The organism is Clostridium perfringens ATCC 13124 (assembly GCF_000013285.1).
In the GTDB taxonomy this organism is placed as follows: Bacteria; Bacillota; Clostridia; order Clostridiales; family Clostridiaceae; genus Sarcina; species Sarcina perfringens.
Genome location: NC_008261.1, coordinates 1,960,832 through 2,191,517, shown reverse-complemented (window position 1 = coordinate 2,191,517; position 230,686 = coordinate 1,960,832). Strand labels below are relative to the sequence as shown.

The following is a 230,686-nucleotide window of genomic DNA, read 5'->3' as shown; positions in this document are numbered from 1 at the left end:
AAACTTCAAAAAAGAAGGAACTATAACTGAAGATGAAATGAAAAAGGGTGAAGATGACATCCAAAAAGTAACAGATAAGTTTGTTAAAGAAATAGATACTATAGTGGCAGCTAAAGAAAAAGAGATTATGTCAATTTAATTTAAAAAACCTGCTCTTTAGCAGGTTTTTTATTTTATAATTGAATTATAAGGAGGAACCTTCTATGTTAGATTTTTTTAGTAAAAAAGGAAATGAAGATTCAGAAGAAATAGTTCTAATTGAAGATAAAATGCCAAAGCATATTGCCATAATAATGGATGGTAATGGAAGATGGGCAAAAAAAAGAGGTCTTCCAAGAACTATGGGACATAGAGCTGGGGTTAAGACTATAAAAACTATTGTAAAAGAATGCGATAAATTAGGAGTGAAATATTTAACTTTATATGCTTTCTCTACTGAAAACTGGAAAAGACCAGAAGATGAAGTTAATGCTCTTATGAAGTTAGTTGTTGAATTTATAAAAAATGAAATTGATGAACTTCATCAAAACGGAGTAAGGGTACAAACTATAGGTGATTTATCAAGATTCCCAGAAGAACCTAAAAAAGCTATACTTTGGGCTATGGAAAAAACTAAAGATAACACTGGAGTAGTTTTAAGCTTAGCATTAAATTATGGTGGAAGAAATGAAATAGTTAGAGGTATAAAATCTGTAATAGAAGATGTTAAAGCGGGCAAAATAAGTATAGATGATATAAACGAAGATATGTTTAATGACTATCTTTATACTAAAGGAATGCCAGATCCAGATCTTATAATAAGACCAAGTGGAGAACAAAGACTTAGCAACTTCTTATTATGGCAATGTGCATACTCAGAATTTTGGTATTCTCAAATAAACTGGCCAGATTTTAATGGTGAAGATTTAAGAAAAGCTATTTTTGATTATCAAAATAGAGATAGAAGATTTGGTGGAATTAAATAAATAATGAGGTGATTTGGGTGAAATCTAATAGCAGATATCTAGGCGCACTTATAATGGCTCCATTTATTGCTTTTATATTCCTAGGTGGAATTTGGCTTAAGCTATTTACTATTGCTCTTTCTTTTGCAGGATTATATGAATATTATAAAACTGTTAAAGTAGCAAAATTAAAGCCTATTTCCATAGGGGGATATATATTATTAATATTATATTACTTAACTTCAAATAATTTTGAAATGTTATCATTTTTAATAATAATAGCTACATTTATATTACTTTGTGTTCCTATACTTAATATTGAATATACATTTATAGATGTTGCAGTTACTATTTTAGGATTTATATATGTAGGAGTTTTCTTTAGCTTCATACATTTAGTAAACATCAAAGAAGGTGGACAATACCTAGTTTGGTTAATATTCCTATCATCATGGCTTTGTGATACTGCTGCATACTATTCAGGTAGATTCTTTGGTAAACACAAATTATGTCCAAAGGTTAGTCCTAAGAAGACTATAGAAGGTTCTATAGGAGGAATATTAGGAAGTACATTAGCTTGTGGAATATTTGGTATAATAATATCTAATAGTTTCTCTTTAATACCTGTATATCATTATTTTATAATAGGTATATTATGTGGAGTATTCTGTCAATTTGGTGATTTAGTTGCTTCATCAATAAAGAGATACGCAGGAATAAAAGATTATAGTAATTTAATACCAGGACATGGTGGAATATTAGATAGATTTGACAGTATATTATTTGCTGGAACAATAGTATTCTTCTATTTAACACTTGTCTTAAAATTTTAATGCTTTAGATTTTCTAAAGCATTTTTTTTATAAAAAATTTTATTTATATTTATTTGTAGGCATAAAAATTTTATTATATATTTAACTTAAAAAGAAAAATATAAGATTATTCATAGAATATTAAGTAATAACTTGAGTATATTTATTATGTAGAGATATTTATAAAGGTGGGAATAGTTTTAAAGAAAAATATAATTTAGAGAAAAAGATTTATCAATGAGTAGATAACTTTCTGTTAAAAGAAAACATAATAAATGTATATTATTGTATTTAGAGATATAATGATATAAAATAATATAATAGGCTAAGTAGATAATTTTAGTCTATTATGTTTAAGGAAGAACTTAGGAGGAAAGAATATGAAGAGAATATCTATACTAGGGGTAACTGGTTCTATAGGAACTCAAACTTTAGATGTATTAAGATTTCATAAAGAAGATTTTGAATTAGTTGGTATAACAGCTAATAGAAATATAGAATTAACAATGGATATAATAAAAGAGTTTTCACCTAAATACGTTGCAATAAATCACGAGGAGTCTTACAAAAAACTTGTAGATTTAGTAAAAAGCCAAGGATTAAAGTGTGAAGTTATCTATGGGATGGAAGGCTTAGTTAAAGTTGCTACTTTAGATGAAATTGATATAGTTGTTACTTCTGTTGTTGGTATGATTGGATTAAAACCAACTGTAGAAGCTATAAGAAAAGGAAAAGATATCGCTTTAGCAAATAAAGAAACTTTAGTAGTAGCAGGTGAACTTGTTATGAGAGAAGCTAAAGAAAATGGAGTAAAAATACTTCCAGTAGACTCAGAGCATAGTGCTATATTCCAATCATTACAAGGAAATGCTCATAACAAAATTGATAAAATACTTTTAACTGCTTCTGGAGGGCCTTTTAGAGGGTTTACTATAGAAGATTTAAAATCAGTAACTCCAGAAAGAGCTCTTAAGCATCCAAAGTGGAATATGGGTCAAAAAATATCAATAGATTCATCAACTCTAATGAACAAGGGATTAGAAGTTATAGAAGCTCATTGGTTATTTGATTGTCCTTATAAAGATATAGAGGTTGTAGTTCATCCACAATCAATAATACATTCTATGGTTCAATATACTGATGGAGCAGTTATAGCTCAATTAGGTGTACCAGATATGAAATTACCAATTCAATATGCTTTAAATTATCCAAATAGGCAAGGAAATATTAGTGAAAAGTTAGATTTATTTAAGATTAGAGAGTTAACTTTTGAAAAGCCGGATTTAGATACATTTAAATGCTTAAAATTAGCTTATGAAGCAGGAGAAAAGGGAAAGCTTATGCCAACAATTTTAAATGGGGCTAATGAAGTATGTGTTGAACTATTCCTAAATAAAAAGATAACATATCTGCAAATACCAGAGATAATAGAAGAGTGTATGAATACTTTTGATTACAACAAAGAGGTTACTCTTCATAATGTAATAAATTTAGACAAAGAAGTAAGACAGTATATATATGAAAAATATAACTAGGAGGGAAAAGGGTGTATATAATTTTTGCTTTATTAGCATTTAGTGCTTTAATCTTAGTTCATGAGCTTGGACATTTTATTGTGGCTAAATTAAATGGGATTTATGTTGAGGAATTTGCTATTGGTATGGGTCCAAAGCTTTTTGGTGTAAAAGTTGGAGAAACAGAATATAACTTAAGAATCCTTCCTTTTGGTGGATTTGTTAAAATGCTTGGTGAAGAAGATGAAAGTGATGATTCAGGAAGCTTAAATGCAAAAACTCCTATTCAAAGAATACTTGTTATGGGAGCAGGGGCATTTATGAATTATGTATTAGCCCTTATAATATTTATTGGGCTAGCTATGAGTTCTGGCTTTGCAGAAAATAAAGTAGCAAGTGTAGTACCTAATTCACCAGCACAAGAAATAGGAATTGAACAGGGAGATGAATTCCTAAAAATAGATGGAAACAAAATTCATACAACTGATGATTTTAGAATGGGATTAGCTTTAGCTAAGGGAAATCCAGTTGAATTAGAGATAAAAAGAGGCAATGATGTCTTAACAAAAACAGTACAGCCGATTTTAAATGAGAGTGGAATGTATCAAGTTGGAATAAGCTATGCTTTAGTTGAAAAACCTACTTTGCTTCAAGGAATAAAGCAAGGATTTAATGAAACAAGAAGTCTTGTATCTCAGTCATTTATTGCATTAAAGACTATTGTTACAGGAGAAGCAAATTTAAAAACTGATGTAGGAGGTCCTGTTACAATAATTAAAATGTCAGGGCAAGCAGCAAAAGCAGGAGCAAATACTCTTTTATGGTTTATGGCATTTTTAAGTGTTCAATTAGCAGTATTTAACCTTTTACCATTCCCAGCTTTAGATGGTGGAAGAATATTTATAGAGCTTATTCAAATGATAATTAGAAAAGAAATACCTGCTAAATATATTGAAGCTGTAAATACCGTTGGATTCATGCTCCTTATGGGACTTATGGTATTAGTAACTATAAAAGATATAATATTCCCGATACTATAGAAATTTGGAGGAATTAATAGTGAATAGAAAAGAAACTAGAAAGGTTAAGGTTGGAAACATATATGTTGGAGGAGATTTTAGAGTTTCCATTCAATCTATGACCAATACAGATACAAAAGATGTAGAAGCTACAGTTAAACAAATAAGAGAGCTTCAAGAAGCTGGATGTGATATTGTTAGATGTGCAGTTTTAGATATGGATGCAGCTTGCGCTATAAAAGATATAGTGGCAAAAATTAATATACCACTAGTTGCAGACATTCATTTTGATTATAGATTAGCTTTAAAAGCAATAGAAAATGGAGTTTCTGCAATAAGAATAAATCCAGGAAATATTGGATCTAGAGAAAAGGTAGAAGCTGTAGTAAAAGCTTGTAAAGAAAAAAACATTCCTATAAGAATAGGGGTTAACTCAGGGTCATTATCAAAAGAACTTTTAGCAAAATATGGAAAACCTACCCCAGATGCCCTAGTTGAAAGTGCATTAGAACATGTTAAAATATTAGAAGAGTTAGATTTTCATGATATAGTAATTTCAATGAAATCATCAAATGTTGAAACTATGATAGAAAGTTATAGAATAGCTTCACAAAAAACAAATTATCCTCTTCACTTAGGGGTTACTGAGGCTGGTACACCTTGGAGAGGAACAATAAAATCTGCTATAGGAATAGGAACTTTACTTGCAGAAGGAATAGGTGATACTATAAGAGTTTCTTTAACTGGAGATCCTGTTGAAGAGATAAAAGTAGGTAAAGAAATTCTTAAAAACTTTGGATATGTAAAAGAAGGAATAGAGTTTATATCATGTCCTACATGTGGAAGAACTCAAATAGACTTAATAAACATAGCTAAAGAAGTAGAACAAAGACTAAGTTCTTGCAAGAAAAATATAAAGGTTGCAGTAATGGGCTGTGTTGTAAATGGACCAGGAGAAGCAAGAGAGGCAGATATTGGGATAGCTGGAGGTAAAGGTGAAGGTCTTATCTTTAGAAAAGGTGAAATAATTAAAAAAGTAAAAGAAGAAGACTTAGTTGAAGAGCTTATAAAGATAATAGAAACAATATAATTTAAAGGAGGGATTAATATCCCTTCTTTATGTCGTATAGGGATAAATTAAAATAAAATTCAAAGGAGGCTTAGATTTTGAGTAACGAGTTTGTTAAACAGATTAACAGATCCATAAAATCAGATGATAATCTTAATGATTTAGAGTTTGAAATAACTAAGTTTCAATTGTTGAAGAAAAGCAATACTTTAAGAACCATAATAAAAAGTAAAGATCAATTATCAGAAGAACAAAAGAAAATAATTAAGCAATATATAAAAAAAGCTATAGGTTTTGAAATAAATATAGAGATTATGTATTACATAGATATTTCTGATATAACTTTAAAACAGGTAGTAGATCAGCATTGGAATCATGTTTGTGAAAAAATTATAGAGAAACATCCTGTTTTAAAAGAAGTTTTACTTAATTCTCCTATAGTAATTGAAGGAGAAAAAATAATTATAAAAAATGGTTCTGAGTTTTTATGTACTTTTGTTAATAAAAAACATATAGATAGAGAGATTAAGGGATATATAAAATCATTCTTTGGAATAAATTCTTTAGTAGAAGTTAAATATGATGAAAGTTTAGCTAATAAGAATTACAATGATGAAAAGTTAAATGAAAACAAAGAAATAGCTAAAAAAGTTATAGAAACTATGAAAGCTCAAGCTGCTCAAGAAAAGCCTGTTAAAAAGGAAATTAGTGATAATAAACATAAATCTAATGGTGGCAATAAAGGTGGTTATGAGAAAAAATCTTATAAAGATGAGCCTAAGAATGAAAATACTATACTGGGAAGAAATATTCAAGGAGATACTATAGATATAAGCAGTATAGATATGGGATCTGGAATTGTTACTATTTCAGGAGATGTATTTAAAACTGATATTTTTGAAACTAAGACAGGTAGAATAATACTTACATTCTTCATAACAGACTATACAAGTTCTATAGCCGTTAAATGCTTCTTAAGAGATAAGGATAAAGAACATGTTTTAGAAAATGTTAAAAAAGGTCTTTATTGTAAAGTAAGAGGGGAAGCTACTATGGATCCTTATGCTAAGGAAGTTGTAATAATGGCTAGGGATATAAATAAGCTTACAAAAATAGAGCGTATGGATACAGCAGAGGAAAAAAGAGTAGAGCTTCATATGCATACAACTATGAGCTCAATGGATGCCGTAACTGCTGCAAGTAAAATTGTTGAGAGAGCAGCAAAGTTTGGACATAAGGCTGTAGCCATAACAGACCATGGAGTTGTTCAGGCCTTTCCAGATGCTCAAATAGCTGCTAAAAAGAATAACATAAAAGTTATTTATGGGGTAGAGGGATATTTAGCTGATAATGGAACACCTATAGTTATTAATGGGCATGAGGAATCCTTTGATGATGAGTATGTGGTTTTTGATATAGAAACCACAGGTTTTTCAAGTAAAAATGATAAGATTATAGAAATTGGTGCTGTTAAGTTAAAGGATGGAGAAATAGTTGATTCCTTTAGTACTTTTGTTGATCCAAAGGTAAATATTCCATATAAGATTACAGAGCTTACAAGTATAACTCAAAATATGGTTAATGGACAGCCTACTATAGATGAAGTGCTTCCTAAATTTATGGAATTTGTAGGAGATTCTGTACTAGTAGCCCACAATGCTGCCTTTGACGTTGGTTTTATAAAAAAGAACTTAATGGATATGGGAAAAACTTTAAAGAATCCTGTAATGGATACTGTTCCTTTAGCTAGATATCTTTATCCAGATTTAAAAAAGGTTAAGTTAAATCTAGTTGCTAAACATTTAGGAATTAGCCTTGAAAATCACCATAGAGCTGTTGATGATGCAAAGGCTACTGCGGAGATATTAAAGTTTTCTTTCAAAAAGATGAAAGAAGAAATGGATATTCATGATGTTAAAACTCTAAATGAAAAGTATTTATCAAATATAGATGTAAAGAAACTTCCTCTACATCACATAATAATATTAGCTAAAAATCAAACTGGAATTAAGAATTTATATAAATTAGTTTCTATGGCTCACTTAGATTATTTTGCTAGAAGACCAAGACTTCCTAAAAGTATAATAACTGAGTATAGAGAAGGTTTAATAATTGGTTCAGCTTGTGAAGCAGGACAATTATATAAGGCAGTTTTAGAAGGAAAGACAGATGGGGAATTAAAAGAAATAGCATCTTTCTATGATTATCTAGAAATTCAGCCAATACAAAATAATGAATTCCTTATAAGAAAAGGAAATGTAAAAGATGAAGAAGAACTTAGAGAGTTAAATAGAAAAATATATGATTTAGGAAAGGAAATGGATAAACCAGTAGTGGCTACATGCGATTGTCATTTCTTAGATCCTAATGATGAAGTATTTAGAAGAATAATAATGGCTGGTCAAGGATATGGAGATGCAGATAATCAACCACCTTTATATTTTAGAACTACTAATGAAATGATGAAAGAGTTTGAATATTTAGGAGAAGAGGCTTGCAGGGAAGTTGTAATAGAAAATACTCAGAAGATAGCTGATATGGTTGAGGCTGTAAAACCTATACCAGATGAAACATTTCCTCCTAAAATAGAGGGGGCTGAGGAAGAAATAAGAAACATGACTATGAATAAGGTTCATAGTATATATGGAGAAAATCTTCCTGAAGTTGTTCAAAAGAGATTAGATAAAGAACTTAATTCTATAATAAATAATGGATATGCGGTGCTTTATCTTATAGCTCAAAAATTAGTTGCTAAATCCTTAGAAGACGGATACCTAGTTGGTTCAAGGGGGTCTGTTGGTTCCTCTTTCGTAGCAACAATGTCAGATATAACAGAGGTTAATGGATTACCACCTCATTATGTTTGTCCAAATTGTAAGAAATCAGAATTTTTCTTAGATGGTTCTATAAGTTCAGGAGCAGATTTACCAGATAAAAATTGTCCTGATTGTGGAGCTAAGTATATTAAGGATGGCCATGATATTCCTTTCGAAACATTCTTAGGTTTTGAAGGAGATAAAGAACCAGATATAGACCTTAACTTCTCAGGGGAATACCAAGCTGTTGTACATAAGTACACAGAGGTTCTTTTCGGAAAAGGATATGTATTTAAAGCTGGAACTATAGGTACAGTAGCTGAAAAAACAGCTTATGGTTTTGTAAAAAAATACCTTCAAGAAAGAGGATTAGTTGTATCTCAAGCTGAAATAGAAAGGCTTACTATTGGATGTACTGGAATAAAAAGAACTAGTGGACAGCATCCTGGTGGAATCATGGTTGTTCCAAATGACAATGAAATATATAATTTTTGTCCAATACAACATCCAGCTGATGATGTTAACACAGATATTATAACAACTCACTTTGATTACCATTCAATAAGTGGTAGACTTCTTAAGCTTGATATACTTGGACACGACGACCCGACCGTTCTTAGAATGCTTCAAGACTTAACTGGCTTAGATCCTAAGACAATACCTTTAAATGATCCTAAGGTTATAAGTTTATTTACATCACCAGATGCCTTAGGGGTAACTAAAGAAGAATTAGGATGTGAAGTTGGTAGTTATGGACTTCCTGAGTTCGGTACTAAATTCGTTAGACAGATGCTAGTTGATACTCAACCTAAGAGTTTTGCAGACCTTGTGAGAATATCTGGACTTTCACATGGTACTGATGTTTGGCTTAATAATGCTCAGTACTTTATTAAGGAAGGTTATACTACACTAAAAGACTGTATAGCAACAAGAGACGATATTATGGTTTATCTTATGTATAAAGATCTTCCTCCTAAGACAGCCTTTACTATAATGGAAAAGGTAAGAAAGGGAAAAGGACTTAGTGAAGATGATGAAGCTTTAATGAGAGAGAAAAATGTACCAGATTGGTATATTGAATCTTGTAAAAGAATAAAATATATGTTCCCTAAAGGCCATGCTGTTGCATATGTTATGATGGCAGTTAGAATAGCATATTATAAAGTTTATTATCCAGAAGCATATTACACAACATATTTTACAGTAAGAGCTGATGATTTCGATGCAGACTTAATTTGTAAGGGTGAAGAAGCAATAAAGGCAAAGATGGAAGAACTAAATTCTTTAGGAAATAACATATCAGTAAAAGAAAAAGGTCTTTTAACTATTTTAGAAATTTCTTATGAAATGTATAAAAGAGGATTGAATTTCTTAAAGGTTGATTTATATAAATCAGAAGCAACTAAGTTTAAGATAGAAGAAGATGGTATAAGACCTCCATTAAATGCTCTTCAAGGAGTTGGAGACAATGCTGCAAAAAGTATAGTTGAATGTAGAGTTAATGGAGAGTTTATTTCAAAGGAAGATTTAAGACTTAGATCTAAGGTTTCAAAGACTGTAATAGAAACTTTAGATAATCATGGATGCCTAGAAGGAATGCAAGAAAGTAACCAACTTAGTTTGTTTGGCTAATTTTAAAAATTTCTTGTAATATAAAATATACTATGTTACTATATAAGTAGAAGTTTTTTACTAATAGTTTGAGGTAAAGGAGTGGGACAGAAAAGCCCGCTCTTTCTATTTGTAACGCAACTTAGAATAAAGTTGCGTTTTTGCATACCTATTATTATATAAATTAATAGGTATTTGCTTTATTGGATACAATAAAGATAAGATTTAAAACTTAATAAGGGAGGGAAGTATAATGAAAAAAGAACAACTTGTAGCTGATCTTGAAGCACTTTGTGCTCCTATAGTTAAAGAAAAGGGATATGATTTATATCATATTGAATATGTAAAAGAAAATAATGAATATTATTTAAGATTATATATAGAAAAGCCAGAGGAGAGAATTTCTCTAAGGGATTGTGAAATTGTAAGTAGAGCATTAAGTGATATGCTTGATATAGAAGATCCAATAAAAGATGCGTACTTCTTAGAAGTTTCATCACCAGGATTAAATAGAAGATTACATAGTGATGAGCATTTTAATAGATTTATAGGAAAAGAAGTTTTTGTTGGATTTAAGAGTTCTTTAAGTGGAAGAAAAAATGTAAAAGGAATTCTTAAAGATGTACAAGAAAATGAAATAATAGTTGAATGTGAAGGGAATGAAATAAAAGTTCCTAAAGATAAAATTAAGACAGCGAACCTTGAAGGGGAGATATAATTTTAAGGAGGGTTTAAAAATGAATGAAGAATTTCTAGGGGCATTATCTGAAATAGTAAAAGAGAAAGGTATTTCAGTAGAGGCTTTATTAGAAACTATAGATGATGCTATAATAGCAGCTTATAAGAAAAACTTTTCAAATTCAGGAACAACTGCACAAAATGTAAAGGTAAAACGTGATGAGAAATCAGGAGAAATCCATGTTTATGCTCAAAAAGTTGTTGTTGAAGAAGTTTATGATGATGTAACAGAAATAAGTTTAGAAGATGCAAAGGCTATTAGTGCTATTTATCAATTGGATGACATAGTAGAAATAGAAGTAACACCTAAAAACTTTGGAAGAGTTGCAGCACAACTTGCTAAGCAAATGGTTATCCAAAGAATAAAAGAATCTGAGAGAAATGTAATTTACTCAGAATTTGCAGAAAAAGAATTTGACATATTACCTGGTACAGTAATAAGAAAAGACAAAGGTAATGTATTTGTAGACTTAGGAAAAATAGAAGGTGTTTTAGGACCAAATGAACAAATGCCTACAGAAAAATATAACTTCAATGAAAAATTACAATTATACGTAGTTGAAGTTAAGAAAACATCTAAAGGTGCTTCAGTTTTATGTTCAAGAACACATCCAGGTTTAGTTAAAAGATTATTTGAATTAGAAGTTCCAGAAATATATGAAGGAATAGTTGAAATAAAAAGTATAGCTAGAGAAGCTGGATCAAGAACTAAAATAGCTGTTTACTCAAATGATGAATCAGTAGATGCTATGGGAGCTTGTGTTGGACCTAAGGGTGTTAGAGTTCAAAATATAGTTAATGAACTAAAAAATGAAAAAATTGATATAATAAAATGGAGCAATACTCCATCTGAGTATATAGAAAATGCTTTGAGCCCAGCTAAGGTTATAAGTGTAGAAGCTGATGAAGAAACTAAATCAGCTAAGGTTATAGTGGATGATAGTCAATTATCATTAGCTATAGGTAAAGAAGGACAAAACGTTAGATTAGCAGCTAAATTAACTGGTTGGAAAATAGACATAAAGAGCAAATCTAAAGCAGAAGAATTATTACAAGAAGAAGATATTGTTGTTGAAGAAGACACTATAATAGAAGAATAATAACTTCTAGACTTTGGAGGTGACAAGATGAAACCTAAAAAAATTCCAATGAGAATGTGCAATGGTTGCATGGAAATGAAGCCTAAAAAAGAACTGATAAGAATAGTTAAAAATGCTGAAGGAGAAGTTTCTGTAGATTTAACTGGTAAAAAGTCAGGAAGAGGGGCTTACATTTGTAAAAGTGTTGAATGTTTAGAAAAAGCATTTAAAGCAAAAAGATTAAATAAAAATCTTCAATCTAACATTGGAGATGAAGTCTATGATAGATTGAGGGATGAGATAACAAATGGATAAATTTCTTAATTTTTTAGGACTTACAAAAAGAGCAGGTAAACTTTTGGAAGGTTATAATAAATGTGAAGAGGAAATGAAAAGAAGTAAAATCTACTTATTTATTTTTTCAAATAGCATTTCAAATCGTTCAAAAGATAAATTCGTTAAGTACTGTGAACAGTATGATATACCATACATAGATAATTTTTCAAAAGAAGAGTTAGGATATAGTATAGGTAGATGCGAAATCAATATATTAGGAGTAACTGATGAGAATATGGCAGAAAAACTTTTGTCATATTCTAATAATAATTAGTTCATCTAAAAATTTTTCGGGGGTGAATATATGTCAAAAATAAGAGTTTATGAATTGGCAAAAGAGTTAAGAGTTCCAAGTAAAGTTCTTATAAACGTATTAATGGATGAGTTCGGCGTTGAGGTTAAAAACCATATGAGCGTTATAGAAGATGAAGATGCTGCGTTAATAAAAGAACTTTTAGCAGGAAGTGAAGCAAACAGTGAATTGGTTGCTGAATATGAAGCTGAATTAGCTGAAGAAGTTAATAATGCTGCTAAGAAGAAAAAGAAAAGAAAAAAAGGTAGCGAAGATGATAACTTAGAACAAGACGTTGAAGTTATCGAAATCGGGAAGACTATAACAGTTAAAGAATTAGCTGAGAAATTAAACAAACCAGTTAATGATGTTATAAAAACTCTTATCTTCACAGGAGTAATGGCTGCTATAAACCAAGAAATAGATTTTGAAACAGCTGAAAAGGTTGCTGAAAAATATGAGGTTGCAGTTTATGAAAAAGAAGAAGAGAACACTTTAGAAGAGTTCGAAGAAGAAACTGATGTAGAAGAAGAAAACTTAGCTAAGAGACCACCTATCATAACAGTTATGGGTCACGTTGACCATGGTAAAACTTCATTACTTGATGCTATAAGAAAATCAAAGGTAACAAGTACAGAAGCTGGTGGAATAACTCAACATATAGGTGCTTACACTGTTGAAGTAAACGGAGAAACTTTAACATTCTTAGATACACCAGGACATGAAGCTTTCACAGCAATGAGAGCTAGAGGAGCTCAAATAACAGATGTAGTTATCTTAGTTGTTGCAGCTGATGACGGAATAATGCCACAAACAGTAGAAGCTATAAATCACTGTAAGGCAGCTAACGTTCCAATGATAGTTGCTATAAACAAAATGGATAGAGAAGGTGCTAATCCAGATAGAGTTAAACAAGAATTAACTGAGCATGGATTAGTTGTTGAAGACTGGGGTGGAGATATAATAGCAGTACCAGTTTCAGCTAAAACTAGAGAAAACATAGATACTCTATTAGAAATGGTTCTTTTAACTTCAGAAATGCAAGAATTAAAAGCAGATGCTGGAAGAAAAGCAAAAGGAACAGTTGTAGAGGCTAAATTAGATAAAGGTAGAGGGGCTGTAGCAACATTATTAGTTCAAAATGGTACTCTACACATGGGAGATTCAATCATAGTTGGTAGCACTTACGGAAGAATAAGAGCTATGTTTGATGATTCAGGTAAGAAGATAAAATCAGCTGGTCCATCAATTCCAGTTGAGGTTTTAGGTCTTTCAGAAGTACCAGCTGCTGGAGATAGATTCACAGTTGTTAAAGATGAAAAAACAGCTAGAAACATGGCTGAAGCTAGAAAAGAAAAAATAAGACAAGAAAGTTTCGCAACTTCACATAGAGTTTCATTAGAAGATTTATATAGCCAAATTAAAGAAGGTTCAGTTAAAGAGCTTTCAGTTATAGTTAAAGCAGACGTTCAAGGTTCTGTTGAAGCTATAAAAGCATCATTAGAAAAATTATCAACTGATGATGTAAAGGTAAGAGTTATACACGGAGCTGTTGGTGCTATATCAGAAACAGATATAACATTAGCTGCTGCATCTAACGCTATAGTAATAGGATTTAATGTTAGACCAGATAACAATGCCGTAGCAGCTTCAGAGAGAGATGGAGTTGAAGTTAAAACTTACAGAGTAATATACGACGCTATAGAAGATATTAAGTCAGCTATGATCGGTATGTTAGATCCAGAATACAAAGAAGTTGTATTAGGAACTGCTGAAATAAGAGCTACTTACAAAATTTCTAACGTTGGAACAATTGCTGGAGGATATGTATTAACTGGTAAATTAGTTAGAAATGCAGATGTAAGAGTTATAAGAGAAGGTATTGTAATATTTGAATCTAAGTTAGCATCATTAAAGAGATTTAAAGATGATGTAAAAGAAGTAAATGCTGGATACGAGTGTGGATTTAGTGTAGAAAAGTTCAATGACATTAAAGAAGGCGATATAATAGAAGCATATACTATGGAAGCTGTTCAAAGAAAAGAACTTTAATTTTATAAAGAGGTGATTTATATGGCTAACTTCAGAGGTAAAAGAATAAATGAAGAAGTAAGAAAAGAAGTAAGTGATATCATAAGAAATCAAATAAAAGACCCTAGACTAACAGCTATGGTAAGTGTAACTCAAGTTGAAGTTACTAAAGATTTAAGATACGCTAAAGTTTTTGTTAGCCTATTCGCTAAAAATGATGAAGAAAAAGAGGAAAGCTTAAAGGCTCTAAAAAGTTCAGCTGGCTTCATAAGAAGAGAAGTTGGAAACAGAGTTAAGCTAAGAAGTACTCCTGAAATATTATTTGAAGAAGATAATTCTATAGATAATGCAATGTATATTGAATCATTGCTAAACAAAATCAAGGAGAAATAAAAAATGAGATTTCATGATGTAATATCAATTATAAATAAAAGCAAAAAAATTGGTATAACATATCATGTATCTCCAGATGGTGATGCCTTAGGTAGTGTCTTAGCACTACTTCAAGGCATTAGAATTTATGGTAAAGAAGCTTATGTTATCTCTAAAGACCTAGTCTCAGATAACCTAAGCTTTCTGCCTTATGCTGAGGAAATAACTGGAGAAGTTATAAAGCCATCAGAAGATACTGATTGTGTTATAGTATTAGATTGTGGAAATGTTGAAAGAATTTCTGCAGATTTAATCGAATTCAAAGGAAATTTAGTTAATATGGATCATCATTTATCAAATGATAAATATGGTATTGTTAACTATGTAGATACAGAGGCTTCTGCAACAGCTGAAATAATATTTATGCTACTTAAGGAGCTAAAGATTGAAATTAATGAAAATATAGCTAAATGTCTATATACATCATTAATAACTGATACAGGTTCTTTTAGATACTCAAATTCTACTGAAAGAACTCATATAATAGCAGGGGAATTAGTTAATTATATAAAACATGATGAAATTCATAGAAATATATTTGATAATAAGCCTTTTGCTAAAATGAAACTAATGTCTTTAGTTTTAGGAGACATGGAGCTAGTTTGCAATAATAAAATAGTTCTTATGAGAATTACTAAAGAGATGATAGATTCTATTGGAGAAGAAGTTCAAAATAGTTCAGATGTTGTATCCTTAGGAAATCAAATAAAAGGTGTAGAAGGATGCATACTTCTTAAAGAGGTAGATGAGGGAGTAAAGGTTAGCTTAAGATCTAAAGATACATTAGATGTTAGAAAAATTGCAGAAAACTTTGGTGGCGGTGGTCATACAAAGGCTTCTGGAGCATTCATTAAAGGTGTAAGTATAGACGAAGCTAAAAATAAAATATTAGAAATACTTGCAAAAGAGATGGTGTAATATATGAATGGAGTAATTAACATATATAAAAATACGGGAATGACTTCATTTGATGTTGTAGCCATTGTAAGAAGAGTTGCAAAGATGAAAAAGGTAGGACATACAGGAACTTTAGATCCAGCGGCTTCTGGAGTTTTACCTGTATGCCTTGGAAAAGCTACAAAAATTATAGATTATATAATGGAAAATAAAAAAGTTTATAGAGTGAATTTAAAGCTTGGTATGGTTACTGACACATATGATTTAGAAGGAGAAGTTTTAAGAGAAGAGGATGCATCACATATAACAAAGGATGAAATATTAAATTGTATAAATTCCTTTTTAGGAACAATAGATCAAGTTCCACCAATGTATTCTGCTTTAAAACAAAATGGAGTAAGATTATATGAATTAGCACGTCAAGGAATAGAAGTTCACAGAGAAGCTAGAAAAATTACTATTTATTCTATTGAAAATATAAAAATAGAATCAAATGATAATATACAAATGGATGTTTGTTGTTCTAAGGGAACATATATAAGAAGCCTTTGCTATGATATTGGTGAAAAATTAAATGTTGGAGCAACAATGACTGCCTTAGAGAGAATACAAAATGGTACATTTACTAAAGAAGAAGCAATAAATATAGAAGATTTAACAGAAGAACTTTTAGAAAAACATATTATTTCCATTGAAAAGGCTTTAGATTCTTTTGAAAAAATCACAGTAAATGAGAAGTTTGGTAAGCTTTTAAGAAATGGTGTTAAAGTATTTGATAATAGAATGTATAGTGAAGAAGTTGAATTTAATAAACTATATAGAGTATATGAAGACAATGGAGTCTTTTTGGGATTAGGAAAAAGGGATGAAAAAGGATTTAAATTGGAGAAATTACTGATAGAGGAGTAGTCAATGATTTTAATAAATAATGATTTTAAGAGAGTGGTTCAAAAAAGCACCTATGTAGCTTTAGGGAGTTTTGATGGAATTCATAAAGGTCATTTAGCTTTAATAAACAAAAGTAATGAATTGTCTAGGAAGAACGATTCATTAAGTATGGTATATACATTTAAAAATCATCCAAGAAAATTTATAAACAAGGAAGGTGCACCAAAACTTTTAGTAACTTTACATGAAAAAATAAGAATTCTTGAAGACTTAAAAGTTGATTTAAGTAGTTTTGTTGAGTTTAATAAAAAGTTTATGGAACTAGAACCAGAAGAGTTTATAGAAAATCTTATAAAAAACTATAATGTACGAGGAATTGTTGTTGGATTTAACTATAGATTTGGCCATAAAAATAAAGGTGATGTTAAGTTACTTAAGGAATTATGTGATTTAAAGGGATTAGAACTTTACGTTATAGAGCCCTTTACATATAAATCAGAAGTAGTTAGTTCAACAAGAATAAGAAAAGCTTTATCAGAAGGAGAGCTAGAAGATGCTAATAATATGTTAGGTAGGTATTTCTCATTAAATGGTGAAGTGGTAAGTGGAAAGAAAATAGGTAGAACAATTAATTTTCCAACAGCAAATTTAAAGAATAATGATGAAATAATCCTTCCTAAGATAGGAGTTTATTATACTAATGTAGAAGTTAATGGAGAAATTTATAAAGGTATAACTTCAGTTGGGAATAATCCTACTGTAAATGGTAAGAATACTACAGTAGAGACTCACATACTAAATTTTGATGAAGATATATATGGAAAGCATATAAAACTTTACTTTATAAGTAAGATAAGAAATGAAAAAAAATTTAATTCTTTAGAAGAATTAAAAGAACAACTAATTAAGGATAAAAAATTCGCAGAAGAAAGTAACATAAAAATTTCTTTGTAATAAAGATTTACAAGAAAAGCGAGTTTTGATATAATCATATAGAACCTAACTCTAAGATTTAAGGGTAACCGTCTTTTTTCTTGGAACTAGGGGATAATTTTTCGGAGGTGTAACAATGGATAAAATAAGAAAACAAGAAATAATAGCTAAACATGCAAGACACGAAGGAGACACTGGTTCACCAGAAGTTCAAATCGCGTTATTAACAGAAAGAATAAACTCTTTAACTGATCACTTAAGAACACACAAAAAAGACCACCACTCAAGAAGAGGTCTTTTAATGATGGTTGGACAAAGAAGAGGTTTATTAAACTACTTATATGAGCAAGATATCGAAAGATACAGAGCTATAATCAAAGAATTAGGATTAAGAAGATAATTTAGTAGAGCGGGTTTTTTACCGCTCTATTATTTTAAAAATATTAATATTGTAAAAATTTAGTCTTTATATACCGAAAGGAGGTATTTATATGAATCATACCCATGAAACTATCATAGCAGGAAGACCGATGAAAGTTGAGTTCGGGAAATTAGGAATGCTTTCAGATGCTGCTATATTAATGAGTTATGGTGATACAGTAATATTAACAAATGTAAATGCATCAGAAAAACCAAGAGAGGGAATAGACTTTTTCCCACTAAGTGTTGAATACGAAGAGAGATTATATTCAGTTGGTAAAATACCAGGTGGATTTATAAAAAGAGAAGGAAAACCTTCAGAGAAAGCTATACTAAATGGTAGAGCTATAGACAGACCTTTAAGACCTTTATTCCCAAAAGGATATAGAAATGATGTTCAAGTAGTATGTACAGTTGTTTCAGTAGAAAATGATAACCTTCCTGAAATACTAGCTATAAATGCTGCCTCAATGGCATTATGTTTATCAAGCATACCTTTTACTACTCCAGTGGCTGCAGTTCAAGTAGGATTAATAGGAGAAGAATTCATACTAAACCCTACTTCAAAGGAAAGAGAAGAAAGTTCACTTCAATTAACTGTTTGCGCAACTAAGGAAAGAGTTATGATGATTGAAGCTGGTGGAGATGAAATCCCAGAAGATACAATGATTAATGCTATCAAATTTGGTTTTGATAAGTGTCAAGATATAATAAAATTCCAAGAAGAAGCTGTAAGTATGTTCGGTAAAGAGAAAAAAGTGCCAGAACTACATAAAGTACCAGAAGAAATAGAAGAAGCTGTAAGAGAATTTGCTTTTGATATGATTAGTGAGTCAATGCACATTACTGATAGAGATGAAAGAAATGCTGCAATGGACGAAGTTAAAGCTAAAATAAATGAAGAGTTCGAAGAAAAATATCCAGATAACATGTCTGATATTGGAGAAGCAGTTTATGATATGCAAAAAGAAGTCGTAAGACATATGCTTTTAAAAGAAGGAAAAAGACCTGATGGAAGAGCTTTTGATGAGGTAAGAAACATTGGTTGTGAAGTTGGATTACTTCCAAGAACTCATGGAACAGGATTATTTACAAGAGGACTTACTCAAGTAATGACTGTTGCAACTTTAGGATCAATAAGTGAAATTCAAATATTAGATGGTATTGGTGAAGAAGAATCTAAGAGATATATGCATCACTATAACTTCCCAGCATACAGTGTAGGAGAAGTTAGACCATTAAGAGGACCAGGTAGAAGAGAAATTGGTCATGGAGCTTTAGCTGAAAGAGCTTTAGAACCACTTATACCTTCAGAAGCTAAGTTCCCATACACAATAAGATTAGTATCAGAAGTATTAAGCTCAAATGGATCTACTTCACAGGCTTCAGTTTGTGGTAGTACATTAGCACTTTTAGATGCTGGGGTTCCAATAAAGAGACCAGCAGCAGGTATAGCTATGGGATTAATAACTTCAAAAGATTTAACTGAGGAAGAAGTTTTAACTGATATCCAAGGTTTAGAAGATTTCTTTGGAGATATGGACTTTAAAGTAGCTGGAACAGAAGAGGGAATAACTTCAATCCAAGTAGATACTAAAATAAAAGGTCTATCAGAAAAAGTTATACACGATGCTATATATGGAGCAAGAAAAGCAAGATTAATGATCTTAGATAAGATTAAAGAATGCATACCAGCTCCAAGAGAAGAAGTTTCAAAATATGCACCTAAAACATCAACTCTACAAATAGATCCTGAGAAAATCAGAGATGTAATTGGGGCTGGTGGAAAAGTTATAAACAAGATTATAGCTGACACTGGTGTTAAAATAGATATAAAAGAAGATGGATTAGTTTATGTTTCATCAGCTGAATCAGAAGGTGTTAAAGAAGCTGTTAAAATAATAGAAGGTTTAACTAAAGAGGTTAAAGCTGGAGAAATTTATTTAGGTAAAGTTACAAAAATTGCTCAATTTGGTGCCTTTGTTGAGGTATTACCTAATAAAGAAGGATTAGTTCATATTTCTAAGTTAGATAATAAGAGAGTAGAAAAAGTTGAGGATGTAGTATCTGTTGGAGATGAAATCTTAGTTAAGGTAACAGAAATAGATTCTCAAGGTAGAATAAATCTTTCAAGAAAAGATGCAATAAAAGAAGCTGAAGAAGAAAATAAACAGCAATAGTAAAAGGCAATTATTATTGCCTTTTTATTTTTTTTCTTATTCATAAAGCCTACCTCTTTTAATAAGAATTGACATATATTATTTATAATCAACATATTATTTATTGTTTTAATAAATAAGTGGAGGTATGTTTTATGAGTAATAATGTTAGATATTTAAGCGAAATAGAAAGATATGAAATTATAAACATAAATGATGGTGAAAAGTATAGCGGACTTATAAATAATGATGTTATTATAGATGAAGAAGGAAAGCTAAAATATTTAATAGTAAACTTAGGTGGTGGCAAGTTTAATCTTTTTAACTCAGATGAATACTTAGAAATCGAGTGGGAAAATGTAAAAAGAATAGGAGCTAAAACCATAATATTAGATGTAGATAGTGATATGATAAAAAAAACTAAGCTGTAGGAGTGTGGGGATTTTGAAAATAGTAGTACAAAAATTTGGTGGTACTTCTGTATCAACAAAAGAAAGAAGAACTATGGTTGTAGAAAAGGTAAAAGGGGCAATAAATAAAGGATATTTACCAGTGGTTGTTGTATCTGCTATGGGAAGAAAAGGAGAACCTTATGCAACTGATACACTTTTAGGATTAGTATCAGAAGAGTTTAAAAAAGAAAATAAATTAGCTACTGATTTACTTATGGGATGTGGAGAAATTATAAGCACTGTTGTCATGAGTGATGAATTAAGAGAGGCAGAAATAGAAGCAGTTCCTTTAACAGGAGGAAATGCAGGAATACTTACAGATGATAATTATTCAAGTGCTGATTTTATAGATATAAATCCTAAATTAATATTAGAAGTTCTTAAAGAAGGAAAAGTGCCTGTTGTTGCAGGATTCCAAGGAGTTGATAGAAATGGGTTCTTAACTACTTTAGGAAGAGGCGGAAGTGATACTACGGCAGCGGTTTTAGGAGTTGCATTAAAGGCTGAAGAAATTGAAATATATACAGATGTTGATGGAATAATGACTGCTGACCCAAGAATAGTTGGAGATGCTGAGCTTATAAATAAAATAAGCTACAATGAAGTATTCCAATTAGCAGATCAAGGGGCTAAGGTAATTCATCCAAGAGCTGTAGAAATAGCAATGAAAGGAAATGTAACCTTAGTAATAAAGAATACTATGAGTACTTGCATTGGTACAATGATAGATAGTCTAGGGGATGTAGATAATAATAAGTTCATAACTGGAATAACTCATCAAGGAAATAGAATTCAAGTTTCTATAAAATCTGATGACAATAAAGATAATATAAATTATAAGACTATTTTGGAAAGCCTTGCAAATAATAAAATAAGTTTAGACTTAATCAATATCTTCCCTAAAGAAAAAGTATTTACAATAGATGCAAGTGTTAAAGAATTATTTGAAGATATTATGAGAAAAAATAATTTAAAATATAGTTTAGTAGAAGATTTAAGCACTATAGCTATAGTTGGTTCAAGAATGAGAGGAATTCCAGGAGTTATGGCTAAAATAGTAGGTGCTTTAGACAATGAAAACATAGAAGTTTTACAAACAGCAGATTCACATATGACAATTTGGTGTCTTGTTGAAAGTAAAAATGTAAGAGAAGCTATAAAAGCACTTCATAGAGTCTTTATGAAATAATGTATATAAATTTCCTTTCTGTACAAAATAATTTTAGTACAGGAGGGATATATATGGAACATAACAAAGAAAATGAAAATAAAAGTATAGAAGAAATAAAAGAAATGGGAGCAGTTTTACCTGAGCATAAGAAAGAAGATTCTAATATACAGGTTTTAACAATAATAGGACAAATTGAAGGACATAGTGTTCAACCGCCACAAACTAAAACAACTAAGTATGAGCATATGATTCCTCAACTAATTGATATAGAACAAAATGATAGAATAAAAGGTATATTATTTGTTTTAAATACTGTTGGAGGGGATGTTGAAGCAGGGTTAGCAATTGCTGAGATGATAAGAAGCCTAAAAAAACCAACAGTATCCTTAGTTATTGGGGGAGGTCATTCCATAGGAGTTCCTCTAGCAACTGCATCCCAATATTCCTTTATTTCTCCATCAGCTACAATGATAATACATCCAATAAGAATGAATGGACTTGTAATAGGGGTTCCTCAAACATTTAATTATTTTAATAAAATGCAAGAGAGAATAAATGATTTTATAATAAGGACATCAGAAATTAAATTAGATGTACTAAAAAAGATGATGATGCAAACAGATGAACTTTTAAATGATATGGGAACAATATTAGTTGGAGAAGAAGCAGTTAAGTGCGGATTAATAAACGAAGTTGGCGGTGTTAAGGAAGCCTTAGATAAGTTAAATAGCTTAATAGAAGCTTATAATGTAGAACCATAGTATATCTATGGTTCTATTTATGTAATATAAAAATATTTTGACAATTTATAGTCATTTATGTATATAATATTTTTTGGTACAAGTATTTTACCATTTTGAAATTAAAATAGGGTGAGGTGATTTAGTTTAGTATGGCTGGGGGAAAAAAGAAAACCGCAACTAAAACTCAAAAAAAGAAAAATCAAAGCCAAATTAAAGTTACAGAAGAAATATATGCCTTAATAGCAATATGTGTTTCTTTAATTGTTATGTTTAGTTTATATACTGATAAAGCAGGATATTTAAGTGTTATATCAAGAACTCTCTTAATAGGACTTTTTGGAATAGGAGCTTTTTTTATTCCGATTTACATAATATATTTATGTACAAAGCTTTTCTTATTTAAAAGAGAGGTGTTATTTTCAAGAATAGGATTAGGAATAACCATAGCACTTATAACTAGTGTTTTACTTATTCAGACTGTGAATATAAACGATTATTATGTTCAGGGAAGTATATGGGGATCTATAAAAACTATATGGCATTCTCAAAGTGAATGGCATGGAGGAGTAGTAGGATTTTTAATTGTATTACCATTATATAAATTAGTAGGTAAAATAGGACTTTTTGTTATTTTTGTAACCTTATATCTTATATCTTCAATGCTTATATTCGATTATAATCTAGTTTCAATAAGAAATTTCTTTGGAGGTTTTAAGGAAAAAGCTTCTAAGGTTAAATTTGTGGATAAAAAGTATGAAAAAGATGATTATATTAATTTGAAGAAAAAAGATGGTGCTTCTGAAGGAAATAAAGAGAGTAAAAAAGATGATATTTCAGAGGATAACAATAAGATAAAAATATTAGACTTTATGAAAAATTCTTCTTTAAATGATATAGAAGATAATAAGAAGGAAAAAGATAATCAATTAAAGGATAATATTAAGATAAATGATTTTAAACAAGAGTCTAAAATGCCTAGAGACTTAAGTTTAGATAATACCATAATAGAGCAAAGAGGATTCAACTCAGAAAAGGCTAAAGATGAAGAATCTATAGATAAAGAGATATCAAATAATATAGCTAGTAAAGGCTCAAATGTAGGAGCTAGTTATGTTGCTCCAAATGCAGATTTATTAAATTTAAATAATAATAATGAATTAGACAAAGATGATAAAAAGGCATTATTAGCTAATGCTGCTAAACTTGAAGAAACTCTTATGAGCTTTGGAGTAGAGGCGAAAATACTTCAAGTAACAAAAGGCCCATCTGTTACTAGATTTGAACTTCAACCTAAGGCTGGTATAAAGGTTAGTAAAATAGTTAATTTAGCTGATGATATAGCTTTAGGATTAGCAGCTAAAGGAGTTAGAATAGAGGCACCTATTCCAGGAAAATCTGCCATAGGAATAGAGGTTCCAAATAAAGAACAAACACCAGTTTTCTTTAGAGAGATTGTAGAATCTAAAGAATTTTTAGATAATAAATTTAAGGTAGCTTGTGCTTTAGGGAAAGACATAACAGGTAAGGCGGTTGTTACAGATTTAAGTAAGATGCCTCACGTTCTTATTGCAGGGGCAACTGGTTCTGGTAAAAGTGTATGTATAAACACATTAATAGTGAGTATATTATATAAGTATTCTCCAGATGAAGTTAAACTTTTAATGGTGGATCCAAAAGTTGTTGAATTAAATGTTTATAATGGAATTCCACACTTGTTAATCCCAGTAGTTACAGATCCTAAGAAGGCTGCTGCTGCATTAAACTGGGCTGTAAATGAAATGACTAGAAGATATAAACTTTTTGCAGATAATGGAGTAAGAAATATAGAATCATATAATGCTTTATATAACAAAGGAGAAGTTCCAGAGAAGCTTCCTTATATAGTTATTATAGTAGATGAGCTTGCAGACCTTATGATGGCTTGTCCTCATGATGTGGAAGATTATATTTGTAGACTTGCCCAAATGGCTAGAGCCGCAGGTATGCATTTAGTAATAGCTACTCAAAGGCCATCTGTAGATGTAATTACAGGGGTAATTAAGGCTAATATACCTTCTAGAATATCCTTTGCAGTTTCAAGCCAAATTGACTCTAGAACAATATTAGACTCAGCAGGAGCTGAAAAACTTTTAGGTAGGGGAGATATGTTGTTCTACCCAGTTGGAGAGTCTAAGCCTCAAAGAGTTCAAGGAGCCTTTATTTCAGAGGAGGAAGTTGAACATGTTGTATCCTTTATAAAAGAGTCACAAAGGGATGCTCAGTATGAAGAGGATATATTAGAACATATAAACTCAGCAACTATTGCTTCAGAGGGAAATGGTGATGGTGATAGAGATGAACTTTTAGATGAAGCTATAGAAATCGTAGTTGAAAGTGGTCAAGCCTCAGCATCATATTTACAAAGAAGATTAAGAATAGGATTTAATAGAGCGGCAAGAATAATAGAAGAGCTAGAAGAATGTGGTGTTATTTCTAGAAGAGATGGAAGTAAACCAAGACAAGTACTTCTTAGTAAAGATGAATTAGAAAATATGAAATAAAAACTTGTTTAATTTAAAAAAGAGTTTTAAAATAAGAAATATATATTTAAACGTAGGAGGAAGTAGATTTGGCGAAATATAAGGTAGGAATGGTGAGTTTAGGTTGTGATAAAAATAGAGTTGACTCAGAAATCATGCTTGGAATGGTTCAGAATGAGTACGAACTTACTAATAATCCAAAGGAAGCTGACATAATAATAGTAAATACTTGCGGATTTATAGAAAAGGCTAAACAAGAATCCATAAACACAATATTAGATATGGCAAAATATAAAACAAGTCACAACTGTAAGTTACTTATAGCTACAGGCTGCTTAACTCAAAGATATGGTGATGAATTATTAGAATTAATGCCTGAAATAGACATAATGTTAGGTGTTAATGATTATGCTAAAATAAATGAAGCCATAATGAACTTTATAAATGGAAATAATGAAAAAGTAAAAGCTACAAATTACAGTGATGTATCAATTAATGAAGGATTAAGACTTATAACAACTGATAAAGCTACTGCATACTTAAGAATTGCAGAAGGATGTGATAATTTCTGTACTTATTGCATTATTCCTAAAATCAGAGGTAAGTTTAGAAGTAGAGCTTTAGAAAGTATTGTAGAAGAAGCAAAAAAATTAGCTGAAAATGGAGTGAAAGAGTTAATATTAATAGCTCAAGACACTACTAATTATGGTATAGATATATATGGTGAAAAGAAACTTCACTTAGTTTTAAGAGAATTAGCTAAGATCGAAGGAATAGAGTGGATAAGAGTTCTTTATTGTTATCCAGAGGCTATATATGATGAACTTATAAAAGAGATCTCAGTAAATGATAAGGTATGTAATTATCTTGACTTACCTATACAACATATTAGTAATAATGTTTTAAAAAGAATGGGTAGAAAAACAACAAAAGAAGAGATAATAGGAAAAATTAATGACTTAAGAAAAAATGTTCCTAACATAGTTTTAAGAACTTCTTTAATAGTTGGTTTCCCAGGAGAATCTTGTGAAGATTTCAATGAATTAAAAGATTTTATAAAAACAATAAAATTAGATAAAGTTGGAGTATTTACTTACTCAAGAGAAGAAGGAACACCTGCTGCTATAATGGAAGATCAAATAGATGAAGAAGTTAAAAAAGCTAGGGAAGAAGAAATAATGTTACTTCAAAAAGAAGTATCAGAAGAAATTAATAAAAACAAAGTAGGTAGAGAATATGATGTTCTTATCGAAAAGTTTAATGGAGAATATTATATAGGAAGAAGCTATGAGATGGCTCCAGATATAGATGGATGTATTTATGTGAAAGGAAATGGAGCTAAAAAGGACCAGTTCTGTAAAGTTAAAATTGAAAAGGCCTTAGAATATGATTTGGTAGGAGTTGTATGCAATGAATCTTGCAAATAAATTAACTTTAATTAGAATAATTTTAGTGCCCATATTCTTAGTATTTATAGCTTACCAAGACTTACCTTATGGGAGTGTAATAGCAACACTTATATTCATAATAGCATCTGTTACAGATCAACTAGATGGATATATTGCAAGATCAAGAAATCAAGTAACTAACTTTGGTAAGTTTATGGACCCTTTGGCAGATAAGCTACTAGTTACAGCAGCACTTATATCTTTAGTTGAATTACAATTAGTTCCTGCATGGGCAGCTATTGTAATAATAGCTAGAGAGTTTGCTGTTTCAGGTTTAAGAACCATAGCTGCATCAGAGGGGTTAGTTATAGCTGCTAGCTGGTGGGGAAAAATTAAAACTGTAATACAAATAATTGCCATAGTGCTTTTATTATTACAAGTAAATATAATTAATTCACCAGGAATTAAGGAATTAGTTGCAGGCAGCAGCTTTTTAAGAAATTTCTTTATATATGTTCCAGATATATTCTTATATTTAGCTGTTGCAATAACAATAATTTCTGGAGTAGATTACTTTAGAAAAAATAAAAATGTTATAAATACTTATAAATAATGTTTTAAAAGTCAAAAAATAGTCAATTATTAAGACATGAGGTTCTTTTAAGAACTTCATGTTGATGTTGACTTTTTTTTTGTATATATTATAATAATAGTAGAACTTATGTTCGGTTATTTAAGGAGGTTACGTATGGCAAATATAGATAAAGATAAATTAAAAGCTATTGAGATGGCTATGGGTCAAATAGAGAAGCAATTTGGAAAGGGATCAGTAATGAAACTTGGAGAGCAAGGAGCTCCTCAAATGGATGCTGTTTCTACTGGATGCTTAGATCTTGATATAGCTTTAGGAATTGGTGGAGTACCAAAAGGAAGAATTATTGAGATATATGGACCAGAGAGTTCTGGTAAAACAACAGTGGCTTTACATGTAGTAGCAGAGGCACAAAAATTAGGTGGAGCAGCAGCGTATATAGATGCAGAGCATGCTTTAGATCCAGTTTATGCAAAAAGATTAGGTGTTAATATAGATGATTTAGTAGTTTCACAACCAGATACAGGAGAACAAGCTTTAGAAATAACAGAAGCTTTAGTTAGATCAGGAGCTATAGATGTTTTAGTTGTGGACTCAGTTGCCGCTTTAGTTCCAAGAGCAGAAATTGAAGGTGAAATGGGAGATTCTCACGTTGGTCTTCAAGCTAGATTAATGTCACAAGCCTTAAGAAAGTTAACAGGAACAATTAACAAATCAAACTGCGTAGTAATATTCATAAACCAATTAAGAGAAAAAGTTGGTATAATGTTTGGTAATCCAGAGACAACACCAGGTGGTAGAGCGTTAAAATTCTATGCTTCAGTTAGAATGGATATAAGAAGAATAGATTCAATAAAACAAGGTGACGGAATAACTGGTAATAGAACAAGAGTTAAAATAGTTAAGAATAAGGTTGCTCCTCCATTTAAGCAAGCTGAATTTGATATAATGTACAATGAAGGTATATCAAAAGAAGGTAATATAGTAGACGTTGGAGTAAAAGAAAATATAGTACAAAAGAGTGGAGCTTGGTTCTCATATGGAGATATAAGATTAGGCCAAGGTAGAGAAAATGCTAAACAATATTTAAAAGAGAATCCAGCAGTTGCTTTAGATATAGAAAATCAAATAAGAGAAAAATATTCTCTTCCTTTAGCTAAGGCTGTTGAATCAACAAGTGTAGAAGAAAATACAGAAGAGTCTGTTGAAAGCTAATAAAAAAGATAAGGATTTCCTTATCTTTTTTTTATAATTTTATCACTTCTTAATAATTTTAATGTATGAATTTAAAGTTTTATGAATATGTTAACATTAATAAAATTTTAAAGCTTTTTTAGAATATAAAAAACTAAAAAAAGCACAATATAACTAGTATTATAAGAGAATAATTTTAGCTTTTTAGCATACAATATACGCAAGGGGTAACCTTGACATAAGTTTAAAATTACTATACAATAATAACAAATACTGGTTTATCATATTCAAAAAATTACAGTGAGAATAGTATGACACCTTTCTACGCGAAGTGTTTTTATAGAGAGAATAAGCGAGGAGGTGTTTATATGGTAGTAGGAATACTTATAGGAATAATAATATTAGGGGTAGTAGGGTTTATTCAATACACTCTTATACAAAAAGCTTCAAAAAATAGGGTGGAAAGCTTAGAAAAAGAAGCTAGTTTAACACTTGAGGAGGCTAAAAGAGAAGCTGAATCAACAAAGAAAGAAGCCATATTAGAAGCTAAAGAAGAGGTGCACAAACTAAGAGCAGATCTTGATAAAGAAACTCGTGACAGAAGAAATGAGATTCAAAGGTTTGAAAGAAGACTTATCCAAAGGGAAGAGTCATTAGATAAAAAAGGTGAAATGCTTGAAAAAAGAGAAGATAGCATAAACAAAAAATCTATAGAGATTCAAGAACTTGAAGAACGTGTACAAAATTTATACGGTGAACAAAGAGCTGAACTTGAGAGAATTTCAAATCTTTCAAGTGAAGACGCAAGAACATTATTATTAGATGAAGTAAGAAGAGAAATAAAACATGAATCAGCTATGCTGATCAAAGAACTTGAGACTAAGGCCAAAGAAGAAGCTGATAAAAAATCAAGAGAAATAATTACTACTGCTATTCAAAGATGTGCAGCAGATCATGTTTCTGAAACTACAGTACATGTTGTTGCCCTACCTAATGATGAGATGAAAGGAAGAATCATTGGTAGAGAAGGTAGAAATATAAGAACTTTAGAAACATTAACAGGAGTTGACTTAATAATAGATGATACTCCAGAGGCTGTTATTCTTTCAAGCTTCGATCCAATAAGAAGAGAAGTTGCTAGAATAGCTTTAGAAAAATTAATTGTAGATGGAAGAATTCATCCAGCTAGAATTGAAGAAATGGTAGAAAGAGCTATTAAAGATGTAGAAAATGACATTAAGGAAGAGGGAGAACAAGCAACTTTCGAAACTGGTGTTCATGGATTACATCCAGAAATAATTAAGCTTCTAGGAAGACTAAAGTACAGAACAAGTTATGGTCAAAATGTTTTAAAACATTCAATAGAGGTTTCATATTTAGCAGGATTAATGGCATCTGAATTAGGTTTAGATGTAAATCTAGCTAGAAGAGCAGGTCTTTTACATGATATAGGTAAAGGGGTTGACCAAGAATATGAGGGTCCTCATGCTGTTATAGGTGGAGAACTTGCAAAGAAATATCATGAATCACCAGCTGTGGTAAATGCTATAGCAGCCCATCATGGTGATACAGAAATGCAAACTCTTGAAGCAGTACTTGTTCAAGCAGCAGATGCTATATCAGCAGCTAGACCTGGTGCAAGAAGAGAAACTTTAGAAGCTTATATTAAGAGATTAGAAAAATTAGAAGAAATAGCTACTTCATATGAAGGTGTAGAAAAGTCATATGCCATTCAAGCTGGAAGAGAAATTAGAATTATGGTTAAACCAGATCAAGTTGACGATGCAGGGGCAATTGAGATGGCGAGAAATATTGTTAAGAAGATAGAAGAACAATTAGAGTATCCAGGTCAAATCAAGATAAATGTAATAAGAGAAACCCGTGCAGTTGACTATGCTAAATAAATGAATATGTAAAATACATTTTGGTTACAAAATGTATTTTTTTAATTAACTCTACTGAATGATTTCAGTAGAGTTTTCTTATTATTTAAAATAAAAAATAAAAATATTTTATCTATTTAAGAAGGAATTAGAGAGTTTATATAGAATATTATTAGGTAAAGGAAAACGTTAACTATAAATGTAAACGTATCCTAAAAAGGTCTAGGAGGTTTATATAATGGAAGTATTAAAGGTATCAACTAAATCAAATCCTAATTCAGTAGCAGGCGCACTAGCAGCTATAATAAAAGAAAGAAATACTGTAGAGATACAAGCAGTAGGAGCTGGAGCTATAAATCAAGCTGTAAAGGCTATAGCCATAGCAAGAGGCTTTGTGGCTCCAAGTGGAAAAGATATAGTTTGTATTCCTGCATTCACAGACATCGAAATTGATGGTGAAGAAAGAACAGCTATAAAGCTTATAATACAACCAAGATAAAGTTTATAGAGGAACTAAATTTGGTAAATAAATAGATACTGCTATGAGTATTTTAACTTATAGCAGTATTTTTTATTGGTTTACTTTAAATAATAAAAATGATATATTGGAAGCGTAATAAAATAAATTTAAAGCAGTAAAGAGGGGATTAGATGATATTATCTAGAAAAGCACAAAATATAGGGGCATCACTAACTTTAGCCTTAACAGCTAAAGCAGGTGAATTAAAAAAAGAAGGAATAGATGTAGTAAGCTTTGGAGTAGGTGAGCCTGATTTTAATACACCTAAGAATATAATAGAAGCTGCCACTAGAGCTATGGAAGAAGGAAATACAAAATACACAGCCACATCTGGAATAGTAGAGTTAAAAGAGGTCATAGCAAAGAAATTACATGATGATAATGGACTTAACTATGGAACTAAAAATATAATTATTTCAACAGGAGCTAAACAATCTTTAGCTAATGTATTTATGGCGATTTTAAATCCAGGAGATGAGGTTATAATACCAGTACCATATTGGGTAAGTTATCCTGAGCTAGTTAAATTAAGTGATGGAGTTCCTGTTTTTATAGAAACAAAAAAAGAAAATGATTTTAAGGTTACTTATGACGAATTAAAATCAGTTTTAAGTAAAAATACAAAGGCAATAGTAATAAATTCACCAAATAATCCAACAGGAACAGTATATTCAAAAAAAGATTTAGAAGTTATTGCGAAATTTGCTGAGGAAAATGATCTTATAATAATTTCTGATGAAATATATGAAAAACTTATATATGGAAAAGAAGAGCATATAAGTATTGCTTCCTTAAGTGAAGATGCCTTCAAGAGAACAGTAGTTATAAATGGATTTTCTAAGGCTTATGCAATGACTGGATGGAGAATTGGATATGCAGCTTGTTATAATGAAGAGCTAATTAAGGTAATGAACAATGTTCAAAGTCATATGACATCAAATACAAATAGTATAGCTCAATTTGCTGCCTTAGAAGCCTTAAATGGAGATCAAGAAACTATAAAGAATATGGTTAAGGAATTTAGTTTAAGAAGAGAGCTTATGATAGAGCTTATAAGTGAAATTGAAGATCTTACTTTTATAGAGCCAAAGGGTGCCTTTTATGTAATGATTGATGTGTCTAAGGTTCTAAAAAAAGCTAATATAAAGGGTTCAATGGAATTTGCAAATCTATTACTAAAAGAGGAAAATGTTGTTGTAATACCTGGAATAGCTTTTGGGGAAGATAATTTTATAAGACTATCTTATGCTACATCTAAAGAGGAAATAATTAAGGGCTTAAAAAGAATAAAAGAATTTGTTAATAAACTTATGAATAGGGATTAATCTTTTCTTAAGTTGTTGAAATTTTCTAAAAAAATGAGTATAATTAAGAAGTTAGTATTATTAAATAACAAATAAAAGTAAAGAGGTGTTTATAATGGTAACTAAAGAAGTTATAGTTAAAAATTCAACAGGATTACATGCTAGACCAGCAACTTTACTAGTAAAAAAAGCTTCAGCTTTCAAATCAGACATAAGCTTAGAGTACAATGGAAAAAAAGCTAATGTTAAGAGCTTAATCGGAGTTTTATCATTAGGAGTTTCTAAAGATGCTAATGTTAAGGTTATCGCTAGTGGTGATGATGAAGCTTTAGCAGCTGAAGAAATAGCTAAGTTAATCGAAAATTTAGAAGAGTAATCTTCGTAAAAGGATTCCTAGTGGAATCCTTTTATTTTTATAAATTTATTCTAATAATTTTTTATAATTTTTCAAAAACTATAAATAAAATACGTACATTAAAGTCTAAGTTTTAGGAAATTTATGAGTAATAAAGGTAAAAATACGAATGATAGATAAAAAATAGATAAATTTATTTATAATAAACTTATCTTATGATATAATAAATTTAAATTATCATTTCTACTTTAGGAGGGTACAAAGTGAAAAATTTATATAGCACACCATTGAATTCAAGATATGCGTCAAAAGAGATGTCATATATTTTCTCAGATGATATGAAATTCTCAACATGGAGAAAATTATGGGTTGCTCTTGCAGAGGGTGAAAAAGAATTAGGATTAAATATAACTGACGAGCAAATAGAAGAGCTTAAAAGTCATATTTCAGATATAAATTACGAAGAAGCAATAAAAAAAGAAAAAGAAGTTAGACACGATGTTATGAGTCACGTTTATGCATATGGACTTCAATGTCCTTCAGCAAAAGGTATCATACATTTAGGAGCAACAAGCTGCTATGTTGGAGATAATACAGATGTAATAATAATGAGAGATGCATTATTATTAATAAAGAAAAAAATAGTTGCAGTTTTAAATAATTTAAAAAGATTTGCTTTAGAATATAAGGATATGCCTACTCTAGGATTTACTCATTTCCAACCAGCACAGCTTACTACTGTAGGTAAGAGAGCTACATTATGGATGCAAGATTTAGTAATGGATATGGAGAACATAGATTTTCTATTATCAACTTTAAAATTAAGAGGGGTAAAAGGAACTACTGGTACTCAAGCAAGCTTTATGAATCTTTTTGAAGGTGATGAAGAAAAGGTTAAGGCTTTAGATAAAATCGTTGCAGAAAAAATGGGATTTAAAAAGAGTTTTGGAGTTACAGGTCAAACTTATCCAAGAAAATTAGATTCTATAATTTTAAATACATTATCAGAAATTGCACAAAGTGCATATAAATTCTCAAATGACTTAAGATTACTTCAAAGTATGAAAGAAATAGAAGAACCATTTGAAAAAAATCAAATAGGATCATCAGCTATGGCATATAAGAGAAATCCTATGAGAAGTGAAAGAATGGGAGCATTAGCTAGATATGTTATAGTAGATGCATTAAATCCAGCGATTACGGCTTCAACTCAATGGTTTGAGAGAACATTAGATGATTCAGCTAATAAGAGAATTGCAGTAGCAGAAGCTTTCTTAGCTTTAGATGGAGTTTTAAATCTTTATATAAATATTGCTGAGAATATGGTAGTTTATGATAAAGTTATTGAAGCTCATGTAAATCAAGAATTACCTTTCATGGCAACTGAAAATATAATGATGGAATCAGTTAAAAAAGGCGGAGATAGACAAGAACTTCATGAAAGAATAAGAGTTCATTCTATGGATGCTGCTCAAAGAGTTAAAGGAGAAGGGCTTAATAATGATTTAATAGAAAGAATAATAAATGATCCTTCATTTAATCTTTCTAAAGAAGAAATTATAGCTATAATAGATCCAGTTAAATTTGTTGGTAGAGCTCCAAGCCAAGTTGTAGAGTTTATTGATGAGTATGTAAACCCTATAATAGAAGCTAATAAGGATGCAGCTAGCTTAAGTAGTGATATAACAGTTTAATATAATTTAGAGCTATTAAAGATTTATCTTTAATAGCTCTTTTTTTATGAAAATAATTAAAAAACTCATAAATATTTTTATGAATTTTTTAATTATTTTCATATAACTTTTGGCTTAAAAAAATTATAAAGATAAAAACAATATTTAACATTTATAATAAAGAATAAATTTTTATGTTATATTAAATTAATTTGTTAAAAAATTTTTAAAGAACACATGTTTGAGACTCTTAAATCTGGTCAATACTTTAGATAAATTATAATCAAGGAGATGAAAAGCATGAATAAAGTGGATCTTATTGGAAGAGTTGCTACTAAAATTGAAGTTAAGGAATCTAAAAATAAGAAAAAATATGTTAGATTCAGAATAGCTGTTAATAGTTTTAATGGAAGAGAAGAAACAACGACCTTTTTAAGCGTAATTACTTGGAGTAAATCTACAGTGGATTTCTTAGAGAAATTTGTGAACATAGGAGACTTAGTCTCTGTAAGTGGAGAAATAGTAGAGAGTAGATACGAAAGTGAAAGTGGAGAAGTTAGATATTATACAAATATACAAACTTCTAATATAAATCTTCTTAATAAAGCAAAGGAAAAAGAGATTTCATAGTAAAGAAAAAAAGATATATTGTGAAAATATATCTTTTTATTTTGCTTCTAAAAGTTTTGTAAAATAATTTCTTGGAATTAATCCTTTTTTTATACCATTTATAACAGTAAGATAAGTTGCTGCTGTATCAAATCTAGCATCGTGATAGTTTCCACTACCTTGGAAATATTTATTAGCAGTTTCACTTATTTCAGAATCAGTTATATTTAAGTGTTTGATTACTTCTTCAAGTTTTGGATTTTTATAATCTCCAGTAGGTCTTAATATTTTACAAATATCTTTATAATATTTCATAGTACAAAATACGTTGTTAGGTTCAAAGAACTCTCCAAGACCTAGTAATTCATGTTTTAAGAATTTAATATCAAACTGAACGTTATGACCTATTATAAAATCTGCTTCTAAGAAGTCATTTATGAAATCAGCATAAAGATCTTCAAAGTACATTCCTTCACTTAATTCATATAATTTCTCTAAGGAAAAACCATGGATTCTTTCAGCTTCTGGTTCCATTTCATCAACTGTAAAGAATATATTTTTACCTATTGTTTTTTGAGGTTTAGTTGAAGTGTCTACAAGGATATAACTAAGCTGACATATGCTTCCAGGTTTGACTCCTGTAGTTTCTGTATCAAAAAAAAGTAATTTCATTATTTAAGGCCTCCCATATTCTAATGTCCATATAATAGTATAAACTAAAATTTTTATTAATAAAATCTAATTTAAAATTTATATATTATAGATTATAGAAATTTTGATTATAAAATATCAATATTTAAGAATTATATTGAGTATTCTTAAATATTAATATATAAACAAATGAAAATCAAGTTTGATTATTATAGCTGTATTATTCTAAAGGAGTGATTGTTTTGAAGAAAACTTATATATTAGATACCAATGTATTGCTATATTCACCAGGAGCTATATATTCATTTGAAGATAACAATGTTATTATTCCAGAGGTGGTTCTAGAGGAATTAGACAATATTAAAAAAATGAATAATGATTTAGGAGCTAATGCTAGGCATGTTGCAAGAGAATTAGATAAACTTAGATTAAGTGGGTCATTAAGCGAAGGAGTTAATTTACCTAAAGGCGGAAAGCTTAAGGTGGTTACTAACTTTTACAATACTGAAATACCAGAAGCATGGAATATAAGCAAGCCTGATAATAGAATAATACAAATTTGTAAGGCCTTAAAGGAAAAGGGAGAAGATGTTTGTTTAATAACTAAGGATATATTTGAGAGAATAAAGGCTGATACTGTTGGCATAAAATCAGAGGATTTTTATGAGGTTGTAGTTCCAGAATTTGAAGAACAATATAGTGGAAGAATGGAAGTTTACACAAGTTCTGAATGCTTAAGTAAATTCTTTAAAAATAAAGTTATGGAGAAAAAAGATTTAACTTTCTACGATGAAGAAAATAAGTGCTATGTGGAACCAAAATTAGAGATTAATCAATTTTTAATAATACACTGTAATGATAATGATAAACAAACTGCCTTAGGAAGATTTGATGGAAAAGTTATAAGACCTTTACTTTATAAAGATAACAATAATATTATGGGAATAAGTCCTAGAAATGTTGGCCAAAAATTTATGCTAGAATGTTTGAGCATGGATGCTAAAAAGGCACCTTTAGTAATTATAAAGGGGCCAGCAGGAACAGCAAAAACTTTATTTTCATTAGCTGTGGGATTACAAAAGATATTAGAAGAGGAAAGTGGACAATATAGAAGGATTTTAGTTTGTAGACCTAATGTAACAATGGATGAAGAAATAGGGTATTTGCCAGGAACTGAGCAAGAAAAAATAGCTCCATTTATGAGACCTATATATGATAATTTAGAGATTTTAATAGATTCAGATGAGAAAGAAAGATATTCAAATGAGAGGGAGCTAAATGATAAAATAGAGGAACTTTTTGAAAGAAAGATAATAACAACAGAGGCTGTGGCTTATTTAAGAGGAAGAAGTATAATAAAGAATTGGATTATAATAGATGAAGCACAAAACTTAACACCAAAGCAGGTTAAAGCAATTATAACAAGAGCTGGAGAAGGATCAAAAATAATACTAGTTGGAGATCCAGAGCAAATAGATCAAGCTTTCTTAGATTCAAGAAGTAATGGACTTTGTTATGCTTCAGAAAAGATGAAAGGAAGTCATCTTTGCTACCAAGTTACCTTAAAATATGACGAATGTGAGAGAAGTGAATTGGCTTATGAAGCTGCAAAAAGATTATAATATTTAGAATTTTAAGAGGTTTCTTACTCCTAAATAGGGAGGAAAGGAACCTCTATTTTAAATGTTTAGAGAAATATATAATCTTATTTGTAGAAAAATATTCTGATATAAAAATTAAAATTAATAAATTATTAAGTTTACTGAATAATAAATTCAAGAAATTTATGGTATAATTTAAAATACAAAATAAGGAGGTCTTGATTATGCAATTTTTATTAGATGCGTTTCTTAGTATTCCAGCAATATTAATAGCTTTTTCAGTAAAAGAGTATACTCGTGCTAAAATGGCAGATAAATTAGGAGATAAATCACCAAGGTTTAAAGGGGAATTAACCTTAGATCCATTAAAGCATGTTGATATAGCTGGTGCCTTAATGATGGCTTTCTTTGGATTTGGTTGGAGTAAATCTGTAGAGATAAATAAATATGCATTTAAAAATCCAAAGAAGGATGCTCTTAAAGTTAACATAGCTGCATGGCTTTCAAACTTAGTTGTTGCCATAATTGGAGTAATACTTACAAGTTTATACTTAAGATTTTTTGGTTTAAGAGGAGATCTTTCTCAAATTATATTTTTAATGTTACAATATATAATAATATTAAATGTAAACTTCTTTGTATTTAATATATTACCACTTCCAGGACTTGACTGTTTTAGAATTTTAGAGGATCTTAAGCCTCAATTATTCTATAAGTTATCTGGAATAGTATATCAATATTATTACCCTATACTTATAGTTATAATACTTCTTGGAAGATATGTATTAGCTATACCATCTCAATTGGTTATGGCTTTTGTATATTCTATAGGTTTATTTATTTAATCATAATTTGAAATTTATAATACTTTAATTAGATTAGGTTTATAATTTGAAAATAACTCTTGATTTATAAGTTATTTTCAAATTTAATATCTAATCTAATTTTTTTTATGGAAAGATAATTGAAATAAAATGTAAAAATATGGTAATATATAGAGGGGTGAGAATATGATAAGAATGTCTAAAAAAATTAAAGTAATTTTAGCCTCTCTACTTATTGTTTGTTCTGTTTTAGTAATAAATAGTATTATAAGCAATAATGTTGTAACGACAAAGGGAGCTAGTATTGATGAAAAAGAAGTAATTAAGGAGAATGATAAAAAGGGATTTTTTAATAGGTTTAGCTTAGGAAGAAAGGTTAATATAAGTGCTGTAGGAGACATAATATTACATGATGAACAAATATGGTCTGCATATAATGAAGAAAATAAGGCCTATGATTTCATGAATAATTTTAAGTATGTAAAGAACTTCATAGAAAAAAGTGATATAGCCTATGGAACAATTGAGGGAACTTATGCTGGAGAAGAAATAGGGTATTCTGGATATCCTAATTATAATGGGCCAGATTCCATGATAGATGCCTTAAAAGATACGGGATTTGATATTATAAATGTAGCAACGGATCATTCCTTAGATAAGGGAGTAGAGGGAGCTAGTAAAACTGGAGAAAAAATAGATAAAGATATGACTTCTATTGGGAATAAGAAGTATATTATTAAAAAGGTAAAGGGAATAGAAATAGGATTTACATCTTATACTTATGAGAGCAAAGAGGGAGAGTTAAATGGTCATAAAATTCCTGAAGATATTAATTTAAATACTTTTTCTTATAATAAATTAGATAATGGACTAGAGGAGATGAAAGCTTTAGTAGAAGAGATGAAGAATGAAGGAGCAGAGTTTATAGTCTTTGGAATGCACTGGGGTGTAGAGTATAAAACTGAGCCTAGTAAATATCAAGTGAAAATTGCTGAAGCCTTAAATGAATATGGAGTTGACTTAATATTAGGAAGTAATCCTCATGTTGTACAGCCTATAGAAGAAATAGAGGGGGAAGATGGAAATAAGACTTTAGTAGCTTATTCTTTAGGTAATTTTATATCTAATCAAAGATTAGAGACTATGGGAGATAGAAGAACAGCTGATGGTATCATATTGAATTTAACCTTAGATAAGAGTAGAAAAGGGGTTAAAATAGAGAAATGGGATTACACTCCAACTTGGGTATATAAAATTCCAAGAGAAAATAAAAAATCAGATTATTATATATTACCAGTTGAAGAGACTTTAAATAGTGAAGAAGGAGAAAAACTAGATAAGGAAACTTTAAATCAGTTAAATAAGTCTTTAGAATCAACTAAATCTATAGTGGAGAAATAAAGTTTATTGGAAAGTAGAGTGCTTTAAGCTTAAATAAATTTAGGGATGTAAGTTTAAAAAAGTTTATGGGAGAATAGTTTCCCATAAACTTTTTTATTTAGGCTTTTTCAATAACTAAATTTTTATTATAAACTTCTTCAAAGGCTTTAGAACTTCTTCTAGCTTGACGAAGCTCTAATTCTAAATCATATTCAGAATGAAGTTTTAAATTAACAGTATCTTCATTAATTATTACATCAACATTTTCTACATGGCCAGTTAACCCTCTGTCTAAGCCTTCAGCAAGCTTAAGAATAACTCCTAAATACTCTACATGTTTTACATCTAATCTATTTATTATAGTTGAATATTTAGCAATTGGAGCTTGGAAAGAGTTATTTCTATGGTAAGCGGCACATAAGGCACTTAATAATATTTCTTTATGAGTTAATCCACTTATATGAGAGTTTAAAATAATATAAAATGAGTGTACATGGTGATCATAATATCTTATGCTTATACCACAATCATGAAGTAAGGAGGCTGTTTTTAATATATTCTTAAATTCATCTCCTAAATGATGAAGTGGTTTTAAACCTTCAAATAGTGAAAAAGCAAGTTTACATACATTTTGAGCATGAGGAATATTTATGTTTAAAGTATCCATAATTCCCTTTAAACTTACATCTAAAATATCATCATAAGTATGGAATCTATCTATTATATATTCATATATAAGTCCTTCTCTAAGGCCACGACCACATATTATTACTTCATTAGTATTTGTGAAGCTTAAAACTTCTTTTATTAAGTCTGTAGAAGCAACTATGACATCAGCTCTAGATGGAGAAAGTCCTTCAATTTTTTGTCTCTGACGAAGATTTTTACTTTTTAGTAGATGAAACATCTCATCAATATCATAATCATAAAGAACATAATTATGAACTATATCAATAGGATATCTTTTTCTACGTCTATCAATTTTTCCTAGGTTTCTGAAAGAACCTCCAACACCTATAACAGATTTAAATGAATTATCTTTAAGCCAATCTATTTTTTCAAGGTGTTCCTTAATATAATTAACACAGTTTGTATTATTTTCATATCCAATCATGTCGTTTAATTGGAATAAGGATGTTAAAGTCACATATCCAAAGGGTAGAGTAACTTCTTTATAAATTTCGTTGTTTTTTAACCAACATAAGTGAGTGTTATTTCCGTTTATATCTAAAAGAAGAGAATTATCTATATAAAGAGAATTTTTAGCTCCTAAAAAGTTATAATTAATTTCTTCTTCATTAGATAATATTCTAAGGTCTAATCCAAGTTCTTTTTTTATTATTTCTTTAAGATTAATTTTTTCATCTACATTTTTAATGCTTTCTGAACCTATAAGTATAATTTTTGATGCACCACAAGAGATGCACATAGATTTAAAAGCTTTTATAGATGAGATTGTAAGCTTAATTTTCTCTTCGTCTAAAACAGAGCAAGCGAAGAAATCAGAGCCAAGTCTTATATGCTCTTTTAATTCATCAATTATTTTAAAATATCCAGACTTCTCAACTTCAGCAAGTGTTAATCTTACAGAGTTAGAGCCTATGTCTATTACTCCTATTCTATCCATTTCTTTTCCCCTCTACTTGTTTAAAATATAATTTGATTATAATACTGATACTATAGAATTTCAAAGAAGTTTTCAATGGATATTTCAAAATAAAATATTATTCATAATAAGTGAAAGATGATATTGACAGGGTTTAAGGTAAAATACTATAATAAATTAAGAAAATATAATATAAAAAGTCTGTGAAGAGAAGAGTAGTCTTTATGATTTCTTAAGCGAGTAAGGGATGGTGTAAGCCTTATAGAATAGTTTAGATGAAGAGAGCCTCTGAGATTGCATTTTAATAACTAGTATTTTTATTAAAGTGTCGCTTATGCGTTAAATTATAAAGTGGGTTTTTAACCAATTAGAGTGGTACCGCGGATATATCCGTCTCTTTGTTACAAAGAGGCGGTTTTTTATATTGTAAATAAATTTATATTTTGGCAATAATGTCATTATAATATATGTTTTAAAAAGAGATAAAATAAGGAGGACAATTATGGATTACAAAAAGTTAGTTGCAGAAAGAATTAAAGAACATGTTGATCTAGAATTAGAAAACATAGAAAAACTTATAGAAATACCACCTAAGCCAGAAATGGGAGATTTTGCATTCCCTTGCTTCCAATTAGCAAAGGTTATGAGAAAAGCTCCTAATATGATAGCAGCTGAATTAGCTGAAAAGATAAATAAAGAGGGATTTGAAAGAGTAGAGTGTTTAGGATCTTACTTAAACTTCTTTGTTGATAAAGTAGCTTTCTCAAAAAATATAATAAGCAAAGTTTTAGAAGAAGGAGATAAATATGGTTCTTCTAAAATAGGAGAGGGAAAAAATGTTGTAGTTGAATATTCATCACCTAACATAGCTAAGCCTTTCCACGTTGGACATTTATTCACAACAGCTATAGGACATTCATTATATAGAATGTTAAACTTTGAAGGATATAATCCAATAAGAATAAATCACTTAGGAGACTGGGGAACTCAGTTTGGTAAGTTAATCTCAGCTTATAAAAGATGGGGAAATGAAGAAGCTTTAGAAGAGGCTCCAATAAATGAGCTTTTAAGAATATATGTTAAATTCCATGATGAAGCTGAAAATAATCCAGAACTTGAAGATGAAGGAAGAATGTACTTTAAGAAGCTTGAAGATGGGGATCAAGAAGCTGTAGCTCTATGGGAAAGATTTAAAGACTTATCTTTAAAAGAATTTAATAAGATATATGATATGTTAGGCGTAGATTTCGATTCTTGGGCTGGAGAAAGCTTCTATAATGATAAGATGGATACAGTAGTAGAAGAATTAGAAAAGGCTAATATATTAACTGAGAGTAATGGGGCTAAGGTTGTAATGTTAGATGAATACAATATGCCACCTTGTATAGTTGTTAAATCAGATGGAGCATCAATATATGCTACAAGAGACTTAGCAGCAGCTAGTTATAGACATAAAACATATAACTTTGATAAATGTATATATGTAGTTGGTAAAGACCAAATATTACACTTTAACCAAGTATTCAAAACATTAGAATTAGCAGGTAATGAATGGGCTAAAAACTGTGTACACATTCCATTTGGATTAGTTAAGTTCGCAGATAGAAAGCTTTCAACAAGAAAAGGTAATGTAGTTTTACTTGAAGACTTATTAAACGAAGCTATAGATAAAACAAGAGAAACTATAGAAGAAAAGAACCCACAATTAGAAAATAAAGAGGAAGTAGCTAAGAAAATAGGTATAGGAGCTATATTATTTACTTACTTAAAGAACTCAAGAGAAAGAGATATAGTTTTTGATTGGAAAGAGATGTTAAGCTTTGATGGAGAAACTGGTCCATATGTTCAATACTCATATGCAAGAGCTAAGAGTATATTAAGAAAAGCTGAAGAACAAAACATAACAGCTGAGCCAGATTTCACAAAGTTAACTTCAAAAGAAGAGTTTGAATTAGCTAAAACTCTAGAAGGATTACAAAAGGCTGTAATTTTAGGAATAGATAAGTTAGAACCTTCAGTTGTAACTAGATATTCAATAGAAGTAGCTAAGGCTTTCAATAAATTCTACAATAATCACACAGTTTTAAATGTAGAAGATGAAGGATTAAAGGCTGCAAGACTTGAACTTATAAAAGCTACTGCTCAAGTTATTAAAAATGCTTTATTCTTAATAGGAATAGATGTAGTTGAAAAAATGTAATTTATAATAAAAAATAACCAATTCCAAATGGAATTGGTTATTTTTTTACTTCTTGTTATCTTTTCTACTAGGACAACTTCCTTTTGAAGCACATCCGCTGCAACCACTACATTGTCCTTTAGATGATTTTTTGAAGTTTTTGTATAATATAAACACAACAGCTATTACGATTAAAGCTGTAATAAGAATTTCCATTTAAAACACCTTCTTTAAAAGATTAATAAACCGATATGATAAATTATGAAGGCACTTATCCAAGCAACTAGGAATTGGAATATTACTGATAAAACTGTGAACTTACCACCATATTCTTTTTTCATAACCCCTACAACACTTATACATGGTGTATAAAGTAATACAAATACCATGAATGAGTAAGATGAAAGTGCTGTAAAGAATTGAGGTAACATATGAGTTAAATCACCTTTATAAATAACTTCCATTGTTGATATTATAGTTTCTTTAGCCATTAAACCAGTTAATAATGAAACTGAAGCTTGCCAATCTCCAAATCCTAATGGAGCAAATATTGGAGCTATAAATGAACCTATGTTATATAAGAAACTATGAGTTATATCCTCAACCATTCCAGTAAAGTTAAAGCTTTGAAGGAACCAAATAACAACACTCATTGCAAAGATAATAGTTCCAGCTTTCTTTAAGAAGCTCTTTGATTTATCCCAAAGTTGAGCTAATACAGATCTAACTTCTGGTACTTTATATTCAGGAAGTTCTATAATGAATGGTTCTTCATCTTTCTTGAATAAAGTATTTTTAAATACTAAGCCTAATATGAAAGCTACTAATATACCTAATATGTATAAAGATGCAACAACCATAGATGCATTATCTGGGAAGAATAATCCAGCAAATATTACATATACAGGTAGTCTAGCATTACATGACATAAATGGTGCTAAAAGAGCAGTAAGTTTTCTATCCTTTTCGCTTTCTAAAGTTCTAGCTGACATAATAGCAGGAACTGTACATCCAAATCCTGTTATCATAGGAAGGAAAGCCTTTCCTGAAAGTCCTATTTTTCTCATGAACTTATCCATTAAGAAAGCAACTCTAGCCATATATCCACTGTCTTCTAATATTGCTATACATAAGAATAAAGCTAATATTATTGGTAATAAGACTATAATTCCACCTACACCGGCTACGATACCATCAACAAGTAATGATTGGAACCATGGAGCCGTACCTGATAATAGATCACTTAAGTATGGCATGAAAGTATCACCTAAGAATCCATCTAAAGCGTCTGAAATAGGTTGTCCAACCCATGAGAATGTAAATTGGAATACAAAGTACATAAGTGCTATAAATAATGGGTATGCAAGCCATGGATTTAAAAATACTTTATCTAACTTATCAGTTAAAGTAGTTGAAGAATTACCTGATCTATTAAAGCAGTCTGATAATTTATCTTCAATAAATTTATAAGTATGAGCCTCATCCTTAAATGAGTAAGTATTTTTATCTAAATATTTTTCGAAATTACCTTTATTTAAGAATTCTTTAACCTCATCTAAACCTTCTTTTTTAGATGCTGTTATAGGAATTACTTTAAGATTAAAAGCCTTTTCTAATTTTTTAGGATCAATTTTGATTCCTTTTTTCTCAGCGATGTCATTCATGTTAAGAAGCAATACTATTGGCTTCTTAAAGTCTTTAAGTTGCATAGTTAAATATAGATTTCTATCTAGGTTAGAAGCATCTACTATATTTAATATTAAATCAACATCTCCAGATTCTAAGAATTTCTTAGATACTTTTTCTTCGTTTGAGAAGGTATCTAAAGCATATATACCAGGTAAATCCACTATTTTGTTAGAGTTGAAAAATCCTTCCTTTTTATCAACTGTAACACCTGGCCAGTTTCCTACATGTTGGTTAGACCCTGTTAAGGCATTAAAAAGAGTAGTTTTACCAACATTAGGATTACCGAGTAAGGCTATTGTTGTCATTAGTTTTCCCCCTAATTAAATTATTCTATTTTATTTATTATTTTAAAATTATATTTTTAGCATCTTTCTTTCTGATTGCTAAATCAAATCCTCTTAAATTTACTATTAATGGATCGCCAAGTGGAGCCACTCTTTTAAGTTTAACTTCTGTTCCTTCTATGCATCCTAAAGCAAGAAGTCTTTTAGCTAAACCATCGTGTCCGCATATTTTATCTACAATACCAGCTTGGCCTATTTTTAAATCATATATACTCATCTTAAGCACCTCACTAATGAAAATCATTATCAAATTCATCTAAATTATATCAAGTTACCTGGAATTTGTCAATTGATAAATTCTATTAATTAAAAATTTAATTAATATTTATTAATACTTAACGAAATAATGATATAATGATATAATATTTTTGTTATAAGTTTATATAAGAAAAGAGTGATAGAGTGATCATAAAAGAGCATGAAATAGATATAAATGATTTAGATCTTAGTAATGCCCTATCTTTTAATGAAAATTATGATATATATAAACAGGCTGTATATTTTGATTTAGAACACTATGTATATAAGAAACCAAAGTGCATAGGAGTTTTTGGTGCTGGATATTTTGATGAAGAGAAATCAAAATTCATTACTACTCAGTACATGATAGAGCATAAGGGAGAAGTGAGAGATATTCTTTACTTAGCAAAGAAATATTTTATAATGGTTGCAGCAGAGAAAAAGAAGAAATACATAGTAACTTTTTCTGGAAACAATGACTTTACAGTTATAAATTATTTGTTTGATAAATATGGGATAAACTTTGATTTTAATAATTACTTTAGATCTGTGGATATACAGAAAATTTATGAGCATACTTTTAAGCAAGGGATAGGTCTTAAAGCTTTGGAAAAGAAATTTGGAATTGAAAGAGAAGGTGATGTTCTTTCAGGATCAAATTTAGCAAAAACATTCCATAAGGTTTTAAAGGATAAAGATTATTTTCAAAGAATGCCAAAAGAAAAAGTTGAAAAGATACTTGTCTACAATGAGCAAGATGTTGTAAATTTATTTTACATATTATTAAGTTGGAAAAAGATATTAGTTAATTTAGAAGATAGTGAAAGTAAAGAAAGTGAAAATTAATAGTTTATTATAGTAAATAAAACTATAAAAACTAAAGGCACCAATAATGGTGCCTTTAGTTTTTATGCTTTTTTATAGATTTTCCATCAGAGGTTAAAATAATAGTTCCATCTTCATCTGTTCTAAAAACCTTAGTTTTATAGGAAGATAATTTTTTTAGGGTTTCTTTTGCTGGATGTCCATATGAATTATCTAGCCCTGAAGAAATTACAGCTATTTTAGGAGAAACTTCTTTTAAAAAGGAATCTGTTGAAGAAGTTGTACTTCCATGATGTCCTACCTTTAACACATCTGACTTTAAATTTTCATTTGATTTAACAGCTTCCATTTCTGCTTCAGTCTCTGCATCTCCAGTAAACAAAAAGGAGGTTTCACCATAATATATCTTAAGGATAGGTGAGTAGTTATTTAGGTTTCCATACTCTTTATTAGAAGGAGAATAGACTTCTATTTTAGTGTTCTCACCTAAATCTATAGGAAGAGATTTTGATTTAGATAGGGTATTTATATTAATATCCTTTTCTTTTAGTGCAGTTACCATGCCTTTAAATACATCAGTATTTTCTGTAACTTTTGGTGCACAAAAATAGTCTACATCAAATTTTTTAATAATAGATTCCATACCGCCAATATGATCTGCATGGGGATGAGTAGCTATTATAAAATCAAGCTTTTTAATTCCAAGGTTTTTTAAATATTTTACTAGAGAATTAGTAGATTCAGGAGTACCTGCGTCTATTAAAAGATTTTTACCATTGCTTTGAATTAAAGCAGAATCTCCCTGTCCTACATCTATATAATGGACTGTAAAATTTTCATTTGGAATTGAATATGAAGTAGAATATAAAAATATTGATGTTACTAGTATAAATATTAAAAATAAACTAACTTTTTTAGAGGTGATTTTCAATTAAAAAACTCCTTTGAAAATAATTAATCATATAATGGATTATTAACAGAAAATTAAAGGAATAAACTTTAATTTGTAAATTTTATAATTACAATTAAAATAAATAATGAAAGATTTTGGAAAGATACAACTTTAGTGATATAATTAAATTGGAGATATTCATATTTAAACTTGCAAAAAGTAAAAGGGGGCTTATTAATGAGAAAAGAATTTTGCTTAAAGCATGGAAAAGTAACTATGAACTTTACTGCAAAGTATTGTGATAGTTTTGAATCCATAATAAATAGCGAAGGGTTTAGAAAAGTTTTAGAAACTTATTTGAAAAAAACTAAAAATAAGAAGAGTCATAATTTTAGATTCTTAAGTGAAGCCATAGGTACTGAAGATATAAAGGTTATATCTAGGTACTTAATAAGTACATTAAAACTATTATCTATGATGGGGGCTGATGAGGTACTAGTTGTTAATGATGCTTTTGAAGGTTTACTTGAGGATAAGAAATCTTTTGCTAATATTATAGATGATGTTTATTCATTCTGGAGAAAGTTAGAAAGATACACTGTTATCCAAAATAATAAAGTAAAAGATGGTATTGCAGCAGTTGGATTTGTAGATGCTAATAAAAGTTTTAATGATTTAATTTTAAGATTTTATAGAAGACTTCAAAAGAATCTATTAGGAAGTATGCCTAACATACTTAGACAGGTTTCTGCTGGTGGAAATGCAAGTATTATGGTAAGTAATTTAATATGGCCAAGTCCAAGAGAATATTCCATACTAGATCATATTCCATTTATAGATGCAATATCCTTAGAAGCACCATTTATAACTTATCCAAGTAAGAATACTAGGGATGGTATATTCTTAGAAACAAGTGAAAATCCCTTAAGTGGATCTCATATAAATAGTGAAGAATGGTTTTGTTATCCTGCTAAGGTAGGGGAATTATTAGCATATGTATATTTCCATAGAGATTTTATGTCTCATGGAATAAGTTTATGTAATTTGTTTGATTTAGCAACTGTAGAGGAATGTAGAGGGGTAAAACCAGATATTATTTATGTTTTCGGAGCTAAGGATGATGATGATGAATTAAAAACTTGTTTCTATGATGATGAAAAAAATAATATAATGCTAGGGTATGCTAATTATAGTGAAGAAATAGATTACTTTGGATATATGAAAAAAATGATATTAACTCTTCACAATATAATAATGATAAAAAGAGGATATATGCCTATTCATGGAGCTATGGTCAACGTGGTTCTTAAAAATGGAAAAGAAGCTAATATTGTAATAATGGGAGATAGTGGAGCAGGAAAATCTGAAAGTTTAGAAGCCTTTAGAGCCTTGAGTGAAGAATATATAAGTGATATGACCATAATTTTTGATGACATGGGTGTATTTAAAAATGTAGATGGCATAATTAAGGGGTATGGAACTGAAATAGGAGCCTTTGTAAGACTTGATGACTTAGATCAAGGGTATGCTTTTAAAGAAATTGATAGAAGTATATTTATGAATCCTGATAAGATAAATGCTAGACTTCTTATGCCAGTATGTAAGTATGACGATATAATAAGGGGATATGATGTAGATCTTTTCCTTTATGCTAATAATTATGATGGAGTAGATGAGGGAGAAAAATCTATTGAATATTTTAATAATCCAGAGGAAGCTAAGAAAATTTTTAAAGCTGGTGCTAGAATGGCAAAGGGAACAACTACTGAAAATGGCTTAGTGGAATCATATTTTGCTAATCCTTTTGGACCAGTGCAAAAGAAAGAAGAGATGGATTTAATAATAGATAAATATTTTGATGATATGTTTAATAATAAAGTGAAGGTTGGACAAATAAAAACTTGTTTAGGAGTTTTAGGTTTTGAAAAGGAAGGACCTAAAAAAGCAGCCATAGAACTTTTTGATATAATTGAAAAAATGTAAAAGCTAAATCCCTATTAGAGATTTCTAATAGGGATTTAGCTTTATTTTTATTCTTTTATACGATTGAAATAACCGTAGAATGATAAGCAGTATAATCCTGCTAATCCTACTAATACATAGATTGTTCTACTCCAAATAGAAGCTATTCCAAAGATTGAGTCTACTAAATTAAAATTCATGATACCAATTAGACCCCAATTTAGAGCACCTATTATTACTAAAGTAAGAGCAATAATATTTAATGTTTTCATTGTTAACACATCCTTTTCTAAGATATGTTAATATTATTAGTAGAAATTTGTATTTTATTCATAGTTAAAAATATAAAAAAAGAAATAGCTTAAGCTATTTCTTTTTTTAAAGGGTTATATTTCTATCTATTGGTTGAGATAGAGATATAAATGTATCAGTTCCGCTTATTCCTTCAATATGATTAATTTTGTTCATTAAAATATCTTGAAGATCTGATATGCTCTTGCAAATAACCTTAGCAAAAATAGCATAACCCCCAGTTATTAAATGAATTTCAACTACTTCTTTAATTTTTGAAAGTTCATCAAAAACATGAGTGTATGATGAAGTTGAGTTAACATGAATACCAACGAAGCATGTAACATCATAGCCTAATTTAGGTAAATTTAAAAGTATTCTAGTACCTTTTATAATTCCTAAGTCTTCCATCTTTTTCATTCTAACATGGATTGTACCACCTGAAACGTGGCATATTCTTGCTATCTCTAAGTAAGGAGTTCTGCAATCTTTAATTAGGATATCTAAAATTTGTAAATCTAATTCATCTAAATGAGTTGATGTGTTTATTAAAGACATAGTATCACCTCTTTAAAATTTGAATAAAATGATAATTCTATTTTATCAAATTTTTTATAGAAATACTATATATACTTTTGAAAATAACAAATATATTTTTATTAATTTAACACATTAATAAAAATGATATTATAAATGTTAATTTTATAAGAACAACTTTAAAAATTAAAAACTTGAAAATGTTTTTCTTTTAGACTAATATATTATATAAGGAGTATTATGCAAGGAGGCAAAACTATGGGAATATTTGTATTAATTTTACAAATAATACTTTTAGCAGTAGTGATTTTCGGGGGATTTTCATTATTAAGTAGATTTGTATTTAACAAAGTTAAAATTAATAAATGGATAATTTTAGCTGCAGCAATAATAATCTTCCTTATTCCTACATTCATCCCTATGAATCAATGGATTGTGTTAGCAATTTCTGCAGTAGCAACTATATTATTCTTATGGTTCTTAGATATTCTTAGAAATGGATATCCAAAGCTTAAAAAAGAGAAAAAAGTTGTTATTAAACCAAAGGCAAAACCAAATAGAGTTAAACATAATAAGGATTCAAAAAAATAAACTCCATTATTAATGGAGTTTGTTTTTTTATTCATAATTAACAAAGATGGGAGAGGACATGGCCTCTTTATTGTTATTTAAATAAACTTTAGCTACAAACCAAGTTTCATTTAAAGAAACTTCCTTTTCAAAAATATATTTAACATTATGCAAATCTATATCTTTAATTTCTTTAATGATTTTTCCCTGGTTAGTTAAAATTTGAACTTTAGATATTTTGTTTATATGATCTTCAACTTGTAAATAGAGGCTAATTTTTGAAGAGGAATCTACAGTTATTGTTCCCCCCATAAAGGTTGAATTTAAAGAAAATAGCATTTTTAAAGTTTTTGATTCCGTTGAAAATATATGTCTATTTTTAAATGCATCAAGTAAGGAGTTTTTATTTAATTTATGTGAAATTACGCAAGTTAAATTTTCGCTATCTCCTTGATTTAATTTGTGATTGTCTTGGGAATTTATAGCTCCTAGTTTAAATCCCTTATCTAAAAGGGAGAAAAATTGAGAGTCATATCTTGTATAAGTACTAGGCGGAATTCCATTTCCAACCTCTATAGAACATAAAAGTTTATCTAAAATAGGAGTAAATTCAATTTTTTTAGCTATGGAATTTTTAGGATGATTAATACTAAGTAAGGCTGTGTGATCATTAATGAGCCAAAGTAATAGATATTTAATGTCTGGAATTATTCCAGTAAAAAATGTATTAGGACATAGGATATTTAAGTGACCTAAGGTTGTTGATTTAGCTTCAAAACCACATAAGGCTAAAAAGTCAGAATGTTTTTTATTAAATTTATTTATGCATTTATTTAAATACTCCCATTTTGAAATTTCTTTATTTTTTTCTTTGATAGTTTCGCTTAAATATTTATTATGATCAGTAATTATTAAAAAATCCAATCCATTAGAGCGAGCATGTTCTAAGGATTCATAAGGACTACTTTTTCCTGTTGATAAGGATGTATGGGAATGGGGAATTCCATAATAAAACTTAAGCTTATCAAAGGGTATAGATTTTTTATCCATTAATACCTCTTTATAAATATTAGTATAGTATATAATATTTATAATATTTAGATTAAATGTGTTTTATTTATTATTTTTATATATGATTTTTTAAGTATATAATGTTAAGTACATTTAAACTAAAGTATCTTAATTTTTATTAGGGAAATCTTTAAAATAGAAAAGATTAAATTAAGCATACAAAAGCATAAGTAGACATATTCTACTTTCATATGATAAAATTACAAGAATGACTAAGAGGTGATCATATGTTAATTGAAATTAGAGGAAAGAAGCCTGAAATAGGGGAAAAAACATTTATAGCTCACAGTAGTGATATCATTGGTGATGTTACTATAGGAAGAGATTGTGGAATTTGGTTTGGATCTGTAATAAGAGGAGACGATAATTTAATTAAAATAGGAAATGAAACCAATGTACAAGATAATGCAGTATTACATGTTGATAAGGAGCACACTATTGAAATTGGGAGTGGTGTTACTATAGGACATGGTGCTATAATACATGGGTGTAAGATAGAGGATGAATGCTTAATTGGTATGGGAGCAATAATACTAAATGGAGCAAAAATAGGAAAAAATACTATGATTGCTGCAGGAACTTTAGTAAGTCAAAACAAGGAAATACCAGAGGGCGTATTAGTCATGGGAGTTCCAGGAAAGGTTGTTAGAAAACTTACTGAGGATGAAATTGAAAGTATAAAAAATTCAAGAAGAGAATATGTAAAGATGAAAAATCTTTATATTAAATAAAGGAGGAGCTTATGATAATAAACATAGGACAATTTAATAAAATGAAAGTAGTAAGAGAAGCGGATTTTGGATACTACTTAGACAGAGGAACTAGAAATACTTCTGATGATATATTAATTCCAACTGGAAATTTAGATGGAAGAGAAATTAAGGTTGGAGATGAGGTAGAAGCTTTTATATATAGAGATTCTAGAGATAGACTTATAGCCACATTAAAAAAGCCTTTAGCTGTTGTTGGAGATGTTGCTTTATTAGAAGTTAAATCTATTACTAAAATAGGTGCTTTTGTAGACTTTGGTTTAGAAAGAGATATACTTGTTCCATTAAAAGAACAAAAGTACAAAATGGAAGAGGGTAAAAAGTACTTAGTATATATTTATGTAGATAAAACAGGAAGATTAGCAGCAACAACAGAGGTTGATAAATACTTAGATGAAATAGAAGAACCTAAAATGGGAACTGAAGTTTCAGGAATAGTTTATGGATACCAAACTAATGGTTCTTTAAGAGTAGCAATAAATAATAAACATAGAGCTGTGGTTCTTAAAAATGAATATTTTACAAATATTAAACCAGGAGATAATATAAAAGGTAAGATAATAAAGGTTTATGAAGATGGAATAGTAGGATTATCTTTAAGAAATCATAAACTTAAGGAAAGAAATGAATTAGGAGATACTATATTAAATTACTTAAAAGAAAATGGTGGAGTTATGAGCTTAAATGATAAGAGTACTCCAGATGAAATAAGAAATACTTTTAAAACTTCTAAAAATTACTTTAAAATGGCCTTAGGTGGACTTATGAAAAAAGGTTTAATTGAGCAAGATGAATTTGGTACTAGATTAAAATAATAAAAAAAGAGCTATATGGAGTTTTTACTCTATATAGCTCTTTTTTATTACTATAAGTAGTATAAAAAATAATTTTTAGGGGATTTTATTGGTATAGGTGGTGAATTTTATGAGGAAAATAAAAGTAAATAGAATAATATTTCTTATAAGTTTAATATCATGTTTATTTCTTGGAGGTAATACTGCTTTGGCAAAGGAAAATCCTAATACTATAGAATTTCTAAGCTATGATGAAGAAATCTTAATTTTAAGAAGTAATGGTGAAACTGTTCTTATAAGTGAAGGTGATAATGTAGAGGGAATCATAGAAGGAATAAATAAAGAAAATTTAAAGGAAATTGATTTGTTTGTTTTAAGATCTATGGAAGAAGAAACTGATGAACTTATAAAAACTTTCATAAATAAAAGTAGTGTAAAGAAAATACTTCTTCCCACTTTAAATGGAGTAAGTGAAGAGGTAAGTAATCTTACAAAGGAAAAAAATATAGAAATAGCATCTATGGAAGAGGGATTTAATTATAACAAGGAAAGCATTTCTTTAAATGCAAAGAAAGTAGAGAATTCTAAGGAAGGTATGATTTTTGCTACTGTAGATAATATTAAGCTAGCTGTTTTATCAGAAGAGGCTTATAATAGTGCAATTAACCTTAGTAATATAGAAGATTGTAGAGTTGAGATTTTAAATTTAATTGACTCAGAGAAAGAAAATAAAAAAGAAGTGAAAAAATTAGTTAAGAGGTTAAAACCTTTAGTTATAATAGATGATTTAGATAATGGGAAATCCATAGAAAAGTTAGGAGTAAAACATTACAACTTAAATGAAGAAAAAGGATTAAAAATAATGAGAGTTCTTGGAGAAACTAAAGAGTTTAAGGTTTTTTCAAAAAAGGAAGGCTATACATCAAAATAACTTTTTATAAAACTTACAAACATATTCCGAGAATTACTAGATATTCTCTTCATACTGTTTGTAAGTTTTATTATTATATTTTGATATAGATTCCTATCTGCTTTTTAAAGAGATTTTTCTAAACCTTGATGAGAATTTCTCCTTTATTATTAAAAATATGAATATAGAAGCTGCTATAGAAGTTACAGCTAAAACTTGAATCCTAAAATCAATAAAAGAAAGCTTTAGTGAAAGTGGACTTAAGCATATATAGGTTAAAACTCCTGTTAATATATATATTAAGAAGTTTGATAAGGATAAACCTATATTTATATTTTTATATATTTCATAAAGGTTTAAACAAAGGGAAAGTGATGAAATTATAAGCATAGTTATTGCATAACCATAAATATTTATAGATGGTATTGCAGTTAAGAAAAATAACAATGTAACTTCTAAAACTTCTGTTATTATAGTATTTCTTAAAATTACATTTTGTCTTCCAAGTCCATTTAAAATTCCATACATAGTATTTGAAGTAAATACTATTGGCATCATTACTGATGTTATTCTTATATATTCTCCTAAATCATCTCTTCCAAAGAATAATTTACCTAAAGAGTCAGGAACACATAGTCCAATTACTGTGGTACAAATACCTATTAAAAAAGCTATTTTAATAACATCTCTAATTCTTTTAGTAGCTGAAAGATAATTCCCTTTACTTAAAGTTTGAGATAAATCAGGTATTAGCATAGTGTTTATTGAAGAAACTATAATTATAGGAAAAGTTACTATGGACATTGCCATGGAAGAATATTTTCCTATAAGAGAAAGTGCTTGGGAATAAGTAAATCCTGCAACTATAAGCCGTTTAGGAACTAAAAGTGTTGAGATAACGCTAAAAATACTCATTAAAAATCCATTTAAGCATAAAGGTACTGAGGTTACTAAAACATCAAATAATAATTGAGCACGGCTTTCCCCTTTTGCATTTGTTTTTGGAAATTTACTCATTGAGTATTTAAAATATCCAAATAAAAGTATTAAACTTTGTAGTTCCCCAAGACATAAGGCTAAGTAAGCTAAAGTAACTAAAGACTCTAAAGTTTCAGCTTTAAATATAAAAATTAATATAGCTAAAACAAAGATACGTAAAGATTTTTCTAAAATATCTATAAAAGAAGGAACAGTGATTTTTGAAGTTCCATAGAAAAATCCCTTTAATATGTTTGAAAGTGCTATAAATATCATAGCAGGACAAGTTACCATTATAGATTTTATTATTCTAGGATCCTTAGCCCAAAAATGTCCGATTATAGGTGATAAGAAAAATACAAATATTCCTATTATAAGACACCAAATAAAATTAAAAATAGCCACAACTTTCATTGTTCGAATTATGTTTTTATAATCATCTCTTGCTGAATATACAGCAGTTATCTTAGAAATGGATGCAATTATACCAGCTGTCATAATTGATATAAATAAATTATAAATAGGCATTATAATACCATAAAGTCCCATTCCTTCAGGGCCTAGTACCTTTGATAGGTACATAGAAAAGATAAAACCTAATAATCCAGTTGTTAAGTTAGAGGCTGTTAGCATGAAAGAGTTTTTATAGAAATCATTTTTACTCAATGAATCACCACCCTATTTAAAAGTTCAATAATAATGAATATTCACAACTTATGTTAAATATTCATTATATAGGAGGTAATTATTATTAATTATCTATGAGTTTTTAATTGTTAAAATTTATTATTGAGGCTTTTTTAGGGAGGAAATATGAAGAATTTTATAAAGTTTATAAGTTTAATTTTAATTAGTGCATTACTAGGAAGTATAATATGTTTTTTTACTAATAAAGATGGTAAATATTTAGAAAGTGAAAGTTTTAGTGAAGAGTTAATACTAAAGGGGTTAAAGGGAGCAAGAGCCTTATGTAATGATGAAGAGAATATTTATATAGCATTAGAAAATAAGATTTTGAAAATAGATAGAAATAATAATGTGTTTTTGGAATTAAAAGAAGAGGGAAATATATATGATTTAGAATATTATAATGAATTTTTATATTATACTTTAGATGAAAAGTTAGTATCTTATAACATAAAAAGTTCAGAAAGAGAAGTTTTAATTAAGGACATTCCTAATAAGGGAATAAATAAAGAGGATACTAGGATTTTAATAAATGATGGAAAGCTTTATTTAACCATAGGGACTTCTACAAATTCTGGAATAGTAGATGAAGAGGGAGAAAATCCTGATATTCCTCCAGTAGATATTGTTTTAAGTGGAAGAAATTATGATGAAAATAAAAAAGGAGCTTTTGTGCCATATAATACTAAGACAGTAAAGGGAGAAAAGGTGAAAGGAAATATATTAGGTAATGGAGCTATTATAGAATTTCATATAGAGAGCAAGAAAAAGCAATTATATTCCTATGGAATAAGAAATGTTAAAGGCTTTGATTTAAATAGTTCAGGAGAGATTTTTGCAATTGTTGGAGGAATGGAAGATGAGGGGTATAGACCTTTAAGTGGAGATTCAGATTATATATATAAAATAGAAGGAAAGGGAACTTGGTATGGTTGGCCAGATTATAGTGGGGGAGATCCTGTTAATTCTCCAAGATTTAGAGAAGAAGGAAAACCTATAATTAATTTTATAACAGATGAACATAAAAGCTATGTAATGCCAAAACCACTATACCAAAGTGAGGGTACTAGAAATATAAATACATTATTAATAGATAGAGAAGGAACAATTCTAGGAGATGAGAATTCATTTTTATTCTTTAACAACAAAAACAATACTCTTTCAAAATTATTAAAGGAGGGAGAGGTTAAAGAATTAATATATTTAGATAAAAATTCATATATAAATGATATGAAAATAATAGGTAAGAATCTTTATATACTAGATGGAAATAAGGGGGTACTTTTTAGACTAGAAAAAAGTAACACTATAAATAACATACCTATTTATAATTACTTTGTTATATTAGGAATAAACTTTATATTAATTGGAGTTTTAGGTATTAAGTTCCTAATATCCTTAAAGAAAAAATAAATTAAGTAATTAGTTTGAATTTTAAAATATAAAAAAATAATTATAGAAAATAAAATTATAAGAGTAATTTTTTCTAATAAGCATAGAAAGAATTACTCTTTAAATGTATAATAGAAATTAATATGGAATAAATTGGGAGTGGTATTATGGTGAGAGAAGTTATACTTGATATGAGTAACATAAATTTTAAAGGTAACACTTTAGATGTTGGTATAAATAACTATGGAATTATTTATAATATTTTAAAGCAAACAGAAAGTGAAATAAGTGTAGATTATTATGTTGAAAGTTTTAATGGAGAATATAGAAATCAATATGATAATGGTGTGCTTTTCTTTTCTTTAAGTCAATTGCATAAAAATGAGGTTGAAGATGTTGTAAAAAACATATGGAGCAATGTAAGATTTGGAGGAAACTTATATATATGGGATAGAGAAAAGCAAAAAAAAGAAACTGTAAATGATAAGGTTAAAGTTTTAATGACAGGAAATAAAGAAAAAGAGTTTGAATTTATAGATAATAGTATTTCTAATGAGTTTACAGTAGATAGCTCAAAAAAAATACTTGAAAAATATTTTGAAATAGAGGAAACTAAAGTTTGTGATAAAATAATATTTATCAAAGGAATAAAGAGAGGAAGTATAAAGAATGAAAATACTGCTAACAGCAATAAACTCAAAGTACATTCACAGCAACCTAGCAGTGAGGTACCTGAAGGCATTTACAAAGGATTTAGATTTCCAAGGTGATATAAAAGAGTTTTCAATAAATGATAGAGTTGAGAATATTTTAGAAGGTATTATTGAGGAGAAACCAGATGTAGTGGCTTTCTCCTGTTACATATGGAATATGGAATTTGTAAATAGACTAGCTGAACTTATAAAACTTGTTGATCCTAATATAGAAATACTTTATGGCGGACCAGAAGTTTCTTATGAAGGAAAAGAATTTTTAGAAAATCATGAAGGTGAATATGTAATAGTAGGAGAAGGAGAAAAAACTTTTAGAGAGTTTGTTCTTTATAAGCTTGGAGAAGGAAAAATAGAAGATATAAAAGGATTAAACTACAAGAGGGACGGAAAAGTCTTTGAAAATCCTAAAAGACCTGAAATGGATATGAATGAATTAGTGTTCCCTTATACTTATGAAGAAGATATAAACAATAAGATTGTTTACTATGAAGCTTCAAGGGGATGTCCTTTTAAGTGCAAATATTGCCTTTCATCTGTAATGCATGGAGTTAGATTCTTAGATGTAGAAAGAGTAAAGAAAGAATTAAAATATTTCATGGAAAGAGGATTAAAATTAGTTAAGTTTGTTGATAGAACTTTTAATTGTAATAGAGAATACACAGTGGAGCTTCTTAAATATTTAAGCGAACAGGATACAGAGACAAGATTCCATTTTGAGGTTGCAGCAGATCTTTTAACAGAGGAGCAAATAGAAATATTAAATAATGCTCCAAAGGGAAGATTCCAATTAGAGGTTGGAGTTCAAACTACAAATAATGAAGTTCTACATAATATAAATAGATATATTACATATGAAAATATAAAAGAGAAAGTATTAAAAGTTGCAGCAGGAAAAAATGTAATGCAACATTTAGATTTAATTGCAGGACTACCAGGAGAAGATTTAGAATCATTTAAAAAATCTTTTAATGATGTTCATGCCATAAGACCAGATGAAATTCAATTAGGTTTCCTAAAATTATTAAAGGGATCTTCAATGAGAGAGGAAGCTGAAAAGTGGGGAATAGTTTATTCACCTTATGCTCCATATGAAATAATAAGAAGTAAAGATATAAGTTATGAAGAGCTTTTATTATTGAAGAAAGTGGAAGCAATGGTTGATAAATACTATAATTCATGTAAATTTAATAATGTAATTAAATTCTTCTTAAATATATATGAAAAACCTTTTGATTTCTATTATGATTTAGCTATGTTCTTTGAAGAGAAGGGTAATTTCAAGAGAAGCATAGGAAATGTTGAATATTATAAGATATTATTAGATTTTTATCTTGAGAAGATAGGAGGAGAGGATGAAGGTCTATTTAAGGAAGTTTTAAAATTTGATTATTTATGCTTTAATAAAAAGAGGTGGTTACCAGACTTTTTAGTTAGAACAATTACAAAAGAAGATGAGCAAAATATAAAAGATAGTTTTGATAGACAAATGCCATTTAAAAAAGCTCATATAGAAAAATTTGAAATAGATATAATTAATTACATTAAAAATGGGGAAATTAACTTTGAACCAAAATATCTTATATTTGATGAAATGAATTTTGACTATGATTCATATGTAGAAGTAGAAATGAAATAAATGGAAAATTAAAAATTTATTAGTATATTAGTCGTATTAATATACAATATGCAAAGATATTAATACGACTTTTTGTAAATGTTAATAGTTTTAATCTTTTATTCAAAAAAATGTAATGTGGATTTTTGCAAAAAAACCTTTGAAAATGTATACATTCATAAAATTATGTTGAATTAAGTTAATTTTCATGTATAATTAATATTAAGGGTTAATTAATACTATATAAAGTATTAATATATATTTTATAAAAATTCCTTATATAAAGGTGGTGAAACTTTGGCAATAGAAGCAATAAAAGAAATTAAAAAAGTTGAATTGCAAGCTGATGAAATGATTAAAAAAGCTCATGAGCAAAGCAAAAAAATAATTTCTGATGCAACAATAGAAGCTGATGAAAGATATAACTCAATAATAGAAGAAGCTAAAAATGTTGCAAGGGGAATTGTTAGCAATGCAGAGGAATCCGGAAGAAAAGAGGCTGAGGTCATACTTTCAGAAGGTGAAAAACAATGTGCTGAGGTATCAAGTCTTAAAGGTTCTAAGATTGATTCAGCAGTAAATTTAGTTATTGAGAGGATTGTGAAAACTAATGGCAATAGTTAAGATGAATAAATTCACCTTACTTGCCTTTGAATCAGAGAAAGAAAAGCTTCTTAAAAAAATTCAAAGTTCTTCAGAAGTTGAGTTCATAAACTTACAAGATGAAGAAAAAGTGGAAGGCAATGAAGTCTTTGAATCTCTTAGCAAAGATGATTTAGATGCTGAAACAACTCTTATAGAAGAAAATGTTTCAAAAACAAGATCAGCTTTAGACTTCTTAAAAGAGTTTGTTGCTGAAGTTGGAGGACTTAAGGCTTTAAAAGCTGGTAAAGAAAGCTTAACTTTGGATGAGCTAGAAGTAAAGGTTGAAAATAGCAACTGGGAAGTCGTTTATTCAGAGGTTAAGAAAATGGAGAGAGAGCTTGCTACTCTAGAAAACGAAAAGACAAAACTTTTAGGTGAAATAGAAATCTTAGAGCCATGGCAAAGTTTCGATGCTCCACTAGGTGAATTAAATAATTTTGAAAAAGTAGTTGCGTTCTTAGGTGTGATTTCAAGTCAAAACCTTGAAAACATGAAGAACGAAATTGAAAGCGAATTCAAGGAAAGTTATATAGAAGTTATTTCTAACACTGACCAAGATTCATATGTCTTTGTAATGACAATGAAAGAAAGAGCTGAAGAAATGGACGAAGTTTTAAAGAACTTTGGTTTTTCAGCGTTCCAAACTAAGTACAAAGAAAAAGCTTCAGTTCTTGTTGAAGAGTTTAAATTAAAGATACAAGAAATCGAAGCTCAAAAATCAGACTTAAAAGGAGTACTTTCAAATTACAGAGAAGAAAAGAGAACTTTAGAACTAGCTTATGAATATTACAGCAACATACTTCTTAGAAAAGAAGCAAGTGAAAACTTCTTAAAAACAGATAAAGTAGTTGTTATTCAAGGTTGGGTTCCTAAAAATGATAATTCTTCTTTAGAAGGAATCATTCAAAGTTCAGTAGGAGATATGTATTATCTTGAGTTTGAAGAAGTTAAGGAAGAAGAGGTTGCAGAAGTTCCAGTTAAATTACACAATAAGGGACCAGCAGCAGCTTTCGATTCAATAACAGAAATGTATAGCTTACCAAGATATGATGAAATAGACCCTACACCACTTTTAACACCTTTCTACCTAGTATTCTTCGGCATGATGGTTGCAGATTTAGGATACGGACTAGTATTATTTGTAGGATCACTATTAGCTATGAAATTACTTAATTTAGATGAGGCACAAGAAAAGTTTGCTAAATTCTTTATGTATTTAAGTATAGCTACAACTATTGCAGGTGCAGTATTTGGTACTGCCTTTGGATTTGAATTGAAATCTATAGGACTTATAAATCCAAGTAAAGATACCAACTTGTTACTAATTTTATCAGTTGGATTTGGGGTTATTCAAATATTCTTTGGATTATTTATAAAAGCGTACATGTTAATCAGAGATAAGCAATATTTATATGCTTTATTTGATGTAGGATCATGGATTATGCTTTTAATAGGTCTTCCAATGATATTCTTTGATGGTCCTATAAGCTTAGTAGGTAAAGTATTATCAATAGTAGGTTCAATATTAATAATCTTAACACAAGGTAGAGATGAAGAAACAAAAGGTGCTCAAATAGGTCAAGGTTTATATGCCTTATACGGTATAACAGGATACGTAGGAGACTTAGTATCATATACAAGACTTATGGCTTTAGGTATTGCAGGTGGATCAATAGCAGCTGCACTTAACTTAATAATAGGTATGTTCCCAGGAATAGCAGTTATAATTGTAGGACCTCTATTCTTTATAGCAGCTCATACATTTAACATGCTTTTATCATTACTTGGAGCATATGTTCATACAGCGAGATTACAGTACGTTGAGTACTTCTCAAAATTCTATGAAGGTGGCGGAAAAGCATTCACACCATTTAGAACAATAAATAAATTCATAACAATAAAAAGAAATAAATAAATTATAGTTAAAATTAAATTAAAATAACATTATATTTTCAGGAGGAATTAAATTATGGAAAACTGGATTTCATATTTTATGGCAAATTACGGAGGATTAATATTTGGAGCTTTTGGAATAGCATTAGCTGTAGGTATGTCAGGTATAGGATCAGCTAAAGGTGTTGGTATAGTTGGGGAAGCAGCAGCGGGATTAGTTACTGAAGAACCAGAAAAGTTTGGTAAAGCATTAGTTCTTGAATTATTACCAGGTACACAAGGTCTTTATGGATTCGTTATAGGTTTCTTAGTATTTAACCAAATCAGTAATGGTGATGCATCATTAGCTAAAGGATTATACTTATTATTTGCTTGTTTACCAATAGCTATCGCTGGATTATGGTCAGGTATATCTCAAGGTAAAGCAGCTGCAGCTGGTATCCAAATCTTAGCTAAAAGACCAGAGCACAATACTAAAGGTATCATATTCGCAGCAATGGTTGAAACATATGCATTATTAGGATTCGTTATATCATTCTTATTAGTAAATGGTGCAAGCGTAATACAATAATAGTAAGCAAAGATTGGAGAAGTGAAGGGAATGTCAAATTTAAATAATTTAACTTCCAAGATTCTAAATGATGCTGAAGAAAAGAAAAAGTATATATTAGCTGACGCTGAAGCCCAAAAAGATAAAATAATATCTAAGAAAACTAATAGAGCAGAAGCGGATAAAGAAGAAATAATAACTAAAGCTAATATAGAAGCAGAAGTTAAAAAAGCAAGAATAATTTCAAATGCTAAATTATCAGTAAGAAATGATATGTTAAGAGCTAAGCAAGACGTTATATCAAAAGTATTTAACGAAGCTATAGAGAAGTTACAAAATCTTTCTAATGGAGATTATAAATACTATGTTATCTCAACTTTAGATTCTTTAGAGTTAGAAGGAACAGAAGTTATTATAATCAATGAAAAAGATAAAGATATATTTAGCAATGAGTTCTTGGAAGCATTAAATAAAGAACTTGAATCTAAAGGAAAAAAAGGAAGTATTACATTAAATATGGAAGGCAAATTTAATGGTGGCTTCATATTAGATAGAAATGGAATACAAATAAATAATACCTTTGAAGCTTTAATTAACTCTTTAAGAGGAGAGTTAGAGTTTGAGGTGAACAAAGTATTATTTGATTAAGGAGGATGAAGAATGGATTCAATGCAATTTTTGCAATTAATTCCTAGAATCAGAGTATACGAAAAGAAACTCCTTGATAAAGCTCAAATAGAAAGAATGATAGATGCAAACACTTCAGAAGGTGCATTAAAAGTTCTACAAGAAACAGAGTATGCAGCATTTATGAATGAAGTAAGAAGACCAGATGATTATGAAATTCTTTTATCAAATGAGTTAGTTAGATTATATAAAACTATGTATGAAGCTAGTCCTTTAAAAGAAATCATAGATGTTATGGCTTTAAAATATGACTATCATAACATAAAAGTGTTAGTTAAGGGGAAAATCTTAGATAAAGATTTTTCCCAAATGCTAATACCAGTTGGTATGGTGGGAGTAAATGATTTAAAATCTGCAATAAATGGAGAAGATTTTGGTAGACTTCCTAAGAAAATGGAAGAGTGCTTAAGAAAAATATTTGAAAAATTTGAGGAAACTAATGATCCTCAATTTATAGATTTAATCGCAGATCAATACTTATATGCTCATATTCATGAAATTGCAAATAAGAAAAATATAAAAGATAAGGCTTTAGATAGATATCTTACTAATCTTATAGATTTAAATAATGTAAAAACATTATTAAGAGCTAAAAAGCAAGATAAAAATGTTAACTTCTTTTTAGATGCTATAGTACCAGGTGGTAGTATAGATGCAAGTAAGTTTAGAAGTTTATACTTAGATACAATCGAAAATATTCCAAACAACTTAAGTAGTAAAGAATATTCACAAGTACTAAGAGAAGGTATAGCTAGTTACATAGAGACTTCATCAGTTAGTGAATTTGAAAAGCTTATTGATAATCACATTATGAGTATAATGAAGGAAGCTAAAATAGTAACTAAAGGTTTAGAGCCAGTTTTAACATATATGTATGTTAAAGAGAATGAAATAAAGCAAATAAGAACTATCATGGTTGGTAAATTAAACAATATTACTAAGGAAGTAATAAGAGAAAGGCTGCGTGATGGATATGTATAAGAAAATAGGAGTTGTAGGTGATAAAGATTCAGTTTTAGCTTTCAAAGCTCTTGGAATAGATGTGTTCCCTGTAGTTGAAGATGAAGAAGCTAGAAAAACAATTGATAAGCTTGCAATGACAGGTTATGCAGTAATCTTTGTTACAGAGCACGTAGCTAAGAATATAGAAGAAACTATCGAGAGATATACAAGACAAGTACTTCCTGCTGTAATATTAATTCCAAGCAATCAAGGAACTCTAAATATAGGAAAACAAAGAATATCAGATAACGTTGAAAAAGCAGTTGGCGTTAACATTTTATAGAAAGTAGGTAGATAACTTGAAAACGGGGAAAATTATCAAGGTTTCAGGTCCTTTAGTAGTTGCTGAAGGTATGGATGAAGCTAATGTATATGACGTTGTAAAAGTTGGAGAAAAGGGTCTTATCGGAGAGATCATTGAAATGAGAGGAGATAAGGCTTCAATCCAGGTATATGAAGAAACATCAGGTATTGGACCTGGGGACCCAGTTATAACTACTGGAGAACCACTTTCAGTAGAATTAGGACCAGGACTTATAGAGTCAATGTTCGATGGAATACAAAGACCTCTAGACGCTTTCATGAAAGCAGCTAATTCTGCTTTCTTAAGTAAAGGGGTAGAAGTTAAATCTTTAAATAGAGAGAAAAAATGGCCTTTTGTGCCAACTGCTAAGGTTGGAGATAAGGTTTCAGCTGGAGACGTAATAGGAACAGTTCAAGAGACTGCCGTTGTTCTTCATAGAATAATGGTTCCTTTCGGCGTTGAAGGTACAATAAAAGAAATCAAAGCTGGAGATTTCAATGTAGAAGAAGTTATCGCTGTAGTAGAAACTGAAAAAGGTGATAAGAATTTAACATTAATGCAAAAATGGCCTGTAAGAAAAGGTAGACCATATGCAAGAAAATTAAATCCAGTTGAGCCAATGACTACAGGACAAAGAGTTATAGATACTTTCTTCCCAGTAGCTAAAGGTGGAGCTGCTGCCGTTCCAGGACCTTTCGGAGCTGGTAAAACAGTAGTTCAGCACCAAGTTGCTAAATGGGGAGATACTGAGATAGTTGTTTACGTTGGATGTGGAGAACGTGGTAACGAGATGACAGACGTTCTTAACGAATTCCCAGAACTTAAAGACCCTAAAACTGGGGAAAGCTTAATGAAGAGAACAGTTCTTATTGCTAATACATCTAACATGCCAGTTGCTGCCAGAGAAGCATCAATATATACTGGTATAACAATAGCAGAGTATTTCAGAGATATGGGATACTCAGTATCAATCATGGCTGACTCAACTTCACGTTGGGCAGAGGCTTTAAGAGAAATGTCAGGAAGACTTGAAGAAATGCCAGGAGACGAAGGTTACCCAGCATACTTAGGATCAAGACTTGCTGATTACTATGAAAGAGCTGGTAAAGTTGTAGCTTTAGGTAAAGATGGAAGAGAAGGAGCTGTTACAGCTATCGGAGCAGTATCCCCTCCAGGAGGAGATATATCTGAGCCAGTTACACAATCAACTTTAAGAATAGTTAAAGTTTTCTGGGGACTAGATGCTCAATTAGCATATAAGAGACACTTCCCATCAATTAACTGGTTAACATCATACTCATTATACTTAGAAAAAATGGGTGAATGGATGGATGCTCACGTAGCAGACGATTGGTCAGCATTAAGAACAGAAGCTATGGCACTTCTTCAAGAAGAAGCAAACTTAGAAGAAATAGTAAGACTTGTTGGTATGGATGCACTTTCAGAAGGTGATAGATTAAAACTTGAAGTTGCTAAGTCAATAAGAGAAGACTATTTACAACAAAACGCATTCCATGAGAATGACACATATACTTCATTAAATAAACAGTACAAAATGTTAAACTTAATCTTAAGTTTCAAACATGAGGCTGAAAAAGCTTTAGAAGCTGGAGTTTATTTAGATAAAGTATTAAAACTTCCTGTTAGAGATAGAATTGCAAGAAGTAAATATATTTCAGAAGAAGAAATAAGTAAGATGGATGACATCTTAGTTGAATTAAAATCAGAGATGAACAAGTTAATCAGCGAGGGAGGTGTTCTAAATGCTTAAAGAGTACAGAACAGTTACAGAAGTTGTAGGACCCTTAATGGCTGTTGAAGGCGTGGAAGGTGTTAAATACGATGAACTAGTTGAAATAGAAATGCAAACTGGTGAGTTAAGAAGAGGTAAAGTTCTTGAAGTTAACGGAGATAAAGCTATGGTTCAGCTTTTCGAAGGTTCAGCAGGAATCAACCTTAAAAATACAAAAGTAAGATTCTTAGGAAGACCACTTGAAATTGGTGTTTCAGAAGATATGTTAGGAAGAGTATTCGATGGTATGGGAAGACCAAAAGATAATGGTCCAAATATAATACCAGAGAAGAGATTAGATATAAATGGAGAAGCTATAAACCCAGTTGCTAGAAACTATCCATCAGAATTTATTCAAACTGGTATTTCTGCAATAGACGGACTTAACACTCTAGTTAGAGGACAAAAACTTCCTGTTTTCTCAGGATCAGGTCTTCCACACAAAGAGTTAGCTGCTCAAATTGCAAGACAAGCAAAAGTTTTAAACTCAGATTCTAAGTTCGCAGTTGTATTCGCTGCTATAGGTATAACTTTCGAAGAAGCTGAATTCTTCGTAGATGAGTTCACAAAAACTGGTGCTATAGATAGATCAGTTCTATTTATGAACTTAGCATCAGACCCAGCTATCGAGAGAATAGCTACTCCAAGAATGGCATTAACTACTGCTGAGTACTTAGCATATGAAAAAGGAATGCACGTTCTTGTTATAATGACAGATATAACAAACTACTGTGAAGCTTTAAGAGAAGTTTCTGCAGCTAGAAAAGAGGTTCCAGGAAGAAGAGGATATCCAGGATACTTATATACTGACCTTTCAACATTATATGAAAGAGCAGGAAGATTAGTTGGAAAAGAAGGTTCAATAACTCAAATTCCAATATTAACAATGCCTGAAGATGATAAGACTCACCCAATTCCAGACTTAACTGGATACATCACTGAGGGACAAATAATCCTTTCAAGAGAACTTTACAAGAAAGGAATAATGCCTCCAATAGATGTTTTACCATCATTATCAAGACTTAAAGATAAAGGTATTGGTAAAGGAAAAACTAGAGAAGATCACGCTGATACAATGAACCAATTATTCTCAGCGTATGCTCAAGGTAAGCAAGCAAAAGAACTTGCTGCTATCTTAGGAGAATCAGCATTATCAGATGTAGATAAAGCATACGCTAAATTTGCTGAAGCTTTCGAAAATGAATATGTTTCACAAGGTTTCACAACTAACAGAACAATAGAGGAAACTCTAAATCTTGGATGGAAATTACTTAAGATCTTACCTAGAACAGAGCTTAAGAGAATTAGAGATGAATATCTTGAAAAGTATATGCCTGTTGGAGAGGATGAGTAAGAATGGCACAAAGATTAAATGTCAATCCTACTAGAATGGAACTCTCAAAGCTAAAGAAAAGATTAGCAACAGCAACAAGAGGACATAAATTATTAAAAGATAAGCAAGATGAGTTAATGAGACAATTCATAAATCTTATCAAATATAATAATCAATTAAGAGATGAAGTTGAAAAGGAACTAGGAAGTTCCTTAAAAGACTTCGTTATGGCTAGAGCTGTTATGAGTTCAGAGTTCCTAGAGGAAGCTATAGCATACCCTAAAGAAGAAATTGAGGTTGAAGTGGGAAATAAAAACATAATGAGTGTAAATGTGCCTATAATGAACTTCAAAAGAAAATTAGAAGGTGATGAAGGTAGTATTTATCCTTATGGCTTTATGAATACTTCAGCTGAACTTGATGATGCAATTTCTAAACTATATGGAATTTTACCAAAGTTATTAGAACTTGCAGAAGTTGAGAAATCTGGTCAGCTTATGGCAGACGAGATAGAGAAGACAAGAAGAAGAGTTAACGCTCTTGAATATATGACAATTCCTCAATTAAAAGAAACTATCAGATACATCAGAATGAAGCTTGATGAAAATGAGAGAAGTGCCTTAACAAGACTTATGAAAGTTAAGTCTATGATAGAGCAAAGAGGATAATATATTTAAATTAATAAAAAAGGCAATCTTATGTTAATAAAACATCAAGATTTGCCTTTTTTCTTTACTATTTTCAAAATAAAATGTATAATCTTATTAAGCAAAATAGATATTTTAATATAATAAAAATTTTAATAACACCTTATATATGTAAAATATCTAAAAATATGGTATAATAAGTAAATATTATACTGAAATATTAGGGGGGGCTTAAAATGAACAGTGTTATGAATTTAACAACTTTAGAACAAATAAAAGCATATTCAGATCCTTATAGGCTGAAGATAATAACTTATCTTAGAAATAATCAAGAATCTGCTACGGTAAAGGAAATTGCTGATTTTTTTGGGGAAGTACCAGCAAAAGTTCATTACCATATTAAAAAATTAGAAAAAGCAGGCATCTTAGAGCTTGTAAAAACAAAAGAAATAAAGGGAATAATAGCAAAATATTATTATCTAACTGCAGAAAGCTTCAATATAGAGGGAAATCAAATTAAAAAAGAAGCTAAACAAGTTTACAAATCTCAAATATTAAATATTCTAAGTGAATATTATGATAGTTCAAAGGAACAAACTATGAAAAGAATATCTGAGAAAGTAGATACTGGTAATGCAGAGGATTCCATAGGTTTCAATTATAAGAACATATACTTAAATGAAGAAGAGTTTAAAGAAGTAAATAGACAAATGAGAGAACTGGTTAAAAAATACGAAAGAAAAGAAGAAGGAAAAATGCCTTGTCATGTATTTTCAGTTTGCTTAAAACATGAAGTAGAGTAATTATTAAAATATGATTAAATTTCTTAATTAGTGATATAATAAGAAGTGATAAAATAATTTTAATTAAAATGTCATTAATATGACTTATTAATCTACTAGAATAGTATATGTAAGAAAAAATGTTTTTAATACAGAGGGAGAAAAAATGATTAAGTATTTAATTGTAATGCTTATTCCTTTTGTCATAGTATATCTATTAATGCCAAAGTTTATTGAATTTGCAAATGAAAAGGGTTTTGTTGATAAGCCTACAGGAAGAAAAAAACATGATAAATTAACACCTTTAATAGGTGGGGTTGTTATGTATATAGGATTTTTTGCAACATACCTTTTTGGAATAGATTCTACAAGGCAATTATCACAAACTTTTATTATATTTATAGCATCTACTTTGGTAATAATAATAGGAGTAATTGATGACTATTATAAGGGAAAGGGCAAAGAGTTTCCAATTTATCCAAGGGTTATAATTCAAATTTTAGCTGCAACTATGGTTTTTAAAGCTGGGATTGTTTTTAGAGGTATAACTAATCCATTTACTGGAGAGTTTACTCAATTTTCAGGATGGATTCAATATATACTTACAATAACATGGATTTTTGGGGTTACTACAGTAATAAACTGGTCTGATGGAATGGATGGATTAGCAGGAAGCATTTCCATAATATCTGCTATGACTATGTTTGTTGTTGCTCTTGCAAAAGGACAATTTAACTCTGCATATATGTCAATAACTCTAGTAGGGTCAATATTAGCCTTTTTAAGATATAATAGACATCCAGCGCGGGTATTTATGGGTGATTCAGGTGCTAACTTTTTAGGGTTTATTTTAGCTATTATAGCCTTAGAAGGTGCTTTTAAGCAAGCAACAGCATTATCTATATTAGTGCCAGTATTAGCCTTAGGAGTTCCTATTTTTGATAATATCTTTGTAATTTTTAGAAGATTTCAATCTGGAAAGCCTGTTTATGAAGCTGATAGAAGCCAAATACATTATAGGCTACAAGAAAGAGGAATGTCTGTAAAGCAAATTGTGTCATATATATGCATACTAAGTGGATGTTTAAGTTTAGTATCATTATTAATAATTATGATAATATTATAAGTATTGACTGTCTTTAAAGTATAATAAGTTTTAACTTAGATGCTTTAAAGACAGTCAATAATATTTTACAGAGAATATAATATATAATTTATTAGTGAAAAATTTATATTTTTATGTTTTAATATATTTATAGGAATTTTGAAAGGAGAAGTTAAATGGCTGTTAAGAAAATAGTTCAAATAGGACACGAAGCTTTAAAAAAGGTTTCAGAACCTGTTAAAGATGTTAATGAAGTTAAAGGATTAATACAAGATTTAAAAGATACATTAGCAACTGTAGAAGGAATAGGATTAGCTGCACCTCAAATAGCAGTTAATAAAAGAGTTGTTTATATAAATTTTGGAGATGGTGAGAATGAATATGTTCTTATAAATCCAGAGGTAACAGGTGTTTCAAAGGAAACTTATGAAGATTATGAAGGTTGTTTAAGCTATGTAATGCATGAGGGATTAGTTGAAAGACCAAGAGCAGTAAGAATACAAGCTTTAAATGAAAAGGGCGAATTAAAAGTTTATGAAGCTCAAGATCTTTTAGCAAGATGTTTCTTACATGAGATAGATCACTTAGAAGGTATTATGTACGTTGATAGAGCTAAAGAAATGTACGAATTAGTTGAAAAATAAATAGCTAGTTTAAGAGTATAGATTTAAAAATCTATACTCTTTTTTTATATTTTTACAAAAAAAGTCTTGATTATCGTTTACAAAAGTATTATTATCTAGTTAATCGGTTCACTGAATCGGTTAACTAGGGAGGGATATTAATGAATAAGATATGTGTACTTGGAAGTATGAATATGGATTTAGTTTTAAAGGTTAAAGATATGCCTAAAGTAGGAGAAACTATACTCTCTAAGTCATTTCAAAAAATAGCTGGTGGAAAAGGAGCTAATCAAGCAGTAGCAGCTAAAAGAAGTGGCGCAGAAGTTTTCATGATTTCTAAAATAGGAAAAGATGAAAATGGAAGAGAGTTAAGAGATAAATTAGTAGAAGATAATATAGATGTTAAATATGTTTTTGAAGATAGAATAGAGCCAACTGGAATGGCTTTAATAATGGTAAATGATAATGGAAATAATTCAATAATTGTTAATGCTGGTTCAAATATGACATTAACAAAAGATGAAATACATAGTGCTGAAAATTTAATAAAAGAATCAGATATTATAATTTCACAATTTGAAACACCAGAGGATATTACAATAGAAGCATTTAAAATAGCTAAGGAAAATGGAAAAGTTACAATATTAAATCCAGCTCCAGCTAAAAAAATAAAAGATGAATTATTAAATTACACAGATATAATAGTTCCAAATGAAACAGAAGCGGAGCTTTTAACTGGAATTGAAATAAAATATATAGAAGATGCTAAAAAAGCTGGGGATATATTCTTAGGTAAAGGAGTTAAGTTTGCAATTATTACTCTTGGTGAAAAGGGAGCAGCTTTAATAGGAAAAGATTTTTGTGAAATAGTTCCAGCGTATAGAGTTAATGCAATAGATACTACAGCTGCTGGAGATAGCTTCATTGGAGGCTTAAGTTCAAAGTTAGATACTAAAAATTTAGGAAGAGAGACTTTAAGTAGTTCCATAAGATTTGGAAATAAGGTATCATCAATAGCAGTACAAAGGAAAGGGGCTCAACCATCAATACCATATCTAAAGGAAGTTTTAGAAGTTTATAAGGGAGAAGAGTAATTATGAGAAAAACAAGTTTATTAAATAGTAACATAAGTTCAGTCATATCAAAGATGGGACATACTGATATGTTGGCTATAGGGGATTGTGGATTACCTATACCAAAGGAAACTGAGAGAATAGACTTAGCTTTAATAAAAGGCGTACCAGGCTTTATAGAAACTTTAAAAGCTATTTTAGAAGAATTACAAGTAGAAGAGGTACTTATTGCTAAGGAAACAGAAAAGGTAAGTCCAGAATTATTTACAGAAATAAAAGAGATTATAAAAGATACTAAAATAACTTTTATATCACATGAGGAATTAAAGAAAGAATTAAAAGATTGTAAGGCAGTTGTTAGAACTGGAGAACAAACTCCATATGCAAATATAATCTTAAAATCAGGGGTTGTTTTTTAAAAAAGTTTAAAAATGAATATTCTGCTCAGTATTTATTGGGTGGAATATTCTTTGCAAAATAGGAATTTATTTTGGGAGGTGTAGTAAATGGGTGAAAGAACACCAATGCTAAAAATGGTAGGTGTATCAAAATCCTTTCCAGGAGTCAAAGCTTTAGATAATGTTAGTTTAATGGCTTATGGTGGAGAAGTTACTGCTTTAATGGGAGAAAATGGAGCAGGGAAATCAACTTTAATGAAAATACTAAGTGGAGTATATAAAAAAGATGAAGGTAAGATATTCATTGAAGGAAGGGAAGTAGAAGTAAAGGGAATTAAATCAGCAGAAGAAGCTGGTATAACAATAATTCACCAAGAACTTAGTGTTTTAAATAACTTAACTGTTTCAGAAAATATATTTTTAGGTAATGAAAAACATAGTAAATTTACAGGAAGAATAAATAAAAAATTATTAGATGAAAGAAGTAAAATGTTCTTAGAACAAATTGGTTGTGATATAGATCCAAATAGATTAGTTAGTACTCTTAATGTAGGTGAAAAGCAAATGATAGAAATAGCAAAAGCTTTAACTAAGAATGCTAGAATAATTATTATGGACGAACCTACTACAGCCTTAACTGATGTAGAGACTGAAAACCTTTTTAAAGTAATAGAGAATTTAAGAAAAAAGGGAATAGCAATAATATACATATCACATAGAATGGAAGAAATATTTAAAATATGTCATAGAGTAGAAGTATTAAGAGATGGTAAATATGCAGGAAGTGCAGAAATAAAAGACATAGATAATGATAAGCTTATAGCAATGATGGTTGGAAGAACCATAGAGGATCAATTTCCATACAGAGATGTTAAAAAAGGAGATTTAGCTTTAGAAGTTAAAAATCTTAGCTGTAAGGAAGGAGTTAAAGGAGCTTCATTTACTCTTAGAAAGGGAGAAATATTAGGAATTGCAGGTCTTATGGGATCAGGCAGAACAGAGCTTGCAAAAACAATATTTGGAGAATATAAAAAAACAAGTGGTGAAATTTCTTTAAATGGAAGTCCTATTAATATAAATTGCATAAGTGATGCCATAAATAATGGTATATGTTATCTTTCAGAGGATAGAAAAAAAGAGGGATGTATTTTAGGAATGTCTGTTGGAGAAAATATGACCTTATGTAACTTAAAGAAATATGAAAATAAGTTTAAATCTCTTGATAAAAAAGAAGAAGCAAAGGATATAGAGTACTATATTAAGAAGATAAACATAAAAACTCCAAATAAGGAACAATTTATTAAGAATTTAAGTGGAGGTAATCAACAGAAGGTTATACTTGCTAAATGGCTTATGCTATCTCCAGAAGTATTAATAATTGACGAGCCAACTAGAGGAATAGACGTAGGTGCAAAGAAAGAAATTTATGAACTTTTAAATGAACTTAAAGCTAGTGGAAAAGCCATAATAATGATTTCTTCAGACTTACCAGAGGTTTTAGGAATTAGTGATAGAATTATGGTTATGAGTGAAGGAAGAATCTCTGGGGAATTAAATAGAGATGAAGCAAACCAAGAAAGTATAATGAAATTAGCCGTTGGAATAAACAATTAGGGAGGATTACATAATGAAAGCGAATGTTAAAGCAAATATATCTAAATATAAATCTCTTATAGGACTAGTATTATTATGTATAGTTATTACTATAGTTACTCCAAACTTTTTAAGTGTATCTAATATAACTAACGTATTTACACAGGTTTCAGTTAATGCAATCATAGCAATAGGTATGACTTTCGTAATTTTAACTGGTGGAATAGACTTATCAGTTGGATCTACTTTAGCTATTAGTGGTGCCGTAGGGGCTTCTATTGTTAAGTCAACTGGAAACGTATTCTTAGCAATTATAGTGGCAGCTGTTATTGGTATAGCAGTTGGATTAATAAATGGTTTATTAGTATCAAAAGGAAAACTACAAGCATTCATAGTTACTTTAGCTACAATGACAATATTTAGAGGAGCTACTTTAGTATTTACAGATGGTACTCCAATATCAAAATTACCTGAAGCTTTTGTTAAAATAGGAAATGGTAAACTTGGATTTATGCCAATACCAGTTATAATAACAATAATAATAGCAATCATAGCAGTATATGCTTTATCACAAACAAGATTTGGAAGATATTTATATGCTTTAGGTGGAAATGAAGATGCTTCAAGATTATCAGGAATAAATACAGATAAGATAAAAACTTTAGTTTATGTAGTATCAGGTTTTGCCTCAGCTATTGCAGGGGTAATAATAACAAGTAGAATAGGATCTGCTTCACCTAATGCAGGAACAGGATTTGAATTAGATGCTATCGCTGCTGTAGTAATAGGAGGAACTTCTTTAGCAGGGGGAGAAGGAACAATTACAGGTACTTTAATAGGTGCTCTTATTATAGGTGTACTTAATAATGGATTAAACCTTATGAATGTATCACCATTCTATCAATCAATAGTAAAAGGTTTAGTTATATTAATAGCAGTACTTTTAGATAAAAAGAGCAGAAAAAATTAAGAAGCTTAAGAGGTGAGTTTTATGCATATAAATAAAAAGATATTTTCAGTTGGATTAATGCTCATGATGCTTATGACTTCATTTATAGGGTGTGGAAGAGATAATAAGCCTAAAATAGGAATGGTATTATCAACTCTTAATAACCCATTCTTTGTAAATATGAAAGATGGAGCAGAAAAAGAGGCTGAAAAATTAGGATATGATTTAGTAGTATTAGATTCTCAAAATGATCCAGCTAAGGAAAGAGCAAATGTAGAGGATTTAGTACAATTAGGAGTTATTGCCTTACTTATAAATCCAACAGATAGTGATGCCGTAGTTAAGACTGTTGAGGTAGCTAACAAGAGTAATATTCCAGTAATAACATTAGATAGACAAGCTAATGGTGGAAAAATAACAAGTCATATAGCTTCAGATAATATAAAAGGTGGAGAAATGGCTGCTGAGTATGTATTAGATAAATTCAAAGATGAAAAAGGACCAATAAATGTAGTTGAGATACAAGGTATTCCAGGTGCATCAGCTACTAGAGATAGGGGAGAAGGATTCCATAATATAATGGATAAAAATGATAAATTTAACTTTATTTCAATACAAGCTGCTGATTTTGATAGACAAAAAGGTCTTCAAGTTATGGAGAAAATATAATCCAAGCTAATCCTAATATACAAGTTGTATTTGCTCACAATGATGAAATGGCTTTAGGGGCAGTTAAAGCAATTAAGGCTAGTGGAATAAATGCATTAGTTATAGGATTCGATGGAAATGATGATGCTAAAGATTCTATAGATGCAAATGAAATGACAGCTACAATAGCTCAACAACCAGATTTAATTGGAGCATTAGGAGTAGAATTAGCTAATAAGATATATAATGGTGAAAGCATTAAAGATAAAATAGCAGCAGACCTTAAGGTATATACTAAATAAGTAGTAAAATTTTAGATTTGTTTTGATTAATAATATTAAATAATGCTTGTATATGCTAAATAGTAGGGGTATAGGTAGTCATAATATGGTATAATTACTGTTGTTATAAAAGGAAGCGGACAAGAGGTGTTGCGTAAAATGGGAAAAACTACATTACTAGACATAGCTAAAGCAGTAAATGTATCAAAGACCACTGTATCTATGGTATTAAATAATAAAGAAATAAATGTTTCAAAAGAGACTAGAGAAAAAATATTTAAAGCTGCAAAAGATATGAATTATATACCAAATTCCTTAGCTAGAAGCCTAAGTACTAAAAAGAGTTATACTTTAGGTATGATAATACCAGATATTCAAAACCCTTTTTTCTCAGAAATGGCAAAGGCCATAGAAATTGAAAGTGAAAAGCATGGTTATAGTATTATTTTGTGCAACACTCTCAATGAAAAAAAGAAAGAAGAGGAATACTTAAAACTTTTAATTAGTAAATTAGTAGATGGTGTTATAATAGCAGCTTGTGGTGATGGTAAAGAGTGGATTAAAATTCTAAAAAATAATAAGATTCCTTTTGTTATGATAGATAGAATGGTTTCAGATGAAAAGAATGCTAATGGTGTATTTTGTGATAACAAGAAAGGTGTTGAATTAGGAGTAAATTACTTATTACTTTAAAATAAGTTTTGTAAAAAGTAAAGTTAACATAGTTTTTCAGAGAAAATAAATTTATGTTATAATTATAAGATATGAAGCACTTAAATAGAGGAGTAAATATGTTAGTTGAAGATTTATTGTTACAAAGGTTTAAAGAAGAAACTACAGGAAGAAATTATGCTAAGGGACAAAGAATAATAAATAACGATCTTGTGGAGTCAGTAGAAATAGAAGACGAGGAAGATTTAGTAGCTGTTAATGGAATAGTAATTTCAGAACAATTATTTAGTAAATATAGTACGAAATTAGAGATAGATATTAGAAGTAGGGGGATTTTATCAACATATTGTACCTGTACTGATTATGAAAAACATGAGTTTAGTAAGGAAAATTATTGTTGTAAGCATTTAGTAGCAACTTTTTATAAAGCTTTAGAGGATTTAGCTAAGAAAAAAGAGTTTAAAGAGGATAAAAACTTATTTTCTAAGAAGAAAGAAAATAAAATTTTAGATTTAATTCTTCAAGAGGAAACAGATAAAGAAGAGTTAAAAATAGAGGTTTATATAAATAAAAATGAGTGGAGTAATAGCATATTAGCAGAGTTTAAAATAGGAACTAAGTCCATGAGTTCAAATAAACTTTATATATTAAAGGATATTGAACAATTTTTAGTAGCTTACTATAATAGAATACCTATTAAATATAGTAAGGTTTTTACTTTTGATATAAGGGAACAAAAGTTAAGTACTAAGGATAGGGAGTTAATAGAGTTTATAGAAAGCTTAAAAGAGATAGAAAAGCCAATAAAAAGCTTCTTAAGAAATAGAGATACATTTATAGAGGGTAAAAGCATAAAGATACCTAATTATTTAGTAAGAGATTTTTTTCGTGTTATAAAAAATCATAGAATTTATTTAAATGAAGGATTTTTTTATAGAGCAGTAGAAAGTGAAGTGCTTTTTGAAGATGTTCCAATAGATTTTTCTCTAAAGGATTCAAAAAATAATTTTGAACTGAGCTCCTTAAACGGAATGCCTAAGGTTTTAGGGGATAGAGCTGATGTATTCTTATATGGAACTAATATATATATTCCTAAAAAAGATTTTTGTTATAAAATAAAGAATTACTTAGATATATTTTCTGAAGGAAAGGTCATAAAGATTGATAAATGTGAAGAGGAAAGAGTATTTAGAAAGCTAATACCTTCCTTAAGAGATTTAACTGAGAATGTAGTTCTTTCTAAAAATATAATGAATAAGACGGTTTTAGAGCCTGTAAAATTTAATTTTTACTTTGATAAAGAGGGGAAAGAAGTAACTTTAACCTTAAAAGTAAAATATGGTTCTTATGAATTTAATATATTTGATGATTGTAAGGAAAAAATAATATATAGAGATATAAAAAAAGAAAAAGAATTAATTGCCTTAATTGAGAGATTTAGCCTTGAAGAGATAAATAAAAAGTTTTATTTCTATTTAGGAGATGAATATATATTTAGCTTTTTTAAGTATGATGTATGCAAATTACAAGAGTATGGAGAAGTATATTATTCAGAAAACTTTAAAGGTATAAAAAGCTTAGGAAGCAAGGGGATAAAGGGAGACATTAAACCAGGAAGATATAATTATTTTGAGTTTGACTTTAAAATAGGAGATATACCTAGTGAGGAAACAAGAGAAATACTTAGAGCTTTTAGGGAAAATTTAAAGTTTTTTAAACTTAAAAGTGGAGAATTTCTTGATTTAGAAGAACTAGAATTAAAGCAATTTTTAAAGTTATTAGATTCAGTGGATAATGGAGATTTAGAGAAAAATTGCCTAGAAATAAATAATAGTAGGGCATTATATATAGCTAATTACATAGAAGAGAAGGGGATTAGATATATTAAGGGGAAAAAGAAGTTAAATGAATTGAAAAGTAAATTTAAAAATATAAATAAACTGTCCTTTGAAGTTCCTAAGGATCTTAAGGCTAATCTTAGAGAGTACCAAAAGTTTGGATACAATTGGCTTAAAACTTTAGAGCATTTAGGCTTAGGGGGAATTCTTGGAGATGAAATGGGTCTTGGAAAAACTCTTCAAGCAATTACCTTTATTCTTTCTAATAAGGGAAAGAAAACACTAGTAGTAGCACCAACTTCCTTAATATATAACTGGAAAGAAGAATTCAATAAATTTGCACCTAATTTAGTTGTGGAGGTATTAAATGAAGGCAAGGATAAGAGAGAAGAAGCTTTAAGAGATATAGAGAGTAAGGATGTAATTATAACTACCTATAACTTATTAAAAAGAGATTTAGAGGAATATAAGAAGATAAACTTTGATTATTGCTTTATTGATGAAGCGCAAGCTATTAAGAACCCAGATTCTCAAAATTCTGAAGCTGTTAAAGAGGTTAATTCAGAATATAAATTTGCTTTAACTGGTACCCCTATGGAAAATTCTCTTATGGAACTTTGGTCTATTTTTGATTTTGTAATGCCAGGATATCTTTATGATAGAAAAAGATTCACTGTTAGATATTATAAAAAATTAAATGAAAGTGAAGAAGTGTTAAATGAAATACATAGCCTTATAAAACCTTTCATACTAAGAAGAAAGAAAAAAGATGTTATAAAAGAATTACCTGATAAGATTGAAAAGATGCACTTAGTTGATTTAGGGGAAGATCAGAAAAAGGTATATTCAATATATGCTAATAATGCCTTATCAATTATGGAAAAGAAACAGGATGCAGAGGAGTTTAATAAGAGTAAAATAGAAATATTATCTTATATAACTAAACTTAGACAATTAGCCTTAGACCCTGCTGTAACAATAAATGATTATATGGGGGAAAGTGCAAAAATAGAGGCTTTAGTTGAAATATTAAATCAAGGAATAGAAGAAGGACATAAAATCCTTGTGTTTTCACAGTTTACTTCAGTATTAAAAAATATAAGTAGTAGACTTAAGGAAGAAAAAATTTCTTTTAGTTACTTAGATGGAAGTGTTTCATCTAAGAAAAGAATAAATATGGTTAATGAATTTAATGAAGGTGAAAACTCAGTATTTTTAATAAGCTTAAAAGCTGGGGGAACAGGACTTAACTTAACTTCAGCAGATATTGTAATTCATTTTGATCCTTGGTGGAATCCAGCAGTAGAAAATCAGGCAACGGATAGAGCACATAGAATGGGACAAAAAAATGTAGTAGAGGTTATAAAATTAATAGCTAAAGGAACTATTGAGGAAAAGGTAGTAGCTCTTCAAGAGGAGAAGAAGGAATTGATTTCTAAGATTATTGAAGAGGGAGAATTAGGAGCAGGAAGTACATTTAATACCTTAAGTGAAGAAGAGTTGATGGATTTATTTAAAGTAGATTATTTAGGTTAATAATAAACTATAAGATAATAAATTTAGGTGATTTAAGAAACGCTGAGCTTTAGTATATAGTTAATAATGAGCCCTATAAATAATTTAAAATAATAAAGTTTATTAATATAAAAAAGAGCTTATATGAAAATAGCTTATGAATAAAACTTACAAAAATTAAAAAAATCATTTTTATTAATTTGAAAAATTAGATTGTAAGTTTTATTAAGCTTCATATAAGCTCTTATATTTTTATAAAATTAAGATAATATTATTAAGGTTTATAGTTTAATTTTATATGTGTTTATAATTTAATCACATAAATAAGTTTTTTATCTCATTATAATTTTCATTCTAAATATGGTTATAATGAGATCGTTACTTAAGAAATAAGCTTTAATTAATATATAAACCCATTAGAGGCAGGGTTATAAATTACTTTTCTAGAGTAAGGACAATTAATAAGGGAATCAACTGTTGAATCTAATAGGTTTATTATATCTATTAATGGCACCTTTTCTTTAAGGGAATATTGTAATTTACTTTGAAGTTTAATTAACTCATCTTTATTTATTCCACATACCAATCCTAAATCTTTTTTTAAAAGAGTATAATAGCTTAAAGAAGCAGTAAGATTTTCAGTTAAGAGTATTAACCTATTTATATCCTTATCTTTTTTTTGAATATTTCTAAGTGTAAGCTTGTTACACATGAGCTTTATATGGATGGTTAAGTTTATTATTTCCTCTTCATTTTTTGAAGGATTTTTTATTAGATCTTCTGCTAATATATTTACATATTTTATTAATTTAAGGCTTAATTCCTTTAGCCCTTGATCTAAGTTATAAGGAAATAAAAATTTATTAGCTAAGAAGGTTATTAATATACCTAAAGCTAAATAAAAAACTCTAAAAATAGCTAAGGTATTAACTCCATAGCTAAGAGATGCCATGCAAATAGCAGAGATGGCAGTAAAGAGAGAGAGCTTATAATAGCTTTTAAATCCATAGGTTAGATACAGGCTACAAACTAATACAATAATATGCACAACTTGGCTTTGAAACAAGTTTAAAATAATAATTACAAGAAAAATAGCTAAAAGATTACCCTTTAATCTGTCTTTACTTTTATTTAAGGTCTCTTCATAATAAGGTTGCATTATTGACATTATAGTTATTCCAAGCCAACTCATTTTAGTAAAATCAAATAGATAGCTAAGAAGTAAAACAAGACTTAAGGTTAAAGAAATCCTTAGGGCAAAATTAAGTTTTATTGTACCAAAATGTAGAGAATCTCTAAATTTAAATTGGTTTTTATCTGTATTTTTCCATAAATCATAGCTTTTGTATCCTTCACCCTCTTCAAGAGTAGTCATGTCAGCTAAATATAAATAAAGATTGGTTACTGAAATAGATAAGTCATGAAAAAAAGTGAACTGATCAGGTAAATCTTCATGAAACCTATTTAATCTATTTAGTTGTTTATCTATTTCATAATAAGAAATCTCATCATTTAAATATAATCTTAAAATATTTATAGATTTTTTTAATTCCTTTAAAAATGATTTAATTAGGGCACTATTGTAATTAAGTTTTGAGTATAGCTTATTTAGATTATATAGATCTAAGTTTAAGTTTTCTAATATTATATATATTTTAAATTGAATACTACCTAAGTTATTAGTTAAAATTTTTCTCTTTCTTGTAGTATAAAGGTTATAACAAATAGTAGTAAGTTCTTTAGAGATAGATTGCTGCAAATCTGAATTATAACTTTTAAAAATAAGGTTATCTACTTGGTTTTCCAATAAAAATAAAGATTTATTTATGTTATCTTTTATTAAGGATTTATAACTTAGCTTGTTTAAAAATAAGTGAAAGATTATTATTAAACTAAAGCCAAAGAAAATAGATAATAATCTTCTAGGTAAGCCTTGAAAGTCTACCTTATAAAAATAAGTAAATACATATAACATTAAGAATGGTTTGTATAATAAAGGAGTGTAGGCAACTGAGAGCTTATAAGCTATGAAAAATATGGTGAAGAAGTTTATTATAATTCCTAATAAAAAATGGTTTGATGCTAAAAAAGACAGAACAACTATAAAACAATATAAAAATAAAAGTCGTATAGTTTTTTCTAAGGGATTTATTTTAAAATTTTCTTTTAAAAGAATTGAGGAGGTTAAAGCTATTGGATATGCTAAGATTGCATTATTTATTCCAAAGAATATCCAAGAGGCTAAAAATGTTAAACAGGCAATTGTCCCTTCACGTTTCATTGAATCCACATCTAAATTGTATTTCTTTATAACTTTATCAATCATAAACATCACCTAAATTAATATATAATAAATCTATTATTCCACTTAATATATAAATTTATGTTAGAAATTAAAAAAAGGCATTTATCAAAATACCTTTTGATAAAGCCATTTTTTAGTTTAGGTTTGGAAAGATTGAGCTAAGTAATGGAATAGTACCATTAAATACTATTACTATTTTATTATTTTCTACCTTTATAGATTTTATTTGAAGGTATTTTATTATATCCTTAAAAGAAAGGATTATATCTCCATTAGTTTTGTCAAAGGAAAGTATTGAATTATCTTGTAGGTTTTTAAAGATAGTATCCTTAGAAATATCAATAAAACCAACCTTTCCTTCTTTATAGTGGAATATTCCTTTACCATCCTTACTTTGAGCTGTAAAGGTAAGTTTTCCTTGGAAGGGTATATTCTTATAGTTTATATCTACATAAATATTAATATCATCGTTTTCTATATCAACCTTTAATCCTGTAAGATCTTTTATTGCATCAGGTTCTTCACGCAAAGCTAGTATAAATAAATCTGTTAATTCAGAATCAGAAAATTCAGTTGTAGAGCTAACATTTATTTCTTTTAAAGAAAGATTTATATTGTTAGGAAGGAATTTTTTTATTAAATTCCAATCGTTAAGTTCTATGTTAGAATTTATTGAGGTTACAGATACTTTAGGAGCAAAATATGATTTATAAACTGCTTTTACTCCAAAAAAACAAGCTAATATTAAAATTAATATTGATAATATAACTATAAAAAGTTTATTTTTCTTTTTAGTCATGTTAATTATCTCCCATCTATAAGAGTTTATTAATTCAATTATAAACTAAATTAATTTAAATTTCACTTGTTTTCAAATGAAAGTAACAGATAAGGAAAGAGAAGATAAAATAATATTATAACTATATAATTTGGAGTTAATATGCTTGAGAATAATAATGAAAAAATAATAGATTATAAATTAGGAGACGTTACTGGTGATGGTATTAATGATGAAGTTTATATTATGTCCTGTGCCTTTAATAAATGTTTAAATAGACATTGGTTACTTATTAAAGAGGGGAATTCAGGAAGGGTTGTAAGGTATGAATTAGAAGAAAATAATTATAATTTTGAAGTTCATTTAGAACCCTTTAGGGATCCAAATAAATTAGATATATTTATAAGATCCATAGGTGATTGTTTTGGGGGCTGTGTTAAGGGGCAAATTCTTACTTATGAGAATAATGAATTAAAGGAAATATTTAATACCAATGATTTCTATGAGAAAAATAAAGTAAGTGCTTTTTATAGAGATGATTATAAAGTTGAGGTACTTAACTATGAAAGAAATAAAAAATATATTATTGATATAAAAGAAAATTTTAAATATTATCTAGACTTTGTATATTCTGGAGATGGAAAAGTAAAAGAAGGAAAGGAGAAAGCAAATATAAGTAGTGTATGGGGAAGTAATTCATATTATCCTATGGGAAGTGAAGTTGCTAATTTAAGTATTGTTCAAAAGGTTATTGGTCAAGCAGCTACGGATAATATAGGTCTAATTGAAAGTACATTAAAATGGCAAGGTAATTCTTTTATTATAATTGATCAAACAGTAATTTTGAAAGGAAATCTCATAAATCAAAATAACAGAAGTAAAGAAATATGTAATAAAAAAGATTTTTTAATTGGTACAAGAAATCTTTATGAAAATAACTGGAAAAGTTTAGCTGAATACTTTGATGATAATGTAAATTTTGATTCATCATCAATATATTGGTACTATTTAGCTGTGTTACAATTCTTTGCGAAAGATTTAATTGAAGCTTTAAAATCAATAAATATGAATTTAAGTTTTCAATATCCCTATCCTTCAAAGGAAAAAGCTCTAATATTAAAAGAAAATATTGAATATAGTATTAGATTAAATAAATAATTAGTTTTTAAAGTAGCTTTCTTATATAAAATAGTGCTTAAAATGTTTTATACTAAATTTTATACAAGGTAAAGATAATATAATAGTGTCATATTTAAGACTTATTAGTTAGTGAATTTCCTTGAAAAAAACCATAAAATATTATTAGAAGGTTTATTTTGAGGTGAAATTTATGGAGACGGAAAGTTATTTGCTTAAGATATCTACATTAGGAACATTGTTTTTTGCTGTGTTAGGAATAGCATGGGGATGAACTGTAAAATCAGAGATGATTTTATTTGATGGAATGTATTCCTTAGGTGGTGTAATTTTATCATTACTAGCCCTAATGGGAAGCATTTATATAAATAAAAAAGATTATGAGAAGTATCCCTTTGGTAAGAAGATGATAGAACCTTTAATAGTAATAATTAAATCCTTAGCAATTTTTATTATGTGTATATATTCACTTATAGGTTCTATTAAAGATTTAATAAATGGGGGTAATGAAGTTCAATATGGGTATGCCTTAATATATGCCCTAATATCAACTTTAGGGTGTGGAATTGCATATTTTTTCTTAAAGAAAAAAGGAAAAGCTATTAACTCAAGTTTAGTAAATATAGAAAGTAGTCAATGGTTAATGGACACTTTATTAAGCATGGGAGTTTTAGTAGGATTTTTAATAGCAAATATAATTAAGCATACAGAGTTTATTTGGTTTAATAGATACTTAGACCCATTAATGGTTATTATTTGTTCATCGGTATTTATAAAAATGCCTATAAAGTCCTTCGGTGATGGATTAAAAGAACTTTTAGAGTTTAAGGCAGATGATAGTATAACTTTAGAAATAGATAAACTTGTAGAGGGAATAGAGAGAGAATATAACTTTGAAGATACTATTACAAGGGTTTCTAAAACGGGAAATGATTTAAGAATAGAAATAGATTTTATATATAATGAAGAATCTAATATTAAAGTATTAGATGAAATGGATGGGGTAAGAGAAAAAATATTTAATTCTTTATCACATATAAATTATGAAAAATGGTTAAATGTATCCTTTACTAAGGATAAAAAGTGGGCTATATAAAAGCTTAAATTAAAACTTATAAATAGTTTAATAAACAATTTATAAGTTTTATTTATAGGCTATTTATATAGCCTAGTTTATTTAGAAAAAGTTAGCTTGGTGAGGGCTTGAATACTCATTTAATTTTTTGCTAAGCTCTTCATTTTCTTGTATCATATTTTTTACTAGGTCAATTGATTCTTTATCTAATTGATCTTCTTTTTCATGTAAAAACTTTTGAAACATAATTATACCTGTCTTAAAAGCTTTTATGCTTTCTTCTAGAATTTCACTATCTGTATCAGCTGTAACAGTTTTTATATTGTAAATAGCCTCAGAAGCTTTTCCTAGAATGCCAACATTTAAAGCTGGTGAGTCACCAAGAGCAGATATTTTACTTGAAAGTTCACAGGCTTCCTTAGAGTAAAGGTTTATAACATCATTTAGTAAATTTTTTAAGTCATTAGACTTACATTTTTTTTCGTAACGTTTAAAAATATCCATTCCCATATAAAGCCCTTTAAGATTATCGTTTAAAGCTTCACTAGGAGTTCTATCTGTAATTTTTTCCATGAATATCACCTCTACTTTATTTTGTCCTTTTATAAAAAAAATAATTAGAAAAATTTATTTTAAATAAGAAATTCTTAGTTTCATATTAATATTTTAAAATATTGTTTTTAGTAAAGGTTAATTAATAAGGTTATTATTTTAGAGTATATTAGATTGTGTAATAGAAAATATAATTGAACTTAATAATAAAATCTAATATAATTAACAATATGATGTAGGCAAGTTATAATAATGACTTTATGAAGGAAAATAAATTGATTATACCTAAAAATATGTTCTATCTTTAATATGATTTTAGCTAAATGGATTAAGATTATAGAAGAATTTAAATGATTAAAACATATTTAGTGAAATAAAGGTGTAAAAGGACTTACATTGTTAGTAAATAATAATGAAGTAGTCTTTTACACCTTTTTTAAGGTGTATTCTAGAAATTAAAATTTTTTGTTTTATAACTATATTTTTTTATTATTTATGATTTAAATGGGACTATTTAGTGAGGGAGGTATTTATTATGAGTGATAATAAGATTTTAACTTATGAGAGAGAAGTCCTTTCAGAAACTAAAAGGTGGATTGAAAGTGAAGAGGAAAGATTAGAAGGTGAAAAGTTAAAAGCCAATGAAAAATTAGATGCTTTAAATAAGAAATCTAAGGGAGCCTATGATCCAGAGATAGAAATAGTTAAGAAGTCTGTGGACTTTTTATCAAAGGAAGAAGAAAAATTTAAAGAAGCTTATAATAAGCCATACTTTGCAAGAATAGATTTTAGGGAATATAGAAAAGATTTTGAAAGTTTTTATATAGGTAAATGCGGACTTGGTGATATGCTAGAAGGAGAAGAAAAGGTAATAGATTGGAGAGCGCCACTAGCTGATCTTTATTATAGTGGTACTCAAGGAGAGGCATATTATAAGGCACCTATTGGGGTCATTGAGGGTGAGCTTAGTTTAAAGAGAAAATTTCTTTTTGATGATGAGCATAGCTTAAAGGAATGTTTTGATGAGGGAATTAATGAAATTATTTTAAAATCTGGTCTTAATGAAGAAGGGGATGGGTTAATAGATGAATTCCTTAGAATTAATTTAGAAAATAGCACAGGTACTAAATTAAAGGATGTAGTAGCTACTATACAAAAAGAGCAGAATGATATAATAAGAGCACCTAAAAATTCACCTTTAATAATACAAGGATCAGCAGGTTCGGGAAAAACCACTGTAGCTCTTCATAGACTAGCTTATTTATTATATAGATATAAGGAAACCATAACTGGAGAAGATATTTTAGTTGTAGCGCCAAATAAAATATTTTTAGATTATATTTCTGAAGTGTTGCCTAACTTAGGAGTAGATAAGGTTGAACAAAAAACTTTTGAGGAACTAGCCCTAAAAAAGTTAGGTATGAAGGGTAAAGTTATAACTAAGGATAAAAAATTAGTAGAAATTTTAGAAAATGATTTAGAAAAAAATAAATATATAATGAATGATAGTAAAATAAAAGGGTCTATATTATTTAAAGAAATGTTAGATAGATATATTCAAATTCTTGAAAGAGAAGATAGCGATATAGATAATATAAGAATTTGTGGATATTCAGTTTTTGATTCAAAGGAGATAAAAAGATTATTCTTAAAGGATTTAATAAAATATCCTGTTAACAAGAGAAAGGATGAAATCAAAAACTATTTTTCTAAAAAATTAGGAGAAAAGGTAAGTAAGGTTTTAGATAAGGTTGATTTTCAGTATGAGTATAGAATAGCTAGACTTAAAAAAAGTATGGAAGATTCTAAGGAAAGAAGAGAAAAACTTATAGAGCTTTATGATGAGAGAGATAATCATAAAAAAGAAATAAAAAAGTCTGCTAGAAAAGAATTTAATGAATACTTTAATAGATGGAAGGGTATAGATACCACTAATGTTTATAAAAATTTCTTTGAAAACAAGGAGATTTTTAATGAAGTAACAGATGGAAAAATACCAGAGAAGTTAGCTGAATATATGAGAGAAAATTTGGCTAATAATATAGATAAAAAAATAATAGATTCAGATGACTTAGCAGCTATGCTTTATTTAAAATTTAGAATAGAAGGAATAGAGGAAAGCAGCTTATTAAAACATATTGTCATTGATGAGGCACAGGACTATTCTATGCTACAGTTATATGTTATGTCTATGATGGCTTCAGGAAAGTCTTTAACAATAGTTGGAGATATTGGTCAGGGAATATATTCATTTAAAGGCATTAATGATTGGAAAGAGGCTATTAAATTGGTTTATGATGAAAATGCAGAGTATAAGCACTTAAGCCAAAGCTATAGAAGTACAGTAGAGATAATAAATTATGCAAATAAGGTTTTAGTTAAACAAAATACCTATGAAGAGCCAGCAAAACCAGTTTTAAGACATGGAATGGTTCCAGAGGAAATTGAGTTTAATAATGCAAAAGAATTTTGTGAAAGATTAGATAACATAGTTAAAAAAGTAAAAGATGAAGGAAAAACTTCAATAGCTATAGTTGGTAAAACCCTTGATGAATGTAAGAAGATAAGAACTTTAGTTAAGAAATATTCAAATTATGACTTTGAATTAATTAAAGATGATCAAAAAGAGTTTGATTTGAACTTAATAATTATACCGTCATATCTTACTAAAGGATTAGAATTTGACTGTACTATAGTTTATAATTTAAATAAGGAAAATTATAATGATAATGAAATAGATAAGAAACTTCTTTATGTGGTTTTAACTAGAGCGTTACATTATGAATATATATTTTATAAAGAGGAAAAATCACCTTTAATAGGTTGATTTAGGAGGAGAAATAATGGAAGAAAAACAAATAATGGCTTTTAGAGATGAAGAGGGAAATAAAGTTGAATTTGAGGTTGTTGCTAAAATATATTTAGGAGAAAAGAACAAAAAAGAATATATAGTTCTTTCACCAGTAGAGGGTAACGGAGATGAAGCTGATGACTTTGTTTTTAGAGTTGATAAAGTAAATGATTCAGTTGAATATAACTTAGTTGAAGATGATGAAGAATTTAGATTAGTAAAAAAAGAATATAAGAAGTTATTATACTAAAAGAGGTAAATATTATGGAAAAGTATAGAATAATAAATTTTTTATCTACTAATGGATTAACAGAAATAGAGGAAGTTTCTTCAGAAGACAACAGATTAGCTCTTAAATTTTATTATGATTTTGAAGATGTAGAAATACAAGGTGCTAAAGCTTGTGCAAATGATGAAACAGACTATGAAGAAGATAGTAATCCATGGATTGTGGAAGGTGTTATTCCATATTTAGATGATATTGCAACAGATAGTGTTGAAGAGATTTTAGAAGAAGTTATGGAAGACTTTGAAATAATAGCTAAAGCTGAAGGATATGAAATAGAAGCTAGCAATTATTCAGGAAAACAGTTTTTAGCTGTGTTCTTACCAGAGGATGAAGAACTAGAAATAGATGATATTTTAGATGAATTAAAATAATTTTTAGAATAGTTTTAAGTTTATACTTAACTAAAACTATCTTAATAGTAAAAACATTCTAAAAATTCAATGTTGCTTTTTTTATATCTTGTGTTATAATAAAAACATGATTAATCCTGAGATGTACGCGAAGCTTATTAATTTTAACCTACATGAGAAATACGGGATTTGCAAAACAGCTAATGAAATCGGGCTTCAAGTTTTACTTCACTTTTGTGACGGAAGATGATCGAGTTAGTTTGCGTAAAACCCACCTGCGAGAGGCAGGTATAAAATTGTAAGTGTGACGGCATATTTGGGAACATTAATTGAGTTTGTTTAAAGGTTCAACTTTTGTTGGACCTTTTTTTCATTAAAAAATTGATGTGTTTTTTAGCTTTTCTTTTAAAGAGAAGAACTTACTTTCTAGTGCGTCTACTTTTTTAGAATACACTTCTCGCTCTTTCTTGTTAAGATTTTTACTTAACAAATCATTGTAATAATCAATGTCACCCATTAAGGATAGAATTTCTAAGGTATAGTCCCAAGCAGATTTACTCATAAAAAACCTCCTAAGTTTAAAATCTAGTAATAGTATAGATATTAATAGAAGATTTGGTGAATAATTTTAATTAATTACTTTAATATATTTTAGTCCATGTGTATAATATAATTATGAATAAATTATTAACTTGTATAGGGAGTGAATGATTATGAGTAAAGAAATAAGTAGTAAAGATAGAGAGAATATAATAAAAAGAATATATGAAAGAATGAAACATGATTTCAAGGAAGAAGAGTTTTATGCTGAAGTTTCACTATCAGAAATGGAAGATAGCATAAAGAAACATTACTTAAAAGGAAAAAGTAAGTTTAAAACTCTAGAAGAACTTATAGATAATGAAATAAAAAATGAAAAATTTTAATTTATAATTAAGGACTATATAAAAGCATATTACTTAAGAAAAGTATGTTTTTGTATAGTCTTTTTAAAAGCATAGTTAAGAGGATATTAATTTAATTTACTATATATACTTATTATATTAACAAAATTATTTTTATGGTGTATAATATGTTGATGTGTAGTGTTTTAGTAAAATAATATATTTAAAGAAGAAATAGGTGAAATATTATGAACAAGAGAAAATTAACTGCAATTATACTTAGTATATCAATGATTTTTGCGGTTTCAATAAATAGCACTAATATTGTACAAGCTAAGACTACAGAAGAAGCTCAACAAGAAATTGATAATAATAAAAATAAAATAGATGATCTTAAAGATAAACAAAGTGATATAAATTCTGAGAAGAGTAAATCTCAAAGTAAATTAGATGAAATACAAAAACAAGTAGCTGATAAAAATCAAAAGTTACTTACTTCTCAAAAGAAGGTTGATGAATATAAAGGTAATATTGACTCCTTAAAGGATAGTATAGATAAACTTCAAGGACAAATTAATGATATTCAAAGCAATATAGATAAGAAGAAAAAGGAAGAAGAAGAAAAAGAAGAAATACTTTCAGGTAGAATAAGAAGTGCTTATAAATCTAATTTAAGCAATCAGTTTTTATACATAATGCTTGAATCAAAAAATGTAGGGGACTTTATAAGTAATGTATCAAGCATAAAATATGTAGTGGATACAGATAATAAGTTAATTGATGATATAAAGAAGGTTCAAAGTGAATTAAAAAGTGAAGAATCTCAATTAAAAAGTCAAGAAGAAGACTTATCAAGTAAAAAAACTAAGTTAGAAAATGAGAAGAAAGAATATGATACCTTAGTAAGTCAGTATCAATCTCAATTAAATGAATTAAATTCTTTAGAAGAAGAAAAACAAGCTGAAATAAATAGCTTAAGTGAAAAAGAAAGAACAGTATTAGATGAAATTAATAGTTACGAAGAAGATAATGCTAATCTTAAAGATTATATAAATAATTTAATCAATGAGAAAAAAAGTGTTAAGGTAAATAGTGATAATAATAGTAAAAGTAGTACAAACAATAAAAGTACAGAGGAATCAAGCGCATCTAATAATGAGGGAAATTCAGAGACAAAGGCTAATTCCTCAAGTGGATTTATGAGACCAGCTCCAGGTGGAGTTACAGATCCCTTTGGACCTAGAGTGCATCCTGTTACAGGAAAAAGAAGTGTTCACACAGGGGCAGATTTAGGAGCATCTTATGGAACACCTATTCTTGCATCAAAGTCAGGTACTGTTGTTGAAGCAGGATGGAATACTGCTTATGGTAATATGGTTATAATAGATCATGGAGATGGAACAAGTACTTTATATGGACATTCATCTAGACTTGCTGTACAAGCTGGTCAACATGTATCACAAGGACAAGTAATTGCTTATGTAGGATCAACAGGATATAGTACAGGACCTCACCTTCATTTTGGTATAATGATAAATGGTGAATGGGTAAATCCTATGAATTATATAAGTTAATTTAAAGGGAGTGTATTAAAATTATATTTACAAAGAAAACTATGATAGAATTTCTTTGGAGTTAAATTTTAATATGCTCCTTTTTACTTAATATAGTTTAAATAAAAATTTAGTTTGGAGATGATTAGGTGAAAGCTTTAATTTTAGTAGGAATAATATTATTTGCTGTAGGATTATTATTTGAGTCAATGTATAAAATAAAAATGGTATTTAAGAGTTTTTCTAAAGATACTAATGGGAAGGCAGGAAAGGATTTTAACTTTGACTTTAAAAATCAGTTTAATAATATATCAGCAGAAAAGAGAGAAGAATTTATAAGATCCTTATCAGATGATAAGAAGAGTTTATTTAAAGAATACTTAGCTTGTAATAAAGAAGATGAAAATTTATTAAGAGAAAAATTAGATGAAAAACATGTGTTTAATATGTTTAACAGATGGGCAAGACAAAATAATATAGAACCAATAAACATAAGTAACTATAAAGATTTATAAAAGGTTTTTACAAATATAAAAATAGTCCTAGGAAGAAAAATCCTTGGACTATTTTTATTTTTAAAGATTTAATTCTCTTTTGCTAAATGTTTATTTATATAAATTTTCTTTAAGAACACAGATACTATTATAAATAATATTAATAGACTTACAGATAGATATATACTTGTTTTGTTAAAAGTAATCCATTGAGCTCCTAAATTTACAAAAACTAATATGCCAGGAATAGTTCCTATTAAAGTACCTAAAGCAAAGTCTTTATAGGATATTTTAGTAAGACCAGCTCCATAGCTTATTAAATCAAAGGGGAAAAGAGGGATTAATCTTAAAAGTAGAATCATTAAAAATCCATTGTCCTTTAATAATTCTTGTATGTTTTTAAGTTTATCATTTTCAAACTTTTCCACAAAGGATTGACCAAGGATTCTAGAAATAAAGAAAGATATACTTCCTCCTATTAAAGCACCAATACTTGTATATAAGAATCCTCCTCCTAGTCCAAATATACTTCCACCTAAGATTGCTAGTACTGAATCAGGGAAAAAAGTTAATGGAACTAAGGCAAAGGCTATTATATAAATTAGGGGAGCGAAATATCCAGAACTTAAAATTAAGTTTTTTAAGCTATCTAAATTTAATATATTACTCTTAGCAAGGAAAAATATAAGACAAACTAAGGCTAATATTATTATAGAAATTAAAAATTTATAAAATTTCGTCATTATTAAACCATCCTTTATATTTATTCAGCAATTTTTATTGTAAAATAAAAATATAGAATTGTAAAATTAAATAAAAATATAGTTTTAGTGAGGGGGGATAGGATGATAAATAGAGATTTTATTATAAGCTTTATTGTTGTAACTTGTATTATATATCTTATATATGTATGTTACGGCAAATATTTAGAGAAAAAGCAAATATATCTTAAAACTTTAACTATATTTTTAATAATAGAAGTCTTAAGAAGGATTTTTATTTATGGAAAAGTCAACAATCGTTTAATAAGTGGACTTTCTTTTATTCAATTGATATTTTTAGGAATTTCAGTAGCTATGTATGGACTTATGTATTTTAAGAATAATTTAAGCTGATAAATTTAATTAATCATAAGAATAAACTTTAGTAATTTATCTTAATAGAGTTTATTCTTATTTTTTATTAGAAAATATACTTTCATTTGATATATAATAATATTTAGACTAAAATTAATTTTATAATTATTAAAAAAATGTAACTATTTTGAAATGATAAATTAAAAAAATTAAAAGATAATTATCTAAGTGAGAAATGGAGTAATTATAAAATATATAAATTTAACATAGGAGGAAAGAATGAGTAAGGAGATTTTTTCTAAAAAAAGAAACTCAAATAAAAATAATTTTTTTAAAATATTTTTAGGAGTTTTAGCAATTATAATATTATTATGGGGTGGAATAAAAGTTGTTACAATGATAGGTAGCAATTTAGCTAATAAGGCTTCAATTAATAAAGAACAGGAAGAGCAGGAGAAGGTCATAAAGCCTAATCCAGATGATGTAGTGCCTGGAATGAATATTACATATGAAGCAGATAAATATGCAGTTGATGCTAAAGATGTACAAGCTATGGCTAATGACACATATAAAGGTGAAGGAAAATATGTATTTTTAACCTTTGATGATGGACCATCTAATTCAACAGAAAAGATATTAAATATATTAAAAGATAAGGATGTACATGGAACATTTTTCGTTTTAGGAAGTAGTATAGAAAAAGACTCTAAAAGACAAGAATATTTAAAAGAAGAATTAAAAAGTGGAAATGCTATTGCAAACCACAGTTATAGTCATGATTTTAAAAAATTATATCCAGGAAATAAGCTAAAAATTGATTCTTTTATGGATGAGTTTAATAAGACTAATGATATAATGCAGAGCATTTTAGGGGGAGAATTTGATTGCAAGGTATTAAGAATGCCAGGTGGGTATGGAACAAGAAAATATTATAAGGATCCTTCTCTTAAAGAATTTGACGATACATTACAGGAAAATGGAATAATAAATGTTGATTGGAACGCCTTAGATGGTGATGCAGAGGGAAAACCATATTCTACAGAGGAAATGCTTAATTATGTGAAAAAAACATCAAAAGGAAAAAATCATGTAGTCATTCTTATGCATGATGCAGCAGGAAAAGAAAAAACTGTAGAAATATTACCACAAATAATAGATTACTACAAAAATGAAGGATATGACTTTAAAGTTATAAAAAACACTTCTAAGGAAGAAAATAATAGCAATAAAACTGAAAATAATAAAGATAAATAGAGTAAATAGTATAAGAAAACATCATTAGAAAATACTAATGATGTTTTTTATTTTTTATCTATATTAAGTTTCCATTTCCAAAAGGATTCATTAGTTAATTCATATATGCGATTCTTTTCTTTACTTGTAAAATCTTTGCTAGAAAAAATATCACTAATCTCCTTTTCAAGCAACTCTAAATATATTTTTTTATCTTTTAGATCCTCATAAATTTCTTTTGAAAAGTTATTTTTTAAATCTTTTTTCTTTTTTGAGTTTCTAAGCCAGCTACATTGTTCTTTAAAATGAATTTCAGAGATCATTTTATTACTTTTTGCTTGAACTTCTTTTATATTATCAATATTCATAAAAACTCCTTTCTGAAAGAGAGATTATATTATATATTCTTCCATTTTATAGAAAATCCTTTGTGGAAAATATAAATATAAATTTTTCTTCCTTGAAAAAATTTAACATATAATTATATAATAGAATTTAAAAAGAAGGTGATTAAAATATGAACAGTTTTAATATAGAAAAACAATCAATGTGGAAATGCATAACTAAGAATAAATTAATTTGTAATGAAAGTGATACTTTAGCAATAATACTACCAGGCCTTGGGTACACCCTAGATAAAGCACTTTTAGATTATTCTAAACAGCTTATTTTAGATTTTAAATTTGATTGTTTAGGAATAGAATATGGATTTCAAGTTAGTAGAGAAGCTTTTAATAGACAGGATGAAAATGATATAAGAGAATTATTACTTGAAACTCTAGATATTATTTTTAGTGCCTTAGAACTTAGAAGAGGAAAATATAAGAGAATTATTCTTATAGGTAAAAGTTTAGGTACAGTATTACAAAGTAGAATAGATAAAGAAATTAAAGAAAATTATGATATTCATATTAAAAATATTTATTTAACTCCTATAAATGAGACCTTTAAAGAGAATTTAGGTAAAGAAGGATTAATAATAACTGGTACTAAGGATACTTTAATATCTTCAGAGAATTTGGAAAAAATAAAATCTGAGGGATTAAGAGTATTAGAAATAGAGGATGCTGGCCATTCATTATGTATAAAAGGAAATGTATTAAGGAGCATTAAAGCTTTAGAAATAATAATTGAAAATATAAAAGATTATCTTGAAAGAATGTAAATATAAAGCATTAAAATAATATTTTACATAAGTATTATTTTAAAATAATAATAAATAAAAAATGGAGTGATCATTTTGAAATATACAAAGAAGGAAAAAGAGGAATTAAAAAAAGTCTTAACTGAGGAAGAATATTATGTTACTCAAGAAAATGGAACTGAAAGACCTTTTACAAATGAATATTGGGACTTTAATGGAGAAGGAATATATGTAGATATAACTACTGGAGAGCCTTTATTTACTTCAAAGGATAAATTTCATTCTTCTTGTGGATGGCCTGCCTTTTCAAAACCAATAGATAGAAGCATAATAAAAGAAAAGGTAGATAAAAGTCATGGAATGATTAGAACAGAAGTTAGAAGTAAACTAGGAGATTCACATTTAGGCCATGTGTTTTGTGATGGACCAGAGGAGTTAGGTGGATTAAGATATTGCATAAATTCTGCTTCTTTAAAATTTATTCCAAAGGAAGAATTAAAGGAAAAGGGATATGAAGAATATTTAGAGCTTTTTAAATAGAGTTAAGTATTTTAAAGATAAGGATATAATAAAGGAAATAGAAAAGTAGGTGTTTTAATGGGATTCTTATTAAACAATGATGGAGAAAATGATTTTCTTTTAGCTGATACTTATTCAAAGGATGATATATTTTGGATAACTTTAAGAGGATTAATATCTAAAGGGAAAATTGATGAAGCTGAGGATATGCTTTTTAAAGAAGCAGAGAAAAATCCGTCTATGGAAATATATGAAATAGGAGAGAAAATGTATAGCTTATTAGCTAATAAAAGTGAAGAAGAACTTAAAAAATATAATTTCTCCAAAGAGGAAATTGATTTAGGTTTAGAAGATTTAAAGAGATTAATAGATAAACATAGCTTATAGTCTACTGTATATAGCAATAAATCAAAATAAGGGGAGATAGTTATGAGAAGTTTAAATAAAGAAGTTTTTCTTAAGAAATATCCTCATGTAGAAGAATATATAGAGAAAAATAAAATTGAATTTGAAGATTTACAAAGGATATATAAGGATTTTGTAAAGTTTGAGGGTTCTTATTATAATCAAGCTGATTTTATAGCCAATATACTTCGTTCTAATGAAAATGTTCATTCTGTTAAATCAAGGATAAAAAATCCAGATAGATTAATAGAAAAAATAATACGAAAAACAGAAGATAGAAAAGAAAAGTATGGTGAAGATTTTTATTTTAATGAGGATAACTATAAAAATGAAATAACTGACTTAATAGGAATAAGGGTTTTACATATATTTAAGGATCAATGGAAGGATATACATGATTTCATAATAAAGACTTGGAATGTAATTGAAATAACAGCAAATATAAGAGATGGAGATGATAGAAGTATATTTGATAATCTTGGTATTGAAGTTATATCAAGACAATCAGGATATAGATCAGTTCATTATCTTGTAGAATGTTATCCTACTAACCAAAAGGTTATTGCAGAAATTCAAGTAAGAACTATTTTTGAGGAAGGGTATGGAGAAATTGATCATAGACTAAGATATTCTCATAATGAAATTCCAGAAATATTAAAATCTAATCTTTTACTTTTTAATAGAATTGTAGGAAGTGCAGATGAAATGGCTTCCTTAATAAATATGTTAAATAATAATTTAGATGATAAAGACAATTATTATGAAACTAAATTAAAAGAAAAAGATGAAGAAATAAGAAAATTAAAAGAAGAAATTGAAAAGTTAAAATAATTTAAATGGGCTACATTCATGTATCTTATAAATAAAACTCATAAACATTTGTTGAAATTATTAATGAATTTTATTTTTAAGATTTAATGTAGCTCTTAATTTTTAGAAAATATAATATTAACAAAATATTAACTAAATGTGAATAAAAATAAAATAAATAAGGGGTTTTAATAAACTTTGGGAGAATTTAAGAAAATTCAAACTTTGATTTTATAATCTTTAAGTAGTAAAATGAACATAGTTCACTGTGAGTTTTATTAATGGTATTCAAAGAAATAATATTAATAAAAGTCACACTTATAATAGGTAAAAACTTACGAAAGGGTGATAATAATGAAGAAAAAATCAGTTGGAATTACCATGGCTGTCTTCTTGTTAGGAATCTTCATGGGAGCTATTGACTCTGGTATAGTTTCACCAGCAAGAGATATAATAGCTGATGGATTAAAAGTTTCACAAAATGCTAGTGTTTGGGTTGTAACAATATACACCTTAGCATATGCAGTATCAATGCCTCTTATGGGAAAACTTTCTGATAAGTATGGTAGAAAAAAAGTTTACATGGTTTCAATAACTCTATTTGGACTAGGTTCTTTACTATGTGGAGTATCAGATTACGTAAATAGTTATACATTCTTATTATTCTCAAGGGTTATAGAAGCAATAGGTGGCGGAGGTATAATGCCAATAGCTACAGCATACATAGGAACATCATTCCCCGTTGAAAAAAGAGGTTCAGCGCTAGGAATGATTGGAGGAGTATATGGAATAGCAACAGTTGTAGGACCAACCTTAGGTTCAGGAATACTTTCTATTTTTGGAGATAAAAACTGGGGATTTTTATTCTTAGTAAATGTTCCAATCAGTATAATAATATTACTTATGGCAACTAAATTAGAAGAAAATACTTCTGCACAAGGAATTAAGAAATTAGATGTTTGTGGTTCAGGGGTATTAACAATATTAATTTTATCTTTAATGTATGGAGCTACAAACTTAAAATTCTATGAGTTTGCTAATTCAATAAAATCACTAGATGTTTGGCCATATCTTTTAATATTTATAATATCAATTCCAATATTAGTTTGGGTGGAAAAGAAAGCAGAAGATCCAGTAATAAACTTATCTTACTTTACTAATAAGGAAATAGCTATAACTTTAATATTAAGCTTTGTTGTAGGTTGTGGATTAATGGCAACAGTATTTATTCCTCAATTTAGTGAAAATATATTAAGAACACCAATGGGTAGTGGTGGATATATAGTTACAATATTTGCAATATTTGTAGGTATAGCAGCACCTTTAGGTGGAAAATTCATAGATAAAATAGGAGTTAAAAAAGTACTATTAATAGGTATGTCTTTAGTTATCATAGGTAACCTTTATCAAGGATATGTAACAACTAAACATCCAGGTATGGTTAACTTAATAATAGGTTTAGCTATTATGGGATTTGGTTTAGGATTCTCTATGGGAACACCAATAAATTACTTAATGCTTAGCTTAGTACCAGATAATGAGGCTACAGTTGGACAATCAGCAGTATCATTAATTAAATCCATAGGTATTGCAGTATCACCAAATATTCTCATTAACTTTATATCAGATGCAGGTAGAAGAGTACCAGAAGCATTACAAAAAGTTATGCCACATGTAGATGGAATGTCTAATATTATGTCAAATAGTGGTGGAGCTTCAAATGTTGCTAATTCAATGGGAAATGCCAGTGTTACTAATATATTTAGTCTTATAAAAGGAATGGCACAATCACAATTTGCAGCTTTAGGAGACAAATTTGCAAATAATCCTCATATGAATATTGATATGATTGAAAAATCATATATGCAAAGTTTAGATGGAGCTAAAGATGCAATAGAAACTGCATTCCAACAAACTATGAATACAGGATATACTAAATTATTCTTAACATGTGCTATTATAGCTTTAATAGGGTTAATATTAACAGCTATGTTAAATAACAATTTAATAACAATGAAAAATAGAAGATTAGAAAAGAAGGAAAAAACTAATTGATAAAAAATGTTTTTTGAGTTATGATAAATAAAAACAAATAATTTTAAGATATTGCTAGGGGTGCTGTAAAAGGCTGAGAGGGATAATAAATCCTAACTCTAATAACCTGATTTGGTTAATACCAACGTAGGGAAGTATATTTTAAGTTGTGATTTTTCATATTAGAAAATATTATTATGATTAATTAGAGAATATATTTTTAAAAGGTTTAGCAATATTGCTAAACCTTTTTTTTGTTGGTATAAAAGTCTTAAGAATATAGAAAAGAGGTGAAGGTATGATTGTTAATGGTAAGAAAGTAGAAAAAGGTGAACTTAATACAGTTTATGATTTGCTAAAAAGTTTAAATGTAAATAGTAAGAGAGTTGTTGTAGAACTAAATAAAGAGATAGTTAATTCCTGTAATTATAATGAAATCTTACTTAATCATGAAGATGTAATTGAGATTATTGCCTTTGTTGGTGGAGGATGATTAAGAAGTATTTAAGAAGTCTAAACAATAAAAGGTGAGTGAAAATAAAAGAGAAAAAAGATAAGAGGGACCTTTATGAATATAAAGATTAATGAAAAGTGGAGAGAGGTAAAAGAAAATTGCACAGTATATTCTTTAAAAAATAAAGAATTTCCTGATTCTGATGTTATAGTTTTAAATGGATTTCCACTTGTAGAAGATAAGGAGCTTAAGGAAGGAGACAGGGTTGTATTTATAAAAAAGGGAATTATGCCTAATAAAGAGGAGTTAGAAGAACTAATGGTATCTAGGCATACACCAGGTATTCATGAAAAACTAAAAAGAATTAAGGTTTTAATAGCTGGATGTGGAGGCCTTGGATCTAATATTGCTATTTCCTTAGGAAGAATAGGGGTTGGAAGTATAAGTTTAGTAGACTTTGATATAGTGGAACCTTCTAATTTAAATAGGCAACAGTATTATATTGAGGATATTGGAGAATTTAAAGTAACTGCTTTAAAAAGAAACTTAATTAGAATAAATCCTTTTATAAAAATAGAAGCTTTAAATCTTAAGCTTTCTGAAGATAATATGGGTATTTTACAAGGAGCTGACATAATAATAGAAGCCTTTGATAATCCAGATTATAAAGCCTTATTAGCTAATTATGTTTTAAGTAATATGAAGGACAAATTTTTGATTTCCTCTTCAGGAATGGCTGGTTTTTATGATTCAAATTTAATAAAAACAAAGCAAATAACAGATAAGTTTTATATTTGTGGAGATTTGGTAAATGAAGCTAAGGAAGGCTGTGGATTAATGGCTCCTAGGGTGGCTATATGTGCAAATCACATGGCTAATTTAGTTATAGATATAGCTGTTAACAAAATAGAATTTTAAAAAGAAAGACTAGTAAAAATAGAGTGGATTTTAAGTGCTTTTTAGACAGAGTTTATATATAAAAATAAAATACTAGTCTAAAATATGAAGAACTAAGAAGAGTAGTGAGTAGAAAAGGGGAGTTTTTTATGGACAAGTTAATAATAGGTGGAGTAGAAATAAAAAATAGACTTTTTGTTGGAAGTGGTAAATATCCTTCAAATGAAATAATAAAGGATGTTTTAGAGGGAAGTGGCTCTCAAGTTATAACTTTAGCTTTAAGAAGGGTAGATTTAGATAATAAGGAAGAGGATATTCTTCAAAATATACCTAAGGATGTAATATTACTTCCTAATACTTCTGGGGCAACTAATGCAGAGGAGGCTATTAGAATAGCAAGGATAGCAAGAGCTATGGGATGTGGAAACTGGATAAAGATAGAAGTTATATCAGATTCTAAGTATTTGCTTCCAGATAATGAAGAAACCATAAAGGCAACTAAGGTGTTAGCTGATGAAGGATTTATTGTCCTTCCTTATATGTGTCCAGATCTTTATGCAGGAAGAAGGTTAATAGAAGCTGGGGCGGCAGCTGTAATGCCACTTGGTGCACCAATAGGAAGTAATAGAGGGTTAAAGACTAAAGAATTGATTCAAATAATGATAGATGAATTAGATATTCCTATTATAGTTGACGCAGGTATAGGAAAGCCATCACAGGCTATGGAAGCTATGGAAATAGGAGCTGCAGCTTGTTTAGTTAATACTGCCATAGCATCCTCAGAAGATCCTATAAATATGGCTAGAGCTTTTAAAATGGCAGTAGAAGGTGGCAGATTAGCTTATGAAGCTAAAATGGGAAGAGAATCAAAGTTTGGAAATGCTTCATCTCCACTTACTGGATTTTTAGATTAGGAGATGATTTAATTGAGTTTTTATGATGTAGTAGAAAAATATAGAGATTTTGATTTTTATGGATATTTTGATTCTGTAAAAAAGGAAGATGTATTAAGAAGTATTTATGAAAGAAATAAGAGACCAGAGGATTTACTTAATTTAATATCTCCTATGGGAGAAGAGCTTTTAGAAGAAATGGCTCAAGAAGCAAGAAATCTCTCTTTAAAATATTTTGGAAGAACAATATTACTTTATACACCTATGTATATCTCAAATTATTGTGTAAATAAGTGTTCATATTGTGGGTATAATGTAGAAAATAAAATATGTAGGAAAAAATTAAATCAAGAAGAAATAGAAAAAGAGGGGAAAGCTATTTCAAAGGATGGATTTAAACATATTCTAATATTAACAGGGGAAAGTGAATATCATACTCCAGTAGAGTATATAGAGGAGAGCATTAAAACTTTGAAAGAGAAATTTCCTTCCATAACTATTGAAATATATCCAATGACAGAAGAGGGATATAAAAAGGTGGTAGAAGCAGGTGCTGAAGGGCTTACTGTATATCAAGAGACCTATGATGAAAAAGTATATGATAGGGTTCATGTGGCTGGTCCAAAGAAAAATTATAAATTCAGATTAGAAGCTCCAGAGAGAGGAGCAGAAGCTGGAATGAGAAGCATAAGTATAGGAGCCTTATTAGGATTAGCTGATTTTAGAATAGATGCCTTCTTTACAGCAATGCATGGAAAATATTTAAGAGATAAGTATCCTCATATAGATATAAGTTATTCGGTGCCAAGAATAAGACCCTGTGAAGGAGGGCTTAAAAAGTTAAATGAAGTTGATGATAGGGAACTAGTACAAATACTTTTAGCCTATAGACTATTTGATCCTCAAGGAGGAATAAATATATCTACTAGAGAAGGAAAGGATTTTAGAAGAAATTTAATTCCTTTAGGAGTAAGTAAAATTAGTGCTGGAGTTTCTACTGAAGTTGGAGGCCATTCTTTAAAAGAAAAAGGTACAAGTCAATTTGATATAAATGATGAAAGTTCTGTAAGTGAAGTTAAGGAATTAATAAAAAGTCAAGGTTATCAACCTATATTTAAGGATTGGCATAGATTTTAAAATAATTTTTTTATTAAAATGGTGATTTTTATGTTTTTAATAACAAATAGAAAGTTAGTAAATAGGGAAAAATATTTTAATACCATAGAGGAAGCAGGTAAATATGGTGTTAAAAATATAATTTTAAGAGAAAAAGATTTAAGTACAAAGGAATTAATAAAGATTTATATAAAAATAAAAGAGTTAGTTACAGAGGAAACAAATATAATAATAAATTCCAATATTGAAGCAACAATGATTTTGAAAGAGAAGTTTATTCATTTAAGCTTTAAGGATTTTAAGAGGAATTTAGAAGAAGTTAAATCCTTACAGGTTGGAGTATCTGTTCACTCTATCTTAGAGGCCATAGAGGCTGATAGATTAGGGGCAAGCTATATATTAGTATCTCCTATTTTTGAAACACAATGTAAGAAGGGAGTAACTCCTAAGGGAATTAATTTTATAAAAGAAATTAAGGAAAAGGTAAATTGTAATGTCATAGCCTTAGGAGGAATAAATGAACATAACTTTAAAGAAGTATTAGGGGCTGGCGCTGATGATTTTGCATGTATGTCACTTTTATTTATGAGTAATAATATAAAGAAGTCCTTATATACTTTTAAATCTCTTTAAATATATCTAGATTTATATGAAGGAAAATGTAAATTATATGATTATTAATAGAATTATGATATAATTGATATTAATTAATAATTACAATTTGTTATCAAAGGAGAATTGCTTATGTCATTTGAGAGAATAGATATTTCAGATAGAAGTGAACAAGAAGGAAGAAGTTGTGTAATCTTATATAACTTTGGAAATAAGGAATTAAAGAAAATACAAAACTTTGCTAGAATAATGGGAATAAAAGATCAAATAGTTTTAAATTCTAAAAATGGAGATGAAACTATAAAGAATATATTAGAAGATAAAATTGAAAAAATAGAAGGTGAAGGAGTTAAAGAAAGAGCAATAATATTTAATGCCATAGCTCCTGGAAAAGTTCATATATTTTTAGAAAACTTAAAAAAAGTAGGCATACAAAGACCTTTAGTTGCAATGGTTACAGAAACATCTATTAATTGGACTATTGATGTTTTAGTTAAAAATTTAATAGCTGAAAGAAGAGCATTAAGATCAGGAGATATGACTACTCACGAAAATAACTAATTTACAAAGTTTTTAATTTGTATTAATACAGAGAAATTAAATATTTTTTATACTTAAAATCTACAGATATTTTATCTGTAGATTTTTTTGAATTATGAAATTTTCTAAGAAGTTTTGTTTGTTAGTTCACACAATAAAAATAGGTATCAACTTTATTTGGGTTATGAAATCCAGTATATTTATTTGAGTTTAATTAGATCTTTTAAATTTTTTTCGAGTCAATTCTGTAAAAATAATAAATAATAAAACATTAACAATAAGTACTATTATGCTTCCTTCCAGTTTGCATAGACCTCCTGAAAGGAGTTTATTCCCTAAAAAATTAACTTCAAGTAAATTAGGATAATCACTAGCTAAAGATACGCTGCCTAAAATAATAGAACCAACTATGTTCCAGATAGAATGAATTATAATTGGAGTTACAAGTGAGTTTGTATATTCTAATATAGCTGTCATAAATAGGCTCATGGTTATAATATTTAATATTGGAATAATTCCATATGTTAATACACCACCATGCATAAGTGTAAATAAAGTAGTTGTTATAATAGTTGAAGTAATAACATTATAGTTCTCTTTTATCAATTGATATAAATATCCACGAATTAATAATTCTTGCATAATTATATTAAGAAATGCAGAGATTATCCATAACCATAATGAAGGAACATAATTTACTTTAAGGATTTTCATTGTCCCTGTTAATATTAAAATTAAAGTAGGAATTAAAAGCCAAATAAGTCCAACACCAATTCCAATACAAATATTAAAAAAAATGTTATTGAAAATATGTATAGTTTTTCTATCTATTATACAAAATATTAGAGTAATGGATATAATTAAAAGAAACGGAACTAATTCTGCACCAAATCTCCAAATAGCTGCATTATTTGAGGGTATTGTTGGTAAGATACTTCCAATAATGGCAAAAGAAAAAAAGAATAACATTCCTTTTAATAAGACATATAAATTTTTTTTCATGTGTAGCTCTCCTAAAATATTAAATTTTATAAATAAAGTATATATATTATATTAATATTTTATCATTTTTACACTTTGAAATCATTTATTATCTTATTTAGGAATGTTTTACAATTTAATTGTTTATTAATATCTAAAAGTTTTATAATTATAATATTTATATTTAATTAAAATTTATTGATTTTCCATCTGAAGTTAGAATTATTTCTCCATCTGTATCAGTTCTAAAGGTCTTAATATTATATTTTTTTATTATGTCTAAAGTTTCTCTATGTGGATGTCCATATTTGTTATCTTTAGCACAACTGATTATTCCATACTTTGGAGAAACAGCTTCTATAAAGGCATTGCTTGATGAGCTACTAGATCCATGATGACCAAATTTTATTACATCTGAATCAAGAGAATTTTTATACTTAGCTAAGGCTTCCTCTTCAGCTAACTTTTCAGCATCACCAGTGAATAAATAAGAAGTGTCACCAAAGCTTAATTTCATTATAGGAGAATAATCGTTAAGTTCTTCGTACTCTGATTTTTGAGGAGTAAATACCTCAAATTTAGCTCCTTCTCCTAAATCTATAACCATTCCACCTTTTAATTCTTTAGTTTTTAATCCTTCATCTTTCACTGCTTTAACAAGATTTTCATATGTTTTAGTTGTATGAGTTATTTTAGGAGAATAGAAAGCCTTTACTTCATATTCTTTAAATACATCAACCATTCCACCAATGTGATCTTCATGGGGATGAGTTGCAATAACTAATTCAAAATCATCAATGTTTTTAGCTTTTAATTGTTCTAATAGTTCTTTAGAATTACTTCTTGGACCAGCATCTATTAAAATATCATTTCCATTTACTTTTATATATGCTGCATCACCTTGTCCAACATCCATATAAGAAATCATAAGTTCAGAGTCTTTAGGAACTTTAGAGTCTTGTGTTAAATCTATTCCAAAATATCCAGCTAAAAGAACAACTATAATTCCAATAATTGAGCTAATAATTTTCTTTTTTTTATCCATGTAATAAATCTCCTTGTATTTTATTTATGAGAATTAAATTCATCAATAAGAATTATAGTTTAATATGAGATTTAATAGATGTACATTGTTTATATTAAGAGTAAACTTTTTAATAAAATTAAAATTATTATTCTAAAGATTTAATAATTTAAATCATCTTATGGCAATATAGATAATTGTTAATCTACAAGGAATAGTTAAATTGAGAGATAAAATATGATTTAGAGTATATTTAATTAATTTTATAGAAAGAATTTTCTATGATATCTGTTTAAATATAATATATGAATTAATTGAAAGAAATACAAATTAATGGTAAAATTAGGGATATAGTAAATGTTTAAATTAAATGAAAATAAAAAAATATAAATAATTATTTATAAGGGGAGAATAATTATTTAATTAAGTGTAGGTTTATGGGAATATAGGGGGAAGAGTATTATGGCAATCTTGGATATGTCTTTGGAAAAACTTTATGAATACAGAGGGATTAGCCCACTGCCAGAAGATTTTGATGAATTTTGGAATTCACAGTTAAGGGAATTAGCTAATTTAGACATTAAATTAGAATTAAAAAAAGCCGACTTTGAAAGTCCTATAGCAGAATGTTATGATTTGTATTTTAATGGTATTGATGGAACTAGAATATATGCAAAATTTATGAAACCTAAAGAAGTTAAAAGGAAAATGCCAGCTTTATTAGAGTTTCATGGGTATGAAGAGAGAAGCAATGACTGGAGTAATAATCTTCACTATGTAGCTAGTGGAATGTGTGTTGCAGTTATGGAGTGTAGAGGGCAAGATTACTTGAAAGAAGATTCTTGTAAGTTTAAATCTTTTAAGTCAAAAGGGCATATAGTTAGAGGATTAGTTGAAGGTAGAGAAAAATTGTTATTTAAAAATATATTTTTAGATACTGCTATTTTAGCTAGAATAGTAATGAATATGGAATGGGTAGATGAGGAAAGAGTTTTTGCAACTGGTGGTTCCCAAGGAGGAGCCTTAGCTTTGGCTTGTGCAGCCTTAGAAAATAGAATAAAAGGTGTTTATGCTTATTATCCATTTTTATGTGATTACAAAAGAATTTGGGTTATGGATTTAGGTGGAGATTCTTATGAGGAATTAATAAGATATTTTAAGTTTATAGATCCAAATCATGAGAATGAAGAATATGTTTTTAATACCTTAGGATATATTGATATAAAAAATATGGTCCACAGAATAAAAGGAAAAGTAAACATGGCTATAGGACTAAAGGATGATATATGCCCTCCATCAATTCAATTTGCTGCTTATAACAATATCCTATGTGAAAAAGAGCTAGTTTTATATGATTCTGGACAAAAGCCTTACTTCTTAAATTTAAAGGACAAGATATACAAGTGGGCAATAAATCTTTAAATTGAATAATATTTTATAATTGATATAATTATATTAGGGGATGAATTTTAGATTGAATTCATCCCTTTATACATATTTAGAAAGAAGATGAGTTTATGAGGATTATTGATAATGAAAAAGAATTTAAGGAATTCTGTAATGAAAAAGGGATAAGATTAGCTTATTTAAGTACTAATACATGTTGTGCTTGTAGCGTTTTAAAACCTAAAATAGAGGAATTAATAAAAAAGTACCATAATGCAAAAATTATAGAGGTTCAGGCTGATAAAAGTGTAGACATAGTATCACAATTAAGCATTTTTATGTTTCCAGCAATTATTTTATATATAGATGGTAAGGAGATTCTAAGAGAAGCTAAATATATAAGTGTTGTTGAATTAGAAAAGGTTATAGATAGATATTTTGAACTTTATAATTAAAAATAATAAACATATGAAAAAGGTTAGGTGATAATTCTAGGTTTTATTTCTATGTTTTATTAAAATATTTAATTCAATTTGATTTGTAAAATAAAATTTTATATACTATATACAAGTTAAATATGAATAATTTGACAATGTTTTAATATATTCTTAAAAGAAAGGAGATATTATGTGGGATTCACTAAAAAAAAGTTATAGACATTTAAAAAATATTTTAGGATTTGTTACTGATAAAAGAAATTATGAAAATATAAAGAAGCTTTTAAAAAACTACAAAATATTAAGTGATATATCAAATATAATAGTATCAGTTTTAGTATTTTTAAGTGGTATTCTTTTAATAATTTCAGGGATTTATCCTAGTATATTTTATAAGATAAAATTTTTAGACAATATATATAGTTTATCTTTTTTAAGGTTTTCACATAGAGCTTCAGTATTAATTGGATTAATGTTAATAATGACCTCTAAGGAAGTTTTCTTTAAGGTAAAAAGAGCTTATTATGTTACATTAACATTGCTTATAGTAGGAGGAGCCTTTGCCTTTGTAAAAGATTTAGATTACAAAGAAGGAATTTTTATTTTAGGAGTAATAATACTTCTAATATTATCAAAAAAGAGTTTTTACAGAAAAAGTATTCCCTATTAAGGTTACTAAATTAAGTGGTATATTATTAGTTCTTTCAATTGTAATGATTATCTTTGCAAGCTTTATACATAAATTTAACATACATTTTAGTAAGAATTATAAGTACTATGTAGACTTCTTCCATAGCACAAAGGGGTATTTAAGAATAGCATTATTCACTTATATAGCCTTTATAATATTTGTGATAATATGGTATTTAACAATGCCTAAAATAGAAGATGACGAAAGGTATATGGATGCTGATTTAGAAAAGGTATCAAAATTCTTTAAAGAAATAGATTATGGAACAATATTCTCCCATTTAGTTTATTTAAAGGATAAAAAGGTCTTTTGGGCTAATGAAGGAGAGTCCTTAATAATGTATAGCAAGTACAAAGATAAGATAATAGTTTTAGGAGATCCTATAGCCACTAAGGAAAATCTATATAGTTGTATAGAAGAGTTTCAAGCTTTTACAAATTTATATGGATATGATGTTGTTTTTTATGAAATAGAAGAAAAAAACTTTTCTACCTATCATGATGCAGGTTATTATTTCTTTAAGTTAGGAGAAGAGGCAAGAATAGATTTAGAAGAATTTAATTTGATTGGTTCTAAAAAGAGTGCCTTTAGAAATACCTTAAGAAGAGTTGAAAGGGAAGGATATAGTTTTAGTATTATAGAGCCTCCTTTTAATAATGAGGTAGTAAGTCAATTGAAGGAAATATCCGATAAATGGTTAGGTGACAGAAAGGAGAAGGGATTTTCTTTAGGATGGTTTAGTGAGGATTATATACAAAGATCGCCTATAGCTATTTTAAAAAATGAAGAAGAAAATAAGATTATGGGCTTTGTAACAATAATGGATGCTAATGATGGAGGGGAGACAGTAGCAATAGATTTAATGAGAATAGATAAAAATGCTCCTAATGCCTCTATGGATTACTTAATGCTTAATTTATTCTTAACATTTAAAGAAAAAGGATATAAATATTTTAGCTTAGGAGAAGCACCATTATCCAATGTAGGATTTAACACTCATTCACATTTACAAGAAAAGCTTGCAAGGTTAGTTTATAATAGTGGTAATATATTCTATAGTTTTGATGGACTAAGAAGATATAAGTCAAAGTTTTCTCCAATTTGGCAGCCTAGATATTTAGCATACCCTAAGTTTATGTCCTTACCAGAGGTGTTTATTAACTTATGTTTATTAATAGCTAATTCAAAGGAAAGAGTAGAGAAAAAATAAAAACGTATATTCTAAGTTAAGTTTGATTTAAAATTAAATCTTTATATCTAGCTTAATTAAGTTTATTATGTTAAAGAGAGTCTTTTACTTATAAGGCTCTCTTTTTATAAAAATTTACTTTTTATAAATAAAGCTTATTTTTTATATTGAAGTTTAAAAAAATAAGGGCATTATTTTTAATTTATTTAGAAGAAACAATGAGTTTTTAAATAGATATAAAAAATCTAAGGATTTAGGCTAAGATTTGTCAAATGAAAATGTTTTGAAGTGATTTTTAAGAGGTGTATAATAGTGTTAAATATTTAATAAAACATATTAAACTTTGTTTTATTAAGGAGGGTATAAATATGGGAAACTTTTTTTTAGAAAGTGATTTTAGAGCTTTTGATATAGACAAATCAAGAAGTAGAGATAAGGTAATATTAGAGAGAAGAAGAGTTGCTGCTGAGAAATTAAGAGAACTAAATAATTTAGGGCTTTTTGAATTTATGAATTCTAAAGGGTTAAGCTCTCATTGGGAAAAGCAATATATAACTAGTATAACTTGGCCACTAAAAAGAGTTAATGATGAATATGTGGATAGAATATATTTATCATATGGAAAAAATAGAGCTGATGTTAGAAAGCTTATAAAGGTTTTAAATTTATTCCATGATATTGAGGGAAGTAGAATAGAAGATGACATGGTATTTAATTATATTCCTCGCATTCAATTAGGATTAGACTCTAATTCTTGGAATACAGCTTTATATTTAGACAAGTATGGAGCCATAGAACAAAGAAATCTTGTTAATAAAATAAGAGAAAACTACGAGCTAAAAGAGAGATTTAAAAACATACTTATGGCTTTAGAAGAAAAGGGTTATAGATTATATTTAATTAAGGACAATAATCCTAGAAGTTATGAAGATGAAACAGATTATGTTGAGGATATAATAAAATATACAGACAGTGGAGAAAAATATGGATTAACCATAAGAAAAGATTATGATAAAAATCATGTTAGCAACTCAAGAAATGAAATATTAGATTTTGTTAAAAATGAATTTGATAATTTAATGGATGTTTATTATTTTATTTCTTGGGATTCAGAAGAGAATGACTATTTAAGATAATATCTATATTTTAAAAAGTTAATGACTTTAAATTATAAATTTAGAGTTAACTTTATGCTTAATCTTATAGATAAATAAAAATCTAGTATAAAATTCATAAAAGGAGTTATATCAAAATAAGTTTTATTGTTAACTTTTGATATAACTCCTTTTTATGTGATTTATTGTATCTATAAAAGCATTTTAAGAAAACTAAATACTTTTATTTAAATAGTTATTATTTTCAGTACTTTTAATTTTACTATTAATAAGTCTTTTTATAGAAAAATATAGCTTAGTAAAGGATGAAACTAAAACAATTCCAGTAGCTATGGAACCAGCTAACATTAGTGTATTGCATCCTAAGGATAAAGCCTTATCTATATTTCCTTTTAAGGTTTCTAGCATTGTATAGAACATGCCTCCTCCAGGAACTAGAGGAATTATTCCACAAACTAAAAATACTAATACAGGAGCTTTTAATACCCTAGCTGAAATCTCAGAGAATAGGGCTATGAAAATAGCAGCTAAAAAATAATTAAAGCTTTCATTTGTGCTAATAAAACTTGAGGAAAAAAGATAAACAAACCATCCTAAACCGCCGCATAGGGAAGAGAAAAATAAGTTTTTACCTTTTATATTAAATATTATTCCAAAACCTAAAGAACTAAAAAATGCATATATTGAGTTTATTATTAGGTTCATATAGCCATACCCCCATAGTGATTTATTAATATAGATAAAATACTAGCACTTCCAATAGCAATTCCTACAGCTATTAAAAAGGCTTCAATAAATTTAGCACTTCCAGCAACTAAATCACCAGCTATTATATCACGAAGTGAGTTAGTTATAGCAAGTCCAGGTACTAAGGGCATTAAAGAACCTATTATTATTTCATTTAGATTAGGAGCAATATTAAATCTTACTGCAAGAAAAGCTAGCAATGATGCCAAAGCTCCAGATATTATATTTACAAAGAAATTATTTGTCTTTAAAATATTAAAAAAGTATGCAAGAAGACAAAGAACTATTCCTATAAAACCTGAGACTAAAGAATCCTTTAAATTACCTCCAAAAAGTAGAGTAAATGTTGAAGCTGAAATTAAATATCCTAATATTTTTATTTTAAGAGGATATTCTTTTTCATCAGCTATACTACTTAGCTTTTTTTCAGCATCTTCAATAGAAACTTTATTAAAGGCAACCTCTCTTGAAAGGTTGTTTAATTTAGCTATTTTATCTAAATTAATAGTTCTACTTGTTACCCTTCTAGTTCTAGAAATTGCATTTTTATATGTTTTTATTGTTATTATTATGTTTGTAGGAATTACAAAAACATCAACTTTTTCTATTCCATAAGCCAAACAGATTCTGCTCATGGTTTCTTCAACTCTATACGTTTCAGCGCCATTTTCAAGCATTAGAGTACCAAGTTCAGTTGAGAAATTGATAATTCTATTAAAATCCATATGTACCTCCAAATAAGTATGTAAAAATTAATAAGAAATATTTTTTCATTATTACAATATTTCTTTTCTATTATACTTTGAAGAAGAGTTTATTATAAAGACTTTAAATTAAAAAAATGTAAAAAATATGTTTTTTAATGGAAAATAGCTAATAGATTTGTATTTATAATTTAGTTACTATAGTTAAAATTTTGCATAGATTAATTATGAATGGAATTTATTAGGGAGGATGAACTATAATGGCTATTTTAGATTCTAAAGTTGGACATATAAAAAGTAGAATTTCTAAAGATAGGGTTGTATTAAAAACAATGTATCCATTTAAAAAAGGAGAGTTAGCAGATGAAGTTGAAATAAATTTATACTTAGAAGGAAGTAATAGGGTAATAAAAAAAGAATTGCCTTATGGTGGATATAATATGCATTTGTTTTTAGGAGATTTTTTAGGCAGTGGAAGAGATTGTATTTTGGTGAAGGGAAGATTTCAAGGTTCTGGTGGAATTGCTATTTTATTATTATATGAATATGATAATGGAGAAATAAGAGAAATAACTAATCAGTGGGAAATAAGTGCTAGAAACAAAGCTATTATAAGATACTTACCAAATTATAAAGTAGAGGTATCTTACGGAGCGAAAGAAAAATATATTGTAGATCTTTCTTCAAAGGATAAATCTTACTTAAATCTTATATATGATGAAAAGGGAAATGTAAAATTAAAAATTAATCCTGGTATTTCTGATATTAATACCTATTATGAAATAAAAGAACTTGGAAGTAATAAATATGATTTTTTAATACGCCAAAATATCATAGGAATAGTACTAGTAGATGTTATAGGTATAATACAAAGTAGAGTTGTATTTAATCTTAATGGAAACTTTGTCATAAAAGATAGGGAACTTATAATAAGTAAAGATAGAAATTTGAATAACACCCATAATTAATTGTAATTTAATACCTAAAATAGTATAATTAAAGCAAAATATTGTGTTTATAATATTTTGCTTTAATGAGAGGTTTACTATGGGGGGAAAAGAGATGAGAAATTGTAAAGAACTTAAGCATGAGAAAAATGGTAACGTTACCGAAAAAATAGGAAAAAACAAAGGAAAAAGCAAAAAAGTGTCTAAAGATGAAAGTTTATTAAGCTTTGATTTGTTTTTAGAGGGAAAAGAACATTCAGCTTATAAGTTTATGGGGGCTCATTTTGTAACTGAAAATAGAAAAAGGGGTGTAAGATTTACTACTTGGGCTCCAAGGTCTAGCAAAATATATGTTATAGGTGATTTTAATAATTGGGAATTAAAAGAAGAATACTCCATGAAAAAAATTAATGAAAGAGGAATATGGAGTTTATTTCTTCCTAAATTAGAAGAGGGTATAAAGTATAAATTTGCAGTAGTAAATGAATGTGGAAATAATACAGTATATAAGGCTGACCCATATGCATTTAAATCAGAATTAAGACCTAATACAGCCTCTGTACTTACTAAAATTAAGAGTTTTAGATGGGGAGATAAGAGATGGCTTAATAAAAGAGAAAAAGAAGGTTTAGATAATAAACCTATGAATATATATGAACTTCATTTAGGGTCTTGGAAGAGAAAAGATGGAGAGTTTATGACCTATGAAGAAATAAGCGAAGTACTAGTAGAATATGTAAAAGAGATGGGATACACCCATGTTGAGTTCATGCCTATAAATGAACATCCCTTAGATGCTTCTTGGGGATATCAAGGCGTAGGGTATTACTCAGTTACAAGTAGATATGGAGATTTAAATGGATTAAAGGCTCTTATAAATAAACTTCATAAAAATAATATTGGAGTATTACTAGATTGGGTACCTAGCCATTTTTGCAAGGATGAGCATGGATTATTTATGTTTGATGGATCACCAACCTATGAATATGGAGCTTGGTGGAAGGCTAATAATGAAGGATGGGGAACATGTAATTTTGATTTAGGAAGACCAGAGGTTAAATCCTTTTTATTTTCCAATGCTATGTACTGGATAAATGAATTTCATATAGATGGATTAAGAGTAGATGCGGTTTCTAATATGCTTTATTTAGATTATGGAAGAGAATATGGAGAATGGGAACCAAATATCTATGGAGGAAATGGAAACCTTGAAGCTATTGCATTTTTAAAAGAACTAAATACAATTATAAAAAAAGAAGGAAAAGGAGCAATTACAGTAGCTGAAGAATCAACTTCATGGGAAGGAATTACTAAACCGGTTGAAGAGGATGGATTAGGATTTGATTATAAATGGAACATGGGATGGATGAATGATACTTTAAGTTATATTGAGTTAGATCCAATATACAGAAAGTATCATCATAATAAAATGAATTTTTCAATGATGTACAATTATTCAGAAAAGTTTATTCTACCAATTTCACATGATGAGGTTGTTCATGGCAAGAAATCTCTTATAAATAAAATGTGGGGAGATGATTGGAAGAAGTATGCTGGTCTAAGACTTTATGCTTCATTTATGATGGGACACCCAGGGAAAAAATTAATGTTTATGGGATGTGAATTTGGTCAGTTCGTTGAATGGAGAGAATGGGAGGAGCTTCAATGGAATATTATTGAAGAATTTGATATACACAAAAAAACTCAGGAGTATTTTAAAGCATTAAATCATTTTTATTTAGAGAATAGTTCTTTATGGTCCCTTGATTATGAAGAAGAAGGCTTTAAATGGATTGATGCTGATAATTCAGAAGAAAGTGTACTTTCATTTATAAGAATTGGAAAGAATAAAAAGGAAAAATTAATATTTATATGTAATTTTACTCCAGAGGTTTATTATGATTTTAAAGTAGGGGTTCCAGAACTTGGAGAATATGTTGAGGTCTTTAATTCAGATTCCTTAGAATTTGGAGGGGCAGGAAATATTATGGGAGATAGTATTTTAAAAGCCACAGAGGAAAGTTTTAAAGATTTTGATTATTCAATAATTGTTAAGGTACCTCCATTAGGAACTTTAGTTTTAAAAGTAAAATAAGAAAGAAAAGGCTACTATAAATCTAAGTACATAATATTATTTTACTTTGGATAAATAGTAGCTTTTATTACATAAATAATTAATAGAGGAGCATTTTATATGTTTGATTCTGTAAAAAGAAAACTTGTTTGTTATGATGATAATGAATACTACATAGAGATTAGTCCTTTAACTAATACCATAAGAGCAACCTTATGTTGTAAGGGGGCAATTGAGGCTTATTTAGTTGGAGATTTTAACAATTGGGAAAAAAGCGAAAATTTTAAGCTTAATTGGGGCTTGGATACTAATGATGGTAGAGTAAAAATGATTAAAGATATTACCTTTCCTTGTGGACTAAAGAAGGGTGAATATAAGTATGGATATATAATTATTACTCTAGATGGAAAAGAAATATATGTAGATAACTTAAATGAAGAGAAAAATGATTTTTATTTCCTTTGGGAGCCCTTTGAAGAATCCTTAGAAATAAAAAGTTCAAGAGATTTTATATCTACTAGATACCCAGTTGAATTAATAGCTGTTAAAAATTCATTTTATGGAAATATAACCATTGAAGATGCGGTTCTTTCCATAGAGAACTCTTTAAAGGGAGTAATTTTAGAAAATGGTTTTTTAAAGATTAATGAGGAAGTAGCCCCTGGCACTAAAATTATAGTAAAGGCCTATGATTCTTTAAATGACATGACAGCTTATAAGGAAATTGAGGTTAGAGAAGAAGGGGAAAAAGGGACTTTTGTACAATTTTTAAAGAATGATGGATTATATTATGGAGAAAATTTCAGCTGGAATATTTGGGGCTTTGGAAAAAATAGCTCAGGTAAAGAATTTAATTTAAATATTAAAACAGATTTAGGTGTAGGAACTTTTGTAGATGAAGAGAAATTTATAGTAAGAAAGAGAACTTGGGGATGTAACTGGGTAAATGATTGGAATGAGCAGACATATACTTTTTATTTAGGTAAGGAAGATAGAAATTTATTTTGCATATATGAAAATAATAAGATATTAACTTCTTTAAAGACTGCCATAGAAGAAACTACCCCTAAAATACAAGTTGCCTTAATGGATCATAAAAATACTATAAAAGCATATCTTTCTCATAAGCCTTTAATTGGAGTTAAGTATGGATTGTATATAAACGGAATAAAGGCTAAGGGAGTTTCAACCCTAGTTAGAGAAAATGAAAAAGAAGTTTTAATAACTAATCTTCCAAGTGATATAGATCCATCAGATTTATTAGAAGTAAGAGCTTCTAGTATGTTTTCAAGTTGCAAAGTAATAGTAAGAGATTATTTAAATGATTATTATTATGGAGGAAATGACCTAGGTGTAAGATTTAGTGAAGAAAATATAAGCTTAAGGTTGTGGGCACCTACTGCTAAAAAAGTAGAATTGTTAATATATGAAGATTATAAATCTCTAAGGGAAAATCCTTTAAGAAAATATGATATGAATAGGGAAAAAGAAAATGGAACTCATTTAATTAAAGTGCAAAGAAAAGAAAATGAGGGTAAATATTATTTATACAGATTATATTTTAATGATTTAAGCAAAGAAGGTAAACATGTAAATAAGATAACCTATGCTGTAGATCCCTATGCTGTTTCAGTAGGAGTAAATGGAGAAAAGGGAGCTTTAGTAGATTTATTTAGTAAAGAGTGTGTACCAGAAGGATGGAATAAGTATAATAAACCTAAGTTAATAAATAAAGAAGATTCAATAATTTATGAGATGCACATTAGAGATTTTACCATAAATGAAAATTCAGGAGTTTCTGAAAGCTTAAGAGGAAAATTTTTAGGGGCAGTTGAAGAGGGAACTTTCTATATTAATAAAGAAAATGGAAATAAGGTTAAGACAGGATTAGATCATTTAAAGGAATTAGGGATAACCCATGTTCACTTGCTTCCAGTCTTTGATTTTTCTTCTGTTAATGAAGAAATAACCAAGGATGAAAATAATAGGAATTGGGGATATGATCCTAAAAACTTTAATGCCATAGAAGGAAGTTATTCAACAGACCCATATACACCTTCAAGAAGAATAATAGAGTTTAGAGAGATGATAAAAAAGTTTCATGATAATGGAATAAGAGTTGTATTAGACATGGTTTATAATCATATGTATGAAACTAGTAATATGGATAATATAGTTCCTTTATATTACTTTAGAAGTGATAAATTAGGAAAATATACAAATGGATCTGGCTGTGGAAATGAAATGGCCTCTGAAAAGCCTATGGTTAGGAAATTTATTTTAGATTCAATATTACATTGGATTAAAAATTATCATATAGATGGATTAAGATTTGACTTAATGGAACTTATAGACTTAGATACAATGAAGGAAATAGTGAAGAGAAGTGAAGAGATTGATGAAAAAATACTTATTTATGGGGAGCCTTGGAAAGGTGGAGATTCTCCTTTAAGTAATGGAACTTACAAGGGAAGTCAAAAAGGTCTTGGATTTTCCATATTTAATGATGATTTTAGAAATGCTCTAAGAGGAAATAATGACCCATCTAATGGATTTATAAATGGAGAACAGCACAATAAAAATAAAGCTTGGCAAGTTATAGAAGGAATTAAGGGGTCCATAAATTCAATAACCTATAAACCTATGGAAAGTATAAATTATTTAGAATCACATGATAACTATACCCTATGGGATCAAATAGTAAAAAGTCAAAATCATAGTGTGGAAAAGGGACATTATAGAGATTTTAATGAAGAAAATATATTAGATAATTTTTATGTTAAGGAAGATTTGCTTGGAGCTTCTATATTATTTACTTCTCAAGGAATTCCCTTTATTCAATCTGGAGCTGAAATTTTAAGATCTAAAGATGGAGATCATAATAGCTATAAGAGTCCAGACAGTATAAATGCTTTAAATTGGGCAGAGAAAGAAAAGTATATTGATGTTTTCAATTATTATAAAGACTTAATAAGTTTAAGGAAAAATCACAGTGCTTTTAGAATGAAAAACCCAGAGGATATAATAGAAAATTTAGAAGTTTATTTTTATGACAATAATGATACTAGCGGAGTAATAATAGCTCACTATAAAAATAATGCTAATGAAGATTTATGGAAAGATATAGTGGTAATATATAATGGAACTACCATTGATGATTATAATGTAATTTCTTCTATGCCTAAATCAAGTAATGGCTTTTGGAATATTGCAGTTAAAAATGGGGGTGTAAATCAGTTTGGTATAGAAAGAGTAAGTGAGGATGAAATTCCTAAAATAAAATCTCATTCTATGATGATCCTTTATGATGAATAAAAAAGATAAATAATTTTTAAAAGACTACATAGAATATATCTATGTGGTCTTTTTTGCTTTTAAATTAAGGTAACAAATAAAAAAATAAGTAATATATTAAAGTTAGAAAGAATATATAGGATTATTAAAAAGGAGTAAGAGATGAGTAGAATTTTAAGTATTTTAAATATATGTGAGAAAAGCCTAGCTTATAGGGATTATCATGAGTATATATTAGGATTAATAAAAATATATACTGAAAATAAATTGAAGAACTATAAAGAGGACAATTTAGAAAAATTAAGGAAGATGAATAATATAAATTACTTATTAGAACAAAAAAGAACTGATTTCTTTTGGAGAATGAATAGAATGTTTCAGGGACTTGATTATGATGAATTAAAAACCTTAAAAAAAGATAGTAAAAGTTATGAAATAAAAAGAAATGTTAATGAGGTTATAAAAGAAAAAAGAAATAAAAAATGATAAAGAGAAATACTTTAAAAAGTATTTCTCTTTATCATTAAAAGATTATTTTTCAACTTCTCCATCCCATTTAGATATTCCATCTTTCATGTGAACAAGATTTTTAAAACCATTTTCCTTTAAAATATCTACAGCCTCAGCACTTCTTTTTCCGCTTCTACAGTAAACTAAAACTAATTCATCTTTAAACTTTTCTATATCACTTAGGTTTTCCTTAAGTTCCTTAACTGGAATTTGAATTGCATTTTTTAAATGTCCTTCAGCAAATTCATCTTCATTTCTAACATCTAAGATTAGAGTAACTTCCCCGTCATTTATAAGTTTTTTAGATTCGTCTATTGATATATCCTTTGAAACTGCTTCAGATTGAGTTTCGCTTGAGGATTCAGAGCTTGTCTGTGTATTAGCATCCTTATTTTCAGTGTTATTATTACCGCATCCTACAAATAAGCTAGCTGTTAAAGTCAAACTAAGTAATAATAATGATATTCTTTTCATAAATATCCTCCCTATCTTAAAATATACAAATAAAATTTAACATATTATTACATGATAAGGCAATTAAGAAAGTGTTAATATTTAAGGGCTTAGCTTAAGGTTATTGACAATTACTTTAATAATCTTTATAGTTAACTGTGTGAAATTATGTTTATAATTATAGATATTAAAAGGTATTTTATTATCTAAAGATAGATTTTTCTAAAATGGAGATGAACAATGAAAAAAAACAAACTATCAATTAAAACAATTGTAGCTATAGGAATTGGCTCAGCAGTTTTTATGATATTAGGTAGATTTGGTTCTTTGCCTACAGGAATTCCTAATACAAACATAGAAACAGCATATGCGTTTTTAGCTTTAATGGCATTGTTATATGGTCCTTTAGCTGGTTTTTTAATAGGATTCATAGGACATGCTTTAAAAGATATAGTATTCTTTGGATCACCTTGGATAAGTTGGGTTTTTGCTTCAGGTATAGTAGGATTAATAATTGGATTTGGAGCTAGATTTATAAAAATTAATCAAGGAGTATTTAAGTTAAAGCAAATATTTATGTTTAATTTAATACAGATAATTGCCAATGGAGTGGCTTGGTTTTTAGTAGCACCAACTTTAGATATATTAATTTACTCTGAACCTGCAAATAAGGTTTATCTACAAGGGGTAATTGGTGGAATTTCTAATATGGTTACTGTTGGAGTTTTAGGAACTATTTTAATAGCTAATTATGCTAAGACAAGAATACAAAAAGGTAGCTTAAGAAAAGAATATTAGAAGTATATGAGGTTGTGGGAAAGATATTTTCAGACAACCTTTTTTTGAAGTTTAATTTAGGAGATGTATAAAACTTAAATATAGAGTTAAAAAATAATATATACAATTCCTTAACTTAAAATGACTATTTGTAAAGGAGATTGATATGGAAAGAAAAGCAATAATAGAGTTTAAAGATTTTACTGCTCATTATACAGTTCAATCAAAGCCAACTTTAAATAACATAAATTTAACTATATATGAAGGAGAAAAAGTTCTTATAGCTGGTCCTTCAGGATCAGGAAAAAGTACATTAGCTAACTGTATAAATGGATTAATACCATTTTCAACTGATATTGAAATTTCAGGAAGCCTTAAAATAAAAGGAAAAGAAACTAAAGATTTAAGTGTTTTCGAAATATCTAAAATGGTAGGAACTGTACTTCAGGATCCTGATAGTCAATTTATAGGATTAACAGTAGCTGAAGATATAGCTTTTAAACTAGAAAATAACTGTGTATCTCAAGAAGATATGAAGAAAAAAGTTAATTATGTATCAAAAATAGTTGATATAGAAAATAGATTAGAATTAGCTCCATATAGGCTTTCAGGAGGACAAAAACAGAGAGTAACTTTAGCTGGAACTATTGTTGATGATGTTGATATACTTCTTTTTGATGAACCTTTAGCTAGCTTAGATCCAGCAGCAGGAAAAGCTTCTATAGAACTTATAGATAAAATACAAAAGGAAGAAAAAAAGACAGTAATAATAATAGAACATAGATTAGAAGAAGTTTTAAATTGTGATGTAGACAGAATAATACTTATGAATGAAGGAGAAATTATTGCTGATACAAATCCAAATGAAATATTAGCTTCTAATAAATTAAAAGAGTGTGGAATAAGAGAACCTTTATACATAACAGCTCTTAAATATAGTGGATATGAATTAAATAAGGAAATGAACCTTGAGAATATAGACAAGTTAAAGCTTAGTGATGATGGCGAGAAATTAAAAACTTGGTATAAGAGTTTAAATTTTAATAAGAAAGAAAGAGAAGAAGACACCCTATTAGAATTTAAAAATGTATCTTTTTCTTACGATAAGAAAAAAGATATATTAAGTGATATTAATTTTAAAATTAATAGGGGAGACATAGTAAGTGTAGTTGGGAAAAATGGTGCAGGTAAATCAACTATATCTAAGATCATATGTGGATTTTTCAAAGAATCAAAGGGAGATATATTATTTGAAGGAAAAAGTTTAGATGGAAAGACTATTAAGGAAAGAGGAGAAGAAATAGGAGTTGTTCTTCAAAATCCAAATCAAATGATATCTAAAACAATGATTTTTGATGAGGTTGCATTAGGCTTAAGAGTTAGAGGGATTGATGAAAAAGAAGTTAAGGAAAGAGTAATTGAAACCCTAAAAACCTGTGGTTTATTTCCATATAGAAATTGGCCAGTTTCTGCACTTAGTTTTGGACAGAAAAAGAGGGTTACTATAGCTTCAATACTAGTTTTAAATCCTAAGGTTATAATACTTGATGAACCAACAGCAGGACAAGACTATAAACATTATAATGAAATAATGGAGTTTCTTCTAAAACTTAATAAAAAGGGAGTTACAATAATTTTAATAACTCATGATATGCATTTAATGCTTGAATATACAGACAAGGCTATTGTAATTTCAAATGGACGTAAAATAGCTGATACAACATCAGCAGAAATACTTACAGATAAAGAAGTTATAGAAAAGGCAAGTTTAAAAGAAACATCATTATATGATTTAGCCTTGAAATTTAAGTTGGAAGACCCTAAGGATTTTGTTTGTAAATTTATTGATTTTGACAGGGGGGCAAGAAATTAGTGGATGCAATGCTTACATATATAAAAAAGGATTCTCCTATTGATAAACTTACTGGAGCAACTAAGCTTATTTGCTTTATATTTTGGACATTAGCTGCCATGCTTACATATGATACAAGAGTATTAATTGGCATGCTTATATTTAGTTTAATTATATTTAAGGTCTCAAAAATAGAGTTTAAAGAAGTTTCTTTTATAGTTTATTTTATATTATTCTTTTTACTTTTAAATGATTTAGCCATTTTTATATTTTCACCTTATGAAGGAGTTAATATATATGGAACAAGACATGATATATTTCATATAGTTGGACCATACACACTAACATGGGAACAATTATTTTATGAGTTTAACGTTACATTAAAATATTTATCAGTTATACCTATGGCACTTTTATTTATACTTGCAACCAATCCAAGTGAATTTGCTGCATCTTTAAATAAAATAGGTGTTAGTTACAAAATATCATATTCTGTATCAATAGCTTTAAGATACATACCAGATATTCAAAGGGAGTATCATGATATATCCTTTGCTCAACAAGCAAGAGGAATTGATATGTCTAAAAAAGAAAAGTTAGGAAAAAGAATAAAAAATATATCTTCAGTTTTAATGCCACTTATTTTTTCAAGTTTAGATAGAATAGAAAATATAAGTACAGCAATGGAACTTAGAGCCTTTGGAAAGAATAAAAAAAGAACTTGGTACAATGAAAGAAAATTTTCTAAGGGTGATTACTTAGCTATTATTGTAGTTATCTTAATATTTGCTTTATCATTATACTTTACATTTAATAATGGAAGTAGATTTTATAATCCCTTTGTAAAATAGTAAATAAAAATATAATTTAATAGTGAATATAAAGCTTACAAACATATTCCGAGAATTACTAGATTTCGTTAAGAATTTATAATTATTACTCCGAAGATATTACTAAAACTTCGAAACTTGCTACGCTTCGAACAGTCTCAGTTTTTTAACGTAATATCTTCTTCATAATAATTTAAATTCTAAAACTCATCTAGATATTCTCTTCATAATGTTTGTAAGCTTTATTATTATATTTTTATACAGCCCTTTTATTTTATTATAATCGAAAGCGATCTTGTTGATTATTTTAGGGTAATAGAAAAATAAAAGATGAAAATAAAATAAATATTAATAAATTTTAAACAAAGTGTTGAAATTGTTAATAAATATAAGGTATATTTGTATGTGAGAAATTTAAATGTAATTTTAAAGTTTAAGGAGATTATAAATGTATGATAGTCAGAAAGAAGAGAAAAAATTAAAGAGAAAATTGTTTTTTAAATTCTTTAACTACAATTTCTTAAAGGATAGAAATATAGAATATAAAGAGTTTAGATATGGTGATAATAAAAGAGATTACTATAGAGTATATAAAGGCTATGATAAAAGAAAGCCTACCATATTCTTTATATATAGTGGAGGTTTATGGAATGGGAGCCCTAAAGGGTGTGCAGCTATAGGGAAGTTTTTCTATAAATATGGATTTACTGTAGTAATTCCATCCTATGAGTTAGCGCCAGAACATAAATATCCAGTTCAAATGGAAAATATATTTTCAGCATTTAAACACTATGTAGAAAATAATAAGCCTAATAGAATAGTAGTTATGGGATATTCTTCAGGGGCAGATTTAGCTGCAAACTTAGTTTACAATGAAGACATGAAAGAAAAATTCAATATAGATACAAGCATAATATCTTCTTTTATAACACTAGGAGGAACCTTAGATTTTAGCCAATGTAATTCTAAAGAATATGAAAAGTATATAAAAAAATATTTATACGGAAAAGAACAGATTTTTGATGTTAATCCAATAAATTTACTAAAGGAAGATTCGCCTAAAATTCCAGTACTGTGCGTTCATGGAGCTAGGGATTCTATAGTAAGTTATGAAAATTCTAAAAGATTTGTAGAAAAGGTAAATAAATTTAAAGGAGATGGACAATTTTTAAAATTAGAAGGATATCAACATTTAGATTTGTTAAATTTATTTATAGGAGTAGGCAATGAAAAAACTGGAGATATAATGAGTTTTATTAATAGATTTTAATTTATTTAGATCATAGTAATTTTACTATGATCTTTTTTATTTAAGATTAAAAATTCTTTGAATATTAATTTAGACCAAGTACTAATGGAAAGTAAATTTAGGTCAACAGAATGAAAACCTTAACTACTTAATATATTAAAGTATAAAAAAAATAATGTTTAATTTGTGAAAGCGCTTTCCTGACTTTTTTTGAAAATATTAATAAATTTAAAATAAATTATATATAAAGTATTAATAATAAATGAATGAAAAAGAGAGAGAGAATCTAAAGGATAATACAGGATAAAAAAGAATAATTTGTAAAGAGTAATTTTGTATAAAGTATAAATTATATAACTAATTACTATAAAATTGAAAATAAAATATTAAAATAAAAAAAACACATGGAAAGATAGCGCTTTCACGGTTTAATATTATGTTGTAAACTCGAATATTAAGTTAAAAATATCTTATGAATATTAGTTTATTACATTTGATTATTAATTTAATTTTAGTTTATTACATAATCTTTAAAGTAAGAATTATTTTAATAGGTATTAAGGAGGAATATTAAAATGAAAAAGAAATTTCTTTCTGCTGTGTTAGCAGTACTTACAACAGCTACTTTACTTGCAGGGTGTGGAGGTTCAAGTGATGGACAAGCATCATCAGGTGATACTGGTTCTAAGGGAGACAAAATGAAGGTTGGAATGGTTACTGATGCCGGAACAATAGATGATAAGTCATTTAACCAAGGAACTTGGGAAGGAATACAAAAAGCTGAAAAAGACTTAGGAGTAGAAGCTAAGTATTTAAAACCAAGTGGAACAACAGAAGCTGATTACTTAAAAGAAATAGGAAATCTTTACGATGCAGGATTCAAATTTATAGTAACTCCAGGATTTAAATTTGAGACAGCTATATATAAAGGACAAGAAAAATATAAAGATGCTAAATTTGTATTATTAGATGGTGCTCCTCATTCAGGTGCTAAGGATGCAAAGCCAGAAGTAGGTCCGAATACGGTTTCAATATTCTTTGCTGAAGAGCAAGCAGGTTTTATGGCAGGTGTTGCTACAGCATTACAACTTAAAGAAGGTCAATTAGGATTTATAGGTGGTATGGAAATTCCACCAGTACAAAAATTTAACTGGGGATTCCAACAAGGGGTAGCCTTTGCTAATGAAAAATTAGGAACTCACATGTCTCTTGAAGCAAAAAATGTTATATATCAAGGATCATTTGATGACTCAGCTGCAGGTGGACAAATAGCTGCTCAAATGTATGACAATGGAGTAAAAGCTATATTCTGTGCTGCTGGTGGTGTTGGTGTAGGAGCTATACAAGAAGCTAAAAATAGAGCTGCTTCAGGAAAAGAAGCTTGGATAATAGGTGTTGACGTTGACCAATACGACGATGGTATATATGAAGGAGATAAATCTGTAATACTTACTTCAGCAGTTAAGAGAATAGATCACGCTTCTTATGACATGATAAAGAAAGAATTAGATGGAACTTTCCCAGGTGGACAAACTTTATTATATGATGCAAAAAATGATGGTGTAGGTTTACCTGATAAGAATCCAAACTTAAGTGAAGAAACTATGACTGAAGTAAATAAAGTATTTGAACAGTTAAAAAATGGAGAAATAAAAGTTTCTAACGAGCAAGGAGACTTAATAAATTAATTCAAAATTCAAGGAAGTTTTTATTAAGGGGATGGAGCTTCCATCTCCTTTTATTATCTAATCCAATAATAAAATAAATTTATGATATAAAAATTAGAATTATAAGTAATATAGAATTTGAGTGTTAAGGAGGATAACTTATGGAATATGTAGTAGAAATGCTTAATATCCGTAAAGAATTTCCTGGTATAGTAGCAAATGATAATATAACTTTGCAACTTAGAAAAGGAGAGATACATGCTTTACTTGGAGAAAATGGAGCTGGTAAATCTACTTTAATGGGAATTCTTTTTGGAATGAACCAACCAGATAAAGGGGTTATAAAGGTTAGAGGTAAAGAAGTGAAAATTACTAATCCCAATGTTGCAAATGATCTTGGAATAGGAATGGTACACCAACATTTTAAATTAGTTGAAAATTTTACAGTAACTCAAAATATAGTTTTAGGATGCGAGCCTAAGATTCTTTTTGGATTAGGAATGGATTTAAACAAGGCAGCTAAAAGAATTGAAGAATTATCAAAGCAATATGGATTAAATGTTGACCCTAATGCAAAGATTGAAAATATATCTGTTGGTATGCAACAAAGGGTTGAAATATTAAAAATGCTTTATAGAGATGCTGACGTTCTTATATTAGATGAACCTACTGCAGTTTTAACCCCTCAAGAAATTGATGAACTTATAAAAATAATGAAAAATCTTATAAATGAGGGAAAATCAATAATAATTATAACTCATAAACTTAAGGAGATAAAAGCTGCTGCAGATAGATGTACAGTTATAAGAAGAGGTAGATACATTGGTACTGTAGATGTAAAAACTACTAGTGAAGCTGAAATGGCTAAAATGATGGTAGGAAGAGAAGTATCCTTTAAAGTTAATAAAAAGCCTGCTAAGCCTGGTGATGTAGTATTAGATATTAAAAATCTTTCAGTTAAGAATAATAAGAAAGTATTAGGATTAAAGGACTTTTCTATTGATGTTAGAGCAGGAGAAATAGTAGGTATAGCAGGGGTAGAAGGTAATGGTCAAAGTGAACTTATTGAGGCTATTACAGGACTTAGAAAAAGTGAAAGTGGAACTATAAACTTCAAAAACAAGGATATAACTAGAGAATCTATAAGAAATAGAATAAACTCAGGTATTGCACATATTCCAGAAGATAGACATAAGAGAGGACTAGTTTTAGATTACACAATTGAAGAGAATATGGTTCTAGAAGTATATGATAAAAAACCATTTTCAAATAAAGGTTTATTAAACAAAAAAGAAATAAAAAAATATGCAGAAAAAATAATAGATGAATTTGATGTAAGATCTGGAGAAGGGGCTGAATCTATAGCAAGATCTCTTTCAGGAGGAAATCAGCAAAAAGCAATTATAGGCCGTGAAATAGAATTAAATCCAGAACTTTTAATAGCAGCACAACCTACTAGAGGACTTGATGTAGGATCTATAGAGTATATTCATAAAAGACTTGTAGAGCAAAGAGATAGCGGAAAAGCAGTGCTTTTAGTTTCTCTTGAATTAGATGAAATATTAAATGTTTCAGATAGAATTGCAATAATAAATAACGGAGAACTTATAGGTGTTGTAAATGCAGATGAAACTAATGAAAATGAAGTAGGTCTTATGATGGCTGGTATAAAAGGAGGAGAAAAGCATGAAGTTTAAACAGTTTATTATATCTTTAATGGCTATTATATTAGGACTTATTGCTGGTGCTATTTTAATGGCTATTATGGGTCACAATCCAATAGATGGTTATTCTTTCTTATTCAAAGGTGGACTTATGAACATAGAAAGAATAGGAAATACTTTAGCTACGGCTACTCCTTTAATATTAACAGGACTTTCCTTAGCCTTTGCATTTAAAACTGGATTATTTAATATTGGTGCTCCAGGACAAATGCTTATGGGTGGATTTTTTGCTACAGCAGTAGGATTAACAGTGAAATTACCAGCTCCAGTCTTAATACCATTAATGATTCTTGCTGGTATTCTTGGAGGAGCTATATGGGCATTTATTCCTGGTGTTTTAAAAGCTAAGTTTAATGTTCATGAGGTTGTTTCAACAATAATGATGAACTGGATAGCATATTGGATAGTGTATTACATGGTTCCTATGTACTTTAAAGGGGAATTCTTAGAAACTGAATCAGCACAGCTTCCAGCGGCAGCTACTTTAAGAATACAAGCACTTACAGACTTTTTCCAAGGATCATTTATAAATATAGGAATATTAATTGCACTTATTTCTGTATTTGCAGTTTGGTTTATATTAAATAAAACAGTTTTAGGATATGAATTAAAGGCTGTTGGATTTAATAGAGATGCTGCAGAATATGCAGGTATTTCAGTAAATAGAAATATATTATTATCAATGATGATAGCTGGTGCTTTAGCAGGACTTGCAGGTGTTGTTCAATACACAGGAAATGCTGTGAGCATACAAATAGGTGTTATGCCTACACAAGGATTTGATGGTATCGCAGTAGCTTTACTTGGTGCAAATACTCCTATAGGAGTTTTATTCTCAGCTTTATTCTTTGGTCTTCTATATACAGGAAAAGGATTTATGAATGCTATGACAAGCATACCTCCAGAAATAGCAGATACTATAATGGCTACAATAATATACTTCTCTGCTACAAGTGTAATAATGGAGAGAGTGCTTAATAAATTCCAAAAAAGAAAGAAAGATAAATTAAATAAAAATACTAATCAAGAAACAACTAAAGAAAGGGTGGTGAGCAAATAATGTGGGAAACAATTCAACAAATATTTCCTTATGCAATAGCTTTTACTATACCTCTTTTAATAACCGCATTAGGTGCTTTATTTTCTGAAAGAAGCGGTGTAGTAAATATAGGACTTGATGGTCTTATGATCGTAGGATCTTTTAGTGGGGCATTTACAGTATCAAAGCTTCAAGAGGCTATGCCAGGTAGCTCACTTCCTTTATGGATTGGTTTAGGAGTTGCAGTTTTAGTAGGAATATTATTCTCATTATTACATGCATTTGCAAGTATAAATTTAAATGCAGATCAGGTAATAAGTGGTACAGCTATAAATATGATAGCTGGAGCTTTAACTGTATTCTTAGCTAGAAATATGACAGGTAGTGGTAATATAAGAATTATGCAAGGTTTTATACCGAAGGATGTTCCAGTATTATCTTCAATACCAATAATAGGAGATTTATTCTTTTCAAAAACTTATGCAACTACATGGTTAGTTATTTTAATACTTGCTATAAGTACATTCTTATTATATAAGACAAGTTTTGGATTAAGACTTAGAGCTTGTGGAGAACATCCTCAAGCTGCTGATGCTGCAGGTATAAATGTTTATAAAATGAGATATATAGGTGTTATGATATCAGGAGCATTTTCATCTCTTGGTGGAGCTATAATACTTGTAACTTACGGTGGAGAATTTACAGGAAGTGTTGCAGGACTTGGATTCCTAGCCTTAGCTGCTTTAATCTTTGGTCAATGGAAGCCATGGGGAGTATTAGGAGCAACATTCTTCTTTGGATTTGCTACAACTATAGCAAACGTATCTCAAATAATACCATCACTTTCAACTATACCTCCAGTATTACTTAAGATATTCCCATATGTAGTTACTTTAATCGCATTAATAGTATTCTCTAAAACATCTCAAGCGCCTAAGGCTGCTGGAGAGCCATATCAAAAGGATAAGAGATAGTAAATTTTAAAAACGTATCTCTGGATAGTATTTTATTATATCCAGAGGTAGGTTTTTTATTTTGAAATATATTTTTAGAGAGAATTAATTTAAAGATAAAATTGTAAAAACAAGATTAATTTATTTTATATACTTTATATTTTAAAGATAATTAGCCATAATAGAGTTAAATAAAGTTTAAATGGAGGAATGAATTATGTTAGCTAAAGACTTTTTGGATTTTAAAAATTGGTGTGTTGTTGGTGATGTAGGAAATGAAAAAAAGTATGCATATAGAATTTTAAATAAGCTTAAAGAAAATGGATATAATGCTTTTGGAGTTAGCTTAAAAGATGGAGAAAACATATTTAAAAGCTTAAAAGAAGTTCCTTGTAATATTGAGGTTATAGATCTATGTATAAACCCTATTAAGGGAATAGAATTTATTAAAGAGGCTAAAACTTTAGGAATAAATAAGGTTTTAATTCAACCAGGTGCTGAAAGCGAAGAAGTTTTAAATTTTTGTAAGGAGAATGGTATCTGTGCTATAGAAGGATGTGCACTAGTTGAACTAAGTAGAAGGTAATATTTAAAAAGTTCGCATGTTTAATAAAAAAGTATTTATTGAATAGGTTTAAATTATAAAAATATGTTTTTATGCGTATTATATAGAGATAAAAAGTCTTCAATGTACGTGTTTATTTAAAAATAATTACAAAAAAACTTATTAATTTCACTTTTTCGACAAAAATATTCGTAAAAGTATTGATAAATATAAAAAATCTGATAATATATTAAAGGTGATTTAGAAAAACAAATGAAGGAAAGAGTGAGATTATGGAAAAGTTCTTTAAGCTTAAAGAAAATAACACTGATGCAAAAACAGAATTTATTGCTGGATTAACTACTTTTATGACAATGGCTTATATACTTATAGTAAATCCATCAATATTATCAGCAGCAGGAATGGATCAAGGAGCTGTATTTACAGCAACGGCTTTATCAGCAGTAATAGCAACTTTAATAATGGGACTTTATGCTAAGTTACCATTTGCACAAGCTCCAGGAATGGGACTAAATGCATTTTTTGCTTATACAATAGTTATTCAAATGGGATATTCATTTGAATTTGCTTTAACTGCAGTTTTATTAGAAGGAATAATATTTATACTTTTAACTATATTTAACGTACGTGAAGCAATAGTAGACTCAATACCAAAGGGAATTAAAAATGCTATATCAGTAGGTATAGGATTACTTATTGCCTTAATAGGATTAGAGGGTGCAGGAATCGTAGTACATACAGATGGAGGAACTATAGTTTCTTTAGGAAATATAGTTTCAGGATCAGGACTTTTAGCAATAATAGGTCTTTTAATAACAAGTGTTTTAATAGCTAAAAATGTTAAGGGAGCATTATTTATAGGTATGATTATTACAGCAATAATAGGAATACCTATGGGAATAACTCCTATACCAAGTAAGATTATTAGTATGCCACCTTCAATAGCGCCTACTTTCTTCAAGTTCGATTTCCATAACATATTCTCTTTAGATATGGTAATAGCATTATTTACATTATTATTCATGGATATGTTTGATACAATAGGAACTTTAGTTGGTGTTGCAACTAAGGCTAAAATGTTAGATAAGGATGGAAAAGTACCTAACATAAAGAAAGCTTTATTTTCTGATGCAGTAGGTACAACATTAGGAGCTTGTTTAGGAACAAGTACAGTAAGTACTTTCGTAGAGAGTGCTTCAGGGGTTGCAGAAGGAGGAAGAACTGGATTAACAGCAGTTTCAACTGCATTTATGTTCTTCTTAGCTTTATTCTTTGCTCCATTATTTGCAGTTATAACTCCAGCGGTTACAGCATCAGCTTTAGTTTTAGTTGGATTATTTATGATAGAACCAATAAAAGAAATAGACTTACATGATTTTACAGAAGCTATACCAGCTTTCTTAACAATAATCATGATGCCATTTGCTTACTCAATATCAGATGGTATAGTATTTGGAGTTATATCATACATAATATTAAAATTATTCTCTGGAAAAAGAAAAGAGATAAGTTTAACTACTGTTATTTTAGGATTAGTATTTTTACTTAAGTTTTTAATATAATCATTAAGAAAATAGACTATGTGATTTATCATATAGTCTATTTTTATATAATTTATTATCAATTTTTTGCATAATGTAGTAAAATAATATAATGGATATCTTATTGGTATAAAACGATTCATTTAATAATGAATGGAGGAAATATTATGAAAGTTGGATTAGTTTTATCAGGTGGGGGAGGAAAAGGAGCATATGAACTAGGTGTTTGGAAAGCTTTAGTTGAAATGAAATTGGACAAGTACATAGAAGTTATATCAGGAACTTCTATTGGTGCATTTAATGCTGCCCTATTTGCTCAAGGGGATATGGACAATGCTCAAGCCTTATGGGATGAAGTTACTATGGAGAAATTAGTTCCTATGACTAAAATGGATTTGTTGAAAAAAGGTGTAGCTTTAGCCTTAGGGGTAAAAAGTATTAACTTTGTTAAAAAACATATGTCAGATAGATTAGAAAATGGAGATTTTCCTAAGGATGGAGCTTATGAAGTTGTAAATAAGTTTATAGATATAAATAAGGTTAAAGAATCAGGGAAAATTTGTTATGCTGCCTGTACGGAATTACCAGATTGTAAGGTTAAATATTTTAGAATTAATGATTATGATGAAGAGGTAGGAAGAGAAATAATAATGGCCTCAGCATCACTTCCTTTAATATATGATAGCTCAGAGGTAGATGGTAAAAAGTATTTAGATGGAGGAATGGTTGATAATACACCAATTCAACCTGTTTATGGAGAAGGTTGTGATTTAATTATTGTAGTACATTTATCTAAAGAGGGAACTGTAGATAGAAGCCTTTATCCAAATGCTCAGATAATAGAAATAGTGCCTAAGAGCTTAGATGATAGCATGATAAATGGAACATTAAATTTAGATATAGATGCAAAAAGATTAAGAGCACAGCAAGGTTATGAGGATACTATGAATCTTATGAGTCCTATAATGAGTTTGGCAAAAACTAGCTTTGAATTTGAAATGAATGAAAAAAATCCAATATTATATAGGTTGTTTAATAGTTTTAAAGAAATTAAAGAAAAATGTTCTAAAAGACACTATAGTTAAAAAGCTATGGTGTTTTTTTATTTATAAAATAAAAATTAAAGAAAAAGGTTACTATAAGAAATAAAAGATTTTTAATTATAAAAATAAAACGTATTAACTAATAGAGATTTTTAGAGTGTTTAGAAATATGGAGAAAAAGAAAGTAATTTTGAAAAAATAAAAGAAATAAATACAATAACACCTTTGACTATATAAGGAATTTCTTATATATTTATAATAAAGCCTAGAATTCCTATAAGAATTAAGGTGATTAATAAATATTATATTATTTTTATCGATTAATATAATTTAAAAGAAAAATAGGTTAGTTCATAAATAATACATAAGTAGATGTTTTATTATAAATGGTTAAATAGAACTGGTTAGTATAGATAAGAGAATTCCAGGAGGAGAGAAATGGTGAATTTAGATAAAGGTTTATTAAAAATTATAAAAGATGAAAGTTTAGAAGATTACTTTATAAAGGCTAATTTTGGTTTAGAAAAAGAAAATGTTAGGGTTACAGAAAGGGGAAACTTAGCTTTAACACCTCATCCAAAGGCCTTTGGAGATAGAGAAAAGAATCCATATATAAAAACAGATTTTTCTGAGAGTCAGTTAGAAATGGTAACACCTGTCTGTAATACTTTAGAGGAAGTTTATAGTTTTATATGTAATTTAAATAAGGTTGTATCTTTAGAGATTATGGAAAATGGAGAGTTTTTATGGCCACAGAGTAATCCTCCTATATTACCAAGGGAAGAGGAGATTCCAATTGCTAAGCTTTCTAATAGAGAAGATGAATTATATAGAGAAAATCTTAGTTATAAATACGGCAAAAAGAAACAAGTTATAAGTGGAATACATTATAATTTTTCATTTAAAGAGGAATTTATTAAGTTACTTTACAAAGAGCTTAAAGTGGAAAAGGATTTTAGAGAATTTAAAGATGATATCTACCTTAGAATGGCTAGAAACTTTCAAAAATATCATTGGTTATTAATATACTTAACTGGAGCAAGTCCTGTTTTCCATGAAAGTTATATAGAGGAAATTAAAGAAGAGGGTGAAAAATTAGGAGAGGATTCTTATTATATAAAAGATGATACTTCTTTAAGAAATAGTTATTATGGATATAAAAATAAAAAGGACTATTATGTTTCATATAACAGTATAGAAGAATATGCTAGTGACATAAAGAATTTAGTTAAGGATAAGGAAATACAAAGTATAAAAGAATATTATAATCCTATAAGGTTAAAATCACTAGGAAGCGAAGATATGCTTGAAAGCTTACTTCACAAGGGGATTGATTACTTAGAGGTAAGACTTTTAGACTTAGATCCTTTAAGTATTCAAGGAGTGAGTAAAGAAACACTTTATCTAGTGCATTTATTTATGATTTATACTTTATTAAAAGAGAACAAGGAAATAACATATAAAGATCAAGAAGAATTTTTCAAAAATCATGATATGGTTGCTTTAAAGGGTAGAAATGAAGAGGCCGTTATATATGAAAATGGAGTTCCTGTTTTATTAAAAGACAAAGGAAGAGAAATACTAAGTGAAATGGATGAAATTGTAGAGATCTTATTTTCAAATAATGAGGAATTTAAAAATGTTATCAAAAGAGCATTAGAAAAAATTAATAATCCTCATGATACAATTTCAGAGAAACTTATTAAGGATATAAAAGAAGAGGGATATGTTAATTTCCATATGAGATTAGCTAAGGATTACTTAAATAACTTTAAAAATAAAGAATTTAATTTAGTTGGTTATGAAGATTTAGAATTATCAACACAAATATTAATATTAGATGCTATTAAAAGAGGAATAGAGTTTAATATTATGGATAGATTAGAGAACTTTATTTCTCTTAGTGATGGAGAAAAGGTTGAATATGTTAAGCAAGCAACAAAAACTTCTAAGGATTCATATATAACTGCCTTAATAATGGAAAATAAATTAGTTACTAAGGATATTTTAAGGGAAAATAATATAAGGGTTCCTAAGGGGAAAGATTATGACAATATAGATGAGGCAAAGAAAGATTTTAGATTATTTAAGGATGAGAAAATAGTTATAAAACCTAAGTCTACTAATTTTGGTTTAGGAATTAGTATATTTCCTGGAGAATATTCAAGGGAAGACTATGATAAAGCTGTTGAAATAGCTTTTAGAGAGGATAGTTCAATCCTTATAGAAGAATTTATGACAGGAAAGGAATATAGATTTCTTGTAATAGGGGAAGAGGTAGTAGGAATACTTCATAGAGAACCTGCTAATGTAATTGGTAATGGAGAAAGTACCATAGAAGAGCTTGTTTCTGAAAAAAATAAAGATCCATTAAGAGGAAAGGGATATAAGACTCCTTTAGAAAAAATAAAATTAGGAGAGATAGAAGAAATGTTTTTGAAAAATCAAGGACTAAGCTTTAAGTCTATTCCTAAAAATGGAGAAAAAATCTATTTAAGAGAAAACTCTAATATAAGCACAGGAGGAGACAGCATAGACTTTACTGACAAAATACATCCTAGTTATAAAGAGGTGGCATTAAAGTCTGCTAAGGCTGTTAAAGCCCTTATATGCGGAGTAGATATGGTAATAGATAATATAGAGGAAGAGGCAAAGGAAAAAAATCATGGCATAATAGAATTGAATTTTAACCCAGCAATACATATTCATTGTTTCCCTTATAAAGGAGAGAATAGAAAAGCTGGTGAAAAGATATTAGATTTATTGTTTAATTAAATTAGATATAAAACTTGTAGAAATAAGATAATACTAAGTAAAAAGTAGATATAAAATAAGATTTTAAGGGATGTATTAAAATATAAAAGGTTATTTTAATACACGCCCTTATTAAGTGTTTAAATACTTTATTTTAATTTATATCTTATTACTTTCATAAATATCTATTATTTCATTAAATAGGTCTACATCATCAATTGAATTATATAAATCACCATCTTTTATATTGTAGACATACTCAAGTACAAGTTGTTCACCACTTAAAACTTCTTTAATTATTCTAAAACGCTTGTCCATATCTAACATTTCCACTTCACAAAGAATTTCAAGAGGTTCATTTTCATTAGTTTCATTATTGTATTGTTGTTTTATAAAGTTTTTAAATACTATAAGATTAGTATTTTCTTTATCACAATAATTAACCTTTCCAGTTTTGTTACATGATAAACATGGGTTAAAGCCACATTCTCTTATGCATTTTACACACATGCATTTAGAACATACAAATATTTTATCAAGAGAATCTTTATAAGTTTTTTTAAAATCTTCACATTCCTTTATAATTTCATTTTCTTTAGACTTATTTAAAAATGACAGGAAAGATTTTTTTTCTGGAACTTCTCTAGATAACTTATCTAGTAAATCATTATATTTTTTTAATATTTTAATGTTTTTGTAGTATGCTCTTTCCTTTAAAGTAGAATCTTCGCTTAAATCTTCAATATCATCTAAAACAAAAATTAGCTCACTGTAAAGATTACCATAAGTAGTTTTTTCTTTATCTAAAAATTCCTTTGCATTCATTTGCTATACTCCTTCACCATATAAATAATATATATTTATGATATCATATATTATCAAATAATTATGAATTTAGACTATTAAAATATACAAAATTTAATAATTAATTTATAATGATGATATATAATACATTTAAGGAGGGGAAGAGGTGAAAAAACATAAGAGGTTTGGTCAGTTAGTCCTATTTTTTATAGCTTTTTTCTTTTTAGTTGGATGTTTTAATATTTCTCCAATTAAAAAAGTTAAGGCAGAAACCTTTGGTATAGAAAATACTATTGCTAAAGGTGGAAGATCCTCAGGTGGAGGCTCTAGAAGTAGCTCAAGGAGTTCAGGAAGTTCTTCTAGAAGTTCAAGTAAGAGTAGTTCTTATAATTCAAGTAAAAAGTATTCTAAGCCTAGTAGTTCATCTAGTGAAAAGAAAAAAAGCCAAGGAAATAGTAATTATTCCACTACGGATAAGTTTAATAAACCTTCATCAGGAAGCAATTCAAGTTCTGATAAAGTAGAAAGTGGAAAAGATTCTAGTAACTCAGATAAAGGTAGTAAACAAGGAAATAATAATTATTCAACTACAGATAAGTTTAATAGCAAAGCCCCTAATAATCAAGAAGGAAGTTCTAAAGAAAATAATAAGTATGAAAATAATGATAAGTCCAGTGGAAGTTCAAATAAAAGCTATAGAAGTAGCAATTCAGGAGGATTTAGCTTTTTTGATATGCTTATGTTAAATAATATACTTAATATGTTTGGAAATATGTTTAGTTTTATGTTCATAAGAAGACCTTTTATAGGTATTGGAACTATTTTATTAATAGCTTTAATAATATTTGCAATTAGAAAAAGAAGATAGTTAAAATTAATAATTATGACATGAATTTGTAAAAAAGAGAGAGTATAATAAATCTAAATAAAAAGTCGGTAAAGGTGGTAATAAAATGGGAATATTTAATAGAATATCAAATATGATTAAGGCTAAGACTAACTCAGCTTTAGATGAAATGGAGAATCCAGTAGAATTATTGGATCAAAAAATAAGAGATATGGAGAAATCTTTTAATGAAGCTAAAAGATCATCAGCTCAAATTTTTGGTAACTTAAAAGATACTGAAAAGAAAATGAATGAAGCTAAGGAAGAGTCAGCTCAGTATGATGAAAAAGTAAGATTAGCAATGAGCAAAGGAAATGAAGAGTTAGCTAAGAAAGCTTTAAAACTTAAATTAGATAGTGACAAGAAATTTGAGTCTTTAAAGGCAAGCTATGAAGGACAAAGAGCGAAAGCTGATGTTTTAAAAGCAAAATTAGTGGAATTAGAAAAAGAATTAGATAAAACAAGAAGTTATAGAGATGAAGCAGTAGCTAGACTTAATAATGCTGAAGCTTCAAAACAAATAAATGAAGTTATTGCAAATGTTCAAAGTAAGAGTAATTCAATTAATATTGATGATATAGAAAGAAGTATTTCAAGAAAAGAGAGTTATGCTGCTGGATTAGAAGAATTAAAAGGAGAAAGCTTAGATGATGAATTTGCTAAATTAGAAGAATTAAGTTTAGATGATGAATTAAATAAGTATAGAACACAAAATACAAAAGAAGATAAAACTTCAGATTCAGAGGTAGATTTAGAATTAGAGAAATATAAAAATAAATAATATGAATTTTAAAGGGTTATACTAAAATAGCTCGTAAATAAAACTTATAAATATTGGGAAGAGAATATTTGAATGAACTTAAATTTTTAGTGGAATTCAGAAGTTCTCAGAAGATATTTATAAGTTTTTTATTTTATAAGATAACTTTATAAGTCTTTAGAAAAATATTATATAGGCTTTATAACAAATAGAATTTTAAGTTATAACATACTACTTTTATTTAAGGGCTGTATATTAAAATATTAAATCTTGATTAAAAAAGAAAGTCTATATAAAATTTAATTTAGAAAGGGGAGAATTAAATGAATTATAAATTAGTTTGTATAGATATGGATGGTACGCTTTTAGATTCTCATCATAAAGTTAGTGAAAGAAATAAAGAGGCTTTAAAGAAAGCCATTGAAAAAGGAGTACATATTGCCATATCAACAGGAAGGGTTTTTCCGTCAGCTAGAATATATGGGAATATAATAGGAGTAAATGCACCATTAATTTGTTCAAATGGTTCATATATAAAGGATAAAAATACTGATGAGGTAATATTTAAATCTACACTAGACAGGGAAACTTACTTTAAAATATGTGATATTATAAATAAATATAAGTTTTTAGCTTATGTAGACTCTACAGATGGACTAATAGCAGATACAGATATTCCAGAGGATGATAGTCATAGGCTTATGAATAGCTGGGTAGATGAGAAAGAAAAAATAAAATTCTACAATTGCGATGATTTAAGAGATGCTTATGATGAACATGGAGAAGATATATTAAAGTTCATAATAATAAAACAAGAAGGTGGACCTAATATAGAAGAAGCTAAGGAGGAATTTGAAGCTTTAGAAGGAGTAGATTTAGTTTATGCTTCTTGGGGTGGATGTATAGAGATCATGAAAAAAGGAACTTCAAAGGGAAGTGCAGTTAAAGCCCTTGCAGATAAATTAGGAATAAGCCTAGAAGAGGTGATATGCATTGGTGATAGTGGAAATGATGTATCTATGCTAGAAGAGGCAGGATTATCTGTAGTAATGGGAAATGCACCAGACTTTATTAAGGAATATGGAGATTATATAACAGATACAAATGAAAATGATGGTGTTGCTAAGGCTATAGAGAAGTTTATATTGGAGTAATATAAATAAAGAGTTTAATAAAAGAGAAATTTAGTTTGACATATTGTCTTTAAAGTTATTAAATATGTTTAGAGATAATAATAAAATGTGAATTGTTCATAGAAAGGAATGATTAAATGTTTAGTTTCACTTTTGATGAAAAAGAATATACTTTATCAGAGGATAAATTGCTTTATTTCTTTAATGAAGATGTTGAAGGTTTTGATATAGATAAGCTTTTTGAAATATTAAATAGTAGTGAGGGTGTTAGCTTTGGAAAAGCTTATTATGATGGCCCTTGTGAAGAATGTAAATTTGGATTAGAGGAAAAAAAGAAGAGCTTCCCATTTTTAGAGTTTAATATGTTTATTTATGCTAAGAATGGAAAGTTTGTAATAAGCAATATAGAAAAAGCTTATGAAGGTCTTACTTACAATAAATTATTAAGAGATAAAAAAGTAGACAAGAGCTATTTAGTTAATATAAATGTTTGTAAAAATTGTGGGAACTTCGCAGTTGAAGTTGAGGAACTTGAAGTATAATAAAAAAGTTTTTGGTATGTATTCTTATAACACAAAAAAAGAATACATACCTTTTTTGTTTTAGGAAAATTTAATTATATAGAAACAAATTAATAGCTTATATGACATAAATTTAAAGGGTTTAGATGATATAATTTAAAACATATTAGTAATAAATTCTAAGAAAGGGGAATAAAAATGAGTTTATTAAAGAAAGTTAGCAAAATAGTAGTAGGAGTTACAATGGCATCTTTACTTTTAATAGGATGTGGAGGGAAAGGTAAAAAGGCAAAGGAAAATATACCAGAGGATAAATTACCTATAGCTACTATTGAAGTTAAGAATTTTGGAACTATAGAAGCAGAGTTATATCCAAACAAAGCTCCAAATACCGTTGATAACTTTATAAGTCTAGCTAATAGTGGATTTTATGATGGCTTAACTATCCATAGAATAGTTAAAGGGTTTGTGCTTCAAGGTGGAGATCCAAAGGGAACAGGTACAGGTGGACCAGGATATATGATAAAGGGTGAATTTTCTTCTAATGGAGTAGAAAATGATATTAAGCATGAAGAGGGAATATTATCAATGGCAAGGTCTCAAAATCCTGATAGTGCAGGAAGTCAATTTTTTATTGTTACAAAAGAAGCACCACATTTAGATGGTCAATATGCAGCCTTTGGAAAAGTTACTAAGGGATTAGATGTGGTTCATGAAATAGAAAAGGTTTCAGTAGGAGCAAATGATAAACCAGTTGAGGATGTTGTTATAGAATCAATTAAGGTGGATACAAAGGGAATAGAGTATAATGAGCCTGAAAAGGTTAAATAAAGGAATTTTAATTTATTAATTACCTGTATTTTAAGATAAGTTTTAAATAGATTTATTGTTTAAAACTTATCTTTTATAATATTGGAATTTAAAAAGTCTTAGTGTAAAATTAAAAATGAACATATGTTTGCATGGAGGCTTTATGAAAGAGAATAGAAAGATAATTCATATAGATATGGACGCTTTTTATGCATCCATTGAACAGAGAGATAATCCTAAGTATAAAGGAAAGCCGTTGATTGTTGGTGGAGACCCAAATAGAAGAGGAGTAGTTGCAACTTGCTCTTATGAAGCAAGGAAATACGGAATACATTCAGCTATGCCCTCTTTAACTGCATATAAATTATGCCCTAAAGCTATTTTTATAAGACCTAGGATGGAGGTTTATAAAAAAGTTTCTAGGCAGGTTATGAATATATTAAATGAATACTCTAATCTTGTAGAACACTTGTCCTTAGATGAGGCTTTTGTTGATGTAAGTAAAAGCAAAAGGTGCAAAGGTTCTGCAACCTTAATGGCCCTTGAAATAAAGGAAAGAATATTTAAAGAAGTAGGTCTTACTGCTTCAGCAGGAGTTTCTTTTAATAAATTTTTAGCAAAGATGGCATCAGATTTTAGAAAACCAGATGGTATAACAGTAATAACAGAGGAGAATTCAAAGGATTTTATAAGAAATATACCTATAGGAAAATTTTTTGGCGTTGGAAGAGTAACTAAAAATAAGTTAAATAATATAGGGGTATTTAAGGGGGAGGATTTACTTAAATTTTCTGAAGAAGAACTTATAGATATTTTTAGTGACAGGGGCAAGATATTATATGAATTTGCTAGGGGTATAGATAATAGACCAGTAAATCCATACAGGATTAGAAAGTCTATAGGTAAAGAAATTACCTTAAGAGAAGACATAGAAGATATAGATGAAATGATAGAGATTTTAGAGAGAATAGCAGAAAGAGTTAGTGAGAGTTTATGTTTATTAAATAAAAAAGGAAAGACTGTAACCTTAAAGGTAAAGTTTAACGATTTTAAACATATAACAAGAAGTATTACTTTAGAACACTTTTTAAAAGAACAGAAGGAAATAATGGAATGCGTAAAAGATCTTATAAGCATAGTTGATTTTAAAAATAAAAAGGTAAGATTATTAGGAATAACAATATCATCTTTAGAAGAAAATATAATAACAGAAGAAAGAGAGCAGTTAAGCTTTGATGTTTAGACAAATTATTAACTAGATGAAAACAAATTTCGATATTATAGAAATTATTTAAATAAATAGTATAATTATACTTATGATTTGTAAAAAATATTTATATTTAATAAAGTTACTTGAAATGGAGAGGAATTAATGAACTACATATTTCTAATAATAGGGTTCCTTTTACTTATTAAAGGAGCAGATCTTTTTGTTGATGGGGCTTCAGGAATAGCTAAAAAGCTAGGAGTTCCAGCTGTTATAATTGGACTTACTATTGTATCCTTAGGAACTAGTGCACCAGAGCTTGCAGTAAGTATATCAGCTTCACTAAAAGGTAGCAATGATATTACCATGGGAAATGTTTTAGGATCAAATTTATTTAATCTTTTAGCAGCTTTAGGATGTACAGCCATTGTGGCTCCTTTAGTCATAAAGAAGCACATAATAAAAAATGATTTTATAGTAAATTTAATTGCAACTTTTATTTTATATGTTTTTACTTTTACTGGACTAATAGGAAGTAAAAATTCTTTATCTAGAATAGATGGAGCAGTATTAGTCTTAATGTGCATAACATATATAATATATTTAATATATACAGTTAATAGAAGCAATAAAAAAGAAGATGAAGTAGCAGTAACTACAGAATTTGAAGATTTTGAAGAGCAAAACATAAAGTCACCTAATAGCACAGTTAAAAATATAATTTTATCAATAGTTGGAGTTATAGGAATAATATTAGGTGGAAAAATAGTTGTTGATTCAGCTTCTGCAATTGCCTTAGGATTAGGACTGAGTGAAAAATTAGTTGGTCTTACAATTGTGGCAATAGGTACTTCTCTTCCAGAACTTGTTACTTCTTTAGTGGCAGCTAAAAAGGGTGAAAATGACATAGCTCTTGGAAATATATTAGGATCTAATACCTTTAACATATTATTAATATTAGGTTTATCATCCGTAATAAGCCCTATAACAATAGCTGCAAGTTTATCAATAGATTTAATATTCCTTATAATTGTCACTTTAATAATAGGTGCTTTAATTTTCTTAAATAAGAAAAAAGAAAAAGTACTTACTAAATATGAAGGGGTATTTCTTTTAGCTCTTTATATTGGATATACAGTATATATAATAATGAGAAATTAATCTTTTATAACTGTCTTAAATTAAGACAGTTATTTTTTATGTGAAATTTAGTATATAGTGTAGACTTTTATTTCAAATATTATAGCTAAAAATTAAAAAAAGTTTTATTAATTAAATAGGAAATTGTATATAAGATTGTACTAGATAGAAATAAATAATATTACTATTAGGTAAAATATGTTGAAACTTTGGCAGTTTGGAGGATATACTTAAAATGAGAATTAATAGCCTTAATATGTAAGTAGAGGAGGAGAAAAATATAAATAGTTTAATAAATATTTTTAATCAATATAGTGAGTTAGCTATATTTATAAGTTTGTTTATAAGTGTAATTATAGCATTACTTGGGATAGTTCCCTCTGTATTTGTTACAGGAGCTAATATAGTATTCTTTGGTCCTATAAATGGATTTTTAATTTCTTTATTAGGTGAAGTTATAGGGGGATGGATAAGTTTTAAAGTATATAGAAAAGGTATAAATAAATTTGCAGGAAATATTGAAGGGAAATACGAATTAATAGATAAAATTGTAAAGAGTGAAGGGAGAAATGTTGGGATTTTAATTTTTGAAGGAAGATTAATACCTTTTATTCCATCAGGTTTAGTAACCTTAGCTGCTGCTATGAGCAGGGTTAATAGTTTTACATTTATAATATCTACATTCTTAGGGAAAATAACTTCTATTTTATTAGAAGTTTTAGCTAGTTATGGGGTGATAATGGCTTCTCAAAAAAATTTAAAACTTGTTATTGGAGTTTTAAGTTTAATTTTGTTTTTATTAACATTAAAAAAATTAAAAGATAAAACAAACAAAAAATGAGAAATTTATCATTAAAAACAAAAAAAGCTCAATTTTTTTTGTAAAAAATGGGTGTTTATTATTGATTTAATATGAATTATATGATTTAATTTAAATGGATAAAGTTTTAATAATTTGTTAAAGCTTTACAATTAGTTAAAGGAGTAAAATAATGATCGAAGCAGTGATTATAGCATTAATAATTTCAAAAATAAAAGGATATAGTTTAAAACCTTTCTTTAAAAGTTGGACAATCTATCCTATTTTGATTTTTGAAGCTATTTATATAGTCTTTCAGGTAAGTATATTTATGGGTAACTATGATGTTGTAAAATGGGCACCTTGGTTTAAAAGTATATATATGTACTTGTTTTTAATACCTATCTTTTGGTACAAAGAGTATGTAAGTGCTTTAATTGGATCGTTATTTATTTTAGCAGGAACTTTTTTAAATCATATTGTAATGGCTGCTAATGGTGGGGAAATGCCTGTTTTCCCAAGTTTATCATATTTAACAGGGTATCTTAAGCCTAATACTATTTCAAAGGTGAATGATATACATATGATAGGAACAAGTACAGTAAAATATAAGTATTTAAGTGACATAATAGATATAGGATATAGTGTTTTAAGTATTGGTGATATACTTATAAGAGTTTTTGTAGTCATAATAATATATGTTACAGTTAAAAAAACTAATGAGAAAAATGAATATAAGCAAAGGAATATATTTGCTTAGTGACAGCGGAGGAAGAATGTTAAAAGTAACTTTATTTGAAACTTTAGTAAGGGGAATACCAGAAGCTCTTACGATGATGTTAGCCATGTATGCTTTCGCTAATAAAAAGTTAGAAAAGAAGGAATATTTAATTTCAAGTTTGATATTGGTATTAGTAGTTTATTTAATTAGATTATTACCTATAAATTATGGTATTCATACAATATTGAACATATTTGTTTTAATATTTTTAGCATTCAATGTTAATAAAATAGATTTAATAGTAAGTATAAAAGCATCAATATTAATATTAATGATTTTATTTTTATGTGAAGGTTTAAACTTATTATTTATAGAGAAATTTTTTAATGAAAATATTGACTATTTATTTGAAAATGTATTTACAAAAACAATATTAGGTATTCCATCTACTATAATGTTTATGGTTATTGTTACTTATTATTATTTAATAGCATCAAAAAAAGGAAAGTTGAGATAAAATGATTGAGAATATATCGAAGTTAATAGCTGAAAAAGTTTCTAGTGAATTAAATTATGATAATGAAAGAAAAGAAATTATTCAGTATGGAACTTATGCTCTAATACAAACATTAATATCAATAATTTCAGTACTTATACTGGGATTAGTGTTTAATATAGCTTTAGAAGCTTTGATATTTTTATTTACAGCAAGCATACTTAGAAAATACTCTGGAGGAGCACATTCAGAATCCTCTAATGTATGTACTTTATTAGGCATAATAATTTCAATATGTATTGGTTTTTTAATAAAAAGTAGTTTTTTTGCAAAAATGAACTTTGAGCTTGTAGTGTTTATTGGAATAGTTATTTTTGTTTTTGGATATTTTATAGTTTTTAAATTTGCTCCAGTAGATACTAAAAATAAACCAATAAAAACCGAAAAGAAGAAAAAACGCATGAAAAAAGGATCTTTAAAGATTTTAACTATATATTTATTTATTGAAGTATTAAGTATAATTTTATATTATAATTCAGGATGGAGTTTAGCTAAGCCTGTTATGTTAAGTATAATCTTTGGAGTAGCATGGCAATGTATGACTCTAACCTACATAGGAAATATATTGTTAAAAACTATAGATTCTTTTACAAATAAATTATTATAAATCTTGAGGGGATGAGTTAAATGAAAAAATTAAACAAAAACTTATTAACATTATTTGCTGCATTAACAACAGTAGTTGCAACAACAGTTGCTACTTCAGCATGTCTTTGGTTTACACACCAACCAGAGGAACCAAAATCTTTAAGAGATGAATAATTTACCTAAAGGTCGGTTTTAAACCGGCCTTATTTTATACTAGATTAGAGAGGGAGAATATGATTAGGGATGTAAATGATAATAAAAAGAAAAAAGTTGATGAAATATTATCAATAGTAAAAGTATCATCATTATTATTTTCAGCTATGGCTTTTTTACAATACACCTTTAATCTTACAAAGTATAACAATAAATTTTTAGCGTATTACAGTATATTATCAATTTTAATAAGTATATTCTTATTATCAACGATTTACATACTTTGGAGTTTAGCTAGTTTAAACAAATATAAAGATCATATAAATAAGATACAATTAATAGAAATAATTTTATTTATGATTATATTTATAATGGCTATATTAGTTTCAGGAGGGAATTCTAGTAATAATAAATTTTTATTTTTATTTATTATAATAACATCTACAATACAGGGGGGCATGCATAGAGGATGTGTGGTTTCTGTAGTGTCATCAGCTATTATTTTAGCTATAGATTTGATTTTTTCAGGGAATGCTGATGTAAATATTTATTTTCAAAATGATTTAATATTAGCAGGAGTATTTGTTTTAACAGCTTGGACATTAGGTTTTTATGTAAAAACTGAAAATGATCACATAAAGGAATTACAAACCTTGGTTAACGAAGATGGATTAACAGGGGTTTATAATCATAGATATTTTTATGATAAATTAAGAGAGAAAATGCATATTAGTGAGGTTGAAAATGAGAAACTATCATTAATATTTATGGATATAGATTATTTTAAGCATTATAACGATTTGTATGGACATCAAAAAGGTGACGAAGCATTAAAGAAAATAGGAAAACTTCTAAAAAATATAGCTAGAGAAAATGATTTAGTAGCTAGATATGGAGGAGAAGAGTTTGCAATAATTTTACCTAATACTTCAGAAGAGGAAGCTACTAAAATTGCAGAAAGAATTAGAAATAAAGTAGAAAAAACATATTTTGAAGGACAAGAAAATCAACCTAATGCTAATTTTACAGTATCTGTTGGTATAGCTGTATTCCCAGATAAAGCTAAAAGTGAGCTAGAATTAGTTAAATGTGCTGATGATGCATTATATAGAGCTAAATTTTTCCATAAAAATAGAGTTGAAACTTATGTATCTGTTTTAGATGAATTAAAACGAGATTTAAATGAAGAGGAAAATGCTCTTGTAGCATCTATAAAAACTTTAATAAGTATTATAAATGCAAAGGATAAATATACATATAGCCATGTAGAAAGAGTAGTTATTTATAGCAGACTTATGGCTAAAAAATTAGGACTTTCAGAAGATGAGAAAAAGCAGTTAATATATGGAGCTTATATGCATGATATAGGTAAAATAAATATACCAAATGAAATATTAACTAAAAAGATGAGACTTACTAAAGAGGAATGGGAGATTTTAAAGCAACATCCTAAAGATGGAGTAGAAATAATAAAATCAGTAAATTCCTTAAAGAATGTTGTGCCTCTTATTTTATATCATCATGAGAGATATGATGGTTTTGGATATCCAGTAGGATTAAAGGAGAAAGAAATACCATACTTAGCAAGGGTCTTAACTGTAATAGATAGTTTTGATGCTATGACTTCAAGTAGGCCTTATAATAAAAGAAAAACTTATGATGAAGGATTAATAGAACTAGAAAGATGTAGTGGAACTCAATTTGATCCAGAAATAGTTGGTATTTTTAGTGAAGTGGTTAAGGAAAATATAAATGAAATACAAGATTTTTAAAGAGATGTATCATAATACACCTCTTTTTATTTTAGCTAAAATCTGATATTATTTTTTCACAGCATAGCTTAGCTGAGATTAAGGACATTGATATTCCAGAGCCAGGATGTACTGAATCACCTACAAAATATATATTCTTTAGTTTTTTTATTTTTGCCTGAGGTCTAAAAATAGTTGTTTGTAGCAAATTATGATTAAGACCAAAAGCTGCACCAAAAAAGCAATTAAAATCATTTTTTAAGGTCATAGGCGTTGTATAGCTTTCGTAAATTATATTTTCTTTTATATCTTCTAAACCTTTAATTTTACTTAGGTCATACAAGATTTTGTTTCTCAAAGAAACAATTGTAGATTCAGTCCATTTTGATTTATATTTTTTTAAGTTTGGAACACGTACTGTTATATTAATGCATTCACAATCCTCAGGAGTTAATGAAGTATCTATTGAGCTTGGGCAATAGATATAATATATATATTCCTTTGGCAAGGGCCCATCTATAAAGGGAGCTAATAAAACTTCTTTCTTATTTAAATTAAGTACTATATTATGTACATCTAAATTTTTATATTTTTTCTTAAGAAATAAATGTAGTATAAATGTAGAGCAAGAAAAGGATAAATTATTTTGTTTTCGCCTAGAAATTTTATTTTTAAATGTACTTCTAGGAAGTAAATTTTGTATGGTATAAGTAAAATCTGAATTACAAACAATTAAATCAGAAAATATATTTTCGTGGTTTATTTTTGCTCCAATTGCTACATTCTTTTCCATAAGTATATTAGTTACATTTGAGTTAAGATGTATTTTACCACCAAGTTCTAGGATTAATTTTTCTAAAGCCTTCACATAAGAGTACATTCCACCTTTAATATAATATAATCCATATATTTGAGTGGTTGATGGAATTAAATTAAAAACATTAGAACTTTTAAGGGGAGACTCCCCAATATACATGCATTGAAAAGCTAATAAGTTTTTTAAATATTCATTACTTATATATTCTTCAATGGTTTTATAACAATTTTTAAAAGGATGTATTTTAATTAGTTCAGGTAAAGATTTAAAATATCTCCAATAATTTAAGGTGAAAAAACTTCTGTTTAAAAAGTATTTTTCTACTAAAAGATATCTTCTATATGAGTCAGATATATATTTATAATAATTTGAACTTTCATCATTAAATACCTTTTCTAAGGACTCTGTAGTTTTTAGAAAGTCTGAATAAATATTAAAACTATCTCCTTCATCATTAAACACTTTATATAAAGTATTTAATTCTACAAGCTCTATATAGTCTTTAGGGTCTTTTTTTGCATATTTAAATACTTCTAAATAGGGTTTAGGGAGCATAAATATTGAAGCAGAAGAATCTATCTTAAAATCTTTGTATTCAATTAAATTTACTTTTCCACCTATCTTAGAGTTTTTTTCAAAAATATCTACTTCAAAATTATTAATAAGAAGGCGAACAGCAGTAGCTAATCCACCTATTCCAGCTCCAACTATTATAGCTTTTTTATTTGGACTCATTTAATTAACCACCTAGGGTAATATCTTGATCTTTATACCATTCAAGAGCATTAAAGAAATGATCTTTATTAAAATTAGGCCATAAATCATCAATTATGTATATATCAGAATAAACTGATTGAACTGGCAAAAATCCGCTTAATCTACGTCTACCGCCCCATCTTATTAATAAATCTATTCTTGAAATATCCTTTGATTGAATATTATCATAGATATTTTTACTCTTAATGTCACAGGCTTTTAGAAGGTTTAAATCCCATTCCCAACCATAGTTAACAAGGAAGTTAACGCGTATGCCACCTTTGCCCATTGTAGTTCTTTTAGTATATTTTTTTAACTCTTCAGGAAAAACTGGAGAATCAGCATTCCCTATAACAAGCAATTCACAATCTTCATTTGCAATTAATTCTACTGATTTTATGCAGGCATCTATGAATGCCTTTTTTTGATATGATGGTCTTTTGGTATTGTCTGTAGTAAAACCATAATAAGTTATTTCTTTAATATCTAGTTTTTGACAAAGTTTAAAAAGTTCAAGTCCAGGTTCAATTCCATGTAAATATCCTTGATCTTTTTCAAGTCCATTTTCTACAGCCCAACGTCTATTGCCATCTGGGATAACCCCTATATGTTTTGGAATTCTCATAATATGTCTCAACCCTTTCTTAAAAATAGATTCAAATGAAAGTATTCCCATTTTAATAAATAAAATGCATAAATTTGATTATTTTAAATTTTAATTATATTATTATTCTATGGAAAAATTTAATGTTAATTATACGGAGTTGAAAAAATGAGATTTATAGGTGTTAGAACTTGGAAAACAGGAATAGGCGCTGTAATAGCTATGATAATAGCAAAGGAATTAGGGCTAAGTTACTGGGTTTCAGCAGGAATTATAACCATACTTAGCATACAGAGTACAAAAAGAGAATCATTAAAGATAGCTATAAAGAGAATAGAATCTGTTATTATAGCCTTAATAGTGTCTTCAGTTTTATTCTTAGCATTAGGGTTTAACTCAGTTGTTTTTGGATTATATCTTTTAGTTTTTATACCTTTAACAGTAAAACTAAAAGTGACAGATGGAATTGTTGTAAGTTCTGTTTTAGTAACTCATTTATTAGTTGAGAAACAGGTGAATTCATATTGGATAATAAATGAACTAGGCCTTATGCTAGTTGGGGTTTTGGTTGCATTAATATTAAATAGTTATATGCCTAAGAATGAGGAAAAGATAAAAGAAGACATAGATTATATATCTGAAAAAATAAAAGAGATATTTATGGATATGGCATATTCTTTAAGAACACATAGTGTTTCAATAAAGGAACAAAGACTTTTTGATGAACTTGAAAATAGAATAGAGTTAGCTAAAAAAAGAGCCAATGATAATTTTAATAACTATTTGTTTTCAGATGTTAAGTACTATGTGCATTACATAGATATGAGAGAAGTTCAATTTCAAATGTTAAAGTATATGAGAGAACACTTTTCAAGAATATCTATTACTGTAAAACAGACTGAACTAGTTGCTAATTTTACAGAAGAGGTAGCCTCTGTAATAGGTAAAGAAGTTAATGTAAATATTCTTATTAATAGATTAAATAGATTAAAAAAAGAGTTAAGTGAACAAGAACTTCCAGTAACCAGAGAAGAGTTTGAAAATAGAGCTATGTTATTTCAATTTATTAATGATTTAGAGATTTTTATAAAAACAAAAAATCAATGTTATATAAAATAAAAAATTATAATTAAAATATAAATATTAATATAAAAATATTTAGATAAACTTACATGTTTTATTATTAATAAGGTTAAAAATATAAAGTTTGGCTATAATTATGATGAAATAAAATACAATAAATAAAATTATATGCAAAATATATTATATTAGTAAATATGATTAATATTCATTTAACGATTATTAACAAAATTAAAATAGCATAAAATTCTTAAATAAGTTAGAATAATCAATATAGATTTATAAATTTAATTCTTAATTAAGTCTTGTTTTGTTACATTCGTTCTAAGGGAGGCATAAAATGAACAAAAAGTACTTTAAAGAGGTTTTAGGAAATAAAAAAACTTTGAAGAATTTGGGGATTAACGTATTTATTTGGATTACTCTATCTTTTCTATTAGTATTTTTAGGGGAGTCATTTCATAGAGGATCTATTGAAAATGGAAAGGATTTTTTAGATAATCAAACAACAGTATTTCTATTAAACTATCTAATATTTTTGATGATTACTTCAATAGCTTTTTTCTTTAAGAAGACTAGAATGGTTTATGGAATAATAAGTACAATTCTTATGGGCTTTTATATGGCAAGTGGAGTAATACTAGGCTTTAGAGGAACACCACTTATATGGGCAGATATGTTTTCTTTTAAAGAAGGATTAGCTATAGCAGGAAATTATTTAAACTTAAATATTTTAAAATATGCTGTTATAGCCTTAGTAATTATAATTGCAATATTAGTATTGTTATGGTTTAGTGAAAGATATAAAAGTAGAAATAAAGTGATTAATCTATATGGCTTTATAATCTTACCATTATCTATTTTGGCTGTAGGAGCTTTTTATGGAAATGCAAAAGGGAGTATAGAAGTATATAGATGGGATTTGCCAGTTTCCTATGAGAGAAATGGGTTTATGTACTCATTTTTAGATACTGCAGCAGGATTTAAGGTTAAAGAGCCAAGTGATTACAATAAGGCATCTATTGAGAAAATAAAGAATGATATAATTGAAGAAGCACAACTAGCTAGTAATGATACTAAAATGGCATCTGCTATGCCATCAGAATTTCCTAATATAATAATTGTTCAATTAGAATCATTTATGGATTTAGATAGAATAAATGGATTAACTTTTACAGAGGACCCTATACCAACCTTTAGAAAAATAGCTAGTGAATCAACAAATGGCTTTTTAAAGGTACCTACTTATGGAGGGGGAACTGTTAGAAGTGAATTTGAAGTGCTAACTGGATTAAGTACTGATTACTTACCAGTAGGTGAAATACCTAATAATAATATACTTAAAAAACAGCCAGTTGAAAGTTTAGCTTATATATTACATGATTATGGGTATGGAACAAATGTTATACATAATTACGAAGGAAATTTTTATAATAGAGACACAGTGTATCCTAACTTAGGATTTGATAAATATATATCTATGGAGTATATGGACAAACCTACTAATGCTGATTGGCAATATCCAGAGGATGTTTTAAACATAGAACCTATAGAAGATATAATATCTAATAATGAAAAGCCTCAGTTTATTTATAATGTAACTGTAGAAAGTCATGGAGGATATTCTTCTTCAGATTTTGAAAATTATACAGTGGATGGAGATTTAGATCAAGAAGAAAAAAATGAACTTCAATGTTACATAGATAAATTAAGAGGGGTTGATGAATACATAAAAGAACTTTTAGATTATGTAGAATCTTCAGGAGAGCCTACAGTAATCGCTATGTTTGGAGATCATCTACCTTCATTAAAGATAATAAATGATGATGAGAGTGTATTAAAAGATGGAAATAAATATTTAGCTGATTTCTTTATATGGGATAATATTGGCTTACCAAAGGAAAATGTAAATATGGAAGCAGAGGAGTTTACAACATATATATTAGAAAAGCTTAATATGGTGGCAGGAGTTATGCCTACTTTCCATAATGCATGTAAGGATGATGAGAATTACAAAGAAGATTTTGAACTTCTTCAATATGACATGCTATTTGGAAATAAATATATCCTAAATGAAAATAAAAATAAATATGAAAAAACCAATATGAAGATGGGATTAAAGGAAATAACTCTAAATAATTATGATATAAAAGATGATATATTAACTGTAACTGGTGATAATTTTAATTATAAGAGCAAAATTATTATAAATGGAAAGATTAAAGAAACTAATTTTATAGATGAAAATACATTAACAACTACTGAAATTCCTTCAAATATTAAAAATATTTCAGTTGGTCAAATAGGAAAGTATGATAAAATACTAAGTAGTAGCAATTCATTAGAAATAAAATAGTAGTTTAGTTTACATAAAAGGCTATTCAAAAATTATATGATTTTAATTAAATTCATAACATATAATTTTAAAATTTTAAGAATAGCCTTTTATTTATTAGCTCTTAGCATAAATTTATCTTTTAAGAATAAAATGTAAATGTTATACTTAATTTAAGAATTACTAAATTATACTAATTTAACAGGAGGATATTTATGAACATAATAAAAAAAGATGGAAGAATTGAAGAATTTAAAATTGAAAAATTATCAACAAGCTTATCTAATGCAGCAAGTGATTTAAATTTTACACTTAATAAATCATATATAAATATAATTGCAAAAGATGTTGAGGAAACACTAAAATCAATAAGAAAAGATAATGGAAAAACTTCAAGTTATGAAGTTATTGGGGTTGTAATTGATACATTAAAAAATGAGAAGTTTAGTGATGTTTTAAGAGCATATGTAAAATATAGAAAATAATTAAAAGGGGCTGTATCAAATATAACAAATAAAACTTATTTTGATACATGCCCTTTATTTGTAAAGAGTATATTTTATTAATGGTAAATAGGGGAGAGAAGTGAAAATATGATAAAAAAAATAGTTGTAGCTGTAGGTTTAGCATTTAGTTTAAGTTTTTTGGTTGGGTGTGGAAATAAAAGTTTAGTAGAACAAGGTAAAGCTGCCATAAAACAAGGAAATTATGAAGAAGCTACAGCAATTTTTAAAGCGGCCAGTGAAGAGGATTCAAAGGATAAAGAAGAAGCTGAAAGCTTATATGATTTAACATATAATTATGTAATATCTAATAAAGCATATAATGAGTTTAAGTTAGATGTGGCTTTAGATAGTTTAAAGAAAGTAGAAGAAAATAAAAATAAAGAATTAATGAAAGAAGATATTACTAGTTTAAAAGAAGAAATAAGTAAAGATAAGAGTGTACTAGATGACTTTTACTCAAGTATGGAAAAGGTTAATGATTTAGAGAGTGAAGGTAAGATATCAGAAGCAAGGGATTTGTTAAATAAATCTCTTAAAAATATTTCTTATTTAGGAGAAAATGTTAAGGAACTAATTGCAAGTGGAAATTCTAAATTAAAGAATTTAGATGAAAAGCTTGATAAAAAGGAAATAGTTAAAGAAGATAATAATAAAGAAGAAAAAACTGATTTCTCTGAAAAAAATAATAAAGAATTAGCAAATAAAGCTTTAGAAACTGTAAAAAATCTTGGTGTAGTAAAAAAAGATCAATATTTGGAGTTAAAATCTGATGAAGTATATGATTTAGGTGATGGAAGTTACGGTTTTATAGTAAATAAATACTATTATCCAGAAGGAAAGCCAGAGCCTGCATTTATATGTCAGTATTTAGTAGATAAAGAATCATGGAAAGTTAAAGAGGTTAAAGAGGGAATTAAAAAAGAATTAAATTAAAAATTTATGACAAACTAGAGTGATATTTTATTCTCTCTAGTTTGTTTAATTTAAATTAAAAGAGTTTAAATTTATGATTCTTATAGCAATATTTAAATATTGCCTTACCTTGAATATCAGTACTTTTTACTAGTCCAAAATATCTAGAATCTAAACTTATATTCCTATTATCACCCATAACAAAGAATTTATCTTTAGGTATTTTTAATTTTAAATAATAAGGAAGATTCATTTCTTCTTTTATATATGATTCATAAATTTTATCACCATTTACATATACTTCAGAATTATTTATTTCAATTGTATCACCAGGAAGACCTATGATTCTTTTAACTAGAAAATTATCATATTTACAAGGGGCATAAATATTTACTATATCATACCTTTTAGGAGAAGAAGTGGAATAGGATTTTTTATTTATAATTAATACATCACCGTGATGAATAGTATCTTCCATTGAAGAGCCATCAACAACAGCTATGAATATATTGTTTAAGAAGAAACCTAAAATTAGAATTAAGGATATTAATATGGTTATTATAATCTTAAAAAAGCTATCAGGTAGATCTAAAATATAATTAAAGCATTTCATGAATTATTACCTCATGTATATTAAGAATATATTATTAGATTATTTTTTATGGATTCAAATAAGAACTAATAATTAACTTTAAGTTGAAATTTAATTACTACTTTAATATAATTAAGTTAGTTGTGATTTATATACAGTTAGTTGGAAACGTTACCGAAATGGGGGAGAGGATTTTATGAGAAGAAAGTTTAATTCTAAAGAGTTTAATGATAAGTATTATTATGATGGAGAACTTGGAGCTATTTATAATAAAGAGGAGACTATTTTTAGGGTATGGTCACCAGAAGCTAAGAGTTTAGAATTATTACTTTATAGAGATGGGAATAAAGAGAGTTTAATAGAAAGAGATTTGCTTCATAAAAAAAGTAATGGACTTTGGGAATTAGTAAAAAAGGGAGATTTAAATGGAGTTTATTATAAGTGCCATATTGTAGGAGAAGATTTTGAGCATGATTTTGTTGATCCTTACTGCAAAGCCTTAGGAGTTAATGGGTATAGAGCTATGGTTATTGACTTGAAGAAAACTAATCCTAAGGGATGGGAAAATGAAAAGAAACCATCACTTGAAAATCCCTTAGATTCAATTTTATATGAAATGCATATAAGAGATTTTTCGATTGATAAGAGTTCAGGGGTTTCTTTAGAAAATAGAGGAAAGTTTTTAGGAATAGTTGAAGAAAATACAAAAGTTCCTGGTACAGAAGTAAAAACAACCTTAGATCATTTAAAGGAATTAGGAATAACCCATGTACATCTTTTACCTTCTTTTGATTTTGGAACAGTTGATGAGGAGAGATTAGATGAAGAGCAGTATAATTGGGGATATGACCCTGTAAATTATAATGTACCAGAAGGATCATATTCTAAAAATCCATATAAAGGTGAAGTTAGAATTAAAGAGTTTAAGGAAATGGTACTTAAACTTCATAGAGCAGGAATAAGAGTTATAATGGATGTTGTGTATAATCACACTTATTCAGGAGAAAACTCTAATTTAAATTTATCTTACCCAGGATATTATCATAGACAAGATGACTTTGGGAATTTTTCTAATGGTTCTGGATGTGGTAATGAATTAGCATCAGAAAGACTTATGGTAAGAAAATATATGGTTGATTCATTAAAGTATTGGGCAAAAGAATATCACATAGATGGATTTAGATTTGATTTAATGGCATTACATGATATTGAAACCTTAAAGGAAATAAGAGAAGAATTAAATAAAATAGATCCTTCAATATTAATATATGGAGAAGGATGGAATGGAGGAGACTCTCCACTGCCTAAAGAAGAAGCTTGTTTTAAATGTAATATAGGTAAATTTGATAAATTACAAATAGCAGCTTTTAGTGATGATATGAGAGATGGGATAAAAGGATATGTAGCACATCTTAAAGAAGGAGGCTTCGTAAATGGAGGAGAAGACTTTGAAGAGAGTATAAAGTTTGGAATAGTAGCTTCTACTTATCATGAAGGAGTAGATTATAATAAAGTAAATTATTCAGATTCTCCTTGGGCAAATGAACCTTATCAGACAGTAAATTATTGCTCAGCCCATGATAATAATACATTACACGATAAGCTTAAAATTGTATGTGAAAATGCTTCTGAAGAAGAGATAATAGAAATGAATAAGTTAAGTGCTGCTATTTTCTTAACATCTCAAGGAATACCCTTTATTCATTCAGGAGAGGAGTTTTTAAGAACTAAGACTAATGAAAAAGGAGAATTTATTGAAAATAGTTATAATTCTAATGACTTTGTAAACAAGATTGATTGGACTAGAAAAGTAAAGTATATGGATTTATTTAAATACTATAAGGGATTAATTGAATTAAGAAAGGAATATCCTTTATTTAGGTTAGAAAGTAACAAAGAAATAAGAGAAAAAATTTCATTTATAGAGAGTGAGTTAGGAATAAAGAAAAAGGGTATAGTTGCTTATAGATTAAAAGATCATAATAATGAATTCATAGTAGTTTTTAATAGTAATAATAATGAAGTTAAAATAAACCTTCCTAAGGGTCTTTGGGGAGTTATGGTTAATAATAAATTTTCAGGAAAAGAAATAAGGGATGAAGCTAGAGATTTTTATGATATAATAAGAAAGTCAGCATGTGTTCTTAAAAAATTAAGTGATTAAATAGAATTATAAAGTTTATAGGTTGCAATAAAATAACTTTTAATACAGATACTTGTTTAAAATAGAGCTGATTATGAAATTTTCATATAGCTCTATTTTTCTTATTTAATTTAATATGAATTAAATTTAAACAATTTGTAACAAAAATATTTTTGTAAAGTTTTATTATAATTAATGAGAGGTTAATAATTTAATTTATATAGACATGGAGATGAATTTTGTGAGTAACAAAGTAAGAAATGGAAAACATAATAAGTATTTAAAAAGAAGAATAGCAGTTGCTGTAGCTGGTATTGTAGTAATTGCAGGAGTAGGTTTTGGAATTAAATCACTAGTTAGCAATAAAGCTAATAAGGAGGCTTTAGCATCAGCTAAGGAAGAGGAAACTAAAAAAGAAGAGGAAAAACCAAAACCAACAGACATAATGCCAAATGGTAATATAATTTATGCTGCAGATTCCTATGCAGTTAGTGCAGATGAAGTTGAAAAAATGCTTGAAGGAAAAGCTTCAAATAATGATAAAGAAATATTTTTAACTTTTGATGATGGTCCAAGTGAAAATACAAGGGAAATATTAAAGATTTTAAAGGAAGAAGATGTACATGCTACATTTTTTGATATAGGATCTGCCTTAAAGGATAATAAAGAAAATCAAGAGTTATTAAAACAAGAAATTGATCAAGGAAATGCAGTAGCTGGTCATAGTTTTTCACATAATTATAAAACATTGTATCCAGGAAATTCAGTTGATGTAAATAAATTTATGAGCGAATTAAATGAAACTAATGAAATAATGAAAAGCGTATTAGGAAAAAACTTTAATGCTAGAGTAATTAGAATGCCAGGTGGATATATGTCTAGAAGATATTATAGAGATCCTAACTTAAAAGCTTTAGATGAGGCTTTTGCAAAGGATAATATAGTTAGTATAGATTGGGATGCAGAAACTGGTGATGCAACTGGAAGACATTATACAGTAGAGCAATATGTTGAAAACTCAGCTAAAAATATTAATACTTTAAATCATGTAATTTTATTAATGCATGATGCAGCAGCTAAGAAAGAAACTGTACAAGCATTACCTGCAATAATTAAATTCTATAAAGAACATGGGTATGCATTTAAAGTAATAAAAAATACACCTGTAGGTGAAAATAATTCTTCAGATGCAACTAATAGTTCACAAAATACTGACAATAAAACAAAGTAAAGATAAATTATTAGTAATAAACATACATTAAATTTTTAAATATTAATACTTAATTAAATATATAAGAAGGATTTAAGAAAAGATTGTTTAATATAAAGAAGAGAGTTGATTTTATAAAAATAAGATCAGCTCTCTTCTTTGCTGTAACTTATTTACAAATTTAAAAATATAATAAGTTAAGAGCTATATATTGATATTAAGGAGAAGAAAATGAAAAATGTAGTTTATTATTATGGAGCAGGAAACACAGCAAAAGGATTTAGACCACTTTATAATTCTATATTTCAAGGAGTCAAGAAAATTTATTCACTAAATGGAGGTAGCAATATATTTAAAACTGCCATTATAAAGGAACTTATAGATGAATATAGTGATACTTTAAGTTTAGAAGGAATCGTGAGTACTATAGACAATAATGAAATGGAAGGGGTAATACTAAGAGAAAAAGAAATTGCAGTAATAAATGGAACACCTCTTCATGGATTTATGAATTTAGATATTGATAATATTGAAGTCATAGATTTAGATGTATTTTTAGACAAAGATGAAATAGAAAAAAATGAAGAGACTATAAAATTTTTAAAGGAACAATTTAAAGAGTGTATGGAAAATGCCCATAAAGAATACGAAAAGGCTTTAAAGATACATGATTATTGGGAAGATATTTATTTCCCTTACTTAAATATTGAAAAGGCAAATAAATTTACTGAGCATGTTATTTCTTTACTAACTGACGGTGCAGTTAAGAAAGATTCAAAGGGTAAGTGTGTTGAGAGATATTTAGGCGGAGCAACACCAAGTGGCCCTAAGGATTCTGTTCCTAGCATAACTGAAGGGGTAAAAAGATACTTTTTAAAAGGAAGAGCTGGAACAGGAAAGTCAACTATGCTAAAGAAAATAGCTAAGTCAGTAATGGAATTAGGGTATGATGTGGAAGTTTATAATTGTGGCTTTGATCCAGATAGTAAGGATATGGTTATAAGTAGAGAGCTAAACTTTGCAATTTTTGATAGCACAGCTCCACATGAATATTTCCCAAGTAGGGAAGATGATGAAATAATAGATGTTTATACAACATATATTGATGGAGATGTTGATAAAATTCACAAAGAAGAGATTAAAAAGATAGCTTTAAATTACAAAAATCAAGTGGCAAAGGGAACAGCTTTTTTATTAAAAGGAGAAGAAGTAAAAAATAAGCTAGATGATATTTATAATAATGCATTTAATCATAAGGAAGCAAAAGGTGTTTTAGAATTTTTATTTGAATAGACTAAAAAAGTGCTCTGCAAAAAAATGCAGAGCACTTTTAAATTAAGCATATTATTTTTCGTCTAATAATCTTTGAATTATGTGAGTAGCGTCCATATATGATGCTACAGACTTATCATAGTTTAATCTGTTTATTATTCTTGCGATAAAATCAGATAAATCAACAGCTTTAAACCAAGGAGCAGCCTTTAATTCCTCAGGTATATAAGTTAAATTTGTTGAGTAAACGCTCTTAATTATTCCATCATTGAAGAATTTGTTGAATTTTTCTAAACCTTCAGTAAAGAATGAGAAAGTAGTAGCAACATATACATTTCTAGCATTTCTTCCTTTAAGTTCTTTAGCAATATCAAGTACAGATTCTCCAGAAGCTATCATATCATCAACGATTAAGACATCTTTTCCATCAACGTCTCTTCCCATGTATTCATGTTTAACTATTGGGTTTTTACCATTAACTATACGTGAATGGTCTCTTCTTTTGTAGAATAAACCAACATCAACACCTAGTACGCTTGAATAGTAGATTGCTCTATCCATGGCACCAGTATCAGGACTTATTACAAGTAATTTTTCCTTATCAAGCTCTAAATCTTTTTCATTGTGAATTAAAGATTTAACTATATCATAAGTTGGGTAGAAGTTTTCAAAGGACATTAGTGGGATAGCATTTTGAACGTTAGGGTCGTGAACGTCAAAAGTTAAAACTTCATCAACGCCTAATCTTTCTAGTTCTTGAAGTGCTAAAGCACAATCTAGAGATTCTCTTCCTTTACGTCTATGTTGTCTTGATTCATATAAAAGAGGCATTATTACAGTTATTCTTCTAGCTTTTCCTCTTATAGCAGAAACTGTTCTTTTTATGTCTTGGAAATGTTCATCTGGTCCCTTATGATTTTCAAAACCAAACATTTTATATGTACAACTATAGTTACCTATATCACAAAGAATATATATATCTCTTCCTCTTACAGATTGAGGTATTTTCACTTTTCCTTCACCATTAGAGAATCTTATCTCATCAGTTTTTATTAAAAAAGATTCCTCACAATTTCTTTTCTCTTGTATAAGCTTGTCTATAGCGTTACCAAGTTCTGTACAACTTTCTAAAGCTATAATACCTAATCCATGATTTTGTTCGTTCATTCGTCTATCTCCTTTTTTAATGCTTATTTAAAATATTTTACAATCGTAAATACTAAAGATATCGTCATTTATATTATATACGAATAATTTACTTTTAAAAATAGAAATTTATCATAATTTTTCACTAAATTTAATAAAAAACTTGAAATTTTGTTGTCAGATAATTTAGATTTTTTAGAAAATATGAATATTATTCTAAATTTAATTACTAAAAAATTTATTTTTTTATAGTTAAATTTAAATTAATAGAGGATAAAAAGGTTATATTATGATTCTAATTATTTCTACTTTGTAATAGTAATTTTTGATTTTATAGTTGTTAAAGAAGGAACATTCATATAAAATTAGACTAAATTAGAAATAGAGGAATTTTATTATGTATGTCATTTAAAGAGAAGGGGGAGTTATTATGGAAGTATTAAGTCATGGGTGTACATTAGATTGCTTTGATTGTTGTAAATTTAATGTTTATAAAGAAGGAAGTGAAATTCTAAAAATAGAAGGTGACAAAGAGCATCCATTTACAAAGGGACTCATATGTAAAAAAGGAGTAGCTCACTTAAACAGATTGAATCATAAAGATAGAATATATACTCCTCTTTTAAAGAATAATGGAGTATGGGAAGAGATTTCCTTTGAAGATGCCTTAGAAATAATGAAAGAGAAACTTGAATATACAAAAGAGAAATATTCTTCTAAGTCAATATTATATTATAGCCAATATGGAAGTGGAGGAGTACTAAAGGGAATAGAGGATATATTCTTTAATTTTTATGGTGGTGTAAGTAAAGCTACAGGAGGTCCTTGTTGGAGTGCTGGAATGAGAGCTCAAAAATATGATTTTGGAGATTCTGTATCAAATTCCTTAGAGGATATGATAAATAGTAAAAACATATTTTTATGGGGTAAAAATCCTGCAAATACAACCATACATACTATGGCGATTTTAAATAAGGCAAAGAAAAACGGGAGCAGAATAATAGTTATAGATCCAATAAATACTCAAAGTGCAAAGCTTGGAGATATTCATGTGAAAATTAAACCAGGGACAGATGGAGCTTTAGCTATGGCTATGGCAAAAATAATAATTTCTAAAGGTCTTCAAGATAAGGATTTTATAAATAAATATGTTTTAGGATTCCAAGAATATAAAGATCATTTAGAGAATTTTGATTTGGATTATTTAAGTGATGAATGTGGAATAGAAATAGAGGATATAGAAAAGCTAACTAAATACTATTGTGAAAAAAATTCTAGCATATATTTGGGATATGGAATGCAAAAATATAAGAATGGTGGAAATACCATAAGAGCTATTGATGCCTTAGGTGCTTTAACTGGTCAAATTGGAGTTAAAGGCGGTGGAGTAAATTACGCAAATAAGGTATTAAGTAGGATTTTAGATTCAGATCCCTTTAAAAGTGGAGAAGTTGGAGAAAATAGAGAATTTTATGTCTCTAATATAAATGAGTTTATAGAAGAACCTAAAAAATATTCTTTAAGTGTAGAAGATTCTAATGCACCTATAAAAATCATGGTAATAGCTAATAGCAATCTCATGAATCAACTTCCAAACTTAAATAGATTAAATAATAGTATAGATAAAGTTGAGTTTAAAGTTTGTTTTGATATGTTTATGACAGATACTGCTTCAAAGTGTGATTTATTCATTCCTTGTACCAATACCTTAGAAAGCGAGGATATGGTTTTTAGTTCAATGACTAATCCATATTTAATATATAATGAAAAGATAATAGAACCTAGAGAAAAACTTATGGATGAATACTACTTTTTTAGAGAGTTAGCTAAAAGAATGAATTTAAAAGGATATCCAAGCCTATCTAAAAAAGATTATTTAAGTAAGGTTATTGAACCTTTAATGAGATATAATAAAGATATAACCTTAGATTATTTAAAAAATAATCCTTTTACAGTTTATGATGATGTAGCTTGGGAAAATAAAAAGTTTAAAACACCTTCTGGCAAATTTGAACTTGCATCTAAAAGAGCTTTAAAAGAGTGCGGAAGCTTAACACCAACATACTTAAGTCCTAGAATAAAAGAAAACTGTTTTAGATTGCTTACTAATCATTCTAAAGATTCATTATCAAGTCAGCATTATATAGATGTAGATGAAAAGGCAAAAGTATATTTAAATGAGAATATGATAAGAAAGTTTTCCTTAATTTGCGGAGAAAAGGTTAAATTAAAATCAAGGACTGGAGAGATTACAGCAATTTGTTCCTTGGATAATGGGGTTCAAGATTATGTGGCTTTAATGTATGTTGGTTGGTGGAAAAAACATGGGAATCCAAACTTTTTAACTGAATCAGGAATCTCTGATATGGGTGGACAAATAACATATAATGAAACCTTTATAGAGATTGAAAATATATAAAAATCAAAAGAGAAAGGTTGTATTTAAAGAGAATAAACATTAAAGAAAAAGGAGGATGCTTCAAAAAAATATTTTGTGGAGCGAAAAGATATGGTGAATAAAGAGATTATAGAAAATGGATTTTTTAAAATAGAAAAAAAGCTAAATGAAGAATTTATAGGACAAAAAACTTTCAATAAGGAGTTATGTGATTACTTTAAAGAAAAAATAGAGGAAGATAGCAAAGGTATATTGCTTATAGTAGAGGAAAGAGACATATTTAAAAATAGTGTACTAAAATACTTTTTCGAAGAACTTAATTATTATAAGTTTGTTAAGAATAGTAAAATTGATGAGATTGATTTAGCTGCATATAAGTTTAATTTAGGGTACAATGCCTTTTTAACAGATTTATATGAAAAATTAAATAATGACTCTCAATGTTTAGTATTTAAAAATACAGATAAAGCAAGTGAAGATATATTAAATGTTCTTTCAGGAATAAGCCCTAATTCTTGTATAATGCTAAAAGATAATTATGTAATAAAAAATAAATTTTTAGTTGAAGCTGAAGAAATTGATGAGGATATTGTAAATAAAATTATTTGTAATAATAAATTCTTCATATTCCTTTATAACAAGGATAAAGGTGAAGAACTTGAAATAATAGATAATGAATTCCTAATAAATAAAGACAAAACCTTATATAGAAAAGCCTTAAGCGAAAAGGACAAAAATAAAGTAATAAAGAAAAAGCTATTAAAAGAAATAAATAAGGTTAAGGAGCTTTTTGATATTGACATAATAATAGGAGTAGATGAAAATCCAGATGTAGAAGAAAAATCAGGGGTTTGTACTTATATAGAAGATAACTTTAGGGAAAAAGGAAGTTTAAGCCTAGATCAATACATATCATATAAGATTTGCAAACCTATAATCAATATAATTAGAAAAGAAGCTATTGAAGCAAATAGTAGATTACTTATATATGTAGAAGATGATGAAATCTTTTGTAAATCAAATGATGAGGTTTATGATTTAAGCAAGTATAGTAATCCAACCTTAGAAGAGGTTAGATATAAATTAGAATCTATAATTGGTATGAAAGAGCTTAAGGAGTTTATAGATAAGATTGAAAATAACTTTAAGGTTCAAAAAATAAGAGAGAAACTTGGATTAAAGACTACACAAATTTCATTAAATATGATATTTGCTGGAAATGCTGGTACTGGTAAAACTAATGCAGCAAGAATAACCTTTGAGTATTTATATGCCTTAGGTATGATAAAAGAAAATATATTTAAAGAGGTTAGTAAAGCAGATTTTATAGGAGAAGGAATTAGTAATACAGCAAGAAGAACTAATGAAATAATAGAATCAGCTTTAGGTGGAGTATTATTTATAGATGAGGCTTATTCTTTATGTACAGATGAAAATGATAAGGCAGGCCGTGAAATAGTAGATGCTTTATTAAAAGGAATAGAAGATAACAGAGACAATATAACTGTTATTTTAGCAGGGTATGAGAAGGATATGGAAACTTTCCTAAGTTTCAACCAAGGATTAAAATCAAGATTTCCAAATGTAATTAAGTTTGAAGACTATAATCCTTCAGAGATGTATGAAATAGCAGTTAATATTGCTAAGTCAAAGGGATATAGGATAGCTAAAAGTGCAAAGGCTGGACTTATTGAATTATTTACTAAAAACCAAATGGTTGGGAAAAGCGATTTAGGAAATGCCAGATTTGTTAGAAATATTGTAGAAAATGCAATAATGGATGCATCTAAGAAGTATTTAGTAAATAAGGAGAGAGCTATTGATCTTCTAGAAAAAGATAATTTTAACTTTAAGGTAAGTGCAAAATTTGATTTAGAAGAAAAGTTAAAAGAAATAATAGGCCTTGAAGAGGTTAAGGAATTTTTAAGAAGCCAATATAAGCTTATAGTAGCTCAAGAAAAGAGAAAATCTGTTGGAGTAAATACAAAAATAGAGCAAAATTTAAATATGATATTTGCAGGTAACCCTGGAACAGGAAAGACTAGTATAGCTAGATTAGTAGCTGAAATGTTAAACAGCATGGGTCTTTTAAAGGTTGGACAATTAGTTGAAACAGATAGATCAAGTTTTGTTTCAGATATTCCAGGAGAAACTTCAAAGAAAACTGAAGAAAAATTTAAAGAAGCCTTAGGTGGAGTTTTATTTATTGATGAAGCTTATACTTTAGCTAATGATTCCATAGGTAGAGAAGCTATAGAGACACTTCTTAAATTAATAGAGGACTATTCAAGAGAAGTAATAGTTATTTTAGCAGGGTATGAAGAAGAAATGGAGAATTTCTTTGATGTTAACATAGGCTTAAGATCAAGATTCCCACTTTGGACTAAATTTGAAGACTACAATCCTAATGAACTTTTAGAAATGGGCAATAAAATTAGTAGAAGCTAAGGGATTTAAACTTTCTAAAAATGGATATTCAGAACTTAAAAAGAATTTCGTTGAGATATATGAAAATGCAGATGCTCAATCAGGAAATGGAAGAATGGTAAGAAACTATGTTGAGCAACTTATAAGAAATCAAAGTATTAGAATTGCAGAAAGTGATATAAGTGTTTATGAAATGAACCTTATAAACACAAAGGATATAAAGGCTATGAATGCAATAAAATATGATAATCACTTTGATTTAGAGAAGAAGTTAAATGATTTAATTGGAAATGAAGAGCTTAAGGATTTCCTTAGAGGACAATATAAACTTATGAAAATCAGAGAAAAGAGAAAGAAACTTGGTTTTCAAGTTGATTTAAATAAGTATATGAATATGGTCTTTACTGGAGAAAGTGGAACAGGGAAAAAGACAGTTTTAAATATATATTCAGAAATGCTATATAGTATGGGGATAATCAAGGCAAAAAATATAGTTCAAATAGATAAATATGAATTTATGGCAATGATTAATTCAGGTATGAAAGTTGAAGATATATTAAATAAACATGTTGGAAAAATATTATATATAGATAAATGGAATACCTTCTTTGGAGAAGAAAGATACAATGAAATAGTATCAGATCTTATAAAATTCATAGATAATAATAGTAATAGAATAGTTATTGTTCTTGGTGGAATAAGAGGTAAGATGAAAGACCTTATTTTAACTAATGAGGGATTAAATTATAGATTTCCTGTGTGGGTTGACTTTGGAAACTACAATGAAAGGGAATTATATGACATAGCCTCAAGCACTTTAGTTAAAAAAGGTTTTACTTTAGATGAAGAAGCTGAAACTGCTTTAGAAAATGCTATTGGAGATATACAAAAGAGAATGGGAGAGCTAGCACTTAAAAATGGTCTTATGATTAAGCAATTTTTAGATAGCTTAGTAAGAGTACAAAGCATTAGAGTTTGTGATGAAGATTTTGATATAAATACAATAAATAGAATTATATCAGAGGATATATTAAAGAGTACTGAAATCTTTTTAAAGAAAAATACAACTCAAAATGGAAGTTTTTAAAGAATTAAATACTTTTAAGTTAGTTATACATTCTATTTGAAAAAGCATTAAATTTACCTAAATTACTAAGGTCCTAGTACAATTAATATTGTGCTAGGGCTTTATTTATATAAATTACTTTTTTCTTAAGATACACTAACGTAATTAAATTTTAATTTTTACTCATATTTGCCATGATATAATTTGAAAACAGATGATTAATTAAGCAGAGTTTTAACTTTAAAGCTTAAGTTTCTCATAATAATTATTTTAGGAGGTGAGGTTGTTAGTAATAGGAAAATAGTTAAAAGTATATTAGCTATTACTTACAACAAATAGAGTATGATAAAGAAAAAGAGTATTATGAAAGTTCTTTGTGGAGCAATAGTTAGTACATTCATGTTTGGAATGGCTACTCCAGTATTTGCACAAAGTGAAAAAACTGAGGCTGTAGTAACTTTAGGAGCTAATTTAACAAAGTCAGAAAGATTACAAATGTTAGATGCTTTTGGAGTAAAAGCTAATGATGTTAAAATAATAGATGTAACTAATCAAGATATAAGAGAACAATTAGGTTTAGATACAAGTAAACCAATACCTGCTAGCAGTCAATCAATATCAAGTTCTTACGTTGTGGTTAAGGACAAAGGTGGAATAAATGTAACTACTAACAATTTAACAGAGGTAACAGGAAGTATGCTTGCTAATGCCCTTCTTACTTCAGGGGTAAATAATGCTGATGTAAAGGCTGATGCTCCATTTAAGGTTACAGGAACAGCTGCCTTAGCTGGTATTTTAAAAGGATTTGAAGATGCATCAGGAGAGGAGTTATCTCTTCCAAAGAAAGAGGCTGCAAGAGAGGAAATTTCTTTAACTAATAATCTTAGTAATGCTAAAACTAAAGATGGACAAACACTAGGAAAAGATGAAGCCGCTGTAGTAGTAAATGATATTAAAACTGATGTAATTAAAGATAAACCTAAAAATGATGAGGAAATAGGTAAGATAGTAAACAATGTTACAAATAACTATAATATACTTTTAACACAAGGGCAACAAGAACAAACAATAAAATTTATGTCTAAAATAAATGATTTAGACTATAACTATGGTGCTATGAAAGAATCTTTAAATCAAATGAATGATAAGCTTCAACAGATATTAAAAGACACAGGAAAACAATTAGAAGAAAGTGGTCTTTTAGAAAAAGCATTAAATGGTATAAAAAATGTTTTAGTTGATATTAAGGATTTTCTAGTAAATATGTTTAGCTCAGCTAGTGAAAAAGTTAAAGATGGAATAACTTATGATGAAAATGGCAATATAGTTATAAAAACAGGAAATAATTCTGATGAATCAAAGAATGAAGAAAGTATCCAAGATAAGCCACAAACTCAGTCAAATGATAATAATCAAAATCAAGAAAATGAACAAGGACAAAATAATTAGTATTGAAAAAGAGAGTATTTAACTCTCTTTTTTTATTTTTAAATAGGGTTTAGGGTAAACTAATGAAAGTTTATTGTAAACCTAAAAATATAAAATAGTTGACAATTATGAATTATAAGGTTATTATATGGAATATACTTTGATAATCAAGATAAATTTATTTTGAAAGTAGTATTTATAAGATTAAAGGAGAGTTAACTATGAAAATGAAAACAAGAGATTTAACACTGATACCTATTTTTGCAGCACTTACAGCTATTGGGGCTTTCATTAAGATACCAATACCAATAGTGCCTTTTACACTTCAATATTTCTTTTGTGCCTTAGGAGCAATTTTACTTGGTGCTAAAAGAGGAGCCTTAGCTCAAATAATCTATGTATTAGTGGGGCTTCTTGGAATTCCTGTATTTACTCAAGGAGGAGGACCATCATATGTATTTCAACCTACCTTTGGGTATTTAATTGGTTTTATTTTTGGAGCTTATATAATTGGGAAAAATAACAGAAAATCTAAAAAGTATAAATATTAAAAATTTATTTTTAGCTGGAATTTTAGGACTTTTAGTAATCTATTTATTTGGAGTTTCATATATGTATGTAATTTATAATTTTTATCTAGGGGATGCAATGAGCTTATTATCAGCAGTGAGCATTGGAGCTATAGCGTGTTTACCAAGTGATTTATTATTGACATTTATAATTTCATTAGTAGGATCTAAGGTTTGTCCAAGGTTAAAAAGACTTGATTATATTTAAAGAGCGGAGTTGGTTTTTATGGATTTTGTTTTAAAAATGAAGGATAAGTCTTTAAAAAATAGAAAGCTAACTAGAGAAGAAGGGTTAAGGCTTTTTAATAGTAATCTAGAGGAATTGATTAAAGAAGCTAACAACATAAGAAAAGAGATTCATGGTGATGGTATTGATTTATGTTCAATAATTAATGGGAAAAGTGGAAGGTGTGGAGAGGATTGTGCTTTTTGTGCCCAATCTAAGTATCATAAGACTAATATAAGTGAATACCCTCTTCTTGATTATGAAAAGATAAAAAAAGTTGCTAAGGAAAATGAAGATGAAGGAGTTCATAGATTTTCTATAGTTACCTCAGGAAGAGGACTTTATGGTGAGGAGTTTGAGAGAGTAATTACTTATTATTCAAATTTAAATAAAGAGCTTAAAATAAATCTTTGTGCTTCCCATGGAATAATAAATAAAGAGTCTTTAATAAAATTAAAGAAAGCTGGAGTAAAAAGATATCATCATAATTTAGAGACATCTAGAAACTGCTATGACAAAATATGCAAAACTCATTCTTATGAGGAAAGAGTAAAGACTATAAAAAATGCTAAGGAAGCTGGTTTAGAAGTATGCTCAGGAGGAATAATTGGCCTTGGAGAAACAATTATAGATAGAATAGATTTAGCTATTACCCTTAGAGAATTAGAAATAAAATCAATTCCAATAAATGTTTTAAGTGCTATTAAGGGAACTAAGCTTCAGCATATGATTCCTTTAAATGAAGAGGAAATTCTTAGGACAATAGCTGTTTTTAGATTTATAAATCCAGAAGCTAAAATAAGATTAGCAGGAGGAAGGTATTTGCTTAAAAACTTTGGTGAAAATGCTTTTAAAGCAGGAGCAAATGCTACTATAACAGGGAATTTATTAACTACATGTGGAAATAAGATAAAAGACGATAAAAGATTAATAGAGAATATTGGGATGAGGATTTTTTAGTTATGGAAAAGGGAGTATATATAATAGGAACTAGCACTGATATTGGTAAAACTTTTATTAGTGGACTAATTTTAAAAAAGTTAAGAGAAGAGGGAAGAAATGCAGGGTATTACAAGGCAGTCTTAAGTGGAGCTATAAAAGACAAAAAGGGGTTAATACCTTTAGATTGTGAAGAAGTTATGGAGATTTCTGGACTTAAGGAATCCTATGAAAATATGGTTTCTTACATACTAGAAAATCCATATTCTCCTCATTTAGCAAGTGAAGTAGAAGAAGTTTCTATAAGTATGGAAAAGATAAAAAAAGATTATAAGAGTGTTAGAGATAAATATGACTTTATTCTTTGTGAAGGAAGTGGAGGAATAGTGTGTCCCATAAGTTTTTCAGAGAAAAAGCTTATGCTAGAAGATATAATTAAAGAGTTTAACCTTCCAATAATACTAGTATCTAATAGTGGATTAGGTGCTATTAATCACACTGTTTTAACAGTAAGTTATTTAAGAAACTTAGGGCTAAAAGTAAAAGGAATAATACTTAATAAATTTAATAAAAGTGATATTATACACAGAGATAATAAGAAGATAATCAAAGAACTAACAGGAGTAAATAATATTTCAACTGTGCCAAAGATAGAAGATATAGAAAAGTATGATTTAAATGAACTTAATGAGGTGCTTTATGGAATTTAAAGAGGATTTAATTTAGAGGAATATATTAAATTTATGCTTTAATTAACTAAAAATGTATAGAAAATCTTTTAGGAGAATAAGATAGTTTTGCTATCTTATTTTTTTATTAATAAAATATGAAAATTTGGATTTAAGGTTTATTTAAGGTTTATAATATTCAAAAATTATACATAATTTTTAAAAATATGATATTATTAGGATAAATAATTCGTAAGGGAGGATATTCATGAAAAAGAAATACATAATAGCAATAGTAACAGTAGTAATACTTGCAGGGGTAGGAGTTGGAAGTTATTTTTTAAAACAAAGTATGAATAAGGAATCAGTGGCAACTATGGAGATATACACTGTTCCCTCTACAGATAAGGTTTTTGTAAATGGGAAAATAGAACCAGAAAAAGTTGAAAATATATTTTTAGATGCTACAAAGGGTACTGTAGATAAAGTAGAAGTTGAAAATGGAGATGTTGTTGAAAAAGGAGATACTTTATTTACATATAAAAATGACCAAGTTCAAAGTCAGGTAGAACAGTTAGAATTACAATTAAATTCTGCTAAAAATCAAAAAGAAGAAATTAATAAACAAAATGCAGAAGCAAAAAAACAATTAGAGGATTTAAAGAAAGCAGGATTAGAAAATCAAATGCCTCAAGGAGGTCAAATGCCTAATTTAGGACAAAATGCAGGTGGAGAGATATCAACTGGAAGTGTAGATGAGCAAATAAAACTTCTAGAAAAGCAAATAAAAGCATTAAAAGATAAGGAATATTATAAAGTAACTGCGCCTATAGGTGGAAAGGTAATTTTGGCAGAATCAAGTACAAATCCTACACAACCATATATTACTGTGGAATCAGGTGATTATTATATTAGTGGAAGTGTAAATGAAAAAGATCAACCTAAGATAAAGGAAGGACAAGAAGTTCAGATAACTATTCTTTCAACAAATAAAAATATAAATGGTAAAATATCCTCTGTTGGAAACACTCCTATAGATAATGGAGCTTCTTTAGCGGCACAAACAGGTGCACAGGGAGGCGCAAGTGGAAATATGTCTTATTATGAAGTTAAGATAACACCAGATTCTCAGGAAGATTTAACTAATGGATTCCATGTTCAAGCATCTGTTAATTTAGATAAAAAGCCAATAGAAATTCCTAAGGAAGCGATTTTAAGTGTGGATAATGAGGAATTTGTATTTAAAAATGTAGATGGAAAGCTTGTTAAGCAAGTTATAACATATTCACCTAAAGAAGGAAGTGAAGATGAAGTTATAGTAAGCAGTGGATTAAATGAAGAAGATAAAATAGTTTCTAAGCCTACTCCTAACATGAAAGAGGGGATGAATGTTGAGTAATATAGTAGAGGTTATTAAGTTAAATAAATACTATAGCTTAGGTAAAGAGAAATTTCATGCTTTAAAGGATGTTAATTTGGAAATAGAACAAGGGGATTTTGTCATGATAATGGGGAAATCAGGTAGTGGTAAAACAACTCTAATGAACTTACTAGGATTATTAGATAGCTTTGAAGATGGAACATATAAGTTTAATAATATTGATGTTAGTAAATTAAAAGAAGATCAGAAAGCTGACATAAGAAATAAATATATGGGATTTATATTTCAACAATTCCATTTAATAAACTCTATGACCATAGGAAGTAATGTTGAGCTTCCTCTATTATATAATGAAAAAAGCATACCTCGTAAGAAAAGAGAAGAACTTATAGATAAATACTTAGAAATGGTAGGTTTATCAGAAAAGAAGAATCAACTTCCTCTAGAATTATCAGGAGGTCAGCAGCAAAGAGTAGCTATTGCAAGAGCTCTTATAAATAATCCTTATGTTATTTTTGCTGATGAACCAACAGGAGCTTTAGATAGTAATACTAGTACAGAAATAATGGAGATTTTAAAAAAATTAAATGAGGATAATAAGACAATAATCATGGTAACACATGATGAAGACTTAACTAAATACGCAAATAAGATAATAAGAGTTAAGGATGGGGTTATAACAAAGGGGGAAGATTATGTCAGCAATTAATTTAATAAAAACAGCCATTGCTAGTTTAAAGTTTCATAAGTTAAGAACTTTTCTAACAATGATTGGTATTATTATTGGCATAAGCTCTGTAGTTACAATACTTTCAGTTGGAGATGGATTAAAAGCTTATGTTTTAGAATCTTCTCAAGAAACTAATGCTAATAAGATAAACATAACATTTAAACCAGATAATTTTGATGCTAATATGAGTCTTTTAGAACCTTTTACAAAATCAGATATGAATGGAATAAAAGAAATAAAGGGAGTTAAAGATGTGAAGCCATCTCAAGGTTTTATGGGCATAATGAGCTTTTCAAGTAGTCAGCTTCAGTATTTTGATAAAAATCAATTTGCTATGCTTGGATCCTATGATGGAAAAAATGAGAAAGTTGAATATGGAAGATGGTTTGAAGATGGAGATAAGGATAAGTCTGTAATTGTATTAGATAATAATGTTGCAAAAGAACTATTTAATCCAATAGAAAGTGGTATTGGTAAGGCTGTAACTATGAATGGAATGAATTTTGAGGTTATAGGTATTTTACCACATGTTGATATTATGAGTTTTGGAGGAAATACAAGTTATGTTCCAAAGAAAGCTATAGACAATATGAATAGCAATGAAGTAATAACTTCCTTAGATGTATCACTTAATGCAGGTGTTGATAAAAAAGAAGTATATAAGGACATAGAAAAATATTTAATGGCTAACCATCCTAATATTGGAGGGAAATATGAGATGCAAGACCCAGAGGAAGTTACAAAAGCCTTTGAAAAGATAATTGGTGGATTAACAAAATTCATAGCATTTATTACAGGAATTTCACTTTTAGTAGGTGGAATTGGAGTTATGAATATAATGTATGTTTCAGTTTCTGAAAGAAAAAGAGAAATTGGTATAAGAAGAGCTATTGGGGCAAAGCCTAAGAGCATATTACTTCAATTCTTATTTGAAGCTGTATTAGTAACTTTAATAGGTGGATTAATTGGAATATTATTAGGATACTTAATATCCAAAGTAGCTGGAGCCTTTTTACCATTTAAGCCAATACTTACAATGAGTACCTTTGTAGGAGCTACATTAGTTTCAATAATAGAAGGAGTAGTATTTGGAATAATACCAGCTTATAATGCTTGTAAGTTAGATCCTATAAAAGCTATTTATAGATAGAGAAGATAAATAGTAATTAATATATAAATTAATCAAAAAAAGAAAGAAAAAAGATGGAAATTACAAATTAATTTCCATCTTTTTTTATTAATATTCTTATTTGCTTAATCCAAAAAGCTCCTTTTTTCTATAAACAAAGAATGTCATTAATATTGGTAAAATTAATGAGCCTATTAATGATGATATCATAAATCCATTCATTATGATTGAATAAATTATATTAGCAGCAGTTACTAATAAATATATGTATAGTCCAATAGCTTTTTTTCTTAATATTAGTATTATTCCTAAAAGAATTAATATTATTGAAACTAATCCAATGATAATACTAGTATTATTTATACCTAATTTGTCTAATGGTGCTCCAGTAATTGTAGCTAAGTTTTCTTGAAAGCTTGGTATTAATAAAATGATTGATCCAAAAAGAGCAAAAGCTGAAAAAATTATTTGTATTACAGAAATGGTTATTATTCCAGCTCCTAATTTATTTTGTTTTTGGTTTTCCATAATATAGTCCCCCTTTAAAAGTTATTTATTACAATATACCATAAAAGTAAATAAAATGTAAAAGAAATATCAAGAAAATGTTAATTATTAAGGAAAATTTAAGAAAAATACCTCATGCTTATATAAGTAAATACTTATAATTTGAATAAAAAATATGAATTTAACTTATCTATAAAAATAGAGTATTATAAATGTGTAAGGAGTTTGTTAAAAAATAAACTATCAAAAGATGAATGGTTTAAATTTTGGAGGTGTTTGAATGGGATACAAATTAAATTTAAAAGAAGTAAATGATTTATTTAATGAGCTTAAAAAAGAGTATATAATTTATGCTCCAAAAAGATTTGAGAAGCAAGGAAGATACTCAGACACAGACATTATAAAATATGATGTTATAAATAATGTGGAAGAAATAGTACATAATGAAAAGTCAACTTATCCAGTAAAAGAAGTAATAACTCCAATTTCTCAAACTTTATATTATTTCATAGAAAATGAGTTTAGAGAAAGTAAAATGGATAGTCAAAAGAAGATTCTTATATTTGCAAGACCATGTGATATAAATGCACAAAGAAGACAAGATACTATATATCTTAAAAATGGAAATTTTGAAGATACATTCTATAAAAGAATGAGAGATAGAGTTAAGTTTATTTGCATGGAATGTACAGAGGGATGGGATACTTGTTTCTGTACAACAATGAATAGCAATAAAACTGATGACTATAGTTTAGCAGTAAGATTTAATGAGGATAATTTACTTTTTAATGTTAAAGAAGAAGAATTTGATAAATACTTTGAAGGAAAAGAAGAAGAGGAATTTGAACTTAAGTTTATTGAAGAAAATATAGCTAAGGTTGAATTGCCAGAAATAGAGAGTGTTGAAGTTTTAAATAAATTAAAGGATCATAAAATGTGGGAAGAATACAATAAAAGATGTATTCAATGTGGAAGCTGTACTCTAGCTTGTAGTACATGTACATGCTTTACAACAAGGGATATAGTTCATGATTCTAATCATAACATAGGTGAGAGAAAGAGAATACAAGCATCTTGCCATGTAGATGGATTTGATGAAATGGCTGGTGGACATGTATTTAGAAAAACTGCTGGCGATAAAATGAGATATAAAGTTATGCATAAAATTCATGATTATAAAGTTCAATTTGGAGAAGAGCATATGTGTGTAGGATGTGGAAGATGTACAGATAGATGTCCAGAACATATATCAATTACAGCTACTATCAATAAGGTTTCAAAAGCAGTAAAAGAGATAATGGAGGAGATGTAAATGGAAAATATTTTAACACCTAAATCATGTGAAATAATAGACATAGTTAAGGAAACTGACAAAGAATGGACTTTTAGAATAGCTTCTGATGTTGTTCCAGAACATGGTCAGTTTTTAGAATTATCTCTTCCTAAGGTTGGAGAAGCACCTATTTCTGTTAGTGGATTTGGACCAGGGTACTTAGATTTTACAATAAGAGCAGTAGGTAAAGTTACTGATGAAATATTTAAACTAAAGCCAGGAGATAAGATTTCTTTAAGAGGAGCTTATGGAAAAGGTTGGCCTGTAGAACAATTTAAAAATAAAAATGTAATAATAGTAGCTGGGGGTACAGGAGTAGCACCAGTTAGAAGTTTAATAAATAAATTTTATGATGAACCAAACTATGTTGAAACTTTAAGTTTAGTATTTGGATTTAAAAATTCAGAAGGAATACTTTTTAAAAATGACTTAGATAGATGGAATGAAAAATTCAATACTATTTATACTTTAGATAATGATACAAAAGAAGGATGGGAAACTGGACTTGTAACAGTTCATTTAAATAAATTACCTCTAGAAAGTTTTGGAGATAACTATGAGGTTATCATAGTTGGACCTCCTGTAATGATGCATTTTACAGCTTTAGAATTCTTAAAACTTGGAGTTCCAGAAGATAAGATATGGGTTTCATTTGAAAGAAAAATGTCATGTGCAGTAGGAAAATGTGGACATTGTAGAATAAATGAAACATATGTATGTCTTGAAGGACCTGTATTTAACTATACAAAAGCAAAGACATTATTAGATTAGGAGGAATTATTTATGAATCATGATATAGATATTAAAAAAGTTAGATTAAATTGTTTTCGTCAATCAAAGGTTCCAGGAGAGTTTATGCTTCAAATGCGTATTCCAGGAGGAATAGTAGATGCTAAGTATTTATCACAAATACAAGAAATAGCAGAAACTTGGGGAAATGGAACATTTCATATGGGGATGAGACAAACCTTTAATATTCCAGGAATTAAATATGAAAATATTCCAGCAGTAAATAAATTTATAGAGAATTATTTACAAGAAGTTGAAGTTGATAGATGTAATTGTGATATGAAAGTTGATGAAAATGGATATCCAACAATAGGTGCTAGAAATGTTATGGCATGTATCGGAAATTCACATTGTATAAAAGCAAATGTTGATACTAAGGATATGGCTAATAAAATAGAAAAATTAGTATTCCCATCACACTATCATATAAAAGTATCTGTAGCTGGATGTCCAAATGACTGTGCTAAAGGGCATTTCCAAGACTTTGGTGTTATAGGACAAGCTAGAATGGAATATCACGAAGAAAGATGTATAGGTTGTGGAGCTTGTGTAAGAGCTTGTGAACATCATGCTACAAGAGTTTTAAGTTTAAATGATAAAGGATTAGTTGATAAGGATCCATGTTGTTGCGTTGGATGTGGAGAATGTGTATTAGCATGTCCAGCAAGTGCTTGGACTAGAAAGCCAGAAAAATACTATAGAATAGTTATAGGAGGAAGAACAGGAAAACAAACTCCTAGAATGGGTAAAACATTTATAAACTTTGCAACAGAAGAAGTTGTTCTTGGTATCTTTGCTAACTGGCAAAAATTCTCTGCTTGGGCTTTAGATTATAAACCAGAATATCTACATGGTGGTCACTTAATTGATAGAGCGGGATATCATAAATTTAAAGAAATAATTTTAGATGGAGTAGAGTTAAATCCAGAAGCTTTAGTTGCAGATAATATATTCTGGGCTGAAACAGAGTATAGATCAAACTTTAATGTTAAGCCAATAAAGATGCATAAAACTATAGAATCTAATAGACCTTTAAGATAATTATTTAATCCAATAAAGATATTTTAATTATAATGTATTGAGCTTAATTTTATAGTAATAAAAATTTATGCTTTAAAAGCTTATGTGATTTATAAAGTTTTAATTTTTAGAGAAGGGGTACACTCTTTAAATTAAATATAAACATAATAAGTTTAATATCATATTAAGAATTAAGAAATGAATTTATTTAAAAATTACATAGATTAGGAATTTTTATAATCTATGTAATTTTTTTATATAAGCAAAAAATACAAGGAATTAGCAAATTAATATTAATAAAATATAAATAAGTTAACAAATTGTTAATAAAACAAAGTGGTATTTTAAATCTTTATTTTTATAAGACTTTGATTGTATTATTATTTAAATTTATAATATTAGATGAAAAGAATATTAGCAAAATTTATTATAGATTTAAAAATAATTTGTCCTAAGAAGTGAAATATTTCTTCTCCCTTTCATATCACTTTTTAGGACAGATTTTTGAAAACTTTAAAAATTAGGAGGTTTTTAAAATGAGTAATAAAATAATAAAATCATATTGGGGTGTTGAATTAAGTCCAAGATTTATTGATGCTGGAAGTAAAAAGCTTTGCATAATATTACCTGGAATAGGATATTGTTTAGATAGATCTTACTTAGATTATTCTAAGCAATTAGCAAAAGAAATAGGATATGATGTTCTAGAAATAGAATATGGATATCAAATAAACAGAAGCGAATTTAATATTGAAAAAGAGTTTAGCATAATGGTTTCTGAGTCATTAGAAGTTATAGACAATGCCATAGAAAAAGAATATGAAGAGATTTTAATAATAGGAAAAAGTATTGGAACAAGTGTACAATCCTTCTTAAATAAAGATTTAAGTGGAAGATTTAAAAATATAAGAAATATATATATAAGCCCAATAAATAAGACTTTAGATGAGTTTAACATAGAATCTAATTCTTTAGTTATAACAGGAGATAAAGATCCATTATTAAGTATAGCTCATAGAGTAGAGATAGAAAAAAGAGAGGATATAGAAAGTTTTATAATAGAAGGTGCAAATCATGCTCTTGATATAGAGGGAAATGTTATGAACACCGTTGATGCTTTAAAAGAGTCTTTAGAAATAGAAAAAGATTTTATATTAAAATAATTAAATTAAAATGAAAAAGAATAAGGTTAATCAGGAATGGTTAACCTTATTCTTTTTCATTTTAAATATTCTTAATATTTTATGAAACTAATTCCATATATAAAATGTAAAGGGTTTAATAAAATATGATATTTTAATTTAATTATATTATTAATTAATAATATAATAAATAAATGAGTTTTAGATTTGAAATTTATTAAAATATATCTTTAATTCATTTTAAAATATAAATTTTAAAGCTTGACAGAAACTATATGGAACTGATACCATATATTCAAGAAGTAAAGGATATCAAAAGAGGATAGATTTTAGGAGGTTTTAAAATGAGTAAAGAACAAATAGTTGCTCAAGAAATATTAAAAAATATTGGTGGAAAAGAAAATATAAAATCAATGGAACACTGTGCAACTAGATTAAGACTTATAGTTAAAGATAAAAGTCTAATAAATGAAAAGGCAATTGAGAATATTGATGGGGTAAGAGGACAATTTTTTGCTGCTGCTCAATATCAAATAATTCTAGGAACTGGGTTTGTAAATAAAGTCTTTGCAGCTATGAATGGTGAAGGAGTAGAAACTGGGAATGTAAAAGAAGATGCATATAGTGATATGACTTTACCACAAAAAATATCTCGTACTTTAGGAGATATTTTCGTTCCTATAATTCCAGTATTAGTTGCAACAGGTTTATTTATGGGATTAAGAGGACTTTTAACTAATTTAGGAGTTGAATTTAGTCCAACTTTTAATACTTTATCAGAGGTTTTAACAGATACAGCATTTATATTCTTACCAGCCTTAGTAGCTTGGTCAACAATGAAAAAATTTGGTGGAACACCTGTAGTTGGTATAGTATTAGGGCTTATGCTTGTAGCCCCTCAGCTTCCAAATGCTTGGCAGGTAGCAGGAGGAGCAGATCCAATATATATTTCTTTATTAGGAATAAGTATCCCTATAGTAGGGTATCAAGGATCAGTACTTCCAGCTTTAGTATTAGGTATTATAGCAGCTAAATTAGAAAAATTTATTAGAAAGTTTATGCCAGATGTACTAGATTTAATATTTACTCCATTTTTAACTTTATTAGTATCAATGATTCTTGGACTTTTAGTAGTAGGTCCTATAATGCATACAAGTGAAGTCTACATATTAGATTTATTTAAAATGTTTTTAAGCTTACCATTTGGAATAGGTGGAGCAATAATTGGAGGAGTTCATCAAGTTATAGTTGTAACTGGAGTTCATCATATATTTAATGCTTTAGAAGTTGAATTAATTTCAAGTACAGGATTAAATCCATTTAATGCAGTAATAACCGGGGCTATAGTAGCTCAAGGAGCAGCAGCTCTTGCAGTTGGATTTAAGACAAAAGATAAGAAAAAACGTTCATTATATATTTCTTCAGCAATACCAGCCTTTTTAGGAATTACAGAAGCGGCCATATTTGGAGTAAACTTAAGATTTATTAAACCATTTATATTTGCATGTATAGGTGGAGCTGCATCAGGAATGTTTGCATCAATGATGAAATTGGCTGGAACTGGTATGGGAATAACAGCTATACCGGGAACACTGCTTTATATTAATACAGGATTAATTCAGTACTTCATAACAATTGCTATTGGATTTGCTATTTCATTTGCATTAACATATATATTCTTTAAACCACAAGAATAATTTTTAGGCTCTGTGATTTTACAGAGCCTGCTTTTAAATATTTCAAAATAGTCTTATATGGTTAAAAACTTCTAGGTAATGATATAATTTATAATATAAGAAGATATATATCTTTATTTAGGAAGGAAAATGATGAAAAGTTACAATACAGGACATAGCTAATATGGTAGGAGTATCAAAAAGTACTGTATCAAGATACTTAAATGGTGGTTATGTGAGTAATGAAAATACAGTTAAGATAAAAGAGGCTATAGAAAAAACTGGTTTTGAAACTAACTTTTTTGCTAAAAGGTTAAAGTCTAAACAAAGTAAGTTAATAGGAATAATAGTTCCTAGAATAGATTCATTTACTGCAGGTAAAACATTAAATGGTATAAATAAAAAACTAGAAGAACAGGGTTATCAAGGAATAATATTAACAAGTGAATTTAACATAGAAAAGGAATTAGAACAAATTAATAAGTTATATAATCAAGGGGTAGATGGAATTATTATAATGTCTTTTGAAATTTCAAAAGAACATGTAAAATTAGCCAATAAACTTCCTATACCTATTTTGTTTTCAGGACAAAAAAATGATTATATAAATTATTTAGTTTTAGATGATGAAAAGATAGGAAATATTTTAGGCACATATATAAAAGAACAAGGACATAAAGATATTGTGTTCTTAGGTGTTAGTGAAAGTGATAGAGAAGTTGGAATTCTTAGAAAAAAAGGATTTTGTAATGTTTTTGAAAAAGAGTGCAATATAAGTTTTGTAGAAACAGACTTTTCTTTTGATAAAGCATATGAAGCAGGAGAAGAGGTTTTAAAATATAATCCAACAGCTATTGTATGTGCAACAGATAATATAGCTCTTGGGCTTATGAGATATCTTCTTGAGAATGGGAAGAAAATACCAGAAGATATTTCCATTGCAGCCTTTGGAGGATATGAGGTAAGTGCAATAACATATCCATCACTAACAACTGTAAAAATTGATTATAAATTATTTGGTGAAGAAATAGCACTTAATATTTTAAGTTTGATAAATGGAGAGAAAAGTATAAATACTTGTGAAATTCCTTTAGAACTTATGGTAAGAGAAAGTGTTAAAAGTTTAAAGTAGGGTTTGCTTCACCGAATAATTTAAAGAAAGGTGAAGTAAATGGAGTTTTTAAATGATGAATATATAAACAAAAAATCAAAAGAATATTATAATAAAACTAAAGATATATGGAGAGATAATTTTCATTTTGAGCCTCCCTTTGGACTTATAAATGATCCAAATGGATTAAGTTATTATAAAGGAGAATATTACATATTTTTTCAGTGGAACCCATATGGCTGTGAGCACAAGAATAAACATTGGGGAATTGTAAAAACAAAGAATTTTAAAGATTTTTCAATACCTAAAATTGTCTTAACTCCAAAAGAATATTTTGATAAGAATGGATGTTATTCAGGGGGAGCTATTGTTAAGGATGGCAACTTACAAGTGTTTTATACTGGGAATGTTAAAGGGGATAAAGGAGAGAGAATATCTTATCAATGCAAGGGGATTCTTGAAGAAAATGGACAATTGAAAAAATTGGGTCCAGTTATTTCTACATTACCAAAAGGATATACAGCTCATTTTAGAGATCCATATATTTGGAAAAATAATGGTTATTATTATATGATTCTTGGAATACAGACTGAAAAGCTAAAGGGTAGATGCGTAATATATAAATCAAATGATTTAGATGATTGGGATTTTTATGGAGAACTAAAAACGTCTTATGATGATTTTGGATTTATGTGGGAATGTCCATCCTTTTTTAAAATTGATAATAAGGATATTTTTATATTTTCTCCTCAAGGAATTAAAGAAGAAGAGTTTAGATATCAAAACATATATCAATCGGGATACTTAATAGGAAATTTAAATTATGATACTTTAGAATTTAAAAATAATAATGAGTTCAAGGAATTAGATATGGGCTTTGATTTTTATGCGCCTCAAGTATTTAAGGACGAAAAAGGAAGAAATATATTAATTGGATGGATGGGGCTTCCTGAAAAAGAAGAGTTTCATTGTAGTAGGGAGAATGGATGGATATTTTCTTTAACCATGCCTAGAGAATTAACTTTAAAGAATGGAATTTTACATCAAAATCCTATAGAAGAGATGAGAAAGCTTAGGGGAGATAAAATTGTAAGCTTAAAAAATATAATTATTGAAGATTTAAATTTTAATGAAGTAAAAGAAAATAGTTATGAGCTTAAACTAGATATAGAAAGACAGGAAGCATCAAAGATTGAAATTAATTTTATGGAGAGTAATGAGGAACATACATCTTTAATTTATGATTTTAAAAAAGAAATTTGTATAATAGATAGAAATTCAATGATTAATGGAGAAAAGGGTATAAGGAAGTTTAAGTTACATTCTAATGGGAATTTAAAAATTAATATGTTTGTGGATAAATCATCAGTAGAAATATATTTTCAAGATGGAATTGAAGTAGCATCATTAAAACTTTATCCTAAAAAAGATAGCTTTAACTTAAGTTTAAAATCAGAAGAGGGTAAAATTAAAATAAATTCCTTGAGTATATGGGAGATGAATGAGGTGAATTATAATGAATAAAGTATTTTGTATAGGAGAATTATTAATAGATTTTATAGGAAAAGATATAGGAAAAGGTCTTAAAAATGGAGTAAACTTTGAGAAAAAGGCTGGAGGAGCTCCAGCAAATGTTGGAGCAGCAGTTTGTAAGCTTGGAGGAGAATCTTATTTTTTAGGACAAGTTGGTAATGACTCTTTTGGAGAATTTCTAGTTGATATGCTAAAAAATATAGGTATAAATACTGAAATGACTAAAATGGATGGATATACCACTTTAGCATTTGTAGCTATTGATGAAAATGGAGAAAGAGATTTTGAGTTTCATAGAGGCAGTGATGGAGAATATTCATTTAATAATATTGATTTAAGTAAAATAGAAAAGGATGATATAATTCACTTTGGTTCAGCTACGGGATTCTTAAAAGGTGAACTTAAGAATACTTATTTTAAACTTTTAGAGATTGGACGTAAAAATGGAAACTTTATATCTTTTGATCCAAACTATAGAGATATGCTTATTAAAGAAGAAGGAATTGAAGAGTTTAAGGAAGACTGTAAGAAATTTATAAGCTCTTGTGATTTTTTAAAGCTTAGTGATGAGGAGATAAAGCTATTAACTGAGGAAGAAGATTTAGAAAGAGGAGTTGAAAAACTTCATTCTTTAGGAGCGAAAATAATAGCGGTTACACTAGGTGGAAAAGGAACTCTTTTAAGTAATGGAATTCATTCAGAGATAGTTCCATCAATAAAAATTAATCAAGTAGATTCAACTGGGGCAGGGGATGCTTTCGTTGGGGCTGTTCTTAAGAAAGTAAGTGAATTAGAAAATAAGAAGAATTTAGATTTAAATTTATGGAGAGAAATTATAAGTTATGGAAATAAGGTTGGAGCATTGACATGCACAAATTATGGGGCTATTGATGCTATTCCAAATGAAGAAGATTTAATGAAATATATATAGTTTATTTGAAAGCATATGAGAATTTTTAGGAACCTATTAAAATCCTTTAGTTCTCATATGTTTTTTTATTTTAGTATATTTTAGATTAGAGTTTTATCCTTTAAAATAAAAATAAAATTTTATGATTAGATTAAATATTATTTTTAACTTTAGATTAAGAGGTTATATTAAAATTTAACAGGAATATAGTTTAGTAAAGTGATTTTTTAGGAGGAATCTTTGAAGGAGTTTTTTAAAGATATATCTTATGATGATAGAAATCTTTTAGCTATAGGTCTTGCATTTATATCAAATTTAATATTTTTAAATATAACAGAAAGGGAAGTTGTATTTAATAATATCTATGAAATACTTAATTTAAAGGGGTATGAAGCTTTGAAGGAAGTATTTGTTATTTTTATAACTTTTATAGCTATAATTTTTTTGATTTTTGCTATGATTATTAGTATAAATATAATTTTACATTCCTTAGAGGTCTTTAATAAAATAGTATCCTTAGGAACTATTATAGTAATTTATATAATAGCTTTTTATGGATTAAATAACAGTATTCAAGGATTTAAGATATTATTTTTAACTTTATTTTTTGTAGGATTATTTTTTAAGATATGGGAAGAGGTAAAGAATAATAAATAATTAAAATTAATTAAAGGTTAAGTTAAAATAAATAATTTTAACTTAACCTTTCTTTAAAAGTGAAATTTATTTTTCAGAAACTTGTTCTATTGAAATAATAGATACATTTCTTTTTTCAAATTCATCAATTACTTTTTGGATTATAGATGGTTTTTTATAATTATCTTCAGGATAACCATCTTGTCCATCTTTAAAATCTATTAGTTTAGCTTCTAAAAATGGATGATAAAACATTCCAGCAAAAGTAGTATTAGACATGTTTTTTATCTTATTTAACATATCATTTTCTTTACCGCCCTCAATATAATATAGAGGTGTAGGTACATAATAAGAACCACTTCCAGTTGGTGATTTCATAGGCTTTGATTGTGCTTTATTTTCATCATAATCATTAAATATATATTTAAAGTTCTTTTCTAAAGCTTCATTTTGAGCTTTATTTATAGTGTAATGAGGAGCTTCAAAGAAGTTTATTTTTATATCAAGATCTTTAGCTATTTGAAGAGCTTTATCAACTCTTGTATTTAAATCCTCCACAGAGGGGTTATATTTTCCAAATTCAAAGCCATGACCACTAATTGTATTGTCTATTTGATGGGTATAACCATGTAAACCTATTTCCCCTTTATGAGAAGCTACAAAGTCTAAAGTGTATACAAGCTCAGCATTAGCAAAGTTATTTTCTTTAGAAGGGTCATTGTCTATTTTCTTTTCTGGGTCTATATATCTAGGTATCCAAGCTATATGGTAAGGTACATTTTTTTTACCTAAATATCTCCCCATAACTCTTATAGTTTCAAGATATTGTGAATCATATTCTGTTCCAGCACCAGTAGATGCAACATCTTCAAATCTTATAATACCTTTTTGAGGGCCTTTTCCCTTATAGTGTTTAACATCTAACATATCTTTATTATTATATAATTTTATTAGCTTGTCCTTTGAGTTCCATCTGCTTTTTAAATCAAACATATTAGCAAAGTCAATTAAAGACATATATACAGTATCATCTTTTATTATAGGGTCAATTTTAAATTTATTAGCCTCTGATTCTTCCTTTGATAAATTAGTCCAAGTATTATCTTTTAAATTAACTTTAATATCTTTATTTTCAAATTTAATATTTAAAAAATCATCCTCTATTTTAAACTCCCCATTGTTATTTTTGATTATTTCGCTTATAGGAATTAGATATCTATTTTTATCTAAGTATATTGGTAAGCTTAAGTCTTGAACTTTACCATTTAGATTTATTTTAATATTATCTTCAGGTTTATCTAGTCCTGAAAATTTTTCTAATCCAAATACAGATAGCCCAAAGTTTTTGCTTTCCCCTTTAGATCCACATCCTATTAGAAAAATCATTGAAAGAATTAATAGGGAAGTTGTAAAAAGTTTTTTCATATAGTGCCTCCTTGTATTAATTTAAATTATAATTAAATAGAATTGTAAACTTAATAAATTCATAAAAAAGTGTACATTTATAATAATATTTTACAAATTAAGGTTTAAATTTACAAAAAGGTTAAAAAAGTATTAATAAATAACTTATTACATCTTTTACATGAATTAATTTACTTTTAAATATATTTAGTTGGAAATACAATAATATGATGATATAATAATTAGTGAAACGATTACAAGATGTTGAAGAATTTAGGGGGGGCACGCATGGTATTTGGATTTTTTATAGCTTTAATTTTTATAATAGTTGAAATAGGAATAAGTTCTTATCTTGTATATGACCTTCATTGTAAAAAGGATGAAGACATTAAAAAGTTGGAAAAACAAGATGTTAAGACAATAGTTACATTGAGAAAAGTGGTTATATTAGAGAATTTTGTATCTTTGTTATTATATAGTGTTTTAATAAGCAATAAAGATATATTAAAGTTTGGAAGAGGGGAAATGTTAACTGTAGCAATATTATTATCTATGGGTGTAATGATGATTTATCTTTATATGTTTGATAATTTTATTGAAAAGTTTAAGAAGTTTAATAATACTGAAAAAGAAAATAGTATAGCTTAAAAGCTATTTTGAATCTATAATACTTAAATTTTTTATGAGAAATTAGAGTAAATAGTGAAGAAATTCTATAAAATATGATTAATAAGAAAGCACGGTTTTATTCCGTGTTTTTTATTTTGTAAGTTTTATTAACAAAAACAAAATTTAAGAATAATTATATAAGGTATAATATTCTTCGGAGTGTGAAAATATTAAGAGGGTAAAATCTTAATAGATGTTATGATTAATCAAAGAGTTTTTTTTAATATTTTAGATGAAGATCAAAGACCTATAACAAAATGTATAGTAAAAATTGAAAATCAAAAAGAAAAATATGAAGGTGAGACAGATTTAGCTGGAATAGTGGAATTTTTAGTTCCATTAAGTATTTATGTATTAACCATAGAACATCCTGCTTTTAAGAAGAAAATTTATAGAATGGTTTTAAGGGATGGATTTAGTTTTACTAGGATAATTCTTCAAAGAAATAAACTAAATTATAAGAGGGGAGAAAAAATTCCTATTATAGAACATACTGATAAAGAATTTATAAATAAGGATGTTTTAAAAGATAATATAGAAAAAATATATGATGTCAATAAAAATCAAGATATAGATGAAGATTTGAATTCAGAAGAAGATTCTATAGATAATTTTAATGAAAAAGAAGAAATTTTTAAGGATTATTTTCATAATTTAGATTTATTCCAAAACCCAAGTATATGGGGGGCAACAGGTATGTTTAAGGAAGTAAATGAGAATAGTTTTAATGAGATAATTAAGGGAGCAAAAACAATGCTTGAAGAAATATTAAATTTAGCTAGTTCCTTTGAAGCTGAAGATTTTAAAAAAGATGAAAATAACATGCCTTTTACTTTTGATGAAATAAAGGAAGAGAGTAAAAATATTGCAAATAATATTATTGATAAAGATTATGGTAGTGAGACCTATGATGTTTGTGACTATGAAGAAGAGCTTTTTGATGAAGATCAAAGGTGAAACTAATAGCATAAAATTTTTATAATGATAAATTTTGTAAAAAATATAATAAAATGGTTGAAAATTGAGTAATATAAAGTATAATAATTATTAAGATTAAATTTATGAAAGGAGACAGTTTGATGAGAAAATTTGATAATAAATATATTAATAATGTGTATTTGTTATTTTTTACAATAAAATTAGTATTTACTCAGTCAATGGCTCCTTTTATGGGATTTTTCTAATGCTTTCCATAAAATTTTATAAAATCTTTTCTAGATTTTAAGGCATGGCTGAGAAGCTGTGCTTTTTGTTGCAATAAAATAAAGTTTGTAATAAAAATTTAATAAGGTTAAGAAGGTTTTTGCATAATTATCTATGTTTTAATAGAATCCTTACTTTTTAGTACAAAACATTAGTGGTTTGCCAATTAGAAGCTTTAAAGTCTTCCATTTATCTTAACCTAGAAATTTTTCTTATATTCTTGATTTTTATAGGGCATCTATGTCTTTAAGCATAGCTTTTGCTTAAGGAACATAGGTGTTTTTTTATTTTAATTATAAGGAGGGGAATCATGAAAATATAGGTGATTATATATAAAGGTTTATTAAATTATATAAATAAAGGGGGAATATTTATGGGGATATTTAAGGATTATATATCTAAGAGAATGGTATTTTTAATAGTTCCTATAGTAGCTATGATAATTGTTTTGGGGATAGATAGTTTTTTTCCATATCTTCAAAAAATATTTGTTGATGATATTTTACTAGGAAGTGATAAAAGCAAATTAGGATTATTTTTTGGAGTTTTTTTAGGATTATCACTTTTACGTGGAATATTAGGATATATTAAGGAGTTTTTATTTGATAAGTTTTCTTTAAATGTAAGCAAAGAAATTAGAATGGACTTATTTAAAAAGATTCAAAGCTTTGAATTTTCATTCTTTGATAGTACCAATACAGGAGAACTTATGTCAAGAATTGGTGAAGATGTAGATATAGTTTGGGAAACAATATCTTATGGACTTAGATTACTTATAGAAGGAATAATATTATTTATTATATCTGTAACCATAATGATGAGTATGAGTCCTTCTCTTACAATAATCTGTTTAGTCATCTTACTTCCTGTAGGGGTTTTGGCTATTCTAGTTAATAAAAAGTTTCATAGAAATTACTCAAAAATAAGTGATAAAGTGGCTGATATAAATCTTATGGCACAGCAAGATATAGCAGGAATAAGATTAGTAAAGGCTTTTGCTAGAGAAAAATATGAAACTGAAAAGTTTTTAAAGGTCAATAAGGATTATTATGACCTTAATATAACTCAAGCAAAAATTTTAAGCAATTTCTTGCCTGTAATTGATCTTTTAACAAATTTAACTCCTGTAGCAATGATAATTTATGGAGGATACTTGGTTATCAAAGGAAATATTACTATGGGAACACTTTTAGCTTTCAGTAGTTATATTTTAAATTTATCTTTTTGTGTGAAAAATATAGGTGGTCTTGTAAATATGATGTCTCAAAATAGAGCATCTATGGATAAAATATTTAACATTCTTAAAAGAAAGCCTCAAATAACTTCTATGGAGAATTCTTATAATCCAGATAAGGTTAAAGGTGAAATAGAATTTAAGAACGTATCCTTTAGGTATAATGAGGAAGAAGTGCTAAAGAAAATAAACCTAAAAATACCAGCAGGAAGTACCGTAGCTATTATGGGGGAAACAGGATGTGGTAAAAGTTCAATTCTTTCTTTAATAGGAAGGCATTATGATGTATCTTCTGGAGAGTTATTGATTGATGGAGTTAACGTGAAAAAATGGAATTTAGATAGTTTAAGAGAAAATATGGCTGTGGTTTTTCAAGATACATTTCTGTTTTCTGATTCTATAAAAGATAATATAGATTTTGGAGGAAATAAAAGTGAAGATGAAATAATAGAGGCAGCAAAGGATAGTTGTGCTTATGATTTCATAAAAGAAATGCCAGAAGGATTTGAAACAGAAGTTGGAGAAAGAGGTTTAGGACTTTCAGGTGGTCAAAAGCAGAGATTAGCAATAGCTAGAGCTTTAGTTAGAAAAACACCAATATTAATTTTAGATGATGCTACATCAGCACTTGATATGGAGACAGAATTTAATGTGCTTAAAAATTTATCTAAAAAGCAAGATAAAGCAACTACATTTATAATTGCTCATAGAATATCTGGGGTTAAGGACGCCGATATAATACTTTTCATGAAAGATGGAGAAATAGTTGAAATGGGAGATCATGAAAGTTTATTAAAGAAAAAGGGATATTACTATAGTGTATATTGTCATCAATTTCAAGATTTAGAGTTTATACAATAATATTAAAATTTTAATTAAAAAGGGGGAAGAGATAATGGAAGAAATAAATGAGAAAAAAACTCATAAGTGGAAGACTATAAAGAGACTTCTAAAATATGTGGCTCCATACAAGTGGAAAACTATAGGAATAATATTAATGCTTTTACTTATTATGAGTTGTAATACATTAAATCCATACTTAATGAAGGTTTCTATAGATAAATTTGTTTCTGCTAAGGATGTAAATGGATTACTTGGCATAGGAGCAGTTTTACTTTTATTAAATATAATAGCAATGATACTTTCAAAAATAAGAATGCTATCTATGAGTAAAATAACAAATCAAATATTAGTAAATATAAGACATGAACTTTATACTCATATACAAACTTTAAGTTTTTCCTTTTTTGATAGTAGACCAGTAGGTAAGATTTTATCAAGGGTAGTTGGTGATGTTAATGCATTAAATAACTTGTTAAATCATAGTATTGTTAATTTAATACCAAACCTTTTTACAATTTTACTAGTAATTTTTATGATGTTTTTAATGGATCCAAGTCTTACTTTGGTTTGTTTAACAGTTTTACCATTTCTTTTTGCGGGAATGTTTTTTATAGAAATAAAATCAAATAAAAGGTGGAGAGTTTTTAGGGAAAATAGATCAGCTCTTTTAGGTTATACCCATGAAGCATTTTCAGGAATGAAAGTGGTTCAAGGATTTAATAGAGAAGAGTATTCAAGAGAAAAATTTGAAAATCATCTAGAAGGACATGCAGGTGGTTTTTTACATGCAGTTAGGCTTCAAGATTATTTTTGGCCTACAGTGGATATATGCAGAGGTTTTGGAATTGCAATAGTATTATTTGCAGGGTATAAATTAACAAGAGGTGGAAATTTATCTTTAGGAACCTTAATGGCCTTCATAATGTATATTGAAATGCTTTGGAGACCTATAATGAACTTATCAGCCTTTTATAATGCTTTTGTTACTAATCTTTCAGCAGCAGAAAGAATTTTTGATATTATGGATACTAAGAACCACATGGTAAATAATAAGGCAGAAGAAAAACTTCCAAAGATAAAAGGAGAAATTCATTTTGAAGATGTTACTTTTTCCTATGATAATGATGGAAATCATGCATTAAAAGATGTAACATTCACCTTAAATCCAGGAGAAAAAATAGCCTTAGTTGGAGAAACAGGAGCTGGAAAAACTACAATAACAAACCTTATAAGTAGATTTTATGAGCCAACTAAAGGAAAAATATTTATAGATGGTATTGATATAAGTACTGTAGATGTAGAAAGTCTTAGAAGTCAGATGGGAATAATGCTTCAAGATTCATTTCTTTTTGCTTCTTCTATTAAGGAGAACATACGCTATGGGAAATTAGATGCTACTGATGAGGAAATAATCCAAGCTGCAAAGGCTGTAAATGCTCATAACTTTATAGAAAAACTTGAAGAGGGATATAATACAAATGTTAATGAAAGAGGATCAAGACTTTCATTAGGACAAAGGCAGTTAATAGCATTTGCTAGGGCCTTAATTTCAGATCCAAGAATACTTATATTAGATGAAGCAACTGCTAATATTGATACTGAAACAGAAAGGCTAGTTCAAGAAGGAATAAAGAAACTAATGGAAGGAAGAACTTCTATAGTTATAGCACATAGACTTTCTACCATAAGAGATTGTGATAAAATATTTGTTCTTTCCCATGGAAAAATTGTTGAAGATGGAACTCATGAAGAGTTATTAAATAGAAAAGGATATTATTATAATCTGTATTGTGCTCAATATAGCTTCTTAAAAGAAGAATAGAATAAGAAAAGGATGTATTAAAAGTTAAACATAAAACTTATAGATAATAAAAAATACCTTATAAGTTTTATTTATTAATTATTTTAATACATCCTTTTTCTTTAAATAATATTTATATATTTAGCGGATAGTGATTAGAGGAAAATTATTTTTATTAAGCCATTGACTCCAACTAATCTTAAAATCATTATTTTGTTCTTTTACATATTCATAAAATTTAGTAAAGAAGTCTAAACGCTCTTTTGAAGGGAAGGAAAGTATAGATTTTTCCTTGATTCCAGAGAGAGTTAATTGTCTATTTATTATTTCATCAAGAGTAGCATTATTATAGTTTTTCATTATATCATACATAATCATAAAAGTTGTTGTTCTTCCTATTCCTTCCTTACAATGGAAATGTAGCCATGAATCTTTTGGCATTGAATTTACATATTGAACAAAAAAATCTACCATTTCGTAAGTAGGAAGCTTCCCATCAGTTACTGGAATTCTAACATAATTCATAGAATTAGCTTTTACTAATTGATTTTCAGAAAGAACTTTCTCGGGGATAACAGTTAGCTTAGGGTCATTAAAAAATTGTATTGGAGTTCCTAAGGTAATACTGTTTAAAAGCTTTCTTTCAGTATCAATAACTTCTGTTCTGGTTAAACCTAAGTTGGCATTATTTTTTTCGCCTTTCCAACTAACAGGATATTCATTAATAAATCCATGAGATTCTTGCCTTAAATCTACAATTGTTATAGGTAAAGTGGTTTTAATTGAAGTAACTAAAAGTGAAAGGTTATTAGGAGAAAATTGTTGACTTCCTGAAATATTGAGAGTATCTAAACCTTTCATATTAATATTAGATAGGTTTTTTAATCTTTCTAAATCAGATGTTGTTCTAAAATTATTTGGAAGATTATTAATATTTTTAGTATCTAAAACTAAATGTACATCATTATCTTCTGCTGAAACAACTAAAGTATTACTAATAAAAAAGCTAGTAAAAATACTTAATAATAAAAAAATAATAAGTGCGTTTTTCTTAAAATGTTTAAACACAGTAAAATCACCTCAACATATTTTGTAATAAATAATAACTTTAGTATTTCATTAAACAATTTGTTATATGTATTAAAATATGATTTAAGAGATAAATTTTCAATAATATAGCCAAATAAAATAAGCTTTGTGTATAATAATCATAATAAGTTAAGTGAAGGAGTGTTATTTTTGAGTCAAATCTTAAAATCTATAAGTGAAGATGAATTTAAAAATAAAATAAAAATAAGATTTAATAATATATTAGATGGATTTGATAGATATTCAAACGGGCTTTTAGAATATAATGGGGATAATGATTCTTTTAAAATAAAAGAGGGATGTTTTATTAATTTCTTTAATGAAGCATTAGAGCTTAATAAGGGAAAAGTAATAATAGACTTATACATAAAAAACTTAGAAGATGAGAGTTTAGCAAGGCTTTTAGAGGGGTTAGATGAAAGGGATAAAAATATTTTGATAGATAATATCAATAAACAGGAAATAAAAAGTGTTTATTTTGAGCTTCATAATAAAGACTTAATGTCCTTTATAACTAGATTAAATACTAGAGAATTATTCTTTTGCACCATATATTTTATGGAAAAGCCTATGACTATATGGGGAAATTATAATTTGAGTTTTCCTATGTTTTTTGAGGAAAATAATATGCTAGAAATATATAGAGATTTAGCTAAAAAGCATAATTTAGATGTAAGGGGAATAGTATTAAAGTAAGCAATTAATTTTGAGGGAATATATGAAGCTTCTTAATAAATTAGTTATTACTTTCTTTATAACAATATCAGTTATTATTTGTTCATATTTCTTTATGCCTATTAAACTAGAGGCTGCATTTAATATGTTAATAGAAAATCCAGAATATATAGTTGTTACAGAAAAGAAAAATGATTCGGAATTTAATAGTTATAAAATAGAAGATGAAAATGATATAGCAAATATATATGATGATATTAAGGAAATAAAAATAGTTAAACCTTTTAAAAATCCAGTGATTTTAAATGAGTATAATATATATATGGGAGATGATTATATAAGCTTATCATTAAGTGAAGAATTTATTAAGGTTAATGATGAAACTTTTAGGATAATAGATTCTGGTGATAATTATAAAGAATTACTAAGAGAAATAAAAGAAAGTTTTCTTAATTAAGAGAAAAAGAGAGGAGTTTACTACTCACTCTCTTTTTTATGTATTATTTAACTTCAAATATCCATCCTTCAGGAGCTTCTACATCTCCAAATTGCATTCCAGATAAAAGATCATAAAGTTTTTTAGTAATAGGACCAACTTCAGTTTCGCTATGGAAAACATGAAGTTTATTCTTATATTCTATTCCTCCTATTGGAGTTATTACAGCGGCTGTACCACAAGCGCCAGCCTCAGCGAATTCATCTAAGTTATCTATTAAAACATCTCTTTCTGATACAGGCATTTTTAAATAATCTTTAGCTATTTGCATTAAAGAGTATTTTGTTATACTTGGTAAAATTGATTCTGAATATGGAGTAACAAACTCACCTTTCTTTGTTATTCCAAAGAAGTTTGCAGCTCCAACTTCCTCAATTTTAGTGTGAGTTGCTGGGTCTAAATATATACAATCAGCAAATCCTTTTTTTGCAGCTATTTCATGAGCCTTTAAGCTTGCTGCGTAATTTCCACCAACTTTAGCGGCACCAGTTCCTTTAGGAGCAGCTCTATCATAATCTGCAATCATAAAGTTTACAGGCTTCATTCCACCTTTAAAATAAGCACCAACTGGAAGGCAGAATACTGAAAATATAAATTCAGGAGCAGATTTAACACCTATATTATCACCAACACCTATCATGAAAGGTCTTATATAAAGAGTTGCACCAGTACCGTATGGAGGTACAAATCTTTCATTAGCCTTGACAACTTGCATACAAGCATCTATGAATTTTTCAACTGGTATTTCAGGCATTAAAAGTTTATCACATGATTTATTCATTCTCTTAGCATTTTCATCTACTCTAAAAAGTTGAATCTTTCCATCCTTTGTTCTATAAGCTTTTAAACCTTCAAAACATTGTTGGCCATAGTGAAGGGCAGTTGAAGCTTCACTTATGCTTAATTTGTTGTCTGTAACTAATTTTCCTTCATCCCATTTACCATCTTTATAGTGAGATATGTAACGATAATCTGTTTTCATATAAGAGAAGCCTAGATTATTCCAATCAATAGCTGTCTTTTTATCCATAGTTTAACACTCCTATCAAAATTTAATACTTTTTAATTTTATCATTTTATTTTAAAAAATGAAAGATTAAAATTTAAAAATTGCAAATTAAAATTATTTTAATGTTAAGTTTAAATGATATAAATATTAAAATAATACAAAAAATTAATATTTATTACTAGGTTTAGTATATAAAATTGAAAAGAAATTTATGATATAATGAAAGAAAAAGCAAATGGAAAAGGGAGACGGGTATGGAGAAGTTTTATGAATTAAGTATAAGTGGCGAAGAATCAAATCTACATAAGATGATAGTGCCAGCTATGATTATTTCCTTGTTTTTAGCAGCAGGAATATTTATTTTTACAGGGCTAATACCTGCTTTGATATTTTTAATATTAATATGTTTGCCTCTTTTTATAGCTAAAAGGTTAACAATGGTTGAATATGACTATGAATTTACTGATGGAGAACTTGAAATAAGTGCTATTTATGAGAGAGTTAGAAGAAAAGTAAAGGGTAACATAAATTTAAGAGAGGTTGAAATTATTGCACCTTTAGGAAATAGTGAATTAAATAGATATTCTAATGTAAAAGTAAAGAAATGTTATAACAATATTCAAGAAGGAAAAAAGGTTTATGTAATTGTAGTTAGATGGGAAACTAAAATGGTTGCATATGAAGTTTTAATAGATCAAAAAATGCTTGATTTATTCTTTTTTTCAAATCCACAAAAGGTTATTAGATAATAAAAAAAGGTAGCTTTATTAAATAAAGTTACCTTTTTTATTTTTAAGATTAAATTAAAAGTATAAATAAGTTTTATGTAATTAAGTAAGCAGATATAAAAATAATACTATATTGGAATTTAAATAACTAAAATTTTAGTATAATATCTTAAAAATTAATAATAATAAATTGTAATAAAAAAATGTTATTATGATTAAAGTGACTTGGTATCTATAGTTAGTTATGTATAATAATTTTGAAAAAAAGAAGGTTTATAAATATTTTTAATGTTAAAAATATTTATTTATAATATAAGTCTTGTTAAAATTATCAATTTATTAAATATTAAAGATTATTATTTAATAAATGGTACTTTATGCTATAATATAAAATAAGATTTAATTAAGAAAATATTTTCCTAGAATATTAGCTTAAAGCTATAACTTTTAAATAATATAGTCAATGTAAAAGCTATAGTGAACATAAAAAAGGGGGCATTAAAATGGAAGTAAAAAAATATGTAGATAATTTAATGGAAGATTTAAAGAAAAATAACCCTGGAGAAAGTGAGTTCTTAGCTGCTGCAGAAGAAGTGTTATACTCTTTAGTACCTGTCTTAGAAAAGAATCCTAAGTATATGGAAGAGGGAATATTAGAAAGAATTGTTGAACCAGAGAGAGTTATAATGTTTAGAGTTCCTTGGGTTGACGATGCTGGAAATGTAAGAGTTAACAGAGGATATAGAGTACAATTTAATAGTGCTATAGGACCATATAAGGGAGGATTAAGATTCCATCCTTCAGTTAATTTAAGCATAATAAAATTTTTAGGATTTGAGCAAATATTTAAGAATTCTTTAACTACTCTTCCTATTGGAGGAGGAAAAGGAGGATCTAACTTTGATCCTAAGGGAAAATCAGATAGAGAGATAATGAGATTTTGCCAAAGCTTTATGAGTGAACTTTATAGACATATAGGACCTAATACAGATGTTCCTGCAGGAGATATTGGGGTTGGAGGAAGAGAAATAGGCTATATGTTTGGTCAATATAAAAAACTTAAAAATTCAGTAGATGCGGGAGTTTTAACTGGTAAGGGATTAACTTATGGTGGTAGCTTAGCTAGAAAAGAAGCAACTGGATATGGTTTAGTATATTTTGTAGATGAAATGTTAAGAGATAACGGTCAAACAATAGAAGGAAAAACTGTTGTAATCTCAGGTTCAGGAAATGTTGCAATATATGCCACTGAAAAAGTTCAAGAGCTTGGAGGAAAGGTTGTTGCACTTTCAGATTCATCAGGTTATGTATATGATGAAAATGGAATAGATTTAGAGGTTGTAAAAGAAATCAAAGAAGTAAAAAGAGGAAGAATTTCTGAATATGTAAATTATGTTAAAACTGCTAAGTTTACTGAGGGATGCAGAGGAATTTGGAATGTTAAATGTGATATAGCACTTCCTTGTGCTACTCAAAATGAAATAGATAAAAGCAGTGCAAAAACTTTAATTGATAATGGAGTAATTGCTGTAGGAGAAGGAGCAAATATGCCTTCAACTTTAGAAGCTCAAAAACTTTTTGTGGATAATAAAATTTTATTTGCACCAGCAAAAGCTGCCAATGCAGGTGGAGTAGCAACATCAGCTTTAGAAATGAGTCAAAATAGTTTAAGAATGTCTTGGACTTTTGAAGAGGTTGATGCAAAACTTAAAGACATAATGAAAAATATATACTATAATTCTAGAAATGCAGCTTCTGAATATGGTCATGATGGAAATCTAATAGTTGGAGCTAATATTGCAGGATTTAAAAAGGTTGCAGATGCTATGTTAGACCATGGTATTATATAAGAAATACTTTTAAAATAGTTGTTATTTTAAGTATTATATATTTTATAAAGTTTGATATTTAAATTAAAGCTAAACTTTATAGAATAATAAAATAGAGAATATTATTGTTTTAAGAAGAAACTATATTGAATCTTTAAAAATAAAGCTTATAGATTTATCTAGTAATTAGTAAAATATATTAATAAGTTTTATTTAAAGTTTATTTTCATATAGTTTCTTCTGTTTTTTTCTTTTTACTTATGATATATTAAAGGATGTTATGTCAATAATTTATGTTAAATCATAATTTATTTAGAAAGGAAAATAAGTATGGCAAAGATAACTAGTAGAAATAATGATTTCTTAAAAATGCATAGAAATTCAACTTCTCCTAAGGTATATTCTTTATTGATAGAACTTATAAATGAAGATAGAGAAGACTTAGCTAATGAAGTTATAAAAATAGATTATTTAGTTGATTATTTTAATACATGTATCAAAAAAAGAGATAAAAGAGAAGGTAAGGAAACTTTAGAAAGAATAAATTTAAGACTTTCTAAGTTGAAGAAGGAAGGCGTAGATACTTCTCATTTTGAAACTCTTTGTGAGAATATATTAAAAAACAATAAGATTAAACTTTAGAGTTAAAGAAGGATGGGATGCTAATGGATAAATTTTTAAAGTTAGGATTAAGTGAAGAGGTTTTAAAATCTTTAGTAGGATTAGGAATAGAGGAGCCAACAGATATTCAGGAAAAAGCTATACCTGAAATTTTAAAAGGTAAAAATGTAATAGGAAAAGCTGAAACAGGAACAGGAAAAACTTTAGCATATTTACTTCCTATAATAGAAAAGATTGATGATTCAAAAAATGAGATGCAAGCTATTATTCTTTCACCAACTCATGAATTAGGAGTTCAGATAAACAATGTTTTAAATGATCTTAAAAGAGGACTTGGAAAAAAGATAACTTCAACAACTTTAGTTGGAAGCGGAAATATAAAGAGACAAATGGAGAAGCTTAAAAATAAGCCTCATATACTTGTTGGAACTACAGGGAGAATTTTAGAGCTTATAAATAAGAAAAAAATAACAACTAATACTATAAAAACAATAGTTATTGACGAAGGTGATAAACTATTAGATTTTATAAACATAAAAGATGTGAAAAGTGTTGTTAAATCTTGTCCAAGGGATACTCAAAAGCTTATATTCTCAGCTACAATGAATGAAAAAGCCTTAGAAACTGCAGATGAATTAATAGGAACTAGTGAGCTTATTCAAGCAAAAGCTGCAAACAAGGTTAATGAAAATATAGAACATGGATATTTTCAAGTAGAATTAAGAGATAAAATAGACTTTTTAAGAAAGCTTATACATGCTATAGGGGATGAGAAAAAAATAATAGTTTTTATAAATAATAGCTATAATGTACATAATGTAATTCAAAAGTTAAAATATAATAAAATAGAGGCAGTTTCTCTTCATGGAAGTGATAATAAAATGGAGAGAAAGAAGGCACTTCAAGATTTTAGAAGTGGAAAAGCCAAGGTTTTAATAACTTCAGATGTATCAGCTAGAGGGCTAGATATTAAGGGAGCTACACATATAGTTAACTTAGATATTCCTATGAATTCTCAAAACTACTTACATAGGGTAGGACGTGTAGGAAGAGCTGGAGAAAAAGGCTTTGCATACTCTTTAGCAGATTATAAAGAAGAAAAAATAATAGTAAAATGTGAAAGACAATTAAAAATAAAAATTCCTAGAGTTTATTTATATGAAGGAAAGATACATGAAACAGAGGTAAAAAAGGTTCCTTCAAATAAAAACAATAGTAAAAAGAAAAGCAATTTACCTAAAAAGGTATATAAAAAAAGATAATTAAATATATATTTTAAGGCATCAAAGAATCCATTTCTTTTGATGCTTTTTTTATTTAAATAGTAGTTTTTATCTATTATTAATTTGATTTTAATTAAGATGATTTTAGAAGAAAATTATTTAATTATAAAAAATAATCTTTAAAAGTTACTAAAGGATTAACAATATTCCAAAATTATTGGAGGGGATTAGGTTATAGGATATAATAGCTTTAACATAATAAATATGTATGTTAGGGAGTGAATATAGGGATGAAAAAGTTTTTAATAAGTGTCTTAGCCTCAGTTATGATAGGGGCTACATTAACCTCTTGTGGAGCTAAAGATAATAATGGAACAAATGTTGAACAAAGTGATATAAAAATGTCTATGAGTGCTTCAGATATGACAAATAAACTTGTAGATGCTGGCATGGTTATAATGCCTATGCCTGTAGATGATCAAATGGCTAAGGAACTTTATCATTTAAATTTAGATGATGTAGAGGAATATGGAATTTCTGAGACTGGAAGATCACCAGGAAATGCCTTAATTATTATTGCAAAAGCTAAGGAGGGAAAAGTAGAATCAGTAAAAGCGTCTTTAGATAAGGTTCTAGAAGATAAGATTGGAAAAGCTTTTTATCCAGAGGAAAAAGAGATTGCAGAGTCTTCAGAGGTTAAGGTTAAGGGAAATTATGTTTCACTATTTATATTACCACAAGACCAATTAGAAGAAGCAAATAAGATATACGAAGGGGAATTCAAATAAAGGTTAATTCCTATTTAAAGAAATAATAAATTAATAGTTTGATTTTTAAACTTGCTATGCTTAGGGAAAGGGGAAATTTTTATATTTTTCTGTAAGTATTAGCAAGTTTAACTAATTTATTTATTATTTTAAAATACATATTTTAGATTAGAAGGTATTTAGAGAGAAAGATAATAAAAAAGAGACTATTAAAGTCTCTTAGAAATATAAAATTGAATTTTGAGGATATTTAAAATGGTATTTAGCAGTATTATGTTTATATTTAGATTTTTACCAATAATGTTTATAATATACTACCTAACTCCAAATAAATTTAAAAATTTATCTCTATTAATATTAAGTTTAGTATTTTACTCATGGGGAGAACCAAAGTATTTTATTATAATGCTTTTATCCATAGGAGTAGATTATTCAATAAGTATTTTTATTGAAAAATATAAGAAGAAAAAAATAATCACTAAGGTACTTTTATTTTGCTCTCTTATATTTAATTTAGGTATGCTCATATTATTTAAATATTTGAATTTCTTTATTGAAAATATAAATTTAGTTCTTGGGACTTCTTTATCATTAATATATTTAACCTTACCTCTAGGAATAAGTTTTTATACCTTTCAGACTATGTCATATACCATTGATGTATATAGAGGAAAGATAAAGGCTGAAAGAAATATAATAAACTTTGGGGCTTATGTATGTCTTTTTCCACAGCTTATAGCAGGTCCCATAGTAAAATATTCAGACATAAAAAATGAACTTAAAAATAGGAAAATTAAAGTTAATCAAGTTGAAGAAGGAATTACTGAATTTATAATAGGAATGGGCAAGAAGGTTTTAATAGCTAATAATATAGGTCTTCTATGGAATGAGATTCAAGAACTTGGAATAAGTTACGTGTCAACTCCTTTATTATGGCTTGGTGTAATAGCATTTTCTTTTCAGATTTATTTTGATTTTAGTGGATATTCCTCTATGGCCATAGGACTTGGAAAGATGCTTGGATTTGATTTTCCTGAAAATTTTAATTTCCCATATATATCAAGAAGTATTACTGAGTTTTGGAGGAGATGGCATATTACCCTTGGCGCTTGGTTTAAGGAATATGTTTATATTCCTATGGGAGGGAATAGATTAGGGAAAAATAGGACAATATTAAATCTTTTTATTGTATGGTTTTTAACTGGTTTTTGGCATGGAGCAAAATATAATTTTATAATATGGGGATTATATTTTTTCTTTCTTATTGTTATAGAAAAAGTTTTTTTAATGAATTATTTAAATAAATATAAGATTTTTTCTCATATATATGCAATAGTTTTTATAGTTTTTGGGTGGGCACTTTTTTCCTTTGAGGATTTACTTAGTATAAAGTATTTATTTAGAATGAATTTTTCTTTAGATTTTATTTATTATTTAAGAAACTATTTTTTAGTTATTATAATAGCTATTTTAGGATCTACAAAGTTAATAAATAATATTTATGAGAGATTCATAAAGAAAAATAAATCTTTAGAATGCTTAGTATTAATGATGGTGTTTATATTATCAGTAGCATATTTAGTGGATTCTACTTATAATCCATTTCTTTATTTTAGATTTTAGAAAGGAAATATTTTATGAAAAAGCATCCAATTGTTTATATGTTTTTTTCTTTTATAATGATTTTAACCTTTTTCGATATTGTAAAGAAAGGTAATAGTTTTTCAGAATTAGAAAATAGGAATCTTGCAAGGAAACCTATATTTTCAATAAGTTCTTTTGTAGAGGGAAAATACAGAGATAAATATGAAGAGTATATAAATGATAATTTTATTTTTAGAAATCAGTGGATAAACTTAAAATCCATAAGTGAGTACACCTTAGGAAAGTTAGAAAATAACAATATAATTTATGGAAAAGAAAACTATATGTTTGAAAAGAATATTTCTTATGATAAGGAGAGATTTAAAAATAACATAAATTCCATAAATAGATTTATTGATATATATGAGGGCAAGGTTACTACTATGATAGTTCCAAATTCATATACCATTTATGAAGAATATATTCCATGGGGAATAAACCTTTTAAATCAAGAGAATCTTATAAATGAAGTTTATAGGGCAAATTCTAAAGATAGAAATATAGATTTAGTGAGTTTATTTAAGAAAAATAAAGAGGAATATATATATTATAAAACTGATCACCATTGGACAAGTTATGGGGCATATTTAGCATATAAAGCTTATATTGAAAGCTTAGGAGAAAAACCTATTGATTTAAATAGTTTAAAAAAGAATGAAGCTACAGGATTTTATGGAACATATTTTTCAAAGGCTAAACTTTTCAGTGCAGAAAGTGATATTTTAACTTATTATGATATAGATAATATTACTATGAATATACAGGAGAAAATTTTTGAAAGTTTATATGATTATGATAAGTTAAATACTAGGGATAAGTACTCAGTATTTATTAGAGGAAATAATGGACTTACTATTATAGAAAATAAAAATATAAAGTTAGGAAAAAAATTATTGATATTTAAAGATTCCTTTGCTAATTCTATGATTCCATTTTTAAGTAAAAACTTTCAGGAAATTCATGCGGTTGATCTTAGGAGTTTTTCATGGAAAGTAAGTGAATATATGAAAAATACGAATTTTGATGAGATATTAATATTATATAATATGGAAAATTTTTTGAGAGATATAAATATTACTAGGATAAAATATTAAATTTGATGTGACATTGTTTGACAATATTCTTGTTTTTTGAGAAAATTAAATTGTTATTTTAGTTTTAGAGAGGTAATAAAATTGAATATAAAAAAATTAGTTATAAGATATGCTTTTCTCTCCTTAATACTAATACTAATTCAAGGCAAAAATGTTTTTGCTTTAGGAGAATCAGAAGTAAGATTCAACAATTTAACATTAAAGGACGGATTATCCCAATCTACTGTAAATAAGATAATTCAAGATAATAAAGGGTATATGTGGTTTGGGACATCAGATGGATTAAATAAATACAATGGACATGAGTTTGTTATTTTTAGAGAATTAGTAAATGATAAAAAGAGTATTAATTCAAGTTTTATATCAGCTCTAATAGAATATGACAATGATAATATTCTTGTTGGAACTAGCAAGGGTATAAGCAAAATAAATGTAATAACAAATGAAGTAAGTAGAATGTTTGAGGATGAAGAGGGAAAAAGCAAGCTATCAAATAATAATATATGGGATATATTAAAGCATAGTGATGGAACTATTTGGATAGCTACTAGAAAAGGGTTAAATATTTATAATCCTAAAACAGGTGATATGTATCAAATTTTTAAAGATACAGAACCTAAGGGATTAAAAAGCAATGTAGTTACTTCTTTATGTGAGGATAAATACGGAAATGTATGGGTTGGAACAAGCGAAGGTTTAAGTGTAATTAATACAAAGACTAAGGAGATTCAACCTATAAATGATATATTAGATAATGATAATTCGGCAATTTCTAATATTTATAGAGATAGAGATGATAATATATGGATAGTAACAGATAATCATATTATGTTAGTATCAAGCAATTATAAAGATATTACTTATTTTGATAAAGAATTAGAGTCTTTTAAAATATCTCCAGATAGTGTAAATGCCATTTATGAAGATAAATATAATAATTTATGGATATCAACTCAAAATGGATTATTAGAATATAATAAAGAAAATAAAAAAATGCATCTTTTTGAAAGCAGGTATTATGATGATACTAGTTTAGTTAACGATAATGTATTAACTGCATATGAAGATAGAAGTGGATTGCTTTGGTTTGGTACTTATAATGGAATAAGTTTATTAAATCCTAAGCAGCCTTTTAAGCATTATAGAAGAGAGCCTGATAAGGAAAATACTATTAGTGATAATAGTATGAGTGGAATTTATAAAGATTCTGATGGAATGTTATGGCTTGGAACTAACTCAGCAGGATTGAATAAATTAAATACTATGACTGGGGAAGTTACAAATTTTTATAGTAATAATAGTGATGAAAATACCTTAAGTAGTAATGTAGTTTGGCAAATATGTGAAGCTGATAAAGATAATTTGTGGGTTGCAACTCAAGGTGGAGTTAACAAGATAAATAAAAAAAGTGGAAATGTTGAAAGATTAAAGTATCCAGATAATATGAGAGAACGAAATAAAATGGATGCTAGAAATGTTTTTGTGGACAAGGATGGATTATTGTGGATAGGAGCAAGAGGTGGATTACAATCCTATGATGATAAAACAGGAACTTTCACTGATTATTCCAATGTTTTTAAGGCTGTAGGTATAGTTGAGAATGCTGTAACAAGTATTTCACAAGATGAAGAGGGATTTTTATGGATTACTATAGGTATTGATGGTGGTGTAGTAAAGTTTGATAAGGATAAGGGCGTACTAAAAAGCTATTTAAATAATAGTTTTGATAGCAATAGTCTTATAAATAATGGAGTGCGTTGCTTAGAAAAAGATTCAAAGGGAAATGTTTGGATTGGAACTGAAGCGGGATTAAGTAAACTAGATCCTAAAACTGATAAATTTACTAACTATACTGTTGTAAATGGATTAGCTAATAATTTTATATATGGAATACTTATAGACGAAGAAGACAATCTTTGGATAAGTACAAATGATGGTCTATCTAGATTTGATCAAAAAACAAATAAGTTTATAAATTATACTGCCATGGATGGGCTACAAAGTAATGAGTTTAACGGCAGATCTTATTTTAAAAGTAAAGATGGAGAAATGTTTTTTGGTGGAATAAATGGGGTAACTGCATTTTATCCTAAGGACGTTTTAAAATTATCAGACAATAGAAATAAGAGCAAAGTAGTAATAGATGAAATTAAGGTTAATAATAAAACTTATCCATACTATGGGGGAACTCTTAGCTTAAAATATAATGAAAATAATATATCCATTGATTTCTTTTTGCCAGATTATTTAAATACAACAAAAACTACTTATGAGTATAAGTTAGAAGGTGTTGATGAAGAGTGGACTTTTGCTAATAAAAGAAATAATGCTAATTATGCTACCTTAGATTCTGGAACATATAAGGTTTTAATTAGAGCCAGGGATAACCATGGAGATTTAACTCCAGTGACTGCTCTAGACTTAAAGATTGCGCCACCACCATGGCGTACACCAACGGCTTATTTAATATATTTTTCAAGTGCAGTAATAGTTATTTTCTTAATGTGGAGTTATGTAACTGCCTTAGAGAAAACTGTTAAGAAAAGAGCTGAGCAACTTAAAAAAGAGGCTAAGGAAAAAGAAAAACTTTATATAGAAAAAGAGAAGCTTTATAAAGAAGCAGCGGATCTTAAAGATGAGATGATAAAAAGGCAAAAATTCAAAAATGATTATTTCGTAAATCTTTCACATGAGCTTAGAACTCCATTAAATGTGATATTAGCTACAGTACAGCTAATAAAACTAAAGAATAAGGAAGATTGCTTAGGAAAATATCAAGTGGAAGATTATACTAATACTCTTAGAAATAATGCTGATCATTTGCTTAAGATAATAAATGATATAATAGATTCATCTAAAATAGAGTCAGGTGCATATAAATTGAATATAGAAAAGCAGGATATAGTTTCTTTAGTTGAGGATACGGCTTTAAGTTTAAAAGCTTATATTGAAGAAAATAATTTAGATATTATAATAGATCCTGAAATAGAAGAATTAGATGTAGAATGTGATAAAAATGAGATTGAAAGATGTGTTATAAACCTTTTATCTAATGCTATAAAATATACTCATGGATATGGTACAATTGAAGTTTTCATAAGAGAGTGTGAAAATGAAACTGTAGAAATTGCTATAAAAGATACTGGAGTTGGAATATCTAAGGAGCAACAAAAGATTATATTTGATAGATTTGTACAAGCTGATAGCATATCTAAAAAACAATATAGAAGTAGTGGTATAGGCTTAACATTGGTAAAAAGTATAATAGAACTTCACCATGGTACAATAAGAGTAGAAAGTGAACTTAATAAAGGAAGTACTTTTATAATCACATTACCTATAAGACAAGAGAAAAGTAAATAACTAATTTTAAAAAAGAGAGTATATTAAGAGAACTTTAATAAAACTTACAAACAAGGTAAAGATTTAATCTTCCTAATAAGTTTGTAAGTTTTATTTAAAGCTATCTTGGTAAGCTCTCTTTTAAATTTTGTATTATTTTTAGGGGGAATTTTAAAGTGGAATTAATCATAAGCTTTAGATAAGGAATATTATTTAGGGAGAAAAATATGCTTGATTTAAAAAGGTGTGCAATAAAAATGGCTTCAAATATAAAGGTAGTTGATAGTAAAAGGGGAAAAGTTACATTAAAGAATGATTTAATATTAAGAGGATTAAGAAATAACTGTGAATATGAAGAGCTTATTAAAGAAGCAATAATGACAATGAAGGAAATAAATAAGGTTGAATTCTTTTATGAAAAATTAAATTTAGTAATTTCTTATGATTGCACAGTTACCTCTGAAAAGAAAGTGGTAATTTGGATAAAGTCAATAATAGAAATAATTCTTGATAATTATGAAGAATTAAAAAGTATTGTGGAAAAGAATAATAAAGAAGAATTGATAAATTTTATTTTACCTGAACTTAAAAAGGAAATTAATTTAAATAAATATAAGGTAAAGTAACTTTGAAAATATGGGAATATATAATGATTTAAATAAGTATTATAATGTGGTAAAATATTTAATACTAGGGAAAGTTTTAGTATGAGGAGGGTAGCCTATAAGAATGGTTTTCTTATAGGTTTTTTTTATTAAAGGAGGAGTTAATGAAATATAAATTAAGTAAATTATTTATTGTTAAATCTATTATTCTTAGATTTTTAATTTTTTCACTTTTATATTTAGGTTTAAGCTTAGGATTTTATAGATTAAAAAGTTTTAGTAGCTTTAACCAATTAAATGGAATTATGGATAATACTTTATGGGTTTTACAATTATTAATTACAGTTATATTTATTATATCAGTATTAATATGTCCAATAATTAAGTATTTTACGTGGTCTTATTTTATATTTAGTGATTTTATTGAGATTAGATATGGAGTGTTATTTAAAAGGTATATATGTATAAAAAGGAATAATATAAAATACATAAATGTATGCGAAAATCCAATAGATATGATTTTAAGAATAAAGAGCATAAATATTTATACTGCCGGAGGGAAAGTTAGTATTCCAGCAATTAATAAGGAGCAGGTAGAATTTTTCAATTATATAGTTCAGGAGAGAGTTTAGGGGTGAAAAATGAATTTTTATAAAAAAAATCATTGGTGTAAAATTTTTATAACCTTTTTTAAGCTTATGAAAAATACTTGGCCAGTAATAATATTTTTAGCTTTGAAATTCAATGATTATATTGTGGAAATAACCTCTATTTCTATAGTGTTAATTTTAATTTTTTCTGTGGTGAAATGGTTTAATACAAGTATTTTAATTGAAGAAAATTTTTTAATATACAGAGAAGGGGCTCTACTTAAGGAAGAAATGGTGATTCCCTTAAGGAGCATATCCTTAATAGAGCTTGAAAGAAATATAATCTATAGAATTTTTAAGCTTAGAAAGATAAAGATTGATAGTGTATATCCTTCTTCAAAGAAAAATGCAGAAATAATAATGGTATTAAAAAAGAAAGATTTAGAATCCCTTTATGGAAACTTAAGTTATAGGATGAGGAATTTAATACATGATGAAAGAGAAATAAATCAAACCTTAGTCTATAACATATCAGCTGTTCATTTGATTTTACTTTCAATGCTTAGAAACAACATATTATTAGGAATAGGGGTTTTATATTCAAGCATACATTTTATGAGTAAGATATACAAGGGATTAAATCAAGAATTAATCAGTTTTTTCAAGAATGTTATTGAGGAAAATGTAATATCTAGAGATACAATATTAGCAATATTTTTATCAGCACTTTTTTTATTTAGTATTTTATTATTAATAGTATTGATATTTTCTGTCTTAGCAATATTATCTAAGTATTATAAGTTCACAATATATAGGAATAATAATTATTTAAAAGTTGAGTATGGATTAATAACAAGAAGAAGCTATTCAATTCCAATGGAAAGCATACATGCAGTAAAAATAGAGCAAAATATTATAAATCAAATATTTAAGTTCTATACTATAAAATGCTGTGTAGTTGGATATGGAAATAGTATTAAGGAAGATGAACTTATATTTCCTTTATGTAATGAAAAGGGATATAGAGATATATTAAAAAACCTTATTCCTGAGTTTATATTTGAAGGGAAAGTGTACAGGCCAGAAAAGAAAGATTTAAGAAGATTTTTCACAATTCCAATACAAGTTGCGCTATATTCTAGTATAGGATTTTTTTTATTAACTAATGAGATATGGCCTCTTTTAATAAGCGTGCCTGTAGTTATTATTGAGAGAACTTTGCTATATAAAAATACTAAAATAGGTTTTGGAAAGGATTTATATTATGTTAGCTATAAATCTCTTAATAGAAGACAAATTTTTATAAAAAGATCTAGTATGGAAGAAATAAGAGTAACATCAAATCCACTTCAAATAAGAAAAAAGCTTGGTAATTTTAAGCTAAGATTTTATTCCCAAAAGAAACTTGATTGGATTAAATTAAAAAACTTAAAATTAGAGATTTATGATGAACTAAAGAAATGGGCCTAATAAAAATATAGGATTTTATTTGTTAAGTAAATATATTTAAGGTAGTATATTATTAGAGATATTACATATATGTAGTATCATGAAAGGATGATTTTATTGAAGAAATTAGTACTAGCAGAAAAACCTAGTGTAGGTAGAGAAATTGCCAAGGTTTTAAAATGCAATAATAATAAAGGAAGTTATATTGAAGGAAAGGATTATGTAATAACTTGGGCTTTAGGCCATTTAGTAGAATTACAATCTCCAGAAGATTATGATAACAAGCTTAAAACATGGTCTATGGAAACTCTTCCAATGCTTCCTAAGCATATGAAACTTAAGGTTATTAAAAAAGCCACTAAGCAATTTTATGAAGTTAAAAAGCAAATGGAAAGAAAAGATATAGATGAAATAATAATAGCCACAGATGCTGGAAGAGAAGGGGAGCTCGTAGCACGTTGGATAATAGAAAAAGCCCATGTTAAAAAGCATATAAAGAGACTTTGGATATCCTCTCAAACAGATAAAGCTATCTTAGATGGATTTAAAAATCTTAAACCAGGAGAAAATTACGATAATTTGTATAAGGCTGCCCAGTGTAGAGCAGAGGCTGACTGGTTAGTTGGTTTAAATGTTACTAGGGCTTTAACTTGTAAATATAATGCTCAGCTTTCAGCAGGAAGGGTTCAATCACCTACCTTAGCAATGATAGTTCAAAGAGAAGAGGATATTAAAAATTTTAAACCAAAAGAGTATAGTACTATTTTAATAGAAACAGATAAATGTAATTTCACATGGATAAATAAGGATAATAATTCAAGAATATTTAAAAATGATTTTAAAGAAAAAGTTGTTGCCCATTTAAATGAGAAGAAAATAGGAAAAATAGTTAATATAAATGAAAGTAATAAAAAGAAATTTTCTCCTCAACTATATGATTTAACTGAGCTTCAAAGAGATTGTAATAAAATTTTTGGATATTCAGCAAAACAGACCCTTAATATAATGCAAAGATTATATGAAAACCATAAACTTCTTACATATCCAAGAACTGATTCAAGATATATTTCAAAGGACATAGTTTCTACTATTCCAGAAAGATTAAAAGCTGTAGCTACAGGAGAATTTAGAATTATAGCAAATGATTTATTAAAAAATCCTATAAAAGCAAACAAAAGTTTTGTAGATGACAATAAGGTTTCTGATCACCATGCTATAATTCCAACGGAGGAAAAAGGAAACCTAGCTAATTTAAGTTCTGATGAGAGAAGAGTTTATGAGCTTGTAGTTAAGAGATTTCTAAGTGTATTAATGCCTCCATTTGAATATATTCAAACAACTTTAACTGGTGAAGTTAATGGAGAAAAATTAATTGCAAAGGGAAAAGTAGTTAAAGCTAAAGGATGGAAGAAGCTTTATGATAGAGAAGTTGATGATGAGGGAGAAGAGGATATAAAAGAACAAGAACTTCCTAAATTAAAAGAGGGCGATGAATTTAAAGTTCTTAAGGTTAATGTTAAAAAAGGAGAAACAAAGCCACCAGCAAGATTTAATGAAGGAACTTTATTATCTGCTATGGAAAATCCTCAAAAATTTATATCAGTAGATAAATCTTCAGCAAAGACTTTAGGAGAAACTGGAGGACTTGGTACTGTTGCAACTAGAGCAGATATTATAGAAAAATTATTTAATTCCTTTGTAATAGAAAAGAGAGGAAAGGAAATAATTCCAACTTCTAAGGGAAAACAACTTATAGATTTAGTACCAAAGGATTTAAAGTCACCACTTTTAACAGCTAATTGGGAAGAGATGTTAGAGAGAATAAGTAAAGGAAAAGGTGATTCTAAGAAATTTATAAAAGATATAAGAAACTATACTGTTGCTTTAGTTGAGGATGTTAAGCTTGGAGAAAGTAAATTTCATCATGATAACTTAACAGGGAAAAAATGTCCTCAGTGTGGTAAGTATATGCTTGAGGTAAAAGGCAAAAATGGAACAATGAATGTTTGCCAAGATAGAGAGTGTGGATATAGAGAAAATATATCTAGAATAACTAATGCTAGATGTCCTGAGTGTAAGAAAAAGCTAGAGCTTAGGGGACATGGAGAAGGTAAAATATATGTTTGCCCGGGAGTAAATTGTAACTTTAGAGAAAAAGAATCTCAATTTAAAAAGAGATTTGAGAAAAATAACAAAACAAATAAAAGAGAAGTAAATAAAATAATGCAAAAGATGAAAAAGGAAGCAAATGAAGATGTAAATAATCCTTTTGCTGATCTTTTAAGTGGTCTTAAATTTGACTAATTAAATTTTAAAAACCATATCAAATTTACCTAATAAAATTTATAAAATCTGATAAAAATATATTTATTTAAGAGTCATAAATTTTATTTTAGAGTTTGATATGGTTCTTTATTTTTATAATATAAAATTAGGTTGTAAATAATTAGAAAATAAAATTTGTTACAATAAATTGTTATTTTGTATATAAAAAATTAATATAAACAAGTTAATGTTATTATAAGTATATATTTTATGAAGATTATTTAAAGGGTACTTTATTATACTAAGTAGAAAAAATTATGGTTATTTGAATTTGAGATTTAGGAGGGGCAAATGAGGGGTAAAAAAATATGTAAATCCTTAGAGGGAGATGGAGTTTTAAGTTATTCTGTAAAAGAAAGATTTTTTAGTGATTTAAAAGAATTTGTAGATATAAGTGAAGATATTAATAAGATTAAAAATCTAAAGGAATTTACTATTGTTATAAAATTTAGAAGCAATATAAATAGTGGGGATAAAACTTTATTTAGCATATTAAATTCAACAAAAAACTCTAGTGAATTGGTTTTAAGATTAAGTGATGGAAAGTTAAATCTTTATATAAGGGAAAATCATAATTTACTTTGTCATATAAAATCAGCAAAAAAATATGGTGATAATTCTTGGCACATAGTAATTATGTCCTTAGGAGATTGGGGAATAAAACTATATGTTGATGGTAATGAAGTAGGGTATTTAAAGAGTCCTATTAATCTTAGTATGATTACAGAACTTAATTCTATGAATATAGGAAGAGCTTTAGATAATAAAGGAGAAGGTATAAGGCATTTTCATGGGGATATAGATTACTTAGATTTATATGACAGATGCTTAAGTAGAGAAGAAGTAAAGGAATTAAGTAAACAAGAAGTAAAAATTGGATATGATATTCCTTTTATAGATTTATCAAAGGATAAGGATAGACAGGTTTTAGTTGATAAAGAAGAAGGAGTTTACTTAGGACATCCATCAACAGTTCTAATGGATGATAAGAAAACCATGTATGTTGTTTATCCAAAGGGACATGGTGTAGGACCAATAGTTCTTAAGAAAAGCGAGGATTCAGGATTAACTTGGAGTGAAAGATTAGAAACACCAGTAAGCTGGAATAATAGTGAGGAAACTCCTATTATATATAAAATAAAGAAGCCAAATGGTATAAGTAGAATTGAAATGATATCTGGAATGCCAAGAGGTGGAGAAAAGGGATTTAGAACCTCATATTCAGATGACTGTGGAAAAACATGGAGTGAATTTAAACATTATTTTCCTACAGGTAAATATGGAGGAATAGTTGCTCACGCTAGTTTAACTAGGCTTAAGAATAAAAAGGGAGATATGGATAATAAGTGGCTTGGAATTTTTCATGATCTTAATTATAATAACTGGAAAACTTATTTAAGCTTTGATGAAAGTGGAGAAGAGGTTTGGACAGAGCCAGTTAGGCTTTTAGAAGAGCATAACTTAATAGAAAAGACTGCACAGTTATGTGAAATTGAAGTATTACGTTCTCCTGATGGAAATCAATTAGCTTTAATAGCTAGATCACAAGGTAAGAAAAACAATTCTATGATTGCATTTTCCAATGATGAAGGTGAAACTTGGACTGAGCCTTTAGAACTTCAAGGAGCTTTAATGGGAGAAAGACATAAAGCAACTTATGATCCTATATCAGGAAGACTACTAATAACTTTTAGAGAAATAATAAGAGATTCAAAGAAAACAGGAGATAAAAATGACTGGGTAGCTGGTCACTGGGTTGCTTGGGTAGGAACCTATGATGATTTAGTTCATAATAGAGAAGGGCAATATAGAATAAGACTTATGGAAGATTTTACTCCTACTGAAAAATCAGGAGATTGTGGATATGCAGGAAACGAAGTTTTAGATGATGGAACTTTTGTATTAACTTCCTATGGCTATTGGGAAAAAGATTATAACAAGCCATATATAAAAAGCTTAAGAGTAACTTTAAAGGAAATTGATGAAATAGTTAGAGAGATGGTATAGATTATTGTTTATGAAAAAAATAATATAAATAATTTTAAATTTATTTAACTCTATTCATTTAATAACTTATTTACATTAAATAAGCAAAAAAGGATAGAGTTACTTTTTTATAAAATAATATAAATTTTTCTTTTGAGTATACTATTTGTATAGAGAAATATGTTATTTAAAAACTTAATATTAATATTAAAAAAGTACATAAAATAAAACTATTCTGTAATAAAAAACTTACCATTTCAAAAGTGAAATTTTTATATAATAAAATAAATTAAGTTGTGTTTTGGAGGTATTATGAGTAAGGAGACTTTGAGCAAAAGAAAAAAGAAGAATTTAGAGAAAAAATATATACGAAGAAGAATTGGGGTAGTATTAATTGCTATAGTTGCTTTAGTCTTTTTAGGGACAAGAATTGCTTTAAATCATAAAGTTGAAGTAGCTAAGGGCAATACAGGTGATGAAGGTGAAAATAAAGAATTAGTGATGGAAGAAGCTACAGTTGAGCTTCCACAATATAAATCAACAGATATTGTTCCAGGTAGAAATGTTACTTTTGATGGTAAAAATTATGCTGTTAATGTAAAAGATGTAAGTAAAATGGTAGAAGGTTCTTATGAAGGAAATGAAAAATATGTCTTTCTTACCTTTGATGATGGACCAAGTCCACTTACAGAACAAGTTTTAGATATATTAAAAAATGAAAATGTAAAGGGGACTTTTTTTATGTTAGGTTCTAGACTAGACTCTGGACAAGCACCTAAGGAGAGTTTAAAAAGAGCCATAGAAGAGGGGAATGCTATAGCCAATCACAGTTATAGTCACAATTTTAAAAAGCTTTATCCAGGAAATATAACAGATGTTAATTATTTTATGGATGAATTTAAAAGAACAAATGATATAATGAGGGATGTTCTTGGTGTTGAGTTTGATACAAATGTTTTAAGAATGCCAGGAGGGTATAATAGTAGAGTATATTATAAGGATAGAAATTTAGAAGAGTTAAATAATAATTTAGAGAGTAATAAAATAGTAAGTATAGATTGGAATGCTTTAAATGGTGATGCAGAAGGAAAACCTTATACCTTAAATGAAATGATTGATTATGTAAAAAGAACATCAAGGGGAAAAAATCAAGTAGTTTTACTTATGCATGATACCTTTGGAAAAGAAAAGACAGTAAAAGTATTACCTGAAATAATAAAATATTATAAAGAAGAAGGGTATGAGTTTAAAACCATAAGTGATGCTAATGTATAAAATTAAGAGAGCGTGTATTGAAATAAAAGTTTCAACACACGCTCTTTTTATTACTTAGTTTCTAAATATTCATCATATGTGCAAACTTTATCAAATTTAATTCCTTCTGGAGTTAATTCTATGATTCTGTTTGCTATAGTTTCAACAAATTGGTGGTCGTGACAAGCAAATAATAATACGCTCTTATAATCTGCTAAACCATTGTTTACTGCTGTTATTGATTCTAAGTCTAAGTGGTTAGTTGGTTGATCTAAAGTTAAAACGTTAGCTGAGCTAAGCATTAATTTAGAAAGCATACATCTAACCTTTTCTCCTCCTGATAATACAGAAGCTTGTTTAAGAGCTTCTTCACCTGAGAATAACATTCTTCCTAAGAATCCTCTTAAGTAAGATTCAGATTTTTCATCAGAGAATTGTCTAAGCCAATCAACTAAGTTTAATTCGCAATTCTCAAAGAATTCAGTGTTATCTTTAGGGAAGTAAGCATTAGTTATAGTTACACCCCACTTATAATCTCCTGAATCTGGTTCCATTTCTCCATTTATTATTTTAAATAAAGTAGTTATTGATCTTTCATTTCCGACAAAGGCAATCTTATCATCTTTGTTAACTCTGAAACTTACATTGTCTAGAAGTTTAACTCCATCAACAGTTTTTGATATTCCATTAACCTCTAGAATGTCGTTTCCAACTTCTCTTTCAGGCTTAAATCCAACGAAAGGATATTTTCTGCTTGAAGGTTGAATATCATCTAAAGTAATCTTATCTAATAACTTCTTACGAGAAGTAGCTTGCTTAGATTTAGAAGCATTAGCACTGAATCTAGCAATGAAGTTTTGAAGTTCTTTAATTTTTTCTTCTTTTTTCTTGTTTTGGTCTTTAGCCATTTGAAGAGCAAGTTGACTTGATTCATACCAGAAATCATAGTTACCAACGTATAATTTGATTTTTCCAAAGTCAACATCACATATTTGTGTACAAACCATGTTTAAGAAATGTCTATCATGGGATACAACTATAACTGTACCTTCAAAGTTTCCTAAGAAGTTTTCAAGCCAAGTGATAGCTTTTATGTCTAAGTGGTTTGTAGGCTCGTCAAGGATAAGTACATCTGGCTTACCAAATAAGGCTTGAGCTAAAAGAACTTTAACCTTCTCATCACCTTTAAGGTCTCTAACATGGCTATAGTGAAGCTCAGTACCTATTCCTAAGCCTTGAAGTAATGAAGAAGCTTCTGATTCTGCTTCCCATCCATCTAAATCTGCAAATTCTGCTTCAAGTTCAGCAGCTTTTATTCCATCTTCATCAGAAAAATCAGGCTTTGCATATAAAGCATCTTTTTCTTCCATTATTTCAAATAATCTTGGATTTCCCATTATAACTGTTTTTAAAACTTCACAATCATCATATTGATAATGATCCTGTTTTAAAACAGAAACTCTAGTTTTAGCAGGAATTGAAACTTCTCCTGTATTAGGTTCTATTTCACCAGCTAATATTTTTAAAAATGTAGATTTACCAGCACCATTTGCGCCAATAACCCCATAGCAATTTCCAGGAGTAAACTTTAAGTTAACATCTTCAAAAAGTTTTCTTCCACCAAATCTTAAGCTTACATTATTTACTGTAATCATTAAGTTCTGTCCTTTCTTCTTTAAATTTTAATAATTTGTTAATGCAAAAAAACTATTTTTATGCACATGAATACTTATTATAACATAAAATGCGACAAAAAAATATTGAATTATTATGAACGGTATGCTATATTTTATATAAACTTTTAATTTAGACCTGAGAGTCTAGAAAAGGGAGGATAATAATATGACAGAATCTGTACAAAATAAAGAGGTAGAACTACTAGAAGTCATAGGAGTAGAGGACAAGTTACCTCTAAAAAAAGCAATTCCTTTAAGTGTCCAACATTTATTTGCAATGTTTGGATCATCAGTCTTAGTACCAATTCTTTTAAATATTGATCCAGCAACGGTCTTATTCTTTAATGGAATAGGAACTTTATTATATGCTTTCATAACAAAAAGAAAAATTCCAGCATATTTAGGATCGAGTTTTGCATTTATATCACCAGTATTACTTTTAATGGGAGAGGGATATTCCTTCACTGAAGTACAAAGTGGCTTTGTAGTATCAGGATTATTGTTTGCTACCATAGCAATCATTGTGGGTTTTGTAGGAACAGGATGGATTAGAAAATTATTTCCACCAGCTTCTATGGGGGCTATAGTAACAATAATAGGATTAGAGTTAGCACCAACAGCAGCAGATATGGCTGGTTTCCCAGTAGGCTTATCAAATTCTAAGGTTTTAAATCCAACATGGGTATTAGTTTCAATGATTACAATAATAACTGTAATTTTAGCTTCAGTATTATTAAGAGGATTTTTAAAGGTAATACCTATATTAATAGGTATAGTTACTGGATATTTAGTTAGTTGTTTTTTAGGACTAGTAGATTTTACACAAGTAAAAGAGGCAAGCCTCTTTGTATTGCCACAAATACATATAGCTAAACCAAGTTTAAATGCAATTTTAACAATTTTACCTGCAACCTTTGTAGTAGTTGCAGAGCATGTTGGCCATTTAGTAGTAACAAGTAGCATAGTTGGAAAAGATTTATCTAAAGATCCTGGACTTAATAGATCACTTTTAGGAGATGGTTTATCAACTATGATATCTGGATTTTTTGGATCAGTTCCTACTACAACTTATGGTGAAAATATCGGAGTAATGGCATTAACAAAGGTTTATAGTTCCTACGTAATTTGTGGAGCTGGGGTTTTATCTGTAATCTTAGGATTTTCAGGAAGCTTATCAGCTTTAATAAGAAGCATACCAACACCGGTAATAGGGGGAGTTAGTTTGCTTTTATTTGGTACTATAGCTACCTCAGGATTAAGAACTTTCATAGAAGAGAAAGTTGATTATTCAAAATCAAAAAACTTAATATTAACATCAGTTACAATGATAGTTGGTTTAAGTAATATAGCAGTAAGATTTGGTGCAATAGAAATTAAAGGAATGGGACTTGCTACTATAGTTGCTATGATTTTAAGTATATCATTTATGATATTTGATAAATTAGGTTTAATGAATGAAAAATAAATATTAATTAAAAAGCTAGATTCTATTAAGAGATTTAAATGAAAGATAAAGTATTAAATTTTTATGAAAGTTTCTTTGGATTTTAATAGAATTTAGCTTATTTTTTTCTAAAAAAGCCTTTAAAATCATCCTGTTAAATTGTCTGAATTTTTAATTAATGGCATAAAACTATGCATTATTTGAAGGAAGAAGAAGTATAGTAGAGCATTTATGGACATAAATAAGGTTTTTGCAGCCTATATCTAAGAATTTATAGAAATAGTAAGAATATGAGTAAAATAGCTTGTTTGATTAATAATTACAAATAGGTTACAATAAGTAATGTATTTTACTTAAAAAGTGTAAAATCCCTTCTGACATACAGAAAAGCGTATAACTTTCGCATGGAAGCGTAAAACTTTTACTTGCCAGAAGGAGGAGATAATATGGTAAATATTAAAAAGTTGTTTTCAAAGGAAAATAGAAATAAAACTTTAGCCTTAGGACTGACGGGGTTAGTTCTAGTTGGAGGAATAGTAGTATTTTCAATGAGAAAAACTCTTAACGTAGTAGTTAATGGAGAGAGAACGGAGATTGTTACCTATAAAGGTACAGTACAAGGGGCTTTACACGATAATGGAATAACATTAGCACCTAAAGACAAAGTAACACCTTCATTAGAAAGTAAAATATCAAAAAATGAAACAATCACTATAAACAAGGCCGTTAATGTAAAAGTAAAAACAGAAGATGGCGAAAAAGAGATTGTTAGTGCGGAAGATAATGTAGAGAATATGTTAAAATCAGAAGGAATATCTTTTGATGATGATGATAAGATACTACCAGACAAAAAAGAAAGTTTAAAAGATGGAATGAACGTTGAAGTGGTAAAGGTTGATGTAAAAAAAGTTACAGAAGTTCATCCTATAGAGTTTACAACAGAGGTTAAAAAGGATGAAAGTAAACCACAAACGTATACTGAAGTATTAAATGATGGACAAGATGGAGAGAAAAAAGTAACTCGTGAACTTGTTTATGAAAATGGAAAAGAAGTAAGTAATAACGTTATACAGGAACTAGTTGTAAAAGAGCCTGTTAATAAGGAAGTTGTTAAAGGTACAAAGGAAACTCAAACTTTAAGTAGAGGTGGAGAAAGCATAAACTTTAAGAAAAAACTTAGTGTTAAATCCACAGCTTATAATCATCCATTAGGTTCTGCAGAAGCATATACTGCGTCAGGAATGCATGTTTTAAGAGATCCAAATGGATATAGTACAATAGCAGTTGACCCGAGTGTAATTCCTTTAGGAACAAAATTATATGTTGAAGGATATGGATATGCTATTGCAGCTGATACAGGTGGTGCTATAAAAGGAAACAGGGTAGATCTTTTCTTTAACACAGAGGCAGAAGCATCTAACTGGGGCGTTAGAAACTTAGACGTTTATATATTAAATTAACTACGATGAAAGGACAGGCTTTAGGCCTGTCTTTTTATTTTAAATTTTTATTGAAGTAAGTTTTATATGCATATAAAATTTGAATTAAGATGGATTTAAAATATTAAATTGAATATTTATCTATATATTACTTATGATAAAATGAAATTATAAGCTTTAAAATAATAGTATTTTTATGTTTAAGGAATAAATTATAAATATTTTAAGATTAGGAGTGAAGAATATGGATACTTGTAATGTTAGTTTACAAATACTTCCCTCAGTAGAGGATTCAAGGCTTTATGAAGTTGTTGATAAGGTTATTGAATATATAGAATCAACAGGAGTAAAGTTTGAGGTTGGTCCTATGGAAACTACCATGGAAGGAAAAATTGATGATTTGCTAGAAATTGTGAAAAAATCTCAAGAAATATGCATAGAAGAAGGTGCTGGAAGAGTTATATCAATAGTTAAAATTGATTATAAAAAAGGCGGAGTAACCATGGATGAAAAGGTTGGAAAATATAGATAATATGAAGATTAAATAAATTTTATAATTAAACAACTTAATTTACCTCTTGAAAATATTTATATAGTGAAAGATAAATATTTTTAGGAGGTATTTTATATGAAGATAGCAGTAAGGGGTGGACATAATTTTAAGGCAAAGGGAGCTTTGGGGATAATAGATGAAACTATTGAGAATAGAAAGGTTTATAAGGCTTTAATAAAATATTTAAATATAGCTGGTCATAATGTTATAGATGTAACTCCAGGAGAGTGTGATATTAATACTGATTTATATTTAGGAGTTCAAAAGGCCAAAGAGAATAATTCTGAATTATTTTTATCAATACACTTTGATAAAGCTTATGATAAATATGAAGGGCCTTTAGGTACTGGAACTTGGATTTATGGCAGAGGAGGAAAAGCAGAGATATACGCTAAGAGAATAGTAGATAATCTTTCTAAGGGGACTGGACTTAAGAATAGAGGTGTTAAGGAGAATTCTAAACTATATGAATTAAGAAAAACATCAATGCCAGCAGTTTTGGTAGAAGTTTGTTTTTGTGAAGCAACTGAGGATGTTAGGATATATAGGGAAAAAGGCCCAGATCTTATAGGAAAGTTAATTGCTGAAGCTATAAATGAAAAGGAAATAGAAGAAAATATAAAACCTGAAGGTCAAGAGGATTCTTTAAAAGAGAAATTTTTGAAATCAACTAATGCAAAAGCTATAGCTAATTTAGACCCTAGAGACAATCCAAGTAGCATATATAAAGATTTAGGAGAGATATATAAAGGTGAGAGAATAAGAGTTTTACCAGAGATATGTGACAAGAAGGATTATTTGCCTATAATTTATTGGAAAGATACAACTAATATAGAATCTCAAAAGGTATGGGTTAGTGCAAAGCAGAATTATTTAAAAATAGATACTAATGCCACTGTTATAAATGTGGTTACAGAATTAGATGCTAGGTATATAAAGTCTCAAAGATCAAGTAAAATGGGCTGGGTGAAAAATGGTGAAAGACTTTATGTTCATAAAATAGAAAGTGGATATGCACTAGGAACTTATTTTGCAAGTAATGGCTATAAGACAGCTTGGTTTACAGCAAAATATATAAGTTTAGATTGATTTTTATAAGACCTGGTTTTCTAGGTCTTGTTTAATTACCTTTTAAGATTTCAAATTTGTTTTATAAACTTAAGCAATATAGAATAAAATATGATAAAATTACATAAGAAATATAAGTTGAAAAGGAGATTATTAGACATGTTTAGTATTGCCTTATGTGAAGATAATTCCTTGCAAAGAGAAGAATTAAAAAATAATTTAAGTAAAGTTTTAGATGAAATAGGAGTAGAGTATAAACTTTTAACCTTTGAGACAGGAGAGGATCTATTAAGGGAATATCCAGAAAATTTGGACATGCTTTTTTTAGATATTCAAATGGGTGAGTTAACAGGAATGGAGACTGCTAGAAAGGTTAGAAAGTATGATGATAAAGTTGAGATTATATTTATAACTGCTTTATGGGATTATATTCAAAAAGGTTATGAAGTTCGTGCTTTTAGATATTTAATAAAGCCAGTTAAATTTAAGGAGCTACAAGAGCAGGTTACAGCTTGTGTAGAAAATATTTTACATAAAAGATATACATACATAACAATAAAAGATAAAAATAATGTTTTAAAGATTAGAACAGAAGATATACTTTTTCTTGAGACTTTTGAGAGAAAGGTAATAATACATACTAATTCTCAAGATTATATAGTAAAGATGAGTATGAATAAACTAGAAAAGGAGCTTAATAATAAGGGCTTTTTTAGATGTCATACTAGTTATATTGTAAATTTAATAAAGATAGAAGAGATTAAAAAGGATTATCTTTTAATAAATAAATTTACTTTACCTGTAAGTAAGCATAGAATGAAAAATTTAAAATTAAGGTTAACTAGCCTTTTAGGGGATTTAATATGTTAATGAATCAAATGTTTTGGGACTTCATGGAGAATGCTTCCATGATTATAGAATGGGTAAGTTTTTATTTGATTATAAGTCAATTTAGCCCTAAGAAAAGAAAAAATAAACAAGAAGTTTATTCCTTCATTGTAATAATAATTTTTTCTATCTTATTAAAAGTTCTAAATGTATATCCAAATGAAAGAATAGTAATATGTTTTTTTATAGGTTTAATATATTATAAATTTAATTTTAGAGTAAACAATATAAAATGTATTATGATCTCATTAATATTTTGGTTATTTATGCTTACAGTAGAAGCTCTATCTATTTCTTTTATAGTAAAAATAAATAGTTTAGTTAATGTATCGGAGCTTTTAGGTAAAAATATCTATAGGATGGAAACTATGATATTATCAAAGGTTATTTTAATATCTTTAATAATGGTTGTTAGATGTTTAAAGTTTCGTGTAGATATTGGAAAGGGAGATTTTATTTATATTCTTACTCCTATAGCTACTAATATAATTATTATTTTAGTTATATTTGGATATGCCTTTAAAGGGGGACGAGAAGGTTTTGGAGATAATGTATCCATATTCTTTGTTTCAATATTATTGTTATTATCTAATATGTCCTTAATGTTTATTGTTAGTAAAATAATAAAAAATAACAAATTAAAATTAGAAAATGAATTTATAAAGGACAAGTTAGAAATGGAATATAAATATTATTCTAATTTAAAAGACAATCAAGAAAAAGTAAAGAGACTTTATCATGATATTAAAAATCACATAGCCTGTATTGAAGGAAATAACAAAGAAACAGGTATAAGAAAAAAATATATAGATAGTCTTAATTCAGAAATAGACAAGCTAAACTTAGGATTTAATACTGGAAATGAAGTGTTAGATGTAATATTAAATAATAAGAGAGAAAAATGTATGGAAAATAATATTTCTTTAAAGGTTTTTATAGATTTTTCAAAGGTTAATTTTATTGAGTACTTTGATATCTGCACAATTTTTTCTAATTGCATTGATAATGCAATTGAAGCTTGTAAAAAGATTAAAGATAATAATAGATACATAAGTTTAAAAGGTAATTGTGTAAATAATTTTTATGTTATTAAAATCGAGAATTCTAAAACAAATAAAATAAAAAAGTTAAATGGAGATTTTTTAACTGATAAAAAAGATAAGTTTTTACATGGTATTGGCCTTAAAAATATAAGACTAGCTTTAGAAAAATATAATGGAGAAATAATTATAGAACCTTTAGATGACAAATTCATATTAAAAATGCTCATTCCTATAAATCAAGAAAAAGAAGCCTAGATAAAAAAATCTATGCTTCTTTTTGTTATTTATATATTTGTTGACTATATTTATAATTATATTATATTTATATTAATTTTAGAAGGGGTATATTTCCTATAAAAATATTTTAAATTACAAAAAAATTAAAAATGTGTTAATATTATAAAAAAAGGATTCTTGGAGGGAAAATGTTTAAAAAAATATTAGCAATAATAAGTACAGTTACAGTTTTAAGCTTTGCAGGATGTGGAGCTCAGAAAAATAATATTAGTAAGAGTTCTGCAGAGAGTGAATATAGTGGAATGAGTGTTACATATTTAAATGTTGGACAAGGTGATAGTGAGTTAATTCAGGTAAATGGAATTAATATGTTAATTGATGCCGGAACTAATGCAGGAGCTAACGACTTAGTTAAAGATCTAAAAAATAGAGGCATAAAAACTATAGATATAGCCATAGCAACTCATCCTCATGAAGATCATATAGGGGGAATGGATGAAGTTTTAGAAAACTTTGATGTTAAATCTTTTTATGCGCCTAAGGTAGCACATACAACAAAAACTTATGAAAATATGTTAAAGGCAGTAAAAAATGAGGGATTAAAAATAAAGCAGATAAAAGAAGGAACAAAGATTGATTTAGGAAAGGATACAGAGGTTCAGGTTTATTCACCAGTTAAATCTCAGTATGAAGAACTAAATAACTATTCACCAGTAATGAAAATATCCTATGGACAAAATTCCTTTATGTTTACTGGAGATGCAGAAAGCTTAGTAGAAAAAGAAATTTTAAATGAAAATAAGGACTTAAAGGCCGATGTGCTTAAGTTAGGACACCATGGATCGCACTCATCAACTAGTGAGGAGTTTTTAAAAGCTGTTGATCCAAGCATAGCCATAGTTTCTTGCGCTAAAGACAATAAATATGGTCATCCTCATAAAGAGACTATGAGCAATCTTAAAAAAGCTGGCATAACAGTTTATGAAACTTTCAGAGATGGTGACATAACAATAAGTTCTAATGGTAAAAAGTTAGATGTAAAATTACATAGTGAAAATAAATAATAAAAGCTAAATTATAAAATCTTACATTGATTTTTAAGAATATATATTATATAATGACTAGGAAAAATAATATATAGACAGTTCGAAAGCCTCCTGTCTTTAAATAAAACTACGGTGTTTTAAGTATCATTATATAATTTTTTATATAAGATTTATTTTGTGTGCTTTTAACCGTAGAATTTTCTACGGTTTTTTATTTGTAATTATTTTTAGCTTTAAATATATTGTTTTAAATTTAAAATAATATATTTAGGGTTTTATTTACCTTTCTTAAAACATCTTAGTTAGGAGTCTTTTAGAATTTGTATGTTTTAAGGAGGAAATATGACAGATAAAAATATAAAAAGAATAGTTATATCAGCACTTATTGCAGCTTTATATGCAACCTTAACAATAGCTTTAGCACCTATAAGTTATTTAGGGGTACAATTTAGAATATCAGAAATTATGGTTCTTTTAGCCTTTTATAAAAAAGATTATATAGTAGGATTGACCCTAGGATGTTTCATAGCAAATATATTAGGGCCAAATGGTACTATTGATATTGTTTTGGGAACCTTTGCAACCTTTATAAGTGTTTGGGGAATTTATTTAACTGGTAAATATATAAAAGGAAAGAAAGCTATATGGATTGCTTCAATTTGGCCAACAATATTTAATGGTATTATAATAGGTTGGATGCTTAATTATGTTTATGGACTACCTTTAGTTTTATCAATGGGACAAGTTGCCTTAGGTGAGTTTGTTATAATAACAGTAATAGGAGTTCCTGTATTTAATTTTATAAATAAAAAATATTTTGGTAAATTAAATATTATAACAAGATAATTTTATTAATATAGAAATAAACTATTTTATAAAAATTAATAATAAACCTTACAAATTATCTCAAGGAATAACTAGATAAGTTTTAGGATTTAAATTCTTAATAAAACCTAGTAATTCTTAAAGGAGTTTGTAAGGTTTATTTAATTTTAGTTTGTTTTTATAAGCTTATTTATAAATTTTAATTTATAAATGATTAAGTAGCATATCTTTATTAATTTTTTAAAGAGTGAACAGGGGCTGGAATTCTTCCACCTCTAGAGATAAAGTCATCACAATTACCAGGTGAAACTCTCATAATAGGAGCAGAGCCTAAAAGTCCACCAAACTCTACTATATCTCCAATATCTTTATTAGGTACAGGAATTATTCTAACAGCTGTAGTTTTATTATTTATCATGCCTATAGCTGCTTCATCAGCAATTATTCCTGATATTGTAGATGCTGAAGTTTTACCTGGAATAGCTATCATGTCTAAACCAACAGAACAAACACAAGTCATAGCTTCTAATTTTTCAATGGTCAAAAATCCATTTTTACTTTGTTCTATCATGCATTCATCCTCTGAAACAGGAATAAATGCACCGCTTAATCCACCAACATAGGAAGATGCCATAAGTCCCCCTTTTTTTACTGCGTCATTTAATAGAGCTAGGGCGGCAGTTGTTCCATGAGTTCCACAATTTGAAAGGCCCATTTCCTCTAAGACCCTTCCAACTGAATCACCAACGGCAGGAGTAGGAGCAAGAGAAAGGTCAACAATACCAAAAGGAATATCCATAAGTTTAGAAGCTTCCTTAGCTACTAGTTGTCCCATTCTAGTAACCTTAAAAGAAGTTTTCTTTATGGTCTCAGCAACTTCTTCAAAGCTTTTTCCACGAACTTCTTCTAAAGCTTTCTTTACAACGCCAGGTCCACTAACACCTACGTTTATAACTTTTTCAGCCTCACCAACGCCATGGAAAGCTCCAGCCATAAAAGGATTATCTTCTACGGCATTACAAAAGACAACAAGCTTTGCACATCCAAATCCATCTGGAGTGATTAAAGAAGTTTCTTTTATAGTTTCTCCCATAAGTTTTACAGCATCCATATTTATACCATATCTAGTAGAGCCAATATTAACAGAGGAACATACTATATCAGTATTAGCTAGGGATTCAGGTAAGGATTTTATAAGTTTTAAATCGCTATTTGTAAATCCTTTATGTACTAGGGCAGAAAATCCTCCAATAAAATCTACACCAACTTCCTTTGCAGCCTTGTCCATTGCCTTAGCAATATCTAAATAGGAATTACAATTACAAGAAGCAGCTACTATGGATATAGGAGTAACTGAAATTCTTTTATTTATTATAGGGATTCCAAAACGTTTTTCTATGTCTTCACCAGTTTTAACTAGATTTTCAGCAGTTTTTGTTATTTTGTCATATATTTTTTCACTTAAAACTTTAACATCTTCACAAGCACAATCCATTAAAGATAATCCTAAAGTTATAGTTCTTACATCTAAGTTTTGTTCTTTAATCATACTTATAGTTTCTAAAATCTCATTATTCTTTAACATACCATCAAACTCCTAATTAAATTCTATGCATTGAATTAAATATATCTTCATGTTGAACGGATATATCTAGTGAATTTTTTAAAGAAAACTCTTTGAAAATTTCTTTTAGAGAAGAAATATCCTTAGTTGAATTTGATATATCTGTTAGCATTATCATAGTAAAATAACCATCCATAATTGTTTGACTTATGTTTAATATATTTACATTATTGTCATTCAATATACCAGATACACCATGGATTATTCCAACCTTATCTTTTCCAACAACGGTAATAACAGCATTCATATAAAAACCTCCCAATATATATATAAATTATTTATAAACAATTATACATCAAATAATACTTAATTTGTTTAATTTTGGATGAGTTCTTAAATAAATTTAGTTAAATAGGAGGAGGATTTAATTAAGTACCATTTTATAAAGACAAAAAGAGATAAAATTGTTATAATAACAAAAGAGTTTTATATAGTGAGGTGATTAGAATGAGTGGTGTAGCAGGAGAAGGATGCGAGATTTTAGTACCATTTAATGAGAGAAGACCTTTAGCTGAGATAGAGAGAAGTTTAGTTAAAACATATAGAAAACAAGTTTGGTCAAAATTTATAAAAGCTATAAAGGATTATAAATTAGTAGAAGAAGGGGATAAGATAGCTATTGCTATTTCTGGAGGAAAAGATTCTTTAATAATGGCAAAGCTTTTTCAAGAGTTAAAAAAACATGGTCAAATAAACTTTGAACTTGTATTTTTAGCTATGGATCCAGGATATCATCCTCAAATCAGAGAGTTACTTGAGGATAATTGCAAATATTTAGATATACCAGTACATATTTATGATTCAGGAATATTCCAAGTTGTAGACAAAATAGCTAAGGATTATCCATGTTATATGTGTGCAAGAATGAGAAGAGGATCATTATATGGTAAGGCAAAGGAACTTGGATGTAATAAGTTAGCTTTAGGACATCACTTTAATGATGTTATAGAAACAACAATGCTTAATGTTTTATATGCAGGTAACTTTAAAACCATGTTACCAAAATTAAAAGCTGCTAATTTTGATGGAATAGAGCTTATAAGACCTCTATATTATATAGAAGAAAAATATATAAAAAGATGGATTCAAAGAGCTGGAATATGGCCATTAAACTGTGCATGTATGGTAGCTGCTAAAAAAATAGGTAATAAGCGTTTTGAAATTAAAGATATGATTGAAGAGTTTAAAGAAAAGTTTGATGGAGTAGATAAATCAATATTTAGAGCAGCACAAAATGTAAGTGTAGATTCTATTTTAGGATGGGATATTGATGGAGAACATTATTCTTATTTAGATTTTTATGATGAAGAATCCTTATTAAATTCAACGGCTGAGTTAAAGCAAAAAGGATTAGTAAATGAAGCTGTTGCCTATGAAAGACAAAACATAGCTAGAAATCTTATAGGACTATTAGATGATGAAGTAATAGCTGAGAAAACAGGATTATCTTTAAAAGAAATAAAAAGTATGCAAATAGATAATTAAAAAATGGGATGTATTAAGACAAAAAGATAAAACTTATAAATGAGTTTTTACAATTATTAAATTTATAATTGTAAAATTATAATAGGTTATATTATAAAGCTACTTTAGATAATATATTTATAATATTTATAAGTTTTATAGTAGATTTTGTCTTTATACACCCTTTTTATTTTGTATTTACTAAATAGGAATAATAAGGATTAAAAGTGGTTATATGTTATAATATTATATATTGACTTGGTAATATTAATTAAGGAAAGAATGGTGGTATTTATGACCATGCAAGATATTTTGTATTATATACATACATATGGGTTAATTGTATTATTTTTAATAGTTGTAGGTGAATATTGCGTACCTGCAATGCCTACAGGTATAGTAATGCCAGCGGCTGGCATAATTGCAGGACAAGCTCATAAGGGAATAATAAAAGTAATGCTAATATCCTTAATTGCAGGTCTAGTAGGAAGTATAATATTATATTTGTTAGGTTATTTTGTAGGATCAACACTTTTAGAAAAGATTAAAATTAAACATCCTAAAATAGAAGATAAGCTTGAAAAAACAGAAAAAATACTAGAAAAGCATAGTTTTTTAGGGATATTCATATGTAGATTAATACCTATTATTAGAACCTATGTATCCTTAATATGTGGCACTGTAAAGGTTAATTTTTTTAAGTTTATTATTTTTTCTATACCAGGTATATTTTGCTGGAACTTTACAGGAATTGTAGTTGGATATTTCTTTGGAGGAAAGATAAGATTTTAGTTTGTGATTTTGATTTTGTGTATTGAATTTTATTTAGATTTTAGGGGAAAATATTAAATTAAGGGGTTATATGAAAGGAGAAAGAGAAAGTTTTATGGACATAGATGCTGTGCTAAATTATTTTGCAACTTATGGTTTAACCTTGTTATTTGTAATAGTATTTTTAGAATATTTAAATCTACCAGGACTACCAGCTGGAATAATAATGCCTGCTGCGGGGATATTAGCTTCTAGAAATAATCAAAGTATAGTTCTTGTGGTTTTTATATCAGTTGTGGCTGGAGTTTTAGGAAGTATAGTACTATATTTAATAGGATATTATGGAGGGGCAATACTCTTAGATAAATTAGGATTGAAGTTTCCTAAGGTTCAGCCAACCATAAGAAAAAGCAGTACTATTTTAAAGGAAAAAGGACTTTTTGGAGTTTTTCTTTGTAGACTATTGCCTGTTTTAAGAACCATAGTTTCTATTATAGCAGGTTCAGTAAGAATGAATTTCTTTAAGTTTTTAATCTATTCTACTCCAGGGATATTCTTGTGGAATTTGGGATTTATATTTACAGGATATTTCTTTGGAGATGTATTTTTAAAATAAAAATTAGTATGTAAATAAAAATGGCTGTATTAAAATAATAAGTTAAACTAAAATTTATTAATTAATCTTAGAAAATTAAATAATATATTTAAGTTTTAATTATTTTAATACAGCCAATTTAAATTTTATATGAAAAATAATAAATCTAAAAGGAAAATCCTTTTAAAATAAGAGGAAAAGTATTAGTTATTTTCTCATATCTTACATAAGAAAGAAGTTAGCTAAGGTTGAATTAGGATTTTCTTTTAAAATTTCTTTCGCAAGATTAGAACAAATCTCATAAGTTAATAGAGGTTTCTCTAAGGTTCCAAATAATAAAAGCCATTCCATATATTTTGTGGAGTTTTCTAACTGAAAGGCTTTCTTTCCATGATAAAAAGCTAATTCTTCATAATATAAGGGTATCATTACTATAAATAAATAGTAGGATATAAGATAATTGCAGTAAGCAAGTTCCTTTCTTTTTGTCTTTTCTATAGAAGTAAGTTTATTATAAAGATAAAAATAAAAATTATTTTGAGTGTGAAAATCCTTTGTTTTAAGTAAGATTAAGTGTTCTTCTGTTATGTCAAAAATACTACATTTATTTAACTCTAAATTCAATAAATCATTTAATGTTTCCATAATATATCTCCTTATAGTGTAATATATAAGTATAACATACTACATAAGATTTCTTATGTAAACAATTTAGGGTTTAAGCTTTTTGAAATACTTTGTTGTAATATATAAATATAGAGTTTTTAGGTGAGTTTAGGCGAGCTTTTTAAATTAAATATGGAAAGGAGGGAATGTAAAAGAATATAATAGATGAGAATTTTAAAATAATATAAATAGCTTAATTTAAGGAAGTGGTAATATGGTTTTAATATATTTTTTAGTGGCTCTATTATCAACAATTTGTGGATCAATGGCTGGACTTGGTGGAGGAGTAATAATAAAGCCAGTTTTAGATTTCTTAGGAGACTACAATATAGAAACTATTGGAGTTTTATCAGCATGTACTATTTTTTCTATGGCCTTAGTTTCGGTAATCAAACAATTATCTTATAAAAGTAAGATTGATATAAAAAATACTGGGCTATTAGGTATTGGTTCTGTAATTGGAGGATTATTAGGACAAAAGTTATTAACTTTTATATTAAAAATTGTTCAAGGAAGAATTGTATCTTTAGTGCAAAGTGGAATTTTAGCATTGTTATTAATATTTGTTTATATATACATGAATAATAAAGAAAAGTTTAAGAGTTACAAAATTGATAACTTTATTTTAAGCACTATAATTGGGATATTTTTAGGATTAATAGCAGCCTTTCTAGGTATTGGGGGAGGACCAATAAATGTTGCCTTTTTAACAATATTCTTTTCCATGGAAGCTAAGAATGCTGCTAGAGATTCTGTCCTTATAATACTATTTTCTCAAGCATCTAAACTTTTAACTATTGCTTTTGGAACTGGCTTTTCTGGGTATGATCTATCCATGCTTCCATATATGATATTTGGAGGTGTTTTAGGAGGTTTTATAGGGGCAAAATTTAATAGAATCTTTAGTAATGAAATAATATTAAGAGTTTTTAATACTATAACAATTTTAATTATAGGACTAAATATATATAATTTTATAACTGCTATTTAATAAAAACTTTTTAATTTAGGCATAGATGAAATATATATGTAAATAAAATGTGATATAATAATTGAAAAGAATATATTCTCAACAAAGTGAGGGTGATAAAAACATGGGAAGAACTAACATAAGTTACGGAGCTAAGGATATTTTATATAAGCTTATGGGACAACTTTATAAAGGAAAACCACTAGAAATTTTAGGCGTTAATGATATGCCTAAAATAATGGACAGGCTACCAAGAAACTTTTTTGAAAATGAAGTTTCAGATGGAGGGCCTAATGAAATATTTATTTTAGAAGATGGCTCTATTTTACTTTTTGGATATGAGGATGAAAAAAATATAGATGAAAATATGTTTATATACTTAGAGGTGGCTGTTAAGGTTATAAAGAGATATTATAAGCATAGAGGAGCCTTTCCAAAGGTTAGAATGGCTATAATTTATAATTCAAGTGTTAAGGAAGCTAGAAACACATTAAGTTTTGGAGATATACTTATTTGTTCAGAAAGCATATTTATGAATAAGCTAACTGCGGAGAAAGTTTTAAAAGAGTTAAAGGAGAAGGTTTTAGAAGATAATTTAACTCAAGCTGATAAGATAAAATTCATAATGTTGCCACTTATGAAGAGTGAGCATGATGATAGCAATATTTTAAGAGATTGTGTTCAGTTAGCAAAATCAATAAAATCTGAAAGAGATGAGGCAATTATATTAAATGGAATAATTGAATCTACAGATAAGTTTATTAGTGAAGAAGAAGCAAGAGAACTTAAGGAGTTGTTAGAAATGACTAAGATTGAGAGATTATATAATGAAGAAAGAGATTTAGCTGTTAAAAATGCAAGAAAAGAAGAGCAATTAAGAATAGCA

At 27.9% G+C, this 230,686-nt stretch carries 205 protein-coding genes, 1 other RNA gene, 5 pseudogenes, 1 riboswitch and 1 other annotated feature (2 of these 213 cut by a window edge); of the genes and pseudogenes, 177 read left to right on the top strand and 34 right to left on the bottom strand.

Features of this window, described 5'->3' with window-relative positions:
• The 31 genes from frr to CPF_RS09330 all read left to right on the top strand — a co-directional run.
• Positions 1–139, top strand: partial view of a ribosome recycling factor gene (gene frr, locus CPF_RS09480; protein ID WP_003459781.1) — the end only. The gene continues 419 nt to the left of window position 1, outside the view; only the last 139 of its 558 coding nucleotides appear in the window; its start codon lies off the left edge, out of view; its stop codon occupies positions 137–139.
• Positions 140–203: 64 nt separating this feature from the next.
• A complete protein-coding gene (locus tag CPF_RS09475) occupies positions 204–965 on the top strand; it encodes an isoprenyl transferase (RefSeq protein ID WP_003459793.1) in 762 nt (253 codons plus the stop codon).
• A gap of 17 nt (positions 966–982) precedes the next feature.
• Complete coding sequence (locus CPF_RS09470) at positions 983–1,777, top strand: phosphatidate cytidylyltransferase (protein ID WP_003459799.1); 795 nt, start codon at positions 983–985, stop codon at positions 1,775–1,777.
• Positions 1,778–2,136: 359 nt separating this feature from the next.
• Positions 2,137–3,291 carry a 1-deoxy-D-xylulose-5-phosphate reductoisomerase gene (dxr, locus tag CPF_RS09465; RefSeq protein ID WP_003459741.1) on the top strand — a complete coding sequence of 385 codons (1,155 nt, stop codon included), beginning with the start codon at positions 2,137–2,139 and terminating at the stop codon, positions 3,289–3,291.
• Positions 3,292–3,302: 11 nt separating this feature from the next.
• Positions 3,303–4,310 (top strand): RIP metalloprotease RseP, encoded by a 1,008-nt coding sequence (gene rseP, locus CPF_RS09460; protein ID WP_003459800.1) that lies wholly within the window; start codon positions 3,303–3,305, stop codon positions 4,308–4,310.
• A gap of 19 nt (positions 4,311–4,329) precedes the next feature.
• The gene (gene ispG, locus CPF_RS09455; RefSeq protein ID WP_003459806.1) at positions 4,330–5,379 is read left to right on the top strand and encodes a flavodoxin-dependent (E)-4-hydroxy-3-methylbut-2-enyl-diphosphate synthase; all 1,050 of its coding nucleotides are present in this window, start codon (positions 4,330–4,332) and stop codon (positions 5,377–5,379) included.
• A gap of 77 nt (positions 5,380–5,456) precedes the next feature.
• Positions 5,457–9,806, top strand: a complete 4,350-nt coding sequence (locus tag CPF_RS09450) for a PolC-type DNA polymerase III (protein WP_003459779.1) — start codon at positions 5,457–5,459, stop codon at positions 9,804–9,806.
• A gap of 232 nt (positions 9,807–10,038) precedes the next feature.
• A complete protein-coding gene (gene rimP / locus CPF_RS09445) occupies positions 10,039–10,503 on the top strand; it encodes a ribosome maturation factor RimP (protein ID WP_003459796.1) in 465 nt (154 codons plus the stop codon).
• A gap of 19 nt (positions 10,504–10,522) precedes the next feature.
• Positions 10,523–11,623 carry a transcription termination factor NusA gene (gene nusA / locus CPF_RS09440; protein WP_003449452.1) on the top strand — a complete coding sequence of 367 codons (1,101 nt, stop codon included), beginning with the start codon at positions 10,523–10,525 and terminating at the stop codon, positions 11,621–11,623.
• Positions 11,624–11,650: 27 nt separating this feature from the next.
• The gene (gene rnpM, locus CPF_RS09435) at positions 11,651–11,917 is read left to right on the top strand and encodes an RNase P modulator RnpM (RefSeq protein ID WP_003459790.1); all 267 of its coding nucleotides are present in this window, start codon (positions 11,651–11,653) and stop codon (positions 11,915–11,917) included.
• Entirely contained in the window at positions 11,910–12,212 is a 303-nt protein-coding gene (locus CPF_RS09430; protein ID WP_003459801.1) for a 50S ribosomal protein L7ae-like protein, read from the top strand. Before rnpM ends, CPF_RS09430 begins: the two co-directional genes overlap by 8 nt.
• 30 nt (positions 12,213–12,242) lie before the next feature.
• Positions 12,243–14,282, top strand: a complete 2,040-nt coding sequence (gene infB, locus CPF_RS09425; protein WP_003449445.1) for a translation initiation factor IF-2 — start codon at positions 12,243–12,245, stop codon at positions 14,280–14,282.
• 21 nt (positions 14,283–14,303) lie between these two features.
• Positions 14,304–14,654, top strand: coding sequence for a 30S ribosome-binding factor RbfA (gene rbfA / locus CPF_RS09420; RefSeq protein WP_003449473.1), 351 nt, complete (start codon positions 14,304–14,306; stop codon positions 14,652–14,654).
• Positions 14,655–14,657: 3 nt separating this feature from the next.
• Positions 14,658–15,611 carry a DHH family phosphoesterase gene (locus tag CPF_RS09415; protein WP_003459795.1) on the top strand — a complete coding sequence of 318 codons (954 nt, stop codon included), beginning with the start codon at positions 14,658–14,660 and terminating at the stop codon, positions 15,609–15,611.
• Positions 15,612–15,614: 3 nt separating this feature from the next.
• Positions 15,615–16,499 (top strand): tRNA pseudouridine(55) synthase TruB, encoded by an 885-nt coding sequence (truB, locus tag CPF_RS09410; protein WP_003459755.1) that lies wholly within the window; start codon positions 15,615–15,617, stop codon positions 16,497–16,499.
• Between the two features lie 3 nt (positions 16,500–16,502).
• Positions 16,503–17,432 carry a bifunctional riboflavin kinase/FAD synthetase gene (locus tag CPF_RS09405; protein WP_003459763.1) on the top strand — a complete coding sequence of 310 codons (930 nt, stop codon included), beginning with the start codon at positions 16,503–16,505 and terminating at the stop codon, positions 17,430–17,432.
• 115 nt (positions 17,433–17,547) lie between these two features.
• A complete protein-coding gene (gene rpsO / locus CPF_RS09400; RefSeq protein ID WP_003449423.1) occupies positions 17,548–17,811 on the top strand; it encodes a 30S ribosomal protein S15 in 264 nt (87 codons plus the stop codon).
• 91 nt (positions 17,812–17,902) lie between these two features.
• Positions 17,903–20,011, top strand: a complete 2,109-nt coding sequence (locus tag CPF_RS09395; RefSeq protein ID WP_003459742.1) for a polyribonucleotide nucleotidyltransferase — start codon at positions 17,903–17,905, stop codon at positions 20,009–20,011.
• A 134-nt stretch (positions 20,012–20,145) separates the two neighbouring features.
• Positions 20,146–20,421 carry a YlmC/YmxH family sporulation protein gene (locus CPF_RS09390; RefSeq protein WP_003459765.1) on the top strand — a complete coding sequence of 92 codons (276 nt, stop codon included), beginning with the start codon at positions 20,146–20,148 and terminating at the stop codon, positions 20,419–20,421.
• A gap of 13 nt (positions 20,422–20,434) precedes the next feature.
• On the top strand, positions 20,435–21,631 hold the full coding sequence (gene dapG / locus CPF_RS09385; RefSeq protein WP_003459758.1) for an aspartate kinase: 1,197 nt from the start codon (positions 20,435–20,437) through the stop codon (positions 21,629–21,631).
• Positions 21,632–21,684: 53 nt separating this feature from the next.
• Positions 21,685–22,374: a ClpP family protease gene (locus tag CPF_RS09380; RefSeq protein WP_003459750.1), complete on the top strand. Its 690-nt coding sequence runs from the start codon at positions 21,685–21,687 to the stop codon at positions 22,372–22,374.
• Positions 22,375–22,505: 131 nt separating this feature from the next.
• Positions 22,506–24,896 carry an FtsK/SpoIIIE family DNA translocase gene (locus CPF_RS09375; protein WP_003459775.1) on the top strand — a complete coding sequence of 797 codons (2,391 nt, stop codon included), beginning with the start codon at positions 22,506–22,508 and terminating at the stop codon, positions 24,894–24,896.
• A gap of 68 nt (positions 24,897–24,964) precedes the next feature.
• Positions 24,965–26,302 (top strand): 30S ribosomal protein S12 methylthiotransferase RimO, encoded by a 1,338-nt coding sequence (gene rimO / locus CPF_RS09370; protein WP_003459746.1) that lies wholly within the window; start codon positions 24,965–24,967, stop codon positions 26,300–26,302.
• A complete protein-coding gene (gene pgsA, locus CPF_RS09365) occupies positions 26,286–26,876 on the top strand; it encodes a CDP-diacylglycerol--glycerol-3-phosphate 3-phosphatidyltransferase (protein ID WP_003469140.1) in 591 nt (196 codons plus the stop codon). The genes rimO and pgsA overlap by 17 nt, the downstream gene beginning before the upstream one ends.
• A 135-nt stretch (positions 26,877–27,011) precedes the next feature.
• A complete protein-coding gene (gene recA, locus CPF_RS09360) occupies positions 27,012–28,070 on the top strand; it encodes a recombinase RecA (RefSeq protein WP_003459804.1) in 1,059 nt (352 codons plus the stop codon).
• 347 nt (positions 28,071–28,417) lie between these two features.
• Positions 28,418–29,953, top strand: coding sequence for a ribonuclease Y (gene rny, locus CPF_RS09355; RefSeq protein WP_003459753.1), 1,536 nt, complete (start codon positions 28,418–28,420; stop codon positions 29,951–29,953).
• A 217-nt stretch (positions 29,954–30,170) separates the two neighbouring features.
• Positions 30,171–30,431 carry a stage V sporulation protein S gene (locus tag CPF_RS09350; RefSeq protein WP_003459803.1) on the top strand — a complete coding sequence of 87 codons (261 nt, stop codon included), beginning with the start codon at positions 30,171–30,173 and terminating at the stop codon, positions 30,429–30,431.
• 152 nt (positions 30,432–30,583) lie between these two features.
• Positions 30,584–31,777, top strand: a complete 1,194-nt coding sequence (locus tag CPF_RS09345; RefSeq protein WP_003459805.1) for a pyridoxal phosphate-dependent aminotransferase — start codon at positions 30,584–30,586, stop codon at positions 31,775–31,777.
• A gap of 94 nt (positions 31,778–31,871) precedes the next feature.
• Entirely contained in the window at positions 31,872–32,132 is a 261-nt protein-coding gene (locus tag CPF_RS09340) for an HPr family phosphocarrier protein (RefSeq protein WP_003459789.1), read from the top strand.
• Positions 32,133–32,374: 242 nt separating this feature from the next.
• Positions 32,375–33,805: an adenylosuccinate lyase gene (purB, locus tag CPF_RS09335; RefSeq protein WP_003459773.1), complete on the top strand. Its 1,431-nt coding sequence runs from the start codon at positions 32,375–32,377 to the stop codon at positions 33,803–33,805.
• A 279-nt stretch (positions 33,806–34,084) separates the two neighbouring features.
• Positions 34,085–34,414, top strand: coding sequence for a single-stranded DNA-binding protein (locus CPF_RS09330; protein WP_003459777.1), 330 nt, complete (start codon positions 34,085–34,087; stop codon positions 34,412–34,414).
• 36 nt (positions 34,415–34,450) lie between these two features.
• Here CPF_RS09330 and CPF_RS09325 read toward each other — a convergent pair whose 3' ends face one another.
• Positions 34,451–35,065, bottom strand: a complete 615-nt coding sequence (locus CPF_RS09325) for a 3'-5' exonuclease (protein WP_003459802.1) — start codon at positions 35,063–35,065, stop codon at positions 34,451–34,453.
• Positions 35,066–35,286: 221 nt separating this feature from the next.
• On the opposite strand from CPF_RS09325, the gene CPF_RS09320 reads away from it, so the two are divergent.
• The 3 genes from CPF_RS09320 to CPF_RS09310 all read left to right on the top strand — a co-directional run bounded on the left by CPF_RS09320 (position 35,287) and on the right by CPF_RS09310 (position 38,870).
• A complete protein-coding gene (locus CPF_RS09320) occupies positions 35,287–36,666 on the top strand; it encodes a PhoH family protein (protein WP_003459766.1) in 1,380 nt (459 codons plus the stop codon).
• A 203-nt stretch (positions 36,667–36,869) separates the two neighbouring features.
• Positions 36,870–37,490, top strand: a complete 621-nt coding sequence (locus CPF_RS09315) for a site-2 protease family protein (protein WP_003459807.1) — start codon at positions 36,870–36,872, stop codon at positions 37,488–37,490.
• Between the two features lie 165 nt (positions 37,491–37,655).
• Positions 37,656–38,870 carry a CapA family protein gene (locus CPF_RS09310; RefSeq protein WP_011590934.1) on the top strand — a complete coding sequence of 405 codons (1,215 nt, stop codon included), beginning with the start codon at positions 37,656–37,658 and terminating at the stop codon, positions 38,868–38,870.
• A 97-nt stretch (positions 38,871–38,967) separates the two neighbouring features.
• Here CPF_RS09310 and CPF_RS09305 read toward each other — a convergent pair whose 3' ends face one another.
• Positions 38,968–40,476 (bottom strand): Ppx/GppA phosphatase family protein, encoded by a 1,509-nt coding sequence (locus tag CPF_RS09305; protein ID WP_003478235.1) that lies wholly within the window; start codon positions 40,474–40,476, stop codon positions 38,968–38,970.
• 173 nt (positions 40,477–40,649) lie between these two features.
• Positions 40,650–40,856, top strand: a binding site (T-box leader).
• 101 nt (positions 40,857–40,957) lie between these two features.
• On the opposite strand from CPF_RS09305, the gene argS reads away from it, so the two are divergent.
• Positions 40,958–42,655, top strand: a complete 1,698-nt coding sequence (gene argS, locus CPF_RS09300; protein WP_011590933.1) for an arginine--tRNA ligase — start codon at positions 40,958–40,960, stop codon at positions 42,653–42,655.
• Between the two features lie 45 nt (positions 42,656–42,700).
• Here the strand turns inward: argS and CPF_RS14805 are convergent, their stop codons facing one another.
• From CPF_RS14805 to CPF_RS09290, 3 genes are read right to left on the bottom strand one after another with little or no spacing between them, the layout of a single operon-like run.
• On the bottom strand, positions 42,701–42,850 hold the full coding sequence (locus CPF_RS14805; protein ID WP_003459783.1) for a FeoB-associated Cys-rich membrane protein: 150 nt from the start codon (positions 42,848–42,850) through the stop codon (positions 42,701–42,703).
• A 14-nt stretch (positions 42,851–42,864) separates the two neighbouring features.
• On the bottom strand, positions 42,865–44,628 hold the full coding sequence (gene feoB / locus CPF_RS09295; RefSeq protein ID WP_011590932.1) for a ferrous iron transport protein B: 1,764 nt from the start codon (positions 44,626–44,628) through the stop codon (positions 42,865–42,867).
• A gap of 37 nt (positions 44,629–44,665) precedes the next feature.
• Positions 44,666–44,884, bottom strand: a complete 219-nt coding sequence (locus CPF_RS09290; protein ID WP_003449499.1) for a FeoA family protein — start codon at positions 44,882–44,884, stop codon at positions 44,666–44,668.
• A gap of 185 nt (positions 44,885–45,069) precedes the next feature.
• On the opposite strand from CPF_RS09290, the gene CPF_RS09285 reads away from it, so the two are divergent.
• Positions 45,070–45,753: a ribonuclease H-like domain-containing protein gene (locus CPF_RS09285; RefSeq protein ID WP_003449676.1), complete on the top strand. Its 684-nt coding sequence runs from the start codon at positions 45,070–45,072 to the stop codon at positions 45,751–45,753.
• A 55-nt stretch (positions 45,754–45,808) separates the two neighbouring features.
• On the opposite strand, the gene CPF_RS09280 is transcribed toward CPF_RS09285, so the two are convergent.
• Positions 45,809–46,663 (bottom strand): ComEC/Rec2 family competence protein, encoded by an 855-nt coding sequence (locus CPF_RS09280; protein WP_011590930.1) that lies wholly within the window; start codon positions 46,661–46,663, stop codon positions 45,809–45,811.
• A 198-nt stretch (positions 46,664–46,861) separates the two neighbouring features.
• Here CPF_RS09280 and CPF_RS09275 point away from each other — a divergent pair, with 198 nt between their 5' ends.
• The gene (locus CPF_RS09275; protein ID WP_025648231.1) at positions 46,862–48,607 is read left to right on the top strand and encodes a phosphoenolpyruvate carboxykinase; all 1,746 of its coding nucleotides are present in this window, start codon (positions 46,862–46,864) and stop codon (positions 48,605–48,607) included.
• A 47-nt stretch (positions 48,608–48,654) separates the two neighbouring features.
• Here CPF_RS09275 and CPF_RS09270 read toward each other — a convergent pair whose 3' ends face one another.
• Both CPF_RS09270 and CPF_RS09265 read right to left on the bottom strand, forming a co-directional pair.
• The gene (locus CPF_RS09270) at positions 48,655–48,858 is read right to left on the bottom strand and encodes a DUF378 domain-containing protein (RefSeq protein WP_003459798.1); all 204 of its coding nucleotides are present in this window, start codon (positions 48,856–48,858) and stop codon (positions 48,655–48,657) included.
• A 106-nt stretch (positions 48,859–48,964) separates the two neighbouring features.
• Positions 48,965–49,435 carry an Lrp/AsnC ligand binding domain-containing protein gene (locus CPF_RS09265; RefSeq protein ID WP_003449697.1) on the bottom strand — a complete coding sequence of 157 codons (471 nt, stop codon included), beginning with the start codon at positions 49,433–49,435 and terminating at the stop codon, positions 48,965–48,967.
• Positions 49,436–49,672: 237 nt separating this feature from the next.
• Between CPF_RS09265 and CPF_RS09260 the strand changes: the two genes are divergently transcribed.
• The gene (locus CPF_RS09260) at positions 49,673–50,005 is read left to right on the top strand and encodes a hypothetical protein (protein WP_011590927.1); all 333 of its coding nucleotides are present in this window, start codon (positions 49,673–49,675) and stop codon (positions 50,003–50,005) included.
• A 27-nt stretch (positions 50,006–50,032) separates the two neighbouring features.
• Here the strand turns inward: CPF_RS09260 and CPF_RS09255 are convergent, their stop codons facing one another.
• On the bottom strand, positions 50,033–51,034 hold the full coding sequence (locus CPF_RS09255) for a CehA/McbA family metallohydrolase (protein WP_011590926.1): 1,002 nt from the start codon (positions 51,032–51,034) through the stop codon (positions 50,033–50,035).
• A gap of 248 nt (positions 51,035–51,282) precedes the next feature.
• Between CPF_RS09255 and CPF_RS09250 the strand changes: the two genes are divergently transcribed.
• From CPF_RS09250 to CPF_RS09240, 3 genes are all read left to right on the top strand, one after another.
• A complete protein-coding gene (locus CPF_RS09250; protein WP_003449781.1) occupies positions 51,283–51,786 on the top strand; it encodes a gamma carbonic anhydrase family protein in 504 nt (167 codons plus the stop codon).
• Positions 51,787–51,797: 11 nt separating this feature from the next.
• Positions 51,798–52,640 (top strand): CvfB family protein, encoded by an 843-nt coding sequence (locus tag CPF_RS09245; RefSeq protein WP_011590925.1) that lies wholly within the window; start codon positions 51,798–51,800, stop codon positions 52,638–52,640.
• A gap of 109 nt (positions 52,641–52,749) precedes the next feature.
• Positions 52,750–53,550: a hypothetical protein gene (locus CPF_RS09240; protein ID WP_011590924.1), complete on the top strand. Its 801-nt coding sequence runs from the start codon at positions 52,750–52,752 to the stop codon at positions 53,548–53,550.
• A 93-nt stretch (positions 53,551–53,643) separates the two neighbouring features.
• Here the strand turns inward: CPF_RS09240 and spoVB are convergent, their stop codons facing one another.
• Complete coding sequence (gene spoVB, locus CPF_RS09235) at positions 53,644–55,173, bottom strand: stage V sporulation protein B (RefSeq protein ID WP_003456025.1); 1,530 nt, start codon at positions 55,171–55,173, stop codon at positions 53,644–53,646.
• Between the two features lie 147 nt (positions 55,174–55,320).
• Here spoVB and CPF_RS09230 point away from each other — a divergent pair, with 147 nt between their 5' ends.
• From CPF_RS09230 to CPF_RS09125, 22 genes and pseudogenes are all read left to right on the top strand, one after another.
• A complete protein-coding gene (locus CPF_RS09230) occupies positions 55,321–56,607 on the top strand; it encodes a PQQ-dependent sugar dehydrogenase (RefSeq protein ID WP_011590923.1) in 1,287 nt (428 codons plus the stop codon).
• 146 nt (positions 56,608–56,753) lie between these two features.
• The gene (locus tag CPF_RS09225; protein WP_003456036.1) at positions 56,754–57,356 is read left to right on the top strand and encodes a hypothetical protein; all 603 of its coding nucleotides are present in this window, start codon (positions 56,754–56,756) and stop codon (positions 57,354–57,356) included.
• Complete coding sequence (locus CPF_RS09220; RefSeq protein ID WP_003455900.1) at positions 57,256–58,935, top strand: B12-binding domain-containing radical SAM protein; 1,680 nt, start codon at positions 57,256–57,258, stop codon at positions 58,933–58,935. Before CPF_RS09225 ends, CPF_RS09220 begins: the two co-directional genes overlap by 101 nt.
• Positions 58,936–59,211: 276 nt before the next feature.
• On the top strand, positions 59,212–59,538 hold the full coding sequence (gene ahaH, locus CPF_RS09215; protein WP_003456023.1) for an ATP synthase archaeal subunit H: 327 nt from the start codon (positions 59,212–59,214) through the stop codon (positions 59,536–59,538).
• Positions 59,525–61,474 (top strand): V-type ATP synthase subunit I, encoded by a 1,950-nt coding sequence (locus tag CPF_RS09210; protein ID WP_011590922.1) that lies wholly within the window; start codon positions 59,525–59,527, stop codon positions 61,472–61,474. Before ahaH ends, CPF_RS09210 begins: the two co-directional genes overlap by 14 nt.
• 54 nt (positions 61,475–61,528) lie before the next feature.
• Positions 61,529–62,023 carry a V-type ATP synthase subunit K gene (locus CPF_RS09205; protein ID WP_003456004.1) on the top strand — a complete coding sequence of 165 codons (495 nt, stop codon included), beginning with the start codon at positions 61,529–61,531 and terminating at the stop codon, positions 62,021–62,023.
• Positions 62,024–62,053: 30 nt separating this feature from the next.
• Complete coding sequence (locus CPF_RS09200; protein ID WP_003449544.1) at positions 62,054–62,650, top strand: V-type ATP synthase subunit E; 597 nt, start codon at positions 62,054–62,056, stop codon at positions 62,648–62,650.
• Positions 62,651–62,662: 12 nt separating this feature from the next.
• The gene (locus CPF_RS09195) at positions 62,663–63,670 is read left to right on the top strand and encodes a V-type ATP synthase subunit C (RefSeq protein ID WP_003471636.1); all 1,008 of its coding nucleotides are present in this window, start codon (positions 62,663–62,665) and stop codon (positions 63,668–63,670) included.
• Positions 63,657–63,974 carry a V-type ATP synthase subunit F gene (locus CPF_RS09190; RefSeq protein ID WP_003449642.1) on the top strand — a complete coding sequence of 106 codons (318 nt, stop codon included), beginning with the start codon at positions 63,657–63,659 and terminating at the stop codon, positions 63,972–63,974. Before CPF_RS09195 ends, CPF_RS09190 begins: the two co-directional genes overlap by 14 nt.
• Positions 63,975–63,990: 16 nt before the next feature.
• Positions 63,991–65,766 (top strand): V-type ATP synthase subunit A, encoded by a 1,776-nt coding sequence (locus tag CPF_RS09185; protein WP_003449648.1) that lies wholly within the window; start codon positions 63,991–63,993, stop codon positions 65,764–65,766.
• The gene (locus CPF_RS09180; RefSeq protein WP_003449785.1) at positions 65,759–67,141 is read left to right on the top strand and encodes a V-type ATP synthase subunit B; all 1,383 of its coding nucleotides are present in this window, start codon (positions 65,759–65,761) and stop codon (positions 67,139–67,141) included. Before CPF_RS09185 ends, CPF_RS09180 begins: the two co-directional genes overlap by 8 nt.
• Before the next feature lie 2 nt (positions 67,142–67,143).
• Positions 67,144–67,788 (top strand): V-type ATP synthase subunit D, encoded by a 645-nt coding sequence (locus tag CPF_RS09175; RefSeq protein ID WP_003449608.1) that lies wholly within the window; start codon positions 67,144–67,146, stop codon positions 67,786–67,788.
• A gap of 215 nt (positions 67,789–68,003) precedes the next feature.
• Complete coding sequence (locus tag CPF_RS09170; protein WP_003456056.1) at positions 68,004–68,570, top strand: helix-turn-helix domain-containing protein; 567 nt, start codon at positions 68,004–68,006, stop codon at positions 68,568–68,570.
• Between the two features lie 145 nt (positions 68,571–68,715).
• Positions 68,716–69,675 (top strand): MraY family glycosyltransferase, encoded by a 960-nt coding sequence (locus tag CPF_RS09165; RefSeq protein ID WP_003465120.1) that lies wholly within the window; start codon positions 68,716–68,718, stop codon positions 69,673–69,675.
• A 155-nt stretch (positions 69,676–69,830) separates the two neighbouring features.
• Positions 69,831–70,298, top strand: coding sequence for a peptide deformylase (gene def, locus CPF_RS09160; RefSeq protein WP_003449734.1), 468 nt, complete (start codon positions 69,831–69,833; stop codon positions 70,296–70,298).
• 140 nt (positions 70,299–70,438) lie between these two features.
• Positions 70,439–71,371, top strand: coding sequence for a ribokinase (rbsK, locus tag CPF_RS09155; RefSeq protein ID WP_003456067.1), 933 nt, complete (start codon positions 70,439–70,441; stop codon positions 71,369–71,371).
• Between the two features lie 2 nt (positions 71,372–71,373).
• Positions 71,374–71,769: a D-ribose pyranase gene (rbsD, locus tag CPF_RS09150; RefSeq protein ID WP_003456057.1), complete on the top strand. Its 396-nt coding sequence runs from the start codon at positions 71,374–71,376 to the stop codon at positions 71,767–71,769.
• 87 nt (positions 71,770–71,856) lie between these two features.
• On the top strand, positions 71,857–73,362 hold the full coding sequence (locus CPF_RS09145; protein ID WP_003456071.1) for a sugar ABC transporter ATP-binding protein: 1,506 nt from the start codon (positions 71,857–71,859) through the stop codon (positions 73,360–73,362).
• A 13-nt stretch (positions 73,363–73,375) separates the two neighbouring features.
• A complete protein-coding gene (locus CPF_RS09140) occupies positions 73,376–74,311 on the top strand; it encodes an ABC transporter permease (protein ID WP_003456058.1) in 936 nt (311 codons plus the stop codon).
• A gap of 21 nt (positions 74,312–74,332) precedes the next feature.
• Positions 74,333–75,240, top strand: a pseudogene (gene rbsB, locus CPF_RS09135) (ribose ABC transporter substrate-binding protein RbsB).
• A gap of 138 nt (positions 75,241–75,378) precedes the next feature.
• Positions 75,379–75,906 (top strand): annotated as a pseudogene (locus tag CPF_RS09130) (LacI family DNA-binding transcriptional regulator); the annotation flags it as partial.
• 104 nt (positions 75,907–76,010) lie between these two features.
• Entirely contained in the window at positions 76,011–79,265 is a 3,255-nt protein-coding gene (locus tag CPF_RS09125; RefSeq protein WP_011590920.1) for an SNF2 helicase associated domain-containing protein, read from the top strand.
• Between the two features lie 379 nt (positions 79,266–79,644).
• Here the strand turns inward: CPF_RS09125 and CPF_RS09120 are convergent, their stop codons facing one another.
• Positions 79,645–81,570, bottom strand: a complete 1,926-nt coding sequence (locus CPF_RS09120) for an FUSC family protein (RefSeq protein WP_011590919.1) — start codon at positions 81,568–81,570, stop codon at positions 79,645–79,647.
• Positions 81,571–81,682: 112 nt separating this feature from the next.
• Positions 81,683–82,348 (bottom strand): hypothetical protein, encoded by a 666-nt coding sequence (locus CPF_RS09115; protein WP_011590918.1) that lies wholly within the window; start codon positions 82,346–82,348, stop codon positions 81,683–81,685.
• 141 nt (positions 82,349–82,489) lie between these two features.
• Between CPF_RS09115 and CPF_RS09110 the strand changes: the two genes are divergently transcribed.
• On the top strand, positions 82,490–83,485 hold the full coding sequence (locus CPF_RS09110; RefSeq protein ID WP_011590917.1) for a hypothetical protein: 996 nt from the start codon (positions 82,490–82,492) through the stop codon (positions 83,483–83,485).
• Between the two features lie 268 nt (positions 83,486–83,753).
• Positions 83,754–84,560, top strand: coding sequence for a cation diffusion facilitator family transporter (locus CPF_RS09105; RefSeq protein ID WP_011590916.1), 807 nt, complete (start codon positions 83,754–83,756; stop codon positions 84,558–84,560).
• 81 nt (positions 84,561–84,641) lie between these two features.
• On the opposite strand, the gene CPF_RS09100 is transcribed toward CPF_RS09105, so the two are convergent.
• Complete coding sequence (locus tag CPF_RS09100) at positions 84,642–85,112, bottom strand: ferritin-like domain-containing protein (protein WP_011590915.1); 471 nt, start codon at positions 85,110–85,112, stop codon at positions 84,642–84,644.
• 514 nt (positions 85,113–85,626) lie between these two features.
• Here CPF_RS09100 and helD point away from each other — a divergent pair.
• The 4 genes from helD to ssrS all read left to right on the top strand — a co-directional run bounded on the left by helD (position 85,627) and on the right by ssrS (position 88,908).
• Positions 85,627–87,918 carry an RNA polymerase recycling motor HelD gene (gene helD / locus CPF_RS09095; protein WP_011590914.1) on the top strand — a complete coding sequence of 764 codons (2,292 nt, stop codon included), beginning with the start codon at positions 85,627–85,629 and terminating at the stop codon, positions 87,916–87,918.
• Positions 87,919–87,934: 16 nt separating this feature from the next.
• Positions 87,935–88,192, top strand: coding sequence for a DUF1292 domain-containing protein (locus tag CPF_RS09090; RefSeq protein WP_003449706.1), 258 nt, complete (start codon positions 87,935–87,937; stop codon positions 88,190–88,192).
• A gap of 14 nt (positions 88,193–88,206) precedes the next feature.
• Positions 88,207–88,602 carry a hypothetical protein gene (locus tag CPF_RS09085; protein ID WP_003449533.1) on the top strand — a complete coding sequence of 132 codons (396 nt, stop codon included), beginning with the start codon at positions 88,207–88,209 and terminating at the stop codon, positions 88,600–88,602.
• 110 nt (positions 88,603–88,712) lie between these two features.
• A non-coding RNA gene (ssrS, locus tag CPF_RS14800) (6S RNA) lies at positions 88,713–88,908 on the top strand.
• A 46-nt stretch (positions 88,909–88,954) separates the two neighbouring features.
• Here the strand turns inward: ssrS and CPF_RS09080 are convergent.
• Entirely contained in the window at positions 88,955–89,143 is a 189-nt protein-coding gene (locus tag CPF_RS09080; protein ID WP_003465144.1) for a hypothetical protein, read from the bottom strand.
• Between the two features lie 151 nt (positions 89,144–89,294).
• On the opposite strand from CPF_RS09080, the gene CPF_RS09075 reads away from it, so the two are divergent.
• The 3 genes from CPF_RS09075 to CPF_RS09065 all read left to right on the top strand — a co-directional run bounded on the left by CPF_RS09075 (position 89,295) and on the right by CPF_RS09065 (position 91,533).
• On the top strand, positions 89,295–89,507 hold the full coding sequence (locus tag CPF_RS09075) for a hypothetical protein (RefSeq protein ID WP_011590913.1): 213 nt from the start codon (positions 89,295–89,297) through the stop codon (positions 89,505–89,507).
• A gap of 206 nt (positions 89,508–89,713) precedes the next feature.
• Positions 89,714–91,039 (top strand): murein hydrolase activator EnvC family protein, encoded by a 1,326-nt coding sequence (locus CPF_RS09070; protein ID WP_011590912.1) that lies wholly within the window; start codon positions 89,714–89,716, stop codon positions 91,037–91,039.
• 128 nt (positions 91,040–91,167) lie between these two features.
• A complete protein-coding gene (locus CPF_RS09065; RefSeq protein WP_003449721.1) occupies positions 91,168–91,533 on the top strand; it encodes a hypothetical protein in 366 nt (121 codons plus the stop codon).
• 68 nt (positions 91,534–91,601) lie between these two features.
• Here the strand turns inward: CPF_RS09065 and CPF_RS09060 are convergent, their stop codons facing one another.
• A complete protein-coding gene (locus CPF_RS09060; RefSeq protein ID WP_003465107.1) occupies positions 91,602–92,255 on the bottom strand; it encodes a TVP38/TMEM64 family protein in 654 nt (217 codons plus the stop codon).
• Between the two features lie 102 nt (positions 92,256–92,357).
• On the opposite strand from CPF_RS09060, the gene CPF_RS09055 reads away from it, so the two are divergent.
• The gene (locus CPF_RS09055; RefSeq protein ID WP_003449716.1) at positions 92,358–92,627 is read left to right on the top strand and encodes a hypothetical protein; all 270 of its coding nucleotides are present in this window, start codon (positions 92,358–92,360) and stop codon (positions 92,625–92,627) included.
• Between the two features lie 240 nt (positions 92,628–92,867).
• The gene (locus tag CPF_RS09050; protein ID WP_011590911.1) at positions 92,868–93,842 is read left to right on the top strand and encodes a polysaccharide deacetylase family protein; all 975 of its coding nucleotides are present in this window, start codon (positions 92,868–92,870) and stop codon (positions 93,840–93,842) included.
• 47 nt (positions 93,843–93,889) lie between these two features.
• Here CPF_RS09050 and CPF_RS09045 read toward each other — a convergent pair whose 3' ends face one another.
• Positions 93,890–94,189 (bottom strand): hypothetical protein, encoded by a 300-nt coding sequence (locus tag CPF_RS09045; protein WP_003472869.1) that lies wholly within the window; start codon positions 94,187–94,189, stop codon positions 93,890–93,892.
• 149 nt (positions 94,190–94,338) lie between these two features.
• Between CPF_RS09045 and CPF_RS09040 the strand changes: the two genes are divergently transcribed.
• From CPF_RS09040 to CPF_RS08990, 11 genes are all read left to right on the top strand, one after another.
• On the top strand, positions 94,339–94,986 hold the full coding sequence (locus tag CPF_RS09040; RefSeq protein WP_011590910.1) for an alpha/beta hydrolase: 648 nt from the start codon (positions 94,339–94,341) through the stop codon (positions 94,984–94,986).
• Positions 94,987–95,061: 75 nt separating this feature from the next.
• Positions 95,062–95,505, top strand: a complete 444-nt coding sequence (msrB, locus tag CPF_RS09035) for a peptide-methionine (R)-S-oxide reductase MsrB (protein WP_003468018.1) — start codon at positions 95,062–95,064, stop codon at positions 95,503–95,505.
• A 57-nt stretch (positions 95,506–95,562) separates the two neighbouring features.
• Positions 95,563–95,871, top strand: a complete 309-nt coding sequence (locus CPF_RS09030; protein WP_003449678.1) for a DUF6483 family protein — start codon at positions 95,563–95,565, stop codon at positions 95,869–95,871.
• Positions 95,872–95,913: 42 nt separating this feature from the next.
• Positions 95,914–96,720 carry a RelA/SpoT domain-containing protein gene (locus tag CPF_RS09025; RefSeq protein WP_003456098.1) on the top strand — a complete coding sequence of 269 codons (807 nt, stop codon included), beginning with the start codon at positions 95,914–95,916 and terminating at the stop codon, positions 96,718–96,720.
• A 333-nt stretch (positions 96,721–97,053) separates the two neighbouring features.
• Positions 97,054–98,754, top strand: a complete 1,701-nt coding sequence (locus tag CPF_RS09020; RefSeq protein ID WP_003455994.1) for an MFS transporter — start codon at positions 97,054–97,056, stop codon at positions 98,752–98,754.
• Between the two features lie 46 nt (positions 98,755–98,800).
• A riboswitch (TPP riboswitch) is annotated at positions 98,801–98,904 on the top strand.
• 127 nt (positions 98,905–99,031) lie between these two features.
• Positions 99,032–99,226: a sulfur carrier protein ThiS gene (gene thiS / locus CPF_RS09015; RefSeq protein WP_003449779.1), complete on the top strand. Its 195-nt coding sequence runs from the start codon at positions 99,032–99,034 to the stop codon at positions 99,224–99,226.
• Between the two features lie 75 nt (positions 99,227–99,301).
• Positions 99,302–100,105, top strand: a complete 804-nt coding sequence (thiF, locus tag CPF_RS09010; RefSeq protein WP_003456100.1) for a sulfur carrier protein ThiS adenylyltransferase ThiF — start codon at positions 99,302–99,304, stop codon at positions 100,103–100,105.
• A 128-nt stretch (positions 100,106–100,233) separates the two neighbouring features.
• Positions 100,234–100,998, top strand: a complete 765-nt coding sequence (locus tag CPF_RS09005) for a thiazole synthase (RefSeq protein WP_011590908.1) — start codon at positions 100,234–100,236, stop codon at positions 100,996–100,998.
• A gap of 12 nt (positions 100,999–101,010) precedes the next feature.
• Positions 101,011–102,114, top strand: a complete 1,104-nt coding sequence (gene thiH / locus CPF_RS09000; RefSeq protein ID WP_003468043.1) for a 2-iminoacetate synthase ThiH — start codon at positions 101,011–101,013, stop codon at positions 102,112–102,114.
• 30 nt (positions 102,115–102,144) lie between these two features.
• A complete protein-coding gene (locus tag CPF_RS08995; protein ID WP_011590907.1) occupies positions 102,145–102,726 on the top strand; it encodes a thiamine phosphate synthase in 582 nt (193 codons plus the stop codon).
• Positions 102,727–102,837: 111 nt separating this feature from the next.
• Positions 102,838–103,266 carry a DUF3783 domain-containing protein gene (locus CPF_RS08990; protein ID WP_003449615.1) on the top strand — a complete coding sequence of 143 codons (429 nt, stop codon included), beginning with the start codon at positions 102,838–102,840 and terminating at the stop codon, positions 103,264–103,266.
• Between the two features lie 189 nt (positions 103,267–103,455).
• On the opposite strand, the gene CPF_RS08985 is transcribed toward CPF_RS08990, so the two are convergent.
• Complete coding sequence (locus tag CPF_RS08985; RefSeq protein WP_003468110.1) at positions 103,456–104,247, bottom strand: CPBP family intramembrane glutamic endopeptidase; 792 nt, start codon at positions 104,245–104,247, stop codon at positions 103,456–103,458.
• A 163-nt stretch (positions 104,248–104,410) separates the two neighbouring features.
• Positions 104,411–105,271 (bottom strand): ComEC/Rec2 family competence protein, encoded by an 861-nt coding sequence (locus tag CPF_RS08980; protein ID WP_003468075.1) that lies wholly within the window; start codon positions 105,269–105,271, stop codon positions 104,411–104,413.
• A 441-nt stretch (positions 105,272–105,712) separates the two neighbouring features.
• Here CPF_RS08980 and CPF_RS08975 point away from each other — a divergent pair, with 441 nt between their 5' ends.
• The 5 genes from CPF_RS08975 to CPF_RS08960 all read left to right on the top strand — a co-directional run bounded on the left by CPF_RS08975 (position 105,713) and on the right by CPF_RS08960 (position 110,089).
• On the top strand, positions 105,713–106,672 hold the full coding sequence (locus CPF_RS08975; RefSeq protein WP_003467999.1) for an acetylxylan esterase: 960 nt from the start codon (positions 105,713–105,715) through the stop codon (positions 106,670–106,672).
• A gap of 95 nt (positions 106,673–106,767) precedes the next feature.
• Positions 106,768–107,091, top strand: a complete 324-nt coding sequence (locus CPF_RS08970; protein ID WP_003449654.1) for a thioredoxin family protein — start codon at positions 106,768–106,770, stop codon at positions 107,089–107,091.
• A gap of 172 nt (positions 107,092–107,263) precedes the next feature.
• Entirely contained in the window at positions 107,264–107,743 is a 480-nt protein-coding gene (locus CPF_RS15150) for a hypothetical protein (RefSeq protein WP_011590906.1), read from the top strand.
• 202 nt (positions 107,744–107,945) lie between these two features.
• Positions 107,946–108,974 carry a phosphatidylglycerol lysyltransferase domain-containing protein gene (locus CPF_RS15145; protein WP_233419452.1) on the top strand — a complete coding sequence of 343 codons (1,029 nt, stop codon included), beginning with the start codon at positions 107,946–107,948 and terminating at the stop codon, positions 108,972–108,974.
• 347 nt (positions 108,975–109,321) lie between these two features.
• Entirely contained in the window at positions 109,322–110,089 is a 768-nt protein-coding gene (locus CPF_RS08960) for a hypothetical protein (protein WP_003481696.1), read from the top strand.
• Between the two features lie 192 nt (positions 110,090–110,281).
• Here the strand turns inward: CPF_RS08960 and CPF_RS08955 are convergent, their stop codons facing one another.
• Both CPF_RS08955 and CPF_RS08950 read right to left on the bottom strand, forming a co-directional pair.
• Positions 110,282–110,773 carry a threonine/serine exporter family protein gene (locus CPF_RS08955; protein WP_003456089.1) on the bottom strand — a complete coding sequence of 164 codons (492 nt, stop codon included), beginning with the start codon at positions 110,771–110,773 and terminating at the stop codon, positions 110,282–110,284.
• Positions 110,770–111,540 (bottom strand): threonine/serine exporter family protein, encoded by a 771-nt coding sequence (locus tag CPF_RS08950; RefSeq protein WP_003449600.1) that lies wholly within the window; start codon positions 111,538–111,540, stop codon positions 110,770–110,772. The genes CPF_RS08955 and CPF_RS08950 overlap by 4 nt, the downstream gene beginning before the upstream one ends.
• 239 nt (positions 111,541–111,779) lie before the next feature.
• On the opposite strand from CPF_RS08950, the gene CPF_RS08945 reads away from it, so the two are divergent.
• From CPF_RS08945 to CPF_RS08930, 4 genes are all read left to right on the top strand, one after another.
• The gene (locus CPF_RS08945; protein ID WP_011590904.1) at positions 111,780–112,487 is read left to right on the top strand and encodes a hypothetical protein; all 708 of its coding nucleotides are present in this window, start codon (positions 111,780–111,782) and stop codon (positions 112,485–112,487) included.
• A 79-nt stretch (positions 112,488–112,566) separates the two neighbouring features.
• Positions 112,567–114,561, top strand: coding sequence for a 1,4-alpha-glucan branching protein GlgB (glgB, locus tag CPF_RS08940; RefSeq protein WP_202795154.1), 1,995 nt, complete (start codon positions 112,567–112,569; stop codon positions 114,559–114,561).
• A gap of 99 nt (positions 114,562–114,660) precedes the next feature.
• A complete protein-coding gene (gene pulA, locus CPF_RS08935; protein ID WP_011590902.1) occupies positions 114,661–117,855 on the top strand; it encodes a type I pullulanase in 3,195 nt (1,064 codons plus the stop codon).
• A gap of 141 nt (positions 117,856–117,996) precedes the next feature.
• Entirely contained in the window at positions 117,997–118,320 is a 324-nt protein-coding gene (locus tag CPF_RS08930; RefSeq protein WP_011590901.1) for a hypothetical protein, read from the top strand.
• 45 nt (positions 118,321–118,365) lie between these two features.
• Here the strand turns inward: CPF_RS08930 and CPF_RS08925 are convergent, their stop codons facing one another.
• Positions 118,366–118,818 carry a rhodanese-like domain-containing protein gene (locus tag CPF_RS08925; protein WP_003449631.1) on the bottom strand — a complete coding sequence of 151 codons (453 nt, stop codon included), beginning with the start codon at positions 118,816–118,818 and terminating at the stop codon, positions 118,366–118,368.
• Between the two features lie 219 nt (positions 118,819–119,037).
• Between CPF_RS08925 and CPF_RS08920 the strand changes: the two genes are divergently transcribed.
• From CPF_RS08920 to gshAB, 12 genes are all read left to right on the top strand, one after another.
• Positions 119,038–119,595, top strand: coding sequence for an ECF-type riboflavin transporter substrate-binding protein (locus CPF_RS08920; RefSeq protein ID WP_003456002.1), 558 nt, complete (start codon positions 119,038–119,040; stop codon positions 119,593–119,595).
• A 145-nt stretch (positions 119,596–119,740) separates the two neighbouring features.
• On the top strand, positions 119,741–121,447 hold the full coding sequence (locus CPF_RS08915) for an ABC transporter ATP-binding protein (RefSeq protein ID WP_011590900.1): 1,707 nt from the start codon (positions 119,741–119,743) through the stop codon (positions 121,445–121,447).
• Positions 121,447–122,277 (top strand): energy-coupling factor transporter transmembrane component T family protein, encoded by an 831-nt coding sequence (locus tag CPF_RS08910; protein WP_003449576.1) that lies wholly within the window; start codon positions 121,447–121,449, stop codon positions 122,275–122,277. The genes CPF_RS08915 and CPF_RS08910 overlap by 1 nt, the downstream gene beginning before the upstream one ends.
• Before the next feature lie 427 nt (positions 122,278–122,704).
• Positions 122,705–123,526, top strand: a complete 822-nt coding sequence (locus CPF_RS08905; protein ID WP_003468054.1) for an alpha/beta hydrolase — start codon at positions 122,705–122,707, stop codon at positions 123,524–123,526.
• A gap of 554 nt (positions 123,527–124,080) precedes the next feature.
• Positions 124,081–125,193, top strand: coding sequence for a BMP family lipoprotein (locus CPF_RS08900; RefSeq protein ID WP_003449596.1), 1,113 nt, complete (start codon positions 124,081–124,083; stop codon positions 125,191–125,193).
• A gap of 140 nt (positions 125,194–125,333) precedes the next feature.
• Positions 125,334–126,869 carry an ABC transporter ATP-binding protein gene (locus CPF_RS08895; RefSeq protein WP_003449708.1) on the top strand — a complete coding sequence of 512 codons (1,536 nt, stop codon included), beginning with the start codon at positions 125,334–125,336 and terminating at the stop codon, positions 126,867–126,869.
• Positions 126,859–127,956, top strand: coding sequence for an ABC transporter permease (locus CPF_RS08890; protein ID WP_003449685.1), 1,098 nt, complete (start codon positions 126,859–126,861; stop codon positions 127,954–127,956). The genes CPF_RS08895 and CPF_RS08890 overlap by 11 nt, the downstream gene beginning before the upstream one ends.
• The gene (locus CPF_RS08885) at positions 127,956–128,909 is read left to right on the top strand and encodes an ABC transporter permease (RefSeq protein ID WP_003449510.1); all 954 of its coding nucleotides are present in this window, start codon (positions 127,956–127,958) and stop codon (positions 128,907–128,909) included. Before CPF_RS08890 ends, CPF_RS08885 begins: the two co-directional genes overlap by 1 nt.
• Before the next feature lie 196 nt (positions 128,910–129,105).
• Positions 129,106–129,474: a CoA-binding protein gene (locus tag CPF_RS08880; protein ID WP_003455912.1), complete on the top strand. Its 369-nt coding sequence runs from the start codon at positions 129,106–129,108 to the stop codon at positions 129,472–129,474.
• Between the two features lie 251 nt (positions 129,475–129,725).
• Entirely contained in the window at positions 129,726–131,015 is a 1,290-nt protein-coding gene (locus CPF_RS08875) for an NCS2 family permease (RefSeq protein WP_003478161.1), read from the top strand.
• 146 nt (positions 131,016–131,161) lie between these two features.
• Positions 131,162–132,079 carry a patatin-like phospholipase family protein gene (locus CPF_RS08870; protein ID WP_003449737.1) on the top strand — a complete coding sequence of 306 codons (918 nt, stop codon included), beginning with the start codon at positions 131,162–131,164 and terminating at the stop codon, positions 132,077–132,079.
• Positions 132,080–132,475: 396 nt separating this feature from the next.
• Positions 132,476–134,812, top strand: a complete 2,337-nt coding sequence (gshAB, locus tag CPF_RS08865; protein WP_011590899.1) for a bifunctional glutamate--cysteine ligase GshA/glutathione synthetase GshB — start codon at positions 132,476–132,478, stop codon at positions 134,810–134,812.
• 138 nt (positions 134,813–134,950) lie between these two features.
• On the opposite strand, the gene CPF_RS08860 is transcribed toward gshAB, so the two are convergent.
• Positions 134,951–135,616, bottom strand: a complete 666-nt coding sequence (locus CPF_RS08860) for a hypothetical protein (RefSeq protein ID WP_003449782.1) — start codon at positions 135,614–135,616, stop codon at positions 134,951–134,953.
• 145 nt (positions 135,617–135,761) lie between these two features.
• On the opposite strand from CPF_RS08860, the gene CPF_RS08855 reads away from it, so the two are divergent.
• From CPF_RS08855 to CPF_RS08795, 13 genes are all read left to right on the top strand, one after another.
• The gene (locus tag CPF_RS08855; protein WP_011590898.1) at positions 135,762–136,463 is read left to right on the top strand and encodes a hypothetical protein; all 702 of its coding nucleotides are present in this window, start codon (positions 135,762–135,764) and stop codon (positions 136,461–136,463) included.
• An 85-nt stretch (positions 136,464–136,548) separates the two neighbouring features.
• Positions 136,549–137,262 (top strand): PspA/IM30 family protein, encoded by a 714-nt coding sequence (locus CPF_RS08850; protein ID WP_003449539.1) that lies wholly within the window; start codon positions 136,549–136,551, stop codon positions 137,260–137,262.
• Positions 137,263–137,564: 302 nt separating this feature from the next.
• On the top strand, positions 137,565–138,395 hold the full coding sequence (locus tag CPF_RS08845; RefSeq protein WP_011590897.1) for a Cof-type HAD-IIB family hydrolase: 831 nt from the start codon (positions 137,565–137,567) through the stop codon (positions 138,393–138,395).
• 116 nt (positions 138,396–138,511) lie between these two features.
• Positions 138,512–138,916: a DUF3785 domain-containing protein gene (locus CPF_RS08840; RefSeq protein WP_003455893.1), complete on the top strand. Its 405-nt coding sequence runs from the start codon at positions 138,512–138,514 to the stop codon at positions 138,914–138,916.
• A 177-nt stretch (positions 138,917–139,093) separates the two neighbouring features.
• Complete coding sequence (locus CPF_RS08835) at positions 139,094–139,726, top strand: peptidylprolyl isomerase (RefSeq protein ID WP_041702711.1); 633 nt, start codon at positions 139,094–139,096, stop codon at positions 139,724–139,726.
• A gap of 142 nt (positions 139,727–139,868) precedes the next feature.
• The gene (gene dinB, locus CPF_RS08830) at positions 139,869–140,948 is read left to right on the top strand and encodes a DNA polymerase IV (RefSeq protein ID WP_011590895.1); all 1,080 of its coding nucleotides are present in this window, start codon (positions 139,869–139,871) and stop codon (positions 140,946–140,948) included.
• Positions 140,949–141,077: 129 nt separating this feature from the next.
• Entirely contained in the window at positions 141,078–142,073 is a 996-nt protein-coding gene (locus CPF_RS08825) for a calcium/sodium antiporter (protein ID WP_011590894.1), read from the top strand.
• Positions 142,074–142,389: 316 nt separating this feature from the next.
• Positions 142,390–142,893 carry a TVP38/TMEM64 family protein gene (locus CPF_RS08820; protein WP_011590893.1) on the top strand — a complete coding sequence of 168 codons (504 nt, stop codon included), beginning with the start codon at positions 142,390–142,392 and terminating at the stop codon, positions 142,891–142,893.
• Positions 142,894–143,044: 151 nt separating this feature from the next.
• Positions 143,045–143,611, top strand: coding sequence for a DUF5317 domain-containing protein (locus CPF_RS08815; RefSeq protein WP_003472492.1), 567 nt, complete (start codon positions 143,045–143,047; stop codon positions 143,609–143,611).
• Between the two features lie 16 nt (positions 143,612–143,627).
• Positions 143,628–144,089 carry a hypothetical protein gene (locus tag CPF_RS08810; protein ID WP_003449794.1) on the top strand — a complete coding sequence of 154 codons (462 nt, stop codon included), beginning with the start codon at positions 143,628–143,630 and terminating at the stop codon, positions 144,087–144,089.
• Position 144,090: 1 nt separating this feature from the next.
• A complete protein-coding gene (locus tag CPF_RS08805; RefSeq protein WP_003455887.1) occupies positions 144,091–144,735 on the top strand; it encodes an accessory gene regulator B family protein in 645 nt (214 codons plus the stop codon).
• Between the two features lie 20 nt (positions 144,736–144,755).
• On the top strand, positions 144,756–144,890 hold the full coding sequence (locus CPF_RS08800; RefSeq protein WP_003449588.1) for a cyclic lactone autoinducer peptide: 135 nt from the start codon (positions 144,756–144,758) through the stop codon (positions 144,888–144,890).
• Between the two features lie 59 nt (positions 144,891–144,949).
• A complete protein-coding gene (locus CPF_RS08795) occupies positions 144,950–146,641 on the top strand; it encodes a bifunctional diguanylate cyclase/phosphohydrolase (protein WP_003478152.1) in 1,692 nt (563 codons plus the stop codon).
• A gap of 31 nt (positions 146,642–146,672) precedes the next feature.
• Here the strand turns inward: CPF_RS08795 and CPF_RS08790 are convergent, their stop codons facing one another.
• Together CPF_RS08790 and CPF_RS08785 are read right to left on the bottom strand one after the other, a co-directional pair.
• On the bottom strand, positions 146,673–148,172 hold the full coding sequence (locus CPF_RS08790) for a phytoene desaturase family protein (protein ID WP_003468037.1): 1,500 nt from the start codon (positions 148,170–148,172) through the stop codon (positions 146,673–146,675).
• A 4-nt stretch (positions 148,173–148,176) separates the two neighbouring features.
• On the bottom strand, positions 148,177–148,818 hold the full coding sequence (locus CPF_RS08785; protein ID WP_003468041.1) for an undecaprenyl diphosphate synthase family protein: 642 nt from the start codon (positions 148,816–148,818) through the stop codon (positions 148,177–148,179).
• 147 nt (positions 148,819–148,965) lie between these two features.
• On the opposite strand from CPF_RS08785, the gene CPF_RS08780 reads away from it, so the two are divergent.
• The 4 genes from CPF_RS08780 (at position 148,966) to CPF_RS08765 (ending at position 153,651) form a co-directional block, all read left to right on the top strand.
• Positions 148,966–149,916: an aromatic acid exporter family protein gene (locus CPF_RS08780; protein WP_003449684.1), complete on the top strand. Its 951-nt coding sequence runs from the start codon at positions 148,966–148,968 to the stop codon at positions 149,914–149,916.
• A 301-nt stretch (positions 149,917–150,217) separates the two neighbouring features.
• On the top strand, positions 150,218–152,233 hold the full coding sequence (locus CPF_RS08775; protein WP_003472564.1) for an LTA synthase family protein: 2,016 nt from the start codon (positions 150,218–150,220) through the stop codon (positions 152,231–152,233).
• A gap of 194 nt (positions 152,234–152,427) precedes the next feature.
• Complete coding sequence (locus tag CPF_RS08770; RefSeq protein ID WP_011590892.1) at positions 152,428–152,697, top strand: ATP cone domain-containing protein; 270 nt, start codon at positions 152,428–152,430, stop codon at positions 152,695–152,697.
• A gap of 108 nt (positions 152,698–152,805) precedes the next feature.
• On the top strand, positions 152,806–153,651 hold the full coding sequence (locus CPF_RS08765; RefSeq protein ID WP_003455868.1) for a hypothetical protein: 846 nt from the start codon (positions 152,806–152,808) through the stop codon (positions 153,649–153,651).
• Between the two features lie 55 nt (positions 153,652–153,706).
• On the opposite strand, the gene lepB is transcribed toward CPF_RS08765, so the two are convergent.
• The gene (lepB, locus tag CPF_RS08760) at positions 153,707–154,243 is read right to left on the bottom strand and encodes a signal peptidase I (protein ID WP_003456000.1); all 537 of its coding nucleotides are present in this window, start codon (positions 154,241–154,243) and stop codon (positions 153,707–153,709) included.
• Between the two features lie 175 nt (positions 154,244–154,418).
• On the opposite strand from lepB, the gene pulA (CPF_RS08755) reads away from it, so the two are divergent.
• From pulA (CPF_RS08755) to CPF_RS08745, 3 genes are all read left to right on the top strand, one after another.
• Complete coding sequence (gene pulA / locus CPF_RS08755; protein ID WP_011590891.1) at positions 154,419–156,386, top strand: type I pullulanase; 1,968 nt, start codon at positions 154,419–154,421, stop codon at positions 156,384–156,386.
• A gap of 220 nt (positions 156,387–156,606) precedes the next feature.
• Positions 156,607–157,596, top strand: coding sequence for a polysaccharide deacetylase family protein (locus CPF_RS08750; protein ID WP_003478150.1), 990 nt, complete (start codon positions 156,607–156,609; stop codon positions 157,594–157,596).
• Positions 157,597–157,806: 210 nt separating this feature from the next.
• Entirely contained in the window at positions 157,807–158,868 is a 1,062-nt protein-coding gene (locus tag CPF_RS08745) for a PRK06851 family protein (protein WP_003478149.1), read from the top strand.
• 51 nt (positions 158,869–158,919) lie between these two features.
• On the opposite strand, the gene CPF_RS08740 is transcribed toward CPF_RS08745, so the two are convergent.
• The gene (locus CPF_RS08740; RefSeq protein WP_003455967.1) at positions 158,920–160,014 is read right to left on the bottom strand and encodes a ribose-phosphate pyrophosphokinase; all 1,095 of its coding nucleotides are present in this window, start codon (positions 160,012–160,014) and stop codon (positions 158,920–158,922) included.
• A gap of 409 nt (positions 160,015–160,423) precedes the next feature.
• Between CPF_RS08740 and CPF_RS08735 the strand changes: the two genes are divergently transcribed.
• The 9 genes and pseudogenes from CPF_RS08735 to CPF_RS08695 all read left to right on the top strand — a co-directional run bounded on the left by CPF_RS08735 (position 160,424) and on the right by CPF_RS08695 (position 172,975).
• Complete coding sequence (locus tag CPF_RS08735) at positions 160,424–162,412, top strand: molybdopterin-dependent oxidoreductase (RefSeq protein WP_003456053.1); 1,989 nt, start codon at positions 160,424–160,426, stop codon at positions 162,410–162,412.
• Positions 162,413–162,502: 90 nt separating this feature from the next.
• Positions 162,503–165,905, top strand: a pseudogene (locus CPF_RS08730) (AAA family ATPase).
• A gap of 342 nt (positions 165,906–166,247) precedes the next feature.
• Complete coding sequence (locus CPF_RS08725; protein WP_041702709.1) at positions 166,248–167,333, top strand: DUF1002 domain-containing protein; 1,086 nt, start codon at positions 166,248–166,250, stop codon at positions 167,331–167,333.
• A 200-nt stretch (positions 167,334–167,533) separates the two neighbouring features.
• Positions 167,534–168,089 (top strand): annotated as a pseudogene (locus tag CPF_RS08720) (biotin transporter BioY).
• 18 nt (positions 168,090–168,107) lie between these two features.
• Positions 168,108–169,067 carry a biotin synthase BioB gene (bioB, locus tag CPF_RS08715; RefSeq protein ID WP_011590888.1) on the top strand — a complete coding sequence of 320 codons (960 nt, stop codon included), beginning with the start codon at positions 168,108–168,110 and terminating at the stop codon, positions 169,065–169,067.
• Positions 169,068–169,069: 2 nt separating this feature from the next.
• On the top strand, positions 169,070–169,756 hold the full coding sequence (bioD, locus tag CPF_RS08710) for a dethiobiotin synthase (RefSeq protein ID WP_011590887.1): 687 nt from the start codon (positions 169,070–169,072) through the stop codon (positions 169,754–169,756).
• 226 nt (positions 169,757–169,982) lie between these two features.
• Positions 169,983–171,113 carry an efflux RND transporter periplasmic adaptor subunit gene (locus tag CPF_RS08705; protein WP_011590886.1) on the top strand — a complete coding sequence of 377 codons (1,131 nt, stop codon included), beginning with the start codon at positions 169,983–169,985 and terminating at the stop codon, positions 171,111–171,113.
• Positions 171,103–171,804 carry an ABC transporter ATP-binding protein gene (locus CPF_RS08700; protein ID WP_011590885.1) on the top strand — a complete coding sequence of 234 codons (702 nt, stop codon included), beginning with the start codon at positions 171,103–171,105 and terminating at the stop codon, positions 171,802–171,804. The genes CPF_RS08705 and CPF_RS08700 overlap by 11 nt, the downstream gene beginning before the upstream one ends.
• Positions 171,791–172,975: an ABC transporter permease gene (locus CPF_RS08695; RefSeq protein ID WP_011590884.1), complete on the top strand. Its 1,185-nt coding sequence runs from the start codon at positions 171,791–171,793 to the stop codon at positions 172,973–172,975. Before CPF_RS08700 ends, CPF_RS08695 begins: the two co-directional genes overlap by 14 nt.
• Positions 172,976–173,071: 96 nt before the next feature.
• Here the strand turns inward: CPF_RS08695 and CPF_RS08690 are convergent, their stop codons facing one another.
• Positions 173,072–173,482, bottom strand: a complete 411-nt coding sequence (locus tag CPF_RS08690) for a hypothetical protein (RefSeq protein WP_011590883.1) — start codon at positions 173,480–173,482, stop codon at positions 173,072–173,074.
• Between the two features lie 259 nt (positions 173,483–173,741).
• Between CPF_RS08690 and asrA the strand changes: the two genes are divergently transcribed.
• From asrA to CPF_RS08645, 9 genes are all read left to right on the top strand, one after another.
• Positions 173,742–174,773: an anaerobic sulfite reductase subunit AsrA gene (gene asrA / locus CPF_RS08685; RefSeq protein WP_011590882.1), complete on the top strand. Its 1,032-nt coding sequence runs from the start codon at positions 173,742–173,744 to the stop codon at positions 174,771–174,773.
• Positions 174,774–175,565, top strand: a complete 792-nt coding sequence (gene asrB / locus CPF_RS08680) for an anaerobic sulfite reductase subunit AsrB (protein ID WP_011590881.1) — start codon at positions 174,774–174,776, stop codon at positions 175,563–175,565. It begins immediately after the preceding gene.
• Between the two features lie 12 nt (positions 175,566–175,577).
• The gene (gene asrC / locus CPF_RS08675; protein ID WP_003449786.1) at positions 175,578–176,624 is read left to right on the top strand and encodes a sulfite reductase subunit C; all 1,047 of its coding nucleotides are present in this window, start codon (positions 175,578–175,580) and stop codon (positions 176,622–176,624) included.
• Between the two features lie 515 nt (positions 176,625–177,139).
• Positions 177,140–177,766: an alpha/beta hydrolase gene (locus tag CPF_RS08670; protein ID WP_003449524.1), complete on the top strand. Its 627-nt coding sequence runs from the start codon at positions 177,140–177,142 to the stop codon at positions 177,764–177,766.
• A 323-nt stretch (positions 177,767–178,089) separates the two neighbouring features.
• Complete coding sequence (locus tag CPF_RS08665) at positions 178,090–179,442, top strand: sucrose-specific PTS transporter subunit IIBC (protein ID WP_003449520.1); 1,353 nt, start codon at positions 178,090–178,092, stop codon at positions 179,440–179,442.
• 145 nt (positions 179,443–179,587) lie between these two features.
• A complete protein-coding gene (locus CPF_RS08660) occupies positions 179,588–180,553 on the top strand; it encodes a LacI family DNA-binding transcriptional regulator (protein WP_041702708.1) in 966 nt (321 codons plus the stop codon).
• A gap of 39 nt (positions 180,554–180,592) precedes the next feature.
• A complete protein-coding gene (locus CPF_RS08655; protein WP_011590879.1) occupies positions 180,593–182,056 on the top strand; it encodes a glycoside hydrolase family 32 protein in 1,464 nt (487 codons plus the stop codon).
• Positions 182,049–182,996, top strand: a complete 948-nt coding sequence (locus CPF_RS08650) for a carbohydrate kinase family protein (protein WP_011590878.1) — start codon at positions 182,049–182,051, stop codon at positions 182,994–182,996. Before CPF_RS08655 ends, CPF_RS08650 begins: the two co-directional genes overlap by 8 nt.
• Before the next feature lie 219 nt (positions 182,997–183,215).
• Entirely contained in the window at positions 183,216–183,632 is a 417-nt protein-coding gene (locus CPF_RS08645) for a hypothetical protein (RefSeq protein WP_011590877.1), read from the top strand.
• Positions 183,633–183,698: 66 nt separating this feature from the next.
• Here CPF_RS08645 and CPF_RS08640 read toward each other — a convergent pair whose 3' ends face one another.
• Positions 183,699–185,036 (bottom strand): polysaccharide deacetylase family protein, encoded by a 1,338-nt coding sequence (locus tag CPF_RS08640; protein WP_011590876.1) that lies wholly within the window; start codon positions 185,034–185,036, stop codon positions 183,699–183,701.
• Between the two features lie 267 nt (positions 185,037–185,303).
• Between CPF_RS08640 and CPF_RS08635 the strand changes: the two genes are divergently transcribed.
• The 4 genes from CPF_RS08635 (at position 185,304) to CPF_RS08620 (ending at position 190,786) form a co-directional block, all read left to right on the top strand.
• A complete protein-coding gene (locus tag CPF_RS08635; RefSeq protein ID WP_003455949.1) occupies positions 185,304–185,663 on the top strand; it encodes a hypothetical protein in 360 nt (119 codons plus the stop codon).
• Positions 185,664–185,882: 219 nt separating this feature from the next.
• Positions 185,883–186,641 carry a hypothetical protein gene (locus tag CPF_RS08630; RefSeq protein WP_011590875.1) on the top strand — a complete coding sequence of 253 codons (759 nt, stop codon included), beginning with the start codon at positions 185,883–185,885 and terminating at the stop codon, positions 186,639–186,641.
• 619 nt (positions 186,642–187,260) lie between these two features.
• A complete protein-coding gene (locus CPF_RS08625) occupies positions 187,261–188,982 on the top strand; it encodes an ABC transporter ATP-binding protein (RefSeq protein ID WP_011590874.1) in 1,722 nt (573 codons plus the stop codon).
• Between the two features lie 34 nt (positions 188,983–189,016).
• Complete coding sequence (locus tag CPF_RS08620; RefSeq protein WP_011590873.1) at positions 189,017–190,786, top strand: ABC transporter ATP-binding protein; 1,770 nt, start codon at positions 189,017–189,019, stop codon at positions 190,784–190,786.
• Positions 190,787–190,906: 120 nt separating this feature from the next.
• On the opposite strand, the gene CPF_RS08615 is transcribed toward CPF_RS08620, so the two are convergent.
• Entirely contained in the window at positions 190,907–191,833 is a 927-nt protein-coding gene (locus CPF_RS08615) for a fused DSP-PTPase phosphatase/NAD kinase-like protein (RefSeq protein ID WP_011590872.1), read from the bottom strand.
• A 171-nt stretch (positions 191,834–192,004) separates the two neighbouring features.
• Here CPF_RS08615 and CPF_RS08610 point away from each other — a divergent pair, with 171 nt between their 5' ends.
• Together CPF_RS08610 and CPF_RS08605 are read left to right on the top strand one after the other, a co-directional pair.
• The gene (locus CPF_RS08610) at positions 192,005–192,550 is read left to right on the top strand and encodes a hypothetical protein (RefSeq protein WP_041702707.1); all 546 of its coding nucleotides are present in this window, start codon (positions 192,005–192,007) and stop codon (positions 192,548–192,550) included.
• 22 nt (positions 192,551–192,572) lie between these two features.
• Positions 192,573–192,986: a hypothetical protein gene (locus tag CPF_RS08605; RefSeq protein WP_003455913.1), complete on the top strand. Its 414-nt coding sequence runs from the start codon at positions 192,573–192,575 to the stop codon at positions 192,984–192,986.
• Between the two features lie 43 nt (positions 192,987–193,029).
• Here the strand turns inward: CPF_RS08605 and CPF_RS08600 are convergent, their stop codons facing one another.
• On the bottom strand, positions 193,030–194,055 hold the full coding sequence (locus CPF_RS08600; protein ID WP_003456091.1) for a branched-chain amino acid aminotransferase: 1,026 nt from the start codon (positions 194,053–194,055) through the stop codon (positions 193,030–193,032).
• 233 nt (positions 194,056–194,288) lie between these two features.
• Between CPF_RS08600 and CPF_RS08595 the strand changes: the two genes are divergently transcribed.
• The 14 genes from CPF_RS08595 (at position 194,289) to CPF_RS08530 (ending at position 213,512) form a co-directional block, all read left to right on the top strand.
• Entirely contained in the window at positions 194,289–194,783 is a 495-nt protein-coding gene (locus CPF_RS08595; RefSeq protein ID WP_011590870.1) for a hypothetical protein, read from the top strand.
• Positions 194,784–195,265: 482 nt separating this feature from the next.
• The gene (gene gdhA / locus CPF_RS08590; RefSeq protein WP_003474084.1) at positions 195,266–196,612 is read left to right on the top strand and encodes an NADP-specific glutamate dehydrogenase; all 1,347 of its coding nucleotides are present in this window, start codon (positions 195,266–195,268) and stop codon (positions 196,610–196,612) included.
• 309 nt (positions 196,613–196,921) lie between these two features.
• On the top strand, positions 196,922–197,233 hold the full coding sequence (locus tag CPF_RS08585; RefSeq protein ID WP_003452013.1) for a hypothetical protein: 312 nt from the start codon (positions 196,922–196,924) through the stop codon (positions 197,231–197,233).
• A gap of 23 nt (positions 197,234–197,256) precedes the next feature.
• Positions 197,257–198,474 carry a DEAD/DEAH box helicase gene (locus CPF_RS08580; protein WP_003481632.1) on the top strand — a complete coding sequence of 406 codons (1,218 nt, stop codon included), beginning with the start codon at positions 197,257–197,259 and terminating at the stop codon, positions 198,472–198,474.
• A gap of 251 nt (positions 198,475–198,725) precedes the next feature.
• The gene (locus CPF_RS08575; RefSeq protein ID WP_003478097.1) at positions 198,726–199,223 is read left to right on the top strand and encodes a DUF4358 domain-containing protein; all 498 of its coding nucleotides are present in this window, start codon (positions 198,726–198,728) and stop codon (positions 199,221–199,223) included.
• 234 nt (positions 199,224–199,457) lie between these two features.
• Positions 199,458–200,825, top strand: coding sequence for an MBOAT family O-acyltransferase (locus CPF_RS08570; protein WP_011590869.1), 1,368 nt, complete (start codon positions 199,458–199,460; stop codon positions 200,823–200,825).
• Positions 200,826–200,839: 14 nt separating this feature from the next.
• The gene (locus tag CPF_RS08565; RefSeq protein ID WP_011590868.1) at positions 200,840–201,940 is read left to right on the top strand and encodes a DHHW family protein; all 1,101 of its coding nucleotides are present in this window, start codon (positions 200,840–200,842) and stop codon (positions 201,938–201,940) included.
• Between the two features lie 81 nt (positions 201,941–202,021).
• Entirely contained in the window at positions 202,022–205,303 is a 3,282-nt protein-coding gene (locus tag CPF_RS08560) for a ligand-binding sensor domain-containing protein (protein WP_011590867.1), read from the top strand.
• Positions 205,304–205,509: 206 nt separating this feature from the next.
• Entirely contained in the window at positions 205,510–205,908 is a 399-nt protein-coding gene (locus CPF_RS08555; RefSeq protein WP_003455939.1) for a hypothetical protein, read from the top strand.
• 143 nt (positions 205,909–206,051) lie between these two features.
• Positions 206,052–206,519 carry a PH domain-containing protein gene (locus tag CPF_RS08550; protein ID WP_003456094.1) on the top strand — a complete coding sequence of 156 codons (468 nt, stop codon included), beginning with the start codon at positions 206,052–206,054 and terminating at the stop codon, positions 206,517–206,519.
• A 9-nt stretch (positions 206,520–206,528) separates the two neighbouring features.
• On the top strand, positions 206,529–207,947 hold the full coding sequence (locus CPF_RS08545; RefSeq protein ID WP_011590865.1) for a PH domain-containing protein: 1,419 nt from the start codon (positions 206,529–206,531) through the stop codon (positions 207,945–207,947).
• Positions 207,948–208,043: 96 nt separating this feature from the next.
• The gene (locus tag CPF_RS08540; RefSeq protein WP_080503689.1) at positions 208,044–210,230 is read left to right on the top strand and encodes a DNA topoisomerase III; all 2,187 of its coding nucleotides are present in this window, start codon (positions 208,044–208,046) and stop codon (positions 210,228–210,230) included.
• Positions 210,231–210,542: 312 nt separating this feature from the next.
• A complete protein-coding gene (locus CPF_RS08535; protein ID WP_003456009.1) occupies positions 210,543–212,258 on the top strand; it encodes a sialidase family protein in 1,716 nt (571 codons plus the stop codon).
• Positions 212,259–212,549: 291 nt separating this feature from the next.
• Positions 212,550–213,512 (top strand): polysaccharide deacetylase family protein, encoded by a 963-nt coding sequence (locus tag CPF_RS08530; RefSeq protein ID WP_003455997.1) that lies wholly within the window; start codon positions 212,550–212,552, stop codon positions 213,510–213,512.
• Between the two features lie 50 nt (positions 213,513–213,562).
• Here CPF_RS08530 and CPF_RS08525 read toward each other — a convergent pair whose 3' ends face one another.
• Positions 213,563–215,146, bottom strand: coding sequence for an ABC-F family ATP-binding cassette domain-containing protein (locus CPF_RS08525; RefSeq protein ID WP_003456099.1), 1,584 nt, complete (start codon positions 215,144–215,146; stop codon positions 213,563–213,565).
• A 187-nt stretch (positions 215,147–215,333) separates the two neighbouring features.
• Between CPF_RS08525 and uraA the strand changes: the two genes are divergently transcribed.
• From uraA to CPF_RS08485, 8 genes are all read left to right on the top strand, one after another.
• Complete coding sequence (uraA, locus tag CPF_RS08520; protein WP_003455941.1) at positions 215,334–216,632, top strand: uracil permease; 1,299 nt, start codon at positions 215,334–215,336, stop codon at positions 216,630–216,632.
• 425 nt (positions 216,633–217,057) lie between these two features.
• Positions 217,058–218,071: a 3D domain-containing protein gene (locus CPF_RS08515; RefSeq protein WP_003456055.1), complete on the top strand. Its 1,014-nt coding sequence runs from the start codon at positions 217,058–217,060 to the stop codon at positions 218,069–218,071.
• A 223-nt stretch (positions 218,072–218,294) separates the two neighbouring features.
• Positions 218,295–218,582, top strand: a complete 288-nt coding sequence (locus CPF_RS08510; protein WP_003455890.1) for a thiamine-binding protein — start codon at positions 218,295–218,297, stop codon at positions 218,580–218,582.
• A 96-nt stretch (positions 218,583–218,678) separates the two neighbouring features.
• On the top strand, positions 218,679–219,692 hold the full coding sequence (locus tag CPF_RS08505) for an N-acetylmuramoyl-L-alanine amidase (RefSeq protein WP_003456038.1): 1,014 nt from the start codon (positions 218,679–218,681) through the stop codon (positions 219,690–219,692).
• Positions 219,693–219,830: 138 nt separating this feature from the next.
• Positions 219,831–220,541, top strand: a complete 711-nt coding sequence (locus CPF_RS08500; RefSeq protein ID WP_003449818.1) for a LytR/AlgR family response regulator transcription factor — start codon at positions 219,831–219,833, stop codon at positions 220,539–220,541.
• On the top strand, positions 220,535–221,857 hold the full coding sequence (locus tag CPF_RS08495) for an ATP-binding protein (protein WP_011590863.1): 1,323 nt from the start codon (positions 220,535–220,537) through the stop codon (positions 221,855–221,857). Before CPF_RS08500 ends, CPF_RS08495 begins: the two co-directional genes overlap by 7 nt.
• A gap of 170 nt (positions 221,858–222,027) precedes the next feature.
• Positions 222,028–222,903, top strand: a complete 876-nt coding sequence (locus CPF_RS08490) for a ComEC/Rec2 family competence protein (RefSeq protein ID WP_003457231.1) — start codon at positions 222,028–222,030, stop codon at positions 222,901–222,903.
• Between the two features lie 324 nt (positions 222,904–223,227).
• Positions 223,228–223,731 (top strand): QueT transporter family protein, encoded by a 504-nt coding sequence (locus CPF_RS08485; RefSeq protein ID WP_003457240.1) that lies wholly within the window; start codon positions 223,228–223,230, stop codon positions 223,729–223,731.
• A 211-nt stretch (positions 223,732–223,942) separates the two neighbouring features.
• On the opposite strand, the gene CPF_RS08480 is transcribed toward CPF_RS08485, so the two are convergent.
• A complete protein-coding gene (locus CPF_RS08480; protein ID WP_003474040.1) occupies positions 223,943–225,295 on the bottom strand; it encodes a PFL family protein in 1,353 nt (450 codons plus the stop codon).
• 16 nt (positions 225,296–225,311) lie between these two features.
• The gene (locus CPF_RS08475; RefSeq protein WP_003454568.1) at positions 225,312–225,581 is read right to left on the bottom strand and encodes an ACT domain-containing protein; all 270 of its coding nucleotides are present in this window, start codon (positions 225,579–225,581) and stop codon (positions 225,312–225,314) included.
• A gap of 200 nt (positions 225,582–225,781) precedes the next feature.
• On the opposite strand from CPF_RS08475, the pseudogene CPF_RS08470 reads away from it, so the two are divergent.
• From CPF_RS08470 to CPF_RS08460, 3 genes and pseudogenes are all read left to right on the top strand, one after another.
• A pseudogene (locus tag CPF_RS08470) lies at positions 225,782–226,645 on the top strand (tRNA 2-thiocytidine biosynthesis TtcA family protein); the annotation flags it as partial.
• A 453-nt stretch (positions 226,646–227,098) separates the two neighbouring features.
• Entirely contained in the window at positions 227,099–227,590 is a 492-nt protein-coding gene (locus CPF_RS08465) for a DedA family protein (RefSeq protein WP_003481611.1), read from the top strand.
• A gap of 70 nt (positions 227,591–227,660) precedes the next feature.
• Entirely contained in the window at positions 227,661–228,185 is a 525-nt protein-coding gene (locus CPF_RS08460; protein WP_003474005.1) for a DedA family protein, read from the top strand.
• Positions 228,186–228,386: 201 nt separating this feature from the next.
• Here CPF_RS08460 and CPF_RS08455 read toward each other — a convergent pair whose 3' ends face one another.
• A complete protein-coding gene (locus CPF_RS08455) occupies positions 228,387–228,809 on the bottom strand; it encodes a hypothetical protein (protein ID WP_011590861.1) in 423 nt (140 codons plus the stop codon).
• 235 nt (positions 228,810–229,044) lie between these two features.
• On the opposite strand from CPF_RS08455, the gene CPF_RS08450 reads away from it, so the two are divergent.
• Together CPF_RS08450 and CPF_RS08445 are read left to right on the top strand one after the other, a co-directional pair.
• Entirely contained in the window at positions 229,045–229,821 is a 777-nt protein-coding gene (locus CPF_RS08450; protein ID WP_003454673.1) for a sulfite exporter TauE/SafE family protein, read from the top strand.
• Between the two features lie 103 nt (positions 229,822–229,924).
• A protein-coding gene (locus CPF_RS08445; RefSeq protein WP_011590860.1) for a hypothetical protein crosses the window boundary here: on the top strand, positions 229,925–230,686 show its 5' portion. It continues 96 nt past the right edge of the window; only the first 762 of its 858 coding nucleotides appear in the window; its start codon is at positions 229,925–229,927; its stop codon lies off the right edge, out of view.

Bases quoted from the DNA above. Each gene is read 5' to 3' on its own strand.
- CPF_RS08515 (WP_003456055.1), top strand. From the start codon at position 217,058: ATGGTAAATATTAAAAAGTTGTTTTCAAAGGAAAATAGAAATAAAACT.
- CPF_RS08955 (WP_003456089.1), bottom strand. From the start codon at position 110,773: ATGAACCTAATAATAAACTCAATATATGCATTTTTTAGTTCTTTAGGT.
- CPF_RS08895 (WP_003449708.1), top strand. From the start codon at position 125,334: ATGGAATATGTAGTAGAAATGCTTAATATCCGTAAAGAATTTCCTGGT.
- CPF_RS08795 (WP_003478152.1), top strand. From the start codon at position 144,950: ATGATTAGGGATGTAAATGATAATAAAAAGAAAAAAGTTGATGAAATA.
- CPF_RS09405 (WP_003459763.1), top strand. From the start codon at position 16,503: ATGATTTTAATAAATAATGATTTTAAGAGAGTGGTTCAAAAAAGCACC.
- rimP (WP_003459796.1), top strand. From the start codon at position 10,039: ATGAAAAAAGAACAACTTGTAGCTGATCTTGAAGCACTTTGTGCTCCT.
- CPF_RS08705 (WP_011590886.1), top strand. From the start codon at position 169,983: ATGAAAAAGAAATACATAATAGCAATAGTAACAGTAGTAATACTTGCA.
- CPF_RS08465 (WP_003481611.1), top strand. From the start codon at position 227,099: ATGCAAGATATTTTGTATTATATACATACATATGGGTTAATTGTATTA.
- CPF_RS08460 (WP_003474005.1), top strand. From the start codon at position 227,661: ATGAAAGGAGAAAGAGAAAGTTTTATGGACATAGATGCTGTGCTAAAT.
- CPF_RS09245 (WP_011590925.1), top strand. From the start codon at position 51,798: ATGATAATAAACATAGGACAATTTAATAAAATGAAAGTAGTAAGAGAA.
- CPF_RS08695 (WP_011590884.1), top strand. From the start codon at position 171,791: ATGTCAGCAATTAATTTAATAAAAACAGCCATTGCTAGTTTAAAGTTT.
- CPF_RS09310 (WP_011590934.1), top strand. From the start codon at position 37,656: ATGATAAGAATGTCTAAAAAAATTAAAGTAATTTTAGCCTCTCTACTT.
- rbsD (WP_003456057.1), top strand. From the start codon at position 71,374: ATGAGAAAAACAAGTTTATTAAATAGTAACATAAGTTCAGTCATATCA.
- CPF_RS15150 (WP_011590906.1), top strand. From the start codon at position 107,264: ATGTGGGATTCACTAAAAAAAAGTTATAGACATTTAAAAAATATTTTA.
- bioB (WP_011590888.1), top strand. From the start codon at position 168,108: ATGGATTTTGTTTTAAAAATGAAGGATAAGTCTTTAAAAAATAGAAAG.
- CPF_RS09225 (WP_003456036.1), top strand. From the start codon at position 56,754: ATGGTGAGAGAAGTTATACTTGATATGAGTAACATAAATTTTAAAGGT.
- rbfA (WP_003449473.1), top strand. From the start codon at position 14,304: ATGGCTAACTTCAGAGGTAAAAGAATAAATGAAGAAGTAAGAAAAGAA.
- CPF_RS08665 (WP_003449520.1), top strand. From the start codon at position 178,090: ATGAGTAAAGAACAAATAGTTGCTCAAGAAATATTAAAAAATATTGGT.
- glgB (WP_202795154.1), top strand. From the start codon at position 112,567: ATGGGGGGAAAAGAGATGAGAAATTGTAAAGAACTTAAGCATGAGAAA.
- CPF_RS08505 (WP_003456038.1), top strand. From the start codon at position 218,679: ATGAAGATAGCAGTAAGGGGTGGACATAATTTTAAGGCAAAGGGAGCT.
- CPF_RS08580 (WP_003481632.1), top strand. From the start codon at position 197,257: ATGGATAAATTTTTAAAGTTAGGATTAAGTGAAGAGGTTTTAAAATCT.
- CPF_RS08480 (WP_003474040.1), bottom strand. From the start codon at position 225,295: ATGTTAAAGAATAATGAGATTTTAGAAACTATAAGTATGATTAAAGAA.
- rpsO (WP_003449423.1), top strand. From the start codon at position 17,548: ATGGATAAAATAAGAAAACAAGAAATAATAGCTAAACATGCAAGACAC.
- pulA (WP_011590891.1), top strand. From the start codon at position 154,419: ATGAGAAGAAAGTTTAATTCTAAAGAGTTTAATGATAAGTATTATTAT.
- CPF_RS08510 (WP_003455890.1), top strand. From the start codon at position 218,295: ATGGATACTTGTAATGTTAGTTTACAAATACTTCCCTCAGTAGAGGAT.
- CPF_RS15145 (WP_233419452.1), top strand. From the start codon at position 107,946: ATGCCTAAAATAGAAGATGACGAAAGGTATATGGATGCTGATTTAGAA.
- CPF_RS08455 (WP_011590861.1), bottom strand. From the start codon at position 228,809: ATGGAAACATTAAATGATTTATTGAATTTAGAGTTAAATAAATGTAGT.
- CPF_RS08670 (WP_003449524.1), top strand. From the start codon at position 177,140: ATGAGTAATAAAATAATAAAATCATATTGGGGTGTTGAATTAAGTCCA.
- CPF_RS09305 (WP_003478235.1), bottom strand. From the start codon at position 40,476: ATGGATAGAATAGGAGTAATAGACATAGGCTCTAACTCTGTAAGATTA.
- CPF_RS09100 (WP_011590915.1), bottom strand. From the start codon at position 85,112: ATGGAAAAAATTACAGATAGAACTCCTAGTGAAGCTTTAAACGATAAT.
- CPF_RS08475 (WP_003454568.1), bottom strand. From the start codon at position 225,581: ATGAATGCTGTTATTACCGTTGTTGGAAAAGATAAGGTTGGAATAATC.
- CPF_RS09260 (WP_011590927.1), top strand. From the start codon at position 49,673: ATGGGAATATTTGTATTAATTTTACAAATAATACTTTTAGCAGTAGTG.
- CPF_RS08700 (WP_011590885.1), top strand. From the start codon at position 171,103: ATGTTGAGTAATATAGTAGAGGTTATTAAGTTAAATAAATACTATAGC.
- CPF_RS08845 (WP_011590897.1), top strand. From the start codon at position 137,565: ATGAATTATAAATTAGTTTGTATAGATATGGATGGTACGCTTTTAGAT.
- CPF_RS08490 (WP_003457231.1), top strand. From the start codon at position 222,028: ATGTTTAAAAAAATATTAGCAATAATAAGTACAGTTACAGTTTTAAGC.
- CPF_RS08495 (WP_011590863.1), top strand. From the start codon at position 220,535: ATGTTAATGAATCAAATGTTTTGGGACTTCATGGAGAATGCTTCCATG.
- CPF_RS09070 (WP_011590912.1), top strand. From the start codon at position 89,714: ATGAACAAGAGAAAATTAACTGCAATTATACTTAGTATATCAATGATT.
- CPF_RS09380 (WP_003459750.1), top strand. From the start codon at position 21,685: ATGGAACATAACAAAGAAAATGAAAATAAAAGTATAGAAGAAATAAAA.
- CPF_RS09325 (WP_003459802.1), bottom strand. From the start codon at position 35,065: ATGAAATTACTTTTTTTTGATACAGAAACTACAGGAGTCAAACCTGGA.
- CPF_RS09265 (WP_003449697.1), bottom strand. From the start codon at position 49,435: ATGTCTTTAATAAACACATCAACTCATTTAGATGAATTAGATTTACAA.
- CPF_RS09250 (WP_003449781.1), top strand. From the start codon at position 51,283: ATGTTAATTGAAATTAGAGGAAAGAAGCCTGAAATAGGGGAAAAAACA.
- thiF (WP_003456100.1), top strand. From the start codon at position 99,302: ATGAATATAAAGATTAATGAAAAGTGGAGAGAGGTAAAAGAAAATTGC.
- CPF_RS09315 (WP_003459807.1), top strand. From the start codon at position 36,870: ATGCAATTTTTATTAGATGCGTTTCTTAGTATTCCAGCAATATTAATA.
- CPF_RS08785 (WP_003468041.1), bottom strand. From the start codon at position 148,818: ATGAGAATTCCAAAACATATAGGGGTTATCCCAGATGGCAATAGACGT.
- nusA (WP_003449452.1), top strand. From the start codon at position 10,523: ATGAATGAAGAATTTCTAGGGGCATTATCTGAAATAGTAAAAGAGAAA.
- CPF_RS08975 (WP_003467999.1), top strand. From the start codon at position 105,713: ATGGCAATCTTGGATATGTCTTTGGAAAAACTTTATGAATACAGAGGG.
- CPF_RS09375 (WP_003459775.1), top strand. From the start codon at position 22,506: ATGGCTGGGGGAAAAAAGAAAACCGCAACTAAAACTCAAAAAAAGAAA.
- asrC (WP_003449786.1), top strand. From the start codon at position 175,578: ATGAATCATGATATAGATATTAAAAAAGTTAGATTAAATTGTTTTCGT.
- CPF_RS08890 (WP_003449685.1), top strand. From the start codon at position 126,859: ATGAAGTTTAAACAGTTTATTATATCTTTAATGGCTATTATATTAGGA.
- CPF_RS08655 (WP_011590879.1), top strand. From the start codon at position 180,593: ATGGAGTTTTTAAATGATGAATATATAAACAAAAAATCAAAAGAATAT.
- CPF_RS08985 (WP_003468110.1), bottom strand. From the start codon at position 104,247: ATGAAAAAAAATTTATATGTCTTATTAAAAGGAATGTTATTCTTTTTT.
- CPF_RS09200 (WP_003449544.1), top strand. From the start codon at position 62,054: ATGTCAAATTTAAATAATTTAACTTCCAAGATTCTAAATGATGCTGAA.
- dxr (WP_003459741.1), top strand. From the start codon at position 2,137: ATGAAGAGAATATCTATACTAGGGGTAACTGGTTCTATAGGAACTCAA.
- CPF_RS08575 (WP_003478097.1), top strand. From the start codon at position 198,726: ATGAAAAAGTTTTTAATAAGTGTCTTAGCCTCAGTTATGATAGGGGCT.
- CPF_RS09120 (WP_011590919.1), bottom strand. From the start codon at position 81,570: ATGATTGATAAAGTTATAAAGAAATACAATTTAGATGTGGATTCAATG.
- pulA (WP_011590902.1), top strand. From the start codon at position 114,661: ATGTTTGATTCTGTAAAAAGAAAACTTGTTTGTTATGATGATAATGAA.
- CPF_RS09005 (WP_011590908.1), top strand. From the start codon at position 100,234: ATGGACAAGTTAATAATAGGTGGAGTAGAAATAAAAAATAGACTTTTT.
- CPF_RS08625 (WP_011590874.1), top strand. From the start codon at position 187,261: ATGGGGATATTTAAGGATTATATATCTAAGAGAATGGTATTTTTAATA.
- gshAB (WP_011590899.1), top strand. From the start codon at position 132,476: ATGGTGAATTTAGATAAAGGTTTATTAAAAATTATAAAAGATGAAAGT.
- CPF_RS08805 (WP_003455887.1), top strand. From the start codon at position 144,091: ATGATTGAGAATATATCGAAGTTAATAGCTGAAAAAGTTTCTAGTGAA.
- CPF_RS08585 (WP_003452013.1), top strand. From the start codon at position 196,922: ATGGCAAAGATAACTAGTAGAAATAATGATTTCTTAAAAATGCATAGA.
- def (WP_003449734.1), top strand. From the start codon at position 69,831: ATGGCTGTTAAGAAAATAGTTCAAATAGGACACGAAGCTTTAAAAAAG.
- CPF_RS08545 (WP_011590865.1), top strand. From the start codon at position 206,529: ATGAATTTTTATAAAAAAAATCATTGGTGTAAAATTTTTATAACCTTT.
- CPF_RS08925 (WP_003449631.1), bottom strand. From the start codon at position 118,818: ATGAAAAGAATATCATTATTATTACTTAGTTTGACTTTAACAGCTAGC.
- CPF_RS09075 (WP_011590913.1), top strand. From the start codon at position 89,295: ATGAGTAAAGAAATAAGTAGTAAAGATAGAGAGAATATAATAAAAAGA.
- CPF_RS09110 (WP_011590917.1), top strand. From the start codon at position 82,490: ATGCTTGAGAATAATAATGAAAAAATAATAGATTATAAATTAGGAGAC.
- rbsK (WP_003456067.1), top strand. From the start codon at position 70,439: ATGAATAAGATATGTGTACTTGGAAGTATGAATATGGATTTAGTTTTA.
- CPF_RS09175 (WP_003449608.1), top strand. From the start codon at position 67,144: ATGGCACAAAGATTAAATGTCAATCCTACTAGAATGGAACTCTCAAAG.
- CPF_RS08950 (WP_003449600.1), bottom strand. From the start codon at position 111,540: ATGGATTTTAATAGAATTATCAATTTCTCAACTGAACTTGGTACTCTA.
- CPF_RS09345 (WP_003459805.1), top strand. From the start codon at position 30,584: ATGATATTATCTAGAAAAGCACAAAATATAGGGGCATCACTAACTTTA.
- CPF_RS09210 (WP_011590922.1), top strand. From the start codon at position 59,525: ATGGCAATAGTTAAGATGAATAAATTCACCTTACTTGCCTTTGAATCA.
- CPF_RS08500 (WP_003449818.1), top strand. From the start codon at position 219,831: ATGTTTAGTATTGCCTTATGTGAAGATAATTCCTTGCAAAGAGAAGAA.
- CPF_RS08790 (WP_003468037.1), bottom strand. From the start codon at position 148,172: ATGAGTCCAAATAAAAAAGCTATAATAGTTGGAGCTGGAATAGGTGGA.
- CPF_RS08980 (WP_003468075.1), bottom strand. From the start codon at position 105,271: ATGGATAAAAAAAAGAAAATTATTAGCTCAATTATTGGAATTATAGTT.
- CPF_RS08630 (WP_011590875.1), top strand. From the start codon at position 185,883: ATGATTAATCAAAGAGTTTTTTTTAATATTTTAGATGAAGATCAAAGA.
- rny (WP_003459753.1), top strand. From the start codon at position 28,418: ATGGTAGTAGGAATACTTATAGGAATAATAATATTAGGGGTAGTAGGG.
- CPF_RS08775 (WP_003472564.1), top strand. From the start codon at position 150,218: ATGAACAAAAAGTACTTTAAAGAGGTTTTAGGAAATAAAAAAACTTTG.
- pgsA (WP_003469140.1), top strand. From the start codon at position 26,286: ATGAATCTTGCAAATAAATTAACTTTAATTAGAATAATTTTAGTGCCC.
- CPF_RS09040 (WP_011590910.1), top strand. From the start codon at position 94,339: ATGAACAGTTTTAATATAGAAAAACAATCAATGTGGAAATGCATAACT.
- CPF_RS08995 (WP_011590907.1), top strand. From the start codon at position 102,145: ATGTTTTTAATAACAAATAGAAAGTTAGTAAATAGGGAAAAATATTTT.
- thiS (WP_003449779.1), top strand. From the start codon at position 99,032: ATGATTGTTAATGGTAAGAAAGTAGAAAAAGGTGAACTTAATACAGTT.
- CPF_RS08770 (WP_011590892.1), top strand. From the start codon at position 152,428: ATGAACATAATAAAAAAAGATGGAAGAATTGAAGAATTTAAAATTGAA.
- CPF_RS08780 (WP_003449684.1), top strand. From the start codon at position 148,966: ATGAGATTTATAGGTGTTAGAACTTGGAAAACAGGAATAGGCGCTGTA.
- CPF_RS09145 (WP_003456071.1), top strand. From the start codon at position 71,857: ATGGGTGAAAGAACACCAATGCTAAAAATGGTAGGTGTATCAAAATCC.
- CPF_RS09050 (WP_011590911.1), top strand. From the start codon at position 92,868: ATGAGTAAGGAGATTTTTTCTAAAAAAAGAAACTCAAATAAAAATAAT.
- CPF_RS09230 (WP_011590923.1), top strand. From the start codon at position 55,321: ATGAAGAATTTTATAAAGTTTATAAGTTTAATTTTAATTAGTGCATTA.
- CPF_RS08600 (WP_003456091.1), bottom strand. From the start codon at position 194,055: ATGGATAAAAAGACAGCTATTGATTGGAATAATCTAGGCTTCTCTTAT.
- CPF_RS08595 (WP_011590870.1), top strand. From the start codon at position 194,289: ATGGAGAAGTTTTATGAATTAAGTATAAGTGGCGAAGAATCAAATCTA.
- CPF_RS09030 (WP_003449678.1), top strand. From the start codon at position 95,563: ATGGGATTCTTATTAAACAATGATGGAGAAAATGATTTTCTTTTAGCT.
- infB (WP_003449445.1), top strand. From the start codon at position 12,243: ATGTCAAAAATAAGAGTTTATGAATTGGCAAAAGAGTTAAGAGTTCCA.
- CPF_RS08850 (WP_003449539.1), top strand. From the start codon at position 136,549: ATGGGAATATTTAATAGAATATCAAATATGATTAAGGCTAAGACTAAC.
- CPF_RS08810 (WP_003449794.1), top strand. From the start codon at position 143,628: ATGTTAAAAGTAACTTTATTTGAAACTTTAGTAAGGGGAATACCAGAA.
- CPF_RS08535 (WP_003456009.1), top strand. From the start codon at position 210,543: ATGAGGGGTAAAAAAATATGTAAATCCTTAGAGGGAGATGGAGTTTTA.
- CPF_RS09205 (WP_003456004.1), top strand. From the start codon at position 61,529: ATGGAAAACTGGATTTCATATTTTATGGCAAATTACGGAGGATTAATA.
- feoB (WP_011590932.1), bottom strand. From the start codon at position 44,628: ATGACAACAATAGCCTTACTCGGTAATCCTAATGTTGGTAAAACTACT.
- CPF_RS09190 (WP_003449642.1), top strand. From the start codon at position 63,657: ATGGATATGTATAAGAAAATAGGAGTTGTAGGTGATAAAGATTCAGTT.
- CPF_RS09330 (WP_003459777.1), top strand. From the start codon at position 34,085: ATGAATAAAGTGGATCTTATTGGAAGAGTTGCTACTAAAATTGAAGTT.
- CPF_RS08725 (WP_041702709.1), top strand. From the start codon at position 166,248: ATGAAAGTTCTTTGTGGAGCAATAGTTAGTACATTCATGTTTGGAATG.
- CPF_RS08835 (WP_041702711.1), top strand. From the start codon at position 139,094: ATGAGTTTATTAAAGAAAGTTAGCAAAATAGTAGTAGGAGTTACAATG.
- CPF_RS08815 (WP_003472492.1), top strand. From the start codon at position 143,045: ATGATCGAAGCAGTGATTATAGCATTAATAATTTCAAAAATAAAAGGA.
- CPF_RS08650 (WP_011590878.1), top strand. From the start codon at position 182,049: ATGAATAAAGTATTTTGTATAGGAGAATTATTAATAGATTTTATAGGA.
- uraA (WP_003455941.1), top strand. From the start codon at position 215,334: ATGACAGAATCTGTACAAAATAAAGAGGTAGAACTACTAGAAGTCATA.
- CPF_RS08620 (WP_011590873.1), top strand. From the start codon at position 189,017: ATGGAAGAAATAAATGAGAAAAAAACTCATAAGTGGAAGACTATAAAG.
- CPF_RS09140 (WP_003456058.1), top strand. From the start codon at position 73,376: ATGAAAGCGAATGTTAAAGCAAATATATCTAAATATAAATCTCTTATA.
- CPF_RS08525 (WP_003456099.1), bottom strand. From the start codon at position 215,146: ATGATTACAGTAAATAATGTAAGCTTAAGATTTGGTGGAAGAAAACTT.
- CPF_RS08485 (WP_003457240.1), top strand. From the start codon at position 223,228: ATGACAGATAAAAATATAAAAAGAATAGTTATATCAGCACTTATTGCA.
- CPF_RS09240 (WP_011590924.1), top strand. From the start codon at position 52,750: ATGAGGAAAATAAAAGTAAATAGAATAATATTTCTTATAAGTTTAATA.
- CPF_RS08885 (WP_003449510.1), top strand. From the start codon at position 127,956: ATGTGGGAAACAATTCAACAAATATTTCCTTATGCAATAGCTTTTACT.
- CPF_RS09085 (WP_003449533.1), top strand. From the start codon at position 88,207: ATGGAAAAGTATAGAATAATAAATTTTTTATCTACTAATGGATTAACA.
- lepB (WP_003456000.1), bottom strand. From the start codon at position 154,243: ATGAAATGCTTTAATTATATTTTAGATCTACCTGATAGCTTTTTTAAG.
- CPF_RS08945 (WP_011590904.1), top strand. From the start codon at position 111,780: ATGGCTATTTTAGATTCTAAAGTTGGACATATAAAAAGTAGAATTTCT.
- truB (WP_003459755.1), top strand. From the start codon at position 15,615: ATGAATGGAGTAATTAACATATATAAAAATACGGGAATGACTTCATTT.
- CPF_RS08735 (WP_003456053.1), top strand. From the start codon at position 160,424: ATGGAAGTATTAAGTCATGGGTGTACATTAGATTGCTTTGATTGTTGT.
- CPF_RS09390 (WP_003459765.1), top strand. From the start codon at position 20,146: ATGAGTAATAATGTTAGATATTTAAGCGAAATAGAAAGATATGAAATT.
- CPF_RS09475 (WP_003459793.1), top strand. From the start codon at position 204: ATGTTAGATTTTTTTAGTAAAAAAGGAAATGAAGATTCAGAAGAAATA.
- CPF_RS09020 (WP_003455994.1), top strand. From the start codon at position 97,054: ATGAAGAAAAAATCAGTTGGAATTACCATGGCTGTCTTCTTGTTAGGA.
- bioD (WP_011590887.1), top strand. From the start codon at position 169,070: ATGGAAAAGGGAGTATATATAATAGGAACTAGCACTGATATTGGTAAA.
- CPF_RS08990 (WP_003449615.1), top strand. From the start codon at position 102,838: ATGTCATTTGAGAGAATAGATATTTCAGATAGAAGTGAACAAGAAGGA.
- CPF_RS08970 (WP_003449654.1), top strand. From the start codon at position 106,768: ATGAGGATTATTGATAATGAAAAAGAATTTAAGGAATTCTGTAATGAA.
- helD (WP_011590914.1), top strand. From the start codon at position 85,627: ATGAGTGATAATAAGATTTTAACTTATGAGAGAGAAGTCCTTTCAGAA.
- CPF_RS09055 (WP_003449716.1), top strand. From the start codon at position 92,358: ATGATAAATAGAGATTTTATTATAAGCTTTATTGTTGTAACTTGTATT.
- CPF_RS08870 (WP_003449737.1), top strand. From the start codon at position 131,162: ATGAAAGTTGGATTAGTTTTATCAGGTGGGGGAGGAAAAGGAGCATAT.
- CPF_RS08745 (WP_003478149.1), top strand. From the start codon at position 157,807: ATGAAAAATGTAGTTTATTATTATGGAGCAGGAAACACAGCAAAAGGA.
- CPF_RS08930 (WP_011590901.1), top strand. From the start codon at position 117,997: ATGAGTAGAATTTTAAGTATTTTAAATATATGTGAGAAAAGCCTAGCT.
- gdhA (WP_003474084.1), top strand. From the start codon at position 195,266: ATGGAAGTAAAAAAATATGTAGATAATTTAATGGAAGATTTAAAGAAA.
- CPF_RS08635 (WP_003455949.1), top strand. From the start codon at position 185,304: ATGGTATTTGGATTTTTTATAGCTTTAATTTTTATAATAGTTGAAATA.
- CPF_RS09180 (WP_003449785.1), top strand. From the start codon at position 65,759: ATGCTTAAAGAGTACAGAACAGTTACAGAAGTTGTAGGACCCTTAATG.
- CPF_RS08765 (WP_003455868.1), top strand. From the start codon at position 152,806: ATGATAAAAAAAATAGTTGTAGCTGTAGGTTTAGCATTTAGTTTAAGT.
- CPF_RS08880 (WP_003455912.1), top strand. From the start codon at position 129,106: ATGTTAGCTAAAGACTTTTTGGATTTTAAAAATTGGTGTGTTGTTGGT.
- CPF_RS09060 (WP_003465107.1), bottom strand. From the start codon at position 92,255: ATGACGAAATTTTATAAATTTTTAATTTCTATAATAATATTAGCCTTA.
- CPF_RS09430 (WP_003459801.1), top strand. From the start codon at position 11,910: ATGGATAAATTTCTTAATTTTTTAGGACTTACAAAAAGAGCAGGTAAA.
- rnpM (WP_003459790.1), top strand. From the start codon at position 11,651: ATGAAACCTAAAAAAATTCCAATGAGAATGTGCAATGGTTGCATGGAA.
- CPF_RS09170 (WP_003456056.1), top strand. From the start codon at position 68,004: ATGAACAGTGTTATGAATTTAACAACTTTAGAACAAATAAAAGCATAT.
- CPF_RS08860 (WP_003449782.1), bottom strand. From the start codon at position 135,616: ATGAATGCAAAGGAATTTTTAGATAAAGAAAAAACTACTTATGGTAAT.
- CPF_RS14805 (WP_003459783.1), bottom strand. From the start codon at position 42,850: ATGGAAATTCTTATTACAGCTTTAATCGTAATAGCTGTTGTGTTTATA.
- CPF_RS08920 (WP_003456002.1), top strand. From the start codon at position 119,038: ATGAAAAAAAACAAACTATCAATTAAAACAATTGTAGCTATAGGAATT.
- CPF_RS08740 (WP_003455967.1), bottom strand. From the start codon at position 160,014: ATGAACGAACAAAATCATGGATTAGGTATTATAGCTTTAGAAAGTTGT.
- CPF_RS08570 (WP_011590869.1), top strand. From the start codon at position 199,458: ATGGTATTTAGCAGTATTATGTTTATATTTAGATTTTTACCAATAATG.
- CPF_RS08605 (WP_003455913.1), top strand. From the start codon at position 192,573: ATGAAGCTTCTTAATAAATTAGTTATTACTTTCTTTATAACAATATCA.
- recA (WP_003459804.1), top strand. From the start codon at position 27,012: ATGGCAAATATAGATAAAGATAAATTAAAAGCTATTGAGATGGCTATG.
- CPF_RS09255 (WP_011590926.1), bottom strand. From the start codon at position 51,034: ATGGATAAAAAATCTATACCCTTTGATAAGCTTAAGTTTTATTATGGA.
- CPF_RS08875 (WP_003478161.1), top strand. From the start codon at position 129,726: ATGGAAAAGTTCTTTAAGCTTAAAGAAAATAACACTGATGCAAAAACA.
- CPF_RS08555 (WP_003455939.1), top strand. From the start codon at position 205,510: ATGCTTGATTTAAAAAGGTGTGCAATAAAAATGGCTTCAAATATAAAG.
- CPF_RS09395 (WP_003459742.1), top strand. From the start codon at position 17,903: ATGAATCATACCCATGAAACTATCATAGCAGGAAGACCGATGAAAGTT.
- CPF_RS08640 (WP_011590876.1), bottom strand. From the start codon at position 185,036: ATGAAAAAACTTTTTACAACTTCCCTATTAATTCTTTCAATGATTTTT.
- CPF_RS08530 (WP_003455997.1), top strand. From the start codon at position 212,550: ATGAGTAAGGAGACTTTGAGCAAAAGAAAAAAGAAGAATTTAGAGAAA.
- CPF_RS08915 (WP_011590900.1), top strand. From the start codon at position 119,741: ATGGAAAGAAAAGCAATAATAGAGTTTAAAGATTTTACTGCTCATTAT.
- CPF_RS09090 (WP_003449706.1), top strand. From the start codon at position 87,935: ATGGAAGAAAAACAAATAATGGCTTTTAGAGATGAAGAGGGAAATAAA.
- CPF_RS09165 (WP_003465120.1), top strand. From the start codon at position 68,716: ATGATTAAGTATTTAATTGTAATGCTTATTCCTTTTGTCATAGTATAT.
- asrA (WP_011590882.1), top strand. From the start codon at position 173,742: ATGGGATACAAATTAAATTTAAAAGAAGTAAATGATTTATTTAATGAG.
- CPF_RS08800 (WP_003449588.1), top strand. From the start codon at position 144,756: ATGAAAAAATTAAACAAAAACTTATTAACATTATTTGCTGCATTAACA.
- CPF_RS09125 (WP_011590920.1), top strand. From the start codon at position 76,011: ATGTTAGTTGAAGATTTATTGTTACAAAGGTTTAAAGAAGAAACTACA.
- CPF_RS09290 (WP_003449499.1), bottom strand. From the start codon at position 44,884: ATGAGTATATATGATTTAAAAATAGGCCAAGCTGGTATTGTAGATAAA.
- CPF_RS09045 (WP_003472869.1), bottom strand. From the start codon at position 94,189: ATGAATATTGATAATATAAAAGAAGTTCAAGCAAAAAGTAATAAAATG.
- asrB (WP_011590881.1), top strand. From the start codon at position 174,774: ATGGAAAATATTTTAACACCTAAATCATGTGAAATAATAGACATAGTT.
- CPF_RS09340 (WP_003459789.1), top strand. From the start codon at position 31,872: ATGGTAACTAAAGAAGTTATAGTTAAAAATTCAACAGGATTACATGCT.
- CPF_RS09350 (WP_003459803.1), top strand. From the start codon at position 30,171: ATGGAAGTATTAAAGGTATCAACTAAATCAAATCCTAATTCAGTAGCA.
- CPF_RS09275 (WP_025648231.1), top strand. From the start codon at position 46,862: ATGAGAAAAGAATTTTGCTTAAAGCATGGAAAAGTAACTATGAACTTT.
- CPF_RS09105 (WP_011590916.1), top strand. From the start codon at position 83,754: ATGATTTTATTTGATGGAATGTATTCCTTAGGTGGTGTAATTTTATCA.
- CPF_RS08565 (WP_011590868.1), top strand. From the start codon at position 200,840: ATGAAAAAGCATCCAATTGTTTATATGTTTTTTTCTTTTATAATGATT.
- CPF_RS08450 (WP_003454673.1), top strand. From the start codon at position 229,045: ATGGTTTTAATATATTTTTTAGTGGCTCTATTATCAACAATTTGTGGA.
- CPF_RS09270 (WP_003459798.1), bottom strand. From the start codon at position 48,858: ATGAAAACATTAAATATTATTGCTCTTACTTTAGTAATAATAGGTGCT.
- CPF_RS08690 (WP_011590883.1), bottom strand. From the start codon at position 173,482: ATGGAAAACCAAAAACAAAATAAATTAGGAGCTGGAATAATAACCATT.
- argS (WP_011590933.1), top strand. From the start codon at position 40,958: ATGGATTACAAAAAGTTAGTTGCAGAAAGAATTAAAGAACATGTTGAT.
- CPF_RS08905 (WP_003468054.1), top strand. From the start codon at position 122,705: ATGTATGATAGTCAGAAAGAAGAGAAAAAATTAAAGAGAAAATTGTTT.
- CPF_RS09115 (WP_011590918.1), bottom strand. From the start codon at position 82,348: ATGACTAAAAAGAAAAATAAACTTTTTATAGTTATATTATCAATATTA.
- CPF_RS08960 (WP_003481696.1), top strand. From the start codon at position 109,322: ATGGGAAACTTTTTTTTAGAAAGTGATTTTAGAGCTTTTGATATAGAC.
- CPF_RS08825 (WP_011590894.1), top strand. From the start codon at position 141,078: ATGAACTACATATTTCTAATAATAGGGTTCCTTTTACTTATTAAAGGA.
- CPF_RS09080 (WP_003465144.1), bottom strand. From the start codon at position 89,143: ATGAGTAAATCTGCTTGGGACTATACCTTAGAAATTCTATCCTTAATG.
- CPF_RS08550 (WP_003456094.1), top strand. From the start codon at position 206,052: ATGAAATATAAATTAAGTAAATTATTTATTGTTAAATCTATTATTCTT.
- CPF_RS09415 (WP_003459795.1), top strand. From the start codon at position 14,658: ATGAGATTTCATGATGTAATATCAATTATAAATAAAAGCAAAAAAATT.
- CPF_RS08900 (WP_003449596.1), top strand. From the start codon at position 124,081: ATGAAAAAGAAATTTCTTTCTGCTGTGTTAGCAGTACTTACAACAGCT.
- CPF_RS09025 (WP_003456098.1), top strand. From the start codon at position 95,914: ATGAGAAGTTTAAATAAAGAAGTTTTTCTTAAGAAATATCCTCATGTA.
- CPF_RS09220 (WP_003455900.1), top strand. From the start codon at position 57,256: ATGAAAATACTGCTAACAGCAATAAACTCAAAGTACATTCACAGCAAC.
- CPF_RS09195 (WP_003471636.1), top strand. From the start codon at position 62,663: ATGGATTCAATGCAATTTTTGCAATTAATTCCTAGAATCAGAGTATAC.
- CPF_RS08840 (WP_003455893.1), top strand. From the start codon at position 138,512: ATGTTTAGTTTCACTTTTGATGAAAAAGAATATACTTTATCAGAGGAT.
- dinB (WP_011590895.1), top strand. From the start codon at position 139,869: ATGAAAGAGAATAGAAAGATAATTCATATAGATATGGACGCTTTTTAT.